The 178,608-nt window shown below is 53.9% G+C and carries 158 protein-coding genes, 6 tRNA genes and 1 pseudogene; 89 read left to right on the forward strand and 76 right to left on the reverse strand.

Annotation, left to right across the window (positions count from 1 at the left end; translation table 11 throughout):
• Positions 1-179 precede the first annotated feature (179 nt).
• Genes actP through acs form a run of 3 tightly spaced genes read right to left on the reverse strand, consistent with a single transcriptional unit; the run spans position 180 to position 4,171 of the window.
• A complete protein-coding gene (gene actP / locus GEAM_RS19695) occupies positions 180-1,847 on the reverse strand; it encodes a cation/acetate symporter ActP (protein ID WP_034795056.1) in 1,668 nt (555 codons plus the stop codon).
• Positions 1,844-2,155, reverse strand: a complete 312-nt coding sequence (locus GEAM_RS19700; protein WP_034795059.1) for a DUF485 domain-containing protein — start codon at positions 2,153-2,155, stop codon at positions 1,844-1,846. The genes actP and GEAM_RS19700 overlap by 4 nt, the downstream gene beginning before the upstream one ends.
• A 54-nt stretch (positions 2,156-2,209) precedes the next feature.
• Positions 2,210-4,171, reverse strand: a complete 1,962-nt coding sequence (acs, locus tag GEAM_RS19705; RefSeq protein WP_034795063.1) for an acetate--CoA ligase — start codon at positions 4,169-4,171, stop codon at positions 2,210-2,212.
• Between the two features lie 646 nt (positions 4,172-4,817).
• Between acs and GEAM_RS19710 the strand changes: the two genes are divergently transcribed.
• The 5 genes from GEAM_RS19710 to GEAM_RS19730 all read left to right on the forward strand — a co-directional run bounded on the left by GEAM_RS19710 (position 4,818) and on the right by GEAM_RS19730 (position 10,098).
• Positions 4,818-5,399 carry a fimbrial protein gene (locus GEAM_RS19710; protein WP_034795066.1) on the forward strand — a complete coding sequence of 194 codons (582 nt, stop codon included), beginning with the start codon at positions 4,818-4,820 and terminating at the stop codon, positions 5,397-5,399.
• A 215-nt stretch (positions 5,400-5,614) separates the two neighbouring features.
• The gene (locus tag GEAM_RS19715; RefSeq protein ID WP_244956636.1) at positions 5,615-8,068 is read left to right on the forward strand and encodes a fimbria/pilus outer membrane usher protein; all 2,454 of its coding nucleotides are present in this window, start codon (positions 5,615-5,617) and stop codon (positions 8,066-8,068) included.
• Positions 8,069-8,096: 28 nt separating this feature from the next.
• Complete coding sequence (locus tag GEAM_RS19720; protein ID WP_419471235.1) at positions 8,097-8,822, forward strand: fimbrial biogenesis chaperone; 726 nt, start codon at positions 8,097-8,099, stop codon at positions 8,820-8,822.
• Positions 8,823-8,824: 2 nt separating this feature from the next.
• Positions 8,825-9,796 carry a fimbrial protein gene (locus GEAM_RS19725; protein WP_034795071.1) on the forward strand — a complete coding sequence of 324 codons (972 nt, stop codon included), beginning with the start codon at positions 8,825-8,827 and terminating at the stop codon, positions 9,794-9,796.
• A gap of 29 nt (positions 9,797-9,825) precedes the next feature.
• Positions 9,826-10,098, forward strand: a complete 273-nt coding sequence (locus GEAM_RS19730) for a helix-turn-helix domain-containing protein (RefSeq protein ID WP_034795074.1) — start codon at positions 9,826-9,828, stop codon at positions 10,096-10,098.
• Positions 10,099-10,112: 14 nt separating this feature from the next.
• Here GEAM_RS19730 and GEAM_RS19735 read toward each other — a convergent pair whose 3' ends face one another.
• The 8 genes from GEAM_RS19735 to aspA form a co-directional block, all read right to left on the reverse strand.
• Complete coding sequence (locus GEAM_RS19735; protein WP_034795077.1) at positions 10,113-10,670, reverse strand: FidL-like protein; 558 nt, start codon at positions 10,668-10,670, stop codon at positions 10,113-10,115.
• Positions 10,657-11,586 carry a winged helix-turn-helix domain-containing protein gene (locus GEAM_RS19740; RefSeq protein ID WP_051899583.1) on the reverse strand — a complete coding sequence of 310 codons (930 nt, stop codon included), beginning with the start codon at positions 11,584-11,586 and terminating at the stop codon, positions 10,657-10,659. The genes GEAM_RS19735 and GEAM_RS19740 overlap by 14 nt, the downstream gene beginning before the upstream one ends.
• 352 nt (positions 11,587-11,938) lie before the next feature.
• Positions 11,939-12,964 (reverse strand): S66 family peptidase, encoded by a 1,026-nt coding sequence (locus GEAM_RS19745; RefSeq protein WP_051899584.1) that lies wholly within the window; start codon positions 12,962-12,964, stop codon positions 11,939-11,941.
• A 292-nt stretch (positions 12,965-13,256) separates the two neighbouring features.
• Positions 13,257-13,332: transfer RNA gene (locus tag GEAM_RS19750), tRNA-Phe, on the reverse strand.
• Between the two features lie 127 nt (positions 13,333-13,459).
• On the reverse strand, positions 13,460-14,035 hold the full coding sequence (dicD, locus tag GEAM_RS19755; protein ID WP_034795082.1) for a division control transcriptional repressor DicD: 576 nt from the start codon (positions 14,033-14,035) through the stop codon (positions 13,460-13,462).
• A gap of 43 nt (positions 14,036-14,078) precedes the next feature.
• Positions 14,079-15,815, reverse strand: a complete 1,737-nt coding sequence (locus tag GEAM_RS19760; protein ID WP_034795085.1) for a protein-disulfide reductase DsbD — start codon at positions 15,813-15,815, stop codon at positions 14,079-14,081.
• 203 nt (positions 15,816-16,018) lie between these two features.
• The gene (locus GEAM_RS19765) at positions 16,019-17,320 is read right to left on the reverse strand and encodes an anaerobic C4-dicarboxylate transporter (RefSeq protein WP_034795088.1); all 1,302 of its coding nucleotides are present in this window, start codon (positions 17,318-17,320) and stop codon (positions 16,019-16,021) included.
• Positions 17,321-17,453: 133 nt separating this feature from the next.
• Positions 17,454-18,890: an aspartate ammonia-lyase gene (gene aspA / locus GEAM_RS19770; protein WP_034795090.1), complete on the reverse strand. Its 1,437-nt coding sequence runs from the start codon at positions 18,888-18,890 to the stop codon at positions 17,454-17,456.
• A gap of 375 nt (positions 18,891-19,265) precedes the next feature.
• On the opposite strand from aspA, the gene GEAM_RS19775 reads away from it, so the two are divergent.
• The 4 genes from GEAM_RS19775 (at position 19,266) to GEAM_RS19790 (ending at position 22,599) form a co-directional block, all read left to right on the forward strand.
• Positions 19,266-19,757 (forward strand): FxsA family protein, encoded by a 492-nt coding sequence (locus GEAM_RS19775; RefSeq protein WP_034795093.1) that lies wholly within the window; start codon positions 19,266-19,268, stop codon positions 19,755-19,757.
• A gap of 228 nt (positions 19,758-19,985) precedes the next feature.
• Positions 19,986-20,279 (forward strand): co-chaperone GroES, encoded by a 294-nt coding sequence (locus GEAM_RS19780; protein ID WP_009636718.1) that lies wholly within the window; start codon positions 19,986-19,988, stop codon positions 20,277-20,279.
• Positions 20,280-20,327: 48 nt separating this feature from the next.
• Positions 20,328-21,974: a chaperonin GroEL gene (gene groL / locus GEAM_RS19785; protein ID WP_034795098.1), complete on the forward strand. Its 1,647-nt coding sequence runs from the start codon at positions 20,328-20,330 to the stop codon at positions 21,972-21,974.
• Positions 21,975-22,254: 280 nt separating this feature from the next.
• Positions 22,255-22,599, forward strand: coding sequence for a DUF4156 domain-containing protein (locus GEAM_RS19790; protein WP_034795101.1), 345 nt, complete (start codon positions 22,255-22,257; stop codon positions 22,597-22,599).
• A gap of 102 nt (positions 22,600-22,701) precedes the next feature.
• On the opposite strand, the gene epmB is transcribed toward GEAM_RS19790, so the two are convergent.
• Complete coding sequence (epmB, locus tag GEAM_RS19795; RefSeq protein WP_034795103.1) at positions 22,702-23,730, reverse strand: EF-P beta-lysylation protein EpmB; 1,029 nt, start codon at positions 23,728-23,730, stop codon at positions 22,702-22,704.
• Between the two features lie 38 nt (positions 23,731-23,768).
• Between epmB and efp the strand changes: the two genes are divergently transcribed.
• From efp to GEAM_RS19810, 3 genes are all read left to right on the forward strand, one after another.
• Positions 23,769-24,335: an elongation factor P gene (efp, locus tag GEAM_RS19800; RefSeq protein WP_034795106.1), complete on the forward strand. Its 567-nt coding sequence runs from the start codon at positions 23,769-23,771 to the stop codon at positions 24,333-24,335.
• Positions 24,336-24,446: 111 nt separating this feature from the next.
• Complete coding sequence (locus GEAM_RS19805; protein WP_034795109.1) at positions 24,447-24,575, forward strand: entericidin A/B family lipoprotein; 129 nt, start codon at positions 24,447-24,449, stop codon at positions 24,573-24,575.
• A 137-nt stretch (positions 24,576-24,712) separates the two neighbouring features.
• The gene (locus GEAM_RS19810; RefSeq protein WP_034795112.1) at positions 24,713-24,847 is read left to right on the forward strand and encodes an entericidin A/B family lipoprotein; all 135 of its coding nucleotides are present in this window, start codon (positions 24,713-24,715) and stop codon (positions 24,845-24,847) included.
• A 109-nt stretch (positions 24,848-24,956) separates the two neighbouring features.
• Here GEAM_RS19810 and blc read toward each other — a convergent pair whose 3' ends face one another.
• The 5 genes from blc to frdA form a co-directional block, all read right to left on the reverse strand.
• Positions 24,957-25,481, reverse strand: a complete 525-nt coding sequence (gene blc, locus GEAM_RS19815) for an outer membrane lipoprotein Blc (protein ID WP_034795115.1) — start codon at positions 25,479-25,481, stop codon at positions 24,957-24,959.
• Between the two features lie 117 nt (positions 25,482-25,598).
• Positions 25,599-25,958 carry a fumarate reductase subunit FrdD gene (gene frdD / locus GEAM_RS19820; protein ID WP_411267880.1) on the reverse strand — a complete coding sequence of 120 codons (360 nt, stop codon included), beginning with the start codon at positions 25,956-25,958 and terminating at the stop codon, positions 25,599-25,601.
• Between the two features lie 12 nt (positions 25,959-25,970).
• Positions 25,971-26,375 (reverse strand): fumarate reductase subunit FrdC, encoded by a 405-nt coding sequence (gene frdC / locus GEAM_RS19825; RefSeq protein ID WP_034795120.1) that lies wholly within the window; start codon positions 26,373-26,375, stop codon positions 25,971-25,973.
• 11 nt (positions 26,376-26,386) lie between these two features.
• Positions 26,387-27,121 carry a succinate dehydrogenase/fumarate reductase iron-sulfur subunit gene (locus GEAM_RS19830; protein WP_034795124.1) on the reverse strand — a complete coding sequence of 245 codons (735 nt, stop codon included), beginning with the start codon at positions 27,119-27,121 and terminating at the stop codon, positions 26,387-26,389.
• Positions 27,114-28,913, reverse strand: coding sequence for a fumarate reductase (quinol) flavoprotein subunit (gene frdA / locus GEAM_RS19835; protein ID WP_034795127.1), 1,800 nt, complete (start codon positions 28,911-28,913; stop codon positions 27,114-27,116). The genes GEAM_RS19830 and frdA overlap by 8 nt, the downstream gene beginning before the upstream one ends.
• Before the next feature lie 292 nt (positions 28,914-29,205).
• On the opposite strand from frdA, the gene epmA reads away from it, so the two are divergent.
• Positions 29,206-30,183: an elongation factor P--(R)-beta-lysine ligase gene (epmA, locus tag GEAM_RS19840; protein WP_034795130.1), complete on the forward strand. Its 978-nt coding sequence runs from the start codon at positions 29,206-29,208 to the stop codon at positions 30,181-30,183.
• 78 nt (positions 30,184-30,261) lie between these two features.
• Here the strand turns inward: epmA and mscM are convergent, their stop codons facing one another.
• The 3 genes from mscM to rsgA all read right to left on the reverse strand — a co-directional run bounded on the left by mscM (position 30,262) and on the right by rsgA (position 35,992).
• A complete protein-coding gene (mscM, locus tag GEAM_RS19845; protein WP_034795133.1) occupies positions 30,262-33,624 on the reverse strand; it encodes a miniconductance mechanosensitive channel MscM in 3,363 nt (1,120 codons plus the stop codon).
• 36 nt (positions 33,625-33,660) lie between these two features.
• Positions 33,661-34,689: an archaetidylserine decarboxylase gene (gene asd / locus GEAM_RS19850; RefSeq protein ID WP_072009934.1), complete on the reverse strand. Its 1,029-nt coding sequence runs from the start codon at positions 34,687-34,689 to the stop codon at positions 33,661-33,663.
• A 265-nt stretch (positions 34,690-34,954) separates the two neighbouring features.
• Positions 34,955-35,992 (reverse strand): small ribosomal subunit biogenesis GTPase RsgA, encoded by a 1,038-nt coding sequence (gene rsgA, locus GEAM_RS19855; protein WP_034795135.1) that lies wholly within the window; start codon positions 35,990-35,992, stop codon positions 34,955-34,957.
• A gap of 169 nt (positions 35,993-36,161) precedes the next feature.
• On the opposite strand from rsgA, the gene orn reads away from it, so the two are divergent.
• From orn to GEAM_RS19875, 4 genes are all read left to right on the forward strand, one after another.
• Complete coding sequence (gene orn / locus GEAM_RS19860; RefSeq protein WP_034795138.1) at positions 36,162-36,707, forward strand: oligoribonuclease; 546 nt, start codon at positions 36,162-36,164, stop codon at positions 36,705-36,707.
• 227 nt (positions 36,708-36,934) lie between these two features.
• Positions 36,935-37,010, forward strand: a tRNA-Gly gene (locus GEAM_RS19865).
• 45 nt (positions 37,011-37,055) lie between these two features.
• Positions 37,056-37,131 (forward strand) — tRNA-Gly (locus GEAM_RS19870).
• Between the two features lie 78 nt (positions 37,132-37,209).
• Positions 37,210-37,285: transfer RNA gene (locus GEAM_RS19875), tRNA-Gly, on the forward strand.
• A gap of 301 nt (positions 37,286-37,586) precedes the next feature.
• Here GEAM_RS19875 and queG read toward each other — a convergent pair.
• On the reverse strand, positions 37,587-38,774 hold the full coding sequence (gene queG / locus GEAM_RS19880) for a tRNA epoxyqueuosine(34) reductase QueG (RefSeq protein WP_034795141.1): 1,188 nt from the start codon (positions 38,772-38,774) through the stop codon (positions 37,587-37,589).
• Here queG and nnr point away from each other — a divergent pair.
• From nnr to GEAM_RS19955, 15 genes are all read left to right on the forward strand, one after another.
• The gene (nnr, locus tag GEAM_RS19885; RefSeq protein WP_034795144.1) at positions 38,773-40,287 is read left to right on the forward strand and encodes a bifunctional ADP-dependent NAD(P)H-hydrate dehydratase/NAD(P)H-hydrate epimerase; all 1,515 of its coding nucleotides are present in this window, start codon (positions 38,773-38,775) and stop codon (positions 40,285-40,287) included. The two genes, queG and nnr, sit on opposite strands and share 2 nt — an antisense overlap.
• 10 nt (positions 40,288-40,297) lie before the next feature.
• The gene (gene tsaE / locus GEAM_RS19890) at positions 40,298-40,765 is read left to right on the forward strand and encodes a tRNA (adenosine(37)-N6)-threonylcarbamoyltransferase complex ATPase subunit type 1 TsaE (protein WP_034795147.1); all 468 of its coding nucleotides are present in this window, start codon (positions 40,298-40,300) and stop codon (positions 40,763-40,765) included.
• 7 nt (positions 40,766-40,772) lie between these two features.
• Positions 40,773-42,539 carry an N-acetylmuramoyl-L-alanine amidase AmiB gene (gene amiB / locus GEAM_RS19895; protein ID WP_034795150.1) on the forward strand — a complete coding sequence of 589 codons (1,767 nt, stop codon included), beginning with the start codon at positions 40,773-40,775 and terminating at the stop codon, positions 42,537-42,539.
• Positions 42,540-42,585: 46 nt separating this feature from the next.
• Positions 42,586-44,499, forward strand: a complete 1,914-nt coding sequence (mutL, locus tag GEAM_RS19900; RefSeq protein WP_034795153.1) for a DNA mismatch repair endonuclease MutL — start codon at positions 42,586-42,588, stop codon at positions 44,497-44,499.
• Positions 44,492-45,433, forward strand: coding sequence for a tRNA (adenosine(37)-N6)-dimethylallyltransferase MiaA (gene miaA / locus GEAM_RS19905; RefSeq protein ID WP_034795155.1), 942 nt, complete (start codon positions 44,492-44,494; stop codon positions 45,431-45,433). The genes mutL and miaA overlap by 8 nt, the downstream gene beginning before the upstream one ends.
• 114 nt (positions 45,434-45,547) lie before the next feature.
• Positions 45,548-45,859, forward strand: coding sequence for an RNA chaperone Hfq (hfq, locus tag GEAM_RS19910; RefSeq protein ID WP_034795158.1), 312 nt, complete (start codon positions 45,548-45,550; stop codon positions 45,857-45,859).
• A 98-nt stretch (positions 45,860-45,957) separates the two neighbouring features.
• Complete coding sequence (hflX, locus tag GEAM_RS19915; RefSeq protein WP_034795161.1) at positions 45,958-47,262, forward strand: ribosome rescue GTPase HflX; 1,305 nt, start codon at positions 45,958-45,960, stop codon at positions 47,260-47,262.
• Between the two features lie 33 nt (positions 47,263-47,295).
• Positions 47,296-48,576, forward strand: coding sequence for an FtsH protease activity modulator HflK (gene hflK / locus GEAM_RS19920; protein ID WP_034795164.1), 1,281 nt, complete (start codon positions 47,296-47,298; stop codon positions 48,574-48,576).
• Between the two features lie 2 nt (positions 48,577-48,578).
• On the forward strand, positions 48,579-49,574 hold the full coding sequence (gene hflC, locus GEAM_RS19925) for a protease modulator HflC (RefSeq protein WP_034795166.1): 996 nt from the start codon (positions 48,579-48,581) through the stop codon (positions 49,572-49,574).
• A gap of 84 nt (positions 49,575-49,658) precedes the next feature.
• Positions 49,659-49,859 carry a DUF2065 domain-containing protein gene (locus tag GEAM_RS19930; RefSeq protein WP_034795168.1) on the forward strand — a complete coding sequence of 67 codons (201 nt, stop codon included), beginning with the start codon at positions 49,659-49,661 and terminating at the stop codon, positions 49,857-49,859.
• 143 nt (positions 49,860-50,002) lie between these two features.
• Positions 50,003-51,301: an adenylosuccinate synthase gene (locus tag GEAM_RS19935; RefSeq protein WP_034795171.1), complete on the forward strand. Its 1,299-nt coding sequence runs from the start codon at positions 50,003-50,005 to the stop codon at positions 51,299-51,301.
• Between the two features lie 250 nt (positions 51,302-51,551).
• Positions 51,552-51,977, forward strand: a complete 426-nt coding sequence (gene nsrR, locus GEAM_RS19940) for a nitric oxide-sensing transcriptional repressor NsrR (RefSeq protein WP_034795174.1) — start codon at positions 51,552-51,554, stop codon at positions 51,975-51,977.
• Between the two features lie 41 nt (positions 51,978-52,018).
• Complete coding sequence (rnr, locus tag GEAM_RS19945; protein WP_034795177.1) at positions 52,019-54,562, forward strand: ribonuclease R; 2,544 nt, start codon at positions 52,019-52,021, stop codon at positions 54,560-54,562.
• 87 nt (positions 54,563-54,649) lie between these two features.
• Positions 54,650-55,390 carry a 23S rRNA (guanosine(2251)-2'-O)-methyltransferase RlmB gene (gene rlmB / locus GEAM_RS19950; protein WP_034795179.1) on the forward strand — a complete coding sequence of 247 codons (741 nt, stop codon included), beginning with the start codon at positions 54,650-54,652 and terminating at the stop codon, positions 55,388-55,390.
• A gap of 152 nt (positions 55,391-55,542) precedes the next feature.
• The gene (locus tag GEAM_RS19955) at positions 55,543-57,174 is read left to right on the forward strand and encodes an isovaleryl-CoA dehydrogenase (RefSeq protein ID WP_034795182.1); all 1,632 of its coding nucleotides are present in this window, start codon (positions 55,543-55,545) and stop codon (positions 57,172-57,174) included.
• A gap of 3 nt (positions 57,175-57,177) precedes the next feature.
• Here the strand turns inward: GEAM_RS19955 and bsmA are convergent, their stop codons facing one another.
• Both bsmA and GEAM_RS19965 read right to left on the reverse strand, forming a co-directional pair.
• On the reverse strand, positions 57,178-57,486 hold the full coding sequence (gene bsmA, locus GEAM_RS19960) for a biofilm peroxide resistance protein BsmA (protein ID WP_051899587.1): 309 nt from the start codon (positions 57,484-57,486) through the stop codon (positions 57,178-57,180).
• A gap of 96 nt (positions 57,487-57,582) precedes the next feature.
• Entirely contained in the window at positions 57,583-59,529 is a 1,947-nt protein-coding gene (locus tag GEAM_RS19965) for a methyl-accepting chemotaxis protein (RefSeq protein WP_034795184.1), read from the reverse strand.
• Between the two features lie 251 nt (positions 59,530-59,780).
• Here GEAM_RS19965 and yjfP point away from each other — a divergent pair, with 251 nt between their 5' ends.
• The 5 genes from yjfP (at position 59,781) to rplI (ending at position 62,142) form a co-directional block, all read left to right on the forward strand.
• The gene (yjfP, locus tag GEAM_RS19970; protein ID WP_034795187.1) at positions 59,781-60,530 is read left to right on the forward strand and encodes an esterase; all 750 of its coding nucleotides are present in this window, start codon (positions 59,781-59,783) and stop codon (positions 60,528-60,530) included.
• 171 nt (positions 60,531-60,701) lie between these two features.
• Positions 60,702-61,094 (forward strand): 30S ribosomal protein S6, encoded by a 393-nt coding sequence (rpsF, locus tag GEAM_RS19975; RefSeq protein ID WP_017492198.1) that lies wholly within the window; start codon positions 60,702-60,704, stop codon positions 61,092-61,094.
• A gap of 6 nt (positions 61,095-61,100) precedes the next feature.
• Positions 61,101-61,418, forward strand: coding sequence for a primosomal replication protein N (gene priB, locus GEAM_RS22875; protein WP_072009937.1), 318 nt, complete (start codon positions 61,101-61,103; stop codon positions 61,416-61,418).
• A gap of 4 nt (positions 61,419-61,422) precedes the next feature.
• Complete coding sequence (gene rpsR / locus GEAM_RS19980) at positions 61,423-61,650, forward strand: 30S ribosomal protein S18 (protein ID WP_002210155.1); 228 nt, start codon at positions 61,423-61,425, stop codon at positions 61,648-61,650.
• A gap of 39 nt (positions 61,651-61,689) precedes the next feature.
• The gene (gene rplI / locus GEAM_RS19985) at positions 61,690-62,142 is read left to right on the forward strand and encodes a 50S ribosomal protein L9 (RefSeq protein WP_034795192.1); all 453 of its coding nucleotides are present in this window, start codon (positions 61,690-61,692) and stop codon (positions 62,140-62,142) included.
• Between the two features lie 80 nt (positions 62,143-62,222).
• Here rplI and GEAM_RS19990 read toward each other — a convergent pair whose 3' ends face one another.
• Positions 62,223-62,954, reverse strand: a complete 732-nt coding sequence (locus GEAM_RS19990; RefSeq protein ID WP_034795194.1) for an OapA family protein — start codon at positions 62,952-62,954, stop codon at positions 62,223-62,225.
• A gap of 298 nt (positions 62,955-63,252) precedes the next feature.
• On the opposite strand from GEAM_RS19990, the gene bamJ reads away from it, so the two are divergent.
• Complete coding sequence (gene bamJ, locus GEAM_RS19995) at positions 63,253-63,873, forward strand: BamJ family beta-barrel-assembly machinery protein (RefSeq protein ID WP_034795197.1); 621 nt, start codon at positions 63,253-63,255, stop codon at positions 63,871-63,873.
• A gap of 76 nt (positions 63,874-63,949) precedes the next feature.
• Here bamJ and GEAM_RS20000 read toward each other — a convergent pair whose 3' ends face one another.
• Positions 63,950-65,911, reverse strand: coding sequence for a bifunctional 2',3'-cyclic-nucleotide 2'-phosphodiesterase/3'-nucleotidase (locus GEAM_RS20000; protein ID WP_034795199.1), 1,962 nt, complete (start codon positions 65,909-65,911; stop codon positions 63,950-63,952).
• Positions 65,912-66,131: 220 nt separating this feature from the next.
• On the opposite strand from GEAM_RS20000, the gene cysQ reads away from it, so the two are divergent.
• Positions 66,132-66,878 (forward strand): 3'(2'),5'-bisphosphate nucleotidase CysQ, encoded by a 747-nt coding sequence (cysQ, locus tag GEAM_RS20005; protein WP_034795200.1) that lies wholly within the window; start codon positions 66,132-66,134, stop codon positions 66,876-66,878.
• Positions 66,879-66,953: 75 nt separating this feature from the next.
• Here the strand turns inward: cysQ and GEAM_RS20010 are convergent, their stop codons facing one another.
• Positions 66,954-67,511 carry a YtfJ family protein gene (locus GEAM_RS20010; protein WP_034795202.1) on the reverse strand — a complete coding sequence of 186 codons (558 nt, stop codon included), beginning with the start codon at positions 67,509-67,511 and terminating at the stop codon, positions 66,954-66,956.
• A 319-nt stretch (positions 67,512-67,830) separates the two neighbouring features.
• Between GEAM_RS20010 and GEAM_RS20015 the strand changes: the two genes are divergently transcribed.
• Positions 67,831-68,037: a DUF1107 domain-containing protein gene (locus tag GEAM_RS20015; protein ID WP_034795204.1), complete on the forward strand. Its 207-nt coding sequence runs from the start codon at positions 67,831-67,833 to the stop codon at positions 68,035-68,037.
• 91 nt (positions 68,038-68,128) lie between these two features.
• On the opposite strand, the gene GEAM_RS20020 is transcribed toward GEAM_RS20015, so the two are convergent.
• The 3 genes from GEAM_RS20020 to msrA all read right to left on the reverse strand — a co-directional run bounded on the left by GEAM_RS20020 (position 68,129) and on the right by msrA (position 71,189).
• Positions 68,129-68,770 carry a DNA-3-methyladenine glycosylase I gene (locus GEAM_RS20020; RefSeq protein ID WP_419471233.1) on the reverse strand — a complete coding sequence of 214 codons (642 nt, stop codon included), beginning with the start codon at positions 68,768-68,770 and terminating at the stop codon, positions 68,129-68,131.
• A 141-nt stretch (positions 68,771-68,911) separates the two neighbouring features.
• Positions 68,912-70,285: a polyamine export protein PaeA gene (gene paeA, locus GEAM_RS20025; protein ID WP_034795207.1), complete on the reverse strand. Its 1,374-nt coding sequence runs from the start codon at positions 70,283-70,285 to the stop codon at positions 68,912-68,914.
• A gap of 247 nt (positions 70,286-70,532) precedes the next feature.
• Positions 70,533-71,189 (reverse strand): peptide-methionine (S)-S-oxide reductase MsrA, encoded by a 657-nt coding sequence (gene msrA, locus GEAM_RS20030; RefSeq protein ID WP_034795210.1) that lies wholly within the window; start codon positions 71,187-71,189, stop codon positions 70,533-70,535.
• Positions 71,190-71,428: 239 nt separating this feature from the next.
• Between msrA and tamA the strand changes: the two genes are divergently transcribed.
• The 3 genes from tamA to GEAM_RS20045 are packed head-to-tail and all read left to right on the forward strand — an operon-like array spanning position 71,429 to position 77,365.
• Positions 71,429-73,168: an autotransporter assembly complex protein TamA gene (tamA, locus tag GEAM_RS20035; RefSeq protein ID WP_034795213.1), complete on the forward strand. Its 1,740-nt coding sequence runs from the start codon at positions 71,429-71,431 to the stop codon at positions 73,166-73,168.
• Positions 73,165-76,983 (forward strand): autotransporter assembly complex protein TamB, encoded by a 3,819-nt coding sequence (gene tamB, locus GEAM_RS20040; protein ID WP_034795215.1) that lies wholly within the window; start codon positions 73,165-73,167, stop codon positions 76,981-76,983. Before tamA ends, tamB begins: the two co-directional genes overlap by 4 nt.
• 31 nt (positions 76,984-77,014) lie before the next feature.
• Positions 77,015-77,365 (forward strand): gamma-glutamylcyclotransferase family protein, encoded by a 351-nt coding sequence (locus GEAM_RS20045; RefSeq protein WP_034795217.1) that lies wholly within the window; start codon positions 77,015-77,017, stop codon positions 77,363-77,365.
• 150 nt (positions 77,366-77,515) lie between these two features.
• Here GEAM_RS20045 and ppa read toward each other — a convergent pair whose 3' ends face one another.
• Positions 77,516-78,046, reverse strand: a complete 531-nt coding sequence (gene ppa / locus GEAM_RS20050) for an inorganic diphosphatase (RefSeq protein ID WP_034795220.1) — start codon at positions 78,044-78,046, stop codon at positions 77,516-77,518.
• Between the two features lie 303 nt (positions 78,047-78,349).
• On the opposite strand from ppa, the gene GEAM_RS20055 reads away from it, so the two are divergent.
• Entirely contained in the window at positions 78,350-79,921 is a 1,572-nt protein-coding gene (locus tag GEAM_RS20055; RefSeq protein ID WP_034795222.1) for a methyl-accepting chemotaxis protein, read from the forward strand.
• Positions 79,922-80,011: 90 nt separating this feature from the next.
• On the opposite strand, the gene fbp is transcribed toward GEAM_RS20055, so the two are convergent.
• Positions 80,012-81,028, reverse strand: a complete 1,017-nt coding sequence (gene fbp, locus GEAM_RS20060) for a class 1 fructose-bisphosphatase (RefSeq protein WP_034795223.1) — start codon at positions 81,026-81,028, stop codon at positions 80,012-80,014.
• A gap of 167 nt (positions 81,029-81,195) precedes the next feature.
• Between fbp and mpl the strand changes: the two genes are divergently transcribed.
• Positions 81,196-82,581: a UDP-N-acetylmuramate:L-alanyl-gamma-D-glutamyl-meso-diaminopimelate ligase gene (mpl, locus tag GEAM_RS20065; RefSeq protein ID WP_034795226.1), complete on the forward strand. Its 1,386-nt coding sequence runs from the start codon at positions 81,196-81,198 to the stop codon at positions 82,579-82,581.
• Between the two features lie 296 nt (positions 82,582-82,877).
• On the opposite strand, the gene yhcN (GEAM_RS20070) is transcribed toward mpl, so the two are convergent.
• The 3 genes from yhcN (GEAM_RS20070) to argR form a co-directional block, all read right to left on the reverse strand.
• Positions 82,878-83,141 carry a peroxide/acid stress response protein YhcN gene (gene yhcN / locus GEAM_RS20070; protein WP_034795228.1) on the reverse strand — a complete coding sequence of 88 codons (264 nt, stop codon included), beginning with the start codon at positions 83,139-83,141 and terminating at the stop codon, positions 82,878-82,880.
• A 231-nt stretch (positions 83,142-83,372) separates the two neighbouring features.
• Positions 83,373-83,636, reverse strand: coding sequence for a peroxide/acid stress response protein YhcN (gene yhcN / locus GEAM_RS20075; protein WP_034795229.1), 264 nt, complete (start codon positions 83,634-83,636; stop codon positions 83,373-83,375).
• 482 nt (positions 83,637-84,118) lie between these two features.
• Entirely contained in the window at positions 84,119-84,589 is a 471-nt protein-coding gene (argR, locus tag GEAM_RS20080; RefSeq protein WP_034795230.1) for a transcriptional regulator ArgR, read from the reverse strand.
• A gap of 463 nt (positions 84,590-85,052) precedes the next feature.
• Between argR and mdh the strand changes: the two genes are divergently transcribed.
• Positions 85,053-85,991: a malate dehydrogenase gene (mdh, locus tag GEAM_RS20085; protein ID WP_034795231.1), complete on the forward strand. Its 939-nt coding sequence runs from the start codon at positions 85,053-85,055 to the stop codon at positions 85,989-85,991.
• Positions 85,992-86,076: 85 nt separating this feature from the next.
• Here the strand turns inward: mdh and GEAM_RS20090 are convergent, their stop codons facing one another.
• Complete coding sequence (locus tag GEAM_RS20090; RefSeq protein WP_034795233.1) at positions 86,077-86,343, reverse strand: helix-turn-helix domain-containing protein; 267 nt, start codon at positions 86,341-86,343, stop codon at positions 86,077-86,079.
• A 667-nt stretch (positions 86,344-87,010) separates the two neighbouring features.
• On the opposite strand from GEAM_RS20090, the gene GEAM_RS20095 reads away from it, so the two are divergent.
• On the forward strand, positions 87,011-87,379 hold the full coding sequence (locus tag GEAM_RS20095) for a DNA-binding protein (RefSeq protein WP_034795235.1): 369 nt from the start codon (positions 87,011-87,013) through the stop codon (positions 87,377-87,379).
• An 86-nt stretch (positions 87,380-87,465) separates the two neighbouring features.
• On the opposite strand, the gene ispB is transcribed toward GEAM_RS20095, so the two are convergent.
• Positions 87,466-88,437, reverse strand: a complete 972-nt coding sequence (gene ispB, locus GEAM_RS20100; RefSeq protein ID WP_034795237.1) for an octaprenyl diphosphate synthase — start codon at positions 88,435-88,437, stop codon at positions 87,466-87,468.
• Positions 88,438-88,696: 259 nt separating this feature from the next.
• Between ispB and rplU the strand changes: the two genes are divergently transcribed.
• The 4 genes from rplU to cgtA all read left to right on the forward strand — a co-directional run bounded on the left by rplU (position 88,697) and on the right by cgtA (position 91,532).
• The gene (gene rplU / locus GEAM_RS20105) at positions 88,697-89,008 is read left to right on the forward strand and encodes a 50S ribosomal protein L21 (RefSeq protein ID WP_034795239.1); all 312 of its coding nucleotides are present in this window, start codon (positions 88,697-88,699) and stop codon (positions 89,006-89,008) included.
• Positions 89,009-89,026: 18 nt separating this feature from the next.
• On the forward strand, positions 89,027-89,284 hold the full coding sequence (gene rpmA, locus GEAM_RS20110; RefSeq protein ID WP_034795241.1) for a 50S ribosomal protein L27: 258 nt from the start codon (positions 89,027-89,029) through the stop codon (positions 89,282-89,284).
• 88 nt (positions 89,285-89,372) lie between these two features.
• A complete protein-coding gene (locus tag GEAM_RS20115; protein ID WP_034795243.1) occupies positions 89,373-90,344 on the forward strand; it encodes a DMT family transporter in 972 nt (323 codons plus the stop codon).
• An 18-nt stretch (positions 90,345-90,362) separates the two neighbouring features.
• A complete protein-coding gene (gene cgtA / locus GEAM_RS20120) occupies positions 90,363-91,532 on the forward strand; it encodes an Obg family GTPase CgtA (RefSeq protein ID WP_034795246.1) in 1,170 nt (389 codons plus the stop codon).
• Between the two features lie 89 nt (positions 91,533-91,621).
• Here the strand turns inward: cgtA and pmrB are convergent, their stop codons facing one another.
• Genes pmrB through dacB form a run of 3 tightly spaced genes read right to left on the reverse strand, consistent with a single transcriptional unit; the run spans position 91,622 to position 94,792 of the window.
• Complete coding sequence (pmrB, locus tag GEAM_RS20125; protein WP_034795248.1) at positions 91,622-92,689, reverse strand: two-component system sensor histidine kinase PmrB; 1,068 nt, start codon at positions 92,687-92,689, stop codon at positions 91,622-91,624.
• On the reverse strand, positions 92,686-93,348 hold the full coding sequence (gene pmrA / locus GEAM_RS20130; RefSeq protein WP_034795251.1) for a two-component system response regulator PmrA: 663 nt from the start codon (positions 93,346-93,348) through the stop codon (positions 92,686-92,688). Before pmrA ends, pmrB begins: the two co-directional genes overlap by 4 nt.
• Before the next feature lie 10 nt (positions 93,349-93,358).
• Positions 93,359-94,792 carry a serine-type D-Ala-D-Ala carboxypeptidase gene (gene dacB, locus GEAM_RS20135; RefSeq protein ID WP_034795253.1) on the reverse strand — a complete coding sequence of 478 codons (1,434 nt, stop codon included), beginning with the start codon at positions 94,790-94,792 and terminating at the stop codon, positions 93,359-93,361.
• Between the two features lie 282 nt (positions 94,793-95,074).
• Here dacB and greA point away from each other — a divergent pair, with 282 nt between their 5' ends.
• Positions 95,075-95,551, forward strand: a complete 477-nt coding sequence (gene greA, locus GEAM_RS20140; protein WP_034795255.1) for a transcription elongation factor GreA — start codon at positions 95,075-95,077, stop codon at positions 95,549-95,551.
• 194 nt (positions 95,552-95,745) lie between these two features.
• Here greA and yhbY read toward each other — a convergent pair whose 3' ends face one another.
• Positions 95,746-96,042 (reverse strand): ribosome assembly RNA-binding protein YhbY, encoded by a 297-nt coding sequence (gene yhbY / locus GEAM_RS20145; protein WP_034795256.1) that lies wholly within the window; start codon positions 96,040-96,042, stop codon positions 95,746-95,748.
• A 183-nt stretch (positions 96,043-96,225) separates the two neighbouring features.
• Here yhbY and rlmE point away from each other — a divergent pair, with 183 nt between their 5' ends.
• The 17 genes and pseudogenes from rlmE (at position 96,226) to GEAM_RS20225 (ending at position 114,294) form a co-directional block, all read left to right on the forward strand.
• A complete protein-coding gene (gene rlmE / locus GEAM_RS20150; protein WP_034795258.1) occupies positions 96,226-96,855 on the forward strand; it encodes a 23S rRNA (uridine(2552)-2'-O)-methyltransferase RlmE in 630 nt (209 codons plus the stop codon).
• A 56-nt stretch (positions 96,856-96,911) separates the two neighbouring features.
• Positions 96,912-98,855, forward strand: coding sequence for an ATP-dependent zinc metalloprotease FtsH (gene ftsH / locus GEAM_RS20155; protein WP_100938229.1), 1,944 nt, complete (start codon positions 96,912-96,914; stop codon positions 98,853-98,855).
• A gap of 119 nt (positions 98,856-98,974) precedes the next feature.
• Positions 98,975-99,830: pseudogene (gene folP, locus GEAM_RS20160) on the forward strand (dihydropteroate synthase).
• On the forward strand, positions 99,817-101,157 hold the full coding sequence (gene glmM / locus GEAM_RS20165; protein ID WP_034795263.1) for a phosphoglucosamine mutase: 1,341 nt from the start codon (positions 99,817-99,819) through the stop codon (positions 101,155-101,157). The pseudogene folP and the gene glmM overlap by 14 nt, the downstream one beginning before the upstream one ends.
• 255 nt (positions 101,158-101,412) lie before the next feature.
• Positions 101,413-101,751, forward strand: coding sequence for a preprotein translocase subunit SecG (gene secG, locus GEAM_RS20170; protein ID WP_034795265.1), 339 nt, complete (start codon positions 101,413-101,415; stop codon positions 101,749-101,751).
• Positions 101,752-101,850: 99 nt separating this feature from the next.
• Positions 101,851-101,937: transfer RNA gene (locus tag GEAM_RS20175), tRNA-Leu, on the forward strand.
• Positions 101,938-101,996: 59 nt separating this feature from the next.
• Positions 101,997-102,073: transfer RNA gene (locus GEAM_RS20180), tRNA-Met, on the forward strand.
• Between the two features lie 213 nt (positions 102,074-102,286).
• Positions 102,287-102,739 carry a ribosome maturation factor RimP gene (rimP, locus tag GEAM_RS20185; protein ID WP_072009938.1) on the forward strand — a complete coding sequence of 151 codons (453 nt, stop codon included), beginning with the start codon at positions 102,287-102,289 and terminating at the stop codon, positions 102,737-102,739.
• Between the two features lie 21 nt (positions 102,740-102,760).
• A complete protein-coding gene (nusA, locus tag GEAM_RS20190; RefSeq protein WP_034795271.1) occupies positions 102,761-104,248 on the forward strand; it encodes a transcription termination factor NusA in 1,488 nt (495 codons plus the stop codon).
• Positions 104,249-104,272: 24 nt separating this feature from the next.
• Positions 104,273-106,966, forward strand: coding sequence for a translation initiation factor IF-2 (infB, locus tag GEAM_RS20195; protein WP_034795274.1), 2,694 nt, complete (start codon positions 104,273-104,275; stop codon positions 106,964-106,966).
• A gap of 80 nt (positions 106,967-107,046) precedes the next feature.
• A complete protein-coding gene (gene rbfA, locus GEAM_RS20200; RefSeq protein WP_034795277.1) occupies positions 107,047-107,457 on the forward strand; it encodes a 30S ribosome-binding factor RbfA in 411 nt (136 codons plus the stop codon).
• 2 nt (positions 107,458-107,459) lie between these two features.
• On the forward strand, positions 107,460-108,404 hold the full coding sequence (gene truB, locus GEAM_RS20205) for a tRNA pseudouridine(55) synthase TruB (protein ID WP_034795280.1): 945 nt from the start codon (positions 107,460-107,462) through the stop codon (positions 108,402-108,404).
• A 123-nt stretch (positions 108,405-108,527) separates the two neighbouring features.
• Positions 108,528-108,797, forward strand: coding sequence for a 30S ribosomal protein S15 (gene rpsO, locus GEAM_RS20210; protein WP_034795283.1), 270 nt, complete (start codon positions 108,528-108,530; stop codon positions 108,795-108,797).
• A gap of 273 nt (positions 108,798-109,070) precedes the next feature.
• On the forward strand, positions 109,071-111,191 hold the full coding sequence (gene pnp / locus GEAM_RS20215) for a polyribonucleotide nucleotidyltransferase (RefSeq protein ID WP_034795287.1): 2,121 nt from the start codon (positions 109,071-109,073) through the stop codon (positions 111,189-111,191).
• 132 nt (positions 111,192-111,323) lie between these two features.
• A complete protein-coding gene (nlpI, locus tag GEAM_RS20220) occupies positions 111,324-112,208 on the forward strand; it encodes a lipoprotein NlpI (protein ID WP_034795290.1) in 885 nt (294 codons plus the stop codon).
• A 120-nt stretch (positions 112,209-112,328) separates the two neighbouring features.
• Entirely contained in the window at positions 112,329-112,403 is a 75-nt protein-coding gene (yrbN, locus tag GEAM_RS23575; protein ID WP_223499600.1) for a protein YrbN, read from the forward strand.
• The gene (locus tag GEAM_RS20225) at positions 112,393-114,294 is read left to right on the forward strand and encodes a DEAD/DEAH family ATP-dependent RNA helicase (protein WP_034795293.1); all 1,902 of its coding nucleotides are present in this window, start codon (positions 112,393-112,395) and stop codon (positions 114,292-114,294) included. The genes yrbN and GEAM_RS20225 overlap by 11 nt, the downstream gene beginning before the upstream one ends.
• Before the next feature lie 93 nt (positions 114,295-114,387).
• Here GEAM_RS20225 and GEAM_RS20230 read toward each other — a convergent pair whose 3' ends face one another.
• A complete protein-coding gene (locus GEAM_RS20230; RefSeq protein WP_034795295.1) occupies positions 114,388-115,413 on the reverse strand; it encodes a luciferase-like monooxygenase in 1,026 nt (341 codons plus the stop codon).
• A gap of 339 nt (positions 115,414-115,752) precedes the next feature.
• Here GEAM_RS20230 and GEAM_RS20235 point away from each other — a divergent pair, with 339 nt between their 5' ends.
• Genes GEAM_RS20235 through GEAM_RS20245 form a run of 3 tightly spaced genes read left to right on the forward strand, consistent with a single transcriptional unit; the run spans position 115,753 to position 119,044 of the window.
• A complete protein-coding gene (locus GEAM_RS20235; RefSeq protein WP_034795298.1) occupies positions 115,753-116,724 on the forward strand; it encodes an HlyD family secretion protein in 972 nt (323 codons plus the stop codon).
• Between the two features lie 5 nt (positions 116,725-116,729).
• Positions 116,730-117,878: an ABC transporter permease gene (locus tag GEAM_RS20240; RefSeq protein ID WP_034795429.1), complete on the forward strand. Its 1,149-nt coding sequence runs from the start codon at positions 116,730-116,732 to the stop codon at positions 117,876-117,878.
• Positions 117,875-119,044: an ABC transporter permease gene (locus tag GEAM_RS20245; protein WP_034795300.1), complete on the forward strand. Its 1,170-nt coding sequence runs from the start codon at positions 117,875-117,877 to the stop codon at positions 119,042-119,044. The genes GEAM_RS20240 and GEAM_RS20245 overlap by 4 nt, the downstream gene beginning before the upstream one ends.
• Positions 119,045-119,090: 46 nt before the next feature.
• Here GEAM_RS20245 and GEAM_RS20250 read toward each other — a convergent pair whose 3' ends face one another.
• Both GEAM_RS20250 and ubiU read right to left on the reverse strand, forming a co-directional pair.
• Positions 119,091-119,969 (reverse strand): U32 family peptidase, encoded by an 879-nt coding sequence (locus tag GEAM_RS20250; RefSeq protein ID WP_034795303.1) that lies wholly within the window; start codon positions 119,967-119,969, stop codon positions 119,091-119,093.
• Positions 119,970-119,983: 14 nt separating this feature from the next.
• Complete coding sequence (ubiU, locus tag GEAM_RS20255) at positions 119,984-120,979, reverse strand: ubiquinone anaerobic biosynthesis protein UbiU (RefSeq protein ID WP_034795306.1); 996 nt, start codon at positions 120,977-120,979, stop codon at positions 119,984-119,986.
• A gap of 309 nt (positions 120,980-121,288) precedes the next feature.
• On the opposite strand from ubiU, the gene ubiT reads away from it, so the two are divergent.
• The 4 genes from ubiT to GEAM_RS20275 all read left to right on the forward strand — a co-directional run bounded on the left by ubiT (position 121,289) and on the right by GEAM_RS20275 (position 123,278).
• Positions 121,289-121,810, forward strand: a complete 522-nt coding sequence (gene ubiT / locus GEAM_RS20260; RefSeq protein WP_034795308.1) for a ubiquinone anaerobic biosynthesis accessory factor UbiT — start codon at positions 121,289-121,291, stop codon at positions 121,808-121,810.
• Positions 121,804-122,307: a GNAT family N-acetyltransferase gene (locus GEAM_RS20265; protein ID WP_034795310.1), complete on the forward strand. Its 504-nt coding sequence runs from the start codon at positions 121,804-121,806 to the stop codon at positions 122,305-122,307. The genes ubiT and GEAM_RS20265 overlap by 7 nt, the downstream gene beginning before the upstream one ends.
• A 176-nt stretch (positions 122,308-122,483) precedes the next feature.
• A complete protein-coding gene (locus tag GEAM_RS20270; protein WP_034795311.1) occupies positions 122,484-122,753 on the forward strand; it encodes a type II toxin-antitoxin system TacA family antitoxin in 270 nt (89 codons plus the stop codon).
• 3 nt (positions 122,754-122,756) lie between these two features.
• A complete protein-coding gene (locus GEAM_RS20275; RefSeq protein WP_034795313.1) occupies positions 122,757-123,278 on the forward strand; it encodes a GNAT family N-acetyltransferase in 522 nt (173 codons plus the stop codon).
• Positions 123,279-123,286: 8 nt separating this feature from the next.
• Here GEAM_RS20275 and GEAM_RS20280 read toward each other — a convergent pair whose 3' ends face one another.
• Positions 123,287-123,583, reverse strand: a complete 297-nt coding sequence (locus GEAM_RS20280) for a GIY-YIG nuclease family protein (RefSeq protein WP_034795431.1) — start codon at positions 123,581-123,583, stop codon at positions 123,287-123,289.
• Between the two features lie 103 nt (positions 123,584-123,686).
• Here GEAM_RS20280 and GEAM_RS20285 point away from each other — a divergent pair, with 103 nt between their 5' ends.
• Positions 123,687-124,127, forward strand: a complete 441-nt coding sequence (locus GEAM_RS20285; protein ID WP_034795314.1) for a YhbP family protein — start codon at positions 123,687-123,689, stop codon at positions 124,125-124,127.
• 88 nt (positions 124,128-124,215) lie between these two features.
• Here the strand turns inward: GEAM_RS20285 and GEAM_RS20290 are convergent, their stop codons facing one another.
• Positions 124,216-124,734, reverse strand: a complete 519-nt coding sequence (locus GEAM_RS20290; protein ID WP_034795315.1) for a type 1 glutamine amidotransferase domain-containing protein — start codon at positions 124,732-124,734, stop codon at positions 124,216-124,218.
• A 193-nt stretch (positions 124,735-124,927) separates the two neighbouring features.
• Between GEAM_RS20290 and GEAM_RS20295 the strand changes: the two genes are divergently transcribed.
• Positions 124,928-125,566, forward strand: a complete 639-nt coding sequence (locus GEAM_RS20295; RefSeq protein ID WP_034795316.1) for a Rossmann-fold NAD(P)-binding domain-containing protein — start codon at positions 124,928-124,930, stop codon at positions 125,564-125,566.
• 11 nt (positions 125,567-125,577) lie between these two features.
• On the opposite strand, the gene phnP is transcribed toward GEAM_RS20295, so the two are convergent.
• Genes phnP through phnF form a run of 11 tightly spaced genes read right to left on the reverse strand, consistent with a single transcriptional unit; the run spans position 125,578 to position 133,958 of the window.
• Positions 125,578-126,327 (reverse strand): phosphonate metabolism protein PhnP, encoded by a 750-nt coding sequence (phnP, locus tag GEAM_RS20300; RefSeq protein ID WP_034795317.1) that lies wholly within the window; start codon positions 126,325-126,327, stop codon positions 125,578-125,580.
• Positions 126,328-126,350: 23 nt separating this feature from the next.
• Positions 126,351-126,986, reverse strand: a complete 636-nt coding sequence (locus tag GEAM_RS20305) for an LbetaH domain-containing protein (RefSeq protein ID WP_034795318.1) — start codon at positions 126,984-126,986, stop codon at positions 126,351-126,353.
• A complete protein-coding gene (gene phnN, locus GEAM_RS20310) occupies positions 126,983-127,570 on the reverse strand; it encodes a ribose 1,5-bisphosphokinase (protein ID WP_034795319.1) in 588 nt (195 codons plus the stop codon). The genes GEAM_RS20305 and phnN overlap by 4 nt, the downstream gene beginning before the upstream one ends.
• 14 nt (positions 127,571-127,584) lie before the next feature.
• Positions 127,585-128,721, reverse strand: a complete 1,137-nt coding sequence (gene phnM, locus GEAM_RS20315) for an alpha-D-ribose 1-methylphosphonate 5-triphosphate diphosphatase (protein ID WP_034795321.1) — start codon at positions 128,719-128,721, stop codon at positions 127,585-127,587.
• The gene (gene phnL / locus GEAM_RS20320; RefSeq protein WP_034795324.1) at positions 128,718-129,425 is read right to left on the reverse strand and encodes a phosphonate C-P lyase system protein PhnL; all 708 of its coding nucleotides are present in this window, start codon (positions 129,423-129,425) and stop codon (positions 128,718-128,720) included. Before phnL ends, phnM begins: the two co-directional genes overlap by 4 nt.
• Before the next feature lie 13 nt (positions 129,426-129,438).
• The gene (gene phnK / locus GEAM_RS20325; protein WP_034795327.1) at positions 129,439-130,230 is read right to left on the reverse strand and encodes a phosphonate C-P lyase system protein PhnK; all 792 of its coding nucleotides are present in this window, start codon (positions 130,228-130,230) and stop codon (positions 129,439-129,441) included.
• Entirely contained in the window at positions 130,230-131,120 is an 891-nt protein-coding gene (locus GEAM_RS20330) for an alpha-D-ribose 1-methylphosphonate 5-phosphate C-P-lyase PhnJ (protein ID WP_034795340.1), read from the reverse strand. The genes phnK and GEAM_RS20330 overlap by 1 nt, the downstream gene beginning before the upstream one ends.
• On the reverse strand, positions 131,107-132,204 hold the full coding sequence (locus GEAM_RS20335) for a carbon-phosphorus lyase complex subunit (RefSeq protein ID WP_034795343.1): 1,098 nt from the start codon (positions 132,202-132,204) through the stop codon (positions 131,107-131,109). The genes GEAM_RS20330 and GEAM_RS20335 overlap by 14 nt, the downstream gene beginning before the upstream one ends.
• A complete protein-coding gene (gene phnH / locus GEAM_RS20340; RefSeq protein ID WP_034795345.1) occupies positions 132,204-132,785 on the reverse strand; it encodes a phosphonate C-P lyase system protein PhnH in 582 nt (193 codons plus the stop codon). Before phnH ends, GEAM_RS20335 begins: the two co-directional genes overlap by 1 nt.
• Before the next feature lie 3 nt (positions 132,786-132,788).
• Positions 132,789-133,232 (reverse strand): phosphonate C-P lyase system protein PhnG, encoded by a 444-nt coding sequence (gene phnG / locus GEAM_RS23185; RefSeq protein ID WP_034795348.1) that lies wholly within the window; start codon positions 133,230-133,232, stop codon positions 132,789-132,791.
• Positions 133,233-133,958 (reverse strand): phosphonate metabolism transcriptional regulator PhnF, encoded by a 726-nt coding sequence (gene phnF / locus GEAM_RS23190; protein WP_034795434.1) that lies wholly within the window; start codon positions 133,956-133,958, stop codon positions 133,233-133,235.
• Positions 133,959-134,249: 291 nt separating this feature from the next.
• On the opposite strand from phnF, the gene GEAM_RS22885 reads away from it, so the two are divergent.
• Positions 134,250-134,411 carry a type II toxin-antitoxin system CcdA family antitoxin gene (locus tag GEAM_RS22885; RefSeq protein WP_072009935.1) on the forward strand — a complete coding sequence of 54 codons (162 nt, stop codon included), beginning with the start codon at positions 134,250-134,252 and terminating at the stop codon, positions 134,409-134,411.
• Positions 134,411-134,725, forward strand: coding sequence for a CcdB family protein (locus GEAM_RS20355; protein ID WP_034795351.1), 315 nt, complete (start codon positions 134,411-134,413; stop codon positions 134,723-134,725). The genes GEAM_RS22885 and GEAM_RS20355 overlap by 1 nt, the downstream gene beginning before the upstream one ends.
• 50 nt (positions 134,726-134,775) lie before the next feature.
• Here GEAM_RS20355 and nrdG read toward each other — a convergent pair whose 3' ends face one another.
• Entirely contained in the window at positions 134,776-135,240 is a 465-nt protein-coding gene (gene nrdG / locus GEAM_RS20360; RefSeq protein WP_034795353.1) for an anaerobic ribonucleoside-triphosphate reductase-activating protein, read from the reverse strand.
• Between the two features lie 4 nt (positions 135,241-135,244).
• Positions 135,245-137,380, reverse strand: a complete 2,136-nt coding sequence (gene nrdD, locus GEAM_RS20365) for an anaerobic ribonucleoside-triphosphate reductase (protein ID WP_034795437.1) — start codon at positions 137,378-137,380, stop codon at positions 135,245-135,247.
• Between the two features lie 484 nt (positions 137,381-137,864).
• Between nrdD and GEAM_RS20370 the strand changes: the two genes are divergently transcribed.
• Positions 137,865-138,392 carry an NAD(P)H-dependent oxidoreductase gene (locus GEAM_RS20370; RefSeq protein ID WP_034795356.1) on the forward strand — a complete coding sequence of 176 codons (528 nt, stop codon included), beginning with the start codon at positions 137,865-137,867 and terminating at the stop codon, positions 138,390-138,392.
• A 24-nt stretch (positions 138,393-138,416) separates the two neighbouring features.
• Here GEAM_RS20370 and treC read toward each other — a convergent pair whose 3' ends face one another.
• From treC to treR, 3 genes are all read right to left on the reverse strand, one after another.
• Positions 138,417-140,054, reverse strand: coding sequence for an alpha,alpha-phosphotrehalase (treC, locus tag GEAM_RS20375; RefSeq protein WP_034795358.1), 1,638 nt, complete (start codon positions 140,052-140,054; stop codon positions 138,417-138,419).
• A 33-nt stretch (positions 140,055-140,087) separates the two neighbouring features.
• Positions 140,088-141,506: a PTS trehalose transporter subunit IIBC gene (treB, locus tag GEAM_RS20380; protein ID WP_034795361.1), complete on the reverse strand. Its 1,419-nt coding sequence runs from the start codon at positions 141,504-141,506 to the stop codon at positions 140,088-140,090.
• 185 nt (positions 141,507-141,691) lie between these two features.
• Positions 141,692-142,642 (reverse strand): trehalose operon repressor TreR, encoded by a 951-nt coding sequence (treR, locus tag GEAM_RS20385; RefSeq protein WP_034795364.1) that lies wholly within the window; start codon positions 142,640-142,642, stop codon positions 141,692-141,694.
• A 439-nt stretch (positions 142,643-143,081) separates the two neighbouring features.
• Here treR and mgtA point away from each other — a divergent pair, with 439 nt between their 5' ends.
• Positions 143,082-145,796 (forward strand): magnesium-translocating P-type ATPase, encoded by a 2,715-nt coding sequence (gene mgtA, locus GEAM_RS20390; RefSeq protein WP_034795367.1) that lies wholly within the window; start codon positions 143,082-143,084, stop codon positions 145,794-145,796.
• A 131-nt stretch (positions 145,797-145,927) separates the two neighbouring features.
• Positions 145,928-148,321, forward strand: coding sequence for a beta-N-acetylhexosaminidase (locus tag GEAM_RS20395; RefSeq protein WP_034795370.1), 2,394 nt, complete (start codon positions 145,928-145,930; stop codon positions 148,319-148,321).
• A gap of 42 nt (positions 148,322-148,363) precedes the next feature.
• Here the strand turns inward: GEAM_RS20395 and GEAM_RS20400 are convergent, their stop codons facing one another.
• From GEAM_RS20400 to GEAM_RS20440, 9 genes are all read right to left on the reverse strand, one after another.
• The gene (locus GEAM_RS20400; protein ID WP_051899588.1) at positions 148,364-149,089 is read right to left on the reverse strand and encodes a molybdate ABC transporter permease subunit; all 726 of its coding nucleotides are present in this window, start codon (positions 149,087-149,089) and stop codon (positions 148,364-148,366) included.
• 43 nt (positions 149,090-149,132) lie between these two features.
• Positions 149,133-150,086, reverse strand: coding sequence for an extracellular solute-binding protein (locus tag GEAM_RS20405; protein ID WP_051899586.1), 954 nt, complete (start codon positions 150,084-150,086; stop codon positions 149,133-149,135).
• Between the two features lie 131 nt (positions 150,087-150,217).
• Positions 150,218-150,472: a Txe/YoeB family addiction module toxin gene (locus tag GEAM_RS20410; protein ID WP_034795375.1), complete on the reverse strand. Its 255-nt coding sequence runs from the start codon at positions 150,470-150,472 to the stop codon at positions 150,218-150,220.
• Positions 150,469-150,720: a YoeB-YefM toxin-antitoxin system antitoxin YefM gene (gene yefM, locus GEAM_RS20415; RefSeq protein ID WP_034795378.1), complete on the reverse strand. Its 252-nt coding sequence runs from the start codon at positions 150,718-150,720 to the stop codon at positions 150,469-150,471. Before yefM ends, GEAM_RS20410 begins: the two co-directional genes overlap by 4 nt.
• Before the next feature lie 94 nt (positions 150,721-150,814).
• On the reverse strand, positions 150,815-152,026 hold the full coding sequence (gene sstT / locus GEAM_RS20420; RefSeq protein ID WP_034795381.1) for a serine/threonine transporter SstT: 1,212 nt from the start codon (positions 152,024-152,026) through the stop codon (positions 150,815-150,817).
• A gap of 126 nt (positions 152,027-152,152) precedes the next feature.
• Positions 152,153-153,124, reverse strand: coding sequence for a TerC family protein (locus tag GEAM_RS20425; RefSeq protein ID WP_034795384.1), 972 nt, complete (start codon positions 153,122-153,124; stop codon positions 152,153-152,155).
• Positions 153,125-153,545: 421 nt separating this feature from the next.
• A complete protein-coding gene (locus GEAM_RS20430) occupies positions 153,546-154,292 on the reverse strand; it encodes a glutamine amidotransferase (RefSeq protein WP_034795387.1) in 747 nt (248 codons plus the stop codon).
• A 23-nt stretch (positions 154,293-154,315) separates the two neighbouring features.
• Positions 154,316-155,320, reverse strand: coding sequence for a Gfo/Idh/MocA family protein (locus tag GEAM_RS20435; RefSeq protein WP_034795443.1), 1,005 nt, complete (start codon positions 155,318-155,320; stop codon positions 154,316-154,318).
• Between the two features lie 170 nt (positions 155,321-155,490).
• The gene (locus GEAM_RS20440) at positions 155,491-155,997 is read right to left on the reverse strand and encodes a M48 metallopeptidase family protein (protein WP_034795391.1); all 507 of its coding nucleotides are present in this window, start codon (positions 155,995-155,997) and stop codon (positions 155,491-155,493) included.
• Between the two features lie 138 nt (positions 155,998-156,135).
• Here GEAM_RS20440 and rlmG point away from each other — a divergent pair, with 138 nt between their 5' ends.
• Positions 156,136-157,287, forward strand: coding sequence for a 23S rRNA (guanine(1835)-N(2))-methyltransferase RlmG (rlmG, locus tag GEAM_RS20445; RefSeq protein ID WP_034795393.1), 1,152 nt, complete (start codon positions 156,136-156,138; stop codon positions 157,285-157,287).
• Positions 157,288-157,334: 47 nt separating this feature from the next.
• On the opposite strand, the gene GEAM_RS20450 is transcribed toward rlmG, so the two are convergent.
• The gene (locus GEAM_RS20450; RefSeq protein WP_034795396.1) at positions 157,335-159,371 is read right to left on the reverse strand and encodes an NADPH-dependent 2,4-dienoyl-CoA reductase; all 2,037 of its coding nucleotides are present in this window, start codon (positions 159,369-159,371) and stop codon (positions 157,335-157,337) included.
• Positions 159,372-159,781: 410 nt separating this feature from the next.
• Between GEAM_RS20450 and GEAM_RS20455 the strand changes: the two genes are divergently transcribed.
• On the forward strand, positions 159,782-160,648 hold the full coding sequence (locus tag GEAM_RS20455) for a crotonase/enoyl-CoA hydratase family protein (protein WP_034795397.1): 867 nt from the start codon (positions 159,782-159,784) through the stop codon (positions 160,646-160,648).
• Positions 160,649-160,694: 46 nt separating this feature from the next.
• Here the strand turns inward: GEAM_RS20455 and pdeR are convergent, their stop codons facing one another.
• The 4 genes from pdeR to malT all read right to left on the reverse strand — a co-directional run bounded on the left by pdeR (position 160,695) and on the right by malT (position 168,704).
• On the reverse strand, positions 160,695-162,704 hold the full coding sequence (pdeR, locus tag GEAM_RS20460; protein WP_034795399.1) for a cyclic di-GMP phosphodiesterase: 2,010 nt from the start codon (positions 162,702-162,704) through the stop codon (positions 160,695-160,697).
• Positions 162,705-162,865: 161 nt separating this feature from the next.
• Positions 162,866-165,163, reverse strand: coding sequence for a beta-glucosidase BglX (bglX, locus tag GEAM_RS20465; RefSeq protein ID WP_034795401.1), 2,298 nt, complete (start codon positions 165,161-165,163; stop codon positions 162,866-162,868).
• A 288-nt stretch (positions 165,164-165,451) separates the two neighbouring features.
• Positions 165,452-165,733: a YjcB family protein gene (locus GEAM_RS20470; protein WP_034795404.1), complete on the reverse strand. Its 282-nt coding sequence runs from the start codon at positions 165,731-165,733 to the stop codon at positions 165,452-165,454.
• A gap of 247 nt (positions 165,734-165,980) precedes the next feature.
• Positions 165,981-168,704 (reverse strand): HTH-type transcriptional regulator MalT, encoded by a 2,724-nt coding sequence (malT, locus tag GEAM_RS20475; RefSeq protein WP_034795406.1) that lies wholly within the window; start codon positions 168,702-168,704, stop codon positions 165,981-165,983.
• Between the two features lie 323 nt (positions 168,705-169,027).
• On the opposite strand from malT, the gene malP reads away from it, so the two are divergent.
• Together malP and malQ are read left to right on the forward strand one after the other, a co-directional pair.
• On the forward strand, positions 169,028-171,433 hold the full coding sequence (gene malP / locus GEAM_RS20480; protein ID WP_034795409.1) for a maltodextrin phosphorylase: 2,406 nt from the start codon (positions 169,028-169,030) through the stop codon (positions 171,431-171,433).
• 9 nt (positions 171,434-171,442) lie between these two features.
• Complete coding sequence (gene malQ / locus GEAM_RS20485; protein WP_034795411.1) at positions 171,443-173,533, forward strand: 4-alpha-glucanotransferase; 2,091 nt, start codon at positions 171,443-171,445, stop codon at positions 173,531-173,533.
• A gap of 49 nt (positions 173,534-173,582) precedes the next feature.
• Here the strand turns inward: malQ and GEAM_RS20490 are convergent, their stop codons facing one another.
• Positions 173,583-175,643, reverse strand: coding sequence for a putative bifunctional diguanylate cyclase/phosphodiesterase (locus tag GEAM_RS20490; protein ID WP_034795415.1), 2,061 nt, complete (start codon positions 175,641-175,643; stop codon positions 173,583-173,585).
• Between the two features lie 263 nt (positions 175,644-175,906).
• Between GEAM_RS20490 and GEAM_RS20495 the strand changes: the two genes are divergently transcribed.
• Together GEAM_RS20495 and GEAM_RS20500 are read left to right on the forward strand one after the other, a co-directional pair.
• Complete coding sequence (locus tag GEAM_RS20495; RefSeq protein WP_034795418.1) at positions 175,907-176,575, forward strand: glutathione S-transferase family protein; 669 nt, start codon at positions 175,907-175,909, stop codon at positions 176,573-176,575.
• A 576-nt stretch (positions 176,576-177,151) separates the two neighbouring features.
• Positions 177,152-178,519 (forward strand): NCS2 family permease, encoded by a 1,368-nt coding sequence (locus tag GEAM_RS20500; protein WP_034795420.1) that lies wholly within the window; start codon positions 177,152-177,154, stop codon positions 178,517-178,519.
• Positions 178,520-178,608 lie beyond the last annotated feature (89 nt).

Here is a 178,608-nt window from a genome sequence, read left to right on the forward strand (position 1 = left end):
CGCAACGGCCCGCAGGGTGAAGCACGCAGTGGTTCATCACCTGCCAGGCATCAAATTAGTAAGAAACCTCAGTCGAAAGGCTGGGGTTTTTTGCTATGTGGGAACCGACAAAGTGCCAAACAAAAAAAAGCCCCCTTGCTCTGACTAGCGAGGGGGCTTCTTGCGTTATGGCTTAGTGATTAATGGTTAGAGCTTTGGGAGATACCGATACCTGTTTGGGATCTCACGAACTGCGGATAGAAACGCTCTCTTTCCAGCTGCCCTTCGCGTGAGTTGTCGGTTATTGAGAACAGCCAAGTTCCCACGAAGGCGACAATCATTGAGAATAATGCAGGATATTCATAAGGATAGATGGCTTTCTCATGGCCTAAGATCTGCACCCATATGGTTGGACCTAGGATCATCAGAATAACCGCAGTCAACAGGCCCAGCCAACCTCCAATCATTGCTCCACGCGTTGTCAGTTTTGCCCAATACATGGAAAGCAGAATAATTGGGAAGTTACAGCTGGCGGCGATAGAGAATGCCAGCCCGACCATGAAGGCGATGTTCTGCTTCTCAAACAGAATACCCAGCAGAATGGCGACAATGCCGAGGATGATAACCGTGATTTTCGAGACGCGGAGCTCGTCCTTCTCAGTCGCTTTACCATCTTTTATCACGCTGGCGTACAAGTCGTGCGATACCGCAGAAGCTCCGGCTAGGGTCAAGCCTGCTACCACGGCAAGGATGGTGGCGAAGGCGACGGCGGAGATAAAGCCTAAGAAGAAGCTTCCGCCGACGGCATCCGCCAGATGGACCGCTGACATGTTAGTTCCGCCCAACAATGCGCCGGTTGCGTCTTTAAATGCCGGGTTTGCACTAACGAGGACAATTGCGCCGAAGCCGATAATGAAGGTTAAAATATAGAAATAACCTATAAAACCAGTGGCATAGAACACGCTCTTGCGCGCTTCTTTTGCATCATTGACGGTGAAGAAGCGCATCAGGATATGTGGCAATCCGGCTGTCCCAAACATCAGTGCCAGCCCAAGCGATAGCGCAGATATCGGGTCAGATACCAACCCGCCCGGACTCATGATTGCCAGTCCTTTTGGATGAACTGCGACTGCCTGCTGGAAGAGAGTGTTGAAGTTAAAGTTGACCGACTTCATCACCATAACTGCCATAAAGCTGGCACCGGCGAGCAGCAGGATGGCTTTAATAATCTGCACCCAAGTGGTGGCTAGCATCCCGCCGAACAGGACATAAAGCACCATCAGAATGCCGACCAGAATCACGGCGACGTGGTAGTTCAGCCCAAAGAGCAGCTGAATCAGTTTACCGGCACCCACCATTTGCGCGATGAGATACAGCGCGACCACAACCAGCGAGCCGCAGGCTGACAGAGTTCGAATAGGCTTTTGTTTTAAACGGTAGGAAGCGACATCCGCGAAGGTATATTTCCCCAAGTTGCGCAGCCGCTCGGCGATAAGAAACAGGATGATTGGCCAGCCAATCAGGAATCCAATCGAGTAAATCAGGCCGTCATAGCCGGAAGTGTAGACCAGCGCTGAAATGCCAAGGAATGAAGCCGCCGACATGAAGTCACCGGCGATGGCCAGCCCGTTTTGAAAGCCGGTGATTTTGCCCCCGGCGGTATAGTAATCTTGCCGAGAGCGCGTGCGCTTTGACGCCCAATAGGTGATGTACAGCGTCGCGCCAACGAACAGCACAAACATCACGATGGCTTCGATATTCAGAGGCTGCTTTTTAACTTCCCCCGCAATACCTTCTGCGGCCAGCGCAGCGAATGGCGAGGCCAGCAACAACGCCAGCGATGTTAACCCTAAACGGCGGGCGTTCATGGGTTCACCTCGCGAATGATATCTGCGGTCAGGCGATCAAACTCACCATTAGCGCGATAGACATAAATACCGGTGAGCACGAAGGAGGCGACAATCAGCCCAACGCCAATCGGGATGCCGCGAGTGATTGTCCCACCTTCATAGAGTGGAGCGCCGAGCCATTGGGGTTCAAAGGCAATTAAGAAAATAAAGCTGACGTACATCACCAACGTGATAATAGAGAGCAGCCACGCGAAGCGGCTGCGTTTTTCTACTAATTCCCTGAAGCGTGGATTATTTACAACTCTTTGATAAATGAGATCATTCATCTCAGTGACTCCTGTGAGGCATTGATAGAGTTCACCGCGCCAGGGCGGTGAAAATTACGACGGCACTTTCATTGATTGTTTTTCTTCCAACAGCTTATCGACCACGCCCGGATCGGCGAGCGTAGAGGTATCTCCCAAATTACTGGTATCGCCAGCGGCAATTTTGCGCAGAATACGGCGCATAATTTTCCCTGAACGCGTTTTTGGTAAGGAGTCAGTCCAGTGAAGAATGTCAGGCGTGGCGATAGGTCCGATTTCTTTGCGTACCCAGTTACGCACTTCGGCATACAGCTCTGCTGAGGGTTCTTCACCGTGATTGAGGGTGATGTAGGCGTAGATAGCCTGACCTTTGATGTTGTGCGGGATGCCAACAACCGCGGCTTCGGCGATTTTCGGGTGTGATACCAGTGCAGATTCGATCTCCGCCGTGCCCAGACGGTGGCCGGAAATATTCAGCACGTCATCGACGCGGCCGGTTATCCAGTAATAACCGTCTTCGTCACGACGCGCGCCGTCACCGCTGAAATACATATTTTTGAAGGTGGAGAAGTAGGTTTGTTCGAAGCGGTCGTGATCGCCAAACAGCGTTCTCGCCTGACCCGGCCATGAGTCGGTAATAACCAAGTTCCCTTCACATGCCCCTTCTTGCGGAACGCCTTCGTTATCCACCAAGGCAGGCTTAACGCCAAAGAAAGGACGCGTCGCCGAGCCGGCTTTCAACTCAGTCGCCCCCGGCAGAGGAGTTATCATGAAGCCGCCGGTTTCAGTCTGCCACCACGTGTCGACGATTGGGCATTTGCTGTTACCGATGGTCTTGTAATACCACTCCCAGGCTTCTGGGTTAATCGGTTCGCCCACTGAACCCATAATGCGCAATGAATCGCGGCTGGTTCCTTCAATAGCTTTATTACCTTCCGCCATTAATGCGCGAATAGCCGTTGGCGCGGTATATAAAATATTTACTTTATGTTTATCGATAACCTGCGCCATGCGATTTGGTGCCGGGTAATTTGGCACGCCTTCGAACATCAGTGAAATAGCGCCGCAGGCTAATGGACCATAAAGTAAATAACTGTGGCCGGTGACCCAACCCACGTCGGCGGTACACCAATAAATATCGCCTTCGTGATAATCAAAGGTATATTTAAATGTCAGCGCGGCATAAACCAAATAACCGCCAGTGGTATGCAATACGCCTTTAGGTTTACCCGTTGAGCCCGAGGTATAAAGAATAAATAACGGATCTTCCGCTTTCATTTCTTCTGGTGGGCAATCGGCAGAAATATCTTTAATCGCGTCGTGCCACCAAATATCGCGACCTTGTTTCCATTCGCCGTCTTTACCGGTGCGTTTGAATACCACCACGTTGGTGACGCTGGTGACTGCTGGATTTTTCAGGGCGTCATCGACGTTTTTCTTTAATGGGATGGTGCGACCGGCGCGTAAACCTTCATCGGCGGTGATCACCACTTTGGAGTTGGAGTCGACAATGCGCCCCGCAACGGCTTCCGGTGAGAAGCCTGCGAAGATCACCGAGTGAACGGCGCCGATGCGCGCACAGGCCAGCATCGCGACGGCGGCTTCCGGCACCATCGGCATATAGATGGCGACCACGTCGCCTTTCTTCACCCCGAGGCCCTTCAGTACGTTAGCGAACTGGCAGACGTCGTGATGCAACTGTTTATAGGTGACGTTTTTGCTTTCGGCTTTCGGGTCATCGCCTTCCCAAATCAGGGCCGTGCGGTCGCCGTTTTTCGCCAGATGGCGGTCAAGGCAGTTGGCCGACAAGTTAAGAGTGCCATCCTCAAACCAACGGATATCAATGTTGCCGGGAGCAAACGAGGTGTTTTTAACTTTGCTGTAAGGCTTGATCCAGTCGAGGATTTTCCCCTGCGCTGCCCAAAATGCATCTGGGTTTTCTACAGACTGTTGATAATACTGCTGATATTGCTCTGGTGTGATTAGGGTACGTTCTGCAATTGACGCAGGAATAGGGTGCTTATGAACTTGGGTCATGGTTTTTCTCCTTTAATTTGTTAATCATATGTCAATCAAAGGTTAAGTGTAGTTTGCCTTGAGGCTTTGTTCGGATTTTGGGGGGCGGATCACGCAACCTAAGTAACCCAAGCAAGATTGTGGTCATTTGACCGAGCTGGCGCTCATATTGAGCAAAGAGAGAGCAGTAAGAAAAGGGGAAGGAAAACCGTTAAAACTGACCTACAGCAATGTTTGTTGCGGGCAGAAAATTACGATAGGTATGAACGATCAAATTTCTAAGTTGTATGGTTCTTGGCCTATCTGGACGAAGTTGACTCAGACCAAGGCACGGCTTCCAATTAGATTGAAAAATGACTCAATGTGATATTAATTTAAAACAAAGGTTTTAATGTTGTTAAAAAAAGCTTAATCCATTCACAATTTATATTAATTGCCCAAAAACCATCATGAAATATAATGTTAATTAATTTAACCTTAGAGTGAAATTTCCTACAGAAAAGTCTTATAAGTCCTACATATTAGATTAATAATCTTAATATTAGCATTTTGCGAGTTATTATTCCGACAAAACACAAATAACAGTATATTGATCTGGAAAAGAGAGGGGTGCTCTCTTCGGTATGCGAGATATCTCTTTGCTACCGTTATTTCTCAAGGACTCAATATGTTTATTACTAACAAGAAAGCTCTTATCGTTGCCCTGTCTGCCGTTATCTCTGCTTCAGCTTTTGCAGCTGACGAACCTGTAGCACCAACGGGAGCCGATCAGGGTTCTGGTCGCATTCATTTCACCGGTACTGTTATTAACGCACCTTGCTCTATTGCAGCAGGTGATGAAGACATTAACGTGAATATGGGCCAGGTGGCGAATAAGGTGCTGGAGAGCGGCAATAAATATTCACAAAACGTTAACTACACCATTCACCTGCAAGATTGTGACCTGACTGCTCAGACCGCTGGCGACGTTCAATACCCAGCGATGTCTAAAGTTGCCGTGTCTTTCGCGGGTACGCCAGACAGCAGCCTGTCCGAGTTACTGGCTAACACCGGTAGCGCGAAAGGTGCTGCGATCCGTCTTATCGACTCAAACGGCGATTTGCTGAAAGTAGGTGACACTTCTAAAGACATCAACTTGGTTACCGGTAATAACGAACTGGTATTTGCTGCGCGTGTTGAAGCCAACAACCAGCCAGTATCCACCGGTACTATCGTATCTCAGGCAACTTACGCCCTGAATTACAAATAAGACTGCCTTAATGAATAGGGGAGTTTACTCCCCTTTTATCGTGCCTTTATTGGCAAGGTATTCTGCTGGCTATATTTCACTGTTCATATAAATAAGCCAAACACTCTTTATAAAAATAAAAGTGGTTTTATATGTTGGTCATTTTTAATAAGACACCGATTAGAAAAAAGCTCACTGTCATCGTTATGAGTTCTTTGACGGGATGTTTTATTTCAATGAGCAGCCTGGCGGTTGAGTTTAATACTAACTTTATCGACGCCGGGGACAGAAATAATATCGATCTTAAACGCTTTGAAGTCGCTAACTATATTGCGCCTGGTGAGTATTTGCTGGATGTCGTTCTCAATGGCCGAACTCTGCCTGAACAGAGCCTGATCAAGTACATCCCGGACGCCGACAACAAGAACAGCCGTATCTGCCTGACTCCGCAGTTGGTCGATAAATTTGACCTGACCGACGCGGCCCGCAAATCACTGGAAAGCTGGCACGATGGCCAGTGCCTTTCCCTTGATACGCGCGAAGAAGTGACCGTTCGCTATGACCAAGAGAAGCAGACGCTCAATGTCAGCATTCCTCAGGCGTGGCTGACCTATCACGATGAGAACTGGGTGCCGCCTTCGCAGTGGGATGAAGGGGTTGCCGGGGCGATCCTTGACTACAACCTGCTGGGCAGCAAATACATGCCGCAGGAAGGCAGCAGTTCAACCAATTTAAGTAGTTACGGTACGGCGGGCTTTAACGTCGGGCCATGGCGTGCCCGTGCTGATTATCAGTACAACAACACCCGTTCATCGGGCAGCCAGCATAACAGCCAGTTCAATTGGACTCAGCGCTATTTGTATCGCGCGCTGCCGTCGATTGGCGCGCGCTTCAACGCCGGTGAAACCTATTTTAACTCGGACATTTTCGACTCATTCCGCTTTCTCGGCGTCTCGCTAAATAGCGACCAGCGCATGTTGCCTCCTTCACTGCGCGGCTACGCGCCACAGGTGACCGGGATTGCCAAGACCAACGCCAAAGTCAGCATCAGCCAAAATGGCCGGGTGATTTACCAGACCAACGTGTCGCCGGGGCCGTTCGTGATCCAGGACCTGAGCGAAGCCGTGCAGGGCGCGCTGGACGTGCGGATTGAAGAGGAAAACGGCAGCGTCACCACTTATCAGGTGAGCACCGCGACTATCCCGTTTTTGACGCGTAAGGGAGAAGTGCGCTTCAAAACTGCCATGGGTAAACCGACTACCGGCAGCAATAACAAAGTGATGCAGCCGGGCTTCTATAGCGGGGAAATGTCCTGGGGCGCGCTGAATAACTTCTCACTGTACGGCGGCCTGATTTCCACTACCGGCAACTACCAGTCGCAGGCGCTGGGGGTAGGGCAAAACCTGCAAGACTTCGGCGCTGTCTCTTTTGACGTGACGCGCTCATCGGCCACGGTCCCGGTCGAAGGCAAGCAGAGTGGCTACAGCTATCGGGTGAACTACTCGAAGCGTTTTGACAGCACGGGCAGCCAGATAACCTTCGCCGGTTATCGCTTCTCGGAAAAGAGCTTTATGTCGTTGAACCAATATCTGGACAAGACCAACGGCGAGCACTACTCGCGCGACGACAAACAAACCTACACCGTGACGGCCAACCAGTTCTTACCTTGGCCAGCCATCACGCTTTATTTGTCGGCGACACACAAGATTTATTGGAACGACAGCCCGAGCAATAACTACAGCGTTTCGGTCAGCAAGATTTTTGATATCGGCAGCTTTACCGGCGTCTCGGCGACTCTGTCAGCCAGTAAATTGCAGTACCAATATACCGATGAAAATCAGATGTTTTTGTCGTTCAGCCTGCCGCTTTCCAGTGGGCGGCAGATCAGTTACGACGCCCAACAGGATTCGCAAAACGGCTTCTCGCAGACGGCTTCTTACTACAACAGCGAAGATCCGAAAAACAGCTGGCGCGTTGGGGCAGGCGGTAGCAGCCCTGACTTGCAGAAAGGCAACGGTATCTTCCGCGCTAACTACCAGCACATGTCGCCTTACGGCCAGCTCGGGGTGAACGGCAGCGTGAAGAATAACGACTACCGTTCGGTCAGCGGCAACTGGTATGGCTCGTTTACCGCCACGCGTTACGGCGCAGCCCTGCATCAGAGCAGCGCGGGGAGCGAGCCGCGCATGATGATATCAACCGGCGTGAAGGGTATCCCAATCAGCGACGGCGCTTCGGTGACCAACGATTATGGCGTCGCGGTGGTCAATGGCGTCTCCAGCTACCAGACCTCCGACGTTCGGGTGGATGTGAACAACCTGCCGGATGACGTTGAAGTCTATAGCTCGGTGGTGAGTAAAACCCTCACCGAAGGAGCAATTGGCTTCCGCAAAATCCGCGCGATTAAGGGCGAACGCCTGATGGCAACTATTCGTCTGGACGATGGCAGCTTCCCACCGCTGGGGGCTTCGGTCACCGACGATAGCTCAGGCTTCGAAGCGGGATTGATTGGTGATAACGGGCTGGCGTATCTGGCCGGTGTCTCGGGTGAAAAGAGCCTGACCGTGCATTGGGGCGACGATAAACAGTGCCGCATTCAGGTCCCGAAAGACTCGGCGAGTTTAAATGGTCAATTGCTGCTGCCTTGCCTACCGGCAACGGGCGCAGCAGGTAATGTTGAATTGAGATAATAAGGAAGGACGACGAATGAACAAGTTCATGATGGGTGTAGCCACGGCGGCATTAGTGGCGATGACCCTGACTCAGGGAGCGAACGCCGCCGTCAATATCGACCGCACCCGGATTATTTTTAACGCCGGTGAGAAGTCGGTCAGCATCATGCTGGAAAACCAAAGCAAAGATTTGCCTTATCTGGCGCAGGTTTGGCTGGAGAATGCCAAGGGTGAAAAGATCTCTTCACCTCTGGTGGCCCTGCCGCCGATGCAGCGCATCGATGCCGGGCAGAAAAGCCAAATCCGCGTTTTACAGCTGCCGGAAACCGCCGCGCTGCCAAAAGATCGCGAATCACTGTTCTACTTCAACGTGCGTGAAGTGCCACCGAAAAGTGAGCTGGCAAACGTGATGCAGGTGGCGATTCAAAGCCGCATTAAGCTGTTTTATCGCCCGGCGGCTATTGCCAGTCAGGCCAAGGGCGCATGGCAAGAGAAGATTAACGTCAAGCTGTCGGCTGACGGCCTGACCATCAGTAACCCCACGCCGTTTTACATCACCCTTGGCTATTTGGGTAAAGACAACGCGGGAAGTTTTCGCGGCTTCGATAGCCTGATGCTGGCGCCGTTTGCCACCGAAACGCTCTCGGGCAGCCAGTATGTCAGCTCGAAATACAGCATCGGCTACATGGATGATTACGGCGGTTTACAGGTGAATCAGTACTCCTGTAGCGCCGCCAGCTGCCAGATGTTGAGCAAGCCGGAGAAGAAATAGCCATGCCAACTCTCTATAGCTTATTAGTTCGCAGGAAGTGGCTGCTCATCGTGTTGCTGCTTTGCTCGCGCAGCGTCTTTGCGCTCGACTGCGTTGAAAAAGGGACCGGCATGGTCAACATGCCGCCTATCGCCATTGGTCCATTGGCTATTCCTTCCAACGTTCCGGCCGGAACCAAGATTTGGGAATCCAATGAGATCAGTATGACGGCTTACTGCGACAACGTGCTCGGCAGCATTATCGATGTCGTGCACTTTTACTTTAACCCTAAGTCGCAATCATTGGGCCAAGGGTTATTACTCGGTGTGAGCTATAACGGTCAGGATCTTGAGCAGAACGAACAGCGCCTGAGCACCAATAGCCCGCCGATTAAAAAAGGGCAGAACGTCACGGTTAATGTCAGCTTCCGTTTATATATCAAAGTGACGGCGAACCCTCCGTCGAGTGGACATTATGAAGGCACCGACCAATTTACCGTATTCCAGCTCGACGGCAGCCGGGGGATAAACCATTCAGCTGGTGCGAAGAACGTGAAATACACCTTGTCGGGCCTGCAGGGAATTCGTTTTCTGGCCTGCGGATCGGATTTGAAAGTCTATCCAGAGTCACAAATGGTGGATTTTGGCCCCATCCAAAGTATTAATCTGGCGCGCTCTTCAGGCATCACTTTACCGTTTTCGATTAAAGCCGTGAAGCAAGGCTGTTTGGATAACTTCTCTCTACAGGCGGAATTTTCCACAGCCAGCCCGCTGATTAACAATAATGCAATCGACCTGTCGAATGGCGCACAGCTGACGTTATTAAATGACAAAGACCAAGCTATCGTCTTTAACCGTTACGACAACTTTGCTGAATTAAACAACATCAATGAAGTGACGAAAAACTTTACCGCCAAAGTCAGCGCAATCCCCGGACGGGAATTGAAACTCGGTAAATTTGACGCCTCTGTGGTGGTGAAAATCAATTACTACTGATTTACAACGGACAGAAAAGGTACACGGATATGTTGAGAACAGCTAAATTACGAGCGCAAGCGCTTGAAGAACCTGTCGATCACGGTGACGGACCTAACGCGGTAACGGAGAATGGAATTTATGGGCTGCTGCAAAGCATGCGGGAGCGAGCGGGGATAAGCCGGGCAGAGTTAGCGAAGCGGCTGGACATCACGCCTCCGGCCATTACCCGGCTTGAGAAACGGCCTGCGCAAGCCAGTATGAGTACGCTCACGCGCTATGCCAATGCTTGTGGCTGCACGCTGTATCTGTTCTATAAATAGGGCAACGCGGCCTGTTATTTAACAAACACACACATGATAAGCGGCGACTGTGTGGTTTCAATTAGCATGCTGTTGGCGTCATATTTTTTTAAAACCAGAGTGTCAGAGTCACCCACAATATAAGAGCTATTCATGAGAACCAGTCGTGATAGCTCTTCATTCATGGTGTCTACGCTATCAATATTTACCCGATCGCTTTTCAATGTGTAAGTCTGCAAGATTTTGTTTTCCAGCACGTAGCTATAGTAAATATTTCTCAACACGATCCTTTTATCGACTAACTTTCCCTTCTCGTCATAGGCATAAACATTGCCGCTCATCGACACTAAGATTTTATTCTTATTTAAGAAACTAAAGTAAAGCGTGGTGTTCATTTTGAAACGCCGGTCGTCATATTGCACTTCACTTAGAAAGTCACCACGGCAGGCTTGGGAATAGGGGAAGTTTTCTCGCGAGTTCTTTGCTTCAATCTGTTTGTAAATCGCCAGACATAAAAAGATAAGCGTTAAAAGAGGCAACCAGTAAACCGCGTGGCACTTCCTTAGTACCTCGCGTAATTTATTTTTTGTCATTACTTGTCCTATCGTTACTGTAAACGCTCAGGCACGCGGTCGGATTATTTTTCTCATCGACCCGGCACTCTGCCATAAAGTCACGCGTTGAACCTGAGCTTATCAGCGAAACTAACGTCTCGCTTTGGAAGATAAAAATATTCCCCGGCTGGCAGACGATCTTCTTTTGCGCAATAAATTTCTCCGCTCGGTCAATAAAATCAGCGCGCTGGTTCGCAGGCAGTCGCGTGGTGGAATAAAGCGCGCACTGACCCAGGGTGGTGACCTCTAAATTCTCTTTCGGATCATAGATATGCTCATGGAGCAGCAACCCAAGAGCGAGCGCCAGAGTGAACAACGACGCGATAAAAATGGGTAGGGTAAAATCACGCGTGACCTTAGGCGTAACAAGGGCCGCTGGGGTGACCACGGCTGGCACTGCAAGGCTTTCATCAGCCATTTCGTGAGTCATGTCGGGCATTAAAATGTTCTGTGGGCATTCCAGAGTCGGGGTTACTACTGGCTTCTGCTGGGCCTCCATTGCCGGTGTGGCAGTGACTTTATCACTATCCTCTTCGGGGCTGTTAATAGCTGCGGTAGCATCTATTGCAGAAATAGTTATTTCTTTTTTTAATAAAAATCCAACCTTAGGCACGGTGATTATCAAATCATCAGTATGGCCCAGTGTATTAATCACTTTGCGTAATTTGCTAATGCAGTGGTTAAGATTATTATTACTGGACACCAGCCCGTAATCATCCCAGACCTTTTTGAAAAGAATGTCACGTTGCACAACCGTGCCCTGCTGTTCGATAAGCAGTAATAAAACGCGGCGCGCGGGGTTCGAAATACTCACTTGATTCTCTGGGTCGTTTGGCAAAGATAAAGTATTGTCTTCTGGGTTAAATAGTATTTGATTTTCAATTAGATAAATCATGCCCATCCCTCTTTTATTCGCCCGTACGTCCTGGTGTTAGTTAAAGCTTGAGGGCGATATTTTTATTAAAATGCGACACAAAGTTTCCCAATCATATGAATAACCTATGTTGGATTTTCTAGGTCAGTATAAACCTAGTATTTTGAAAAATAGAATCATATCCTTAAATAATATTGTTTTAAGGTGTAAGAATGCTCTGCTTTTTGAATATTTATTACGTAATAACCTTGCGGATATTCACTTATAAATGAGTTAAGGAATTTTAGTAGAAGATGGGAAGTTTGGATGAGCAAAACAAGCCTCAATGCGCAACAAAGAGGCTTTCATTCTTAAATTACTCTCAGGCGGGGATTCAGGATAAATAACGACTAATGATAGAAACCAATGATTGGTCAAAATTGATGCACAGTGTCGCGCCGAGTGGCAGGGTAAGCATTGGGTGGGTGTGACAGCAGTCGAAGCCATCCACAATGGGCATAGGCTGCCCGGCCAGCACTTCGCGCAACACCTCATAAGGCTGACGGCCGCTGCCCGCGTTGTCGAACAGCTCGTGTTTGCCCAAGATGATGGCGCTCACCTTATCAAAGATGCCGTTAAGCTTGAGCATGGCGAAGGAGCGCTCGACGGTGGCGATATCTTTCAGGCTGTCTTCGATAAACAGAATGTCGCCGTCGCGGATCTCCGGCATCCAGTCACTGCCCCAAATACCCGACAGCGTATTCAGGTTGCCCCCTATCACCCGGCCCTCAATCTGCCCGGTACCTACGAAGCGGCATCGGTTCTCATACAAGGCTTTTGGCCGGACTGGCGTCACGTCATCCCAATTCAGGCGTTCATCGCTCCAATGCGTCGGCAGTTGATAGCTGTAATGGCCGTGCTGAGGGCGAGTGAGAATATCGAGGAAGGAGTCATAGGTCGCATCGACCAGCGGCGGGAACTCGCCAAAGGACGCCACCAGAGCAGGCCCGTAGAAGGTAATGAGGCCGGTTTTGGCATAGATGCCCGCCAGCAGGGCGGTCGTGTCCGAGTAACCAATAATGATTTTCGGGTCGGCAATAATGGCGTCGTAATCCAGCCAAGGCAGCAATGCATTGCTGTTGTTGCCGCCAATGGTGGACATCACGCAGCGCACCTTGGGGTCACGGATCAGCGCGTTAAACTCCTCAGCACGCTCGGTAATAGAACCAGAACGGTAAAAGTCAGATTTCCCCGTCAGGCTGCCTGCTTGCAGCTTAAATCCTTTTTCCTCAAGGAAACGCTTGCCGCGATTGAAGCGATTCGGTGCCGTCGCGGTGGCAGGGGATGAAGCCGAGAAAAAGCCAATGGTGTCGCCAATCTGGAGAGGTTGAGCTAAAAGCTGGGGAGGGCGAATGGGCATCTGAAGTCCTTATCAATCATGATTAATAAATGAATTCGAAGAGGACAATGTAGCAATATCGGGATTGGGAGAGTAGTTAGCGAAGGACAAATAGCAAAAAACCCGCCATAGGCGGGTTCTTCTAAATATGGTGCCCGGACTCGGACCGCGGTGCGTCAGCACCGACGAACAGCGCTTGCGCTGGCCCCGAAGGGGTGAGTCTCAGGATGAGACGAATAATCGAACGAAGTTCGATGGAGAGTCCAGACGCCAGAAAGCAAAAAACCAGCCGTTAAGCTGGTTTCTTTAAAGATGGTGCCCGGACTCGGAATCGAACCAAGGACACGGGGATTTTCAATCCCCTGCTCTACCGACTGAGCTATCCGGGCAACGGGGCGCATTAAACCGTATTGGCCGGTGGGCGTCAACGGCTTTATGCGAGAAACCTCATAAAAACGGTTTGTTTGCTGCCTTTTCAGTCAAAAGAGAGAGCAGCAAGCCATTTTCAGCGGCTATTTAGGCCAGAGCCCCATGTTCACGACAGCGCGCCACGTTGAGTACGTCTTCTGCCAACCGACGCGCCACGTCGACGTCGTGCAGCTGGCGTTTGACCAGCAGCTTGCTCAGGCAGCCTTCGAGAATCAGCTCCATCTGCTCGGCAACCATCTGCGCGTCGTCAGACCCCATCTCCTGCAATAGCTCGAAGGTGTAGTCATAAGAAGCCTGTTTCTGCTGCTCGGCCAACTGGTGGATAGGCGATTCGGTATCCGGATAGAAACTGCATGCGGCGATGAATAAGCAGCCCGGATAGCGATTTTGCCGAACCTGCTCGTCGAGCACTTTGTAGCGCGCCAGCAATTTTTGCGGTGCGCTGAGGGTGTCATCCAGCAGCAGCTGGCGACGCCAGATATCAATCTGCTCGCCGTGGTGGCGCAGACTGTCGTACAGCAGCGCCTCGGCATCTGGCCAGAAACGGCGCAGATCGCTAAGTGGAATGCTGACCAATTCGGCAACGGATTCCAGTGACAGTGTGGCTAAACCGCGCTGTTCCAAAAGATTAAGTGTTTGGTCAAGGACCTGTTCACGTAGCACGTTTGCCTCCTCAAAATTCGCGTAATTCAGAACCTAGTGTCGTTTAAGGCTGCGTTTTCTGCAAATGGCCGACGAACTGGGTTGCATTCATAAAGCCGGTAACCCGCGACTGCGGTAACTCTTTGCCATCAGCGCCAAAGAACAGAATGGTCGGCAGCCCCAGCACCTGAAGGCGCTTTAGCAGCGCCACCTGCTGCGGGTTATTCTGCGTCACATCGGCTTGCAGTAACACCGTGTCTTTCAGCTCGTTTTGCACCTCTGGCGAGGTAAAGGTGTATTTCTCAAACTCTTTGCAAGCCACGCACCAGTCGGCGTACAAATCCAGCATCACTCTTTTGCCCTGCGCCTGCTGCAAGGCGGCATTCAGCTCTTCCACATTATTGATTTTGTGGAAGGCCAGCGCATGTTGCTGCACCGCGCTGCCCCCTTGTGGCGGGAACGCCCAGTCTTGCAGAGGTCGGCCCGCGACCAGCAGGGCAGCCAGCAGCAGCAACTGTAGGACGCGCACCAGCCCGCGCTGGCTCTTCAGGCTGATAATCAGCGCCCAGCCGAAGAAGGCAACTCCCAGCATACTCCACAATCTTAGTCCCCACACATCGCCGATGATTCGTTCTAGCAAGAACACCGGAAGCGCGAGGATCACAAAGCCAAAGCCTTCCTTAACATACTGCATCCACGGGCCGCTGCGTGGCAGCAGGCGGTTGCCGAACAGCGTGACGATAATCAGCGGGATACCCATGCCCAAGGCGTAAAGGTAGAGGGTTCCCGCACCGGCCCACAGGTTTCCACTCTGGGCGATATACAGCAGTATGGCGCTCAGCGGCGCGGTGGTACAAGGCGAGCAGATAAGCCCGGCCAGCGCGCCCATAATAAAGACGCCCGCCAGCGAGCCGCCTTTTTGGTCATTGCTCCACAGGGTGAGGCGAGTCTGCACCGAGGAAGGCAATTGCAAGCTGAACAGGCCGAACATCGACAGGGCCAGCAGGATAAAGGCAGCAGAGAGCACAATCAGCACCCAAGGACTTTGTAGCGCGGCCTGGAACTGAAGCCCGGCGGCGGCAACCACCATGCCCAGCAAGGTATAGGTCAGCGCCATGCCCTGAACATAAACCAGCGCCAGCAGGAAGATGCGTTTCATGCTTTGCGGGCGCTGGCGGCCAAGAATAATGCCGGAAATCAGCGGATACATCGGCAGTACGCACGGGGTGAAGGCGATACCAATGCCAATCAGCAAAGCCCAAAGCGGCGAGAAGGGCAGCGGCGTGGCCTGCGGCGTCGGCGCGGCTTCAATCGGCTTCTCTGCTGTTGAAGGTGGTGTCGCGGCGTCAGCAGCCTGCCCGCTGACTTCGCTCAGCGGAATAATGCGAGTTTCCGGCGGGTAGCAGAAGCCCGCCACCGCGCAGCCCTGATAGCTGACTTTCAGCGATGCCTGAGCACTCGCCTGACGCAGCGGTACGCTAAGATTCAGCTGCTTTTCATAGACTTGGGTATCGCCAAAGAACTCATCGTGATGCTCCAGACCCTTCGGCAAGATAAATGCCGCCAGCTGGGCTTGGTCGCCGACTAACTCGATTTTGTCGCGATAGAGATAGTAGCCATCGCGGATCTTCCAGTTGAGTTTGAGGTTGGGACCTTGTTGCTGAAAATCGAAGTCGAATGCCTGATCAACCGGCACGAACTGCGGGTTCGCAGGCTGGCTGAACAGGGAAGCCTGAGCGTGCAGCGGCAGTAAGAACAGGCTACAAATCAGGAGGAAAAGGCGAAAAATGCGGTGATCCATGCGGATTATCTTTCTCTTAGTCACGGTCAGCAGCAACCGCTGGTTAAATCGCAAGAGGGCGCGCGTCGCTTCATGCCACGGCGCGTTAATAGAAGCTGATTATAGCCCGCGCAAAGGGTGAGCAGAAAGCGTTGGAATGTCAGGGTTTGTCAGAGTGGCGCGAGGAGGGCGAGAACAGGGGCCGAAGCCCCTGTGAAAAACTGTTAGAGAATGATGCTGCCGAGGCCAAACCCGAACAGCACCGACAGGAATACGCCGATGGTGCCGGGGATGAAGAACGGGTGGTTGAAGACGAAACGGCCGATGCGCGTGGTGCCGGTGTCATCCATTTGTACTGCCGCAACCAGCGTCGGGTAGGTCGGCAGAATGAACAAGCCGGAGACGGCGGCAAAAGAGGCCACGGCGGTCAGCGGGGTGACGTTTAACGCCAGCGCCAGCGGCATCAAAGCTTTGGCGGTGGCCGCCTGTGAGTAGAGCAGCGCCGAGCAGAAGAAGAAAATCACCGCCAGCAGCCACGGGTGAGACTGAATCAGTTCACCGGCAGTGTCTTTAATCCAACCCAGATTGGCCTGCACGAAGGTATCGCCCAGCCACGCTACGCCGAGAATACAGATACAGGCACTCATGCCCGCCTTGAAAGTGCCGGAGGTGAGGATGGAGTCGGTGTTAATCCGGCAAATCAGCGTGGTCAGGGTCGCCACGCTCAACATGATGATCAGAATTGCGCTGGTGGTATTCATCAGCGGTTTCTCCACCCAGCCGAGGCTCGGGCTGTTGACCACCGCGTAGCCCACCACGCTGAAAACGCCGAGCAGGAACAGCAACACGGAGAGTTTAGCGCGCGGTTTGATGGCTTTGCGGTTGTTGCCGCGCAGTTCCACCAGACCTTCTTCATAGCGCTTGAGGTAAACCGGGTCGTCAGACAGCTTCGAGTTGAATAACCAGCCAATCAGCAGCGACATCACGATAACCGCCGCGAAGGTGGAGGGGATCATCACCATCAATAGGTGCAGATAGCTGACCCCGTGACCTTCCATCACCGACGACATATAGACCACCGCCGCCGAAATCGGCGAGGCCGTGATACCAATTTGCGCAGCAACCACTGCCGTGGAAAGTGGGCGGCAAGGCTTAATTCCCTGCTCTTTTGCCACTTCGGCAATCACCGGCAGCGCGGAGAGCGAGATGTTGCCAGTACCGGCCAACAGGGTGAGGAAATAGGTAACGATAGGAGCCAGCAGGGTGATGTGCTTAGGGTTACGACGCAGCAGCTTTTCGGTTTGCTGCACCAGATAGTCCATGCCGCCTGCCACCTGCATGGTGGAGATCGCGGCGATCACCGCCATGATGATGGAGATGACGTCAAAAGGGATGCTGCCGGGTTTAACGCCGCAGAGGGCCAGCGCCAGAACGCCAATTCCTCCTGCAAACCCAATGCCTATCCCGCCCAGCCGCGCGCCCAAAAAAATCGCCGCCAGTACAATGATGAGTTCGATGATTAACATGTTTGTCCGTCCATTGATGCCAACTAAATAGAAATAAAATGAAAATGAGATGTTGTGTAATTGTTGTTATGCACAAAAAAAAAGGCTCGCTGTTCGTGAGAACAACGAGCCTTAAGGCTAAAGATTATCTCTGTTACTGTTCGTTTTCATCCGTGTACCGTTTGGCCTTGTAGGCTGGGTGCATCAGGTTCTCGATAGAGAAGATGTCGTCCAGTTCAGCCTCTGTTAGCAGCCCGCGTTCCAATACGACTTCGCGCACGCTCTTACCGGTTTCAGCACAAATCTTCCCGACAATATCGCCATTGTGGTGGCCGATGAACGGGTTGAGGTAAGTGACGATACCGATAGAGTTGAAGACGTAAAACTCGCAAACTTCTTTATTCGCTGTAATGCCGTTGATGCATTTTTCCAGCAGATTGTAGCAGGCATTGGTCAGAATATGGATGGATTCGAACATCGCCTGGCCGATCACTGGCTCCATCACGTTCAGCTGCAACTGGCCCGCTTCGGCAGCCATGGTCACGCACACGTCGTTACCAATAACTTTGAAGCACACCTGATTGACCACTTCTGGAATCACCGGGTTAACTTTGGCTGGCATGATAGAAGAACCAGCCTGCAATTCTGGCAGGTTGATTTCGTTCAGGCCGGCGCGTGGGCCGGAAGAGAGCAGGCGCAGGTCGTTACAGATTTTAGAAAGCTTAACCGCCAGACGTTTCAGCGAGCTGTGAACCATCACGTAAGCGCCGCAGTCGGAGGTTGCTTCAATCAGGTCTTCTGCCGGGATACATGGCAGGTTGCTGACTTCAGCCAGTTTCTCCACCGCCAGCTGTTGGTAGCCTTCCGGGGTGTTTAGGCGAGTACCGATAGCCGTGGCGCCAAGGTTCACTTCCAGCAGCAATTCGCCGGTGCGCAGCAGGTTACGGGTCTCTTCTTTTAACAGCACGTTGAACGCGTGGAACTCTTGACCGAGGGTCATCGGCACGGCGTCTTGCAGCTGAGTACGGCCCATCTTAATGATGTTTTCGAACTCTTTGGCTTTACGCTCGAAGCCGTCACCGAGCTGGTCGATGGCGTCAATCAGTTTGAGCAGAGAAGCATAAACGGCCAGACGGAAGCCGGTTGGATAGGCGTCATTGGTAGACTGACACTTATTCAGATGATCGTTTGGATTGAGGTACTGGTAGTCACCTTTCTGGTGGCCCATCAGTTCCAGCCCAATGTTGGCCAGCACTTCGTTGGTGTTCATATTGACCGAGGTACCCGCGCCGCCTTGGAAGACGTCAATCGGGAACTGATCCATGCACTTGCCTTTATTCAGCACTTCATCACAAGCCTGAATAATGACGTCGGCGATGTGGCGTGGGATGGTGTGCAGCTCTTTATTTGCAAGCGCGGCTGCTTTCTTCACCATAACCATGCCCCGGACGAACTCCGGTACATCGCTGATTTTTGTGTTGCTGATATAGAAGTTTTCAATCGCCCGCAGGGTGTGAATTCCATAATAAGCCTCAGCTGGAACTTCGCGAGTACCCAGCAGATCTTCCTCGATACGAATCGTATTTGACATGAGAACCTTCTTTTTGGTGCTTGAACACGTTATGCGATGTTTGAAATTATGTTACTAACAGAGGGAAATTAAAAACGATCAACCGCTGTTTGTAGTACGAAGGCGATCATATGCTGCTCTTGGCGAATTGCACGCACTAAGATCACTCTCCTGCACTGTTACGGAGCATCTATTTCTGTATCTGTGAGAACTCTCACAAATCATTCCTCTGCTCAATTAAATCTGCGGCGAAGGTTGAAAAAAGGCCACTCCGCTACCACCTCAGTGTAGACAGCCCGAGGCAGAACGATCATTTAGTTCGCTTTCAGGCCCATTTTTATGGTTTCGGCATGTTGCCTTCACGGCCTGCCGGGGCCTCATCACAAGGAGAATGCGGTGCGCTGGTTACCGTTACTGTTGTTATTTCTGTTGGCTTACATCGAAATAACCTTATTTATCAAAGTGGCTGCCTTTATTGGCGTGGCCATGACGCTGCTGCTGGTGGTCTTCACCTCTTGTGTGGGTGTTTCTCTGGTGAAAAATCAGGGCATGAAGACTTTCATGCAGTTACAGCAAAAATTGGCGCTGGGCGAAAGCCCTGCGGCGGAGATGGTCAAGAGCGTGTCTCTGGTCTTGGCAGGCTTCTTGCTGCTGGTTCCGGGCTTCTTCACCGACTTCCTCGGCCTGCTGCTGTTGCTGCCGCCGGTGCAGAAATCCCTGACGCTAAAACTAATGCCGCACCTCAATATCGTGCGTTCTGGCGGCAACTGGGGTAAGAGCCAGCCGACCGGAAACACCTTCGAGGGCGAGTTCAAACGCACTGACGAACAGACTGAACGTCTTGTTTCGCCAGAAAAAGATGACGACATCGATGGCCGCGGCCGCTAATATCCGCGCCCTCGGTTGTTAAATTATTGTTGTGAAAGGGGATGAGGTGCCGCCAGCAAGGCGCACTCTTCTGGTAAAGAAAACTGGCAAAGAAAACGCGATTTTTTTTGCTTTTCCCCTTGAAGGGCGGCGTAACGCCCCCATTAAACAAACCACGAGGCCGGGCAGATGACTGTCAGGCATTCAACCCTAAATATAGTTATGGACCCGCTCACAGGAGAGTTATCAATGAAAATTCGTCCATTGCATGACCGCGTTATCGTCAAGCGTAAAGAAGTAGAATCTAAATCCGCTGGCGGCATCGTTCTGACTGGCTCTGCTGCTGGTAAATCTACCCGCGGTGAAATCCTGGCCGTCGGTCATGGTCGCATCCTGGAAAATGGTGAAGTGAAAGCGCTGGACGTTAAAGTTGGCGACATCGTTATTTTCAACGACGGTTACGGCGTTAAAGCTGAGAAGATCGACAACGAAGAAGTGTTGATCATGTCCGAAAGCGACATTCTGGCAATCGTAGAAGCCTAATCGGTCCCTACCACTTTTCTGAACTGAACGAATTTAAGGTAAATAACAATGGCAGCTAAAGACGTAAAATTCGGTAACGACGCACGTGTAAAAATGCTTCGTGGCGTAAACATCCTTGCCGATGCAGTTAAAGTTACCCTGGGCCCTAAAGGCCGTAACGTAGTTTTGGACAAATCTTTCGGCGCACCAACCATCACTAAAGATGGCGTGTCAGTAGCTCGTGAAATCGAACTGGAAGACAAGTTCGAAAACATGGGTGCGCAAATGGTGAAAGAAGTTGCGTCCAAAGCTAACGATGCAGCGGGTGACGGTACTACTACCGCAACCGTTCTGGCGCAATCCATCATCACTGAAGGCCTGAAAGCTGTTGCTGCTGGCATGAACCCGATGGACCTGAAACGTGGTATCGACAAAGCTGTTGTTGCCGCTGTTGAAGAATTGAAAAAACTGTCTGTGCCATGTGCTGATTCTAAAGCCATCGCTCAGGTAGGTACTATCTCCGCTAACTCCGACGAAACCGTAGGTAAACTGATCGCTGAAGCGATGGAAAAAGTCGGTAAAGAAGGCGTGATCACCGTTGAAGAAGGTACCGGCCTGCAAGACGAGCTGGACGTTGTTGAAGGTATGCAATTCGACCGCGGTTACCTGTCTCCATACTTCATCAACAAACCAGAAACCGGTTCTGTTGAACTTGAAAGCCCATTCATCCTGCTGGCTGACAAGAAAATCTCTAACATCCGTGAAATGCTGCCAGTGCTGGAAGCCGTTGCTAAAGCCGGTAAACCACTGCTGATCATTGCTGAAGACGTTGAAGGCGAAGCCTTGGCGACTCTGGTAGTGAACACCATGCGCGGTATCGTGAAAGTGGCTGCGGTTAAAGCACCAGGCTTCGGCGACCGTCGTAAAGCTATGCTGCAAGACATCGCAACCCTGACTGGCGGTACTGTAATCTCTGAAGAGATCGGTCTGGAGCTGGAAAAAGCCACTCTGGAAGACATGGGTCAGGCTAAACGTGTTGTTATCAACAAAGACACCACCATCATCATCGACGGTGTTGGCGAAGAGTCTACTATTCAGGGCCGTGTTTCTCAGATTCGTCAGCAGATCGAAGAAGCGACCTCTGACTACGATCGTGAAAAACTGCAAGAGCGTGTGGCTAAACTGGCTGGCGGCGTAGCCGTTCTGAAAGTTGGCGCAGCGACTGAAGTTGAAATGAAAGAGAAGAAAGCGCGCGTTGAAGATGCCCTGCACGCGACCCGTGCTGCGGTAGAAGAAGGCGTGGTTGCTGGTGGTGGTGTTGCGCTGATCCGCGTTGCTCACACTCTGGCAGACCTGAAAGGCGACAACGACGACCAGAACGTGGGTATCCGCGTTGCTCTGCGCGCGATGGAAGCTCCACTGCGTCAGATCGTGGTTAACGCTGGCGAAGAAGCTTCTGTTATCGCTAACACTGTTAAAGCAGGCGAAGGCAGCTTCGGCTACAACGCTTACACCGAACAGTACGGCGACATGATTGCGATGGGTATCTTGGACCCAACTAAAGTGACCCGTTCTGCATTGCAGTTCGCCTCTTCAGTTGCTGGCCTGATGATCACCACCGAGTGCATGATCACCGACCTGCCGAAAGACGATAAAGTCGATATGGGCGGCGCTGGCGGCATGGGTGGTATGGGCGGCATGGGCGGCATGATGTAATCATTCCCCCCAGCGTTCATCCGCTGAATATGCAGGTTGCGTAAGCAATTTGTGTGTTAAAGAGACCCGGTCCTTAGTGGCCGGGTTTTTTTATTTGACCCTTTTTTCTTCGTTTCAGTAAGATAACTCTCATCGTCTCCTGAGTTTAGCGTGTAAACTCTACACTATCTCTGTCTCAGGTAACGCGTTGAAGCTTGCGTAAACGTGGCAACGGATGCCTAAGAGAACACGGCGTTCTCTGATAGGCTTTATGAGATTTCAATATCAAATGGGGAAAGTGATGCGGATTAAAATGTTACTGGGCCTGTCAGCTGCCATGCTGCTTGCCGGGTGCAGTACCACTCATCAACTGGATGCAGCGGGTCAGCAAGTTAAATTTACTGATAGCAAACCGAGTAAAGATTGCCAGCTGATTGGTGAAGTGACCGGTACGCAGAGCAATTGGTTATCAGGAAGCGGCGGTAACGGTAGCTCAATGCGCGGTGCTGCAAATGACCTGCGTAACAAAGCTGCTGCGATGGGTGGTAACACCATTTATGGCGCGAACAGCCCAACGCAAAGCTTCGTCTCCAGCTTCGTTCCTGTTGACAGCAAAATGATCGGTCAGGTCTACAAGTGCCCATAAGGGGTTAACACTTTCCTGAAACGACATTGAATTAACCATGAATAAAAAGGGATGCCTGTAATGGGCATCCCTTTTTTCATGGCGTGGACCTGCGCTGGGGGATCAGGACTGCTTAAGGCGCAGGTCGAGAATGGTTTTGCTTGGCTCACCGCCGATTTCGCGGGTCAGTTTCGGCACCATATAGCCCGACACCTTGCTCATCAGCCCTTTCATGATGACGCGAGCTTCATCGTCGTCCACCATGAAATGCGCCGCGCCCTGAACCTTATCCAGCACGTGGATGTAGTAAGGCATGATGCCGCTGTCGAACAGCGCGTTGCTCAAGGCCGCTAGCGTATCAGCACAATCGTTGACGCCGCGCAGCAGCACGCTCTGGTTGAGCATAGTCACACCGGCTTTTTTCAGCTCGGCGATGCTGGCGCGGAACTCATCATCAATCTCGTTAGCGTGATTGATATGGGTCACCATCAGCACTTGCAGGCGGGATTCGCTCAGGCGCTGGCACAGTTTCGGCGTAATTCGCGCAGGGATAACCACCGGCAAACGGGTGTGGATCCGCAGGCGTTTTATGTGGCTAATGGCTTCCAGTTCTGTGATCAACCAGTCAAGTTCGTGATCTTTTGCCATCAAAGGATCACCACCCGAGAAAATAATTTCATCGAGTTCAGGGTGTGAGCGGATATAATCCAGCGCCTGAACCCAGTTGGCTTTATTTCCCTGGTTTTCCTGATAAGGAAAATGACGGCGGAAGCAGTAGCGGCAATTCACCGCGCAACCGCCTTTCACCAGCAATAGCGCGCGGTTACTATACTTGTGCAATAGCCCTGGGACGACACTACGTTGTTCATCCAGAGGGTCCGTGGTGAAGCCCGGCGCGGCGATAAACTCTTCGCGTGCGGTCAGCACCTGTAGCAGTAAAGGATCATGCGGATCGCCCGGTTGCATGCGTGCAACAAAGGCGCGCGGAACGCGTAGCGGGAACAAACGACGGGCTTCATGCCCTGTTTGCAGTTCTGCATTATTGTTAAGTGCCAGAAGAGTAAGCAGTTCATCCGGGTCTGTAATAACATCGCCGAGTTGATGCAACCAATCTTCTCTAAATGGCGCGTTTAGGGTTACAATGTTTGCCATTTTTTTGGCTAATACCAGTTTAAAATTAGAGGGCCATTATGGCGACTTATTCTAGCAACGATTTCCGTCCGGGTCTTAAAATCATGTTCGAAAGCGAACCATACGCGATCGAATCCAGCGAATTCGTAAAACCAGGCAAAGGCCAGGCTTTCGCACGCGTTAAAATGCGTCGCCTGCTGACCGGTTCTCGTGTTGAGAAAACCTTCAAATCTACCGACTCTTGCGAAGGCGCAGACGTTGTAGATACCAACATGACTTACCTGTACAACGACGGTGAGTTCTTCCACTTCATGCACCCTGAGACTTTCGAGCAGCACGGTGTTGAAGAGAAAACCGTTGCTGACGCGGCAAAATGGCTGCAAGACAACGCGGAATGTATCGTGACTCTGTGGGACGGTCGTCCTATCGCTGTTCAGCCGCCGAACTTCATCGAAGCTGAAATCACTGATACTGACCCAGGTCTGAAAGGTGATACAGCGGGTACCGGCGGCAAGCCTGCTACCCTGAGCACTGGTGCCGTGGTTAAGGTTCCATTATTCGTTCAGATTGGCGAAGTTGTCCGCGTTGACACCCGCTCTGGCGAATACGTCTCCCGCGTTAAGTAAGTCGATAGCGACATAACGTTGGCGAAAGCTGCGGCAGGCTCACCCCTGCCGTGACTTTCTTTGCATCATTTGCATCATTTGCATCATTTGCATCATTGGATTACGGCTACAATGTTGAAAAGAATATTGTTTATCGTGGTTTCTGTTATGGCGCTGGGTTTGCTGGCGGGCTGTAACACCGTGCATGGTTTTGGTGAAGATATTCAACATTTGGGCGGCGCTATCTCCCGACACACCTAAAGCTTCCGCGCAGGCTTTTGGTTTTTTAACTCCAAGTTTCAACCTTTCCGAAAATTCCCCGCATAATCCCGCATTGTTATTTTTTAACTACACTTAAGTGGTCGTACTTTACATTCTCTTATAGGAAGGAAATTTATATGCTGAAGAAAAGTATTCTCGCCATCTTATCTGTTTTGGTTCTCTCCAGTGCTCTGACGGCCTGTAACACCACTCGTGGGGTAGGCGAAGACATCTCTGCTGGTGGGCAAGCTATCCAAAAAAGCACGCAATAATCCCGCGAACCCTCTTCAATAATGCAGATTCTGCCTGCATGGGATGTGCAGGCAGTACTCTTTTATGCAATTCTCTCTTTATGCAGTGCTTTCTTCAGGCAGTTTTCTCTTAAAGCTGATTCACCCACACTAGTTGGTGAGTATCAAAGCCATATTCCTGCGCGGTATTGAGCAGTTTCTCCCTGACTTCATCACTCAGCCTTGGCGTGCGTGACAAGATCCACAGGTAGCTCTTATTCGGGCCACAGACCAGCGCGTACTGGTAATCCTTATCCAGCTCAATCACGTTGTAGCCGCCATAGAAGGGGCCGAAGAAGGAGACTTTAAGCGCCGCGCGCGAGGTTGGCCCGGTGAAATAGCCTTTGCCTTCACTCTGCTGCCACTTCTGCTTTTTGATGTTATAGCCGCGATTAATCACCTTCACGCCGCCATCGTCACGCAGACTGTAATTGGCTGTGACCTGCTCCAAACCGCTTTCGAAACTGTGGTCCAGCCGGGCGATTTCGTACCATGTCCCCAAATAACGCGTTAACTCGAAGTTGTTGACCACTTTGACGTCGGCGGGAGGCGTCACGCTACAGGCAACCGACATGACCGCCGTTGCTAACACGCTCAATTTTGACCAGATTTTCATAAACCTACTTTCCTTAGAAGCCTGAACTAAGTGTAGGTAGAAATAGCAGAAAGGGATAATGCTGCGAGAAGAGAAACGGCCCGCAACACGGGCCGCGAATAGAGTGAAACCGATGGTTCAGATGCGAACCAGCACGATCAACGTCACGATGCTCAGAATGGTCGCCAAGCCGTAAAAAATCCATTTCCCGGCAGGAACGTGAATTTTTAGATCATGCATCGCGTGGTGGATCCGGTGCAAACCGCACCACAGCGGCAGGACGATCATCAGCAGCAGGAACAGGCGGCCAACCCAGCTTTGGGCGAAAGCGAGGATCCGCGGATAGCTCAGCGCGTCGCCGGGAAAGAAGCCTAAAGGCAGCAGGAAGCACACCAATAGGATCATCACCGGCGCGAAAATCGCGCTCCACATCCCCCCAGCGCCGAACAGCCCCCAAAAGACCGGCTCGTCAGAACGTTTTGGCAGAGTTTTATTCATCATCTCCTCCCTTTAATAAAGTAGCGCGAGGGTCAAAATCACCACTGTCGCGATGCCGGTGATGGCCCAAAAAGCCCCAATAATCGGCTCCGGCCCCATCTTCTGGTCTTTGACGATAATAATTGAAGCCTTGGGCGCTAACTCGAACCAGGTTTTGGTGTGTAACAGCGCCGCCAGCAGGGCAATCAGGTTAATCAACAGCACCACAGGATGTTGCAAGAAGGCCACATAGCTCGCCCAGCTCTCCGGCCCGTGTTTCAGCGAGAAAACCCCCGCCAGCAACAGCAGGCTAAACCAAACCGCAGGCACCGCCGTGCCTTCGCGCAGCATGTAGAAACGGTAAAATCCGGATTTATGCCACCAGTTGGCTTTCATCTCTGGCGTGTAAGGCTTTCTTTTACTTGGAGTATTCAGCATATTTTGTTCCCTCATTGCGGTCTGAGCCTCGCAATCATGAAGTCCTTCGAGCTTTCCACTTTGCCTTGCTGGATAGCCGCGGCGGGGTCGACATGTTTCGGGCAGACTTCCGAGCAGTAGCCGACAAAGGTACAGCTCCAGACGCCGTTTTGGCCGTTCAGCTGCGGCATTCGCTGTGCCTTGCCGTGGTCGCGGTTGTCCAGATTGTAGCGATGCGCCAGCGTGATAGCCGCCGGGCCGATGAACTCAGGGTTGAGGCCAAACTGTGGACACGCGGCGTAGCACAGGCCGCAGTTGATGCAGCCGGAGAACTGATGATATTTCTCCATCTGTGCCGGCGTCTGGTTGCCCGGCCCTTGGCTGGCATCGCGTGAGTTGCCGATGATATAGGGCTTGATGGCTTCCAGACTCTCGATGAAATGGGTCATGTCGACCACCAAATCACGCTCAATAGGGAAGTTGCCCAAGGCGGCAATCTGCATGCCGTCTGGGTATTCGCGCAGGAAGGTTTTGCAGGCCAGCTTAGGCACCCGATTGACCATCATGCCGCACGAGCCGCAGATAGCCATGCGGCACGACCAGCGATAGGAGAGGTCAGGGGCCAGGTGGTCTTTGATGTAGCCGAGGGCGTCCAGCAGCGAGGTGGTTTCATCAAAAGGCACGTCATAAATCACCGGATGCGGCGCGCTGTCGGTTTCCGGGTTATAGCGCATGATCTCAACCTTACGGCTTCTCATTTCAGCCATGGGATTGCTCCTTATCTTTTTTGTCCTGAGCATCTGACTCACCGCCGTAGACACGCTTGGCTGGCGGCAGGGTGGTGATTTTCACGTCGCCGTACTCAAGACGCGGCGCGGCGTCCGGCTGATAAAAGGCCAGCGTGTGTTTGAGGAAGTTCTCGTCATCACGCTGCGTGCAGCCTTCGTCAAGGCGCTGGTGCGCCCCGCGCGACTCTTTGCGGTGGAAGGCCGAGTGCGCCATGCATTCCGCCACGTCCAAGCCGTAGCCCAGCTCAAGCGTGTAGAGCAGGTCGGTGTTGAACACGCTTGAGGTGTCTTTGATTTTTATCCGTTTGTAACGCTGTTTTAGCTCGGCCAGCTTATCGATGGTTTTCTGCATTAATTCCGGCGTGCGGTAGATGCCGCAGCCTTCCTCCATCGACATGCCCATTTCGTCGCGGATGGTCGCCCAGCTTTCGTCGCCTTCCTGCGCCATCAGCGCCTGTAGGCGGTTTTCGATGTCAGCCACCTGTGCGTCCAGTGCGGCGCTATTGGCGGTTGAAACCGTCTCCGTGGCGCGCAGCGCGGCTTGTTCACCCGCCATGCGGCCAAACACCACCAGTTCCGCCAGAGAGTTAGAGCCGAGGCGGTTGGCGCCGTGCAGGCCGACCGACGAGCATTCGCCGACGGCAAACAGCCCTTTGATGCGGGTTTCGCACTGGGCGTTGGTTTCAATGCCGCCCATGGTGTAGTGCGCGGTCGGGCGAACCGGGATGGGTTCGTTGACGGGGTCGACGCCGACATAGGCTTTGGCTAATTCACAGATAAACGGCAGGCGCTCGCGCAGCTTTTTCTCACCCAAGTGGCGCAGGTCGAGATACACCACGTCGCCGCGCGGGGTGGATTCGGTTCTTCCGGCCCGCCATTCGTGCCAGAAAGCCTGAGACACCTTGTCGCGCGGGCCAAGCTCCATATATTTGTTCTTCGGCTCGCCGAGTGGCGTTTCCGGCCCCATGCCGTAGTCCTGCAAGTAGCGGTAGCCTTCTTTGTTGATAAGAATGCCGCCTTCGCCGCGACAGCCTTCGGTCATCAAAATACCGGAGCCGGGCAGGCCGGTGGGGTGATACTGCACGAACTCCATATCGCGCAGCGGGATGCCGTGGCGCAGCGCCATGCCCATGCCGTCGCCGGTCACAATGCCGCCGTTGGTGTTGTAGCGGTAGACGCGGCCCGCGCCGCCGGTGGCCATCACCACGGCGTTAGCGCGAATCTGCACCTTTTCGCCTTCCATCATGTTGATAGCGACCACGCCGTGTACCCGGCCATCGTCGACCAAGATGTCGAGGACGAAATGTTCGTCGAAGCGTTTGATTTTTGGATATTTGAGGGAGGTTTGGAACAGAGTGTGGAGGATATGGAAACCGGTTTTGTCGGCGGCGAACCACGTGCGTTCTATCTTCATTCCGCCGAAGCGCCGCACGTTGATGGAGCCATCGTCTTTGCGACTCCACGGGCAGCCCCAGATTTCTAGCTGGGCCATCTCTTCTGGGCATTGGTGGACGAAGTGGTCGACAACGTCCTGCTCACATAACCAGTCACCGCCGGACACGGTATCCTGAAAGTGATAGGCAAAGCTGTCGTGATCCTGAGTTACGGCGGCGGAGCCCCCTTCGGCAGCCACTGTGTGGCTTCGCATTGGATAAACTTTCGATATCAGCGCAATGTTGAGGCTGGGATTGGCTTCTGTTGCAGCTATGGCCGCGCGTAAACCCGCGCCACCTGCACCCACTATTACAATGTCGGCGTTAAAGGTTTGCACTGCATTCCTCCACTATCATCATGTGTCAGGCGTCTTAGCCTGTTGAAAAGCCAGCATTTATGATGGCTTTGTTGACTCTGATGGCATGCAGGCTCTGGCTCAGAGCAATATATTCTTATTATTTGTGTGGGTTTAATTATACCTAAAGGGGAGTAGCTGAAATTTGATGTGAATGCTGATTTTTTGCTTTCTGTAACTTCTGTTGCTGTTTTATGACACAGAATGAGATATTTGTTTGCCTGTCTGTATACGGGTAGACTGCACCCCCTTTTGAACTTCGGAGTTAAGCACCATGAGCGAAACAGCAAGCTGGCAACCCAGTGCTCCTATCGCCAATTTGTTGAAGCGCGCGGCAATCATTGCCGAGATTCGACGTTTTTTCGCTGATCGTGGCGTATTAGAAGTAGAAACCCCGGCCATGAGCCAGGCGACCGTCACGGACATCCATCTGGTGCCTTTCGAAACCCGCTTTGTCGGGCCGGGCGCGGCCGATGGCATGACGCTCTATCTGATGACCAGCCCGGAATATCACATGAAGCGCCTGCTGGCGGCGGGCAGTGGTCCTATCTATCAGATGGGCAAGAGCTTCCGCAACGAAGAGGCTGGCCGCCATCACAACCCTGAATTCACCATGCTGGAGTGGTATCGCCCACGCTATGACATGTATCGCCTGATGAACGAGGTGGATGACCTGTTGCAGCAGGTGCTGGATTGCGAAACCGCCGAAACGCTCTCTTATCAGCAAGCTTTTACCCGCCATTTGGACGTTGACCCGCTGTCAGCCGACAAGGCGCAGCTGCGCGAAGCGGCGGCGAAACTGGATTTATCCAACATTGCTGATACCGAAGAAGACCGCGACACCTTGCTGCAACTGCTGTTCACCATGGGCGTCGAGCCGCACATTGGCCGCGACAAGCCGACCTTTGTCTATCACTTCCCGGCGACGCAGGCCTCTCTGGCTGAAATCAGCACCGAAGATCACCGCGTAGCCGAGCGTTTTGAGGTCTATTACAAAGGCGTGGAGCTGGCGAATGGTTTCCGCGAGTTGACTGACGGACGCGAGCAGCAGCAGCGATTCGAGCAGGATAATCGCAAGCGTGCCGCCCGTGGCCTGCCGGTTCAGCCTATCGACCATAACCTGTTGGGCGCGTTGCAGCACGGCATGCCGGAGTGCTCTGGCGTGGCGCTGGGCGTGGACCGTTTGATCATGATTGCACTTGGCGCGGATAGCCTGAGTGAAGTTTTGGCCTTCCCGGTGATGAGAGCCTAAAAGGCGCAGCTTCAGGGTAGGTAATAAAAAAGGCCAGCAATGCAGATTGCTGGCCTTTTTCATGGCATCAAGACGGGCTTACAAATCGCCCGGTGAGCGCGAGCTGTTGCTGGTCATCGAGTTGCCGCTGGAGGTAGTGAAAGTGGCATTACTGCCATTTTGCGCCCGACGCAGCGTCTCCATCCGCACTTGGAAAGGTGGGAATGGCAGGATGATGCCGTGCTCGTGGAAGCCAGCCAGAATCAGCTGGTGGATCTCATGGCGCAGTGGCATACGGTGGGCCATTTCCGCGGCATGCATACGCAGCTCGAAAATCTGAATCCCCTGTTGCAAATCAACCAGATAGACTTCTGGCGCTGGGTTATCCAGTACCAGCTGGCAGCGATGTGCGGCGTTGAGCAAGATCTCAGTAACTTCCGCGCTGTTGGCTTCTGCCGGTGCCGGAACGGTTAACACCACGCGGGTAACAGAGTCTGACAGCGACCAGTTGATAAACTGCTCGGTGATAAAGGCTTTGTTAGGCACGATGATCTCTTTACGGTCCCAGTCCGCGATGGTGGTCGCACGGGTATTGATCTTGGTGATGCTGCCCGTCAGGTTGCGGATGGTGACGGTATCGCCGATACGGATCGGCTTCTCAAACAAGATGATCAGGCCAGAGATGAAGTTGGCGAAGATCTCTTGTAGACCAAAGCCCAACCCCACACCCAGCGCGGCGATCAACCACTGGAGCTTGGCCCACTCGATCCCGAGCAGGGAGAAGGCGCTGACGCCACCGATGATCAGCAGCACGTACTTGGTGATGGTCAGGATGGCATAGCCAGTCCCCGGCGTGAGATCCAAGTGTTGCAGCAGCGCCAGCTCGAGCAGGGCCGGTAAGTTACGCACCAGCTGGGTGGTGATGATCAGCACCAGAATGGCGATCAGCACCGCGCCGAGGGTGATCGGCTGCATGCTTTCGACCCCTTGCACCACCGAGGAGACTTGCCACAGGTGGATGTTTTCAAGGAACGAGAATGCCGAATGAATTTCTGACCACAGGAAGATCACCAGCACAAAGGCAATCATGGTCAGGATCGAGCGCACCAGACGCAGTGACTGGGCGCTGATCGCATCCAGATCCACCTCAGGCTCTTCGATCTCAATCGCCCCTTCATTGCTCGACTGCTGCGACTCTTCTTCACCACGGGCGCGCTGACTGAGCATCTCAGCACGGCGCTGCTTGGCGCGCTCAAAGGCGATACGGCGGCGCTGGATAAGCATCCAACGGCGGATAATATGGTAAATCACCAGCAGCACGAACCAGATGGCGACTGAGGTTTCAAGCCTTGCTAGCAGCGCCTGCGCCGTTGTCAGATAACCCAGCAGAGAGAACAGGGCGGCAAGCAGCGGCGCGCCCAGCAGCAGCCACCACAGGGCATTGTTCACAGCGTTTTCGCCATTACCCTTCTTGTCCAGATAGAGCGGGATCCCGGCGCGTTTCAGGCTATGGGTCACCAGATACAGGGCCAGACAGAGCAGGACAAAGCACAGGCGGCCAAGGGTATTGGAAAACTCGCGGTCGTTAAGATTGGTGAAGGTTATCTGCGCCATGATCAGCGGCACGATGAGCCAGATGGACATCATGTAATAACGCATGGCTCGCGACACCGCGCGCTGCGACCAGCCAAAGTGAGTGATGAACAAGCCCTGCGGGTGCGCCAAAGCGGCACTGATCATAAAGGCCCACAGGATTGGCAGGGTGGCAGTTACGCCGTCGCCAATCGCCACCGCGATGGGGTAGGGCCAAGCGCTTTGCAGGCCAAAGCCCAGCGCCGCCCACAGCACCGGCAGCGGCAGGGCGACCAGAATCGACCAGAAGACGGTACGCAGCGTCAGGGAGAAGTGATCTTGGGTCACCTTACCCACGCGGCTGCTGGCGCGCTCAAGGAACGCGTAGTAGTGGCGGCGCGAGCTAATACTGACGATAACCAGAATCAGCGCGGCAAACAGGGGGATCAGCGTCTCGCGGCTGGTCACCATCATCATAAAGGCGCTGCTCAGCTGGGAGAGGGTATCCAGCGACAGCAGGCGGGTCAGGTCGTGCGCCAGTTGCAGCGGGTAAGCAAAGGTAATGGGGCTGACATCGGCGACCCAGAACAGATAGCGGTGCGCGGCTTCGTGGATATCATTCAGCGCTTCAACCAGCTGGCCGTTTGCCACTTTCAGCTTGGTCAGCTCAAGAATTTGTGAATCACAACCTGACAGCAGGGAGTTGAGCAGGTCACGCTGGGTGCGCAGCTGGGCATCCAGAATCTTCTGCTGGGCCGAGGTCAGCTTCGAGCCGTCATCCTGTAGCGCCTGACTGAAGCTGGACTGCTTGTCTAACAGGTCTTCGTAGTGCAGACGCTGGACGCGCAGCTCGGCCATATCGCGGTCAAGTTGCTGAGGTTTTGGCATTTCAGGCAGCTTGGCAACCTGCGCCCGCAGCGTTTCCCCCAGCAAATTGGATTGCCCAAGCCACTGGGCCTGTTCGCGAATGGTGCTGAGTGCCTGACGCACCTGTAGCGTCTGCGTCGCCGCCTGACGTTGCTGGGAAGAAATGAGGTCCATACGCTGAGCTTGCTGGTTGAGCGCCAGCGACAGCTCGCGGTTGGCCTGCAATTGCTTAGTGACGGAGGAAGGGAGCTCGCCGCTCTGCTCGGCCAGTTGTTCGGTTTTCTCTAGAGCCTGCTCGGCTTCGCGCTGGCGCTGGCTGTTAAGATTGTTGCGCAGGGTTTGCAGCTGCTGGTCGAGGCGGTCGTGGCGCTTTTTGTATAAATCAGCGCGCATTCTCGACAACTCTTGGCGGTTATTGGCCGAAAGCTGTGCCAGTTCCAACTCATCGACTTTGGCTTTGCGCGCCGCCGATTCGGCTTGTAGGGCGCTGAGCTGGGCCTGAGCCAGCGAAGAAGAGTTGCCGTCGCTGGTGGTCGATTGCAGGCGCTGCTCGATGTCCGCCAGCGCGTTGCGGGCTTCAGATTGCTGCTGGGGTATCTGGCTGAGTGAGTCGCTGATATCCCGCGAGCGGTCCTGCTCTTGGCGCAGCTGGCGCGCTTCTTCCAGCAGTTGGCTGCTGACCTGCAAAATCTGCTGATCGAGCTGTGCCGAGGTCATATCGCTGTCGACCGGCAGAGGAGTATCGCTTTGCGCCTGCAAATCTTGGCGCAGGCTCTGCGTCAGTTTTGGAAAGTCATCGATCACTTTCTGGTATTGGTTGGCGCGAACCGTGGAGGCTCGCGCTTCGCTCAACCAGTTAAGGGCATTTTGTAACGCTTCAACAACCTGCGCCTGATTAGCCATCTCCTTATTGGATTCGGCCTGCTTCAGATCTTGTTTGAGCTGATCTTCCGTCGGCGCTGCGCTAGACACTAGCGGCAGGGCCAGCAATAAACTCATCAGTAACGCAGGTATCAGGCGCACTCGATATTTCCTTTTAAAATGGGGCTGAGAACGGTGTTAGATCTCTTCCGGCGGCGTGGCTGGCTTGGTTACACCGGCCTGAGCCATGCCCGCTGGCTGAGCTTCTTCACTTTCTGCTACCACTTCTTTGGTCACTTCTTTTTCGACTACGGCTTCAACCACCACGTCGGCGACCGGCTCTGGCTGAGCTGCCGCTGGCAGACGCACGCCTTCGGCAAATGCGCCACCCATGCGGGTCACGGTGCCATTGCTGAGTTGCGGCATGAAGGTGATTTTGCCCGGAGCAAACAGGTTGATCACAGTTGAACCTAGCTTGAAGCGGCCCATCTCTTGGCCTTTTTCCAGCGTGATCGCGCCTTCTTCGCCCGCAGCCGGGTAGGTCCAGCGCTTGATGATGCCTTCACGCGGAGGCGTCACGCAGCCCGCCCAGACGGTTTCAATGCTGCCAACAATGGTCGCGCCGACCAAAATCTGCACCATTGGGCCGAATTCGGTATCAAACAGGCAAATCACGCGCTCGTTACGTGCAAACAAGTTTGGCACATTGGCGGCGGTGAGTGGGTTCACGGAGAACAGGTCGCCCGGCACGTAAATCATTTCACGCAGGGTGCCGTCGCACGGCATATGCACGCGGTGGTAGTCGCGCGGGGCCAGATAGATGGTGGCGAAGTGGCCATCTTTGAACTGCTCGGCCAGCTGGTAATTGCCTGCGAGCAGGGCTTCCAGAGAGTAGAAATGGCCTTTGGCTTGGAACAGTTTGCCGTCGGTGATGGCACCCAACTGGCTGACCGCGCCGTCGGCTGGCAGTGCCAGCATATCCAGACCGCTAACGACCGGGCGCGCGCCGTCACGCAGCGGGCGCACAAAGAATTCGTTGAAGGTTGCATAGGATTTGAGGTCCGGGTTCTGAGCTTCTTTCATGTCCACTTTGTAGAAACGTGCGAAGCCCTTGATAACCCAATGAGTCAGGGTTGCAGCGCGTTTTTCTGCGCCCCAGCCAGCAAGACGGGTCAGCCCTTGTTTAGGAAGTAAGTATTGAAGTTTGATTTTGATACTGTCCAGCACGGGGAACCTCTTGGGGTGTTGTCATCGCGCCGATTCATTCGGCACGCAAAAAAATATGCAGGTTGCTCAAGGTGAGCGGGGTCTGCCTGAGAGCCATTAGCCGCTAATCACGAAGATGCGGCAAAGTGCCGCATCAGGTAATGGCGATAGCATGTGTATTGATGCGACACGTTAATGGCGCGGATTGTAACTAGGGTAAATCATGTCTTCAACACGGCGAGAAGTCGCCAGACACGCAATTGGTTGTTAATTCAACCCATTACCCTTACAGCGCATCAAAGTTTTTACGCGTTTTTACGTCCGCCATGCTTTCCAGAATACGGTGATAGTTGTCGAAACGCTCTTCGGCAATTTCACCGTTGTCTACGGCTTCGCGAATGGCGCAGCCCGGATCGCTGCCGTGTTTGCAGTCGCGGAACTTACAGTGGCCGATATAAGGGCGGAATTCGACAAAGCCTTGAGTGATCTGCTCTGGGGCGAGGTGCCACAGACCAAATTCACGCACTCCAGGGGAGTCGATAACGTCGCCGCCTTTTTGGAAGTGGTAGAGCCGCGCTGCGGTGGTGGTGTGCTGGCCAAGCCCTGAGTTATCAGACACTTCGTTTACCAGAATCTGTTTCTCTTCTGGTGGAAGTAGCGCGTTGAGCAGGCTGGATTTACCCACGCCCGACTGACCGGCAAAGATGCTAATTCGGTCGGTCAGGGCGGTTTCGAAGGCTGGCATGCCTTCACCCGTTTGGCTCGACACCTCAAGCACGCGGTAGTTAATCCGGCGGTAGATATCCATCATGCTCTGAACAAATTTGCGACCTTCATCGTCGAGCAGGTCAATTTTGTTCAGCACAATCAATGGTTCAACATCCACCGTTTCACAGGCGACCAGATAACGGTCGATAATGTTTAACGACAGCTCCGGCAAAATCGCGGAGACAATAACAATCTGATCGATGTTGGCGGCAATAGGTTTTACGCCGTCGTAGAAATCAGGACGGGTCAGCACCGAGGTGCGTTCGTGAACGGCTTCGACGATGCCTTTAACACTGGTATTCTCGCCAGCGCGCCATACGACGCGGTCACCGGTTACCAGCGAACGAATGGTACGGCGGATGTTGCAGCGGTGTTGGCTGCCGTCGGCCGCTTCAACGTCCGCATGCATCCCGAAACGGCTGATCACCACGCCGTCTTGCGGTTCGCCATGCAGGGAGTCGTCCAGCTCTTTCCGTTTGTCGGTCTGATTCAGACGACGCTGGTGGTTAGTCTGTACGCGACGTTGTTGCCCTTTAGACAGTTTTGACTTAGTCACTGCGCCTCACTTGACTGGCTTTAATCGCTCGTTGCGACCAAAACGTCTATGATACCAGCTATTTTGTATTTATTAACCGTTGCTGGCCGGCGGTTACTCGAGGCGTCTCTCATAAACTTCTGATTGTTGGTGCAACAGCATCCGCATCAGGCAGGTAACAGGAAATAACATGGCAGGAAATGACAGCAACTTAATCTGGATCGATCTGGAAATGACCGGACTTGACCCTGAACGCGATCGCATCATTGAGATAGCCACGCTGGTCACTGACGCGAACCTGAACATTTTGGCCGAAGGCCCGGTCATGGCGGTTCACCAGTCAGATGCCCAACTGGCGCTGATGGATGAGTGGAATGTGCGTACCCACACCGGCAGCGGCTTGGTTGAGCGCGTGAAAGCCAGCACCTTTGATGACAACGCCGCGCAGTTGAAGACCATTGAATTCTTGCGCCAGTGGGTGCCAGAGGGTAAATCGCCAATTTGTGGTAACAGCGTGGCGCAGGACAGACGCTTCCTGTTCAAATACATGCCTGAGCTGGAATCTTACTTCCACTACCGCTATCTGGATGTCAGCACGCTGAAAGAGCTGGCGCGTCGCTGGAAGCCGGAGATCCTGAGCGGATTCAAAAAGCAAAATACCCATCAGGCGCTGGATGACATTCGTGAGTCAGTGGCTGAGTTAGCCTATTACCGCGAGCACTTTATCCAGAATTAAGATTTTCTGGCTCAGCGGCGCAAATTATTTTTACTTTCGGATTAACAGAGCATTGCGAGGGTATGGAGATAATATTGCGCCGTTTTGCCGATTAAATCGCCGGTTTGTTGGTTTAATCGGCACTTAAACAAAAAACGCGTTTTTTTGCTTTCAGGGGCTTGCGAGGGGAAGGATTTCTCGTATAATGCGCACCCCGTACCGATGAAGAATTTCGTTGAGTGCGCAGAGCGGGAATAGCTCAGTTGGTAGAGCACGACCTTGCCAAGGTCGGGGTCGCGAGTTCGAGTCTCGTTTCCCGCTCCAAATTTTAAGTTTCAGATTTATCGAGTAAAAGCACCACCATGCGACGCGGGAATAGCTCAGTTGGTAGAGCACGACCTTGCCAAGGTCGGGGTCGCGAGTTCGAGTCTCGTTTCCCGCTCCAAAAAGTTTCATCTCTCAGAAGTAACGCTGTGGTTTTCCAACAAACCAGTTAACAGCGCGATACGCCAAGTATCTCAATGCGGGAATAGCTCAGTTGGTAGAGCACGACCTTGCCAAGGTCGGGGTCGCGAGTTCGAGTCTCGTTTCCCGCTCCAAATTATCCACTTCATATCTAAGCCAGACACCACGCCACTTGCAGGCGCGTTACGTCATCACTTTACATCCTTTGTAGTAACTTCTTTAACAGACTTATCCACAGATTTCGTTTGGTTTTCGCACAGTGCGTTTTTCCATCGCTATTTCTTGTTAAAAAATAACTCTCTGATTTTTAACAAAATAAATATATGAGTAAACGTTATGGCGATCACTTGCTCTTTTTTTTGCACTTGATTGGCAAAGCATTTTTATTTTTATGCACAGCTAAAAACTTCACAATATTACAATTTAAATCCTGCCTTATGCGTCGCGCGGCAAGCCTTTTTCCACCGCCCGAATCAGACGTTTCTTCTGCGAAGATTGCACCTCAACTTGGTTTTCACTTCGCTTTTGCAGCTGCTGCGCGATAGCCCACTCAATGTGCTCATCCAGCAGGCTATTTTCCCCTTGGCGAGATTGCAGCGCCAAAAGCACATTTTCAGCATAGGGCGCGTTGCCCAGTGCCACAGAAATGTTGCGCAGCCAGCGCAGATGCCCAATACGCCGAATCGGCGAGCCTTCGGTGATGCGCAAAAACTTCTCTTCATTCCAGGCGAACAGGGCGACCAGCTCCGGGGCATGCAGCGCGGCCCGCGGGCTAAAGTCATCTTCATCGGTTAGCTGAGAGTAGCGATTCCACGGGCAAATCAGCTGGCAGTCATCACAGCCGTAGATGCGATTACCCATCAGGGGGCGAAATTCTTCTGGAATGGCACCTTCTAGCTCGATGGTGAGATAGGAAATACAGCGGCGGGCGTCCACAGTGTAGGGCGCGACAATCGCCTGCGTCGGGCAAATCGTCATGCAGGCCACGCAGCGCCCGCACTGCTCCTCCTGCGGCTTATCCACCGGCAGCGACAAATCAATCAGCAGTTCGCCCAGGAAGAACCACGACCCGGCTTCACGATTTAATATCAGTGAGTGCTTACCAACCCAGCCAAGTCCGGCTTTCTCCGCCAGCGGGCGCTCCATGATAGGAGCTGAATCGACAAAAGGCCGAAATGAAATTTGTGTGCCATGCTGATCCGAGCCATCAACTGCCGCTGAATCAGCATGTTCCGTGCAATAGTCTTGGATTTTTTCGCCCAGTTTCTTCAGGCGTTGGCGCAAAACCTTGTGATAGTCGCGGCCTAAGGCGTAGCGGCTGACATAGCCCAGCTCGGGGTTATTCAAAGTTTTGGCGAAGGCGGCTTTGGCAGGCAGATAGTTCATGCGCACGCTGATCACCCGCAGAGTGCCGGGCAAAAGCTCGTGCGGACGGGCGCGCAGCATGCCGTGGCGAGCCATCCAATCCATTTCACCGTGGTATTGTTTATCCAACCACGCTTGTAATTTCGGTTCTTCAGCCGATAAATCGGTATCGCAAATACCGACCTGCTGGAAGCCTAGAGATTGGCCCCATTGCTTGATAAGTTGGGCCAGCTGAATGAGATCGAGAGGGAGTGTCATGACTAACCAAAGTGAAAAACGTAACGCGGCGAGTTTACCACATTCTGTCTTTTCCGCGGACTGGCTGCGGCAGGCGGAGTCTCAGGCGGCGCAGGAAACCGGTATCTCTTTGTTTACGTTGATGCAACGCGCGGCGTCGGCGGCCTTTTCTCGCGCCCGCGCTGAGTTCCCTGCAGCGAAACACTGGCTGGTGCTGTGCGGGCAAGGCAACAACGGCGGGGATGGCTATGAGGTCGCCCGGCTTGCTAAGGCGGCGGGTTTACAAGTGACGCTGCTGGCGGTGGAGGGCAAAAAGCCGCTGCCTGAAGAAGCTCAGACGGCGCAACAAGGCTGGCAGAAGGCCGGTGGGAAAACCCTAAGTGCTGAAGCCAGTTGGCCGGAAGAGATTGATTTAATTATTGATGGTCTGCTGGGGACCGGGCTGTCGTCGGCCCCTCGCGCGCCTTATGACGCACTGATCGCCGCCATTAACCAGCACTCTGCGCCGGTGCTGGCGCTGGATATCCCCTCTGGCCTGAACGCCGCCACCGGAGCGGCAGAAGGGGAGACGGTGAATGCTAATGTGACGGTGAGCTTTATCGCCCTGAAGCCGGGCTTGCTGACCGGAAAGGCGCGGGACCATGTCGGCAAGCTGCACTGTGACGCCCTCGGGCTGGAAAGCTGGCTGGGCGGCCATCCGCCGGTAATGCAGCGCCTCGACGCTACCCAGTTGGCTGACTGGTTGCACCCTCGTCGCCCCTGTTCACACAAAGGCGATCACGGGCATTTGCTGGTGGTCGGTGGAGATACCGGCTTTGCCGGGGCGATAAGAATGGCCGCCGAGGCCGCACTGCGCGCAGGCGCGGGCATGGTGCGAGTACTCACTCACAAACAGCATCTTGGCCCTTTGCTCACCGCTCGCCCTGAGCTGATGGTGCAGGAACTAAACGAAAAATCTCTGGCCGAAGGTCTGGAATGGGCCGATGTGGTGGTGCTCGGGCCGGGGTTGGGGCAGAGAAGCTGGGGCAAAAATGCCTTCAAACAAGTGACGGAAAGCCAAAAAACCGCCTTGTTCGATGCCGATGCGCTTAACTTACTGGCAATCACACCGCAGAAACGGCAAAATCGCGTGTTGACGCCTCATCCCGGCGAAGCCAGCCGTTTGCTCGGATGTTCAGTGAAAGAGATTGAAAGTGACCGCTTACTTGCCGCGCGTAAATTGTCAGAACGCTATGGCGGCGTGGTGGTGCTGAAAGGCGCGGGCAGTTTGATTTCCCAAGACGGCGGGCCCTTGGCCTTGGCCGATGTCGGTAACGCGGGTATGGCGACCGGCGGGATGGGAGACGTGCTCTCCGGCATTATTGGCGGCCTGCTGGCGCAAAAACTTTCTCTGTATACCGCAACCTGCGCGGGCACCGTGGTTCACGGCGCCGCCGCCGACCAACTGGCTCTTTCGCAGGGAACGCGCGGTATGCTGGCGACAGATCTTTTAACGGTAATTGCCCCGTTAGTTAATCCTGACCTAAAAAAATAGATATTACCTAATGAATCAATTATTTATCTCTCTGCCGGACGAAGCGGCGACGCTTAAATTAGGGGCTTCTCTTGCCAAAGCGTGCAAGGGTTCCACGGTTATTCACCTGTTTGGTGATTTAGGTGCCGGAAAGACCACCTTTAGCCGAGGGTTCCTGCAAGCCCTTGGGCATCATGGAAATGTTAAAAGCCCAACCTATACTTTGGTTGAGCCTTATCAGCTTGAGCCGATTGCGGTATACCATTTTGACTTGTATCGTCTGGCGGACCCGGAAGAACTCGAGTTTATGGGGATCCGCGATTACTTCGCTCAAGACGCGATTTGTTTGGTCGAGTGGCCGCAGCAGGGCGCTGGCGTTTTACCCGCCCCGGACATTGAATTAACCCTTGAATATCAGGGTGATCAGCGAAAAGCCACGATTAACGCAGTATCTGATTTAGGTCTGAGTTTATTGCATCTGGTACAACAGCAAGGATGAGCACGCGATGACTCAGAGCCTCAAAACATTCTTCCTCAAGACAACGCTTTTTTTAGCGTCATTAGCGCTTTTCGCTACCGTTTCCCTCTCGCCAGCCTTGGCCGCTGGCATGAAAAACATCAATGTGTCCAATGGGGCAACCCAATCGACCATTACCATCACTTTCGACGGTAAGCCTGATTACGCTTTTTTCCCACTGCATAACCCAGAACGCGTGGTGATAGACGTTAAGCAAAGCGGTGTCATGAAAGGGCTGCCGCTCAACTTCAATGGTCAAAACTTGGTCAAGCGCGTGCGTTCGAGTAATGCGCAGGACGCCCAAAGCCAGCGTTTAGTATTTGAATTAACGCAAAAAGTCCGTACCAACGCCGTTACCCAGCAGAATCAGGTGGTATTCACCATGACGGCGGCGGGAACGCCAACCAAGCGCGCGGCGCCTATTGATACTGTGACCTCGGCGCCTTCGCCAAACAGAGCGCCACCTCCGGCTCCGGCGAACAATAATGGCTCTAATCCGTTCGACGGCAACAAGCTGACGGCAGTCACCAGCGGCCCGGCTTCTGATAACGCGCCGACCCCGCGCACGCGCGGTACCACCAGTGATAATCAGGTGATTGTGGCAATTGACGCCGGACACGGCGGTCAAGACCCCGGCGCTATCGGTAGCAATGGCTTGAAAGAGAAAAACGTCACTATTGCCATTGCGCGCAAGCTTGAAGCCAAACTCAACGCCGACCCGATGTTCAAACCGGCGATGACCCGCGATGGCGACTACTTCATCTCCGTAATGGGCCGTTCTGACGTGGCGCGTAAGAAAGGTGCCAACGTGCTGGTGTCGATTCACGCAGATGCCGCGCCGAACCGCAGCGCGACAGGTGCATCGGTTTGGGTGCTGTCTAACCGCCGCGCCAACAGTGAAATGGGTAACTGGCTGGAACAGCACGAGAAGCAGTCCGAGCTGTTAGGCGGCGCGGGCGATATGTTGGCGAACACGGCGGCAGATCCTTATTTAAGTCAGGCGGTACTGGATTTGCAGTTCGGCCATTCGCAACGCGTGGGTTATGACGTCGCGTCTAAAGTCTTGCTCCAACTGCGCCACGTCGGCAAGTTGCACAAAGCCAAGCCCGAGCACGCCAGCCTTGGCGTATTGCGCTCGCCGGATATTCCTTCTCTGCTGGTAGAAACCGGCTTTATCAGTAATGCGAATGAGGAGCGGCTGCTTGGAAGCAGCGCGTATCAGGACAAAATTGCTCAGGCCATCTATTCCGGCCTGCGTAATTACTTCCTGTCGCATCCGTTGCAATCCGGCCCAAAGGTCGAAAACCGACCGTTGCTGGCCTCAGCAACGGCGGTTGATTCAGGCAATACGGCGGCTAACAGTTCGATGAGCCAACCGGGTCCGGTTGAAGCCACGGCGGCTTCTGCTGGAGCGACGCAGATTCATCAGGTTAAACGCGGCGAAACCTTAACTGGCATAGCCAATCGCTACGGCACCACGCCGAAAGCCTTGAGTGACCTGAATAAGCTGAAGAAAGACGGTGTGTGGGTCGGGCAGCGACTGAAAGTGCCTGCGGGTACCAAGGCGGTTTCGCCAAACAGCACCAAAACTGCCGCCGTAAAGAAAAAAGCGGCAAAGCATAAAGTGACTCGCGGCGATACGTTATCCGCTATAGCATCCAAGTACGGTGTCAGCATGAATGACATCAAAACCGCGAATCACATGAAGTCCGGCGAAGTCCAACTTGGCCAAACATTAACTATTCCGCAGTCATAACCCCGGCCATGTGTCACGGGTTGTAACGTCGCTTACAGGAGCTGCCATGCCGATTCAGGTTCTGCCGCCGCAGTTAGCTAACCAGATTGCGGCTGGTGAGGTTGTTGAAAGACCGGCTTCGGTAGTGAAAGAACTTGTCGAAAACAGTCTGGACGCTGGCGCGACCCGCATCGATATCGATATCGATCGCGGCGGTGCCAAGCTCATTCGTATTCGCGACAACGGCTGCGGCATTGGTAAAGATGAGCTGGCGCTGGCATTGGCGCGCCACGCCACCAGTAAAATCAGCTGCTTGGATGACCTCGAAGCCATCATCAGTTTGGGTTTTCGTGGTGAAGCGCTGGCCAGTATCAGCTCGGTATCGCGGCTGATGCTCACGTCACGCACCGCGGCGCAGCCAGAAGCGTGGCAAGCCTACGCCGAAGGGCGCGATATGGCGGTCACGGTGAAACCTGCCGCGCACCCTCAAGGCTCGACGGTCGAAGTGCTCGACCTGTTTTACAACACACCCGCCCGACGCAAGTTCATGCGCACGGAAAAAACCGAATTCACCCATATTGATGAAGTGGTGCGCCGCATCGCGCTGGCGCGTTTCGACGTCGCCATTAATCTGAGCCACAACGGCAAGCTGATTCGTCAATATCGCGCCGTGAATGATCCGGCGCAATCTTCACGCCGTCTGGCAAGTATCTGCTCGCAGACCTTCGTCCAACACGCGCTGGAAGTGAAATGGGAGCACGGCGACTTAGGCATTCGCGGCTGGGTTGCTGACCCAGCGGGCTCTCGCAGCCTGACCGACATGCAATACTGCTATGTGAATAATCGCATGATGAAGGATCGCCTGATAAACCACGCGATCCGCCAAGCGTATCAGGATCAGCTGAAAGACGATCAGCAGCCAGCCTACGTGCTCTATCTGGATGTCGATCCGCATCAGGTGGATGTCAACGTTCACCCCGCCAAGCATGAAGTGCGTTTCCACCAGTCGCGTCTGGTGCATGACTTCATCTATCAGGCGGTGATGACGGTGTTGCAGCAGGCGGCCAAGCCAGAATTAGTCGCCCAGCCAAAAGTAGATGATGACGGCGTGGAAGAAGAACTGCCGCGCTGGCAGCCGGAGAACCGGCAGGCGGCGGGGGGCAATCACTTCTCTCAGCCAGCCGCCAAGCGTGATAGTTCGCCAAAAGCGCCTCGGGAGAATGTGTTCCCGGCCACATCGCGAGTCAGCCAGCCGGGCGAGCCGCAGTTTAAAGAAGACAAACCGGCTTACAGCACGCCGCAGGGCGAGGTTTATCAGCGTTTGCTGCAAACCACGGCACAAGCCTTGCACGCCAACGAACCTGCACCGGTGACTCAGCCTAAGGCTTCACACAATCAGCCCGCCGAGCCTGCGCTTGAGTCGCATAGCCAAAGCTTTGGCCGCGTGTTGACCGTCTGCGCGCCGCAATATGCTTTGCTCGAACGCGGTAAGCAGCTGGTGCTGCTGTCGCTGCCGGTTGCTGAGCGCTGGTTGAAGAGGGCGCAGCTGACGCCAACGGAAGAGGGTTTACGCCCGCAGCCATTGCTTATCCCGTTGAAGCTGCAAATAAATAAAGAAGAGAGCGCCACCGTTGCTCGCCATCAGGCGCTTCTTCAGAAATTCGGCATAGAGATGGTGGTGGATCATCAGCGTGTGACCTTGCGCGCGGTACCTTTACCTTTACGCCAACAAAATTTACAAAAGTTGATACCTGACCTGTTAGGCTACCTTGCTGTTCAGCAGGAGGCGACTTCTGATGCGGTAGCCATGTGGTTTGCCCGCCATATTGGTAGCGATCATGAAGTCTGGACCATTGCTCAGGCCATACAATTACTTACGGACGTCGAGCGACTTTGCCCGCAATTGGTGAAATCTCCTCCGTCCGGTCTCTTGCAACCTGTTGATTTACAGCCCGCCCTGGCGGCTTTTAAGCATGACTGACTTGAATATACATTCTGCACCCCCAGCTATCTTTATTATGGGGCCAACGGCTTCTGGCAAAACCGCGCTCGCGATGTCTTTGCTCGAGCACCTTCCCGTCGAACTTATCAGCGTGGATTCCGCACTGATTTACCGGGGGATGGATGTTGGCACCGCGAAACCGACGGCTGAAGAACTGAGTCACGCGCCGCATCGATTAATCGATATTCTCGACCCGAGCGAAGCCTATTCTGCTGCTGACTTTCGCGCAGACGCTTTACGCGAAATGGCCGAGATCACCGCGCGTAACAAAATTCCGCTGTTAGTGGGCGGGACCATGATGTATTTCAAAGCATTATTGGAGGGTTTATCGCCATTACCTCCGGCTGATGCTGACGTTCGCCAGCGCATCGAAGCGCAGGCGGCGGAGTCAGGTTGGGAGTCTTTGCATGCGCAGTTACGCGAGATAGATCCGGTGGCTGCTTTGCGAATTCATCCGAATGATCCACAGAGACTGTCCAGAGCACTGGAAGTTTTTTTTATTTCGGGTAAAACTTTAACCGAACTGACTAAAATTTCGGGTGAAACGCTGCCGTATCACGTGCATCAATTTGCGATTGCCCCAACGCGTCGCGAACTGTTACATGAACGTATTGAACAGCGCTTTAGTCAGATGCTATTGAATGGTTTTGAAGACGAAGTCAGAACGCTGAAAGCTCGTGGCGATTTGCATACGGATTTGCCTTCCATTCGTTGTGTGGGTTACCGCCAGATGTGGTCATATCTTTCTGGTGAAACCGACTACGATGAAATGGTTTATCGTGGTGTTTGCGCGACACGACAGCTAGCCAAACGTCAGATGACTTGGTTGCGTGGCTGGGAGGGGGTTGAATGGCTGGACACAGAAAAGCCAGACGAAGCCTTAAGCCGTGTAATTCAGGTTGTTAGTGCATAGGTTGGGTGATTGTGTACAATTGATTAGTACTCAGCGCGCAAATTTTTGATGTGTTTTATTTTCGAGCCGATAGGCTCAAAGTTACGAACAACAAACTAATAAGGAAAAGATAGAATGGCTAAGGGGCAATCTTTGCAAGATCCGTTCCTGAACGCATTGCGTCGTGAACGTGTTCCGGTTTCTATTTATTTGGTGAATGGTATTAAGCTGCAAGGCCAGATTGAGTCTTTTGATCAGTTTGTCATTCTGTTAAAGAACACGGTAAGCCAGATGGTGTACAAACACGCTATCTCCACCGTGGTGCCTTCCCGCCCGGTTTCTCACCATAGTAATAACCCAAGCAGTGGTGGCGGCAGTAATTATCACCAAGGTAGTACTTCTTCTGCGCCGCAACAGCCGCAGCAGGACAGCGATGACGCTGAATAAGGCGCAAAGCTGGTTGACCACGAAGGGGCTCATAAGTCTTCCGATTACGCTTATGTGCCCCCGGCTGGCGGTTTTTCCCCAAATGAGAGGTCACAAGCTTGTTTGACCGTTATGAAGCCGGTGAGCAGGCCGTACTGGTTCATATCTATTTCTCGCGAGACAAAGACACGGAAGACCTGAGCGAATTCGAATCGTTGGTTTCTTCTGCAGGTGTTGAGGCGTTGCAAGTCGTCACAGGTAGCCGTAAGGCTCCACACCCTAAATACTTTGTCGGTGAAGGAAAGGCCCAAGAAATTGCAGACGCAGTTAAAGCAACTGGCGCGTCTGTTATCCTATTTGATCATGCACTTACACCTGGCCAGGAGAGAAACCTGGAGGCACTGTGCGAATGTCGCGTGGTCGATCGTACCGGATTAATTTTAGACATTTTTGCCCAGCGTGCTCGAACCCATGAAGGTAAATTACAAGTAGAATTGGCGCAATTACGCCACATTGCTACCCGACTGGTTCGCGGCTGGACACACCTTGAGCGTCAAGGCGGCGGTATTGGTGCTCGTGGGCCGGGTGAAACCCAGCTCGAAACCGACCGTCGTTTATTGCGCGACAGGATAACGCTTATCCTCAGCCGACTTGAGAAAGTCGCCAAACAGCGTGAACAAGGCCGTCGGGCGCGTATTCGTGCCGATATCCCTACTGTTTCGCTCGTCGGTTATACCAACGCCGGCAAATCAACGCTGTTCAACCGTATTACTGAGGCCGACGTGTTTGTGGCCGATCAGTTGTTCGCCACGCTAGACCCGACAGTTCGACGCATTTCGGTCGCAGATGTCGGTGAGACAGTGCTGGCGGATACCGTAGGGTTTATTCGTCACCTGCCCCATGATTTAGTCGCCGCTTTTAAAGCGACATTGCAGGAAACCCGACAGGCAACTCTGCTAATGCATGTGATAGACGCAGCGGATATTCGCGTTGAGGAAAATATCGACGCGGTGAATACGGTGCTAGCAGAGATTGAAGCAGATGACATCCCTGTGCTGTTAGTGATGAATAAAATAGATATGTTGGATGACTTTGTCCCGCGTATCGACCGCAACGATGAGAATTTGCCGATCAGGGTCTGGCTTTCAGCCGTGACCGGTGAAGGTATCCCGTTGTTATTTCAGGCATTGACGGAGCGTCTTTCTGGTGAAATAGCGCAGCACGAATTGCGTTTACCACCGGAGGCAGGCCGCCTTCGTAGCCGTTTTTACCAGCTTCAGGCTATTGAAAAAGAATGGATTGAAGAGGATGGAAGTATTGGTCTTATGGTGCGAATGCCCATTGTTGACTGGAACCGCCTCTGCAAACAAGAACAGGCACTGAGTGGTTATGTCCGCAACCAGAACCTGTCTGATTTGGCCTGAAGAACACCAATCATAGAATAATGGAGCTATAACATGGCGTGGAATCAGCCCGGTAATAACGGACAGGACCGCGACCCCTGGGGCAGCAGCAACAATAGCGGCAACTCTGGTGGAAATAATTCTGGTGGTAATAACAACAAAGGTGGCCGCGAACAGGGCCCGCCTGACCTCGATGATATCTTCCGTAAACTCAGCAAAAAGCTGGGTGGTTTCGGTGGAAAAGGTTCGGGCAATGGTAATGGAACCGGCAATGGTTCTACTCCGCAAAACAGCCTAAGCGGCCGTATTATCGGTATCGCTGTGGTGGCCGTGGTTGTTATCTGGGCCGCCAGCGGTTTCTACACGATTAAAGAAGCGGAGCGCGGCGTTGTGACGCGTTTCGGTAAGTTTAGCCATCTGGTTCAGCCTGGTCTGAACTGGAAACCGACCTTCATCGATCAGGTTCGTGCTGTTAACGTCGAATCTGTGCGTGAATTGGCGGCCTCTGGCGTCATGCTGACCTCCGACGAAAACGTCGTGCGCGTCGAGATGAACGTTCAGTATCGCGTTACCGACCCAGAAGCTTACCTGTTCAGCGTAGCAAATGCTGACGACAGCCTGAGTCAGGCAACTGACAGTGCGCTGCGTGGTGTTATCGGTAAATACACGATGGATAAAATCCTGACTGAAGGCCGTACCACGGTGCGTAGCGACACCCAGCGCGTATTGGAAGAAACAATTCGTCCATACAAAATGGGTATCACGGTACAGGACGTCAACTTCCAGACCGCGCGTCCACCGGAAGAAGTGAAAGCCGCTTTCGATAACGCCATCGCGGCCCGTGAGAAAGAGCAGCAGTCTATTCGTGAAGCTGAAGCCTACGCGAACCAGATCCAGCCTCAGGCAAATGGTGAAGCACAGCGTAAGCTGGAAGATGCTAAAGCCTATAAAGACCGTACTGTTCTGGAAGCTCAGGGTGAAGTGGCGCGTTTCGCCAAGCTGCTGCCTGAATATAAAGCCGCGCCGGAAATTACCCGCGAGCGTCTGTATATCGAAACCATGCAGAACGTCCTTAGCCATACCCGTAAGGTGTTGGTTAACGATAAGAGCAACAATCTGATGATGTTGCCTCTGGACCAAATTATGCGCGGCGGCAACGCGGCTGCATCAAAAGGAACTGATCAGGGCGGGCTTCTGCCTCCAAGATCTTCAAGTTCACTGAACAGTGTGAACAGCAGTGCCAATAACAGCGGTTCCCGTTCGTCTGGCAGTGTCATGGACCAACGCCGTGCTGATGCACAGCGTGACGATACACTTCGCGTAGGGAGAGAATAACAATGCGTAAGTCATTTTTACTTATCGTCGTTGTGGTGCTGGTGGCGCTTTATGCTTCACTGTTTGTGGTTCAGGAAGGCGAGCGCGGTATCGTGCTGCGTTTCGGCAAGGTTCTTCGTGATAACGAAAACAAACCTTTGGTTTATGCGCCGGGCCTGCACTTCAAAGTACCTTTTGTTGAGTCGGTGAAAACCCTCGACGCGCGTATTCAGACCATGGATAACCAGGCTGACCGTTTCGTGACCAGCGAGAAGAAAGACCTGATCGTTGACTCATACCTGAAATGGCGTATCAGCGATTTCAGCCGTTACTATCTGGCCACGGGCGGCGGCGACGTCTCTCAGGCAGAAGTATTGCTGAAACGTAAACTGAGTGACCGTCTGCGTTCTGAAATCGGTCGTTTAGATGTGAAAGACATCGTGACTGACTCACGTGGTCGTCTGACTCTGGACGTTCGCGACGCGCTGAATAACGGTTCTGCCGAAGAAGTTGAAGCGACAACCGAAGCTGATGATGCGATTGCCTCCGTGGCTAAACGCGTTGAGCGTGAAACCAGCGGCGAACAGCCTGCGGTGAATCCAAACAGTATGGCTGCGTTGGGTATTCAAGTTATCGACGTGCGTCTGAAGCAGATCAACCTGCCACAGGAAGTGTCGAGCGCCATTTACGACCGTATGCGTGCTGAACGTAACGCGGTTGCATTGCGCCACATCTCCCAAGGTCTGGAAGAAGCTGAAAAACTGCGTGCAACGGCTGACTACGAAAGAACCCGTACCGTTGCCGAAGCTGAGCGTACTGCGCGTATTACTCGCGGTGAAGGTGATGCAGAAGCGGCTAAGCTGTTTGCTGATGCCTTCAGTCAGGACCCAGACTTCTACGCATTCATTCGTAGCCTGCGTGCTTACGAAGAGAGCTTCAGCAGCGGTAACGATGTCATGGTGATGAGCCCGGACAACGATTTCTTCCGCTTCATGAAGTCTCCAGATAAAACCAAGTAATCAGGTTTTGCTGATAATCAAAAGGCCCTTAACGGGGCCTTTTGTGCTATATGAGCCCGTCAATTCACAGAGAAAAGAGCAAAAATGAATTCGAGCATTTGGTTAGCGCTGGGGTTAGTTCTGGTTCTGGAAGGTTTAGGACCTATGCTTTACCCGAAAGGATGGCGAAAAATGATTCAATCCATGACTCAGTTGCCCGACAGCGTTTTACGTCGTTTTGGCGGCGCTCTTGTGGTTGCTGGCTTCGTTATTTACTACATGTTGCGGAATCAGACCGGTGGCTAAAGATTTGTGACTAAGCCGCGTCACTTTTGTTTTTGGCGCGTAGCAGGTAATGGAAAAATTTCACGCAATCGTATACTAAAAGTGCTGGAAACCACGGATTGAGATGTTAGAATCCTTTTTTAAGCAACCTGGTGATTCTTGAGATGGGTAAGAACGTCGTCGTACTCGGCACTCAATGGGGTGACGAAGGGAAGGGCAAGGTCGTCGACCTGCTGACCGAACGGGCTAAATATGTTGTGCGCTATCAGGGCGGTCACAACGCTGGTCATACTCTGGTTATTAACGGTGAAAAAACCGTTCTTCATTTAATTCCTTCTGGCATTTTGCGTGAAAACGTCACCAGCATCATCGGCAACGGTGTTGTACTGGCGCCTGACGCCTTAATGAAAGAAATGGGCCAGCTTGAAGCTCGTGGCATCCCTGTACGCGAACGTCTGTTACTGTCTGAAGCCTGCCCGCTGATTCTGCCTTACCATGTCGCTCTGGACATGGCGCGCGAAAAAGCGCGTGGCGATAAAGCTATCGGCACCACCGGTCGTGGTATCGGCCCTGCTTATGAAGATAAAGTTGCTCGTCGCGGTCTGCGCGTGGGTGATCTCTTCAACAAAGAAACTTTCGCTATCAAGCTGAAAGAAATCATCGAATATCACAACTTCCAGTTAGTGAACTACTACAAAGTAGAAGCCGTTGATTACCAGAAAACGCTGGATGACGTGATGGCTATCGCCGACATCCTGACCGGAATGGTTGTTGACGTGTCTGAACTGCTGGATGGCGCGCGTAAGCGTGGTGACCTGATCATGTTCGAAGGCGCACAAGGCACCTTGCTGGACATCGACCACGGTACTTATCCGTACGTGACCTCTTCTAACACCACGGCTGGCGGCGTTGCTACCGGTTCTGGTATTGGTCCACGTTACGTTGATTACGTTCTGGGTATCGTTAAAGCCTACTCCACTCGCGTGGGTGCAGGTCCGTTCCCAACTGAACTGTTCGATGAAACTGGCGAATACCTGCGTAAGCAAGGTAACGAATTTGGCGCGACCACTGGCCGTAGCCGTCGTTGTGGCTGGTTGGACATCGTTGCTGTTCGCCGTGCGGTGCAGATCAACTCCCTGTCTGGCTTCTGCTTGACCAAGCTGGACGTGCTGGATGGCCTGAAAGAAGTCAAACTGTGCATCGGTTACCGTATGCCAGATGGCCGCGAAATGACCACCACCCCGCTGGCAGCAGAAGGCTGGGAAGGCATTGAGCCAATCTACGAAACCATGCCAGGCTGGACCGAAACCACCTTCGGCGTGAAGCAAGTAGACAAGCTGCCACAAGCGGCGCTGGACTACATCAAACGCATCGAAGAATTGACTGAAGTGCCAATCGACATCATTTCGACTGGTCCGGATCGTAGCGAGACCATGATCCTGCGCGACCCGTTTGACGCATAACAGCCCGGCTGTCTGCTGCTAACGCCGCAATGAAATCCAAACCGGGCCTTGTGCCCGGTTTTGTTGTATATAGCAAAGTTTTTCTGCCCGCCTATGCTTGTGTACTTCTCATAAACCATCCACTATCTAAATGATTAGCCGCGAACTTCATCGCTGGTTTATCATCAACACGCTAATTTAAATAATCTTCTTAACCCTGTTGTCATCGTCGAAAGAGAAAGAACGGGTAAACTACTACCCAGAGGTATGTGTGCAGTTAACGAGTTTTACTGATTATGGTTTGCGGGCACTGATTTACATGGCGGCACTGCCAGACGATCAGATGACCAATATTTCACAGGTCACCGAGGTATATGGTGTATCGCGTAACCACATGGTGAAAATCATCAATCAGTTAAGCCGGGCTGGATTGGTCACAGCCGTGCGGGGTAAGAACGGTGGGATTAAGCTGGGTAAGCCAGCCGAAACTATCCTTATTGGCGACGTTGTGCGTGAACTTGAACCTTTGACGCTGGTGAATTGCGCCCAAGACTTCTGCCACATCACGCCAGCGTGCCGACTTAAGCAGGTATTACACACTGCTGTAGAACATTTTCTTGATGAGCTGAATCAATACACTTTGGCTGACATGGTCAAAGACAATTCATCGCTCTACAAATTATTGCTTGTTGAATGAAAGAGCTTCAACAAACTGCTGATGACAACGGAGGAACCGCTATGTCACAAGATCCATTCCTGGAACGAGAAGCAGAGAAATACGAATCACCTATTCCTAGTCGTGAATTTATTCTTGAACACCTCGCTAAACGTGAAACCCCTGCCAGCCGTGAAGAACTCGGCAATGAACTGAATTTATCCGGCGAAGAAGCGCTGGAGGCACTGCGCCGCCGTCTGCGCGCCATGGAGCGTGATGGGCAACTGGTCTTCACCCGCCGCCAGTGCTACGCGCTGCCAGAGCGTCTGGACCTGCTGAAAGGCACGGTCATTGGTCACCGCGACGGTTACGGCTTCTTACGCCTCGAAGGTGTGAAAAAGGATGACGTTTACCTCTCTGCCGAACAGATGAAAATGTGTATCCACGGCGACGTGGTGCTGGCGCAGCCTATCGGCACTGACCGTAAAGGCCGTCGCGAAGCCCGCATCGTGCGCGTGGTGGTACCAAAAACCAGCCAAATCGTCGGCCGCTACTTCACCGACGCCGGTGCAGGCTTTGTGGTGCCGGACGACAGCCGTTTAAGCTTCGATATCCTGATCCCAGCCGATGCCATTAACGGCGCGCGCATGGGTTATATGGTGGTGGTCGAGCTGACCCAGCGCCCGACTCGCCGCACCAAAGCCGTGGGTAAAATTGTCGAAGTGCTGGGCGACAAGATGGGCACCAGCATGGCGGTGGATATCGCGCTGCGTACTCATGAAATCCCTCACGTCTGGCCGCCGCAGGTACTCAAGCAAGTTGAAGGCTTGAGCGAGCAGGTGCCGGAAGAGGCCAAAAAAGGCCGCGTCGATTTACGCAAATTGCCGCTGGTTACCATTGATGGCGAAGACGCCCGCGACTTCGATGACGCCGTTTACTGCGAGAAAAAACGCGGTGGCGGTTGGCGTCTCTGGGTGGCCATCGCCGACGTAAGCTATTACGTGCGTCATGGCACCGCGCTGGACGACGAAGCCCGCAGCCGCGCGACCTCTGTCTACTTCCCGTCGCAGGTTGTGCCAATGCTGCCGGAAGTGCTGTCCAACGGCCTGTGCTCGCTCAACCCGCAGGTTGACCGTCTGTGCATGGTCTGCGAGATGACTATCTCGGCGCAGGGCAAGCTCACTGGCTCGAAATTCTATGAAGCGGTGATGAGCTCCCACGCTCGCCTGACTTACAACAAAGTTTGGCGCATTATCGACGGCGACGAAGAGCTGCGCGAGCAGTACAGCCCGCTGGTGAAACACCTGCAAGAGCTGCACACCATGTACAAAGTGCTGGATCAGGCGCGTGCAGAGCGTGGCGGTATCGCCTTCGAAACCGAAGAAGCCAAGTTTATCTTCAACGCCGAGCGCCGTATCGAGCGCGTCGAGCCGACCGTGCGTAACGATGCGCACAAACTGATCGAAGAGTGCATGATTCTGGCGAACATCGCCGCTGCGCGCTTTGTTGAGAAGCACAATGAGCCCGCGCTGTTCCGCGTTCACGACCGTCCGAGCGACGACCACATCTCCGCGCTGAAAAGCGTGCTGGGTGAGTTAGGTCTGGTGATGGGCGGCGGCATGAAGCCTGAGCCGAAAGATTACGCGCAAATCATGGATGAGCTGGCGGATCGCCCTGACCGTGAAATGCTGCAAACCATGCTGCTGCGTTCTATGAAGCAGGCGATTTATGACCCGGAAAACCGCGGTCACTTCGGTCTGGCGCTGCAATCTTATGGTCACTTCACGTCGCCAATTCGTCGCTACCCTGACTTGGCGCTGCACCGTGCGATCAAGTACCTGCTGGCGAAAGAGCACGGCACGCTGAAAGACCGCTGGACGCCAACCGGCGGCTGGCACAGTGATTACGAAGACATGCTGCAACTGGGCGAGCACTGCTCGATGGCCGAGCGCCGTGCTGATGAAGCAACGCGTAACGTCGCCGACTGGCTGAAGTGTGACTTCATGCAAGACCACGTGGGCGAAGTGTTTAACGGCATTATCGCCAGCGTCACCGGCTTCGGCTTCTTCGTGCGTCTCAACGACTTGTTCATCGACGGGCTGGTTCACGTTTCCACGCTGGATAACGACTACTACCGTTACGACAACATTGGTCAGCGCTTGATTGGTGAGTCTTCCGGCATGGTTTATCGCTTGGGCGACACGGTTGAAATCCGCGTTGAAGCTGTTCACATGGACGAGCGCAAAATCGACTTTGCTCTGGTTTCCAGCACTCGCAAACCACGTGGTGAAGGTAAAACTGCCCGCGATCGTGCGAAGAAACCGGGTGAACGCGCCATGCGCCCAACTGGCCCGGCCAACGGCGGTCGCCGCCGTACTGGCAAGAAAGGGGTGAACTTCGAGCCGGACAGCGCCTTCCGTAAAGAAGATGGCAAGCCAGCAAAAGCTTCCCGTTCGAAAAAAGCCGCTAAAGATGCCGCTGTGGCGCCAGTAGCTAAAGCGGCCGTTAAAGGTACGACGGGCAAAGACGGTAAGCCGAAGAAGGCCAAAAAGCCTTCTGAGAAGACGCAGAAGATTGCCGCGGCCACCAAAGCCAAGCGCGCAAAGAAAAAGCAGTCTGACAGCTAGCCGGACGGGTGATAGAATCGCCCGCAACCTTGTTTAATGTTTCATTGCGGACAGCATGCTGTCCGCAATTCTATTTTAAAGAGCATCATGAGCGAAATTATCTACGGTATTCACTCCGTTAAAGCCTTACTCGACAACGATCCGCAGCGCTTTCTGGAAGTTTTCATCCTGAAAGGCCGTGACGACAAACGCCTCAAACCCCTGATTGATGAGCTGGAAGCCAGCGGCATCGTGATTCAGGTGGCAAACCGTCAATGGCTGGATGAGAAGTCCGAAGGTGCTGTGCATCAGGGCATTATTGCCCGCGTGCGCGAAGGGCGTCAGTATCAGGAGAATGATCTTCCTGCGCTGCTCGAAAGCCTCGACAGCCCATTCCTGCTGGTGCTGGACGGCGTGACTGACCCGCATAACCTCGGCGCTTGCCTGCGTACCGCAGACGCGGCGGGGGTTCACGCGGTGATCGTTCCTCGTGACCGTTCTGCCAAGCTGAACGCCACGGCGAAGAAAGTCGCCAGCGGCGCGGCAGAGAACGTGCCGTTAATCAACGTGACCAATCTGGCGCGCACCCTGCGCGTGTTGCAGGAGCACAATGTGTGGATCGTCGGCACCGCCGGTGAAGCTGACCACAACCTGTACCAGAGCAAAATGACCGGCCCAATGGCGTTGGTGATGGGTGCAGAAGGCGAAGGTATGCGCCGCCTGACTCGCGAACACTGCGACGAGCTGATCAGCATTCCAATGGCGGGTTCTGTCTCTTCTCTGAACGTGTCAGTAGCGACCGGCGTCTGCCTGTTCGAAGCCGTGCGCCAGCGCGCGCTTAAAGCCTAATCCTTCGGGTTAAGCCTTTGATATGTAAACGGGAGCCAACAGGCTCCCGTTTTGCATTCCCGCCTTTGTGATCCACTCGCCTGTTAATTCCCCGATTTTTACCATACTTGATCTCATCACGACGTGGTCCTTTAACAGTCATGGAGAACATTATGGACTGGCAAACCCATCGAGTTTTTAATCAGCCGAAGCCGCTCAATAACAGCAATTTATTCCTTTCTGACTCCCCCCTGCGTGAAGCGGTGAACCGGCACCATGCTGGCTGGGACGCCGACGTGCTGGCTTCCCTTGGGCAACAGCTGGGGTCGGCGGAGTCGCTGGAGCTGGGGCGATTGGCGAATGTAAACCCGCCAGAGCTGCTGCGCTATGACCCGACCGGCGAGCGGCTGGACGAGGTGCGTTTTCACCCCGCGTGGCACCTGCTGATGCAAGGGTTGATTGCCAACCGGGTGCATAACTTGCCGTGGGAAGACGAAGCGCGGATTGGCTCCTCGGTGGCACGCGCGGCGCGTTTCCTGCTGCACGCGCAGGTCGAGGCAGGCACGCTCTGCCCCATCACCATGACCTTTGGCGCCATCCCGCTGCTCAAGAAGACCCTGCCCGCCGAATTCAAACAGTGGCTCACGCCGCTGCTTTCCGACCGCTATGACCCTCATTTGCTGCCCGGCGACCAGAAGAAGGGCGTGCTGATTGGCATGGGGATGACCGAAAAGCAGGGCGGCTCGGACGTGCTGAGCAACACCACCAAGGCGACGCCGCTGGCTTCGCGTGGCCCCGGCGAAGCTTATCGGCTGGTAGGCCATAAGTGGTTTTTCTCCGTGCCGCAGAGTGACGCTCACTTGGTGCTGGCCCAAGCCGACGGCGGGCTGTCGTGCTTCTTCCTGCCTCGTGTATTGCCGGACGGGCAGCGCAACGCCGTGCGCATCGAGCGCCTAAAAGACAAGCTGGGCAATCGCTCCAACGCCAGCAGCGAGGTGGAGTTCCAAAACGCCACCGGCTGGCTGCTGGGGGAGGAGGGCGACGGCGTGCGGCATATCCTCAAGATGGGCGGCCAGACGCGTTTCGACTGCGCCTTGGGCAGCCACGGCATGATGCGCCGGGCGCTGTCGGTTTCGCTTTACCACCTCTTCCAGCGTCAGGCGTTTGGTAAGTCGCTGGTGGATCAGCCGATTATGCGCCAAGTGGTGAGCCGCATGGCGCTGCGCCTTGAGGGGCAAACTCAAATTCTGCTGCGACTGGCGGCGGCCAGCGGCGCGACGGACAGTGTCAGCGAGCAGGTGCTGTATCGCCTGTTGACGCCCGCGGCCAAGTTTGAAGTGTGCCGACAGGGCATGCCTTTTGTGGCCGAAGCCATGGAGACGCTGGGCGGCGTGGGGTATTGCGAAGAGAACGAGCTGCCGCGCCTGTATCGCGAGATGCCGGTCAACAGCATTTGGGAAGGCTCGGGCAATATCATGTGCCTCGACGTGCTGAGAACCTTGAAGAAAGTGCCCGACAGCGGCGAGCTTGTGCAGCAGGTTTTACATCAGGTTCGCGGGCAGAATCGCTGGTTTGACCGCGCGGCCCGGCAGTTGCTGCAAAGGCTGCGTTCGCCGGAGGAAGCGCAGGCGCGCAGGCTGACTTCTCAGCTATTTAATCTGTTTGCCGGTGCGCAGATGCTGGAGTTTGCTCCGCCGCCGATTGCCGACGCTTGGTGCCAAATGACCTTAGACGAGCGCGGCGAAAGCCTGCTGCCAGAGCGCCTGTGCCAGCAGTTGCTTAACCGCGCGATTGGGGCGGAGTAGCTTTTAACGGTAAAGAATGGCCTGCGAGTACCAGCGGCCCGGCACGATGGTTTCGCTGTTAAACATAATCACGTAGTAACGCGCGCCTGCGGCGTCGGCTTTGCGCTGCACGGCGGCTTCGGCGTCCATCGGGCTGCCAATCGCTTCCACCGTAATGCTGCCCATTTTGGTCAGCGTCGAGGTTTGCGCGCGGGTGATCTCCTGCGCCTTGGCCGTTGGGGCTGGGGGCGGAACGGGCGTGGTTTGCGTCAGGCTGCTACAGCCGCTGAGCGCGACAACAAAAAGTAGGCAAAGCAGGGAGGGCGTTTTCATTGGAATGTCCAAAATATCGGCGATAGCCTCAGTGTAGCGCTTCGCCGAGGAATCTGGCGAGAGGCTCAACGCCGCCCCTCGCCACAGATCGCACTTTTAGGAGCTTATCTTGAACAGGCTGACCACCCGCGACAGGTGCTGACCCTGCTCGCTGAGCGACTCGGTGGTCTGGTGAGAATGCTCAACTAGCATGGCGTTCTCCTGCGTGGCTTTGCCAATCTGCATAATCGCCACATTGACTTGGGAAATGCCCGCCGACTGTTCGTGAGAAGCCACGTCAATGTCATGCATCAGCGCGCTCACTTGGCGAATGCCCTGCAAGATGTCGCTCATGGTGGCCTGCGTTTTACGCGCGCTGTGCTGGCCGTCGTCGACCTTCTGCAATGAGTCGTTAACCAGCGTTTCAATCTCTTTTACGGCATTGGAGCTGCGCTGCGCCAGAGCACGAACCTCGGCGGCGACCACGGCAAACCCGCGACCCTGCTCGCCCGCGCGAGCAGCTTCTACTGCGGCATTCAGCGCCAGAATATTGGTCTGGAAGGCGATGCTTTCGATAACCGTGGTGATATCCGCAATGCGTTTCGACGAGTGCTCAATGGCCGCCATGCTTTCTGCCGACTGCCTGACGGCATCTTCACCCGCCGTGGCGGCATCTGCCGTCTGCTGCACCAGTCGCGCCGCCTGAGAGGCGTTGTCGGCGTTGTGCTGCACATTGCCGGTGATCTGCTCCATGCTGACCGAGGTTTCTTCCAGACTGCTGGCCTGAGTGCCAATCTGCTGGGTGATGCGCCCGCCGTTGGTGGCCAGACTTTGAGTGCTTTCGCTCACTTCGACCGACACCTGACGCACTTCGGCGACGATTTTCTCCAGCCCGCTGCCAATGCCGTCAATGGCATTCATCAACGCGCCAATCTCATCGATCCGCTGCGTCTCGGCCCGCGCCAGCAAGTTACCGCTGGCATACTGCTCGGCGATTTTCACCACCTGATTCAACGGCTGGCTCACCATTCTTTTGGTCAGCCAGACAAACAGCACGGCGAAGGCGACGAGGGCCAGCAGGCTGATGACGATAAACTGGTTGCGCGTCTGATCGACCTTTTCGACCAGACTGTCTCTGTCGGTGGTGCCCGCCACAATCCAGTGCCACTCCGGGATGCTGGTGTAGACCATAAATTGCGCACGATGGTTTTCGGTGTCGGTATATTCCTGCTCGCCGTGCTGCTGGCTAATCACCTTTTGCAGCATGCCTTCTGGCCACGACGGGCGCTGGCCTTCGCGATGCGCATCAATCAGGTAGTTGCCCTGGTTTTCCCCCTCGGCGCTGTTGAGCGCGAAAAATGCTCCTTTGGTGCCAATGCGTTTGGCGAGGATCTTGCTGCGCATATCGGCGAATTGTTTGGTGATATCCACGCCGACAAACAGAATGCCAATCACGCCGCCCTGCGCATCGCGCACTGGCTGGTACTTGGTGATGTACTGCTTGCCGAACAGCGTCGCCAGCCCGCTGAAGGTCTGGCCCGCCATAATTTGCCGATAGGCCGGGGCGGTGGGGTCAAGCAGCGTGCCGATAGCGCGGGTGCCATCCTGCTTTTTCAGCGAGGTAGTTATGCGGATAAAGTCATTGCCGCGCCGGGCGAAAATAGTCGAAATCGCGCCAGTGCGCTCGAGGAAGTCGTCCGGCAGCTGAGTATTAAGATTGAGCACTTGCCCACCCGCCTTCAGGGTTGGCGTGGTTTGGTCACCGACCTTCAGGGTATTTTGGCTATCAAGTTCAAAATCGGAGGGAAGGAAGCGGCTGAAAAGGCGAGTGTAGCTGTCGACCTGCGCGTTCAGGCTATTGTTATAGATTTCAATCATATCCGTCACGCCAGCGACTTGTTCATTAATCGCCTGTATCGCTAACGTGTTGATTTGCTTGCCCGCTGATTGCGCCAGTGAAAGCGTGATAATAATAAAGAGGATCCCTACCAGTGCCGAAGCGCAGCTGGCGAGCTTGGCGCCAATACTCCAACTGCGAAAAAAGAAAGGCTTAGCCGTTTGCATGTTCATTTCCGTTTGTTTTTTGAATAGCGCAGTAACGGCTAAAGCTGGGAAATGATTAGTTCCATAATGTAAGGATTTGTTTCACTAAATTTTGATCTAAATCATGGAAATTTAGATTTAACTTAATCAGATATTTTATTCTTGGTTATAAATCATGCCAAAAAGCCAGTGGTAGCTTTCGCTGAGCTGGCTAAAATAGAGGCTTCGCGAAGATTTTCGCCTTATCGCCATTATTTAAGGGAGTGAATCAGATGGTTGAGATGTATCAAGAGGAGGTGGAAGGCATCCAGCTGGTCCACGCCGTCCCTTCTGGCCAGTACCACACGCTGCTGCCTACCATTTTCTTCTATCACGGTTTTCTCTCTTCAAAAGAGATTTACTCCTACTTTGGCTACACGCTGGCGAAAGCCGGATATCGGGTGATCCTGCCGGATGCCCAACTGCACGGCGCGCGCGCCGACGGCGATGAGCCAAAGCGTCTCGCCAGCTTCTGGCGCATTCTGCAAAGCAATGTCGATGAGCTTGAGCTGCTTAAAGAGTCGTTTGTCGCCCGCTCTTTGGCGGACGGCGAGCGTTTGGCGGTGGCGGGCGTGTCGATGGGCGGCATGACCACGCTGGCGTCGCTGGTGCGCTTCCCGTGGGTGAAAGTGGCGGCCTGCCTGATGGGCTCGGGCTATTTCTCAACACTGTCTGCCACGCTCTATCCAAATTATCAGCAGGAAGATGCCGAGCAGCTTGCGGCTTTCCGCCAGCATCACGCGCCGCTCCTCAGCTGGGACGTCAGTGACAAAGTGGCGCAGATTGCCGATCGCCCGCTGTTTATCTGGCATGGCGAGCAAGATGACGTGGTGCCTTTTGCCGACAGCCTGCGCCTGCGTCAGGAGATTATTGCCAGCGGCCACGGGTCGAATCTGACCTTTGTTGCCGAGCCCGCCGCTACGCATAAAGTCAGCGTTTTTGCGCTCAACGAGACACTCGCCTTCTTCGAGCGCCAGCTATAACACGAGTATTATCAAAGGCTGAGAATTAATCAGCCTTATTCCTTGAGTTTCCCGCTGGCTATACATATAATTGCGCGTCATTTTTTCGACCGCACAACAAACACGTTCCTTGCTTCCATGGGCCGCGGTTGACCCTGACAGGAGGCTGAATAATCCGTAAGGAGCAATTCGATGCGTCATTACGAAATCGTTTTTATGGTTCACCCTGACCAAAGCGAACAGGTTCCGGGCATGATCGAGCGTTACAGTGCTGTAATCACTAACGCTGCTGGTCAGATTCACCGTCTGGAAGACTGGGGCCGCCGTCAACTGGCTTACCCGATCAACAAACTGCACAAAGCTCACTACGTTCTGCTGAACGTTGAAGCTCCGCAGGAAGCGATCGATGAGCTGGAAACTAACTTCCGCTTCAACGACGCCGTTATCCGTAGCATGGTTATGCGTACTAAACACGCGGTAACTGAAGCTTCACCAATGGTTAAAGCGAAAGACGAGCGCCGTGAGCGTCGTGAAGATTTCGCCGAAGCTAATGATGATTCTGAAGCTGGGGATTCTGAAGAGTAATTGCCCGTGACGGCGAATCGTCTGGTGTTGTCCGGCACAGTGTGCAAGGCCCCCATTCGTAAAGTCAGTCCTTCCGGGATACCCCACTGCCAGTTTGTGCTTGAGCACCGCTCGCAGCAGGAAGAAGCCGGATTTAACCGACAAGCATGGTGCAGAATGCCCGTAGTTGTCAGTGGACAAGCGTCACAAGCATTAACTCACAGTATAACGGTCGGCACGCAACTCACTGTTTCCGGATTCATTAGTTGCCATCAAGGGCGCAATGGACTGAACAAAGTGGTGTTACATGCCGAGCAGATTGATTTGATAGATTCTGGAGACTAGCCTAATGGCACGTTATTTCCGTCGTCGCAAGTTCTGCCGTTTCACCGCGGAAGGCGTTGTAGAGATTGATTACAAAGACATCGCTACGCTGAAAAACTACATTACCGAAAGCGGTAAAATTGTCCCGAGCCGTATCACCGGTACTCGTGCAAAATACCAGCGTCAGCTCGCTCGTTGCATCAAGCGCGCTCGCTACCTTTCTCTGTTGCCATACACTGATCGTCATCAGTAATCGGCAACTGTCCATTAACGACTTTGAGAGGATAAGGTAATGCAAGTTATTCTGCTTGATAAAGTAGCAAACCTGGGTAGCCTGGGTGATCAAGTTAACGTTAAAGCGGGCTATGCTCGTAACTTCCTGGTACCACAGGGCAAAGCTGTTCCTGCTACCAAGAAAAACGTTGAGTTCTTCGAAGCACGCCGTGCAGAACTGGAAGCCAAACTGGCTGACGTTCTGAGCGCTGCTGAAGCTCGCGCAACTAAAATCAACGAACTGGGTTCAGTAACCATCGCGTCTAAAGCAGGCGACGAAGGTAAACTGTTCGGCTCTATCGGTACTCGCGATATCGCTGATGCCGTTACTGCTGCTGGCGTTGAAGTTGCTAAAAGCGAAGTTCGTTTGCCGAATGGCGTTCTGCGTACCACTGGTGAACACGAAGTTGAGTTCCAGGTACACAGCGACGTATTCGCTAAACTGAACGTAGTTGTGGTTGCTGAAGCGTAATAACGCTGAGGTTAACCTGTGAGACGCCGGCCTAGTGCCGGCGTTTTGCTTTTTAGAGAAGCAAAAATTGAAAGCGCGAATTAACGGCTGCGCTGATATGTCCCATCTGCCTGACGAGTAAAGAGTACCGTCGTATTCTGCTCGGTGGTGATTTGTAGCGACGTCACCGCGCCCTGCGCATCGCGCTGAATCTTCACTTCCTGTCCCGCCTTCAAGTTACTCAGCGGCTTTTGGCTGCCTTCCACCTGCGCCATCGCGAACACATCGTTAACCGCCAGATTATTGTCGCGGAACAGCTGTGCCATGGTTTGACCCGGCTTCACGCTGTAGCTCTGCCAGTTGTCCTGTGCGACAGGCTGAGGCGGCTCAGTGGCCGCCTGTTGTTGAGGTTGAATCTCTTGCTGTTGCGGCTGAGCCCGCTGGGTGGTGCGCCCTTGGTCGTTTCGCAGGTCAGCTTGCATCGGAATGGATGTCGGCTGCTGCGGCTGGGAAGGGGCATAGGTGTTCGGCGGTGAATAAGGCCATAACAGCGCCAGCACCACGATCAGCGCGCTAAGAAGTATCCAGCGGCGATGCGCGTAAGGCAGGGGTGACATCCAGTGAAAATTATCACTCATATGCCAGACTTTATGCCCCAGCGCCTTGGCTTTGCTCACCAGTGACGGCTTCTGCGGCGGCAGCTCTTGCGATTCATCGCTTTCAGACTGCGGCGTAGCGTTACGCATCGGTCTTTTCATAATGGCAATCCAGGATCTCAACATGGGTTGATACATACGGATGGCTTTCCTTCTCCTGGGCGGGATTCGGCCCATGACAACCTCTCTTTCTTACGCTTAAAACGCACGACTACTGGATTTAACAGAACAAAAATCATACCCGATTATTCTGTCGGATTTTCCCGCTAAGTATAGCTGGTTAACTGCTTGATGCGGAAAGGAACAACGCACAAATAGCACGCAAACGATGCCTTTGCCGAGAATTAACCCGATAAACCCTGTGATGGGTGGGGAGAAAGTAGAACCATGTCATGCCACGTCATAGAGAATTTTACCCAAAAGCCGTGCGCTGTTATGCTGCGTTTTCGACTTTTTAAGATTTTAAGGAAACTTCATGACAACCCCTTCATTTGATAGCGTTGAAGCGCAGGCAAGCTACGGTATCGGCTTGCAAGTTGGTCAACAATTGCAAGAATCAGGTTTACAAGGTTTAGAGCCTGACGCATTGCTGGCAGGCTTACGCGATGCGCTGGAAGGGAATACGCCAGCAGTTCCTGTTGACGTTGTTCACCGTGCTCTGCGTGAAGTTCACGAGCGTGCTGACGCCGTGCGTCGTCAACGTCAAGAAGCTCTGGCCGTTGAAGGTCAAGAGTTCCTGGCTGCCAACGCCCAGCGCGAAGGCGTGACCAGCACCGAGTCTGGCCTGCAATTCTCTGTGATTAATCAAGGCGATGGCCCAATCCCAGGCCGTCAGGATCGCGTGCGCGTTCACTACACCGGTAAGCTTATCGACGGCACCGTGTTCGACAGCTCTGTACAGCGCGGCGAGCCAGCTGAGTTCCCAGTTAACGGCGTTATCGCTGGCTGGATTGAAGCTCTGACCCTGATGCCAGTCGGTTCTAAGTGGGAGCTGTATATCCCTCATAACCTGGCTTACGGCGAACGTGGTGCTGGCGCGTCCATCCCACCATTCAGCGCGCTGACCTTCGAAGTTGAGTTGCTGGAAATCCTGTAATCGCCATTGATTGCGGATGCTGAAGTAAAATGAAAGGGCGCCTCGGCGCCCTTTTTGCTTTCTAAAACCTTTCTGATCACTTCTTCAGCGGCGTTTGCAGGTCAACCTGATAGACCTCGAAACCGACGTCATCCGCGCCCTTGGCAGTCATCGGGTACTGCGCGTGGGTTTTGATGAATTCGGCCGCTTTCTCGCTCGGGGATGTCTCGAAGCGAATATCCAGAGGCTGGCTGGCGACAATCGGTGCCAGACGCCAGTTGTTGTCCGCGGTTGGCGTGACTGCCCCTGATTTCTGGGTTTCAGCACCAATATAAGCCGCGACGACAGAGCGGTTTTCGTCTGGTGAGGCGAAGGCGATGTGCTTATCACCCGTGCCAGCGAACTTACCGCCATAGGCGCGGTAGTTGTTGGTGGCGACCAAGAAGGTGGCTTTCAGGTCGATAGGCTTGCCGTTGAAGGTCAGGTTCTTGATGCGCTCTGCATCTTTATTGATGAGCGTACACTCGCCGTCATAGCGCGCGGGCTGGGTGACGTCTATCTGGTAATTCACCCCGTCAATCACGTCGAAGTTGTAGGTGCGGAAGCCGTCCCAGTTAATCAGCGACTGCGGCTTGCTGCTGTGGACGTCGATTTGGTTGAACTGCCCGGCGGAGCACTCCAGCCAGTCTTTCACTTCCTGCCCGCTGACTTTCATCACCACCAAGGTGTTCGGGTAGAGATAAAGGTCTGAGGCGTTGCGGAAGGTCAGATTGCCTTTCTCGACCTCGACGAAGCTCGCCGGGTCATTCTTGCGTCCACCGGCTTTAAACGGCGCGGCGGCAGAGAGCACTGGCAGGTTGGCTAAGTCCGGGTCACCCTGAATAAAGTGCTCGGTATAGGCTTTCTGCGCGTTATTGACGATTTGCACCGTCGGGTCATCCTGAATCAGCGACAGGTAGCTGTACATGTTGTCGTTGGATTTCCCCACCGGCTTGCTAACAAACTCACGCGTGGCCTTGTGGTCGTCGGCCAGCACTTTCACCAGCTCCGGGTCTTCCGCCGCGAGAGACTTTTTAGTGGCTTTGTCGAAAATTGGCCGGGCTTCGGCGCGGGCCGTTTCCACGCTCCACTTGCCGTCATTGTTGTTCAGCACCATATCCACCACGCCGAGGTGGTCGCCCCACATGCCCGGCATTACTGCCGGAACGCCATTCAAGGTGCCCTGTTTGATGTCTGCGCCTTTAATATTGGCGAAGTCTTCACTTGGGAACACGGCGTGCGCGTGGCCGAACATAATGGCGTCGATGCCTTTAACTTGGCTTAAGTAGTAGACCGAGTTCTCTGCCATGGTTTTATATGGATCGCCGGAAAGCCCCGAGTGCGGGATAGCCACGATGATATCCGCCCCTTGCTTGCGCATCTCTGGCACCCATTTCTTGGCGGTTTCGGTGATGTCGGCGACCGTCACTTTGCCTTGCAGATTGGCTTTATCCCACACCATGATTTGCGGCGGCACAAAGCCGATGTAGCCAATGCGCAGGTTATGGGTTTTGCCGTCGCGGTCTTTAACGGCGTTATCAGTGATGAGGAACGGCGTGAACAGCGGCTTGCCGGATTTGCTGTCGATGACGTTGGCGTTCACATAAGGGAATTTCGCCCCGGCAATCGCCTTCTGCAGATACTCCAGCCCGTAGTTGAACTCATGGTTGCCCAAGTTGCCGACCACGTAATCCAGCGTGTTCATGGCTTTATAGACCGGATGCACATCGCCCTTGTTCAGCCCCTTGGCCGCCATATAGTCGCCGAGCGGGCTGCCTTGAATCACGTCGCCATTGTCGACCAGCACGGAGTTAGTGACTTCGCCGCGCGCCGTGTGGATCAGGCTGGCGGTGCGCACCAGACCGAATTTGTCCGTCGGCTTATCTTTGTAGTAGTCGAAGTCCATCATGTTGCTGTGTAAGTCGGTGGTTTCCATGATGCGAAGATCAACCTGTGACGCATGGGCCGAGACGGCAACCAGCGAAGCCAGCAGGGATAACGTCAGATGACGCTTAAGCATTGAAGTGCCTCCAGAAAAGAAGAACAGTGAACAAAAAGTCGGATATATATCTCAAAATTCGCTGAGAATGTAATCAGGTGTCATAAATAATTGTGAGATGTAACAGGTATTGCCGAGCGGAATTGTTAACACGGGCAGATTACGGGATAGCTATTCCGCCTAAAAAAAACTAGGCTTCTTACATGACTTAGCGTTTTGAAAAGAACAACTGAGGTGGACAATGTTAGAGCAAATTTGCCAACTGGCGCGCAAGGCGGGTGACGCCATCATGGCGGTGTATGACGGTGAGCAGCCGTTAGACGCCCGCCAGAAACAGGATGACTCTCCGGTCACGGCGGCAGATATCGCGGCTCACAACGTGATTAAGCAAGGTCTGGCGGCGCTTGACCCTCAGACCCCGATGCTGTCCGAAGAAGACCCGCAGAGCTGGAGCGAGCGTCAGGGCTGGAACCGCTACTGGCTGGTTGATCCACTCGACGGCACCAAAGAGTTCCTCAGACGCAATGGCGAATTCACGGTGAATATCGCGCTGATTGAAGACGGCAAGCCGGTGCTGGGCGTGGTGTATGTGCCGGTGACCGGCGTGATGTACAGCGCGGCAGAAGGCAAGGCGTGGAAAGAAGAGAAGGGCGAGCGTAAGCAGATCCACGTGCAAGAAGCGCATCCGCCGCTGGTGGTGGTGAGCCGTTCGCACTATGCCAACGATCAGGAGCTGCAGGATTACCTGACCCAGCTCGGCGAGCACCAAACCGTGTCGGTAGGGTCTTCGCTGAAATTCTGTCTGGTGGCGGAAGGCGAGGCGCAGCTCTACCCGCGCTTTGGGCCAACCAATATCTGGGACACCGGCGCAGGCCATGCCGTGGCGATTGCCGCGGGCGCGGTGGTCAAAGACTGGACCGGGCAGACTCTGCTTTATACGCCGAAAGAGTCATTCCTTAATCCGGGCTTCCGCGTTTCACTGTTCTAATGAAGCTATAAGTAGCTATAACTAAACAGAAAAGCGCGGGTTGCGCTTTTCTGTTCGCGTCACGGTGGCTGGCACTTACTGCTTCACCAACTGATGCAGCATATCAATCACCTGTTTGACCTCGGCCTGCGTCAGCGCACCCTCTTTGGCAAACTTAATCATCCCGTTTTTATCTAACACCACGATGGCCGAGCTTTTCGGCTCCAGCTGCCACGCCTTCTTCACCGCGCCATTACTGTCGACAATCACCTGTGACCACGGGAACTCCTTCTTGCCGCCCTCGATGCTTTTACGCACAAACATGCCGGTGCCGATAATGGCGTCATCGGTATTCACGATTGTCGTCGTTTGGTAACGATCGTGAGGTAGATTGGCTGCCCTTATGGCATCGACCAGCGGCGCATTCAGCTCTTTGGCGCTGCTGCGCCCGGCCATGTGCTGCACCACGCGGACCTTGCCCGGCAATTTGGCACTGTTCCAGCGGGAGTAGCTGAACTCATCGTTGACGTAATTAAGTTCGCCTTTTTCGTCCACGCCGACCGCCGGCAGGCGATTGTCGATGACTAAATTGTGGGCTGAGGCGAAGAATGGAAAAATAACTAAGGATATAATTAGCAAGCTTCTTAAAATCATAGCGGCTCCAGAGATAGGGCGATAAAACATACCGACCCGACAATCATAGAAGCTGTTAAGTGGTCTGTCCTGTTGAGATGTTAACAGTGTGTTATAGCTTACAGAAATGACATAGATTGAAGGGTTATACTGTTGGCATAAGGACTATTCCGAAAAGCATACTGTCAAGGTAGGTAAAAGCAGTTAAATATACTGGCAGAACCTGAACTCCCTGCTATGTTATATGTCTACTCACTGCGGATACGATTCGATTCAGGCTTCCATCGCAGCGTTAACCTGAGCCTGAGTACGCAGTGATTTATCGGAGGAAAGTAGAAAAATGAGAATCTTCCAGCGCTACAATCCGTTGAAAGTAGCCAAGTATGTTAAGACGTTGTTCCGCGGTCGTTTGTACATTAAAGATGTCGGCGCATTTGAGTTCGACCATGGCAAAATTTTATTGCCGAAAGTACGTGATAAGCGCCATTTTAGTGTGATGTCTGAAGTAAACCGTCAGGTTATGCACCTTCAGGCTGAGTTGGGCTAAGGCCCACGGGCGCGTACAACAGTGAGTTTTCTGTTGTTCGCGCCATTATGTTTTCTGTAGATAGTTTCCCAGCACATTCCCCTTCTTCGCTTTAAACCGGTCGTTTCAATCCCGCGCGCAGTGCTTCCACTTCCTGACGACAATGACAGCCCTCGAGATGATCGTTCACCAGCCCCAACGCCTGCATTAATGAATAGGTGGTGATTGGCCCGACAAAGGTCCAGCCGCGCTTTTTCAGCCCTTTAGACATGGCAATAGAGGCGGCGGTGGTGGTGTTTTCATGCCAGTAAGCCAGATTGACGGTTTCCGGCCGCTCCTGCGGCGTTGGCTCAAACTGCCAAATCCACGCCGCCAGTGAGCCTGCTTCCTCCACCAGTTCAATCGCGCGTTTGGCATTGTTAATGGTGGAGAGGATTTTTGCCCGATTGCGCACGATGCTGGCGTCTTGCATCAGGCGCTCAACGTCCTGCTGGTCGAACTGCGACACCAGATGGAAGTCGAAATCCTTGAAAGCCCGGCGAAAATGCTCGCGCTTGTTATAAATCAGCTTCCACGACATGCCGGAATGAAAACCTTCGAGGCAGATCTTCTCAAACAGCCGTTGGTCATCAACCACCGGGTGGCCCCATTCGTTATCGTGGTAGTCCGGCATGCTTGGCTGCCAGAAGCAGCGGTGCGTCCCGTCTTCGGCGACGATCAGTCCAGTATCCGTGTGACTCAATGCTTTGCTCAAAACCTTATGCTCCATCGCGGGGGAATAAACTTACCCTAGTGGGCTTTCTGGCGCCGATCAACCGGCATAAAAAAATCCGGCAACGCGATTAACGTTGCCGGACTCTGTTTGCGAGATTGATTGACGCGAAGCGAGTGGCGGTTAGTGGCCGCCGTTTTGCTCAGCCAGCTTGGTGGCGGCTTTTTCGTCTTTGATCTCTTGCGGCGTCTTCGGCAGCAAAGGCGCGACCGGCTTGTCAGTGATGCGGGTCACCAGCAGCTGGTCAATCTTGTAGCTGTCGATGTCCACCACTTCAAACTTGTAGCCCGAGAACTTCACGAAATCGGTGCGTTTCGGGATTTTGCGCAGCATAAACATCATGAAACCGCCGATGGTTTCATAGTTGCCAGACTGCGGGAACTCTTCAATATGCAGCACGCGCATCACGTCTTCGATTGGCGTACCGCCTTCGATAAGCCATGAATTCTCGTCACGAGCGACAATCTGCTCTTCCATGCCTTGGCCGACCAAGTCGCCCATCAGCGTGGTCATTACGTCATTGAGGGTGATGATGCCCACGACCAGCGCGTATTCGTTGAGGATCACCGCGAAGTCTTCACCGGCGGCTTTAAAGCTTTCCAGCGCCTCGGAGAGGGTCAGGGTGTCCGGCACAATCAGCGCGGAGCGAATCTGCACGCCGCTGCTCAACATCAGGCTTTGGTTGCCCAGCACGCGGTTCAGCAGGTCTTTGGAATCGACATAACCCACCACTTGATCGATATGACCGTCACACACCAAGAATTTCGAGTGCGGATGGGTGGCAATCTTCTGTTTGATGCTGTCTTCGCTCTCGCGCAGGTCGAAGTAAATCACGCTTTCGCGAGATGTCATGGAAGACGGCACGGTACGAGATTCAAGCTCAAACACGTTTTCAATCAGCTCGTGCTCTTGCTTACGCAGCACGCCCGCCAAGGCACCGGCTTCAAACACGGCATAAATATCGTCGGAGGTAATGTCGTCGTTACGCACCATTGGCAGCTTGAACAGGCGGAAAATCATGTTTGCCATGCCATTGAAGAACCAGACCATCGGGCGGCAAATCATGAGGCAGAAACGCATCGGGTTGACTATACGGACGGCAACCGACTCAGGTGAAATCATACCGATGCGCTTCGGCGTGAGGTCAGCAAACAGAATAAACAGACTGGTGACCAGAACGAAGGAACAGATAAAGCTGACTTGGTCGGCCAATTCCGGCGACATGAAGCGAATAAAGAAAGTCTGGAAAGCAGGGGAGAAAGCCGCATCACCGACAATACCACCCAAGATGGCGACGGCGTTCAAACCGATTTGTACCACGGTAAAGAACAGGCCAGGGGTTTCCTGCAATTTCATCACGCGGGAGGCATTGACGTTTCCTTCGTCTGCCAACTGTTTAAGCTTAATTTTTCGGGAAGCGGCCAGCGATATCTCCGACAAGGAGAAAAAGGCACTGATCGCGATGAGTAAAAGAATCAGTAAGATACTGTTTAACATAATCTATCCGTTTAACACCGACCTAAAACCGGCAGGGAAGGGTACTCGTTGGGTTGCTGTATAAAAGAAAAATCATCAAGGGCGAAAAAATCAAAGATAACAGCTAGAAATACTCTGATTGGGCCACATTCGCGGCCCGCATAGTATAGCGGAGCCGCGATATTGCCGCCAGCGCTTAAAAATCCTCCTGAATCCGCCGTGTCGCGAGGGCCAGAGGCTGTTTGCGCCACGACAGATTTGCGAAGGATCAGCGCGTTGGTGGCAGGCAAACCCCGATACCGCCTAACCCGCAATAACCCTCGGGGTTCTTGAACAGGTATTGCTGGTGGTCATCTTCGGCATAATAGAAAGGCAGCGCTTCGCTGATTTCCGTGGTGATGTGGCGCTGGTCGTTGGCGGCGTCCATGGCGTCCTGAAAACGCTGGAGGCTCGCCAGCGCGGCGTCCTGCTGCGCTTCGCTCAGCACGTAAATTGCCGAACGGTACTGAGTGCCGATGTCTCCGCCCTGACGCATACCCTGCGCCGGGTCGTGATTTTCCCAGAAAATTTGCAGCAGCTTTTCATAGCTGATGACTGCCGGGTCGAACACCACACGCACCACTTCGGCATGGCCGGTCTGGCCGGTGCAGACTTCGCGATAAGTCGGGTTTGGCGTGAAACCGCCGCTATAGCCTGCCGCCGTGCTGTAAACCCCTTTCTGCTGCCAGAACAGGCGCTCAACGCCCCAGAAGCAGCCCATGGCGAACAGCGCCACGTTCATTTCATCAGGAACGTGAGTCATAGAGTGGCCGGTCACGGCGTGAGTCGTGGCAACTGGCATTGGCGTGGTGCGGCCGGTTAAGGCGTCTTCCTGCTTCACCAGTTGGGTTTTGTCAGAACTATTTTTATCAGATTGTTGAACCAAAACGGACTCCAGTTGTTTCTTTAATAACCTGTTACGGTCAATAGTTTGCTGTTAGTTGTATCTGATTGCGACTTTGCACACAATACGGGAGACGTTGCTCTGTCGTTGACGATTTTTAGGGAATTAGCACTAAACTACGTGAATTAGATTTTAAAGAGGTGAATCTGCCGACTTTCGGCATTAATTCCCCGGCAGGCATCTGATATTTTAACAGGATAGTAAAATCAGCAGGAGCGCTCGTGCCACGATACCACCGTAAGCTTTTTGTGTTAGGTCTGTTGCTGGCCCCCTCGCTCTCTATGGCTGCGAAAGTGCGCTTGCAGTTGGAAGGTCTTGAAGGCGACCTTCAGAAGAACGTCCGTGTCCGACTCTCCTCAATACAGAGTGACGAAGTGGGGGCGGATGGGCGTTTCCGTGCGCGCGTCAGTGCGGCTATTCAGCAAGGCTTAAGGCCGCTGGGATATTACCAACCCACCATCGATTTCGACTACCGCCAGACCCCGCCGCCGGGCCGCCCAGTGCTGATTGCCAAGGTGACGCCGGGCATTCCGGTGAAAATCGCCGGAACCAGCGTGGTGATTGAAGGGCAGGCGAGCAAGGACGATGAGTTTGAAGCGCTAAAGAAGTCGCGCGTCCCTGCCGTGGGCACTATCCTCAACCACGCTACCTATGACGGTTTCAAAAGCGCGCTGACCGGCGCTGCCGTGCGTAAAGGCTACTTTGACGCGGACATGCGTAAGAGCCAGCTCGGCGTGATAGAAGATGAACACAAGGCGTTCTGGGATATCCAATTCGACAGCGGCGATCGCTATCACTTTGGGCAAGTGAATTTCCAGGGCTCGCAAATCCGCGAAGAGTATCTGCAAAATCTGGTGCCGTTCCATCAGGGCGACTACTACAGCTCCTCTGATTTGGCGGAGTTGAACCGCCGACTGTCCGCGACGGGCTGGTTTAACTCGGTGGTGGTCGCGCCTGATTTTAGCGACGCCAAAGCCACCAAAACGCTGCCGCTGAATGCGGTGGTGACGCCACGAACCCGCAACACCTTAGAAACCGGTGTCGGTTACTCCACCGACGTCGGCCCGCGTATTAAAGCCAACTGGAAGAAGCCTTGGGTCAACGATCGCGGCCAGAGCATTGAAAGCACCATCAATCTCTCCGGCCCGGAGCAGTCGCTGGACCTGAGCTACAAAATCCCGCTGCTGAAAGCGCCTCTCGAGCAATATTATCTGGTGCAGGGCGGCTTCAAGCGTGAAGACCTCAACGACACCAAATCGGACTCCAGCACCGTCAATCTGGCGCGTTACTGGGATCTGAGCAGCGGCTGGCAGCGCGCGGTAAACCTGCGCTGGAGCCTCGACCACTTTACCCAAGGTAATGTCACCAACACCACCATGCTGATTTATCCGGGCGTGAGTGCTAACCGCACCCGCCAGCGCGGCGGTTTGATGCCAACCTGGGGCGACTCGCAGCGCTACTCGCTAGACGTCTCCGACACCACGTGGGGCTCGGACGTCGACTTCGCGGTGGTGCAGGCGCAAAACGTCTGGATCCGCACCTTAGCGGAGAAAAACCGCTTCGTGGTGCGCGGTAATTTAGGCTGGATCGAAACCAACGACTTCGAGCGCGTGCCGCCATCCCTGCGCTTCTTCGCCGGTGGTGACCGCAGTATTCGCGGCTACAAATACAAATCTCTGTCGCCAAGAGACAGCGACGGCAAGCTGACCGGTGCGTCAAAACTGGCGACCGGCTCGCTCGAATACCAATACAACGTGACTGGAAAGTGGTGGGGCGCGGTGTTTGTTGACTCGGGCGAGGCGGTGAATGATATCGCGAAAAGCAATGTGAAAACCGGCGCGGGTGTGGGCGTTCGCTGGGCTTCCCCAATTGGGCCGGTCAAGTTCGACATTGCCGCGCCCGTGGCGGACAAAGATGAGCATGGATTGCAGTTTTACATCGGTTTGGGTCCAGAATTATGAGTTTGTTTAAAAAGATCTGTATTGGTTTCCTCATTGTTCTGCTGTTGCTGCTGGGCACGGTGGCGTTTCTTATCGGCACGCAAACGGGCCTGCATCTGGTTATCAACAGCGCCCAGCGCTTTGTCCCCGGCCTGAAGATTGCCAGCGTCGAGGGCGGCTGGCGCAACCTCCAGCTGAAGGGTCTGCATTACCAAATGCCGGGCGTGGATGTGAAAGCGGGCGAGTTCCACCTGTCGCTCGACCTCTCTTGCTTTAAAAGCAGCGCGCTGTGCATCAACGCCATTGGCCTGAGCGACGTGGACGTGGCGGTGAAAACCAATGAAATGGCGCCGTCCCAGCCCGCCGTCGAGCCTGAAAACAGTGAGCCGCTGACCAACCTCAGCACGCCTTACCCGATCACGCTGCGGGCGCTGACGCTCAATAACGTCAATGTGACCATCGACGACCGCGCCATTTCGCTGGGTGAATTCAGCACCGGCGCGCAGTGGACGGATCGCTCGCTGCACCTGACACCGACCCATATCGGCGGTCTGCTGATTGCCTTGCCGAAGACTCCGGCTAGCCCTCTGCCTGAGGTGGTGCAAGCCGCGCAAGATAAAGCCGTGGAGAAAGCCACCGGCAAACCGGCGGAAAAACCGGTTGAAGCGCCGCCAGAGAAGCCGCTGGGTGAAACGCTGCAAGAGCTGTTTGCCAAGCCGCTGCTGCCAGAACTCCCAGACTTCCGCCTGCCGCTGGACCTGAATATCGAGCAGCTGACGGCGGAGAATTTACGCCTGACGGGTGATACCGACGTGTTGATCACCCGCTTCGCGCTCAAGGCCAGCTCGCAAAATCAGATTGTGAAGCTCGAGCAGTTGCAAGTTCGTTCTCCGCAAGGCTCGTTAGACGGCGTCGGCCAAGCGACGCTGGAAAACAACTGGCCGGTGGACATGACGCTGAACACCGCGCTGAACGTCGACCCAATTAAAGGCGAGAAGATTAAGCTGAAGGTGGGCGGTGGCCTGCGCGATAAGCTGGATCTCGGCATTAACCTCTCCGGCCCGGTTCGCGCCCAGTTGGCACTGCAAACTCAACTGGCGGAAGCTGGCCTGCCGCTCAATCTGACCCTGAACAGTGACGCGCTGCAATGGCCGCTGACCGGCACGCCGCAGTATCAGGTCAAAGGCTTCAAACTGAAGTTTTCGGGGAAAGCGACGGATTACGCGCTCTCTCTGCACTCTGACTTCAGCGGCGACCAAATCCCTCCAGCCACCTTAAGCGTGGATGGCAAAGGCAATGTCGAGCAGTTCAAACTGACCCTGCTGCGCCTTGCCGCCTTGCAGGGCAACACTGACCTAACGGGCATCGTAGACTGGAGCAAGGCGATCAGCTGGAATGCCTTGCTGACCCTGAATGGCATCAACACCGCCAAGCAGTACCCCGACTGGCCAGCCAAACTGCAGGGCAAAATCGCCACGCGCGGCAGCCTGTACGGCGGTAGCTGGCAGATGCAGATCCCAACGCTGGAGCTGGACGGCAACGTTAAGCAGAACGTGGTGAAAGCGCGCGGTAACCTGCGTGGTAACAACTACGGCCAGTGGGATATCCCTCAACTGCACCTTGAGTTGGGCCGTAACAACATTGATGTGAAAGGCTCGCTCAGCGATAAATGGGCGTTGGATGCCAACATTGACGCCCAGCATCTGGACGGCGCGCTGCCGGGCTTAGGCGGCGTCGCCAAAGGCATGATTCAGGTGCGCGGTGACTTGAAAGCGCCGAAGCTGTTGGCTGATCTCACCGCCAGCCGCCTGAAGTGGCAGGCGCTGACCATTAGCCGCGTGGACATCAAAGGTGATGTTAGCTCGGCGGAGCAGATTCAAGGCAACCTCGCGGTTCGTATCCAGCAGCTCAAGCAAGATGCTCTGGATATCAGCAACCTGACGCTGGATGCCAAGGGCAATGAGAAGCAGCATCAGCTGAAACTGAATGTCGAAGGCAAACCGGTTTCTGGCCAACTGGCCCTGACCGGCAGCTTTGACCGCGCCACCGAGCAGTGGAAAGGCAATATTAACAATACGCTGTTTGATACGCCGGTCGGCCAGTGGCGCTTGAATCGCTCGATTGCGCTGGAGTACTTCAACAAAGAGCAGCGCGTCACCGTCGGCCCGCACTGCTGGCAGAACCCGAATGCCGATCTCTGCGTGCCGAATACCATTGAGGCCGGAGCCAGCGGGCAGGCGAGTTTGCAGCTCAATCGATTTGATTTGGCGATGCTCAAGCCTTTCCTTGGCGACGATACCAAGCTGAGTGGCGTGTTTACCGGCAAAGCCAACGTGGCGTGGAAAGCCGACGGCGGCCTGCCGCAGGGTAGCGTGTCGCTGGTGGGTAACGGCGTGAAGGTGCAGCAGCTGGTGGGTGGCAACACCTTGCCTATCGCCTTCGACACCTTGAATCTGAACGCGGGCATGAACAACGGCCGAGCAACGCTGGACTGGTTAATCAAGCTGACCAACAACGGCCAGTTTGATGGCAACGTGCAAATTGCTGACCCGCAGACCCGCCGCAACCTCAGCGGGACGGTGAATATCAATCGCATCTCGATGGCGCTGATCCAGCCGATTCTGGCCGATGGCGAGAAGGCATCGGGCCTGCTCAACGCCAATCTGCGTCTGGGCGGCAACGCGCAGAAGCCGCAGGTGTTTGGCCGATTAGCGCTGTCCGATATCGACTTCGACGCCGAGTTTATGCCGTTTGATGTCACCAGCGGCAACCTGAATATCAACTTCAACGGCATGTCGTCGCTGATGGACGGGGTTATCCGCACCGCCCACGGCCAGCTGGCATTAAACGGCGACGCCGACTGGAGTGTGCTGAACGCGTGGCGCGCCAGAGTCGCCGCTAAGGGCGACCGAGTCAGGGTTTCCGTTCCGCCAATGGTGCGACTGGACGTCTCGCCGGACGTAGTGTTTGAAGCCACGCCGCAGCTGTTCTCGCTCAACGGTCGGGTAGACATTCCGTGGGCGCGCATCACCGTGCAGGAGCTGCCGGAGAGCGCGGTGGGCGTTTCGTCCGATGAAGTGATGCTCAATGACCAGCGCCAGCCGATTGCGCCGCCGTCTACCTCGATTCCTATCAACAGCAATCTGATGGTGAATATCGGCGACGACGTGCGTCTCGATGCCTTCGGCCTGAAAGCGCGCCTGAAAGGAGCGTTGAAAGTGGCGCAGGATAAACACGGCTTGGGGCTGAACGGTCAGATTGATATTCCGTCCGGTCGTTTCCACGCATACGGGCAGGACCTGCTTGTGCGTAAAGGCCAGTTGCTGTTCTCCGGCCCGGCCGACCAGCCGCTGCTCAATTTGGAAGCGATTCGTAACCCAGACTCGACCGAAAATGACGTTATTGCCGGTCTACGCGTCACGGGTGAGGCAGATTCGCCTAAACTTGAAATATTCTCAGATCCGGTGATGTCGCAGGAACAAGCCTTGTCATACCTGCTTCGCGGCCAAGGTTTGGACAGTTCTGGTGCCGATAGTGGCGCAATGACCTCAATGCTTATCGGGATGGGGGTTGCGCAAAGTGGTAAACTTGTGGGTAAAATCGGCGAAGCATTCGGTGTTAGCAATCTGGCACTGGATACGCAGGGCGTGGGGGATAACTCTCAGGTGGTGGTCAGTGGCTATGTTTTACCGGGTCTTCAGGTGAAATATGGCGTCGGTATCTTCGACTCGCTGGCGACCCTGACTCTGCGTTATCGTTTGATGCCTAAACTTTACCTCGAAGCTGTTTCGGGTATCGATCAGGCATTGGATTTGCTTTATCAGTTTGAGTTTTAACTCATGTGACTTTTACTATACGAAACCAAACATGCGAATAATTGTTTATGGCAGTTTACGACGCAAGCAAGGCAACAGTCATTGGATGACGAATGCTCAGTGGTTGGGTGACCACGAGCTGGAAGGCTACGCGCTCTATAATCTGGGGCACTATCCGGCAGCCGTTCCAGGGGATGGAAAAGTCTATTGTGAAGTTTACCGCATCACGTCATCCATTATGGCTGAACTGGATGAGCTGAAAAGTAATACAAAAGATTATAAACGTGAGCTGATTTCCACTCCGTACGGCAGTGCCTGGATCTACCTCTACATACGTTCACTCGAAGGAGTGCCGCGTATTGAAGGCGGGGATTGGCTCAAGCGTGCGGAAGATGTGAAGTAAGAACGCTGAGCAAGGTCGTCATTCCGTGGTTACCAACCACATCTCTTCTAAACCAGGGAGAGAGACATAAAAAAAACACCGTCCAATGGGCGGTGTTTTTCTTTTTATACGGCTTGTACGGCCACCAGTCAGCGGCCGTCGCTCAAACAATTACTTGTTTTTAGCGCGTTCGAAAGAGGTAACGATCTCTTCTTTCGCGGCAGCAGCGTCAGCCCAGCCGTCAACTTTAACCCATTTGCCTTTTTCCAGCGCTTTGTACTGCTCGAAGAAGTGGGTGATCTGGCCGCGCAGCAGCTCTGGCAGGTCGTTCACATCTTTAATGTGATCGTACTCTTTGCTCAGTTTGGTGTGCGGAACCGCAACAACTTTGGCATCTTCGCCAGATTCGTCGGTCATTTTCAGTACGCCAACTGGACGGCAGCGAATGACTGAGCCTGGTTGCAGTGGGTACGGAGTTGGGACCAACACGTCAACCGGGTCACCATCAAGAGACAGGGTGTGGTTGATGTAACCGTAGTTGCATGGGTAGAACATCGCAGTCGACATGAAGCGATCCACGAACAGTGCACCGGTATCTTTATCTACTTCGTATTTGATTGGGTCAGCGTTAGCTGGGATTTCGATAACTACGTAGATATCTTCTGGCAAGTCTTTGCCTGCCGGTACATTGATTAAGCTCATTTTGGTTTCCTTCATTGGACCAGGAATTGGAGTGGCGGACATTATAGCCAAGTCCGTCACGATTTCCTGTCCTTTTCGTGGTGGCGACTTCTGGTGTTTCCCTCTTTTTCCTTGCCGTTAATCCCTGTTGTTTGGCAGGAAAGTTTTCTGACCCCACGCTTTGCCGCCTAACTGCCTGTTTTACGGTTTCTTCTCAAGATTTTCACAAAATTGTCGATAACAAAACACATAAAAAAGTCTGCGGCACCGACAGATTACCTCTCTATGTTTTCCTCCTTTTCCTAAACCACCGGATAACACAGCATGTTGAATAAGTTGAGCGTAAAGGCGGGATTGATCGCCTTGTTAGTGGTAATGACCCTGATTCTATTACTGGTCAGTGTTTTGGGAGCCAACGCTATTCGCCAGAGCGCCTCCTCGTTACAGCAAATTAACCAACTGCAAGGTGAAGAACTGGGTTCGCTGGCGGAGAGTTACAGCTTCTCGCTGCGCGCTCGCGTTGCCAGCAGCGTCGCCGTGCGCCAATTGGAAATTGGCATGATGGATGACTCGAAGGCCACGGCGGGGCGAGTGGCGGGCTATTTGAAACAAGCCGATGAGAAAGTGGCACAGTTTACGGCAATTGATGACGGCAACGAGCAGGGGCGCGCGTTGACCAAAGCCTTGAAAGACTCCTATGAGGCCTATAAAGCCAATGGCTTATTGCCCGCGCTGGCGGCCATTCAGTCACAAAGCAGCGATGCCTATTACGACGTGTTAGAAAACAAAATGACGCCGTACAGCAACGCCTACGACAAAGCCCTGAGCGATTTTCGCATCTACGCCAAAGAGAGCACTCAGCAGCGCATTGAGCATGCTCGCGCCCAGTCGCACATCCAGCTGACCATTATTATTGTTGCCTGCATCGCCGCTGTCTCTATCGCGCTGCTGTCGTGGTTCGCGTTGCAGAAAATCATCATGCATCCGCTGAGCACCTCTATTGCTCAGTTGGAGTACATCGCGGCGGGGGATTTGACTCATGAGATTGATGACTCGCGTAATAACGAAATGGGCCGCCTGCTGCGCGCCATGAAGAAGATGCAAGACTCGCTGGCAGCGTCGGTCGGAAGAGTGCGCGACGCGGGCAATCAGATTGACGTCGGCACCCGCGAACTGGCGGCCGGGAACGTGAATTTGGCCCAGCGCACCGAAGAGTCTGCGGCTTCGCTGGAAGAGACGGCGGCCAGCATGGAGCAGTTGACCTCCACCGTGCGCATGAACGCCACCAACTCCGAGCAGGCGAATCAGCTGGCTCAGAGTGTCTCGAGCATTGCGGATAAAGGCAGTCAGGTGGTGAACCACGTTATGGATAAAATGCGTGCCATCACCGACAGCTCGAAACGCATTACTGACATCATCACGGTGATTGACGGTATTGCCTTCCAGACCAATATTCTGGCGCTGAACGCCGCCGTTGAAGCAGCTCGCGCCGGTGAACAAGGGCGCGGTTTTGCCGTGGTCGCGGGTGAAGTTCGCAGTCTGGCCCAGCGCAGCGCGCAGTCGGCCAAAGAGATCAAAGAGCTGATTGTGGACTCTGAAAGCCGCATCTCGGAAGGAGAAACCATGGTGAAGTCGGCCGCCGGAACCATGACCGAGATTGCCAATGAAGTGCGCCGTGTGACCAGCCTGATGCGCGAGATTTCTATCGCCACTACCGAGCAGACCCACGGCATCGAGCAGGTGAATATCGCCATTACCCAGATGGATCAGGTGGCGCAGCAAAACGCCGCGCTGGTGGAAGAGGCGACGGCGGCCACTCGCTCGCTGGAAGAGCAGGCGCAGCTGCTGGCAGAAAGCGTGTCCGTGTTTAAGCTTAGCCAGCAAGATTTGGTGTAAGTTGCTCTAAATCAGCCAGTTGTGAAAATAAAAAGGTTCGGCAAATGCCGAACCTTTTTTATGTAAGTGATGTACAGAGATAACGCGTTCTTATTGTGGATAGGCGTCGTCTGGGAACTCAGCGATGAAGCGTTCTGCATCTTCAACCATGGAACGGTTGCCGACGAAGAAAGGTGCGCGCTCGTGCAGCTTTTGCGGAATGATGTCCAGAATACGGTTTTTACCGTCGCTGGCTTTACCACCGGCTTGCTCGGCAAGGAACGCCATCGGGTTGCACTCATACAGCAGACGCAGTTTACCGGTAGGGTGGCTCGCGGTGCTTGGATAGATATAAATGCCGCCTTTCAACAGGTTACGGTGGAAATCTGCCACCAGAGAACCGATGTAACGCGAGGTGTAAGGGCGATTGGTGGCTTCGTCCTGCTCCTGACAGTACTTAATGTACTTCTTCACGCCGAGCGGGAATCTGATGTAGTTGCCTTCGTTGATCGAGTACATGTTGCCCTTCGCAGGGAAACGGACTTTTTCGTGAGACAGGCAGAAGACGCCGAGTGAAGGGTCATAGGTGAAGGCATGAACGCCCGCGCCCGTGGTGTAAACCAGCATGGTGGAGGAGCCGTAAACCACATAACCTGCCGCGACCTGACGGTTGCCCGGTTGCAGGAAGTCAGCTTCGGTGACCGGCTGGCCCAGTGGAGTGGTACGACGGTAAATGGAGAAGATGGTGCCGACAGAGACGTTAACATCAATGTTGGAGGAGCCATCGAGTGGGTCCATCAGGATCACGTATTTTGCATTTTCAGCACGTTCACCTTCAAAGATGACGATCTCATCTTCTTCTTCCGACGCGATACCGGCAATTTCGCCGCGCGCTAACATCGCCGCTTTTAACTTTTCATTGGCGTAAAGGTCGAGTTTCATCTGAACTTCGCCCTGAACGTTTTCTACACCACTTGTACCGAGAATATCGACCAGCCCGGCTTTGTTGATGTCCCTATGAATGATTTTTGCGCCGAGTTTTATTGCTGAAAGGAGAGCGGTCAGCTCACCGGTTGCATGGGGAAAATCCTGCTGCTTTTCAACAATAAATTCGCCTAACGTTTTCATGACGCATTCCCTAAATCTAGGATGGATAACGGTTTATTAATAAAACCTTAACATGAGCACGAGCAGTTTAGCCCAAATATATGGATGAATCCTAGGCAAATCCATTTCTTCTGGAGGATTCTGAGCGGTAGAATAGCGGCTGACTTAAAGGCATTAATGGAAAACATATGCGCATTCATATTCTTGGGATTTGCGGCACCTTTATGGGCGGACTGGCAATGCTGGCTCGCGCACAAGGGCATCAGGTTACCGGTTCAGATAACAACGTTTATCCACCAATGAGTACGCTGCTGGAGAATCAGGGTATTGAACTGATCCAGGGTTACGACCCCGCGCAGCTCGAACCTCGGCCTGATCTGGTGATCATCGGTAACGCCATGACGCGCGGAAACCCGTGTGTGGAAGCCGTGCTGGAGCAGGGCATTCCTTACGTCTCTGGCCCACAGTGGCTGCACGACCACGTGCTGCCGGGCCGCTGGGTGATTGCCGTTGCGGGCACCCACGGCAAAACCACCACGGCCGGCATGGTCGCGTGGATCCTCGAAGCCTGCGGCTACGAGCCGGGCTATGTCATCGGCGGCGTGCCGGGCAACTTCGACGTTTCTGCGCGTCTGGGTAACAGCCCGTTCATGGTGATTGAAGCCGACGAATACGACAGCGCCTTCTTCGACAAGCGTTCCAAATTTGTTCACTACAGCCCGCGCACGCTGGTGCTGAACAACCTTGAGTTCGACCACGCTGACATCTTCGATGACTTAAAAGCCATTCAGAAACAGTTCCACCATTTGGTTCGTCTGGTGCCGGGACAGGGGAAAATTATCCTGCCTGACAACGACACGCCGCTGAAGCAAGTGATGGCGATGGGCTGCTGGAGTGAGCAAGAGTTTGTCGGTGAAACCGAAACCTGCGCTTGGGATGCCAAAAAACTGACGCCTGACGCCAGCTCCTTCACCGTCTATCTGCACGGTGAGAGCGTCGGCGAAGTACACTGGTCGCTGGTTGGCGAGCACAACATGCATAATGGCCTGATGGCGATTGCCGCAGCGCGTCACGTGGGCGTTAAGCCAGAAGATGCCTGCAAAGCCTTGGGTGATTTCATCAACGCCCGCCGCCGTCTCGAACTGCGCGGTGAAGCTTATGGCGTGAGCGTGTATGACGACTTTGCTCACCACCCGACGGCGATTCTGGCCACGCTTGCTGCCTTGCGCAGTAAGGTTGGCGGTACCGCGCGCATTCTGGCCGTGCTCGAACCGCGCTCTAACACCATGAAAATGGGCATGAGCAAAAATGAGCTGGCACCTGCGCTGGGCCGCGCCGACGAAGTCTTCCTGTTACAGCCTCAGCATATTCCGTGGCAAGTAGCAGAAGTTGCTGAGCACTGCGTGCAGCCTGCGCACTGGAGCGCGGATGTCGACTCGCTGGCCGATTTAGTGGTGAAAGCCGCGCAGCCGGGCGATCACATTTTGGTGATGAGTAACGGCGGCTTCGGCGGCATTCACACCAAACTGCTGGATGCTCTGGCGGCGAAATCTCTGGCGGTCGAGCGGGAATAAGCTTCAGCTTGTTCGCACTCTCAAAAACACAGCTTCGGCTGTGTTTTTTTATGGCTGAAAGGCAGGAGGGCGCGGAAAAAAGGATAAAAAAAAGCTCCCGCAATACACGGGAGCCAAAGGGTGTCGTCGGACAGGACGACGAGGGTCTCGGGAAGTTGAGAGCACGGCAGTGGCAGTGTCAGCTCTCTTTCCAGCCTCAACAGCGCTTCTTGTTATCGCTGGGTGGCTGTTGAAACCGGGACTTCAATACAACAACTTCTTTACTTATGAGGGTTACAAGCTTCGCTCAATAAAGCTTATTTATAGAGTTCAGCCGTCGCGTGATATGCGCCTTCGTTATAAGCCTCAATCACACGGTAAGAGGTCGCGCCTTTGCTGTCGGCTTTGTCAGACAGCTGCTGGCGGATATCCATAGGTACGCCATTAACGCCACTGACGCTGATGGTACCCATAGGTTGTAAATTCTGTGCTTGTTCGTTGTTAACCAGGTTGGCAGCTGAAGCGCCAAATGAGATAGCAGAGAACAGGCTAAGTGCAGCGATAGTAGTCGTGATTTTCATGACAATTTCCTGATATTTATGACGTTGATGCAGGTTATTCGAGAGCAACGTCGATTCATGTTTGGATTCATCAGGTCTGTATTATCAAGATTGAAGGGCGTTGTGCGCTCTGGAAACTTGGTGCGTTGCAGCGATAAATCCGTTTTTTTAATGCTTCGGCCTCATGTTCTTAGGCCAGATAACTTTTCTTACTCAAACTTCTCTTACTAAAACGTCTGTGACTTCAGCGTCTTATTGGTAAATTTCTGCCGTAGCGTGGTAGTTGCCTTCTTGGCGAACTTCAATCACGCGGAAGGCTTTTGCGCCTTGCTCATCGGCTTTATCAGACAGTGCCTGACGGATATCCGTTGGTGCACCGGCCACGCCGCTGACGCTAATTATGCCGACGGATTGCAGGTTTTTAGCCTGATCTTGCGTGACAGGTTGTGCTGCAAATGCGCCGAATGACAGTGCAGAGAGAATGCTGAATGCAGCGATGGTAGTGGTAACTTTCATGATTGACCTCGTCTCTTTTATTATGTAGTCCGAACAAACAGTGATTCACATCACGGAAATGAGTATACATCTAGTAACTCGAAATATTAATAGTTTGCTAATAGTTTTTGGTGTGGTTATAAGGGGGCTAGTAGTGTTTTTAATAACAGAAAAGAATAAAAAACGGCTGAAAAATGATCTTTCAGGGCTATTATCCAGATAAATTAACGGGTTATGTGAATTGAACTATTTGTGCTGTATATTGCAGAGATTCACACTAATGAAACCATTATGTGAAGACAGTGTGACTGGTAGGGGCGTATTTAACAGCATGACCCAATGTTAGCGGGCAATGCCAGCGGCTCGGCAGGGCGGTTTTGGGGTTGGAAAGCCATTAATAACCAGAAAAATAGGTAGAAAGGCGGGCTCGCAGGATACCGATGGGTACTTCACGGGTCACCTGCGCATATAATGGTGTGGCTTTAGTCTTCGGAAGAAGCTGATTAAAGCTCTTGTTCGAACAGGCTGAGAATGGCTTCGTACAGCTGTTTCACGCTAAACCCGCGAGCTGGCGTGGTGAAAATGGTGTCATCCCCGGCGATGGTGCCAAGAATGCCTTCCGATTTGCCTAATGAGTCCAGCAGTCGGGCAATAAGCTGCGCGGCACCCGGACTGGTGCGGATCACCACGACGGCGTCGTTGTAGTCGATATCTAACACCAGATTTTTTAACGGGCTGGTGGTGGTCGGGACGCCAATCTCGGCTGGCAGGCAGTACACCATTTCCATTTTCGCATTGCGGGTGCGTACGGCACCGAACTTGGTCAGCATGCGGGAGACTTTGGATTGGTTGATGTTCTCAAACCCGTCGTCTTGCAGAGCAAGAACGATTTCGCCTTGAGAACTGAACTTCTCTTCCTTCAATAAGGCTTTGAAGGCTTTAATTAGATCTTCCTGTTTGGCAGGATTACGCATTTTGCACCCTAAGGTCATAACGATAGTGCTGGTGATTATGCATATATATGAATTTTTATGCAATAAAGATAATCACAGGTAACCCTGAGTTGTGCGCGACGTCTGGTTATACCCAATTCCTCAGCGAGTCGTTGTGTAATGAATATGCTGGAATTGTGCATTGTTGACATAAGGCATAGTTATTAAATTGTTATGGAATTGATATTGTCCTGATGCCACCAACGGGTGTAATGTAACCGCCGGTTAACCTGTCGTGTTTCGTGACGCTATTTTTATGATGTCATTGATTTATGCCATTGATGCATAAGCAAATAATCTTAAATAAAGCCGACATACAGCCATAATTACCGCGTAGCTTCGCAATCTCAGGTATAGAGATTGTTGCAGTAGTGCAGTGGATGATGGTCACTACCTAGATGAATTCACGGCGCTTTTTAAGTTTATGATAATAAAGGAGTATAGGATGAAAGTTGCAGTTCTCGGTGCAGCTGGCGGTATCGGCCAGGCCCTCGCCCTTCTACTCAAGACCCAGCTGCCTTCAGGTTCAGAACTCTCTCTGTATGACATTGCTCCCGTTACCCCGGGCGTAGCAGTTGACCTCAGCCACATCCCTACAGCAGTAAAAATCAAAGGTTTCAGCGGTGAAGATGCAACGCCTGCACTGGTTGGTGCTGACGTGGTTCTGATCTCTGCTGGCGTAGCGCGTAAGCCGGGCATGGACCGTTCAGACCTGTTCAACGTGAACGCGGGCATCGTCCGTAACCTGATTGAGCAAGTGGCTAAAACCTGTCCGAAAGCACTGATTGGTATCATTACCAACCCAGTGAACACCACCGTGGCTATCGCAGCAGAAGTGCTGAAAAAAGCCGGTGTTTACGACAAAAACAAACTGTTCGGCGTGACGACTCTGGATGCAATCCGTTCAAACACCTTCGTGGCTGAACTGAAAGGCAAACAACCTCAGGATATCGAAGTTCCAGTAATCGGCGGCCACTCTGGCGTGACTATCCTGCCACTGCTGTCTCAGATCCCAGGCGTCTCTTTCACTGAAAGCGAAGTCGCTGATCTGACTAAACGTATCCAGAACGCGGGTACCGAAGTGGTTGAAGCTAAAGCCGGTGGCGGGTCTGCGACGCTGTCTATGGGTCAGGCTGCGGCACGTTTCGGTCTGTCTCTGGTTCGTGCTCTGCAAGGTGAAAGCAACATTGTTGAATGTGCTTATGTTGAAGGTAAAGGCGAACACGCCCGTTTCTTCGCACAGCCAATCCTGTTGGGTAAAAACGGCGTAGCCGAGCTGAAAAGCGTGGGTACTCTGAGTGCCTTCGAGCAGCAATCTCTGGATTCTATGCTCGACGTACTGCGTAAAGATATCGAGTTGGGTGAGCAGTTCATCAACAAGTGATATCTGCCTAATAAGCAGTGCCAAATCAACCGCCGGTTTTACCCGGCGGTTTTTTTATGCCTGTTTCGCAGATTTGGCTGAGCAGTCAGGCTTTATTTGGCGCACGGATCTTGCGCTCAATTCTTTTAGAGGTCGCCGGATCAAAATAGCGGTTTGGCCAAATGAGAGAAGGATGGATACCTATGGCATCCGCAATAATACGTTCTCCCTTTGGCCACGGTCGCGATAATGCATTCGCTAAGGTGGATGAACTTAGTCCCGCGCTGCGCGATACTGCCGCCAGCGTTGTACCTTTCTTGCGTAATGCAGCAATAATGTCTGCCTGATGCCAATTTTCTTTATGTCCTTTCATACGTATTCCCTTTTATTATCGGCAAGTTAATCGTCGTAATATTGATATGATGTTGATAGCAAGACCCAGAATATGCACTTTATAAATGGGTGTTCTTTGTTTCTAAAAAGCTTTTCGTTTTTTGGGAAAATATCCCTTTATTCTTGCTAACGCAAATGAGTAATACAAATTGTTCTGGATTATTGGCGTAAGACGAACAAAATTGTCTATTTATTATAGGGATAAACAAATGACTTTTTTTGCATGTTTAAAAATATGAATAAGAGGTCCGACTAATTACAAGAGTGCCCAAGGCCTTTAGCCGCAAGCAGAGCAGCGCTGGGAAAGAGCTCCTCATGCAAGGTGGGGTTTTATGTCTATGAAATATAGTGTTTTTATTTATGGTTTTGATTTTTGCGATAACTGTTTAATACTTTCTGAAAAATACAGGGCATGTATTTATTAACTTTCATAAAAAAGATTAATCGATATCAGAGTTTCCTTTGTGACTTATTGCTGTGACTTAATCAGCTTTATTACCACTATTAAGTAGTGTTATAAGTTATCTGCTTTTATTAAATCTAAAGCTAAAACGAAAGCAGAACAGGCCATTTATGGACATTTTCACGGCCTCAGCGCGTTATAACAGCATTCTTTTGTGCAAGTGCACAATATGAAAAGGAACGTTATGAAAAAAGAGTGGTTTTCAGCGAGGGAATTAATTGGATTCGAAGGTCTGCCAAATTCTACTCAGGGCATTCATGGTATGGCGCGGCGTCAGTCATGGTTAAAACGCCGCCGATGGGGTGTTCAAGGACGCGCGGTTGAATATCACATTGGTACCTTACCAATTAAGGCGATGAATAGCCTGGAAATGAAAGAGCAGTCTGCTGAATATGTTTACACTGCCCATCAAGATCCATTAGCCATTTGGATTGAGAGCTATAAACAGTTAAAAGAAGACGAGCGGGACTTAATTATCAAATTTATTGTGCGGGAAGGGATGTCAGAGGTGTTAAATCGTTTGAGCGCCAAGCCCGATGTGCCTGAGGTGTAAAGTCAGGTGATAGCACAACTGTACCGCAGCCGAGTCGCGGTACAGTCGTTCTACTTACAGCTTACAGCCGTGCGACAAGAAGCGAATTAGAAGTCTCTTCTCACCGCGATATGCGCCAAGCCTTCCAGAGCCGTGCGATATGGCGACTCCGGCAGCACCTGCAAGGCGCGAATGGCTTTATCAGCCTCTTCTTCAGCACGAGCGCGGGTGTAGTCGAGCGACCCCCACTGATGCATCGCAGCCAGCACCGGCTCCAACAGATGGCGGCCATTTCCTTGCTCGATAGCACCACGGATCATCGCGGACTGCTCGGCGTCGCCGTGCTTCATGGCGTGAAGCAGAGGCAAGGTCGGTTTGCCTTCGTTCAGGTCATCACCGGTATTTTTACCCAGCGTCTCGCCATTAGCGTCGTAATCCAGCAGGTCGTCGATCAGCTGGAAAGCCGTGCCGAGGTAGCGACCATAGTCTTGCAGGCCCTGAATTTGTTCCGGGTTGCCACCGGACAACATCGCCGATGACTGGGATGCTGCTTCGAACAGGCGCGCCGTTTTGCTGTAGATGACCTGCATATAGATCTCTTCCGTAATGTCAGGATCGTTGCAGTTCATCAGCTGTAAAACTTCACCTTCGGCAATGACGTTGACCGCTTTTGCCATCAATGCCAGCACCGGCATGGAATCTAAATCCGTCATCATCTGGAATGCGCGGGTATAGATAAAGTCGCCAACCAGCACGCTGGCAGCATTGCCAAAGGCCGCGTTGGCTGTCGCTTTACCTCGGCGCATATCAGATTCATCAACCACGTCGTCATGCAGCAAGGTCGCGGTATGAATGAACTCGATAAGGGCGGCGATGGTCACATGCTTGTCGCCTTCATAACCCAACGCACGCGCGGTGAGTACGGCAATCATCGGGCGAATGCGCTTGCCGCCGCCGCTAATGATGTAATAGCCCAGCTGATTGATCAGTGATACATCAGAGTTCAGCTGTTCCAGAATGGTTGCGTTAACCGCAGCCATGTCCTGCTCGGTGAGATCGATAATCTGTTCTAGGTTCATTGTGTTTTTTCGGCTGCGTTACTCTTCACCGCAATGAGATCTGGCTCACATTGGCACATGGCGCTAACTGTAAAGGGGATTGTACTTGAAAAACAATGGAGATAAATGCCATCTCGTGAACTGCGCTTTTTTTCTTCTTTTGTCGTGAAAGTGCTCTTGTCTTATGCTGATTTTTTGCGTAGAATTCGCGCCCTATTGTGAATATTTATAGCGCCCTCTGGACTATACAAAGTTGAGTGCGCGGAAAGCGGAGTTTTATATGTACGCGGTTTTCCAAAGTGGTGGTAAACAACACCGTGTTAGCGAAGGGCAGACTATTCGCCTTGAGAAATTGGACATCGCAACTGGTGAAACAGTTGAGTTCGACCAAGTTTTGATGATTGCTAACGGTGAAGAAATCAATATCGGTCTGCCATTAGTTTCTGGCGGTTTGATCAAGGCAGAAGTTATTGCTCACGGTCGTGGCGACAAAATTAAGATCGTTAAATTCCGTCGTCGTAAGCATTACCGTAAGCAGCAGGGCCACCGTCAGTGGTTCACTGATGTTAAAATCACCGGCATTAGCGCTTAAGTTTAGGAGAGCGGAACAATGGCACACAAAAAGGCTGGCGGCTCCACACGCAACGGTCGCGATTCAGAAGCTAAACGTCTTGGCGTAAAACGCTTTGGCGGCGAAGCAGTACTGGCAGGCAGCATCATCGTTCGTCAGCGCGGCACCAAATTCCACGCTGGTAACAACGTGGGTTGCGGTAAAGACCACACTCTGTTTGCTTTGGCTGACGGTAAAGTCAAGTTCGAAGTTAAAGGCCCGAAAAATCGTAAATTTATCAGCATCGAAGCTGAATAAGTTTTTCGAGTCTTAAGAAAATAGATGTAAGCCCCGCAATTCGTTGCGGGGCTTTTTACATTCTGGTTCGCCTAAGCATGGCTGGGACATGGACACGAAATCGCAGGCACCCATAGGGATTCTATTAGCGGTGATCACGGCAATGTGCTGGGGTTCGCTGCCAATAGCGATGAAGCAAGTCTTAGTCGTCATGGACCCTTTCACGGTTGTCTGGTTTAGGTTCTCCCTCGCCGCGGTCGTTCTGGGATGTATTTTGGCGGCACGGCATAGATTGCCGCCGATGCAAATGTTCAAAAGTCCTCGTTGGCTGATTTTATTGTTAGTCGCAACCTGCGGATTATTGGGCAATTTCGTCTTATTTGGGTCATCTCTGCAATACCTCAGCCCTACGGCGTCGCAGGTTATTGGGCAGTTATCACCCGTCGGCATGATGTTCGCCAGCGTTATTGTCTTGAAAGAGAAGATGCGCGTCACCCAAGTGATTGGGGCAGGCATGCTGATACTAGGCTTGGTGCTGTTCTTTAATACCAGCCTGATAGAAATTTTCACACGTCTCACGGATTACACCTTGGGTGTATTGCTGGGGATAAGTGCGGCAACGGTTTGGGTTATTTACGGCGTTACGCAGAAGGTCTTATTGCGGCGGCTAGCCTCACCTCAGATCTTGTTTTTGCTGTACACTTTATGTTCTATCGCATTGCTCCCGCTGGCCAGTCCGGCGATGCTCTCGCAGCTCAATAGTTGGCAGTTTGCCTGTTTATTGTTTTGTGGCGCGAATACGTTAGTAGGATATGGCGCATTAGCGGAAGCGATGGCGAGATGGCAGGCGGCACAAGTAAGTGCATTTGTAACCCTGACGCCATTGTTTACCCTGCTATTTTCAGATTTATTGGCACTTGCCTGGCCTAATATGTTTGCTGCACCAGTGCTTAACCTGATTGGTTATTTGGGAGCATTCGTGGTGGTGGCGGGAGCGATGTTTTCCGCAATTGGCCATCGTTGGTGGCCTGGTCGGACAGAACAAAACCTGGTGGCGACTCTTAAGCAGCCGGGTGAATGATTTACGGAGACGGTACACATGAAGTTTGTAGATGAAGCCACAATTTTGGTCGTGGCAGGTGATGGCGGTAACGGCTGTGTCAGCTTCCGTCGTGAAAAATATATCCCTCGTGGCGGCCCAGATGGCGGTGACGGCGGCGACGGCGGCGACGTCTATGTGCTGGCAGATGAGAACCTCAACACGCTGATCGATTTCCGTTTCGTGAAATCTTATCGTGCAGAGCGCGGCACCAATGGCCAGAGCAGCGACTGTACGGGCAAACGTGGTAAAGACATCACCATCAAAGTGCCAGTCGGAACCCGTATTCTGGACCAAGGTACTGGCGAAGTGCTGGGTGACATGACCCGTCACGGCCAGCAGCAGATGGTGGCGAAAGGCGGTTTCCACGGTCTCGGCAACACCCGTTTTAAATCATCCGTAAACCGTTCCCCTCGCCAAAAAACGATGGGTACCAAGGGTGAGATGCGTGACATCTCTCTGGAATTGATGCTGTTGGCTGACGTGGGTATGTTAGGTCTGCCGAACGCCGGTAAATCGACCTTCATCCGTTCTGTCTCAGCCGCTAAGCCAAAAGTTGCCGACTATCCGTTTACCACTCTGGTGCCAAGCCTTGGCGTGGTGCGTATGGATAACGAGCAGAGCTTCGTGGTTGCCGACATCCCTGGTTTGATTGAAGGGGCTTCAGAGGGCGCTGGTTTAGGTATTCGCTTCCTTAAGCACCTTGAGCGCTGCCGCGTGCTGCTGCACCTTATTGATATCGCGCCAATCGATGAATCCGATCCGGTTGAAAACGCTAAAGTTATCATCAATGAGCTTCAGCAGTATGATGCCAAACTGGCAGAAAAACCGCGCTGGTTGGTGTTCAACAAAGTTGACCTGATTGAGAAAGAAGAAGCCGAAGCCCGTGCTAAAACCATCGCCGAAGCGCTGGGTTGGGAAGGGGATTACTACCTGATCTCTGCCGCCAATCGCGAAGGCGTTAACGCGCTGTGCTGGGACGTGATGAAGTTCATCAATGAAAATCCTAAGCACATGGCGGTTGAAGCTGCGGTGCCTGAGAAAGTTGAGTTCATGTGGGATGATTATCACCGTGAGCAACTGGCCGAAGCTGAAGCCGAAGATGACGACTGGGATGATGACTGGGACGAAGATGATGACGAAGGCGTAGAGATCATCTACGAACGTTAATTCTACGTTTAAGTGATTGTTTTGATGTCGATAAAGGCCGCCCTCAAGCGGCCTTTTTTATGGCTTAAATTTGGCGATTCTGGCTGAGCTTAGTATCTGTTGATAAAGCTTTCTGGCAGCCAGCACTGGGCGCACAGGCCGTGGGTATCTTTGCGATTGCACAGTTGCAGGTTACCGCCGTGCAGCGTGGCGATGCGCACGATGATATTCAGCCCCAGCCCGCTGCCGCCGTAGCGCTGGTCAACGCGTTTGAAAGCCTGAGTCAGCTCGCAGGCCTTCTGCTCATCAATTCCCGGCCCGTTGTCTTCGACCTTCACCACCGCGCCCTGATTCTCGCTCAGCAAGCTCAATGCTATCTCACCGCCCTCGGGACCATATCTAAAGGCGTTCTCCGCCAGATTACGCACCATCAGGCGCAGTAAAATGGCATCACCCTGAATCACCAGTTTATCCGGCATGCTATAGCGCATAGTCTGCTGGCGCAGAGCCAGCATCTCCTCCAGCTCCTCGCGAAGTGGCTGCACCACGTGTTCGACCAAATCCACCTGATCATACTGACCTTTGGCGAAGTTTTGCCCCGCGCGCGAAAGCATTAGCAGCTGCTCGATAGTCAGCATCAGCTGATCGATGCGGCCAATCAGCGTCTTGCTGCCTTCTACTCCTTTCTGGTCCATCAGCTCGAGATGCAAACGCACTCCGGCCAGCGGCGTGCGCAGCTCGTGGGCGGCATCGGCGGTAAACAGACGCTCTTGCTGGATGGTATTGGAAAGCCTGGAAAAAAGCTGATTCAGCGCCTTGGTGACAGAGACAATTTCGCTGATTTCACTGTTAAGCGGCAGGGGAGATAAGTTGTCCGCCGAGCGAGTTTCCAGCCTGTTCTGCAATTGGTTTAGGGGGCGAATGATCCAACTGATAGCCCAGAAGGAGAGCAGCAGTGTGACGGCCATCATCAGCAGGGAAGGGGCAATCAGCGAAGCGATCGCCTCGGCAATCTCCTTCTCAACGTGGCTATTGCGCACCTTGGCGGAGAGCGTGTCATTGACCAGCAGGTTAATCTGCTCTTGGCTCTCATGCCACAGCCAAAACACGCTAGTGAGCTGGGTTACGAACAAAATCAGCGCCAGCATGACCAGCAGGCGACGCCGCATGCTGGTCATTCGGAGACCTCTAGACGGTAGCCGTTGCCGCGAATGGTGCGGATTGCTTCTTTGCCTAATTTGCGGCGCAAGTTGTGCATATGCACCTCTAGCGTGTTCGAGCCAAGGTCGTCATTCCAGGTGTAGAGATCTTGCTGAAGCAGTTCGCGGTTTACCGTCTGACCCGCGCGCATCATCAGCCGGGAGAGGATAGCGAACTCCTTCGGCGTGACTTCGATGGGCGTGTCGTCTTTATAGACTTGCTGGGTGGAGAGATTGATTTTGAGGTAGCCGACGATAACTTGGTTATCACTCTGCCCCTGATAGCGGCGGATTAAGGCCCGGACTCGCGCCAGTAGCTCGACCAGCGCAAAAGGTTTGATCAGGTAATCGTCTGCGCCGGCATCAAGGCCGTCAACGCGATCCTCAAGGGCGTCGCGCGCGGTGAGGATCAGCACCGGAATGTCGATGTGTTCCCGGCGCCACTGCCTCAGCAGCGAGGCGCCATCGCGATCGGGTAGGCCCAGATCTAACACCACCAAGCTGTACTGACTTGCCAGAATTAGGCCATGGGCCTCTGCCGCTGTCGATGCGCAATCACAGGCGTAATTCTCTCCGCTCAGGGCTAATGACAGGCCCTGGCGCAAGAGTTCATCATCTTCAACGATCAGTAATTTCATCGTTTAGAACTCAGTTATTTTGATATACATCCCGGTAGAGACGGCTTTCAAAACGAACCAACGGTGCTCTACGCGTGCGCTGATCTTCCGGCGGAACAGCATACCCAGACAAGAATTGCACAAAGGCCATGCGTTGGCCGCTGGCCGTGGTGATAAAGCCCGCGAGGTTATAAACGCCAGCCAGTGAGCCGGTTTTCGCCGAGACTTTTCCATCTACGCCTGCTTCGTGCAAACCACCACGATATTGCAATGTGCCGTCATGACCCGCCAGAGGGAGCATTGATATGAAGTTTAGCTCCTGATCGTGTTGAGCAATGTATTGCAGCACTTGCATCATGGTCGCAGGTGACAACAGGTCGTGGCGCGACAGGCCAGAGCCATCCACCTGAATAGAGTTACCTAAATCGATACCGGCTTTCTGGCGAAGGATCTGACGCACGGCGTCGGAGCCCGCGCGCCACGTGCCCGGCACGCCAAAACGCTGGTGTCCGATAGTGCGGAACACGGTATCTGCAATCATGTTGTCTGACTTCTTCAACATAATGTGTAGCAAATCGTGCAGCGGCGCAGACTGGGTCTGGGCCAGAACCGTACCGGCTGGCGTCGGCTGCGTTTGGCGCTTCAGGGTGCCGTCAATTTGGATCTCAGCCTGTTGCAGCTCATCTTTAATGATAGCCCCGGCATAGCTCGCCCCGTCTTGAATGGCGAAAGCTAAAGGCAGAGGCTCGCTGCGCTGGGTCAGGCAGCCAGTGAGCGTGTAGCGGTTGAGCTCACCCGGCACCACGTCCAGCTCGCAATACTGCGCGTCAGGAGAGCCTTTCGCCAGCGTCCGCACTTCGCTAAACATATGCACCGGATAGTATGACGCAACGCGAATAAAGGCGTTTTCATTTGGTTTTGGGGCGCTGTAGAGCGAAACCGAGAAGCAGTTTCGGTCGACAATCGCCGCCGCCGGTGGCGCGCTGAAGCACTGGGTTATATCGTTCCACGGCCAGCCCGGCGCTTTGTCATGGCTGGCGAAAACTGAGCTATCGATGATCACATCGCCAGTGATTTGTTTGATGCCCTGCTTGCGTAATGCCGCCACCATATTGCGAATATTCTGACGCTTAAAGGTGGGATCGCCACCGAAGCGCGCGACCAGATCGCCTTTCAGCACACCATCGCTGACAGTGCCTTTGGTCTCGAATGTGGTCGTGAAGCGGAAATCCGGGCCTAGCTGGAGCAAGGCTGCCAGCGCGGTTAAAATTTTCATCGTACTGGCGGGCAGGGCCATCTGCTGCCCGTGATAGTCTATCGAAGGGGTTGTGGCTCCAATCTTCTGTACCAGTAACGCCAGGTTTGTACCGTCGGGCAGATACTCGGTGTAATTTTCGACCTGAGCTGCGTTTGCGTTCAAAACAAACGCGCAAGCTAATCCACTGACAATTTGTAAAAAACGCATTATTTTGAGTAAGGGCCTTGGGTAACTGCGGAATGACGTGCCGCCATACTACGATGCTACGAAGTGGGGTGCAACGAGGGCGAAAGTAAACGATGACCCTCAGGGAACTCTACGTTAAAATACGTATCAAAATGCAAAACCAATCCTGACTTGGGTCTTCGACTCCGGGTTAGGTTTTTTTTGTTTTTAGCCAGAGAGAGTCGGTCAAGAGCACTGACTTATTTCTACCTGATTCGATCAGGACGGTGTTTACCGAAAGGACAAGTTAGAGGTAGTTAATATATGAAACCGATTCCGATGACATTACGTGGCGCTGAAAGATTACGTGAAGAACTTGATCATCTTAAGAGCGTTCGTCGCCCGAAGATCATTGCAGATATCGCCACTGCACGTGAACATGGCGACTTGAAAGAGAATGCTGAATACCACGCCGCTCGTGAACAACAGGGCTTCTGTGAAGGTCGTATTCAGGAAATCGAAGCCAAGCTTTCTAATGCTCAGGTTATCGACGTGACCAAAATGCCGGCAACGGGCCGCGTGATTTTTGGTGCCACGGTATCCGTGATGAACCTCGATACTGACGAAGAGCAGAAGTATCGCATCGTGGGTGATGACGAAGCAGATTTTAAGCAAAATCTGATTTCTGTTAACTCGCCGATTGCTCGTGGTTTGATTGGCAAAGAACAAGATGACGTCGTGGTGATCCGTACGCCGGGCGGCGATGTCGAGTATGAAGTGCTGAAGGTTGAATACCTTTAATCTGCCTCAGCTAACCTGAATAAAAAGTGCCATTCTTCAGGCGCAGCGACCATTCAAAACGCTCACTTCCCGCGTGAATTACTTCACAGGGAAGTGAAAACTAACGTAAAAAGGCCGCGAGCGGCCTTTTATTGAAAGTAATAACGTGTCACCGTTCCACTTATCTACAGCGTTTTTCGTTAAACCTTAAACAATTAACGCGGTAAGATAATTTTGCGGTCTTCAGTCGAAGGGCGATAAAGTACCAGAATATTGCCGATGACTTGCACATTGCTCGCCTTGGTTTCACGCACAATAGCGTCAACAATCAAGGTCTTCGTTTCACGCTCTTCAGCGGCTACTTTCACTTTGATAAGTTCGTGGTGTTGCAGAGCCAGTTCGATTTCTGCAAGCACACCTTCGGTAAGGCCGTTATTACCTAGCATGACAACCGGTTTGAGTGGATGTGCCAGACCTTTCAGGTACTGTTTTTGCTTATTGTTAAGATTCATCGTCTTTTTTGCTTAAGTTGGGATTGAAAACGGGTCATTCTACCGCCATCTCATGGTTATCACCAAATCGGACTGCTTCGGCGCGAAGATTTGAGTGGCTTTAGCTATCGACGTAATGACGCTAAGAGCTTGTTCCAAATGCTCTATATGAGTGTTAATGGAAAATTAAATGGTTAATAAATAATGTCTAATAAAAAGCGTTCTGCAAGTTCCAGTCGCTGGTTGCAGGAACACTTTAGCGATAAATATGTGTTACAAGCACAGAAAAAGGGCCTACGTTCCCGCGCCTGGTTTAAACTGGATGAGATACAGCAAAGCGACAAACTGTTCAAACCAGGAATGACCGTGGTTGACTTGGGCGCTGCGCCGGGTGGTTGGTCACAATTCGCTGCCACCCAAATTGGGCATAAAGGCCGCATTATCGCATGCGATCTTTTACCTATGGATCCCATCGTTGGAGTCGACTTTCTTCAGGGCGACTTTCGTGATGAATTAGTTCTCAAAGCTCTGTTGGAAAGAGTGGGAGATAACAAAGTTCAGGTGGTCATGTCCGATATGGCCCCGAATATGAGCGGTACTCCGGCAGTCGATATTCCAAAATCGATGTATCTGGTTGAGTTAGCGCTGGATATGTGTCGTGATGTATTGGCACCAGGTGGAGGTTTCCTGGTGAAGGTGTTCCAGGGAGATGGCTTTGATGAATACCTACGGGAAATTCGCTCCCTGTTTACGAAGGTGAAGATTCGTAAGCCAGACGCTTCTCGTGCACGTTCACGTGAAGTGTACATCGTAGCGACAGGGCGGAAACTGTAATACCCTAACGCTGTTTGTTAACACAGTTGTAATATGAGGTTAATCCCTTGAGTGACATGGCGAAGAACCTGATTCTCTGGTTAGTCATCGCGGTTGTATTGATGTCTGTATTTCAGAGCTTTGGGCCCAGCGAGTCTAATGGCCGTAGGGTAGATTATTCTACCTTCATGTCCGAATTGACCCAAGACCAGATTCGTGAAGCACGTATCAATGGACGTGAGATTGACGTTGTTAAAAAAGATAGCAACAAATACACGACCTACATCCCAGTTGATGACCCTAAATTGCTGGATACGCTGCTGAGCAAAAACGTGAAAGTTGTTGGCGAACCGCCAGAACAACCTAGCCTGCTGGCCTCTATCTTTATTTCATGGTTCCCGATGCTGTTGTTGATTGGCGTCTGGATATTCTTTATGCGGCAGATGCAGGGCGGCGGCGGCAAAGGGGCAATGTCCTTTGGCAAGAGCAAGGCGCGCATGCTGACGGAAGACCAAATTAAAACCACTTTTGCTGACGTCGCTGGTTGTGACGAAGCCAAGGAAGAGGTTAGCGAACTGGTAGATTACCTTCGCGAGCCAAGCCGTTTCCAAAAACTGGGCGGTAAGATTCCAAAAGGCGTGTTGATGGTCGGCCCTCCGGGTACCGGTAAAACCTTGCTGGCGAAAGCCATCGCGGGCGAAGCTAAAGTTCCTTTCTTCACTATTTCCGGTTCAGACTTCGTTGAAATGTTCGTTGGTGTGGGTGCATCTCGTGTGCGCGACATGTTCGAGCAAGCGAAAAAAGCAGCGCCATGCATCATCTTCATCGATGAGATTGACGCCGTAGGTCGCCAACGTGGTGCTGGTTTGGGCGGTGGTCACGATGAACGTGAACAAACGCTGAACCAGATGCTGGTTGAAATGGACGGCTTTGAAGGCAACGAAGGCATCATCGTGATTGCTGCAACTAACCGTCCAGACGTACTTGACCCAGCGTTGCTGCGTCCGGGTCGTTTCGACCGTCAGGTAGTTGTTGGCCTGCCAGATGTTCGCGGCCGTGAGCAGATCCTGAAAGTTCACATGCGTCGTGTGCCACTGGCACCGGATGTTGATGCATCTGTGATTGCACGTGGTACTCCGGGCTTCTCTGGTGCTGACTTAGCTAACTTGGTTAACGAAGCGGCTCTGTTCTCTGCTCGTGGCAACAAACGCGTTGTTTCGATGGTTGAGTTCGAGAAAGCGAAAGACAAAATCATGATGGGTGCGGAACGTCGCTCCATGGTGATGACCGAAGCGCAGAAAGAATCTACGGCATATCACGAAGCGGGCCACGCTATCATTGGTCGCCTGGTTCCTGAGCATGACCCAGTACACAAAGTCACTATTATCCCTCGCGGACGTGCTTTGGGTGTGACCTTCTTCCTGCCAGTCGGCGATGCGATTAGCGCCAGCCGTCAGAAGCTCGAAAGCCAGATCTCTACCCTGTACGGTGGCCGTCTTGCTGAAGAGATCATCTACGGCGTAGAAAAAGTCTCTACCGGTGCATCCAACGACATCAAAGTAGCCACTTCTATTGCGCGTAACATGGTTACCCAGTGGGGCTTCTCTGAGAAATTGGGTCCATTGCTGTACGCAGAAGAAGAGGGCGAAGTGTTCTTGGGTCGTTCAGTTGCGAAAGCCAAGCACATGTCTGACGAAACTGCTCGTATCATCGATCAGGAAGTGAAATCTCTGGTTGAGCACAACTACCAACGTGCCCGTAAGCTGTTGATGGAAAACATGGACATCCTGCATTCAATGAAAGATGCATTGATGAAATATGAAACCATTGATGCGCCGCAGATTGATGACCTGATGAATCGCAAAGATGTTCGCCCGCCAGCTGGCTGGGATGATTCTAGCGCCAAAAACGGTAACGACAGTTCCAACGACGGTGGCGCCCCTAAAGCACCAACGCCAGTAGACGAACCGCGTACGCCGAATCCAGGCAACACGATGTGTGAACAATTTAGCGGCAAATAAGCCGGTAATTGTGTCCCATTGTTGACGTTGTGAATAAAAACCTCGGGCTTGCCCGGGGTTTTTTTATGCATAATGTAGCGACGACACAGAATATTGATTAGAAGCGACAGGACACCAGCATGCTGCTAAACGCCCAAGGGGTCTCGTTAGACCTCAGATTTCCTCAAGTCATGGGGATCCTCAACGTTACGCCAGATTCCTTCTCCGACGGTGGCCGCCACAATCGCATTGATTTGGCTTTACAGCATGCGCAGGCGATGGTCGATGCTGGCGCAACGATAATTGATATCGGCGGTGAGTCGACGCGTCCGGGCGCGGCTGAAGTCAGCGAGGATGAAGAGCTTTCTCGCGTGATACCGGTAGTTGAAGCTATTTACCGCCGAATGGAAGTGTGGATCTCTGTTGATACGTCGAAAGCCGCGGTTATCCGCGAATCAGCCGCCGCCGGTGCCCACATCATCAATGATATTCGCTCTCTGCAAGAGCCCGGCGCGCTAGAAGCCGCGGCGGCAACTGGCCTGCCGGTCTGCCTGATGCATATGCAGGGTCAGCCAAAAACCATGCAGCACTCGCCGAAATACGACAATCTAATTGGCGAAATCGATGACTATTTCACGCAACAAATTGCGCGTTGTGTGAGCGCGGGTATTCCGAAAAATAAATTGTTGCTCGACCCAGGCTTCGGTTTCGGTAAGAATTTGAACCACAACTATCAGCTGCTCGCGAGACTGGCTGAATTCCACCATTTTGGCTTGCCTTTACTGGTCGGAATGTCGAGAAAATCGATGATAGGGCAGTTACTCAACGTGTCCCCCGAAAACCGGGTGAGTGGAAGTATTGCCTGCGCGGTCATTGCTGCGATGCAGGGCGCGCAAATAATCAGAGTGCATGACGTAAAAGAAACCGTCGAGGCGATGCGTATCGTTGAGGCAACACTTTCAGCAAGGGATGAATAAAAATTATGAGCAACCGTAAATACTTTGGTACAGATGGCATTCGTGGCAAAGTTGGCGATAGCCCGATCACGCCTGATTTTGTATTAAAGCTAGGCTGGGCCGCTGGTAAAGTCCTCGCTCGTCATGGTTCGCGCAAAGTTATTATTGGCAAAGATACCCGTATTTCAGGCTACATGCTGGAATCAGCACTTGAGGCCGGCCTTGCTGCCGCAGGTCTTTCCGCCTCCTTCACCGGCCCGATGCCAACTCCGGCCGTTGCTTACCTGACCCGTACCTTCCGCGCGGAAGCCGGTATCGTTATTTCTGCTTCTCATAACCCTTATTATGACAACGGCATCAAATTCTTCTCCATCGACGGCACTAAACTGCCTGACGACGTAGAAGAAGCCATTGAAGCTGAAATGGATAAGCCGCTGACCTGCGTTGAGTCGGCAGAGCTGGGTAAAGCGAGCCGCATCGTGGATGCCGCCGGTCGCTATATCGAATTCTGCAAAGGCACTTTCCCAAGCGAATTGAGCCTGAATGGCCTGAAAATCGTGGTCGACTGCGCAAATGGCGCGACCTACCACATTGCGCCAAGCGTGATGCGCGAGCTGGGTGCGAAAGTGATCGCTATCGGCTGCGAACCCGATGGGATGAATATCAACGAAAAATGCGGCGCGACGGATGTTCGCCTGCTGCAAGAGCGCGTTCTGGCTGAAAAGGCCGATGTCGGCTTGGCTTTTGATGGCGACGGCGATCGTATCATCATGGTTGACCACGAAGGTAACAAGGTTGATGGCGACCAGATCATGTATATCATTGCGCGTGAAGGTCTGCGCCAAGGCCAGCTGAAAGGCGGCGTGGTGGGCACCTTGATGAGCAACATGGGCCTTGAACTGGCTCTGAAGCAGCTAGGTATTCCATTTGCTCGCGCCAAAGTAGGTGACCGCTACGTTCTCGAGAAGATGAAAGAGAAGGGCTGGAGCATTGGTGCCGAAAACTCAGGCCATGTGATCCTGTTGGACAAAACCACCACGGGCGACGGCATTGTGGCAGGTCTGCAAGTGTTGACCGCGATGGCGCGTAACCACATGAGCCTGCACGACCTGTGCAGCGGCATGAAATTACTGCCACAGGTGCTGGTCAATGTTCGCTTTGCTGGTACTCATGACCCGCTCGAAACTGAAGAAGTGAAAACCATTACTGCTGAAGTTGAGAAGCAGCTGGTTGGTCGTGGTCGAGTACTGCTGCGCAAATCGGGTACTGAGCCGTTAATTCGCGTAATGGTCGAAGGCGAAGACAGCGCGTTAGTTGAAATGCTGGCTAACCGAATTGCTGATGCCGTAAAAGCGTCAAAGCCATAATCAGCTAACCGCACTGATTCTTAAAATAATTTGGGCTTTTTTTGAGCATTGAAAAGGCCCAAAATTTTTCATACGCACGGACTTTGCCAGCTTTTGACGTTTTTTTCCGCAAACGAACAATCCTCGTCAAATTGCCCTTGCGTCCCCATACACCTTTGGTTAGTATTCACACCCGCTTCAGTGGGTCATTGAAACCCACTAAATTGGTGAGAAGCATTTAGCATGCGGTGAACCCGCAAGGATACAGGTACTACTATGTACGAAGCTCTTCTGGTGATTTTCCTTCTCGTAGCAATCGGCCTGGTGGCTATGGTTATGCTGCAACAAGGTAAAGGTGCTGATATGGGAGCCTCTTTCGGAGCAGGTGCTTCTGGCACATTGTTCGGTTCGAGTGGTTCCGGTAACTTCATGACCCGTACGACAGCTATTTTAGCGGCGCTTTTCTTCGTTATTAGCTTGATCTTGGGCAACATGAGTACCCATAAGGGCCAGCAAGGTAGTGAGTGGGAGAACTTGGGTCAGCCAGCGAAAACTGAGCAGACTACAACTGCACCAGCGGCTCCGGCAGCGCCTAACAGTGATGTTCCTCATTAATCTGTAGATTGAATGTTATTGCTCTTAAAAAGAAGTGGAAGTAAGCTTTTCAATCAATGGCTTATGCTTGGACAGTAGAAGCGATTGTGAAAAATAAGTGCCGAGGTGGTGGAATTGGTAGACACGCTACCTTGAGGTGGTAGTGCCCGAATGGGCTTACGGGTTCAAGTCCCGTCCTCGGTACCAATCTTTGTGATAACTTGCTTTTAAGCGGTTATCGGCGTAGTATTTGCCACGTTTTCGGACGCGGGGTGGAGCAGCCTGGTAGCTCGTCGGGCTCATAACCCGAAGGTCGTCGGTTCAAATCCGGCCCCCGCAACCACTTCCCTAAGTGTTTATTTCAAATAGACTTTCAGTTTTCTCCTGTCATGTTCTGTAGTTTCAATTTGAAATAACACTTTCGAAAGTTGCGCCGAAGTCGCTTTTCGGCGAACAGGGTCCAGTTTCATAAAGCCCCGATTTATCGGGGTTTTTTGTTATTTGGCAGCAGAATCACTGGGCTATTAGGCCCTTTTTTTATGTCTTGGGGGTGGGCTTGTCCACATTAGAACAAAAATTAACAGAGATGATTTCAGCACCGGTTGAAGCATTGGGCTTCGAGCTGGTAGGCATCGAGTTCGTAAGAGCTCGCCAATCGACGCTACGCATCTATATTGATAGTGAAGACGGGATCACAGTTGATAATTGTGCTGATGTCAGCCACCAGGTTAGCGCCGTGTTGGATGTCGAAGACCCCGTCACTGTTGCATACAACCTGGAAGTTTCCTCTCCCGGTCTCGATCGCCCAATGTTTACCGCTGAACATTACCAACGTTTTCTCGGTGACGAGGTGAGTCTGGTACTGCGGATGGCTATGCAGAACCGTCGCAAATGGCAGGGAATTATTAAGGCTGTCGAAGGCGAAATGATCACGGTTACTGTGGAAGGCAAAGATGAAGTGTTCGCGCTGAGCAATATCCAGAAAGCGAACCTGGTACCCCACTTTTAAAGTTTGGATGAGGCAACTAGGATGAACAAAGAAATTCTGGCTGTTGTAGAAGCGGTTTCTAATGAAAAATCACTCCCGCGCGAGAAGATTTTTGAAGCGCTGGAAACTGCGTTATCGACAGCGACTAAGAAAAAGTACGAACAAGAAATTGAAGTCCGCGTCACCATCGATCGTAAAACCGGTGACTTTGACACCTTCCGCCGTTGGGTTGCTGTTGACGAAGTTACTCAACCAACGCGTGAAATCACCCTTGAAGCTGCCCAATACGAAGACCCTTCTATTGAATTAGGCGGTTACATCGAAGATCAGATTGAGTCTGTCACCTTCGACCGTATTACAACCCAGACCGCGAAACAGGTTATCGTACAAAAAGTACGTGAAGCTGAGCGTGCGATGGTGGTTGAGCAGTTCCGCGAGCAGCAAGGCGAAATCGTTACTGGCGTCGTTAAGAAAGTTAACCGCGACAGCATCGCCCTTGATTTAGGCAGCAACGCTGAAGCCGTTATCCTGCGCGAAGACATGCTTCCACGCGAAAACTTCCGCTCTGGCGACCGTATTCGTGGCGTGCTGTATGACGTCCGCCCAGAAGCCCGTGGCGCACAGCTGTTCGTCAGCCGTTCACGTAACGAGATGCTGATCGAACTGTTCCGCATTGAAGTACCAGAAATTGGTGAAGAGCTGATTGAAATTAAAGCAGCAGCTCGTGACCCAGGCTCTCGCGCCAAAATTGCCGTTAAAACCAACGACAAACGCATTGACCCAGTGGGCGCATGTGTTGGTATGCGCGGTGCTCGCGTGCAGGCCGTGTCTAGCGAATTAGGCGGCGAGCGTATCGATATCGTATTATGGGACGACAACCCTGCCCAGTTCGTTATCAATGCAATGGCGCCTGCTGATGTTGCCTCCATCGTGGTTGACGAAGACAAACACACTATGGATGTCGCCGTTGAAGCCAGCAATCTGGCACAGGCGATTGGTCGTAATGGCCAAAACGTACGTTTAGCCTCTCAGCTGAGTGGTTGGGAACTGAACGTAATGACTGCGGATGACCTGCAAGCCAAACATCAGGCTGAGGCTCACGCCGCGATTGAAACCTTCACCAAATATCTGGCTATCGACGAAGATTTCGCCACTGTCTTGGTAGAAGAAGGTTTCTCAACGCTCGAAGAGTTGGCCTACGTGCCAATGAAAGAATTGCTAGAAATCGATGGCCTGGATGAAGACACGGTAGATGCTCTGCGCGAACGTGCGAAAGAAGCATTAACTACTCTGGCTTTAGCTCAGGAAGAAAGTCTCGGCGACAATAAGCCTGCTGAAGATTTGCTGAACCTGGCGGGTCTGGAACGTAGCATGGCATTTAAACTGGCTGCACATGGGGTTTGTACGCTGGAAGATCTTGCCGAGCAGGGTGTCGACGATCTGGCGGATATTGAGGGTCTTAGTGACGAACAGGCTGGTGAACTTATCATGGCCGCGCGCAATATCTGCTGGTTTGGCGACAATGCGTAATAAACTGTAGCAGGAAGGAACAGCATGACAGATGTAACCGTAAAATCGCTGGCAGCAGAGATTCAAACTCCGGTTGATCGCCTGGTACAGCAATTTGCTGATGCAGGGATCGACAAGTCTGAAGCTGACTCTGTCACCCAGCAAGAAAAAGAGACTTTATTGGCGCACTTGAACCGTGGAAACGGCAGTGCTCCAAACAAACTGACCTTACAACGCAAAACGCGTAGTACACTGAACATTCCGAGCACCGGCGGAAAGAGTAAATCGGTGCAAATCGAAGTCCGCAAGAAACGCACTTATGTAAAACGTGATATGACCGAAGCTGAACAAGCCCAGGCCGAAGCGGAAGAGCAGGCGAAGCGTGAAGCGGAAGAACAGGCACAGCGTGCAGCAGCCGAGCAAGCCCAGCGCGAAGCTCAAGAAAAAGCGCAGCGCGCCGCCGAAGAGCAAGCCAAACGTGAGGCCGCTGAAAAAGCTAAGCGCGACGCAGCGGAAAAAGACAAAGTGACAAATCATCATACCGACGAAGTAACCAAACCAGCTCAGGCAGAGAAAGCACGCCGTGAAGCTGAAGCCGCAGAGCTGAAACGCAAAACGGAAGAAGAAGCCCAGCGTAAGATCGAAGAAAACGCGAAACGCGTTGCAGAAGAAGCCCGTAAAATGGCTGACTCTGGCGTCTGGACTGAAGTTGTTGCGCCAAGCGAATCCGAATCCGCTGACTATCATGTCACCACTTCTACCCACGCTCGTGCAGCTGAAGACGAAAATGACGCCAAAGTTGAAGGCGATCGTCGTAGCCGTACTCGCGGTGGCAAAGCGACCAAGCAGAAGAAAGGCAATAAACTGTCTGAATCTAAAGCAGACCGCGAAGAAGCACGTGCTGTGGGTCGTAATGGTAAAGGCAAACGTAAGCCAAGCACCCTGCAACAGAGCTTCAACAAGCCTGTTGTTGCGGTAAACCGTGACGTTGTGTTGGGTGAAACCATCACCGTTGCTGAGCTGGCGAACAAAATGGCTGTTAAAGGCTCTCAGGTCATCAAAACCATGATGAAACTGGGCGCAATGGCTACCATCAACCAGGTTATCGATCAGGAAACTGCTCAGCTGGTTGCTGAAGAAATGGGCCATAAAGTTATCCTGCGTCGTGAAAACGAGCTGGAAGAAGCGCTGATGAGCGACCGTGACACGGGTGCGTCAGCAGCTGCTGAGCCACGTGCTCCAGTTGTGACCATCATGGGCCACGTTGACCACGGTAAAACCTCTCTGCTTGACTACATTCGTTCAACGAAAGTTGCAGCGGGCGAAGCCGGTGGTATTACCCAGCACATCGGTGCTTATCACGTTGAAACTGAAAACGGCATGATCACCTTCCTGGATACTCCAGGACACGCCGCGTTTACTTCAATGCGTGCTCGTGGTGCTCAGGCAACGGATATCGTTGTTCTGGTTGTTTCTGCGGATGATGGCGTTATGCCACAAACCATCGAAGCCGTTCAGCATGCGAAAGCCGCTGGCGTGCCAATCGTGGTTGCAGTGAACAAAATCGATAAGCCAGAAGCGGATCCAGATCGCGTTCGTACCGAACTGTCTCAGTACGGCGTTATGCCAGAAGAGTGGGGCGGCGAGTCTCAGTTCGTACACGTTTCTGCGAAAGCAGGTACAGGTATCGACGAACTGCTGGACGCAATCCTGCTGCAAGCCGAAGTTCTGGAACTGAAAGCAGTTCGCAGCGGCATGGCAAGCGGTGTGGTTATCGAATCCTTCCTGGACAAAGGCCGTGGCCCAGTAGCTACCGTTCTGGTTCAAGAGGGTACGTTGAACAAGGGTGACATCATCCTGTGTGGCTTCGAGTATGGCCGCGTTCGTGCGATGCGTGATGAGATGGGCCGTGACATTGCGTCTGCGGGTCCTTCTATCCCTGTAGAAGTGCTGGGTCTGTCTAGCGTTCCTGCTGCCGGTGACGAAGTGACTGTTGTACGTGACGAGAAGAAAGCGCGTGAAGTTGCCCTGTATCGTCAAGGCAAGTTCCGTGAAGTTAAACTGGCTCGCCAGCAGAAATCTAAACTGGAAAACATGTTTGCGAACATGACCGAAGGCGAAGTTTCTGAACTGAACATCGTTCTGAAGTCTGACGTACAAGGTTCTTGTGAAGCGATTTCTGACGCGCTGCAAAATCTGTCTACCGACGAAGTTAAAGTTAAGATTGTTGGTATGGGCGTAGGTGGTATCACCGAAACCGACGCAACGCTGGCTGCTGCTTCTAACGCTATCATCCTTGGCTTCAACGTTCGTGCCGATGCATCTGCTCGCCGCGTCGTAGAAAGCGAAAGCTTGGATCTGCGTTACTACTCCGTTATCTATAACCTGATTGACGAAGTTAAGCAGGCGATGAGCGGTATGTTGGCGCCAGAATACAAACAGCAAATCATTGGTCTGGCTGAAGTTCGTGACGTGTTCAAGTCACCGAAATTTGGCGCAATTGCAGGCTGTATGGTTACTGAAGGTATGATTAAGCGTAACAACCCAATCCGTGTACTGCGTGACAACGTGGTTATCTACGAAGGCGAGCTGGAATCCCTGCGCCGCTTCAAAGATGACGTTGCTGAAGTTCGTAACGGCATGGAATGTGGTATCGGCGTGAAGAACTACAATGATGTGCGTACTGGCGATGTAATCGAAGTCTTCGAAATCATCGAGATCAAACGTACCATCGCGTAATCTTAGCGACGTCGCTTATATCCAGTTGGGGGGCCTTGAGCCCCCCTCTTTGTCTGGAGATTGTCTGAAGGAGTTTTATCATGGCAAAAGAATTTAGCCGTACCCAACGTGTCTCCCAAGAGATGCAAAAAGAGATCGCCATCATCTTACAGCGTGAAGTCAAAGACCCACGCGTAGGCATGGCGACCGTTTCTGGCGTCGAAGTGTCTCGTGATCTGGCGTATGCCAAAGTCTTCGTGACCTTTTTAGATGTTTTGACAACAGACAATCACGACCCTGATCGTGTTAAGAATGGCATTAAAGCTTTGCAGGACGCGTCCGGCTTCATCCGCACGCTGATTGGTAAAGCCATGCGTCTGCGTGTTGTTCCAGAGCTGACCTTTGCCTACGACAACTCACTGGTTGAAGGCATGCGCATGTCCAACCTGGTGACAAATGTAGTTAAGAATGATGCTGAGCGTCGTTCTGCCGCAGGTGATGACGAGGAATAAGAATGAGTCGCCCACGTCGTCGCGGCCGTGATATCCACGGCGTTCTGTTATTGGATAAGTCCCTTGGTTTGTCCTCTAACGACGCGCTGCAAAAAGTAAAACGTCTGTATAACGCCAACCGTGCGGGCCATACCGGTGCGCTAGACCCACTGGCTACCGGTATGCTGCCACTCTGCTTAGGCGAAGCGACCAAGTTCTCGCGTTTCCTTCTGGACTCAGACAAGCGTTATCGCGTCGTTGCCCGCATGGGGCAGCGCACTGATACCTCTGATGCCGAAGGCCAGATTATCTCCGAGCGCGATGTCGCCTTTAACCAACAGCAGTTGGATGAAGCACTGGACAGCTTCCGCGGCGAAACTCAGCAAATTCCTTCTATGTATTCCGCATTGAAATACGAAGGGAAGAAGCTCTATGAGTACGCCCGTCAGGGGATTGAAGTTCCTCGCGAATCTCGCCCGATTAACGTGTATGAACTGAAGTTCATTCGTTGGGAAGGCTTTGAGGTTGAGCTTGAGATTCATTGCTCTAAAGGGACTTACATCCGCACTATCGTTGACGATTTGGGTGAAAAGCTAGGCTGTGGCGCGCACGTGACTTACCTGCGTCGCTTGCAGGTGGCGACTTATCCTTTCGAACGAATGGTGACGATGGAACAGCTGCACGCGCTGATCGCTCAGGCTGAAGCCGAAGGCATTGAACCGCGCTTGTTGCTGGACCCTCTGCTGTTGCCGATGGACAGCGCCTGTGAAGATTTCCCTGAAGTAAACCTGTTGCCAGTTGTGGCGGGATACGTGAAGCAGGGGCAACCCGTTCAGGCTTCCGGCGCCCCGACATCAGGCATGGTGCGCATCACCGAAGGCGAAGAACGTAAGTTCATTGGCGTCGGTGAAATTGACGATGATGGCCGCATTGCGCCGCGTCGTTTGGTGGTTGAATACACCGAGTAAGCCATTTCTGCTCACCTTGCGATCGTATTATGCAAAGAGTAGAATAGCGCAGCTTATGCATTGGGTAGCTGAATTAGAGATCGGCACCCGTATTAATTATCTATAATATTTTGGAGTATGATTATGTCTCTAAGCGTTGAAGCTAAAGCTCAAATCGTTGCAGACTTTGGTCGTGGCACTAACGACAGTGGTTCTACCGAAGTTCAGGTTGCTCTGCTGACTGCTCAAATTAACCATCTGCAAGGTCACTTTGCAGAGCACAAAAAAGATCACCACAGCCGTCGTGGTCTGCTGCGTATGGTTTCTCAGCGTCGTAAACTGCTGGACTACCTGAAGCGTAAAGATGTAGCACGTTACACCAGCCTGATCGAGCGTCTGGGTCTGCGTCGCTAATCAAGCGAGTTTCAGTGTAAAGGGGCCAATAGGCCCCTTTATTCTAGGAAGCGACAGCAAATCAGGTTACTGTATGGCTGTTGTTTCTGTAGTGCTTTTAAGAACATGAACTTCCGTTACAGATGTTTTCGCGCGGCTAATGAGAGACTTTATTGCCACTTTGTCAGGTATATAAGGATTGTCATTAGTCGCGAGAATGTAGTGAGAAGCTCGGATATTTTTCGGCGTGAACTGCTGTCATAACAGCTGCGCGCCACAAAAAAGGATATTACATTGCTTAATCCGACTATTCGTAAATTCCAATACGGTCAACATACCGTAACGCTTGAAACCGGCATGATGGCACGTCAAGCGACAGCCGCAGTAATGGTTAGCATGGACGACACCGCAGTATTCGTTACTGTTGTTGGCCAGAAAAAAGCTAAACCAGGTCAGAGCTTCTTCCCACTGACCGTGAACTATCAGGAGCGTACTTACGCTGCTGGCCGTATCCCAGGCAGCTTCTTCCGTCGTGAAGGCCGCCCAAGTGAAGGCGAAACGCTGACTTCACGTCTGATTGACCGTCCAATTCGTCCACTGTTCCCAGATAGCTTCCTGAATGAAGTTCAGGTTATTGCTACCGTGGTTTCTCTGAACCCACAAGTGAACCCTGACATCGTGGCGATGATTGGTGCTTCTGCTGCACTTAGCCTGTCTGGTATTCCATTCAATGGCCCAATCGGTGCTGCACGCGTTGGTTACATCAATGACCAATACGTTCTGAACCCAACTGCTGACGAACTGAAAACCAGCCGTCTGGACTTGGTGGTTGCCGGTACTCAGGGCGCTGTGCTGATGGTTGAATCTGAAGCTGAAGTACTGAGCGAAGATCAGATGCTGGGCGCAGTCGTGTTCGGTCACGAACAACAACAAATCGTTATCGACAACATCAACTCTTTAGTTGCTGAAGTGGGTAAAGAGAAGTGGGACTGGCAGCCAGAAGTCGTGAATGCAGAACTGCACGCACGCGTTGCTGCTCTGTCTGAAGCTCGTCTGGGTGATGCTTACCTGATCACTGAGAAGCAAGAGCGTTACACTCAGATCAACACCATCAAAGCTGAAGTTCTGCAGACTCTGCAAGCTGAAGATGAGACTCTGGACGCGGGCGAAATCTCTGATCTGCTGGGCAGCATCGAGAAAAACGTTGTTCGTAGCCGTGTTCTGCGTGGCGAGCCACGTATCGACGGTCGCGAAAAAGACATGATCCGTGGTCTGGACGTGCGTACTGGCGTGTTGCCACGTACTCACGGTTCTGCTCTGTTCACCCGTGGTGAAACTCAGGCGCTGGTTACTGCAACTCTGGGTACTGCCCGTGACGCACAGAACCTTGACGAGTTGATGGGCGAGAAGACAGATAGCTTCCTGTTCCACTACAACTTCCCTCCATACTCTGTTGGTGAAACCGGTATGGTTGGCTCGCCAAAACGTCGTGAAATTGGTCACGGTCGTCTGGCGAAACGCGGTGTGTTGGCTATGATGCCTAAACCAGAAGACTTCCCGTACACCGTGCGCGTTGTTTCTGAAATCACCGAGTCTAACGGTTCTTCTTCAATGGCTTCCGTTTGTGGTGCTTCTCTGGCACTGATGGACGCAGGCGTACCAATCAAAGCGGCCGTTGCTGGTATCGCGATGGGTCTGGTTAAAGAAGACGAAAACTTTGTTGTTCTGTCTGACATTCTGGGTGACGAAGATCACTTGGGCGACATGGACTTTAAAGTGGCCGGTAGCCGTGACGGTATTACTGCACTGCAAATGGACATTAAAATCGAAGGTATTACCCGCGAAATCATGCAGGTTGCTCTGAACCAAGCTAAGGGTGCGCGTCTGCACATTCTGGGCGTTATGGAACAGGCTATCAGCACGCCGCGCGGTGATATTTCTCAGTTCGCACCACGTATCCACACCATCAAGATCAGCCCAGATAAAATCAAGGACGTGATCGGTAAAGGTGGTTCAGTGATCCGTGCTCTGACTGAAGAAACCGGCACTACCATTGAAATTGAAGATGATGGTACAGTTAAAATCGCTGCGACCGACGGTGAGAAAGCGAAATACGCTATCCGTCGTATCGAAGAGATCACTGCTGAAATCGAAGTTGGCCGTATCTACCAAGGTAAAGTTACCCGTATCGTAGATTTCGGTGCCTTCGTCGCTATCGGTGGCGGTAAAGAAGGTCTGGTCCACATCTCTCAAATCGCTGATAAGCGCGTTGAGAAAGTGACTGACTATCTGCAAATGGGTCAAGAAGTTCCAGTTAAAGTGCTGGAAGTTGACCGTCAGGGCCGCGTTCGCTTGAGCATCAAAGAAGCGACTACGCCAAGCTCCGATGAGACTGCAGAGCCTTCAGCAGAGTAATATCTGTAACATATGTTTTACAGCTCTCTGTCTTTAAGGCAGAGAGCTGCTCGTATCACGAGCGCAGGATGCACTTGTGTTAAGCAGGCGGATGACAGGATGTTAATCCAATGTTTGTCTTCGGGAGTAGAAATGAAGCCTTTCTTGCGCTGGTGTTATGTTGCGACAGCACTTATGTTGGCAGGATGCAGCAACCATGATTGGCGTAAAAACGAAGTTCTGGCGATTCCGTTGCAGCCTACGTTGCAGCAGGAAGTCATATTGGCGCGCATGGAACAAATTCTTGCCAGCCGGGCTTTGACAGACGATGAACGCGCACAGCTGTTATATGAGCGCGGCGTACTGTATGATAGCCTTGGACTTAGAGCGTTAGCGCGAAATGATTTTTCACAAGCGCTGTCTATTCGTCCTGATATGCCAGAAGTTTTCAACTACCTGGGGATTTACCTAACGCAGGCAGGCAATTTTGATGCTGCCTATGAAGCGTTTGATTCTGTACTAGAGCTTGATCCAACTTACAACTACGCGCGTTTGAACCGAGGTATCGCACTGTATTACGGTGGCCGATTCTCGTTAGCGCAGGATGATCTGCAGGCGTTTTATCGAGACGATCCAAATGATCCCTTCCGTTCGTTATGGCTTTATCTTGCGGAGCGAGAAATCAATCCGAAGAATGCCGACGTAGCACTGCAACAACGCTACGACAAAGCGGACAGAGGGCAATGGGGATGGAATATCGTCGAATTCTACCTGGGTAAGATCAGCGAAAAAACGCTGATGGAACGCCTAAAGGCGGAAGCAACGGATAACACTTCGCTCGCTGAGCATCTCAGTGAAACTGACTTCTATTTAGGTAAGCATTACCTAAGTCTGGGGGACAAGAACAGTGCCTTGGCACTGTTCAAACTGACGGTAGCTAACAACGTTCATAATTTTGTTGAGCACCGCTATGCATTGTTGGAATTGGCGCTATTAGGCCAAGAGCAAGACGACCTATCAGAATCGGACCAGCAATAGCTGACGACACCAATCAGCCCTCTTAACCATGGTTTAACCATTTTTAAGCGCCTTAACGGGCGAGGGTTGCTTTGTTCGTTTTATAATCTAATTTGAGCCGGTTCACACTTTTCAATGAAAATGACAGAAAATTTTCTCGACGAGTTATGTAGACTGGCTGCCATTATTAATGAGGCACGTGTACATGACTACTGAGCTTGAAACCTCTTTTGCTGACCTGGGGCTGTCCGCTCCAATCATTTCTGCCCTTAACGATTTGGGCTACGAAAAACCATCACCAATCCAGGCTGAGTGTATTCCTCACCTGTTGAACGGCCGCGATGTTCTGGGCATGGCTCAGACAGGTTCCGGCAAAACCGCAGCCTTCTCACTGCCACTGCTGCACAACATTGATGCTTCTTTGAAAGCACCACAAATTCTTGTTTTAGCACCAACTCGCGAACTGGCAGTTCAGGTTGCTGAAGCAATGACCGATTTCTCTAAACACATGCATGGCGTGAATGTTGTTGCCCTTTACGGCGGCCAACGCTATGACGTTCAGCTGCGCGCTCTGCGTCAGGGGCCACAAGTTGTTGTGGGTACCCCAGGTCGCCTGCTGGACCACTTAAAACGCGGTACTCTGAACCTCTCTAACCTGAGCGGTCTGGTACTGGACGAAGCCGATGAAATGCTGCGTATGGGCTTCATCGAAGACGTCGAAACTATCATGGCGCAGATCCCGGCTGAACATCAGACCGCGCTGTTCTCTGCAACCATGCCAGAAGCGATTCGTCGTATTACTCGTCGCTTCATGAAAGATCCACAGGAAGTGCGCATTCAGTCAAGCATCACCACCCGTCCAGACATCAGCCAGAGCTACTGGTCTGTGTATGGCCTGCGTAAGAATGAAGCGCTGGTTCGTTTCCTGGAAGCTGAAGATTTCGACGCAGCAATCATCTTCGTGCGTACTAAAAACGCCACGCTGGAAGTTGCTGAAGCTCTTGAGCGTAGCGGCTACAGCAGCGCAGCGCTGAACGGCGACATGAACCAGGCTCTGCGTGAGCAGACTTTGGAGCGTCTGAAAGATGGCCGTCTGGACATTCTGATCGCAACCGACGTGGCAGCACGTGGTCTCGACGTAGAACGTATCAGCCTGGTTGTTAACTACGACATCCCAATGGACTCTGAGTCTTACGTTCACCGTATCGGTCGTACCGGTCGTGCTGGCCGTGCCGGTCGCGCTCTGCTGTTCGTTGAGAACCGCGAACGTCGCCTGCTGCGCAACATCGAACGTACAATGAAGCTGACCATTCCAGAAGTTGAAATTCCAACTGCGGATGTTCTGGGTGAGCGTCGTCTGGCTAAGTTCGCCGCTAAAGTTCAGCAGCAGCTGGAAAGCAGCGACTTGGATATGTACCGCGCCCTGTTGGCTAAACTGCAACCGGCAGAAGAGCTGGACATCGAAACTCTGGCCGCAGCACTGCTGAAAATGGCTCAGGGCGAACGTCCACTGATCGTGCCTGCTGATCCAGTGTTCAAAAGCCGTCCACCGCGTCGTGAGTTCGACGATCGTAATGATCGCGGCGACCGCCGTGACCGTCCATCTCGCGATGGTGATCGTCCTGCGCGTGATGGCGATCGTCCACGTCGTGAGCGTCGTGACGCTGGCGAAATGGAACTGTACCGTATCGAAGTGGGTCGTGATGATGGTGTTGAAGTTCGTCACATCGTTGGCGCTATCGCTAACGAAGGCGACATCAGCAGCCGTTACATCGGTAACATCAAGCTGTTCTCTTCGCACTCAACCATCGAGTTGCCGAAAGGTATGCCGGGCGAGATCCTGTCTCACTTCACCCGTACTCGTATCCTGAACAAGCCGATGAACATGCAGTTGCTGGGTGATGCTCAGCCACAGGGTGCTCGTCGTGAACGTCCAGCGGGTGCAGGCGGTGAGCGTCGTGGTAACGGTGCTCCGCGTTCTTTCAACGGTGAGCGTCGTGAAGGTGGCCGTGGGCGTCCTTTCAACGGCGAACGTCGTGAAGGTGGCGCACCAGCCGGTGAGCGTCGCGCTCCAAGCCGTGCTCCGCGTCGTACCACTGACGCATAATTTGGCTGCTGCTTCGGCAAACGTCAGATAAACAAAAACCAGCCTGCGGGCTGGTTTTTTTATGCGTGCAATATAGGAAGTGGGAAGAGGGCGTTAGCTGATACGCACTTCTTTCACCAACTCGCCCTGCAGCTGCGAAACAATGTCGAAGGAGTGCAGGCGCGCCTGATGGTCGAAAATCTGGCCGTTAATCATCAACTCGTCAGCTTCGGTTTCGCGCAGGATATTTTGCAGTCCGGCGCGAATCGTCTCTTTATTCCCCACCACGGACAGGCGCAGCGCCTGATCCACGCCAAAGCGTTCGGACGCCGACCACAGGCTCTCAATGTTATCCACCGGCTCCGGCAGTTTGCCCGGATTGCCACGACGCAGATTGATGAACTGCTGCTGGTTCGAGGTGAACATGCGGCGCGCTTCGGCGTCGGTATCAGCCGCGATGGCGTTAATGCACACCATGGCATGCGGCTTCTCAAGCTGCTCGGAAGGTTTGAACTGGCTACGATAAATCGCCAGCGCCTGATACAGCATGTCCGGCGCGAAGTGGGAAGCGAAGGCAAACGGCAAGCCAAGTGCCGCAGCCAGCTGCGCGCTATACAGGCTAGAACCTAGCAGCCAAATCGGCACGTGCAGACCTTGGCCCGGTACGGCTTGTACCGGCTGGCCTGGCTGGACATCGCCGAAGTAGTGCTGCAACTCCTGCACGTCGCGCGGGAAGTTATCTACGTCGCCCGACATATGGCGGCGCAGCGCAATCATTGTGCGCTGGTCAGTGCCCGGCGCGCGTCCTAAGCCCAGATCGACACGGTCCGGGTAGAGCGTCGCCAAGGTGCCGAACTGCTCGGCAATCACCAAGGGGGAGTGGTTAGGCAACATCACGCCGCCGGAACCAATACGGATAGTTTTGGTGCCGCCAGCGATAAAGCCAAGCAGCACCGAGGTCGCCGCACTGGCGATACCAATCATATTATGGTGCTCGGCCATCCAGTAACGCTTATAGCCAAGTTTTTCAGCGTGTTGCGCTAGTTCCAGCGAGGATTGAAAGGCTTGTTTAGGGTTTGAACCTTGAGGGACAGGAGCTAAATCAAGCACGGAAAGGGGAACGGTGTATTTCTCAGACATAGTCGTCGCTCACTCGTTGAGGGCTGAGGGCGAAGCTAATCGCCCGCTAATTATACAGCTAAGTATTACCGAATATGTTTGGGCTGAATACTTGATTTGTGCTCTAGGGATTTGGCTTTGGGTGAATGTAATTGGTTTAGTTTATAATTTTAACCAATATGTTGTTTCGTGTTAAAAAACCCTGACCGCACCCCGCTATCATGCCTGCTCTTCATTGACTGGAGACCTAGATAGCAACGGACGACGCTCGATGGAAATGGAAATGGAAATGCCACTGCTCGAATCCCGAGGGTTCTCGCGCTGAGTTTCACTCTGGCAAATAAAAAGGAAGCTAAAACAATGAGTAAGAGAATGTTATTGACCCTGCTGTTAGTGGCAGTGGCCATTTCGCTGGCGGTACTTTTCCGCGCGGGCAACCAGGACTTGTTATTGCAGGGAGAAGTGGACGCGCCGGAGGTGATCGTCGCGTCGAAAGCCAAGGGCCGCGTGATTGAGCGTTACGTGGAGCGTGGTGATGATGTTAAAGCCGGCCAGCTGCTGATGTCTCTCGACAGCCCGGAGCTGATGGCGCAGCTGCGCTCGCTGGAGGCTGCGCGCGATCAGGCCAAATCACAGCTGGAATTGTCGATTAATGGCACCCGTGAAGAGAGCATCCGCAATCTGAAAGCGACGCTCGGGCAGGCGCAAACCGAGTACACCAACGCGCGTGACGAATACAATCGTAATGCCAAAGTTGCCGCCAAAGGCTTTGTTTCTGCTTCAGATTTAGAGAATTCCCGCCGCGCGCGCGACAGCGCCTACCAGCAAGTTTTAGTCGCCAAAGCCAACCTTGATGAAGGCGTTAACGGTGACCGCGTCGAGCAGCGCCAAAGCTATGCCGCCCAGCTGCGTCAGGCTGAAGAAGACCTGCTGGAAGTGAAAGCCCAAACGGATGATTTACAGGTCAAAGCGCCAGTTGATGGTGAAGTCGGGCCGATTCCGGTGGAGGTGGGCGAGCTGCAAAGTGCCTCCAGCCCGCTGTTAACCCTGCTGCGCTTGCCGGACGCCTACTTTGTTTTCAACCTGCGTGAAGACATTCTCGCCGGGGTGCATAAAGGCGACAAAATCAGAATTCGCGTGCCTGCGCTCAATAACCAAGAGGTGGAAGCCGAGGTGCGTTACATCGCGCCATTAGGGGATTACGCCACCAAGCGCGCCACCCGCGCGACCGGCGACTTCGACCTGAAAACCTTTGAAGTTCGCCTCTATCCGCTGCAAAAAGTGCCTAACATGCGCCAAGGCATGAGTGCTTTGTGGAACTGGAAAGAGTAGTGGCAATGTTTCGGGTAAAAGCCGGCTGGCGCTGTTTCTCTCGCTCGTTCAACCGCGAAACGCGTGACGCCTTTCGCAAGCCGGTGATCCACTGGCTGGGTTGGATATTCCCTTTACTGCTGTTCATCCTGATCAGCAGTAACTTCTCCGAAGGCACCCTGTTAAACCTGCCGGTGTCGGTGGTGGATAACGACCACAGCACCCTGTCAAAGACGCTGATCCGCAAACTGGACGCGGGCTCCCATGCCCACGTGCAGGCTTTCGACGGCGGCTTGCAGGAGGCCGAGCATCGGCTGCGCACCGCGCAGGATTACGCCTTGCTCTACATTCCGCCTGACTTTCAGGCCGACGCGCTGGAAGGCAAGCAGCCCAGCGTGGTGCTCTATTACAACGCGCTGTTTTACGGCGCTGGGCTTTACTCCACGCAGGATTTCAGCGGCTTAATCACTGAATTAAATAGTAAATATCGAGCGATTCTGGCTAATGAAATGGGTAAAACCATGCCGCCAATGGCCAGCGTAGAACTGCTGTATGGCAGCCTGTTTAATGCCAGCGGCAGCTATATTTACTACCAGCAGTTCGCGGCGATGATCCATCTGATTCAGCTCTTTACCGTGACTTGCATGATTTACGTGATGGCCCGCAGCCAGTCGCTGCTCGGCGCGCCGTCCTTCACCTTTGCGCTGTTGGGCAAACTCGCACCTTACACCCTGTGTTTCACCACGCTGCTGGTGGTGGAAATCGCCATGCTGGTGGGCTTTTTTGACGCGAGGGTCAGCGGCAATCCGCTGTTTATGGTGCTGATTAGCTTCTTCTATGTGATTGCCGCCCAGAGCATCGGGCTGCTGCTGTTCACCTTCACCAGCACCACCATCACGGCCTATACCCTGATGGGGATTTTCGTCAGTATCGCGTTGACCTTCTCGGGCATGGCGGTGCCGGAGCTGTCGATGCCATTAGTGGCGCGGATCATCTCCAATATCGAGCCTTTGACTCACGCCTTGTACGCCATGTTTGATATTTTCCTGCGACAGGTGCCAGCCAGCGCCATCTTCAGCGTGTGCGCTATTTTGATGATTTACCCGCTGGTGACCGGCGTGTTGGTGCATAAGCGACTGTACCTGCGACTCAAGAAGCAGGAGCCAGGAAAATGACGCTGCGCCAATGGCTTACCACTTACTGGAAGACCTTCGTCAAAGTCCTGACCGGCATGCTCGACAAGCCGATGTGGATGATGCTGCTGATTTCGCTGTGCGTGATGAGTACGGTTTATGCCAATCGCACGGTGTGGGACTTGCCGGTGGCGGTGGTCGATCAGGACCACAGCTCGGCCAGTCGGATGCTTATCCGCCAGCTTGATGCGACCTCGAAAATCAAGATGAACAGCTACGACAGCGTGGATCAGGCCGAGAAGGATCTAGCGTGGCGAAAACTGTTCGCGGTGATCATCATGCCGGTCGATCTGGAGAAGAAGATCCTCGCAGGCAGCGACGTGGTGATCCCGGTGTACGGCGATGCCACCAACCGTCTGGCGAACGGCCAGATCCAGCAGGATGTGGTCGCGGCCTACCAGTCGATTTTGACCCAGTACAATACCGAACTGCTGATGCGTAACGGCTTTAACAGCAAGCAGGCCAATGTGCTGTTGACGCCAATCATCGGCCAGACGCTGGACTTGTTTAACCCCGGCATCAGCTTCGCGGCGATTATCTTCCCCGGCCTGCTAGTCATGCTGCTGCAACACTCCCTGCTGATCGCCAGCGTGCGGGTGAATATCACCCTCAACAGCGCGCCCGACGGCAAACCCGCAATTCCGGTATTCCTCGGCGGGTTAACGGCGCTGATCCCCATTTGGCTCTTCCTGTCGATTGTGCTGTTTGTACTTTGGCCATGGATTTTAGGTTATCGGCAGACGGCGACCATACCCGAAATCATCATGCTGACTTTCCCGTTCCTGCTGGCGGTGCTCGGGCTGGGCAAGCTGGTGACGGAGTGCCTGCGCAGCGTGGAGATGATCTACCTGACGCTCTCTTTCATCACCATGCCGGTGTTCTACATTTCAGGGACCATTTGGCCGCTACAGGCGATGCCGACGTGGGTGCGGGGCGTGTCGTCGATGCTGCCTTCCACCTGGGCTACCAAGGCGATTGCTGGAGTGAACCAGATGGGGCTGCCGTTCAAAGAGGTGGGCGGAGATATGCTGATGCTGCTGCTTCTTGGCGCGATTTATACCATTTTGGGCATCGGCCTTGGCATCTTGCGAGACAGCGGGCGGCTGCGTGGCTTGCTGCATCGCAAAAAGCCGCTGAAGAATGATTAAGGAAGGAAGTATGAAGAACAGGCGCAGAGAGTGCGCCTGTTTTGCTTCATTGCACTAACTCCAGCCCAGCGACGCGCTGCCAATAGCCATTACAGTCAGCTTTATCCTGTAACTCCAGCGCAGACAAACCTCTTTCATTGCCACGGAACTGCTCGAGCACCTGCAGGGTTTGCAGGCTTTCCGGCGACAATCTGACAATATCCACCAAGCCCTGCATTGAGGTTTGCTCATTGCCGAGGTTGTAGCAATAGCCGCTTTGGGTCTGAATGCCGTTGAGCACGAACACCTGCTGGTTCTCCTGCGACAGCACTTTGCGGCCCTGCGGATACTTAATACAGCAGGTTTCGCAATCATCCTTGGCCCGGTCTTCCGAGCGCGCGGTAAAGCAGCGCGCCGAGTAAGCCAGCGGCAAGTGGCCGTAGGACAGCACTTCCACCTCGAACTTGCCGCCAATCCCCATGTCCTGACACTGATTGAGCAGATTCACCAGCCAATCGCGGGAAAGCTCCACCGGCATGCACCAGCGCGACATGCCCTGTTGATGCAGAATCTTAAGAGTGGCGGCGTTGTAGCAGTTCAGCGCGTGTCCGGCGACAAACGGCAATTTGCGCTCGGCCGCCATGTTCACCGCGCCAAAATCATTGGCTTCCAGCAAAAACTCGCCGTTTTCCACGTAGCGTTTCAACTCATTCAATTCAGACGGAGCTTGCAGCAGTGCGAGGGTTGAAAGCACCACCTGTTTGCCGCTGGCGGCGAGCTGGCGGGCGATTTCCAGCCAATCATTGACCTTCATCTCGCGGCGCTTGGTACAGACATTTTCGCCGAGGTAGATGATGTCGGCACTGCTGCTGGCGGCGGCCTGATAAAACGCCTCAACGTCCTGCTTCGGCCAGTAATAAAGGATGGCGCCTAAAGAGTATTTCATCGTTCCCCCTGCCATTATTGCCACTTGCGATGATAAGCACCGAGCGTGGTTTGGGTGCCTTCGGACATTGAACCTAGCTGCGTCATCCACTGAGTATCGGTAGTGAAAGCCTGCGGATTGGCCTTGCAACGGTCGATAGCGGCGCGCCAGACGCGGGTCACCTCGCTGACATAGGCCGGGCTGCGCTGACGCCCCTCGATTTTCACCGACGCGATATTGGCGGCAAACAGCTCAGGCAGCAGCTCCAGCGTATTCAGGCTGGTGGGCTCTTCCAGCGCGTGATACTTCGCGCCGTCCACCAGATAGCGCCCCTTACATAGAGTCGGATATCCGGCGTTTTCGCCTTCGTTATAGCGATCGATCAGCACATTATTGAGACGCGACTCCATGCCTTCGGCGGTCTGCTGCCAGCGGACAAATCGCGCCGGAGAGCAGGCGCCCACGGTGTTTGGCGACTCGCCGGTGAGATAAGAGGAGAGGTAGCAGCGGCCTTCGGCCATGATGCACAGGCTGCCAAAGGCGAAGACTTCCAGCGGCACGACGCTGGTGCGCGACAGCTGGCGGACTTGATGCATCGACAGCACGCGCGGGAGCACGACGCGGGCGACATCGAAATTGCGCTGATAGAACTTAATGGCTTCATCGTTGGTGGCCGAGGCCTGTACCGACACGTGGCGCTCAACCTGCGGGTAGCGTTTGGCGGCGTAATCGAGCATGGCGATATCGGCGAGGATCAGCGCGTCTGCACCCAGCTGCGCGGCCATATCCACGGCGCGCTCCCAGCGCTCAAAGCCGTCAGGGTGGGCGAAGGTATTGATGGCAATATGCAGCTTGCGACGGTGGCGATGCACGTAATTCGCCGCCTCCTGCAATTTCTTCTCAGTAAAGTTCAGACCGGCAAAATGGCGGGCATTGGTATCGTCTTTTAGGCCGATATAGACCGCGTCGGCACCCTGATCAATGGCCGCTTTCAACGCAGGCAGATTGCCCGCCGGGCAAAGTAACTCCATGGTTTATTCCTGACTTCAGCCGGTAAAACTGCGCCGGTAAGAATGAAAAGGGGAGACCCGCTGACGTAAAGCCTTCATCAGTGAGCATTTTACTGGGGAGCTATTTTAGAGAAGGCGGTCGCGCAATATTTTGATTTGAGGCAGTTTATAACCTGTTGGCCCCGGCTCGGGGCGCGGGAGGTTGTGCGCGCTTTCTTTCTGTTGCAGTATTTATTGATGCAGGACGCGGTACTGAATAGTCGATGTGGCAAAATAGGGCCCATCTCTTGAGCGAATCAGTTTCCAAAGTTACCTAAAGGAGTGGTGCCAGTGTTGCAAAAACTACGAGCACGTATGGTGCGTCAGGGGCCGTCATTGTTAAGTTTGCCGGTAAAATTCACGCCTTTCGCCTTGCAGCGGCAGGTTTTGCAACAGGTGCTAAGCTGGCAATTCCGGCAGGCGCTGGCCGAGGGTGAGCTAGACTTCCTCGAAGATCGCTGGTTAAAAATCGAAGTCAGCGATATTGGTCTAAGCTGGCTGATGACCGTTGAAGATAGCAAGCTAGTGATTAGCGAGCAGGGTGAAGCGGATGTCAGTTTCAGCGGCAACGCTAACGATTTAGTGCTGATCGCCGCACGCAAGCAAGACCCTGATACGCTGTTCTTCCAGCGCCGTTTACGTATCGAAGGGGATACCGAACTCGGGCTGTACGTCAAAAATCTGATGGACGCCATCGATCTGGACAGTATGCCTTTGCTGCTAAAAAGCGGCTTAATGCGCCTGGCAGACTTTATAGAAGCAGGTTTACAAGAGGACCGCGAGCCCGGCGCTCCGGTAGTGCAAACATGTTAATTCGTACTGAAATACCGATTGATGCCGCGGGCATCGACCGTTTACTGCGCGAAACCTTCAAGCGTGACGATGAAGCAGACTTGGTGAGAGAACTGCGCGAAGACGGTTTGCTGACGCTCGGCGTGGTCGCCACCGATGACGAAGGTCAGGTGGTCGGCTACGTGGCTTTCAGCCCGGTTGATATCAAAGGGGAAGACCGCAATTGGGTCTCTCTGGCACCGCTGGCCGTCGATGAATCACTGCGCGGACAGGGCTTTGGCGAAAAACTGGTATATGAAGGTTTAGACTCACTCAATGAGTTCGGCTACGCCGCCGTGGTGGTGTTGGGCGACCCCGCCTACTATGGCCGTTTTGGCTTCAAACCCGCAGCCCAGCACGACCTGCACTGCCGCTGGCCTGACACCGAAGCCACTTTCCAGCTCTACACCCTGAGTGACGATGCCCTCAACGATGCCCACGGCGAAGTCACCTTCCCGGCGGCGTTTAATCGTTTTTGAGTCTGAAAGGCTGCTTTTAACGCGCATTTTTCTGTTGAAACAATAACCAATTCTTCCTATAGTATCTGTACGGTAAAAAACCGTACAGATATGCCTTTCTTGCATCTCTCCAAATCATAAAATCTCAAAAGAAGAGAATAGCTGCCGCCTGTGCGTTGGCAGTCTAGGAGCACCACATGTCAGCCCTGAAGAAACAGCGCATCGATCTGAGATTGTCCGACGCTGATAAAAGCGCGATCGAAGAAGCTGCGGCAATGTCCAACCAGACCATCACGCAGTTTATGGTTGCTAGTGCCTCAAAGCGTGCTGCGGAAGTTATCGAGCACCATCGGCGCCTCATCCTTAATGAAGAGTCGTGGGATCTGGTAATGGATGCGATCAGCAACCCGCCTGAACTGAACGATAGGCTGAAGCGAGCCGCCAAGCGTCTTGAGAATATGGAGTAAGCGGTGGACGATTTAACAATAGGGATGTTGGTTGAAGACGCCGAATATGATTTTTCGGCATTTGATTGCGGAGAGGAGTCTCTCAACGTTTTTCTGACCGAGCACCTTGCGCGGCAGCACAGAAATCGCATTTTGCGCGGTTATCTGCTCATGACCAAAGAGCCAAAACCCAAGGTCTTAGGTTATTACACGCTGTCGGGCAGCTGCTTTGAGAAGGCTTCTTTGCCATCAAATACTCAGAAAAGAAAAGTGCCTTATGAAAACGTCCCCAGCATCACGTTGGGCCGTTTGGCGGTTCATAAAGAGTTGCACGGGCAGGAGTGGGGAACCACGCTGGTAACACATGCCATGAAGGTGGTTTACTTGGCTTCTAAGGCTGTTGGCGTCCACGCACTTTTTGTTGATGCACTGAATGATAAGGCGAAAGGCTTCTACCAAAAATTGGGTTTCATCCCTCTTGCTGGCGATAATGCCCATTCTCTTTTCTTACCGACCAAGTCGATAGAGACGCTTTTTGCCTCCTGATTGACCGTTTACTCGGCCAAATAACCCTCCAAACTCCCCGGCTGTTCCTTTACCAGTTTCTCTTTCTGCGCTTTAGTCAGTTTTTTCACTTTCAGTTCAAGCTTCGAGGCAAGCGAGCGGTCACCGGCGGGGCAGTGGAATACGAGTTCTAGTTCGCCTTTACCGCGCAGGGCTTTGGCACCTTTGCCCGATTGATGCTGGGATAGACGGCGTTCGACCTCGGTGGTGATGCCGGTGTAGAGCATGCCGGACGGCGTGCGCAGCATGTATAAAAACCAGTGGGATGGCTCGGCAGACTCGGACATTTTGATTCGCAACGTAATGCTATGAATTGAAGTTGACGGCAAGTTTACCTTATCGGCCCAAGAGCGCGTTAAACTGGCTGCAGATAATTTTGAGGAGTAACGCATGACTGACGCGGGCGATGTAAAACATATCAGCACCTTTCTCAGTGATAATCACGTGCTGGCGCTGTGCGCGTTGGCGGACGGCGAGATGTGGAGCGCCAACTGCTTTTACGTGGCGGACCCGGAGATCATGACACTCTACTTTATGACCGAGTTGAAGACTCTGCACGGCGCAATGATGGCGAAAAACCCGCAGGTGGTGGGGACTATTGCGCCGCAGCCGGAGAGCATTGCGCTGATCCGCGGCATTCAGTATCGCGGCGAGGCGGTGATGTTGTCTGGAGAACAAGAGCAGTTGGCGCGCCAGCGTTATTGCCAGCAATTCCCCATCGCGGCGACCATGAAGGCACCGGTTTGGGCGTTAAAGCTTAATGAAATCAAGATGACCGACAATAATCTCGGTTTTGGCACCAAGTTAAGATGGCAGCGAAACGCAAGCTAACTGGCAGACACCAAAAGGGCCGGTTTCCCGGCCCTGTGGTTCAAGCTATTCAGTCAAACTATCGCATTAGTTTGGCTATTTAGCTGAGTTATGCTGCTAGCACTCTGAGCGACTCGCGGTTAAACGCGGGCAGGTCGTCTGGCGTGCGGCTGGTGACCAGCGTGTCGTTGTCTACCACCACTTCTTTGTCGAAGAACTCGGCTCCGGCGTTTTTCACATCGACCACCACCGGTTTCACCGTCGTCAGCTTGCGTCCGCGAATGACATCCGCGTTAATCAGCAGCTGCGGGCCGTGGCAAATGGCGAAAATAGGCTTGCCGCTTTTGGCAAATTGGCGCGTAAACTCGACGAAGCGATCGTCACCGCGCAGGGTATCTGGCGAGTGGCCGCCCGGCAGTAGCAGCGCGTCAAAGTCAGCGACTTTCACATCATCAATAGATTTATCAATGGTGACTTTGGCTTTGCCCTGCTTGCCATGAATGACGTTTCCGGCTTTATGCTCAATGGTGATCACTTGGTGGCCGGCTTTCTTGTAAGCTTCCGCTGGCGAGGTGAATTCTGAGTCTTCAAATTCGTCAGTGATAAGAACTGCAATTTTCTTGCTCATCATGTCTCCCGTTGCTTATTGGAAAATGTCTTGATGTATAAAGCTTGGACGCCATGACCGCTGAGGTCAAACCGGATTCGTCCGAGTCTGTTTCTCCATCTGGCTTATACTCAGTCAGTAACGAGATATGTCTGATGGCGCTCCCGCGCAGAAAAGACAACGCTACGCGGCTGAATCAACATAAGGAAATATCATGGCAAAGGTACTTTTGCTGGGAGCCAGCGGGCTGGTGGGCGCGGAGCTGCTCTGCCTGCTAGAGCAAGATTCACGAGTGAGTCGCATTGTTGCCCCGACGCGGCGACCATTGGCCTCGCTGAGTAAGCTGGTTAACCCCGTCGGAAGCGATATCCCCGCGCTGGTGGCGGAGCTGGATGAGCCGATAGACCTGTTTTTCTGCTGCTTAGGCACTACGCGCAAGCAGGCGGGAAGTGCGGCGGCTTTCCGCGAAATCGAATTCAAGATGGTGGTTGATAGCGCGATGGCTGCCCGTAAGCTGGGTGCTAACCACTGCCTGTTGGTTAGCGCCAACGGCGCTGACCCTGATTCACGCTTGGTTTACAACCGCACCAAAGGTGAGATTGAACAAGCGCTGATTGCCCAGAAATGGCCTTTGCTGACGCTGGTCCGCCCCTCTTTGCTGGTGGGGCATCGCCAGCCGCCGCGCTTGGTCGAGCAACTCAGCGCGCCGCTATTCAAGCTGCTGCCCGGCAAGTGGAAAGCCATTGAAGCCCTCGACGTGGCGAAGGCGATGCAGCAACAGGCATTCAATGCCGGTCTCGGCGGTATCACCGTGCTAGAGTCCAATCAGCTGGCCGCGATTGCTCGCCAATAAAGACTAGGCTGCTACCAACTGAGCGTCTGGCCGTCTCGCGCCGCGAAGACGTTTTCCGGCAGCGGGTTGCTCTGCAGCCATAAATCCAGTTTGTGGCTGATGTGGGTCAGGTAGGTTTTGCCCGGCTTTAACTGCTCATGGATAGCCAACGCCTGATGAATATCATTGTGGTTCTTGTCAGGGATTTCGCGCGGCGGGTGGCTGCAATCCAACACCATTGCATCTATTTCAATCTCCTCTAAATATTTCGCCGTCGCCAGCGGCAAACCGGCGGTGTCGGTGAGGTAAGCCAGCGTCGCTTGCTCGGTTTTAATCAAATAACCGAAGGTGATTTTAGAGTGATTAAGCGGCAGCGGCGTCAGTTGCAGATTACCGAACTGGCGCGTGACAAAGGGTTGAAACGGCGGCTGAAAATCCAGAATGCCCGGATGTTTATACAGGTCGTCACAGCCGTTTTCATCTGGCGGACCATAGACCGGGATCGCATTTCCAACACCCCAGCGCAACGGAAATAACCCCTGAACGTGATCCATATGGTAGTGTGTAAGCCAAAAACGCTGAATTTCGCCCGCCGTAAACTGTTGGGCTAACTCCGGCAATCCTGCATCAATCAGCGTCACTTCCCCCTGATATTCCAACTTTGCACTGCAAGGCTGACGGCGAAACGCCGGGTCTTTGCGCGCCTGTTCACACACGGCGCAGTCGCAACCAAAAACGGGCACCTGCTGTGCCCCGCCGGTGCCGAGAAAGGTCAATTGCATGCACGAATCCTTCAATTGAGAACTCAAAGGTATTTTTCGACAAAGCTTTCGAGGTTGCGGAAATCCGGCATGCGCGCTCTTAACGTCTCGTGATCCCAGTTCCACCACTGGCTGCGCTCGATTTTCTCAATCAAGCCGTCGTTAAAGCGCATACCAATCTTTTTCGCCGCCACGCCCGCCACGATGGAGTAAGGCTCGACGTCTTTGGTCACTACGGCTGAGGTGCCAATCACCGCGCCATTGCCGACTTTCACGCCCGGCATAATTACCGCGTTGTGGCCGACCCACACGTCGTTGCCGACGGTGACGTGATGCTCGCGGCGCCAGTCGAAGAAATTCACATCGTCTTCACCCAAATCATAGGCCGAAGCGCGATAGGTAAAGTGGTGCTGGGCGATACGATTATAGGTCGGGTGGTTGCCCGGATTGATGCGCACATAGGTGGCAATCGACACGAATTTACCAATGGTGGCATAGTGGATCTGGTTGTTACCGGCGGTATAGGAGTAGTCGTCGATGGTAGATTCTTCAAAGATGGCATTATCGGAGATGTGGACGTAGCGCCCGGCGCGGGACTTATTCATCACCACGTTTTCACCGATTTTTGGCTGTGAGAAGTCGATTTCAGCACGTTGCGGGTTTTCAACAATGTCACTCATGGCTCAACCTTCTGGGGAGAAATAGGATAGAGAAACGCGGTGGAAGGCGCAGCTAAGAGCTGCAACAGTCCTGCCAGCGTCTGTTGTAACTGGCCGTTGTTTTCCAATCTCTGACAATGTGCGGGCATTTCATTGGCGTACTGCGCCGCGCGTTGCAGGCGATGGTGGATCTGCTCGCTGTTCTCCCGCCCGCGCTGCTCTAAACGCTGGCGCAAAACCTCTTCGGATACTTGTAAGCAGACTGGGATCAGGCGCTGGCCGTAGCGCTGCATCGCCTGTTCCAAATAAGCGCGAGAGCCATTGACCACCACGTTGCAGCCTTGCTGCATCCAGTGGTCTATCTCAATGCCAACCGCGTAATGGCAATCGTGAGCCTGCCACTCCAGAGCAAACAAGCCGCGCTCGGCTCGCTGGGAAAACTCATGTTGGCTGAGAGCAATATGGTTCTCCGAGCCTGCATTGGCAGGGCGAGTGATGTAGCGATGCGCCACCATCAAATTGGGCGGCAGGTCGTGGCGCAGGGCATCCAGCAGGCTATCCTTGCCTGCTCCCGATGCGCCCATCAAGTAAACGAGTCGGCTCATCAATCATTCCTTTATCAAAACACCTGAATCCCCTGACGCCACACGTTTTGCACGTAGTGGTGGTCGGCGTGGGCGCGAGCTAGTACCAGGTCGGCGCGTTTGCCTTCGGCGATCACTCCACGGTCTTGCAGGCTCAGGGCACGGGCCGGGTTGCGGGTCACCAGACCTACCGCCTGCGGCAGCGTGAAGTCGTTGCTGTCGTCATTGGCGATACGGAACACGGCGTCGAGCAGGCTGGCCGGGTAGTAGTCAGAAGACAGGATGTCGAGAATACCCAGAGACGCCAGATGATGCGCGGCGACATTGCCGGAATGCGAGCCGCCTCGAACGATATTTGGCGCACCCATCAAGACTTGCAGGCCACATGCGTGCGAGGCCCGCGCAGCTTCTTCCGTGGTGGGGAATTCGGCAATCACGCTGCCCAGCGCGCGCGACTCTTCGACGTGCGCGGTGGTGGCGTCATCATGGCTTGCCAGCGCGATGCCCAGATTGCGGCAATGCTCGGCGATGGCGTAGCGGTTCGGTTTCGCCCAACGCAGGGAGTTCTGGATTTGCTCTTCTTGGAACGCTTCCATCTGGTCGTCATTCAGGTTGTATTTGCCCTGATAGTATTCGCGGTACTTTTGCGGCGTGGCGAACTGGCGCTGGCCCGGCGAGTGGTCCATCAGGGAGACCAGCGACAGCACTTCGGTGTGCATCAGTTTTTCAAACAGCGGCAGCGTGCTTTCGTGCGGCAGCTCGCAGCGCAGGTGTAGGCGGTGCTCGGCGCGGTTAAGACCGGCTTTGCCGCTGTTGACCACGGCAGTAATCATCTTTTCAAGATTTTCCAGACGATGGCCGCCGTCGCGCGCGTCGCCCACTGATACGGCGTCGAGCACGGTGGTAATGCCGCTGGCGACCATCAGCGCGTCGTGGCTGCTCATCGCCGAGTGGGCCGGCCAGTCAACTTTCGGGCGCGGTGTGAAGAACTTGTCGAGGTTATCGGTATGCAGCTCGATAAGCCCCGGCAGCAACCAGCCGCCTTCAGCATTGATCGCCTGCGGCAGTTGGCTGCTGGTGTCGGCGAAGGCGGTAATGACGCCGTCCTGCACTTCCAGAGAACCTTTAACGACCTGATCTTCTAGGACCAAATTGACATTGTTAATGATCATGCTGGGATCTCCGCAGAGGGCGCTGGTGTCATGGCATAGAGTCTATCGGCAACGCGCTCGCGCACGTCTTCATCGTGGAAAATGCCTACGACGGCGGCTCCACGGGCTTTGGCTTGCTGAATCAGGGTGACGACCGCGGCGCGGTTGGTGGCATCCAGCGAGGCGGTCGGTTCGTCGAGCAGTAAAATCGGGTAATCGACGATAAAACCGCGCGCAATGTTCACGCGCTGCTGTTCGCCACCGGAGAAGGTGGAGGGCGCGAGGTGCCACAGGCGCTGCGGCACGTTGAGGTGGCTCAGCAGGCGGCTGGCGCGCTCTTCGGCTTCGGCTTTGTCGACGCCCAGCTCAATCAGCGGCTGCATCACCAGATTCAGGGCGCTAATACGCGGGATAACGCGCAGGAACTGGCTTACCCAGCCGACGGTGTGGCGGCGTACGGCGAGAATTTCCCGCGCTTCTGAGCCCACCATGTCGACCCACTGGCCCTGATGTTCGACCCAAATATGGCCGCTGTCCGGCAGGTAGTTGCCGTAGAGCGAACGAAGTAAGGTTGATTTTCCGCTGCCAGAGTGGCCGTGAAGCACCACGCATTCCCCGGCATCAACTTGCAGGCTGGCGTTATTGAAAACCGGCAACCGTGCGCTGTTCTGGTTATGTAATACAAAGGTTTTACTGAGGTTTTCGACCCTGAGCTTTGTCGTCATTTTTGGTCACCTGTTAAGACAATACCGAGGAAACTAATAACTGCGTGTAAGGATGATGTGGATCGTCGAGCACGCGGTCGGTTAAACCACTTTCCACCACCTGACCCTGCTTCATCACCAGCAGACGGTTCGCCAGCAGGCGCGCGACGCCCAAATCGTGGGTCACAATCACCACCGCGAGCTGCATCTCCACCACCAAGGTGCGCAGTAAGTCCAGCAGGCGGGCCTGCACGGACACATCCAGACCGCCGGTTGGCTCATCCATAAATACCAGACGCGGATGCGTCACCAGATTGCGGGCGATTTGCAGGCGCTGCTGCATACCGCCGGAGAACGTGGTTGGCATGTCGTCGAGGCGAGACACCGGAATTTCCACATCTTCCAGCCACTTAGCGGCCTGTTTACGGATATCACCATAGTTACGCTGACCAATGGCCATCAGGCGCTCGCCGATATTGCCGCCAGCGGAAACCTGACGACGCAGGCCGTCCATCGGGTGCTGATGCACCACGCCCCAATCGGTGCGCAGGAGGCGGCGGCGGTCGCTTTCCGGCATGTCGTAAAGCGACTGCGCAGCCTGCTGACCGTTGTTATAGATAACCTGCCCCTGCTGTGGCGCGAGGCGCGCGGAGATTGACTGCAACAGCGTGGTTTTACCGGAGCCAGATTCGCCCACGATGCCCAGCACTTCGCCCGGATAGAGATTGAAAGAGACATCGCTAAAGCCTTTGCCCGGCGCATACAGGTGGGTCAAGTTGTTGACCGACAGCAGAGGTTCAGCGTTGAGTTGGCGTGGAGTGGTCATCAGTGTTGCGCCTTATTCTGGGTTTGTTGGCTGTTCAGCTCGACCTGCTGGGCGCAGAAGTCGGTGTCTGAGCACACGAACATCCGGTTGCCGAGGTCGTCGAGCACCACTTCGTCGAGATAGCTGTGGTGCGAGCCGCAAATAGCGCAAGGCTCATCCCACTGCTGCACGGTGAAAGGGTGGTCCTCGAAGTCGAGGCTTTCCACCTTGGTGAACGGCGGCAGGGCGTAAATGCGTTTCTCGCGACCGGCACCAAACAGTTGCAGCGCGGGCATCATGTGCATTTTCGGGTTATCAAATTTCGGGATTGGCGACGGGTCCATCACGTAGCGATCGTTCACCTTGACCGGGTAGGCGTAGGTGGTGGCGATATGGCCGAAGCGCGCGATGTCCTCATACAATTTCACCTGCATCACGCCGTACTCTTCCAGCGCGTGCATCTTGCGCGTCTCGGTTTCGCGCGGCTCGATAAAGCGCAGCGGCTCTGGGATGGGCACTTGGAAAATCAGCACCTGATCTTCGGTCAACGGCGTCTCAGGGATGCGGTGACGGGTCTGGATCAGCGACGCATCGACGGTTTTCTCGGTGGTTTTCACCCCGGCGACGCTCTGGAAGAACTTGCGAATCGACACGGCGTTGGTGGTGTCGTCAGCGCCTTGGTCGATAACTTTCAGCACGTCTTGCTGACCAATAATGCTGGCGGTGATCTGAATACCGCCGGTGCCCCAGCCGTAAGGCATGGGCATTTCGCGACCGGCGAACGGCACTTGATAACCGGGGATCGCCACGGCTTTCAGAATGGCGCGACGGATCATGCGTTTGGTCTGTTCGTCGAGATAGCCGTGGTTATAGCCCGCGATGATGGCGGCGTGGTTATCACTGCTTTTCATGGTCTGAGTCCTGTGAAGTCGTTGAATCATGCTGCTGGCGCAGGCGTTTCAGCAGTTCCAGTTCGGCCTGGAAGTCAACGTAGTGCGGCAGTTTGAGGTGGGAAACAAAACCGGCGGCCTCGACGTTGTCGGCATGAGACAGCACGAACTCTTCGTCCTGCGCCGGGCTATTCACCAGTTCGTTGTACTCTTTGGTCTGCAATGCGCGGTCGACCAGCGACATCGACATCGCCTTGCGCTCGGCGCGGCCAAACACCAAGCCGTAGCCACGGGTGAAGTGCGGCGGCTTGTCGTCCGGGGTGACAAAGCTGTTCACCATTTCGCATTCGGTCAGCAAGATCTCGCCGATATCAATCGCAAAGCCCAGCTCTTCCGGCACGATTTCCACCGTCAGCCAGCCGGTACGAATTTCGCCAGCAAAGGGGTGGGTGCGGCCATAACCACGCTGGGTGGAGTAGCTCAGGGAGAGCAGGAAACCTTCGTCGCCGCGTACCAGCTGTTGCAGGCGAGCCGCGCGAGAAGCAGGGTAAACCGGCGGGGTGCGGGTGATGTCTTCCGGCTCGCTGCCGTCATCCTCTTCCTTCACCGCCAACTGTTGCGCGGTCAGCAGGTCAAAAACGTGGCTGCACTGCTCTGGCAGGGTTTCGTCGGCGATGGGCGTGAACGGCGCTTCGCCTTCGGCCAGCAGCGCGAAATCCAGCAAACGGTGGGTGTAATCGTAGGTCGGGCCAAGGACCTGTCCGCCCGGCAAGTCCTTATACACCGCAGAAATACGGCGTTCGAGGCGCATATCGCTGGTGTCCAGCGGCTGGCTGGTGGCGAGGCGTGGCAGGGTGGTGCGATAGGCGCGCAGCAGAAAAATCGCTTCGACCAAGTCGCCGCTCGACTGCTTGATAGCCAGCGCGGCCAGCTGGCGGTCGTAAATTCCGCCTTCGCTCATCACGCGATCTACCGCCAGACCAAGCTGTTGCTCGATTTGCGCGCATTCAAGTTCATCAACGCGGGTGTCACCACGGCGCTCGTGCGCCAGAAGTTGATGGGCGGCAGCAATGGCTTTTTCGCCCCCTTTAACGGCTACGTACATCAGCAAACCTCCACGCGGGTGGTGCGCGGCACTGCAATCAGCTCGTCACCGCAGGTAAACATGAAATCCAGCCCCAGCGGGAAGCGGTGCGGACGGTTAAGCAGGTATTGGCGCACCGCGTCTGGCAATTGCGGGGTGATCACGCGCTCGGACTCAATGCCCGGCCCAGTCAGGCGCAGCGCAGGGCCGCCACTCAAACCTTCGAGCTGCACAATCACGCTGGTGGCAAGCTCTGGAGACATTTCGTCGCCGCAAGGGAAAGCCAGCAAGGTGGCGCTATCGAGGGCCGGATCAGCCAGCGCGAAGCTGACGGAGGAAGGTTCTTCGGTCAGAACCGCGCCAGTGTGGAAGCGCAGGTTTTTACGCAGAATGTCGTCATTCAGCGCGGCGCTTATCCACAACGGCGTGTCTTGATCAATCAGCGTTAACAGCACGCAGGCGCTGGCAGAGCCGAGCGCGCCGAAGCCCGGAACGGCAGGCAATTCGACGCAGGTTCCCGGTTCGCTAAGGGCTTTAAGGATGCGGCGAAAGCTGAACTGCGCATCGGCGACGGGATTTTGGAAGCTGGCAACAAGTGACATGGATTACTCTCCGCGAACCAAGGTGAAGAAGTCGACGCGGCTGGCTGCCACTTCCCGGGCGCGCTGTTCGCGGCGCTCTTGTTGGGTAGCGGCCAGCGGGGCGATCAGAGATTTATGCAACAGCTCATCCATGCCGTTGACCTGTAACAGCGCGTCAATAATGGCGCACAGTTCGGCATGAGCTTTGTCGCGACCGGCGACATAGCTGTAGCCATAAACGCCGGAATCGAGCTGCACCACGGCGCGAGTGACGGTCATGTCACCCATTACAAAGCGTTTGCCGGTGCCACCCATGCGGCCTTGCAACTGGGTCAAGCCAGTTTCTGCGGCGCGCAGGCGTTCAAATTTTGGAGAGAGGTTCAGCGGTTGCCACAGCGCCAGAAGTTCGGCGGGCTGGCTGTGTGCCAGCACTGACATCCAGCGCTGGCGATTTTCGAGGGCGTGCATTCAGTGCTCCATTGTCAATTCAATCATGTCGGCACGGGTCAGCCCGACGGAGTATTCCGCCACGTTGCCACTGCCGTCACAGGTGTTGAGAGTCCGCACGCACAGCAACGGGGCCTGCGGGACGATTTCGAGTAATTTGCTTTCTTTCGCCAGTGCGCGGCGGGCGTTAATGCGGGTAGTGCGGCGGGTCAGGGTCTGTTTGATTTCGGTACGGATAAAGTCGTGCAGCGAACCATTGTGGAAATTTTGCAGAGAGGGCCACCAGTCGAGGTCCGGCAGGTAGTGGTCGATAACGCTGACCGGCACCCCGTTCACCCGACGCAGCGTGCGCAGGTGAATCACCGTGTCGCCCTCTTGCCGTGAAAGGGCCGTTGCGACGTGGTCGGTACAAGGTCGCAGCACGGCTAACAATCTTTCGCTGGTGGGGTGACTGCCTTGCTCCAACAGGTTCTGACTAAAGCGGGCCTGCGAGTGCAGCGGGTAGTCGTAAGGGCGCATCAGGACCAGCGTGCCTATCCCCTGACGGCGTTGCAGCCAGCCGCGTTCAACCAGCTCATCAACCGCGCGACGCAGCGTGTGGCGATTGACCTGAAAGCGGTCGGCAAGTTGTTGTTCAGGAGGAAGATAGTCGCCACAGCGATAGCCGTTGCGCAGTTCGAGTTCAAGTTCGGCAGCAATTTGCTGATATCGCGTGGGGTAACTGGTCGGATGTCTAGATAAGTTCATCATAATGAAAACCTCGCACGGTCTTAACGAGCAGAGAAAAACCTAAAAAATTGAGCTGGCGGGGAAGCGATGAACAGAGGGAAATACGCTTTCATAGTGCCAACCTCGTTTCGGTGTTGGCATCAGAATGGCCGAGCTAAGTGACAATTTGGTGAATGGCGGGTTGCAGATAAATGAAGAGTGGAAGACAGCTCGCAGGAAAGTGAGAGGGGAGTTTACGGGGCAGGAGTGTTCAAATTACACTCAATGAGGAATAGGAAAAGGTAAGTCTCTCTCACATAAGGAATATGTATGTCTGAAGCAAATAATATGGATTTTCAGCCTGCCGAAAAGCCGGTATTACCCGAAACCGCCGCCGAAATTTGGTTGCGCGAAAATCAGCAAGGTCTCGAGGCAGTCAAACGATATGCCGAAGAGAATGGCGCTTTCTCTGATTACCAGCGGGCTTTTTGATGGAGCAGTACGCTGTTTATGAGAATAAAGGTGGAGGAAAGGCCGCTTATCCTTTTCTGCTGAACATACAGCACCCTCTGGTTGAGGGCATTAGCCCTACCGTGATGGTTCCTTTAGTTCCGCTGGTTAAGTTAACTGCTTTTCCGCCCAAAAAGCTGTGCCCACTGCTACGAGTGGAACATCAATTCTGTGTTGCCATGACACACATGCTGGGTGGCGTTCACTCGTGTGAGGTTGGGGAGCGGGTCAGTCGGCTTGATGGAGAAATTTACGACGTCAAAAATGCCTTTGATTTTCTACTGAATGGTATTTGAATAATAAGAGAGAGGAGTAAGATTCCTCTCTCTTCATTATCCTCATCACTTCACCTCAAGTAATGAATCACCTGATTCGAGCTGCCGCGCCAGATAAGGGCGGGGTCTTTCAGCTCTTGCACAAATTTGCCATCTACCAACACGTTGATTAACTCGACCACTTGCTGCTGGTCGGCGGTTAATTCATCGAGCTTATAGCCGGTCCACATCCAGACGTTTTTGCCGGGGCATTCGGCCTGAACACGTTCTAGCAGATGGCGAACTGCGGACAAATTTTGCGGATGCAAAGGGTCGCCGCCGGACAGCGTCAGCCCTTGGCGGGGGATCAATTCGTCTTGCAGGTCGGCAATAATCTTATCTTCATCTTGTGGGGTGAAGGGCTTGCCTGAGTCCAGTCGCCAGGTGCTTTTGTTGTAGCACCCGCGGCATTCATGGACGCAGCCGGAGACGAACAGCACGCAGCGTGTCCCCGGTCCGTTAACGACGTCCACACTGTAATATTGATGGAAGTTCAAAGCGTTAACCTAATTGCCCATTTCCCAGATGCTTGACGCGACGTTTTACCTCTTCCTGCTTACCGGCGTTGAACGGTCGGGCGTCGGGGCTGCCGAGATAGCCACAGACCCGGCGGGTGACCGAGACGCGTGACGGCTCGTGGTTGCCACATTTCGGGCAGGTGAAGCCTTTGCTGGTGCAGTCGAACTCGCCGGTGAAGTGGCACTCGTAGCACTCGTCGATTGGCGTGTTGGTGCCGTAGTAAGGCACCCGTGAGTAGCTGTAGTCCCAGACGTCTTCCAGCGCTTTCAGGTTATGTTGCAGGTTCGGGTATTCGCCATAGCAGATGAAGCCGCCGTTGCTCAGTGGCGGGTAGGGGGCTTCAAAATCCAGCTTCTGATAAGGGTTCACCTTCTTCTCGACGTCGAGATGGAAGCTGTTGGTGTAGTAGCTTTTGTCGGTGACGCCGGGGATCAGGCCGAACTCGGCGGCGTCCAGACGGCAGAAGCGGTCGCACAAGTTTTCGCTCGGCGTGCTGTACAGGCTGAAGCCGTAGCCGGTTTCTTCTTTCCACGCCTCGGTGGCCTCTTTCAGGCGATTAACGATGGCGATGGCCTTCTCGCGCAGCTGCTCGGCGTCGAAAACGTGAGTTTGGTTGCCATACAGCGCGTTGATGGTTTCATGCACCCCGATATAACCCAGCGAGATCGACGCGCGGCCATTTTTGAAGATAGGCGCGATGTCGTCGTCAGCTTTCAGCCGCACGCCGCAGGCCCCTTCCATATAGAGGATTGGCGCGACGCGGGCTTTGATGCCGTCCAGCCGTGCAATGCGCGTCATCAAGGCCTTTTTCGCCAGCAGCAGTCTTTGGTCGAGCAAGGCCCAGAAGGCCGTTTCGTCGCGGCCCGCTTCAAGGGCGATGCGCGGCAGATTCAGGCTGATCACGCCAATATTGTTGCGCCCGTCGTGCTGCATCTCGCCGTTCTCTTCATAGACGCCGAGGAAGCTGCGGCAGCCCATTGGCGTTTTGAACGAGCCGGTGACCTTGACCACCTGCTCGTAGTTGAGAATATCCGGGTACATGCGTTTGCTGGCGCACTCGAGCGCGAGCTGTTTGATGTCGTAGTTGGCGTCGCCCGGCTGGCGGTTGAGGCCTTCACGGATAGCAAATACCAGTTTAGGGAACACGGCGGTTTTATGGTTTTTGCCCAGACCGGCGATGCGATTGCGCAGAATAGACTGCTGGATCAGGCGCGATTCCCAAGAGGTGCCCAGCCCGAAGCCAAAGGTGACAAAAGGCGTCTGGCCGTTGGCGGTGTGCAGCGTATTCACCTCATATTCCAGCGACTGGAAGGCGTCGTAACACTCTTTCTCAGTGCGGCTGCGGGCGAAAGCTTCACCGTCTGCCACCTGCCACTCTTCAGCCACGGCTTTGTGCTTGTTGAAACTCTCGGTCACAAAGGGGGCGAGGATCTCATCAATGCGATTGATGGTCGTGCCGCCATAAATATGGCTGGCGACCTGAGCGATGATTTGCGCGGTGACTGCCGTTGCGGTGGAAATTGACTTAGGGGTGTCAATTTCCGCATTACCCATTTTGAACCCCTTGGTCAGCATGCCTTTCAGGTCGATCAACATGCAGTTAAACATCGGGAAAAAAGGCGAATAGTCGAGGTCATGATAGTGAATTTCACCGCGCTCGTGCGCCAGAACCACGTCACGCGGCAAAATATGTTGTTTGGCATAGTGCTTGGCGACAATGCCCGCCAGCAGGTCGCGCTGGGTGGGGATCACTTTGCTGTCTTTATTGGCATTTTCATTGAGCAGCGCCACGTTGCTCTGTTCGACCAGCCCGCGAATCTCCTGATTCAACCTGCCGCGCAGCTCGCGCGTCACATCCCGGTCATGGCGATATTCAATATAGGCGCGCGCCAGTTTTTTGTACGGGCCGGACATCAGCTGGTTTTCCACCGCGTCTTGGATCTCATTGATATCCACCTGCGATTTATCCAGCAGCGCTTCACCCACTACTTGGGCGACCTGTTGGCAATATTCGGCGTTGTCGATACCTGCCGCACTTGCCGCGCGGCTTACCGCTTGCTGAATCAGGCTGCTATTGAAAGGCACTTTGCATCCGTCCCGCTTAATGACGATCGGCAGTTGGTGGCGAGTATTGACGGGATCAGATTTCAACAGGTCAGCCTTCACAATTTAACTCCTTTTAGGCGCAATGCCGCACTGCTCAAGGGCTGGAGCCGTATCCGCAGGGAAAGTGCATAACGCTATATGTTGGGTTGTTTTTATTAATCGGCCCACAATATATAGTCTATAAAGAATTCCTGTATCTTTGAAATACGCTTTCCTTTGACCTAAAACAAAGATTCCCCGCATAAGTTTATTGATTGAGCAAACGACCAAAATGGCCTGATAAATGGCGTAAAAATTGCTTCCTTTTAAGCGAGTTATACAGGTCACATTTCCCTGCAATAAGAGGGCAAATCAGCCGGACACGGTTTCGATTTGGTTGATACTTTAGGTTTAAACTGAATTGACCGCTGAGGGTCTACAGGGCAAGACGCGGACATGAAAAGATAGCCTCAACAGGCAGAGCGATGCCTCTCTTATACCTATTGAGGAAGTGAATATGTCATCGATTTTAGTGTTAAGCGCCCACCGCACTCCGGACCAATCTCGCATCAACAAAGCGCAAGTTGCCGCGCTGCGTGAGGTTCCGGGCATCACCGTGCATGAGTTAATGCGCGAATACCCAGACTATAAAATCGATGTGGCGCGTGAGCACGAGCTGCTGAAAAACCACCAGCACATCGTCATGATGTTCCCGTTTTTCTGGTACAGCTCTCCGGCGATTTTGAAAGAGTGGGAAGATGCGGTATTAACCTACGGTTTCGCCTACGGCACCAACGGCACGGCGCTTCAGGGCAAGACCTTGCAGGTGATTGTTTCGACGGGCGGGGATGAAAAGGCTTACACGCCAGAGGGTTACAACCGTTACCCGGCAAAAGATCAGCTGCTGCCTTTCCACGCCGTGGCTAATCGTACTGGTATGGATTGGCTGGAGCCGCTACTGATCCAAGGCGCGAACAACATGACTGACGAACAGGTTCCTCATCATGTTGAACGCACGCTGGCATTACTGAAGAGCCAGCTTTAATCGCGCTGGCTCTGGGCTACTGCTTTATAACAAATAGAGGCACTCGTACGGTCGCAGGCAGTTGGCGACCGGCGCATCAGCATAGTTGCTGAAGATAGGTGCCTGCTGGTGGTTATCAAGATTGAGGATCTGCTGCTCACCGCTGAGGTTAGCAATCACCGTTAGCTGCTCGCCGTGCCAAGTACGGCGATAGCACCACAGGTGTGGGTTATCCGGCAGCAGGTCTTGATAATCACCGTGAGTCAGCACCGGCAGCTCTTTGCGCAGGCGAATCAGATACTGATAGGTGTAAAACACCGAATCGGTGTCCGCCAGCGCCTGTTCGGTGTTGATTTGGGTGTAATTCTCGCTCGGGGTGATCCACGGCGTGCCGGTGGTGAAGCCCGCATTGGCCGAGGCGTCCCACTGCATTGGCGTACGGCCATTGTCGCGGGATTTCGAGGCCAAAATCTCCAGCAGTTCTGCCTCGTTTCGGCCACTGGCCTTCAACTCAGCAAACATATTCAGGCTTTCCACATCGCGGTATTGCTCAAGATGCTGATAGCCCGGATTGGTCATCCCCAGCTCTTCACCCTGATAGATGTAAGGCGTGCCCTGCATGCCGTGCAGCACCATCGCCAGCATCTTGGCGGCAGGCACGCGCAGCTTACCATTTTCACCAAAGCGGCTCACAATACGCGGCTGGTCGTGGTTACACCAGAACAGCGCGTTCCACGCGTGGCCGTGCATCCCTTGCTGCCACTCATTGAAAATCTGCTTGAGCTGCACGAAATCTGGCGCGGCCTTGGTCCACTTCTCACCGTTAGGATAATCCACTTTCAGGTGGTGGAAGTTGAAGGTCATCGACAGCTCGCTGCCGTCATTGGCGGCGTATTTGCGACAGTGCTCTAGCTTGGTTGACGACATCTCGCCGACGGTCATCAGGCCCAGCGGCTTGAAGACGTCACGGCTGAATTCTTGTAGGAACTCGTGAATGCGCGGGCCGTCGGTGTAGAAACGGCGGCCATCGCCGATGTCGTCGGACGGGAAATCTTGCTGTTTGGAAATCAGGTTGATCACGTCGAGACGCAGGCCATCCACCCCTCTTTCCGCCCAGAATTGGCAGATCTTTTTCAGCGCTTCGCGAACCGGCGGGTGTTCCCAGTTAAGGTCCGCCTGCTCGCTGGCGAACAGATGCAGATAGTACTGCTCGCTCGCCTCGTGCCACTGCCATGCGCCGCCGCCAAACTTGGAACGCCAGTTGTTTGGCGGGCCTCCGGCGCTGTCGGCATCGCGCCAGATGTAGTAATCGCGATAAGGACTGGCGGGATCTTGTGCCTGTTTAAACCACTCGTGATGGGTCGATGAGTGGTTAAACACCATGTCCATAACAATGCGGATCCCGCGGCGATGGGCTTCGGTGGTTAAATTTTCGAAATCTTCCAGCGTACCGTAATCCGGGTCGATAGCGCAGTAGTCGGCCACGTCGTAGCCGTTATCAACCTGCGGAGAAACGTACATTGGCGTTATCCACAGCGCATCAACGCCGAGGGTTTTCAGGTAGTCCAGACGGCGGGTGATACCGTTGATATCCCCCATGCCGTTGCCGGTGGTGTCCTGAAAACTCTTCGGGTAAATCTGGTAAATCACGCCGTTTTTCCACCACGGCAATTCACTGCTCATCGTCTTATCCTTTTCTTAATGCGTCATCTTTTACTAAACAATCGCCAGCTCGCCTTTACGCGCTTTACGCTTGTAAACCAGTACCGTCAGAATGATTGGAATGACGGTGGCGACCAGCATTGCCAGTGCGAACACGCCCCAGAACTGCGGTTTAATCGACAGAATGCCCGGCAAGCCGCCAACGCCGATACCGTTAGCCGTGACGCCGCTCAGGCCACAAATCAGGGAAGCCACTGCGGAGCCAACCATCGCGCAGAGCATTGGGAAGCGATATTTCAGGTTGATACCGTACATCGCCGGTTCGGTTACGCCGAGGAAGGCGGAGATGGCGGCCGGCACTGAAACTTCGCGTTCGTTGTGTTTCTTAGAAGCAATAATGATGCCGACGACCGCCGCCGCTTGCGCGATGTTGGAGATAGCAATCAGCGGCCAAACTGGCGTGCCGCCGGTGCTTTGCACCATCTGCATGTCGATGGCTAGCGTGGTCTGGTGCACGCCGGTGATAACCAAAGGTGCATAGAGGAAGCCAAACAGCGCGGCGCCAATTGGTGCGAAGCTGCCGGTCATCACGGCTTTCACAGCCCATGCTACGCCATCACCAATCATGCGGCCGAATGGACCAATCAGGGTGTGGGCCAGGAATACGGCGAGGATCAACGACACCACCGGCACGATGACCAGATAGAGGTAGTTCGGCACGATTTTCTTCAGGCCGTTTTCGATAATGGCTAATGCCATACCCGCCAGCATAGAAGGAATGACCTGCGCCTGATAACCCACTTTCTCAATGGTGAACCAGCCGAAGTTCCACACTTCAGGAATTTGCTGGCCGAGGTTGTAGGAGTTCATCAGCTGCGGGGAAACCAGCGTGATACCCAGCACGATACCGAGGATTTCGGTGCCGCCCATTTTCTTCACCGTGGACCAACACACCGCCACTGGCAGGAACATGAAGATGGCTTCACCCAGCAACCACAGGAAGTCGTAGATGGTTTTCCACATTGGGTGCATCTGGGCCAATGTCTGGCCACCGCTCATCGGGATATCACCGATGACGTTGCGGAAACCTAAAATCAAACCGCCGCTTATAAGAGCAGGCAGCAGGGGGAAGAAGATCTCTGCGAAGTGCGAAATGCCGCGCTCCACCCAGCTCATATTCTGGCGAGCAGCGACCTTGGCGGCCTCTTTACCAGTGTCATCTTTGCCGCTGGTGGCGATCAGGGCTTTGTAGTAATCGTCAACTTCAGGACCAATAACCACTTGGAACTGGCCAGCATTGGTGAAACACCCTTTGACCATTGGCAACTCTTCAATGGCTTTCGGATCGGCTTTCTCTGGATTATTTAATACGAAGCGCAGGCGGGTAATACAGTGCGTGACCGTGGCGATATTTTCGCTTCCGCCGACCAGCTCTATTAGCCGATTAACAGCTTGCTGATTTACTTTGCTCATGGATTGACCTTATGTTCCCTTTGTACCTGACGCTAAGGAGGAGCCAAGGACGCTAGGGATATTGTGATTGTCGTTAGGGTACATTTCGACCTTTAGCATAGCCAAACCGATGGGAACTTGTCTGGGAACGTTCCCGGTTTTAAGCGGTAGATCACAATTTTTCTGCATGGCTCAAAGTGAGGTATTCAGCTGGCCAATTGGCCCGGAATAATAATTTGCCTTAAGTCAGTTTTTTGGCTGAGTTGGACCAGCAGCTGGCGGGCAGCGGATTCGCCACCTTTGCCATAACCCAGCTCGACCGAGAAGGTATTAGGGAAGAGGAAGCGGAGCAGGGGGTTGTTACCAATACCGCACACCTGAACGCCGCTAATGTTCTGTTGTTGCAGGTATTTCTCTGCGCCGAGCGCGATGGTGTCGGAGGCGCAAATCACCGCGTCGGTCTCAGGGAGCAAGACGTGAGAAATCAGCTCGAAGCCGCTTTCATAGTTCAGTTTGCCCAGCGCCATATGCGGCGTCAGGCCGTGTTCCGCGCAGTAGCTTTGGTAAGCCTCAAAACGTAACTGGCCAGTGGTGGTATCTTGCGGCGAGACCCCGATAAAGCTTATCTGCCGATGGCCTTTCTCCAGCAGGGTGTCCATCAGCAGCCGCACCGCGCCCGCGTCGTCATAGCAGACAGACGAAAACTGCGGCATTTCGCGCGCCATCATCACCAGATTGTCCTGCCAGCCTTGCAGCATCGAGACATCCAGCCCGGTGAAACCAAACAGCACCACGCCGTCGATATTGCGCTGCTTCAGCACCTGCAAATGCTCTTGCACGCGTTCGGCGCTGAACTGGCTTTCCATCACAATCGGGTCGTAGCCCTGCTCATAAAACAGCGGCAGCATGGCGCGCACCGCCTGATTCTCAGAGGGAGAATCAAGGCGCGACACGATGATCGCCACAATCTTATCGCTGAAGCCGCGCATCGCCCGCGCCGACTTCGACGGGCTGAAATTATGCTGCTCAATCACCGCCAGCACCCTTTCGCGCGTGCGTGGGCTGACGTTGCCTTCATTGTTTAGCACGCGTGAAACGGTAGATTTACCGACCCCGCTCAGGCGGGCAATGTCATTAATGGTCAGGCGATTTTGCATGATTTAAGCGCTAATGATTGATCAGGTTTATGTTTGGTTGCAGTTAACCAGCGTACACTGCGGGCGTTTGATGCCCACTGTATGTCAATTTGCCGATCCGCTGAGGGTTTTGCTCAGCCGATGAATTGTAATACCGGACGGGTATCTTTTCCTAAACGTTCCTTACCGGAGATAAAAACCTAATGGGACCCGACCCCAATTCTGTAAGTCCGTTGTGATCCGGTAAGCACCCGCTTTTTAGCTACTGCTTACCGTGACACTAACGCTTGAAAGAGTGCTGTACAGGTAAGCGGTGGCGATCGATTTTCGTTCGTCCCCCCCAATTTTAATTTATCCATTCTCCTGCACGGGCTAGTCACGCCTGCGTGTTGCAGCGGGATATGGGTTTGCTTTTGCCATGCCTAAATTTTAGATTCTGGGCGCAACAAAGGGTCGAACGATGTTCAAAACTATTACTCAACGACTGCTCAATGCACTAAGCCGTAACTTACCACGCCGTCTGGTTCGCCGTGATCCCCTGCTGGGTGATGCATTGCAACAAAATGTGCACGGTGGCAAAGCGCAGGAAATTCCTGCCAGCATGGCCAATCACAGCCTGAAGTGCGCCCGCGCGACGGAAGATCAGCTGTATCTGCAATTTGGCAGCCACCCGGAAGGGCTGACCGGCCCTGAGGTCGAGGCTATCCGCGAGCGCGTGGGCTTCAACCAGACTGACGATCAGCAGCCCGCGCCTTGGTGGCAGCACCTGTGGCACTGCTATCGCAACCCGTTCAACCTGCTGCTCACCGTGCTGGGGCTGGTCTCTTACGCCACTGACGACCTGACGGCGGCCTTGGTGATTGGCGCGATGGTGCTGATCTCCACCTTTATGCACTTCATTCAGGAAGCGCGCTCTAACCGCGCGGCGGACGCGCTGAAAGCCATGGTCAGCAACACCGCCACCGTGCTGCGCAGCGATGCCGAAACGGGCCGCAGTGAAACCTGCGAAGTGCCTATCAGCCAGCTGGTGCCGGGCGACCTGATTAAGCTTTCCGCCGGAGACATGATCCCCGCCGACCTGCGCATTCTGTCGGCCAAAGACCTCTTTATCAGCCAAGCCGCGCTGACCGGGGAGTCCCTGCCGGTCGAGAAGCAGGCCAACAGCCGCATGCCCGCCGATTCCGACCCGCTGGAGCAGGATACCCTGTGCTTCATGGGCACTAACGTAGTCAGCGGCACGGCGATGGCGATTGTGATTGCCACCGGCGGCGAAACTTGGTTTGGCCAGTTGGCCGAGCGCGTGACGCAAGAAGAGACCCAGCCGAACGCTTTCCAGGCCGGGATCAGCAAAGTCAGCTGGCTGCTGATTCGCTTCATGATGGTGATGACCCCTATTGTGCTGGTGATCAATGGCTACACCAAGGGCGATTGGTGGGAAGCGGCGCTGTTTGCGCTCTCCGTCGCGGTGGGCCTGACCCCAGAAATGCTGCCGATGATTGTCACTTCTACTCTGGCGAAAGGCGCGGTTAAGCTTTCAAAACAGAAGGTTATCGTTAAACGTCTGGACGCCATTCAGAACTTCGGCGCGATGGACATTCTGTGTACCGACAAAACCGGCACCCTGACGCAGGATAAAATCGTCCTCGAGCGCCACACCGACGTGCTTGGCGTCACCAGCGATGAAGTGCTGCACTTGGCGTGGCTCAACAGCCACTATCAGACCGGCCTGAAAAACCTGCTCGACGTGGCGGTGCTGGATCGCGGTGACATTGCCAATGCGCGCAACTCATTGAAAGTCGATGAGATCCCGTTTGATTTCGACCGCCGCCGTATGTCAGTGGTGGTATCGGACCATGCCGACAGCCATCGTCTGATTTGCAAAGGCGCGCTGGAAGAGATGCTGTCGATTTGCACCTTAGTGCAGCTCAACGGTGAGATTGTGCCGCTGACCGATGTGCTGCTGGCGCGTATTCGCCGCATTACCGACGACCTCAACCAGCAGGGGCTGCGCGTGGTCGCCGTGGCGCACAAAGTGATGCCATCGCGCACTCAGGGTTACGGCATTAATGATGAATCCAGCCTGATTTTGGCCGGGTACATTGCCTTCCTTGATCCACCAAAAGAGAGCACCGCGCCTGCGCTGAAAGCGTTAAAAAACAAAGGAGTGACGGTGAAAATCCTCACCGGCGACAACCCGCTGGTGGCGCGCAAAGTCTGTAAAGACGTTGGGCTGAAAGTGGATGAGATCCTGATTGGCAGCGATATCGAAAATATGGATGACGCCCAGCTGCTGGTGGCAGCGGAGAGCACTACGGTGTTCGCCAAACTGACGCCAATGCACAAAGAGCGCATCGTGCGCGTGCTGCGCGGCGAAGGCCACGTGGTGGGCTTTATGGGCGACGGCATCAATGATGCTCCGGCGCTGCGCGCGGCGGATATCGGCATTTCGGTAGACTCGGCGGTGGATATCGCCAAAGAAGCAGCTGACATCATCTTGCTGGAAAAGAGCCTGATGGTGCTGGAGCAGGGGGTGACCGAAGGGCGTAAAACCTTCGCCAACATGCTGAAATATATCAAGATGACCGCCAGCTCCAACTTCGGTAACGTCTTCAGCGTACTGGTCGCCAGCGCCTTCTTGCCGTTCTTGCCAATGTTGCCGCTGCACCTGTTAATTCAGAACCTGATTTACGATGTGTCTCAAGTGGCTATCCCGTTTGATAACGTGGATGAAGAGCAGCTCGCCAAGCCGCAGAACTGGAACGCCGGAGATATCGGCCGCTTTATGGTGTTCTTCGGGCCGATCAGTTCAGTGTTCGACATTCTGACTTTCAGCCTGATGTGGTGGGTGTTCAAGGCCAACACGCCGGAAATGCAGACCCTGTTCCAGTCTGGCTGGTTTATTGAAGGCTTGCTGTCGCAAACACTGATTGTGCATATGATCCGCACCCGCAAAGTGCCGTTTATTCAGAGCCGCGCCTCTTGGCCGCTGTGCGTGATGACCCTGATGGTGATTGTCACCGGCATCGGTCTGATCTACACACCGGCCGCCGGATTCCTGCAATTGCAGGCCCTGCCGCTGAGCTACTTCCCGTGGCTGATCCTGATTCTGGCGGGGTACATGGTGCTGACTCAAACGGTGAAAGGCTGGTTCGTTCGCCGCTACGGTTGGCAGTAACAGTAAGTTGTTAAGCTTAAGGCGGTGATTGTTAACTCAATCACCGCCTTTTTATTACACAAAGGCTATAGTTAATCCTTTACGATTCAGCAGGCTATGTCAGTCTGCTTTACCTCTAAGGGATCTTGCCAATGCCATTGCCATTCCGTCGTTCCTTATTTGCCTCGTCGTTATTCCTTGCTATCAGCTCTTCGGCCTTTGCCGCTCCTGCCGGGAATTTGCCCCTTATGCCATGGCCGCAGCAGGTTGAAGTGGCCCCACAGGCCGGAAAGTGGGTGGTGGACAACAGTCTGTCGGTGGCGGTGAGTGGGGACAATCTCGGCGCTATTCCCCAGCGTTGGCGTGAGCGCATTGAGCAGCAGACCGGCTGGACGCTCCAGCCGCAGCCGACCGACGGCAAGCAGAGCAAAATTCAGGTAGTGATCAAACATAAAGTAGACGCCCTGCCGAAGCCGGACAGTGATGAAAGCTATGATCTTGACGTCACGCCGCAGGGCGCGACCATTACCGCCAACAGCCGATTTGGCGCGCTGCACGGCATGGAAACCCTGTTGCAGCTGCTGCAAAACGACGGCGAAAACACCTTCCTGCCACTGGTGAAAATTCACGATAACCCGCGCTTTGCGTGGCGCGGCGTGCTGCTGGACTCCGCGCGGCACTTCCTGCCGATAAGCACCATTAAGCGCCAGCTCGACGGCATGGCCGCCGCCAAGCTGAACGTTTTGCACTGGCATTTGACTGACGATCAGGGCTGGCGCTTCGCCTCCGAGCACTATCCGAAGCTGCAACAGTTAGCCAGTGACGGCGAGTTCTACACCGTGGCTGAAATGAAAGACGTGGTGGCCTACGCCACCGCGCTAGGTATTCGCGTGGTGCCGGAAATCGACATGCCGGGCCACGCCTCGGCGATTGCCGTCGCCTATCCTGAGCTGATAAGCGCCCCCGGCCCTTATCAGATGCAGCGCGAGTGGGGCGTACACGAGCCGACGCTCGACCCTTCCAACGAGCAGGTTTACAAATTTGCCGACACCATCGTTGGCGAGCTGACCGCCATCTTCCCCGACCCTTATTTGCATATTGGCGGCGATGAAGTGAAAGACACCCAGTGGGTGAATTCCACGGCGATTCAGGCTTACATGAAGAAGCATAATATTGCCGACAGCCATGCGCTTCAGGCCGCGTTCAACAAGCGTTTGCAGGAGATTTTGCATCAGCATCATCGCCAGATGGTCGGTTGGGATGAGATTTTCCATCCGGACTTGCCGCACGACATTGTTATCCAGTCATGGCAGGGGCCGGACTCGCTGGGGGCCAGCGCGCAGCAGGGGTATCAGGGAATACTTTCCACCGGCTTCTACCTCGACCAGCCGCAAAGCTCGGCCTACCACTATCGCAATGAAATCCTGCCGCAGCCGCTGGGCGTGGACCAAAACGTCGCCGAGGGTGAAAAAGCCCAGAGCTGGGCATTCTCCATGCCGCGCCTGAAAGGCAGTGCGGTAGACGGCAGCTTTACGCTGATTGAAGGCAAGCAGGGCTGGCGCGGATTTATTGATTTTAAAGGCAAAACTCGCCGCGCGGTGCGCGATATCGTTTGGCAGAATGACGGCAAAGTCAGCTTCGCGGTAGACACGTGGATGGGCGACACCCGCCCGGTGCTCACCCTGAAAGACGGTAAATTCGACGGCTATTTCCTGATTGGCAACGCGCGCTATCCGGCCACCGGCAGCCAGCTCAGTGCAGTACCGCAAGGCACGCCGCCGGTGGTGCCAGACGCCAAAGGAATGAAAAACATTCTGGGTGGAGAAGCCGCGCTGTGGCAGGAAAATATCACCTCGCAAATTCTCGACCTGAAGCTGTGGCCGCGCGGGTTTGTGGTCGCCGAACGCCTGTGGTCCGCCGAGGATGTGAAAGATATCAACAACATGTACCAGCGCTTGGCGAAAGTGGATGCCTGGTCGGCGGTTTCCGTGGGGTTACAGCAGCATGCCGAAACCACCCGCCTGATGACCCGTCTGGCGAACAGCAGTGATATCACGCCGCTGCTGACCCTCTCTTCGGCCCTTGAGCCCGCGCAGTATTACACCCGCCAGCACCTAAAGTTTAAGGCTGGAAACTACACCCAGTTTGAGCCACTGAATCGTCTGGTGGACGCTCTGCCTGCGGAGAGCAACGCGGTGCGCGAGCTGGATAATCAGGTCAAAGCCTTGCTGGCTGATGGCAAAGACGCGCAGGCCGCCGCTGCCATTCGCAACCAGTTGACGCTGTGGCAGGCCAACACCGCGCAGGTTCAGCCTATTTTGGCGCAAAACTACGTGCTGAAGCCGGTCCAGCCGGTGGCGGAGCAGCTCAGCAAGCTGTCCGAACTGGGGCTGCAATGGCTGGATAAAATCCAGAAAGGCGAGAGCATCACAGCAGAAGAGCGCCAGCAGGCGCAGGCCCAACTGGACGGCGCGGCGCAGATTCAGGATGAGTTGGTGATTGCGGCGGTTTATCCGCTGGAAAGACTGCTGCAAGGCGTGAAGTAAGGGAAAGTGCCGCCGGGAACACGCGGCGGCGCACTCTTATTATCAGGCAGGCTCGGGCGGCGGCTCTTTGCGCGGCTTGCCTGCCCGCATCAAGCACCACAAAGGCAGTGGCAGGGTGGTGACCAGCAAAATCCACAGCAGCGGGTAAATCGACCCCACGCCGTCATTTTGCAGATTGATAAACAGCTTCACCGGGATCCCCTGCGGGAAGTAGCAGAACACCATCACGATGCCGAACTCACCAATCACTCGCACCCAAGCAATCGCCAATCCGGCGGCTAAACCGCGCGCGGCGACTGGCAGCGTGAGCCGCCAGAACACCATCAGCGGCGAGGCCCCCAGCGTTTGCCCGGCCTCTTCGATATCCCTCGGGACATTTTCAAAAGCCACTCTGGCCGACAGTACAAAGTAGGGCAGCGCGCCGTAAACCTGCGCCAACACAAAGGCCGGAGCATTGTTGTTCAGCGACACGCCCATGGCATTCAGCACTTCACCAATCGAGCCGTAAGGCCCGTAAACCGAGATAAGCAGAATGCCCATCGCCAGCGGCGGAGTCAGCAACGGCACCAGCACCGCGACTTCCACCAGACTGCGCCAGCGATGCTGAGTGCGCGCCAGCCACAGCGCCAGTGGCAATCCCAAAGCAATAATCAGCGGAATCGACACCATGCTCAGGCCGAGAGAGACGGCGACGGCCTGACCGTCACCGTAGGCGGTGTGGAAATCTGACCAAGGGGTGAGCACCGCCAGCGTGACAAAAGGAACCATCAGCAACGCCAGCGACGGCACGGATAGCCAGAATAATCGCACCTTACAGCGCTCCGCCTTTTGGCTTGCCGTAACCGTTTTGCTCTAACAGCGCCTGACCTTTGTCGCTTTGCAGGAAGCTGATAAAGGCTTTAGCCATCTCTGGGTGCGGCGCGTTTTTCAGCACGGCGGCGTAGAACACCAGCGGCTCGGTCTTAATGGTTTTGCTCTTGCCCTGCGGGTCAGTGATGTTGAAGCTCACCTTGCTGTACCACGGGGTTTCCATCTGCGGATTGCTCAGGTTGATCTCATCCGGCAGGCTGATGTACGGCAGGCCCGCCGAGCGCGTGGCGCTTTCATAGCCCGAGGCGGCATCCACTTGTCCGGCTTCCAGACGGGTTAATAATCCGCCTTCGCCGGAGATTTGTTGCTGGTTAAGAGTGTCGCCCAGCACGGTTTTGGTCAGGCCCGGCTGCTGGTAATAACGCTCTGCCAGCATCATGGTGAAGATAATGTTCTGGCCCTGTGGGTCAGTGGTTGGGTCGGTACGGCCAAATTTCAGGCCCGGCGTTTGCAGCACTTTCCACCACGGCGCAGCGCCCGATTTCTGTTCTTTAATGGCATTGAAAGCCTCGGCGTATTTGCCTTTCGGGTTATAGGCGATAACCATGCTGGTGCTGGCCACCGGCACGGCAGAGTCCACCAGACCGGCTTTCTTCAGCACTTCAATCGGACCGGGAGTGATTGAGACAAACACGTCTGCCACCACTTTCTTCGACGCCAGCAGGTTCGCCATGCCATAAGCCCCTTGGCCCTGACCCTGATAATTGACGTGGTTCTGCTCGGCAAAGGTCGGCCCGAGGTGTTTGTCCATCACCACGCCCATCGAACCGGCGTAGGTCACGCGGAAGTCGTCAGCGGCATCGGCGGTTTGCACGGCGGTAAGGCTAAGAAGCAGGGCAGCGGCAGTCAGGGTTTTCTTGCCAGAAAAAGTGGCGAGGGAAGTGAACAGAGTCATGATAGTTATCCGTTATATAGTTAGAAGCATAACGATAATCCATCATTGCGACAGATTTATAAACCCCGTTGCAACGGAAATAATGATCGGAGAAATGAAAAAAGCCGGGGGGGAAATCTCCGACTTTGATTTTAATAATGGTAGCGACAGGCTGCGATCATGATCGCATGTTCGGTGACTGCATAGACTAAACGATGTTCTTCAGTAATGCGCCGAGACCAGAAACCCGTCAGGTTGTACTTTAAGGGTTCAGGCTTACCTTTTCCTGCAAAGGGTTCTCGTTGTATGTCCTTAATGAGTTCGTTAATCCGTTTAACTATTTTTTTATCCGTTTGCTGCCAGTAGAGATAGTCATCCCAAGACTGGCTGGAAAAGGTAAGTTTCAATCAAATAGCTCCCTCTCAACGCCTTTGCCTGCCCTCAGTTCATCAATAGAATCCATGAGATGTCTGATGTTGGCTGGTGAGCGTAACAGATGAGCTGTTTCTTCTAAGGACTCGTATTCTTCTAACGACATCAGTACGCAAGGCGTCCCGTTTTGGCGAGTGATAAGGATCGGGGCGCGATCCTCTGCCGCCTGCACCATGGTCGTTGAGAGATTCTGACGAGCTTCGCTATAACTAACCGTTCTCATCGTGAATATCCTATATCGGTATGTACGGCATTCATTGTACGTCAATTTGTACAATTGGACAAATTGACGTACAAGTGCTTCTAATAATTACCGATCACACCTTCTGGCACGCCGCCGCAGTAAAGATAACGTCGGTGGAGGAGTTCAGCGCGGTTTCTGCCGAGTCCTGAATGATGCCGATGATAAAGCCGACGGCGACCACCTGCATGGCGATGTCGTTGGGGATGCCAAACAGGCTACAGGCCATGGGGATCAGCAGCAGCGAGCCGCCCGCCACGCCGGAGGCACCGCAGGCGCAGACCGCCGCCATCACGCTGAGCAGCAGCGCGGTGAGGATATCCACTTCAATACCCAGCGTGGTGACCGCCGCGAGCGTCAGCACGGTGATGGTGATTGCCGCACCCGCCATATTGATGGTGGCGCCTAGCGGGATGGAGACGGAATAAGTGTCTTCATCCAGCCCCATTTTGCGGCACAGGTTCATGTTGACTGGAATGTTAGCGGCCGAGCTGCGGGTGAAGAAGGCGGTGACGCCGCTCTCGCGCAGGCAGGCGAAGACCAGCGGATAAGGGTTGCGACGGGTTTTTGCAAACACAATCAGCGGGTTGAAGACCAGAGCGACCAGCAGCATACAGCCAACCAGCACCACCAGCAGGTGCGCGTAGTCATACAGCGCGCCGAAGCCGCTGGTGGCGAGGGTTTCGGCCACCAAGCCAAAAATCCCCAATGGCGCGAAGCGAATCACCACGCGGACGATTTTGGTCACGGCTTCAGACACGTCGCTAATCATCGCCTTACTGGTGTCAGCCGCGTGGCGCATAGCCAGCCCCAGACCAATGGCCCAAGCCAGAATGCCGATGTAGTTGGCATCAATCAGCGCTTTGAATGGGTTCGACACGATGCTCATGATCAAGCCTTTCAGCACGTCGACAATGCCGCCCGGTGGGGTGATGGCAACATCGGCGATTTTGAGATCCAGCGTCGAAGGGAACATAAAGCTGACCACCACGGCGATCAACGCCGCCGAGAAGGTGCCGAACAGATAGAGGAACAGGATAGGGCCAAGCACGGTTTTCCGGCCCAGCGGGTGGTTCATGATCGAGGCGGTAACCAGTACTAAGACCAGCAGCGGCGCGACGGCTTTTAATGCGCCGACGAACAAGCTGCCGAGCAGCCCGACGGAGGTCGCCGCGCCGGGCGCAAGCCACGCCAAAGCAATACCTGCCAATAGGCCGAAGAGGATTTGTTTAACCAAACTTGCGTGCAGAATGCGTTGAATCAGCGATGGTGGAGACTGTGTTTGCATGTTGTTTTTCCTTGTAGTGTTGCACCTTTCCCAATCCTGAGAGGTGGCCTAGCAGAATTTAGCTTAAAAAATAACGGGCACTTTAAGGCGCCCGTTTTGGCTTCTCATATTGCGAGCTATGCCCGCTTATTTTTCTAATTTTGCGCGGTCAGTTCGATGATTGACCCAAGTATTGATCAGCAGCGTGGTCACCAAAATGGTCGCGATCACGCCCAGTGATACTCCAACCGGAATATGGAACACGTCGAGCAGCAGCATCTTGATACCGATGAAAATCAGGATCACCGCCAGACCGTATTTCAGCATCGAGAAACGTTCCGCCACGCCTGCCAGCAAGAAATACATGGCGCGCAGGCCGAGGATGGCAAACAGGTTAGACGTCAGCACGATGAACGGGTCAGTGGTCACGGCAAAGATAGCCGGGATACTGTCTACCGCGAAAATTACGTCGCTGAGTTCCACCATAATCAATACCAGCAGCAGCGGGGTGGCGAACAGCAGGCCGTTGCGGCGGACGAAGAACTTCTCGCCGTGCAGCTCATCGGTCATACGCATTTTGCTTCGCAGCCAGCGGATCATCGGCTTCTCGCCAATCTCGCCATCATCCTCTTTCGCCAGCGCCATTTTGATGCCGGTAAACAGCAGGAATGCGCCGAAGACGTAGAGGATCCAGCTGAACTGGCCGACCAACCAACTGCCCGCAAAAATCATCCCGGTACGCAGCACAATCGCGCCCAGCACGCCGTAGACCAACACGCGGCGCTGGAGGTTTGCCGGAACGGAGAAGTAGCTGAACAGAATCAGCCAGACGAAGACGTTATCCACCGCCAGCGCTTTTTCCAACAGATAGCCGGTAAGGAACATTAGCGCCTGTTTGTCCGCCACTTCGCGGCCAAATTCGCCGTTCAGATACCACCAGAAGCCGTAGTTAAACAGCAGCGACAGGCCAATCCACACCAGCGACCACATGGCGGCACTTTTCATGGTCATCACCTGCGCGCCTTTACGGCCCTGTAAGAACAGGTCCACGGCGAGCATGATGACCACGACGACGGCAAAACTGCCCCAGAGCATCGGGTTGCCTACGGAATTCATCATTCTGTTATCCTCGAAAAAACATCAAAAAAAAACGGCCACGTCAGAAGACGTTAGCCGCTCTTATTGAGCTATAAGCAAACCTCGCCTGACGGCAAGGTCTCACTTACAACCCACTATGCTTTATCCTTCGAGCTGCAGGGGTGTTGGCTGCGCTTGCTCACCCTAATCACTGACTTTTGTCAGCTCATAGGGATTCACGCGCTTGCCGCCTACCTGCAACTCGAATGCTTTCGCATAGTCGCTATTCATTCGATGAATATCTGGATTGCCCGGAAACCGGGTGGCTGAGACGTGCGCTGCGACAGCGCGGGTCCAGACACCGTAATGACGATTATCCGACGAAGAAGTTACTCCCCTTTGCATGGCAGAAAGTAATCCAACCCGTGTCTAAAGTCAAACATTCTGACACATTATGAAATATTCAGCCTGCCAATGCATTACGCTTGCCGAGCGCTGCAACGAACGACAGCAAAAGCCCCTGAGCCAGCGGCGTATCACTGAGTTGCTGCAATTTCTCAGCATAGTTGACGTTGTCTTCAAACGCCTGCGCGTCCAGCCATTCCAGATAGGTTTTCATCACAGATCCCGAGAATTCAGGATGGAATTGCGTGCTGATGGCGTTCGGGCCGTAGCGCAGGATCTGGTGTGGGTCGACGGAGGAGCGCGCCAGCACGGTCGCGCAGGCTGGTGGCGTGATCACGGCTTGCAGGTGAATAAGGTTTGCCGCGAAGCGAGCGGGCAGGTGCGACACCAGCGGGTCGAGATGGCCGCTCGGCGTGAGTTCAATGTCGAGCGTTCCGACTTCAATGCCCTGCGCCAGATAATCCACTTCGCCACCCATGGCATAGGCCATCAGCTGATGACCGTAGCAAGTGCCAAACAGCGGCAACTCTTGCAACATCGCTAGACGCACCCAGTCGGCGGCGGCTTCGCTCCAGTCCAGATGCTCAGTCACCATGCTGCGCGAGCCAGTGATGATCGCGCCACAGTAGTTTTCCGGCGGCAGAGGGCGTTCGCCCGCCTGCAAATCGATAATTTGCAGCTGCTGCGGATTGATGTCCCCCTGACGCAGGAACATCTGCGGGAAATTGCCGTGGACGTCCTGAATCGGCCCCGGCGCATGGCCGGTTTGTAAAATCAGTAATGGCTTCAGATTGGCTGCACTCATCTCAACTCCCACTCACATGTCGTCTATTTATCTGCTGGGTTGTCTGCTTTCTTGTCTGCCGGGAACACCACGCCGGTCTGGCGGCGGATTTCGCTGAGCAGCTTGGCGGTAATACGCGAAACCTCCAGTCCCGGATGGCCGACGAACTGGTTATCGACCAACAGCGCAAAAGTTTCAGCCTCATACAGCATGGTGTTGATGTGCTGTGGCTGGGTAAGGTCTAACTTCTGGCTGCCGCGAGGGATCAGGCTCAGTGTCTGGCACTCGGAGATTTTCTCCATCTGCAAAGTGCCTTCTTCCCCTTGGATCTCACTGGCGAGATGGGAATCGGCGATTTTCGAATGATTGATCACCACGTCGAAACCATCGGCATATTGCAGCACGACGGTGCCCTGACCATCGACACCGCTCTCCAGCAGGGTGGCCGTCGCCTGAACCGAAAGCGGTTCGCCAAACAGGGAAACCGTGCTCGCCAGACAGTAATAGCCAATGTCCATAATCGAGCCATTAGAAAAGGCCGGATTGAAGGTATTTGGGTTCTCGCCCGCCAGATACCGTGGGTAGCGCGACGAATATTGGCAGTAGTTGAAAATGGCTTTGCGCAGCTTCCCGATGCGATTTAGCGCGCCTTTCATATGCAGGAAGTTTGGCAGATAGGCGGTTTTAAAGGCTTCGAACAGCACCACGTTATTCTCGGTGGCGCAGGCAATCATCTCTTCGGCCTGTTGCAGATTCGACGACAGCGGCTTTTCGCAAATAACGTGCTTTTTATGGCGCAGGAACAGCAAGGATTGCTGGCAGTGCATGGAGTTCGGGCTGGCGATATACACCGCGTCAATGTGGTCCGAGGCGGCGAGGGCGTCGAGAGAGTCGAAATAGTGCTCCACCGGGTAATCGTGACCGAAGGCCTTGGCACCCTCAAGCGTGCGGGAGTAGATCGCGGTGAGCTTCATTTTGCCACTCTCATGAGCGGCATCGATAAAGCGTTGGGTGATCCAGTTGGTTCCAATTACTGCAAAACGAATCATGGTTGCTCCAATACCCTTCATCCTTCGAACTGCCTCGGCGTTGGCTGCCTTCGCGAACCCCAGTCACATACTGATGTATGCTCCTGGTGATTCACTCAGTTGCCGCCTTGATGCAATCCGAATGATTTTGGGTAGGTATGGTGTATTTTGAGAAACACGCACCATCAGTATCACTGATAAAGTTTCCCGAATAACTCCAGATGCGTCAGGTACATGCGTGTGTCGAATTCTAATTGATGGTAGTCGGGCGTCATATGACAGCAAAGGCTATAAAATGCCTTATTGTGATCTTTCTCTTTAAGGTGCGCCAACTCGTGTACCACGATCATCTTCAGGAAGGCTTCCGGCGCGGTTTTGAATACCGTCGCCACGCGGATCTCAGCCTTCGCCTTCAACTTTCCACCCTGAATTCGCGAAATGGCCGTGTGCAGGCCGAGTGCGTGCTTCATGACGTGAATTTTATTGTCATAGGCGACTTTGCTCAGCGGCGATGAGCTGCGCAAATATTGATTTTTGAGGTCCAGCGTATACTGGTACAGCGACTTGTCGGTGGTGAGTTCGTGCGGTTGCGGATAGCGCGACAGCAAAACTTGGCCCAGACGCTGCTGGTCAATCAATTGGCGTACCTGAGCCTGTAGCGACTCGGGATAACCTTGTAGATAGGTCAATTCAGGCATAACTGTTTGCTTTAGCTCTCATTGATCCGCAAAGAGTGCCGCAAAGGCGGCAGATAAAGCCTTTTTAACTGAAAAAACATTTTACTGATAGCCCAATTTAAGGGATAAACAGCGCAAATTGAATAATGAGGAGGGCCAATGAGCCAATTCGAACTCGAACAAGGTGATCAACTGCTGCAACTGGAACTGGAACGTTACCCGCAAGATGAGGCGGCGACGCAGTTGCAGGCATGGGAAGCTGCGGACGAATATCTGCTGCAAACCCTGACCACCGACGCGCTCAATGGCCGTCCTGTCCTGATCTTTAACGATGCTTTCGGCACGCTGGCTTGCGCGCTGCAACAGTTCGAACCGACCAGCATCAGCGACTCCTTTATGAGTCAGTTGGCAACGCGCCACAATCTGCGTTTGAACCATTTCGACGAAAGCCGCGTAGCCCAGCAAAGCAGTCTGGTCCCACTGCCAATTAATCCGGGCTTGGTGGTTATCAAGGTGCCAAAAACCTTGGCTTTGCTGGAGCAACAGCTGATTGCCCTGCGCGAAGTGGTGACGCCTGACACGCAAATTATCGCCGGTGCCAAGGCGCGTGATATTCACACTTCCACGCTGCAACTGTTTGAAAAAATTCTCGGCCCGACCAAAACCACCTTGGCATGGAAGAAGGCGCGCCTGATCCACTGCCAGCCGACTTTACCGGCGCAAGCCGCCGAGCCGGTGACCACCGAGTGGGCGCTGGATGATAGCGAATTCCGCATCACCAACCACGCCAACGTGTTCTCACGCACCGGGCTGGATATTGGCGCGCGCTTCTTCATGCAACATTTACCAGAAGGCATTGAAGGCCGGATTGCTGATTTAGGCTGTGGTAATGGCGTGATTGGTATGACCGCGCTGGCGCTAAACCCAGACGCAGAGATGCTGTTCGTCGATGAGTCATACATGGCGGTGGAGTCGAGCAAGCTGAACGTCGAAAACAACCTGCCGGAAGATATCAACCGCTGCCAGTTTGAAGTGAATAACATGCTGGCCGGCGTTGAGCGCGAAAGCCTGCACGCCGTGCTATGCAACCCGCCATTCCATCAGGGCACGGTGATCAGCGATGACACCGCGTGGCGCATGTTCTGCGATGCCAAGCGCTGCCTGCAAACCGGCGGCGAACTGCGCATCGTCGGTAACCGCCATCTGGACTACTACCAGAAGCTGCGCCGCCTGTTCGGCAACTGCACCACCATCGCCACCAACCAGAAATTCGTTATTCTGCGCGCGGTGAAATCGGCGGCAAGAGGGTAGGTTTTTAGAAGTCATGTCGGGCGCGGCCTTTGCTGCGCCCGATAGCCTCAAATCGCCATCGCCAATCTAGTTCCTTGATCAATCGCCCGGCGGGCGTCCAGCTCCATGGCCATTTCTGCGCCGCCAATCAGATGCACGGTCTTCCCGGCTGCCAGAAGGGGAACCTGCAAGTCTCGCTGCGGCTCCTGACCTGCGCAGATGATGATGTTATCCACCGCCAGACACTCCTCCGTGCCGTCGCGCACAATGTGCAGACCTTGGTCATCAATGCGCTGATAAGTCACGCCGCTCCACATCTTCACGCCGCGTTGCAGCAGGCTGGCGCGATGGATCCAACCCGTGGTTTTGCCCAAATTAGCGCCCACTTTGCTGGTTTTGCGTTGCAGCAGCACAATTTGCCGCGCTGCCGGTTCGGCTTGCGGGCCTTCCGCGCTCAGTCCACCGCGTTGCGTGAGGCTTTGGTCGATGCCCCATTCGTGGCTGAAAGCGCGGCTGTCGAGACTAGCCGAAGGGCCGTTCTGCACCAGATATTCGGCGGTATCAAAACCAATGCCGCCGGAGCCGATGATGGCGACGCGGCGACCGACCGGCTTCTTATCTCTGAGCACATCGAGATAGGTCAGCACGCTTGGATGGTCTATCCCCGGGATCTCCGGCAGGCGCGGAGAGATGCCGCAGGCCAAAACAATCTCATCGAAGCCATGGAGCTGGCTGGCATCCACTTTTTCCCCCAGACGCAGCGTCACCTGCAAGATAGCCAGCTGGCGCGAGTAGTAGCGCAGCGTCTGGTAAAACTCCTCTTTGCCGGGAATTTGCTTGGCGATATTAAACTGGCCGCCAATCTCACGGTTGGCGTCGAACAGGGTGACCTGATGCCCCCGGCTGGCCGCCGTAATGGCAAAGGAGAGCCCCGCCGGACCCGCGCCAACCACCGCCAGACGCTTAGCGTGCTGGGCTGGGATCAGCGGCATTTCGGTTTCGCGGCAGGCGCGCGGGTTCACCAGACAGGAGGTGAGTTCGCCGACGAAAATCTGATCCAGACAGGCCTGATTGCAGCCGATACAGGTGTTTATCTCATCGGCGCGGCCCTGCGCGGCTTTCTGCACAAAGGCCGGGTCGGCGAGGAAGGGGCGGGCCATGGAGACCATATCCGCGCAGCCGTTAGCCAGTAGCTCTTCGGCCACCTGCGGGTCATTAATGCGGTTGGTGGTGATCAGCGGAATATTCACTTTGCCCATCAACTTGCGCGTCACCCAACTGAACCCGGCACGCGGCACCATGGTGGCGATGGTTGGCACTCGCGCTTCGTGCCAGCCAATGCCGGTGTTGATGATGGTGGCACCAGCCTGCTCAATGCCTTTGGCGAGGGCTTCAATTTCGTCCCAGTTCGAGCCTTCTTCCACTAAGTCCAGCATCGACAGGCGATAGATAATAATGAAGTTTGGCCCGCATGTCTGGCGCACGGCGCGTACTATCTCAAGGGCGAAACGCATGCGGTTTTGCGCGTTGCCGCCCCACTGGTCGGTGCGCTGATTGGTGCGCGCAGCCAAAAACTGGTTAATCAAATAACCTTCCGAGCCCATGATCTCCACGCCGTCATAGTCGGCCTGCTGCGCCAGCGCGGCGCACTGGGCGAAGTCGGCAATCGTCTCTTCAATCTGCTCGTGAGTCAGCGCCAGCGGGGAGAAGCGGTTGATTGGCGCTTGCAGTGCCGAAGGTGCCACGGGGTTAGGCTGATAGCTGTAACGCCCGGCATGGAGGATCTGCAAGGCAATTTTCCCGCCAGCCTGATGCACCGCCTCGGTGACCACTTGGTGATGGGCGATTTGCTGCTGCTGATTGAGTACCGAGCCGCCGTGATAGACCACGCCTTGGGCATTGGGCGCGATGCCGCCAGTGACAATCAGGCCGACGCCTGCGGCGGCGCGTTCGGCATAGAAAGCCGCCATGCGCTGCGGCCCCTCTTCCAACTCTTCAAGCCCGGTATGCATTGACCCCATCAGCACGCGGTTTTTCAGCTGGGTAAAACCTAAATCCAGCGGAGCCAACAGGTGAGGATAAAACGGCGCGTTGTGTTCGGTCATAAGTCAGACCCTTAAGTGGTCGGATGAGATAAGTGTCAATTTAGCCGTAGAACGCCAGATTGGAAAGGAGACTGATGCCGAATGTGATGCAGTTCATAAAGATCATCTTATGCCCTGAAAACAACAAATAATGCCTGTCGAAGCGCCAGCCTTAAGATTAATTTATTAGCAGCCTTGTTTTTATGAATGGTATTAAGAGTATTTATTTCTTGAGCCAATAATTTCCCCATGAAATAAAAATAAGAACATTATTGCCGCTATTTAATTTCTACAAGTTTATATAAAAGACATTATTTAAGAGTATTAGGATTATTTTTATGGGCGCGCTTCGAATCGATTCAGTTCAGGTGGTGGCTGGTCTAGGCTGGTGCTGCTTCACCCAACCTACCATTCCAACCTGGGTATAAACTATGAATCTTATTGACCATACGGCTTGCCGTCCATTCACCGAAGCTGGGCATTTATCACAAATAGCCGCCTATTATGAAGAGGGGCGAAATGTGATGTGGATGATGCTAAAAGCCTTTCCGCGCCCATGTTTTAATCAGCCTTTAATAGAAGACATTATGAAACTGACCTATGCGGCGAAAGCCTCGGGTCTGCGTTTTGATTTTTGGGTCACCGGGTCGCTGGTGCCTAATATGTATAATGTGGGAGGTGATTTAAGCTTTTTTGTCGATTCCATCCTCAATAACAAGCGCGAGGCGCTGCGGGCCTATGCGCGAGCCTGCATTGACTGCGTACACGCCGCCGCGCGTGGCTTTGACGTGGGGGCCATTAGCCTGTCGATGATTGAGGGATCGGCGCTGGGCGGCGGTTTTGAGGCCGCGCTGGCGCACCATTATGTCTTAGCGCAGAACACCGCCCGTATGGGTTTCCCCGAAATTGCCTTTAACCTGTTCCCCGGCATGGGCGGCTATTCGCTGGTCTCACGCAAAGCAGGCATGCGCTTGGCGGAGGAGCTGATCTCTACCGGCGAGTCGCACACCGCCGAGTGGTTTGAAAGCCGCGGGCTGGTGGATGTGCTGTTCCAGCCGGGCGAGGGCTTTATTGCCACGCGTACGTTTATCGACACCCTGCGGCCCAAGCTCAACGGCATTCGGGCCATGCTGCGGGCGCGCCAGCGGGTATTGCAGCTGTCACGCTCCGAACTGATGGATATCACGGAAGATTGGGTGGATTCAGCATTTACGTTGGAAGAAAAAGATGTCGCGTACATGGAGCGTTTGGTGATGTTGCAAAACCGCCACACGGCCACGTTACGCAAATCCGGCTAGTCTGCTCATGATTGTCGTTATTGCTGCTAGCCGCCTTGACTGACGACTAGCGAGTAACGTTGTTCACACTACCGGGTGAAGCAATTGCTTTCTGTTCAAGCCAGTGCTCGATCTCATCGGCGGGCATTGGTTTGGCAAACAGGTATCCCTGCTTGCTGTCTACGCCAATTTCATCAATTAGCCGCTCTTCTTCATGAGTTTCAACCCCTTCAGCCACCACGGTGAGTTGCAGCGTTCTTGCCACGGCGACAATCGCGCGGACCAGCGCCTGTGACACCGAATTATGGTTGATACCGCGTACAAAGCTTTGATCCAGCTTGATGCAATCCAGTGGGATGCGCGCCAGCTGCGACAGGGAAGAGTAGCCGGTGCCGAAGTCATCCAGATGCACTTCCGCCCCCAGCTTGTGCAGTTGGTTTATCATGGTGACAGCCGCTTTTTCATCTTCTACCAGACAGCTTTCGGTCAGCTCAAAGTCCAACATGCATTGGGTCATGCCCACTTTTTGCATCGCTTCGGTAAAATCTGACACCAGCGAGCTGCTGTTTAACTGGCGGCCAGACAGGTTCACCGCCACCCGCAAATTCAAGCCTTTCTTCTGCCACTCGGCTGCCTGACGGGTGGCGGTTTCGATAACCCATTTCCCCAGCGGCGCAATCAGGCCGGACTCTTCGGCGTAGGAGATAAAGCTTTGCGGCTGGATCACCCCGCGCTCCGGCGAATGCCAGCGCAGCAGGGCTTCGACACTGCGCACTTCGCCATTGTTCGAGACTTTTGGCTGGTAATAGAGCTGCAACTGCTGCTCTTCCAGCGCCTTTCTCAGGTTGGTGTCGAGCCACATGTATTCGGAGACTTTTTTGTTCATCTCCGGCGAGAAGACGCAGTGCGCGTTTTTGCCCGCCTCTTTCGCCACGTACATGGCGGTGTCGGCGTTGCGGATCAGGCTCTCGGCGTCGGTCCCGTGCTGCGGGCATACCGCGATGCCGCTGGAGCAGCCGGTATAGACTTCGATCAAACCGATGCGGAAAGGGGCTTTGAGCCGGCCTAAGATCTGCTGGCTAATGGCTTCGAGCTTCTCGACCGAGGCTTGGGTGCTGAGAATGATAAATTCGTCGCCGCCCAGTCGCGCAAGGATTTCGGTTTCTTCTAAACAGCTCTGAATGGCGTGAGCCACCTCTTTAAGCAGGCGGTCGCCGAACATATGCCCGTAGGCATCGTTCACTTTTTTGAAGTTATCTAAGTCGAGATAAATCAGGCCGATTTGATTGTCACCGCGCAGTTCCAGCGCGCTTTTCAGCTGGTCTTGCAGGGCATTGCGGTTGGCAAGGCCGGTGATGAGATCGGTATTGGCTAAGACTCGCAGCCGCTCCTGCGCCATGCGCTCGTCGGTGATATCCGAGCCGGAGCAGATAAGGAATTTCTGCTGTTTGCCGCTGCCGCTGTGAACAAATTTATTGCGGAATAAGAACAGGCGCTGGCCTTTAACCGTGTTAATCCAGCGCTCGACTTCGTATGACTGCTCTTTCTGAAAGAAGCTGGTGATGTTCTGGCGCGAGGCGATGCCTTCTTCCATCGACATAAACATGTCGTAGGCGCTGTGGCCAATCACGTCCTGCTCACGCAGGCCGGTGTACTCTTCGCTCAGGCGGTTGAAGCGATGCACTTTGCCGTCTTGGTCGATGATCACGATAACCGAGTTGGCTTCTGACACTACCTGCTCAGCGAAGGTCAGACCCACTTCAAGGTCGTGCGCCACCGAGGCGGTATCTTCAAAATCAGAGGCAGTGCCTGCCCAGACATTGCTGTCCACTTTGCGGCCGACCAGATAGAGGCAAACCGGCTCGCCGAACAACGTGACGTCTATGGTGAAGCAAGAGGTGATGCCGGTCAGTTCGCGAATGCGAGCAGCTTGCGGGCTGGTGAGGGCTACGGCGACGTTGGTCACGCCCTGTTCCGCAGACAGTTCGAGCGCGTTGCTATCAGAACCTAAGCGCCAGTAGGGGCGAGGTGTACCAAAATGCAGGTATAGAATGGAGTCATCTTGAGCGTCTGTCATGAAAGTTTCTCCGTGTCACCAGCAACCTGATCTGACAATGTTTAAGCAACCTGCAATTAAAAGCGCGGGCCCTGATAACAGAGACCCGCTCTTGATTTTAGATGATTTTTATTACCAGTGATGGCGCTCCACGCGGCGCACCATCACCTTCTCTGCGGCAGTTATTTCAACAGGAAGCTACTTTGCTTCACGTCCTGCGAATCCAATCCAATGAATACATTGAATTTGCCCGGTTCAGATGCCCATTTGAGCTTGTCATTGAAGAAACGTAAATCTTTTTCATTGATCGCAAATGTAACGACTTTTTCTTCACCCGGCGCCAGATTTATTTTCTCGAAGTTTTTGAGCTCTTTAACCGGGCGGCTGATAGAGGCCGTCAGGTCACGCAGATAGAGCTGCACCACGGTCGCACCGCTGCGTTTGCCGGTGTTTTTCACCGTCACGCTGGCGGTCAGCGGCTGCTTGGCACTCATGGTGGTGGAAGACAATGAAATATCAGAAACGCTGAACTGGGTGTAGCTCAAACCATAACCAAACGGGAAGAGCGGGCCATTGGTGATGTCGAAGTAGCGCGAGGTATATTTATCCGGATGCTGTGGATTAAACGGACGACCGGTGTTCAGCACGCTGTTATACAACGGGATTTGACCCACGGAGCGCGGGAAGGTCATTGGCAGTTTGCCGGACGGGTTGTAGTCGCCAAACAGCACGTCGGCAATGGCGTGTCCGCCTTCGGTGCCGCTAAACCAAGTTTCCAGCATGGCGTCAGCAATGTCGTTTTCCCACGTCAGGGTCAGCGGACGGCCATTCATCAGTACGATAACCAGCGGCTTGCCAGTGGCTTTCAGGGCTTTGAGCAGGTCGCGCTGGCTCTGTGGAATGTTCAGGTCAGTACGGCTGGAAGCTTCGTGCGCCATGCCTTGGGCTTCACCGACTACGGCGACCACTACGTCGGCTTTCTCGGCGGTTTTCACGGCTTCGTCAATCATTTCCTGCGCCGGGCGCGGGTCGTTAACTACCTGTTTCTCATAGGAGTTAAGGAAGTTGACGATGTCCTGATCGTTGGTGATGTTGGCACCACGGGCGTAGAGCAGCGTGGCTTTGTCGCCAATCGCGTCTTTCATGCCTTGCAGCACGGTGACGGTCTGGTTGGCTTTACCGGCAGCGGACCAGCTCCCCATGACGTCACGCTGGCTGTCGGCCAGAGTACCAATCAGGGCGATGGTGCCTTTCTTCTGCAACGGCAGGGTTTCGTTCTGGTTTTTCAGCAATACCAGTGAGGTACGCGCCACTTCACGCGCCTCTTTGCGATGCAAACGGCTTTCGGCGTTAGTATCGACTGGGTCACTTGAAGCCGGGCCAAGGTGGCGGTATGGGTCGATGAACAGGCCCATATCCCATTTAGCATTCAGTACGTTACGCACTGCGCGGTCAATTTCTTTAACGCTAACAATCTTGTCGGCAACCAAGCCTTTCAGGTATTTGCCGTACATGTCGTCGGCCATGTCCATATCAACGCCGGACTTCAGCGCCATGGCGGCAGCCTGACGGTCATCTTCGGCCACGCCGTGTTTGACTAGGCCGCCGATTGCGCCGTGGTCACTGACGGTTAAACCTTTGAATTTCCACTGGTCGCGCAGCACTTGCTGCAACAGCCACGGGTTAGAAGTCGCCGGAATGCCATTCACCGAGTTCAACGCCACCATCACGCCGCCCGCGCCCGCATCAAGCGCGGCTTTATAAGGAGGCATGTAGTCGTTGAACATGCGCGTCAGGCTCATGTCCACGGTGTTGTACTCGCGGCCGCCTTCTACTGCGCCGTACAACGCGAAATGCTTCACGTTGGCCATCACGCTGTCAGGGGCAGAAGGGTCGTTATTCTGGTAGGCGCTGACCATTTCGTGGGCCAGACGCGAGGTCAAGTAGGTGTCTTCGCCAAAGCCTTCTGAGACACGTCCCCAGCGAGGGTCGCGGGTGATATCCACCATCGGCGAAAAGGTCATGTTCAGACCATCGGCTGCGGTTTCAATCGCCGAGATGCGTGCGCTGGTGGCGACGGCTTGCATGTCCCAGCTGGCGGCAAGGCCAAGGCTTATCGGGAAAATAGTGCGCTGGCCGTGAACCACGTCGTAGGCGTAGAACAGTGGGATTTTCAGGCGGCTGTGCTGCACTTGGTCCTGAATGCGGCGAATGTCAGGTTTGGTCACGGTATTGAACATACCGCCGACTTTATCCGCGCGAACGTCAGCCATAATGGCTTCTTTCGGGTAGTCGGGGCCGACGCTGACTAAGTTAAGCTGGCCGATTTTTTCGTCCAGCGTCATTTGGGTCATCAGATGAGAGACAAAGGCATCGCGCTCTTTGGTCTGATTTTGTGGAATGCTCGACGCTTGCTCAGCAAACGACGAGGTAGAACCTGCTATTAACACCAACGCGCCAATCAGGTGATGCGTATTCATCGAATATCCTTCAGACAAAAAACATGCGGCTTAGGTTAAAAACAGCCCCTAGCCAGAACGCGAACAAGGTAATGATCATTATAAGAAAACTATAGCGTGAGAATCTAATACGTCGCCTCAATTATTAGCAATCAATAGTTTTCTGCAAAAACGACTTATTTACCGCGAGTCGTCACAGCTCGCAATTTACGCTGAATTAAGAATCGATGTGCAAATACTGATACGAGATAGCGCGCAAATTCCGTTATTTAGGAATTTGCGCACAGTAATAAGTAGGAAGAAGAGACATTACAGCAGCGGCATGTCGGTCGGCGTTTTGCTCATCACGTCGAAGAACACGTCTTTGGAGACGGACCAGAATTGCGCAACGGCTTCAGCGTTGTAGCTGATGCCCATCAGGCTCATGACGAAGAAGCAGGTCACCGTCAGGCCAATTCCGCTACAGACAAAGGCCATGACGTTATGGCTGGACTGGCGGCAGCGAATGTTTAATTGGCTGGTGCAAAACATCAGAAACGCGCTCAGTAATTCCCAACGCATCATCATCAAACCCGTGGCTAACGTACCCATCGAACAAATTCCTCAACTGAATTAAGCACCTGAAATGCACCAATCCAAAGGCAGTCCTCAGGGGGGCTGAATACCGGGGTGGAGCAAGGAGGCGTAGAAATAAAAATGTGATTTGCGTCACATTGTAGCGAGGGTTAATTCGATGCGCAAAAAAAAGTCGAAATTCGGTTTGATCTGCATCATCAAGCCATAAAAAAACCGCCAGTCCGGCGGTTTTACAGGGCAGGGCAAAGCTGGGGAGAGGCAATCAGGCGCCGTAACCCATCACTTGCAGCAGGTGTTGCGCATGCTGCACGGCGTCCTGACGGTGAGTCACGCCCAGCTTCTGATACAGGTTGCGAATATGGGTTTTAATGGTGGTTGAAGCCACGGTCAGCTCGCCGGCAATCTGGTCATTGCTATAGCCGGAGTAGATGAGGCCGAGCACTTGCCATTCGCGCTGGGTCAGCGGGCTGGTGCGAATCAACTCTGGCACCTGAGGGTGCGTGAGCAATTTGCTGACAAAGCCTTCGTCGAAATGGGCGAACTTGTGGCGATGGTGCTGGTTGATGTCGCGCAACACCTTCTGCGCTCGGCGCTGCTCCATTTCTGGCAACAGATTTAGCTGAATAAGCTGGCGCAACTGCTGCGCCATCATTTCGCCTTCAATCACAAAGTGGCTGACGAATCCGGTGCGGTTGGCTAATTCCAGTGCTTCAATCAGCACGCGCTGGGCTTCGTTTTTGCGATCGGTGTGCCAATAAAGCAGGTTGCTGAGGATCAGGTTGCGATTAAGGTCGCTGACCAGCTTCAGCTGGCGCGCGTAACCATTCAGTTCATCAATGATTTTCTCAGCTTCGTCATACTGGCCGAGCAGGATGTGGACTCGCGCAATATTGCGCCACTGGCCTTGCAGGAAGTGGTTATCCGCCATGCCCGGTTTTGACGTCTGATTCAGCCAGCTGCGCGCGGCGTTTTTATCGCCGACCATTTGCCAGTAAATAACCCGCGGCTTATCAGTGTTGGTCAGCCAGTCGGTGTGGTACTGCCCGCTCTGCAACAGGGCTTCGCAGCGTTGCAAATAGCGATGAGCATTGTCGAGATGCCCGCGCGCCAGCGAGCACTTCGCCAGCATCGCCAGACATTGCAATTGCTGCTGGGGTTGGAAGTTAGCCAGCACTTCCAGCCCTTCGCGCGCGGCGCTTTCAGCATCGTCAAGACGCGCCCACGACCAGAGCAGCTGTGAGCGCAGGCGCAGTAAGAATTCGTGCATTGGCAGCTGTTCAAGATGCTGCTCGCGCACCAGTTCGAAGGCTTTATCCTGCGTCTCGTAGGCTGCCTGCAAGAAGCCTTGCGCGATCAGAATTTCACTCTGCTGGAGCAAGGCCCACAGCGCGTAGTGGTAAGCCTCGTGGCGGCGGGCAATCTGCTCGGTTTGTTGCATCAGCGGCAGGGCGCGGGTCAAATCACCTTTGCAGTGTTGGATCTCGCCGGTCACCGAGGTGGCGACAATACGGCTGTAATAGCTTGAATAGGGAAGATATTTCAGCGCCTGCGCCGCCAGCTTCTCGGCTTTATCCTGCTTGCCGTCATTGATGGCGACCTGCGCTCTCAGCGCGTCAAATTCGGCGCTGAGGGTTTTATCCATCTCGATCTGCTCGACCTGCATCTCGTTTTCAGCGCGCTCAAGCAGCATTTCCACTTCGCTGTAGCGGTGTTGGCTCTGCGCCAGCCACGCCTGTAGCAGCGCCAGTTTCGGGTTTTGAATCAGTCGCTCATAGGGCAGGGCGCTGAGGCACTCTTCCAGCAGCACCAGCTCGCTTTGGTTGAACAGCGCCCAAGCGTGTTGCAGCAGAATGTCGCGCAGCATGTCGGTATCTTCGGCCCCCAGCGCGTGATGAATGGCCTCGGCGGGGAAGCCAAGCGCCAGCCAACCTTCAGCCGCCAAACGGTGGATCTCAGGCAGTTCAGCCGCCAGCTCCCACTGGCAGCGTTGACGAAGGAAAGTGGCAAACAGCGGGTGGAAGTTAAACCATTCGCCGGAATCATCCATTCGGTGAATGAATAGCCCCTGACGTTCAAGCTCTTCTAGCCGGTGTTGGCCGTTTTCCGCGCCGGTCAGTTGCACAATCAGCGAATCATTCATTGAGCGCAGTAAAGAGCAGCGCAGCAGGAAGTCGCGGGTTGGCGCGTCCACGCGATCCAGAACCTCATCCACCAGATATTCGGACAGATGGCTGGCATTCAGCCCGGCAAGCTTTTTGGCCGACTGCTGGGCCGAGGCGGTCGAGGTGTGCGACTGGCGGGCGGAGAGGGCAATCAGTTGGAGCGCGGTGGCCCAACCGGCCACGTCGTCGCACAGGCGGCTGCTGTCGGCCTGCTCGATAGGGTCGGCCAAACGGCAATCAAAGAACTGCTGGGCTTCGGAATGGTTGAAAGCCAACTGGGCGGCATTCAGCTCCAGCAGTTGGTCGCGCACGCGCAGGTTGGCAATGCCAAGCTGCGGCAGGGTGCGTGACAGCACCATCAATGTGAGGTTTTCCGGCTGATGGCGCAGGAAGAAGCGCATGCCTTCGTGAATGGCGTCATTGGAAATCAGGTGATAATCGTCAATCACCAGCAACAGGGGGCGATGCCAATCAGACAGCTCAACAAAGAGTTGCGCAAACAGTGCTGAGAGGCTGGCATATTGATGCTTCTGACTGAGTGCTTCGCTTTTGGCGCAGTGCCCGCCGGTTGCCTGCTGAATAGCGGCAATCAGGTAGCTGGCAAAACGCTCGGGCTGGTTGTCACTTTCATCAAGAGAATACCAGCCGAGATCGCTTTTACCCGCCGCCCAGTGGGCAACAAGCGTGGTTTTGCCGTACCCAGCAGGGCAAGCAACCAGAACGAGTCGGTAATTCTGTGCGCTCGCCAATTTGGTTAACAGGCGATCGCGCACCACCGTATTTTGCAGTCGCACCGGGCGACTCAGTTTCGAAGGGATCAGCATTTTTATAGATTCTTATGAACCGTAAGCAAATGAAAGGTGTGTTTATTTATTTTACAGCGCGTAATTAATATTATTCCTAAGGTCTGCCAATGCCGAAAGTATTGCAAGGCTGTTACATAATTACGTGTCGTTTAGTTGCTCTCGATCACAGTTTAGGCCCCTGTTTTTGGCCGAAAAAATCCTGATAACGCTACGCCCTTTTCCTCCTCCCTGTCTAATCCTTTACGGGATGATGCTGCACTTCCTACTTGGCTGCAGCATAGCCTCAATGTTCCAGCTTTTTACCCTACACCTACTCTACAAATACCCCATAGAGGGAGCTTATGTTGCCATCCACATTAGAGAAAACTCGGTTTGAACACGCCCTGACGCGCCAATGGCAGCGCTTTGGTTTACAGAGTGCCCAAGACATGACGCCGCACCAGTGGTGGCAAGCCGTGAGCGGCGCGCTGTCCGAGCAGCTCGCCGCGCAACCCGCGCCAGTTCAGGTGAAACAGCAGCAACGCCACGTAAATTACATTTCGATGGAATTTCTGATTGGCCGCCTGACCTCCAATAATCTGATCAATCTGGGTTGGTATGACACCGTCAGCGAAGTGCTGAAGGCGCAGGGCGTTGAACTGGCCGACGTCCTCGAGCAAGAAACCGACCCTGCTTTAGGCAATGGCGGGCTGGGGCGTTTGGCAGCCTGTTTTCTTGATTCGATGGCGACCGTGGGGCAATCAGCCACCGGCTATGGGCTGAACTATCAATATGGCCTGTTCCGCCAATCTTTTAGCGAAGGACAGCAGCAGGAAGCGCCGGATAATTGGCATCGCGAGAGCTACCCGTGGTTTAGCCACAATAGCCACCTGTCGGTGGATGTCGGTTTTGGCGGTAAGCTGCTGAAAAATGAGCAGGGACAGGAGCGCTGGCAGCCGGAATTCACTCTTCGTGGCGAAGCGTGGGACCTGCCGGTGGTGGGCTATCGCAACGGCGTTACCCAGCCGCTGCGCCTGTGGCAGGCGACGGATGTGCATCCTTTTGACCTGACGCTGTTTAACGACGGGCAGTTCCTCAAGGCCGAGCAAAAGGGCATTGATGCCGCCAAGTTGACTAAAGTGCTCTACCCGAATGACAACCATCAGCAGGGCAAACGCCTGCGCCTGATGCAGCAGTATTTCCAGTGCGCCTGCTCGGTGCGGGATATTTTGCGCCGTCACCACTTCCTTGGGCGCAAAATTGCTGAACTGCCTGATTTTGAAGTGATTCAGCTTAACGATACCCATCCGACCATCGCCATTCCCGAGCTGTTGCGCATTCTGCTCGACGAACACCAGATGGAGTGGGACGCGGCTTGGGCCATCACCAGTCGCACCTTCGCCTACACCAACCACACCTTGATGCCGGAAGCCCTTGAGCGCTGGGATGAGAAGCTAGTGCGCAGCCTGCTGCCGCGCCATTTCTCACTGATTAAGCAGATTAACGCGCGCTTCAAAAAGGTGGTGGAGAAGCAGTGGCCGGGCAATAAAGCGGTGTGGGAGAAACTGTCGGTGCATCAGGACAAACAGGTGCGGATGGCGAACCTCTGCGTGGTCAGCGGCTTCGCGGTCAACGGCGTCGCGGCACTGCACTCGGATCTGGTGGTGAAAGACCTGTTCCCCGAGTATCACCAGCTGTGGCCGCAAAAATTCCATAATGTGACCAACGGCATCACGCCGCGCCGCTGGCTGAAACAGTGTAATCCGGCGCTGTCGGTGCTGATTGATGACAGCCTGAAAACCGAGTGGGTTACCGAGCTTGATGCACTGCGCGGGCTGGAGAAATTCGCCGATGACGCCAAATTCACCCAGCGTTATCAACAGATTAAGCGCGAGAACAAAGTGCGGCTGGCCGAGTATGTGCAGCAGCGCATGGGGATCACCCTCAACCCTGACGCCATTTTTGACGTGCAGATTAAGCGCCTGCATGAGTACAAACGCCAGCATCTCAACCTGCTGCATATCGTGGCCTTGTACCGCCAATTGCGCGACAACCCGCAGCTCGAGATGGTGCCGCGCGTGTTCCTGTTCGGGGCGAAAGCCGCGCCGGGCTACTATCTGGCGAAAAACATTATCTATGCAATCAATCAGGTGGCGGAGAAGGTCAATAACGATCCGATCGTCGGCGATCGTCTGAAAGTAGTGTTCATTCCAGATTATCGCGTTTCGGTCGCCGAGCTGATGATCCCGGCCGCCGACGTCTCCGAGCAGATCTCCACGGCGGGCACCGAAGCCTCTGGCACCGGCAACATGAAGCTGGCGCTCAATGGCGCGATGACCGTCGGCACGCTGGATGGCGCGACGGTGGAAATCGCTGAGCAGGTGGGCGAAGACAATATCTTTATTTTCGGCAATACCGTCGATCAAGTGAAAGCCCTAAAAGCCCAAGGCTACTCGCCGCTGCAATGGCGTAAAAAAGACAAATTGTTGCATGCCGTCTTGAAGGATCTGGAAAGCGGCCTGTTCAGTCACGGGGATAAATCCGCCTTCGGCCCGATGCTCGACAGCCTGCTGTCTGGTGGCGATCCCTACTTAGTGTTAGCCGATTTTGCTGATTATTGTCAGGCACAACAGAGAGTTGACGCGATGTATCGCGATCAGGCGGAGTGGACGAAGCGCACTATACTCAATACGGCCCGTGTTGGCATGTTCAGTTCAGACCGGTCGATCCGTGACTATCAGCAACGGATCTGGCAGGCGAAACGCTAAGGAGCAGCAATGGAGAGCAAACAGCTAGAACAAGCGGCGATCGAGGCTGGGATCGCCGCCGGTTATATCAATGCACATGGTAAACAACAGGCTATTGCTGCCGCCACCAAACGGGATTTGTTGGAGGCGATGGGCTGGGCCGCGGGCGTTCCTCACGCCGTGGAAGCGCCAGTGCCGGTGGTGAAAGTGTTTATTAAGGGCAGCCGTTTAGCCCTGCCGATTGGCGGCGAAGGTGAGTTTCAGTGGCAGTTAAAGTTGGAAAGCGGGGCGGTGCAGCAAGGGCGCACCAGCGCCAAAATGACCTTGGCCCTGCCGGGACGGATTTCTAGCGGCTATCACCAGTTGACGCTGACTCAGGACGCGCAAAGCTGGGAGTGCAGCATCATCGTGGCGCCAAAACGCTGCTATGAGCCCGATGCGCTGCTGGCTGGAAAAAAGCTGTGGGGCGCCTGCGTGCAGCTCTACACGCTGCGTTCCGATAACAACTGGGGCATCGGCGATTTTGGTGACTTGCGCCAACTGGTGCAGGAGATGGGCAAACGCGGCGGCGCTTTCGTCGGCCTCAACCCCATCCACTCGCTCTATCCCGGCAACCCAATCGCCGCCAGCCCTTACAGCCCGTCTTCACGGCGCTGGCTGAACGTGATTTATATCGACGTCAACGCGGTGGAGGATTTCCAGCTCAGCGAGGCGGCGCAGGCGTGGTGGCGCGAGCCGCAAACGCAGAAAATCCTCAAAGAAGTTCGCCGCAGCGCGTGGGTGGATTACGCCCGCGTGGTGCCGCTCAAGCTCACCGGGCTGTCGCTGGCGCATCAGCGTTTTGTCACCCGTAGCGCGTCCGATCCGCTGCAAAAAGCCTATCGAAAATTTGTCCGCGAGGGAGGCGACAGCCTCTATCAGCAGGCGGCGTATGACGCGCTTTATAGTCATCTGGCAAAGCAGGGCGAGCAGCCACAAGGCTGGCCGCACTGGCCGGAAAAGTACCGCAGCGCGCAGAGTGCCGCGGTCAAAGCCTTCTGCCAGCAGTATGAGTCCGAGGTCGATTTCTACCAGTGGCTACAGTGGCTAGCCGAGTATCAGTTTGGCCGCTGTTACCACGACAGCCAGCAGGCCGAGATGCCGATTGGTTTGTATCGCGATTTAGCTGTGGGCGTAGTGGAAGGCGGTGCCGAAACGTGGGGCGATCGTGATGTTTATTGTCTTAAAGCCTCGGTCGGCGCACCACCGGATATCCTTGGGCCGCTCGGCCAAAACTGGGATCTGCGCCCGATGGATCCGCACGTCATGGTGCGCCGCGCCTATCAACCTTTTATCGATCTGCTGCGCGCCAACATGACCAGCTGTGGCGCGTTGCGCATCGATCACGTGATGACCCTGCTGCGGCTGTGGTGGATCCCTTACGGTGAAACCGCCGACAACGGTGCTTATGTGCAGTATCCGGTGGACGATCTGCTGGCGATTCTGGCACTGGAAAGCCAGCGCCACCGCTGCATGGTGATTGGAGAAGATCTCGGTACCGTGCCGGTGGAGATCGTCAGTAAGCTGCGCGAAGGCGGGGTTTACTCCTACAAAGTGTTGTACTTCGAGCGCGACGCGGAGAATAACTTCCGCGCGCCGCAGTCTTACCCGGTGCAGGCGATGGCGACCATCACCACGCATGATCTTCCAACGCTGCGCGGCTACTGGCAGGGGGATGATTTGGCGCTAGGCAAGAAGCTGGGGCTGTATCGCGATGAAGAGGTGTTAACCGAGCTGTACGCCGATCGCGGTCGCGCCCGGCAGGGGCTGCTCAATGGTTTGCATCACTATGGCTGCGTGCCGAAAAGCACAGGCCACAATGCGGACGTGATGAGCATGACCCCGACGCTGAATCGCGGCCTCCAGCGTTATGTTGCTGACAGCGCCTGCGCTCTGTTGGGCCTGCAACCCGAAGACTGGCTGGACATGGGTGAGCCGGTCAACATCCCCGGCACCAGCGACGAATACCCCAACTGGCGGCGCAAACTGACGCGAACGCTGGAAGATATGTTTGCCGACGACGAGGTGAATAAGTTGATTAAGGACTTGGATAAGCGCCGAAGGAAGGTGTCGGTGAGTTGAGTTTTGCTCTGCCCCCTCCCCTACTTAGGGGAGGGGGCAAGTTCAAAAACTACTCCAAATCTGGATTACTCGCGATTTGCTCCACGGTCATGGGCCTGCCGAGCAAATACCCCTGCAACGAATCACAGCCTAGCGCGGTGAGGAAATCTTGCTGCTGGGTGGTTTCCACCCCTTCGGCGACCACTTTCAAATTCAGCGTCTGGCCGAGGGCGATGATGGCTTGCACGATGCTGGCGTCTTCGCTTCCCGCAATCAGGTCATTGATAAAAGCGCCGTCGATTTTCAGCTCGCTGGCCGGTAAACGTTTCAGATAAAGCAAACTGGAGTAGCCGGTGCCGAAGTCATCAATTGAGGCTTTAACGCCGAAACGCGTGAGCTGCTCGAGGATCTCGACGCTGGCGTCCGGATTGCGCATCGCGGTGGTTTCGGTGACTTCCAGCGTTAGCATCTCTGGTGGGATCTGATGCTTCTGCACCGTAGCAATCACCTTTTCCACCAGATTCGGCTGCTCAAATTGCAGGGCCGACAGGTTCACCGCCACGGTCCAAGTGCGATGCCCAGCCAAGTGCCACTGGCGCAGCTGGCGGCAAGCTTCATTAATCACCCACTCGCCAATTGAGATGATCAGGCCGGTTTTCTCCGCCATCGGCAGGAAGACATCCGGGCTGAGCATGACGCCGTGGCGTTCCCAGCGCAGCAGAGCCTCGAAGCCTGTCACCGGGCCGTGCGGCGCGACAAACTTCGGCTGATAGTGCAGGCGCAGCTCGTTATGCTCCACCGCCATGCGCAAGTCATTGAGCATTTGCAGCTGGTCTTGCGCATTGGCATTCATCGACGGTTGGAAGAAGTTGTAGCCGTTGCGCCCGGCATTTTTGGTGTGGTACATCGCCGCGTCGGCGTTGAGCATCAGCTCGCGCTCGTTTTCGCCATCACCCGGATAGACCGCAATCCCAATACTCACCGACACCAACAGCTCATAGCGCGACACTTGGAAAGGCTTGGCAATCAGATGCACCAGCTTATCGGCCAGCGTCGCGGCGTCGTTCGGGTCGCCGATTTCCATCAGCAGCACGAACTCATCGCCTCCGAGGCGTGCCAAGGTATCCGAGGCGCGCAGGTGGGCTTGCAGCCGCTCGGTGACGGCAATCAGCAGCAAATCGCCGACGTGGTGGCCGAATGCGTCATTCACCGCCTTAAAGCCGTCGAGGTCGAAAAACAGCAGGGCGAAGGAGGATTGAGTACGCTCCGCTTTTTGGAAAGCCTGACTCAGGCGGTCTTCCAGCAACAGGCGGTTTGGCAAGCGCGTTAGATTATCGTGCAAGGCGAGCTGCGTTAGCTCACGGTTGGCCTGCGCCAAAGAGGAAGCCAGAATCGAGGTGCGGGCCTGAAGACGGGCATCGAGCACGGAGATGATCAGGGTGATGGCGAGCACCGCCAAGGTGACGACAATCACCAGCAGCGCCAGCCAGTTGTTATTCACCCCGGAATAGGCCGCCATGCTGTGGCTGTCGTGGGGGAAATTGGCGGCGGCCATGCCGATGTAGTGCATGCCGACAATTGCGGTGCCCATGACGATCGCCGCGCCAACGCGCAGCATTTTCACATTTGGCGAGTGCTGGCGCAGATGAAACGCCATCCACAGCGCGGCACCGGAAGCCACCACTGCGACCACTACCGACAGTGTCACCCAGCGGAAATCGTACTCAATGCCGGGCATCATGCGCATCGCCGCCATGCCGGTATAGTGCATTGCCACAATGCCGCCGCCCATCAGCAGCGAACCAAGCAACAGGCTTTGGGTCGGCAGACGCTCGTGGCACACCAGCCACAGGGCAAAAGCGGAAGAAACGATAGCGATCAGCATCGAAAAGAGGGTGATCAGCGGGTCATAGCCCATCGACACCGGCAAACTGAAGGCCAGCATGCCGATAAAATGCATCGACCAGATGCCAATTCCCATCGCAAGTGCCCCGCCCGCTAACCACAATTTCGACGCTCTTCCCTGTGTCGTTGCCACTCGTCCAGCCATGTCGAGCGCAGTGTAAGACGCGAGCATCGCAACGATGAAGGAGAACAGAATCAGGACATCGTTGTAATTACTGGAAAGCATGCAAACTCCACACAATAGGATTATCTATATTAAGTGCTAATTTTGGCGCGGGATAATCGCATTAAATAATAATAAAGGCTATTGAATTAGCGCCTTTCTATTAAATTTACTTAAGCTTATTGCTCAATTCTTATAAATTGAGTTGTAAAACTTGTTATGAGTAAACGTAATAGGAACAAGGTCTTTGCCTTAATAAAATACGCCAGCGGGTAGATGGTCTATAGTTAACTATTAATTTGGCTAATCAGTTTGGAGTTATAAACATGATCACGGTTCACCATTTAAATAACTCACGTTCCCAGAGAGTGCTCTGGATGCTCGAAGAGCTGGAATTGCCTTATCAAATTCAGCGTTATCAACGTGATGAAAAGACCATGCTGGCCCCGGCGTCACTGAAGAAGGTGCATCCGCTGGGGAAATCGCCAGTGCTGGTGGATAACGACCTGACGCTGGCCGAGTCGGGTGCGATTCTGGAGTACCTGCAAGAAACCTATGATGCCCAAGGAAATTTCAAACCTACCGATCACTTCGCTCGCCAGCAGTATCGCTATTGGATGCACTATGCCGAAGGTTCGTTGATGCCGATTTTGGTGATGAAGCTGATTTTTGGACGATTAGGCAAACCGCCAATGCCGTGGCTGATCCGCCCAATTGCCGGCGCTATCGGCAAAGGCGTGCAGCAAAATTATCTGGATAAGCAGCTGGCGACCCACGGTGCCTATCTTGAGCAGCATCTGACTGAAAATACGTGGTTTGCTGGTAGCGATTTCAGTGCTGCCGACGTGCAGATGAGTTTCCCGGTGGAAGCCATGGTGTCGCGCGGAGGATTAGATAAATATCCTAAATTGCATACTTGGCTTTCTACTATTCATGCGCGCCCAGCCTATCAAAAAGCCTTAGAGCAGGGTGGTCCCTACCAAATTGGTAGCTAATCAAAATTCCAGTGTTATCTATTTTTCAGCAACGCCGATTTTTATTTTCATGAAAACATAAGTGATGCTTATTATCTCCAAATCGGCGGGTCTGAATTTTAATAACGTAATAGGAATATTGTTAAGCTATTAATCCTGTCCGGTTTTATTTCTTTATCTCTTCGGCCTTTTTTCTCCCTTTCAAAATAGCGCGGTCTATTTTCTTCTCTCCTGAAGCCCTATCCGATTTTCCATTTTTTCATCACCGTTTTGGCAAGTTGCGCAGCCTGCTAACCATTCAAAATAGGCGGTTTGCGCAAATTCTGTGGCGATCTGGCTTTTTATTGAACAAAACGCCATAAAATGTCGTGAACGGGAGTTGAAAAGAGGGGGTTAATGGCTGGATAATCGTTTGCTTTGCAGTACCCGTGGTTTTTATTTCCGCCTTACGCGATGAGAGTTAAACGTTTGCCTTGGTTTTGCGCATCGATCTTGCAGGTTTTCGAGCACATTACGGCGGTTAGGGAAGCGAACGTGACGAAACGGTTTCGTAATGACCACGCAGGCATTTCAGCAAGACACTTCAGAGGGTTGCACATGGCTAGTCAACACAATCAAACGGGCAGTGGCGTTGCGCCTGCCGGTTCGCTTGATGCTTTCTTTAAAATATCTGCGCGTGGCAGTAACGTTCGTCAGGAAATTATTGCCGGTCTGACGACCTTTTTGGCAATGGTTTACTCGGTCATTGTGGTGCCGGGCATGCTGGGCAAAGCCGGTTTCTCTCCGAGCGCCGTGTTTGTTGCCACCTGTTTGGTGGCGGGCTTTGGCTCTCTGCTGATGGGGCTGTGGGCCAATTTGCCTTTGGCGATTGGTTGCGCAATTTCCCTTACTGCCTTTACCGCCTTCAGTCTGGTGCTGGGCCAGCACATTAGCGTGCCGGTCGCACTGGGCGCGGTATTCCTAATGGGCGTGTTGTTCACCATTATTTCCGTCACCGGGATTCGTTCGTGGATTTTACGCAATTTGCCGATGGGCGTTGCGCACGGCACGGGTATTGGTATCGGGCTGTTCTTGCTGCTTATCGCCGCAAACGGTGTCGGCTTGGTTATCAAGAACCCACTCGACGGCCTGCCAGTGACCCTTGGCGCTTTCACCTCTTTCCCTGTAGTCATGACATTGTTAGGTCTGGCGGTAATTTTCGGGTTAGAGAAACTGCGCGTGCCGGGCGGCATCCTGCTGGTTATCATCGTGATTTCTATTATCGGCCTGATTTTTGACCCTGCGGTGAAGTATCAGGGCCTGTTCGCCATGCCATCTTTGTCAGACGCTAACGGCCACTCGGTGCTGTTTAATCTCGACATCATGGGCGCGCTGAAACTGGCGGTTCTGCCAAGCGTGTTGGCATTGGTAATGACGGCAGTCTTCGACGCCACCGGCACTATCCGCGCGGTCGCCGGCCAAGCGAATTTGCTGGATAAAGACGGTCAGATCATCAGCGGCGGCAAAGCTCTGACCTCCGACTCAATCAGCAGCATGTTTGCCGGTTTGGTAGGTGCATCGCCAGCCGCGGTGTATATCGAATCCGCCGCCGGTACTGCCGCAGGCGGTAAAACAGGCCTGACCGCCACCGTGGTCGGCGTGCTGTTCCTGCTGATGCTGTTCCTCTCTCCACTGTCGTATCTGGTCCCAGCCTACGCCACCGCCCCTGCGCTGATGTATGTCGGTCTGTTGATGTTAAGCAACGTCACCAAACTGGATTTTACCGATTTCGTCGACGCAATGTCCGGCCTGCTGTGCGCGGTGTTTATCGTTCTGACCTGTAATATCGTGACCGGTATTATGTTAGGTTTCAGCGCGTTAGTGATCGGCCGCATCTTCTCCGGCGAATGGCGTAAGCTGAACATCGGGACAGTTATCATCGCCGTGGCGCTGGTAGTGTTCTATGCAGGTGGATGGGCTATTTAAGATTTTGGAGGGGCGAAAATCTGGCGCCCTTTTAAGGTCAAGGTCAAGGTCAAGGTCGTGCGCTGCCGCCACACCGGCCTTGAGGGGCG

Origin of the sequence: Ewingella americana ATCC 33852, from assembly GCF_000735345.1 — a bacterium.
GTDB lineage: Bacteria > Pseudomonadota > Gammaproteobacteria > Enterobacterales > Enterobacteriaceae > Ewingella > Ewingella americana.

What these genes read in the sequence shown, in the direction of transcription:
- GEAM_RS20370 (WP_034795356.1), top strand. Translation starts at nt 137,865, where the DNA reads ATGTCATCGATTTTAGTGTTAAGCGCCCACCGCACTCCGGACCAATCT.
- phnL (WP_034795324.1), bottom strand. Translation starts at nt 129,425, where the DNA reads ATGACGACAAAGCTCAGGGTCGAAAACCTCAGTAAAACCTTTGTATTA.
- amiB (WP_034795150.1), top strand. Translation starts at nt 40,773, where the DNA reads ATGACTCAGAGCCTCAAAACATTCTTCCTCAAGACAACGCTTTTTTTA.
- rbfA (WP_034795277.1), top strand. Translation starts at nt 107,047, where the DNA reads ATGGCAAAAGAATTTAGCCGTACCCAACGTGTCTCCCAAGAGATGCAA.
- nusA (WP_034795271.1), top strand. Translation starts at nt 102,761, where the DNA reads ATGAACAAAGAAATTCTGGCTGTTGTAGAAGCGGTTTCTAATGAAAAA.
- treR (WP_034795364.1), bottom strand. Translation starts at nt 142,642, where the DNA reads ATGCAAAATCGCCTGACCATTAATGACATTGCCCGCCTGAGCGGGGTC.
- fbp (WP_034795223.1), bottom strand. Translation starts at nt 81,028, where the DNA reads ATGAAAACGTTAGGCGAATTTATTGTTGAAAAGCAGCAGGATTTTCCC.
- GEAM_RS19780 (WP_009636718.1), top strand. Translation starts at nt 19,986, where the DNA reads ATGAAAATTCGTCCATTGCATGACCGCGTTATCGTCAAGCGTAAAGAA.
- GEAM_RS20285 (WP_034795314.1), top strand. Translation starts at nt 123,687, where the DNA reads ATGACTGACGCGGGCGATGTAAAACATATCAGCACCTTTCTCAGTGAT.
- mpl (WP_034795226.1), top strand. Translation starts at nt 81,196, where the DNA reads ATGCGCATTCATATTCTTGGGATTTGCGGCACCTTTATGGGCGGACTG.
- GEAM_RS19715 (WP_244956636.1), top strand. Translation starts at nt 5,615, where the DNA reads ATGAGCAGCCTGGCGGTTGAGTTTAATACTAACTTTATCGACGCCGGG.
- glmM (WP_034795263.1), top strand. Translation starts at nt 99,817, where the DNA reads ATGAGCAACCGTAAATACTTTGGTACAGATGGCATTCGTGGCAAAGTT.
- GEAM_RS19765 (WP_034795088.1), bottom strand. Translation starts at nt 17,320, where the DNA reads ATGTTAATCATCGAACTCATCATTGTACTGGCGGCGATTTTTTTGGGC.
- GEAM_RS19990 (WP_034795194.1), bottom strand. Translation starts at nt 62,954, where the DNA reads ATGGGCCGAATCCCGCCCAGGAGAAGGAAAGCCATCCGTATGTATCAA.
- treB (WP_034795361.1), bottom strand. Translation starts at nt 141,506, where the DNA reads ATGAGCAAAGTAAATCAGCAAGCTGTTAATCGGCTAATAGAGCTGGTC.
- GEAM_RS19700 (WP_034795059.1), bottom strand. Translation starts at nt 2,155, where the DNA reads ATGAATGATCTCATTTATCAAAGAGTTGTAAATAATCCACGCTTCAGG.
- GEAM_RS20240 (WP_034795429.1), top strand. Translation starts at nt 116,730, where the DNA reads ATGTTTCGGGTAAAAGCCGGCTGGCGCTGTTTCTCTCGCTCGTTCAAC.
- pdeR (WP_034795399.1), bottom strand. Translation starts at nt 162,704, where the DNA reads ATGACAGACGCTCAAGATGACTCCATTCTATACCTGCATTTTGGTACA.
- GEAM_RS20490 (WP_034795415.1), bottom strand. Translation starts at nt 175,643, where the DNA reads ATGCTTTCCAGTAATTACAACGATGTCCTGATTCTGTTCTCCTTCATC.
- sstT (WP_034795381.1), bottom strand. Translation starts at nt 152,026, where the DNA reads ATGCAAACACAGTCTCCACCATCGCTGATTCAACGCATTCTGCACGCA.
- bamJ (WP_034795197.1), top strand. Translation starts at nt 63,253, where the DNA reads ATGACAACCCCTTCATTTGATAGCGTTGAAGCGCAGGCAAGCTACGGT.
- yhbY (WP_034795256.1), bottom strand. Translation starts at nt 96,042, where the DNA reads ATGAATCTTAACAATAAGCAAAAACAGTACCTGAAAGGTCTGGCACAT.
- rlmG (WP_034795393.1), top strand. Translation starts at nt 156,136, where the DNA reads ATGAGCCAATTCGAACTCGAACAAGGTGATCAACTGCTGCAACTGGAA.
- GEAM_RS20015 (WP_034795204.1), top strand. Translation starts at nt 67,831, where the DNA reads ATGAGAATCTTCCAGCGCTACAATCCGTTGAAAGTAGCCAAGTATGTT.
- GEAM_RS19790 (WP_034795101.1), top strand. Translation starts at nt 22,255, where the DNA reads ATGCGGATTAAAATGTTACTGGGCCTGTCAGCTGCCATGCTGCTTGCC.
- phnP (WP_034795317.1), bottom strand. Translation starts at nt 126,327, where the DNA reads ATGCAATTGACCTTTCTCGGCACCGGCGGGGCACAGCAGGTGCCCGTT.
- frdC (WP_034795120.1), bottom strand. Translation starts at nt 26,375, where the DNA reads ATGCTGAATACTCCAAGTAAAAGAAAGCCTTACACGCCAGAGATGAAA.
- tsaE (WP_034795147.1), top strand. Translation starts at nt 40,298, where the DNA reads ATGAATCAATTATTTATCTCTCTGCCGGACGAAGCGGCGACGCTTAAA.
- infB (WP_034795274.1), top strand. Translation starts at nt 104,273, where the DNA reads ATGACAGATGTAACCGTAAAATCGCTGGCAGCAGAGATTCAAACTCCG.
- hflK (WP_034795164.1), top strand. Translation starts at nt 47,296, where the DNA reads ATGGCGTGGAATCAGCCCGGTAATAACGGACAGGACCGCGACCCCTGG.
- GEAM_RS20250 (WP_034795303.1), bottom strand. Translation starts at nt 119,969, where the DNA reads ATGAAATACTCTTTAGGCGCCATCCTTTATTACTGGCCGAAGCAGGAC.
- GEAM_RS19745 (WP_051899584.1), bottom strand. Translation starts at nt 12,964, where the DNA reads ATGCCCATTCGCCCTCCCCAGCTTTTAGCTCAACCTCTCCAGATTGGC.
- GEAM_RS19810 (WP_034795112.1), top strand. Translation starts at nt 24,713, where the DNA reads ATGCTGAAGAAAAGTATTCTCGCCATCTTATCTGTTTTGGTTCTCTCC.
- GEAM_RS20055 (WP_034795222.1), top strand. Translation starts at nt 78,350, where the DNA reads ATGTTGAATAAGTTGAGCGTAAAGGCGGGATTGATCGCCTTGTTAGTG.
- ispB (WP_034795237.1), bottom strand. Translation starts at nt 88,437, where the DNA reads ATGAACCTAGAACAGATTATCGATCTCACCGAGCAGGACATGGCTGCG.
- malT (WP_034795406.1), bottom strand. Translation starts at nt 168,704, where the DNA reads ATGCTGATCCCTTCGAAACTGAGTCGCCCGGTGCGACTGCAAAATACG.
- GEAM_RS19710 (WP_034795066.1), top strand. Translation starts at nt 4,818, where the DNA reads ATGTTTATTACTAACAAGAAAGCTCTTATCGTTGCCCTGTCTGCCGTT.
- miaA (WP_034795155.1), top strand. Translation starts at nt 44,492, where the DNA reads ATGACTGACTTGAATATACATTCTGCACCCCCAGCTATCTTTATTATG.
- GEAM_RS20010 (WP_034795202.1), bottom strand. Translation starts at nt 67,511, where the DNA reads ATGATTTTAAGAAGCTTGCTAATTATATCCTTAGTTATTTTTCCATTC.
- malP (WP_034795409.1), top strand. Translation starts at nt 169,028, where the DNA reads ATGTTGCCATCCACATTAGAGAAAACTCGGTTTGAACACGCCCTGACG.
- GEAM_RS19805 (WP_034795109.1), top strand. Translation starts at nt 24,447, where the DNA reads ATGTTGAAAAGAATATTGTTTATCGTGGTTTCTGTTATGGCGCTGGGT.
- acs (WP_034795063.1), bottom strand. Translation starts at nt 4,171, where the DNA reads ATGACCCAAGTTCATAAGCACCCTATTCCTGCGTCAATTGCAGAACGT.
- GEAM_RS20090 (WP_034795233.1), bottom strand. Translation starts at nt 86,343, where the DNA reads ATGAAAGGACATAAAGAAAATTGGCATCAGGCAGACATTATTGCTGCA.
- aspA (WP_034795090.1), bottom strand. Translation starts at nt 18,890, where the DNA reads ATGTCAAATACGATTCGTATCGAGGAAGATCTGCTGGGTACTCGCGAA.
- phnF (WP_034795434.1), bottom strand. Translation starts at nt 133,958, where the DNA reads ATGAACTTATCTAGACATCCGACCAGTTACCCCACGCGATATCAGCAA.
- GEAM_RS19740 (WP_051899583.1), bottom strand. Translation starts at nt 11,586, where the DNA reads ATGATTTATCTAATTGAAAATCAAATACTATTTAACCCAGAAGACAAT.
- GEAM_RS19935 (WP_034795171.1), top strand. Translation starts at nt 50,003, where the DNA reads ATGGGTAAGAACGTCGTCGTACTCGGCACTCAATGGGGTGACGAAGGG.
- epmA (WP_034795130.1), top strand. Translation starts at nt 29,206, where the DNA reads ATGAGCGAAACAGCAAGCTGGCAACCCAGTGCTCCTATCGCCAATTTG.
- yefM (WP_034795378.1), bottom strand. Translation starts at nt 150,720, where the DNA reads ATGAGAACGGTTAGTTATAGCGAAGCTCGTCAGAATCTCTCAACGACC.
- GEAM_RS20095 (WP_034795235.1), top strand. Translation starts at nt 87,011, where the DNA reads ATGAAAAAAGAGTGGTTTTCAGCGAGGGAATTAATTGGATTCGAAGGT.
- mutL (WP_034795153.1), top strand. Translation starts at nt 42,586, where the DNA reads ATGCCGATTCAGGTTCTGCCGCCGCAGTTAGCTAACCAGATTGCGGCT.
- frdD (WP_411267880.1), bottom strand. Translation starts at nt 25,958, where the DNA reads ATGAATAAAACTCTGCCAAAACGTTCTGACGAGCCGGTCTTTTGGGGG.
- epmB (WP_034795103.1), bottom strand. Translation starts at nt 23,730, where the DNA reads ATGGCAAACATTGTAACCCTAAACGCGCCATTTAGAGAAGATTGGTTG.
- yhcN (WP_034795228.1), bottom strand. Translation starts at nt 83,141, where the DNA reads ATGAAAATCACGACTACTATCGCTGCACTTAGCCTGTTCTCTGCTATC.
- paeA (WP_034795207.1), bottom strand. Translation starts at nt 70,285, where the DNA reads ATGTTAAACAGTATCTTACTGATTCTTTTACTCATCGCGATCAGTGCC.
- GEAM_RS20295 (WP_034795316.1), top strand. Translation starts at nt 124,928, where the DNA reads ATGGCAAAGGTACTTTTGCTGGGAGCCAGCGGGCTGGTGGGCGCGGAG.
- rnr (WP_034795177.1), top strand. Translation starts at nt 52,019, where the DNA reads ATGTCACAAGATCCATTCCTGGAACGAGAAGCAGAGAAATACGAATCA.
- rpsR (WP_002210155.1), top strand. Translation starts at nt 61,423, where the DNA reads ATGGCACGTTATTTCCGTCGTCGCAAGTTCTGCCGTTTCACCGCGGAA.
- GEAM_RS20395 (WP_034795370.1), top strand. Translation starts at nt 145,928, where the DNA reads ATGCCATTGCCATTCCGTCGTTCCTTATTTGCCTCGTCGTTATTCCTT.
- GEAM_RS19955 (WP_034795182.1), top strand. Translation starts at nt 55,543, where the DNA reads ATGGACTGGCAAACCCATCGAGTTTTTAATCAGCCGAAGCCGCTCAAT.
- rpmA (WP_034795241.1), top strand. Translation starts at nt 89,027, where the DNA reads ATGGCACACAAAAAGGCTGGCGGCTCCACACGCAACGGTCGCGATTCA.
- orn (WP_034795138.1), top strand. Translation starts at nt 36,162, where the DNA reads ATGGCAGGAAATGACAGCAACTTAATCTGGATCGATCTGGAAATGACC.
- GEAM_RS20450 (WP_034795396.1), bottom strand. Translation starts at nt 159,371, where the DNA reads ATGACCGAACACAACGCGCCGTTTTATCCTCACCTGTTGGCTCCGCTG.
- GEAM_RS19760 (WP_034795085.1), bottom strand. Translation starts at nt 15,815, where the DNA reads ATGGATCACCGCATTTTTCGCCTTTTCCTCCTGATTTGTAGCCTGTTC.
- GEAM_RS20440 (WP_034795391.1), bottom strand. Translation starts at nt 155,997, where the DNA reads ATGCCTGAATTGACCTATCTACAAGGTTATCCCGAGTCGCTACAGGCT.
- GEAM_RS20270 (WP_034795311.1), top strand. Translation starts at nt 122,484, where the DNA reads ATGTCAGCCCTGAAGAAACAGCGCATCGATCTGAGATTGTCCGACGCT.
- GEAM_RS20290 (WP_034795315.1), bottom strand. Translation starts at nt 124,734, where the DNA reads ATGAGCAAGAAAATTGCAGTTCTTATCACTGACGAATTTGAAGACTCA.
- pmrB (WP_034795248.1), bottom strand. Translation starts at nt 92,689, where the DNA reads ATGACCAGCATGCGGCGTCGCCTGCTGGTCATGCTGGCGCTGATTTTG.
- queG (WP_034795141.1), bottom strand. Translation starts at nt 38,774, where the DNA reads ATGACACTCCCTCTCGATCTCATTCAGCTGGCCCAACTTATCAAGCAA.
- rlmB (WP_034795179.1), top strand. Translation starts at nt 54,650, where the DNA reads ATGAGCGAAATTATCTACGGTATTCACTCCGTTAAAGCCTTACTCGAC.
- ftsH (WP_100938229.1), top strand. Translation starts at nt 96,912, where the DNA reads ATGGCGAAGAACCTGATTCTCTGGTTAGTCATCGCGGTTGTATTGATG.
- GEAM_RS20000 (WP_034795199.1), bottom strand. Translation starts at nt 65,911, where the DNA reads ATGCTTAAGCGTCATCTGACGTTATCCCTGCTGGCTTCGCTGGTTGCC.
- ppa (WP_034795220.1), bottom strand. Translation starts at nt 78,046, where the DNA reads ATGAGCTTAATCAATGTACCGGCAGGCAAAGACTTGCCAGAAGATATC.
- nnr (WP_034795144.1), top strand. Translation starts at nt 38,773, where the DNA reads ATGACTAACCAAAGTGAAAAACGTAACGCGGCGAGTTTACCACATTCT.
- GEAM_RS20455 (WP_034795397.1), top strand. Translation starts at nt 159,782, where the DNA reads ATGAATCTTATTGACCATACGGCTTGCCGTCCATTCACCGAAGCTGGG.
- GEAM_RS20435 (WP_034795443.1), bottom strand. Translation starts at nt 155,320, where the DNA reads ATGATTCGTTTTGCAGTAATTGGAACCAACTGGATCACCCAACGCTTT.
- GEAM_RS20225 (WP_034795293.1), top strand. Translation starts at nt 112,393, where the DNA reads ATGACTACTGAGCTTGAAACCTCTTTTGCTGACCTGGGGCTGTCCGCT.
- GEAM_RS19830 (WP_034795124.1), bottom strand. Translation starts at nt 27,121, where the DNA reads ATGGCTGAAATGAGAAGCCGTAAGGTTGAGATCATGCGCTATAACCCG.
- efp (WP_034795106.1), top strand. Translation starts at nt 23,769, where the DNA reads ATGGCGACTTATTCTAGCAACGATTTCCGTCCGGGTCTTAAAATCATG.
- GEAM_RS20330 (WP_034795340.1), bottom strand. Translation starts at nt 131,120, where the DNA reads ATGAAAAGCAGTGATAACCACGCCGCCATCATCGCGGGCTATAACCAC.
- rpsF (WP_017492198.1), top strand. Translation starts at nt 60,702, where the DNA reads ATGCGTCATTACGAAATCGTTTTTATGGTTCACCCTGACCAAAGCGAA.
- GEAM_RS20425 (WP_034795384.1), bottom strand. Translation starts at nt 153,124, where the DNA reads ATGATGAATTCCGTAGGCAACCCGATGCTCTGGGGCAGTTTTGCCGTC.
- ubiU (WP_034795306.1), bottom strand. Translation starts at nt 120,979, where the DNA reads ATGGAGTTACTTTGCCCGGCGGGCAATCTGCCTGCGTTGAAAGCGGCC.
- hflC (WP_034795166.1), top strand. Translation starts at nt 48,579, where the DNA reads ATGCGTAAGTCATTTTTACTTATCGTCGTTGTGGTGCTGGTGGCGCTT.
- GEAM_RS20500 (WP_034795420.1), top strand. Translation starts at nt 177,152, where the DNA reads ATGGCTAGTCAACACAATCAAACGGGCAGTGGCGTTGCGCCTGCCGGT.
- rlmE (WP_034795258.1), top strand. Translation starts at nt 96,226, where the DNA reads ATGTCTAATAAAAAGCGTTCTGCAAGTTCCAGTCGCTGGTTGCAGGAA.
- GEAM_RS19730 (WP_034795074.1), top strand. Translation starts at nt 9,826, where the DNA reads ATGTTGAGAACAGCTAAATTACGAGCGCAAGCGCTTGAAGAACCTGTC.
- GEAM_RS20230 (WP_034795295.1), bottom strand. Translation starts at nt 115,413, where the DNA reads ATGTCTGAGAAATACACCGTTCCCCTTTCCGTGCTTGATTTAGCTCCT.
- truB (WP_034795280.1), top strand. Translation starts at nt 107,460, where the DNA reads ATGAGTCGCCCACGTCGTCGCGGCCGTGATATCCACGGCGTTCTGTTA.
- hfq (WP_034795158.1), top strand. Translation starts at nt 45,548, where the DNA reads ATGGCTAAGGGGCAATCTTTGCAAGATCCGTTCCTGAACGCATTGCGT.
- mdh (WP_034795231.1), top strand. Translation starts at nt 85,053, where the DNA reads ATGAAAGTTGCAGTTCTCGGTGCAGCTGGCGGTATCGGCCAGGCCCTC.
- malQ (WP_034795411.1), top strand. Translation starts at nt 171,443, where the DNA reads ATGGAGAGCAAACAGCTAGAACAAGCGGCGATCGAGGCTGGGATCGCC.
- phnH (WP_034795345.1), bottom strand. Translation starts at nt 132,785, where the DNA reads ATGTCACTTGTTGCCAGCTTCCAAAATCCCGTCGCCGATGCGCAGTTC.
- secG (WP_034795265.1), top strand. Translation starts at nt 101,413, where the DNA reads ATGTACGAAGCTCTTCTGGTGATTTTCCTTCTCGTAGCAATCGGCCTG.
- cysQ (WP_034795200.1), top strand. Translation starts at nt 66,132, where the DNA reads ATGTTAGAGCAAATTTGCCAACTGGCGCGCAAGGCGGGTGACGCCATC.
- tamB (WP_034795215.1), top strand. Translation starts at nt 73,165, where the DNA reads ATGAGTTTGTTTAAAAAGATCTGTATTGGTTTCCTCATTGTTCTGCTG.
- yhcN (WP_034795229.1), bottom strand. Translation starts at nt 83,636, where the DNA reads ATGAAAGTTACCACTACCATCGCTGCATTCAGCATTCTCTCTGCACTG.
- GEAM_RS20245 (WP_034795300.1), top strand. Translation starts at nt 117,875, where the DNA reads ATGACGCTGCGCCAATGGCTTACCACTTACTGGAAGACCTTCGTCAAA.
- rplI (WP_034795192.1), top strand. Translation starts at nt 61,690, where the DNA reads ATGCAAGTTATTCTGCTTGATAAAGTAGCAAACCTGGGTAGCCTGGGT.
- phnK (WP_034795327.1), bottom strand. Translation starts at nt 130,230, where the DNA reads ATGACCACTCCACGCCAACTCAACGCTGAACCTCTGCTGTCGGTCAAC.
- GEAM_RS20470 (WP_034795404.1), bottom strand. Translation starts at nt 165,733, where the DNA reads ATGGGTACGTTAGCCACGGGTTTGATGATGATGCGTTGGGAATTACTG.
- blc (WP_034795115.1), bottom strand. Translation starts at nt 25,481, where the DNA reads ATGAAAATCTGGTCAAAATTGAGCGTGTTAGCAACGGCGGTCATGTCG.
- GEAM_RS20430 (WP_034795387.1), bottom strand. Translation starts at nt 154,292, where the DNA reads ATGAGTGCAGCCAATCTGAAGCCATTACTGATTTTACAAACCGGCCAT.
- GEAM_RS19725 (WP_034795071.1), top strand. Translation starts at nt 8,825, where the DNA reads ATGCCAACTCTCTATAGCTTATTAGTTCGCAGGAAGTGGCTGCTCATC.
- phnG (WP_034795348.1), bottom strand. Translation starts at nt 133,232, where the DNA reads ATGCACGCCCTCGAAAATCGCCAGCGCTGGATGTCAGTGCTGGCACAC.
- GEAM_RS20235 (WP_034795298.1), top strand. Translation starts at nt 115,753, where the DNA reads ATGAGTAAGAGAATGTTATTGACCCTGCTGTTAGTGGCAGTGGCCATT.
- dacB (WP_034795253.1), bottom strand. Translation starts at nt 94,792, where the DNA reads ATGCGTTTTTTACAAATTGTCAGTGGATTAGCTTGCGCGTTTGTTTTG.
- treC (WP_034795358.1), bottom strand. Translation starts at nt 140,054, where the DNA reads ATGAGCAGTGAATTGCCGTGGTGGAAAAACGGCGTGATTTACCAGATT.
- GEAM_RS19720 (WP_419471235.1), top strand. Translation starts at nt 8,097, where the DNA reads ATGATGGGTGTAGCCACGGCGGCATTAGTGGCGATGACCCTGACTCAG.
- GEAM_RS20305 (WP_034795318.1), bottom strand. Translation starts at nt 126,986, where the DNA reads ATGAGTGACATTGTTGAAAACCCGCAACGTGCTGAAATCGACTTCTCA.
- GEAM_RS20405 (WP_051899586.1), bottom strand. Translation starts at nt 150,086, where the DNA reads ATGACTCTGTTCACTTCCCTCGCCACTTTTTCTGGCAAGAAAACCCTG.
- cgtA (WP_034795246.1), top strand. Translation starts at nt 90,363, where the DNA reads ATGAAGTTTGTAGATGAAGCCACAATTTTGGTCGTGGCAGGTGATGGC.
- GEAM_RS20335 (WP_034795343.1), bottom strand. Translation starts at nt 132,204, where the DNA reads ATGTACGTAGCCGTTAAAGGGGGCGAAAAAGCCATTGCTGCCGCCCAT.
- GEAM_RS20355 (WP_034795351.1), top strand. Translation starts at nt 134,411, where the DNA reads ATGGAGCAGTACGCTGTTTATGAGAATAAAGGTGGAGGAAAGGCCGCT.
- GEAM_RS22885 (WP_072009935.1), top strand. Translation starts at nt 134,250, where the DNA reads ATGTCTGAAGCAAATAATATGGATTTTCAGCCTGCCGAAAAGCCGGTA.
- bglX (WP_034795401.1), bottom strand. Translation starts at nt 165,163, where the DNA reads ATGAATACGCATCACCTGATTGGCGCGTTGGTGTTAATAGCAGGTTCT.
- nlpI (WP_034795290.1), top strand. Translation starts at nt 111,324, where the DNA reads ATGAAGCCTTTCTTGCGCTGGTGTTATGTTGCGACAGCACTTATGTTG.
- GEAM_RS19735 (WP_034795077.1), bottom strand. Translation starts at nt 10,670, where the DNA reads ATGACAAAAAATAAATTACGCGAGGTACTAAGGAAGTGCCACGCGGTT.
- GEAM_RS20045 (WP_034795217.1), top strand. Translation starts at nt 77,015, where the DNA reads ATGCGAATAATTGTTTATGGCAGTTTACGACGCAAGCAAGGCAACAGT.
- GEAM_RS19930 (WP_034795168.1), top strand. Translation starts at nt 49,659, where the DNA reads ATGAATTCGAGCATTTGGTTAGCGCTGGGGTTAGTTCTGGTTCTGGAA.
- greA (WP_034795255.1), top strand. Translation starts at nt 95,075, where the DNA reads ATGAAACCGATTCCGATGACATTACGTGGCGCTGAAAGATTACGTGAA.
- yjfP (WP_034795187.1), top strand. Translation starts at nt 59,781, where the DNA reads ATGGTTGAGATGTATCAAGAGGAGGTGGAAGGCATCCAGCTGGTCCAC.
- phnN (WP_034795319.1), bottom strand. Translation starts at nt 127,570, where the DNA reads ATGAGCCGACTCGTTTACTTGATGGGCGCATCGGGAGCAGGCAAGGAT.
- GEAM_RS20115 (WP_034795243.1), top strand. Translation starts at nt 89,373, where the DNA reads ATGGACACGAAATCGCAGGCACCCATAGGGATTCTATTAGCGGTGATC.
- phnM (WP_034795321.1), bottom strand. Translation starts at nt 128,721, where the DNA reads ATGATCATTAACAATGTCAATTTGGTCCTAGAAGATCAGGTCGTTAAA.
- GEAM_RS20265 (WP_034795310.1), top strand. Translation starts at nt 121,804, where the DNA reads ATGTTAATTCGTACTGAAATACCGATTGATGCCGCGGGCATCGACCGT.
- argR (WP_034795230.1), bottom strand. Translation starts at nt 84,589, where the DNA reads ATGCGTAATCCTGCCAAACAGGAAGATCTAATTAAAGCCTTCAAAGCC.
- actP (WP_034795056.1), bottom strand. Translation starts at nt 1,847, where the DNA reads ATGAACGCCCGCCGTTTAGGGTTAACATCGCTGGCGTTGTTGCTGGCC.
- mgtA (WP_034795367.1), top strand. Translation starts at nt 143,082, where the DNA reads ATGTTCAAAACTATTACTCAACGACTGCTCAATGCACTAAGCCGTAAC.
- GEAM_RS20495 (WP_034795418.1), top strand. Translation starts at nt 175,907, where the DNA reads ATGATCACGGTTCACCATTTAAATAACTCACGTTCCCAGAGAGTGCTC.
- pmrA (WP_034795251.1), bottom strand. Translation starts at nt 93,348, where the DNA reads ATGAAATTACTGATCGTTGAAGATGATGAACTCTTGCGCCAGGGCCTG.
- GEAM_RS20280 (WP_034795431.1), bottom strand. Translation starts at nt 123,583, where the DNA reads ATGTCCGAGTCTGCCGAGCCATCCCACTGGTTTTTATACATGCTGCGC.
- GEAM_RS20400 (WP_051899588.1), bottom strand. Translation starts at nt 149,089, where the DNA reads ATGGTTCCTTTTGTCACGCTGGCGGTGCTCACCCCTTGGTCAGATTTC.
- bsmA (WP_051899587.1), bottom strand. Translation starts at nt 57,486, where the DNA reads ATGAAAACGCCCTCCCTGCTTTGCCTACTTTTTGTTGTCGCGCTCAGC.
- groL (WP_034795098.1), top strand. Translation starts at nt 20,328, where the DNA reads ATGGCAGCTAAAGACGTAAAATTCGGTAACGACGCACGTGTAAAAATG.
- rplU (WP_034795239.1), top strand. Translation starts at nt 88,697, where the DNA reads ATGTACGCGGTTTTCCAAAGTGGTGGTAAACAACACCGTGTTAGCGAA.
- rpsO (WP_034795283.1), top strand. Translation starts at nt 108,528, where the DNA reads ATGTCTCTAAGCGTTGAAGCTAAAGCTCAAATCGTTGCAGACTTTGGT.
- GEAM_RS19965 (WP_034795184.1), bottom strand. Translation starts at nt 59,529, where the DNA reads ATGCAAACGGCTAAGCCTTTCTTTTTTCGCAGTTGGAGTATTGGCGCC.